The sequence below is a fragment of the Duganella violaceipulchra genome (genome assembly GCF_019166075.1).
GTDB classification, from domain to species: Bacteria; Pseudomonadota; Gammaproteobacteria; order Burkholderiales; family Burkholderiaceae_D; genus Rugamonas; species Rugamonas violaceipulchra.
The window spans coordinates 282484-511742 of record NZ_JAHTGR010000002.1 but is presented as its reverse complement, the minus strand read 5'-3'; the positions used below and the strand labels follow the sequence as shown (position 1 = coordinate 511742).

At 64.1% G+C, this 229259-nt stretch carries 214 protein-coding genes (2 of these 214 only partly in view); 98 read left to right on the top strand and 116 right to left on the bottom strand.

Annotation, left to right across the window (positions count from 1 at the left end):
* Positions 1–1149 carry the 5' portion of a sensor histidine kinase gene (locus KVP70_RS05240; RefSeq protein ID WP_217941014.1) on the bottom strand. Its footprint begins 435 nt before the window's first position, so the window shows 1149 of its 1584 coding nt (coding positions 1–1149); the start codon lies at positions 1147–1149; the stop codon falls past the left edge of the window.
* A 168-nt stretch (positions 1150–1317) separates the two neighbouring features.
* Here KVP70_RS05240 and KVP70_RS05235 point away from each other — a divergent pair, with 168 nt between their 5' ends.
* Positions 1318–1665, top strand: a complete 348-nt coding sequence (locus tag KVP70_RS05235) for a hypothetical protein (protein WP_217941013.1) — start codon at positions 1318–1320, stop codon at positions 1663–1665.
* Entirely contained in the window at positions 1658–2503 is an 846-nt protein-coding gene (locus KVP70_RS05230; protein WP_217941012.1) for an HDOD domain-containing protein, read from the top strand. The genes KVP70_RS05235 and KVP70_RS05230 overlap by 8 nt, the downstream gene beginning before the upstream one ends.
* A gap of 65 nt (positions 2504–2568) precedes the next feature.
* Here KVP70_RS05230 and KVP70_RS05225 read toward each other — a convergent pair whose 3' ends face one another.
* Together KVP70_RS05225 and KVP70_RS05220 are read right to left on the bottom strand one after the other, a co-directional pair.
* Positions 2569–2901 (bottom strand): hypothetical protein, encoded by a 333-nt coding sequence (locus KVP70_RS05225; protein ID WP_008451968.1) that lies wholly within the window; start codon positions 2899–2901, stop codon positions 2569–2571.
* 311 nt (positions 2902–3212) lie between these two features.
* Positions 3213–3551, bottom strand: a complete 339-nt coding sequence (locus tag KVP70_RS05220; RefSeq protein WP_217941011.1) for a hypothetical protein — start codon at positions 3549–3551, stop codon at positions 3213–3215.
* A 150-nt stretch (positions 3552–3701) separates the two neighbouring features.
* Here KVP70_RS05220 and KVP70_RS05215 point away from each other — a divergent pair, with 150 nt between their 5' ends.
* Both KVP70_RS05215 and ybeY read left to right on the top strand, forming a co-directional pair.
* A complete protein-coding gene (locus tag KVP70_RS05215) occupies positions 3702–4781 on the top strand; it encodes a PhoH family protein (protein ID WP_217941010.1) in 1080 nt (359 codons plus the stop codon).
* Positions 4765–5229, top strand: coding sequence for an rRNA maturation RNase YbeY (gene ybeY / locus KVP70_RS05210; RefSeq protein ID WP_217941009.1), 465 nt, complete (start codon positions 4765–4767; stop codon positions 5227–5229). The genes KVP70_RS05215 and ybeY overlap by 17 nt, the downstream gene beginning before the upstream one ends.
* 48 nt (positions 5230–5277) lie before the next feature.
* Here the strand turns inward: ybeY and KVP70_RS05205 are convergent, their stop codons facing one another.
* Positions 5278–5580, bottom strand: coding sequence for a YrhB domain-containing protein (locus KVP70_RS05205; RefSeq protein WP_217941008.1), 303 nt, complete (start codon positions 5578–5580; stop codon positions 5278–5280).
* Positions 5581–5969: 389 nt separating this feature from the next.
* On the opposite strand from KVP70_RS05205, the gene KVP70_RS05200 reads away from it, so the two are divergent.
* From KVP70_RS05200 to KVP70_RS05160, 9 genes are all read left to right on the top strand, one after another.
* Complete coding sequence (locus tag KVP70_RS05200) at positions 5970–6857, top strand: CorC family transporter (RefSeq protein ID WP_217941007.1); 888 nt, start codon at positions 5970–5972, stop codon at positions 6855–6857.
* Positions 6857–8443 (top strand): apolipoprotein N-acyltransferase, encoded by a 1587-nt coding sequence (gene lnt, locus KVP70_RS05195; protein ID WP_217941006.1) that lies wholly within the window; start codon positions 6857–6859, stop codon positions 8441–8443. The genes KVP70_RS05200 and lnt overlap by 1 nt, the downstream gene beginning before the upstream one ends.
* A gap of 91 nt (positions 8444–8534) precedes the next feature.
* Entirely contained in the window at positions 8535–9440 is a 906-nt protein-coding gene (gene glyQ, locus KVP70_RS05190) for a glycine--tRNA ligase subunit alpha (protein ID WP_217941005.1), read from the top strand.
* Positions 9441–9454: 14 nt separating this feature from the next.
* Complete coding sequence (glyS, locus tag KVP70_RS05185; protein ID WP_217941004.1) at positions 9455–11563, top strand: glycine--tRNA ligase subunit beta; 2109 nt, start codon at positions 9455–9457, stop codon at positions 11561–11563.
* A 15-nt stretch (positions 11564–11578) separates the two neighbouring features.
* The gene (gene gmhB / locus KVP70_RS05180) at positions 11579–12145 is read left to right on the top strand and encodes a D-glycero-beta-D-manno-heptose 1,7-bisphosphate 7-phosphatase (RefSeq protein WP_217941003.1); all 567 of its coding nucleotides are present in this window, start codon (positions 11579–11581) and stop codon (positions 12143–12145) included.
* Positions 12146–12211: 66 nt separating this feature from the next.
* A complete protein-coding gene (locus tag KVP70_RS05175) occupies positions 12212–12904 on the top strand; it encodes a lysophospholipid acyltransferase family protein (protein WP_373886686.1) in 693 nt (230 codons plus the stop codon).
* Between the two features lie 17 nt (positions 12905–12921).
* The gene (locus tag KVP70_RS05170; RefSeq protein WP_217941002.1) at positions 12922–13869 is read left to right on the top strand and encodes a M48 family metallopeptidase; all 948 of its coding nucleotides are present in this window, start codon (positions 12922–12924) and stop codon (positions 13867–13869) included.
* A 108-nt stretch (positions 13870–13977) separates the two neighbouring features.
* The gene (locus tag KVP70_RS05165) at positions 13978–16290 is read left to right on the top strand and encodes a hypothetical protein (protein WP_217941001.1); all 2313 of its coding nucleotides are present in this window, start codon (positions 13978–13980) and stop codon (positions 16288–16290) included.
* A 6-nt stretch (positions 16291–16296) separates the two neighbouring features.
* Positions 16297–17424, top strand: a complete 1128-nt coding sequence (locus KVP70_RS05160) for a hypothetical protein (RefSeq protein ID WP_217941000.1) — start codon at positions 16297–16299, stop codon at positions 17422–17424.
* 94 nt (positions 17425–17518) lie between these two features.
* Here the strand turns inward: KVP70_RS05160 and KVP70_RS05155 are convergent, their stop codons facing one another.
* Positions 17519–17770 carry a hypothetical protein gene (locus tag KVP70_RS05155; RefSeq protein ID WP_217940999.1) on the bottom strand — a complete coding sequence of 84 codons (252 nt, stop codon included), beginning with the start codon at positions 17768–17770 and terminating at the stop codon, positions 17519–17521.
* Positions 17767–18087 (bottom strand): type II toxin-antitoxin system RelE/ParE family toxin, encoded by a 321-nt coding sequence (locus KVP70_RS05150; RefSeq protein ID WP_217940998.1) that lies wholly within the window; start codon positions 18085–18087, stop codon positions 17767–17769. Before KVP70_RS05150 ends, KVP70_RS05155 begins: the two co-directional genes overlap by 4 nt.
* 258 nt (positions 18088–18345) lie before the next feature.
* Between KVP70_RS05150 and KVP70_RS05145 the strand changes: the two genes are divergently transcribed.
* On the top strand, positions 18346–18900 hold the full coding sequence (locus tag KVP70_RS05145) for a cytochrome b (protein WP_217940997.1): 555 nt from the start codon (positions 18346–18348) through the stop codon (positions 18898–18900).
* Between the two features lie 102 nt (positions 18901–19002).
* Entirely contained in the window at positions 19003–19842 is an 840-nt protein-coding gene (locus KVP70_RS05140) for a patatin-like phospholipase family protein (RefSeq protein ID WP_217940996.1), read from the top strand.
* Here the strand turns inward: KVP70_RS05140 and waaA are convergent.
* From waaA to rfbB, 9 genes are all read right to left on the bottom strand, one after another.
* Positions 19839–21128 (bottom strand): lipid IV(A) 3-deoxy-D-manno-octulosonic acid transferase, encoded by a 1290-nt coding sequence (gene waaA / locus KVP70_RS05135; protein ID WP_217940995.1) that lies wholly within the window; start codon positions 21126–21128, stop codon positions 19839–19841. The two genes, KVP70_RS05140 and waaA, sit on opposite strands and share 4 nt — an antisense overlap.
* Positions 21129–21133: 5 nt before the next feature.
* Positions 21134–22147, bottom strand: a complete 1014-nt coding sequence (gene waaC, locus KVP70_RS05130; RefSeq protein ID WP_217940994.1) for a lipopolysaccharide heptosyltransferase I — start codon at positions 22145–22147, stop codon at positions 21134–21136.
* 4 nt (positions 22148–22151) lie between these two features.
* A complete protein-coding gene (locus tag KVP70_RS05125; protein WP_217940993.1) occupies positions 22152–23534 on the bottom strand; it encodes a phosphomannomutase/phosphoglucomutase in 1383 nt (460 codons plus the stop codon).
* An 80-nt stretch (positions 23535–23614) separates the two neighbouring features.
* Entirely contained in the window at positions 23615–23926 is a 312-nt protein-coding gene (locus KVP70_RS05120; protein ID WP_217940992.1) for an H-NS histone family protein, read from the bottom strand.
* A gap of 66 nt (positions 23927–23992) precedes the next feature.
* Positions 23993–25087: an MraY family glycosyltransferase gene (locus KVP70_RS05115; protein ID WP_217940991.1), complete on the bottom strand. Its 1095-nt coding sequence runs from the start codon at positions 25085–25087 to the stop codon at positions 23993–23995.
* A 253-nt stretch (positions 25088–25340) separates the two neighbouring features.
* Complete coding sequence (rfbD, locus tag KVP70_RS05110; RefSeq protein ID WP_217940990.1) at positions 25341–26198, bottom strand: dTDP-4-dehydrorhamnose reductase; 858 nt, start codon at positions 26196–26198, stop codon at positions 25341–25343.
* On the bottom strand, positions 26195–26743 hold the full coding sequence (rfbC, locus tag KVP70_RS05105) for a dTDP-4-dehydrorhamnose 3,5-epimerase (RefSeq protein ID WP_217940989.1): 549 nt from the start codon (positions 26741–26743) through the stop codon (positions 26195–26197). The genes rfbD and rfbC overlap by 4 nt, the downstream gene beginning before the upstream one ends.
* Complete coding sequence (gene rfbA / locus KVP70_RS05100; RefSeq protein WP_217940988.1) at positions 26740–27642, bottom strand: glucose-1-phosphate thymidylyltransferase RfbA; 903 nt, start codon at positions 27640–27642, stop codon at positions 26740–26742. Before rfbA ends, rfbC begins: the two co-directional genes overlap by 4 nt.
* Positions 27639–28712 carry a dTDP-glucose 4,6-dehydratase gene (gene rfbB / locus KVP70_RS05095; protein ID WP_217940987.1) on the bottom strand — a complete coding sequence of 358 codons (1074 nt, stop codon included), beginning with the start codon at positions 28710–28712 and terminating at the stop codon, positions 27639–27641. Before rfbB ends, rfbA begins: the two co-directional genes overlap by 4 nt.
* Before the next feature lie 141 nt (positions 28713–28853).
* Here rfbB and KVP70_RS05090 point away from each other — a divergent pair, with 141 nt between their 5' ends.
* Positions 28854–29705 (top strand): symmetrical bis(5'-nucleosyl)-tetraphosphatase, encoded by an 852-nt coding sequence (locus tag KVP70_RS05090; RefSeq protein WP_217940986.1) that lies wholly within the window; start codon positions 28854–28856, stop codon positions 29703–29705.
* Here KVP70_RS05090 and KVP70_RS05085 read toward each other — a convergent pair.
* The 6 genes from KVP70_RS05085 to KVP70_RS05060 are packed head-to-tail and all read right to left on the bottom strand — an operon-like array spanning position 29702 to position 34324.
* Positions 29702–30457 (bottom strand): lysophospholipid acyltransferase family protein, encoded by a 756-nt coding sequence (locus KVP70_RS05085; RefSeq protein ID WP_217940985.1) that lies wholly within the window; start codon positions 30455–30457, stop codon positions 29702–29704. The two genes, KVP70_RS05090 and KVP70_RS05085, sit on opposite strands and share 4 nt — an antisense overlap.
* 9 nt (positions 30458–30466) lie before the next feature.
* Entirely contained in the window at positions 30467–31768 is a 1302-nt protein-coding gene (locus tag KVP70_RS05080; RefSeq protein ID WP_217940984.1) for a dihydroorotase, read from the bottom strand.
* A gap of 8 nt (positions 31769–31776) precedes the next feature.
* Entirely contained in the window at positions 31777–32742 is a 966-nt protein-coding gene (locus tag KVP70_RS05075; RefSeq protein WP_020701189.1) for an aspartate carbamoyltransferase catalytic subunit, read from the bottom strand.
* A gap of 17 nt (positions 32743–32759) precedes the next feature.
* On the bottom strand, positions 32760–33269 hold the full coding sequence (gene pyrR, locus KVP70_RS05070) for a bifunctional pyr operon transcriptional regulator/uracil phosphoribosyltransferase PyrR (protein WP_217940983.1): 510 nt from the start codon (positions 33267–33269) through the stop codon (positions 32760–32762).
* A 5-nt stretch (positions 33270–33274) separates the two neighbouring features.
* Positions 33275–33655, bottom strand: coding sequence for a Holliday junction resolvase RuvX (gene ruvX / locus KVP70_RS05065; RefSeq protein ID WP_217941169.1), 381 nt, complete (start codon positions 33653–33655; stop codon positions 33275–33277).
* An 18-nt stretch (positions 33656–33673) separates the two neighbouring features.
* On the bottom strand, positions 33674–34324 hold the full coding sequence (locus KVP70_RS05060; RefSeq protein WP_217940982.1) for a YqgE/AlgH family protein: 651 nt from the start codon (positions 34322–34324) through the stop codon (positions 33674–33676).
* Positions 34325–34457: 133 nt separating this feature from the next.
* Here KVP70_RS05060 and KVP70_RS05055 point away from each other — a divergent pair, with 133 nt between their 5' ends.
* The 3 genes from KVP70_RS05055 (at position 34458) to KVP70_RS05045 (ending at position 42541) form a co-directional block, all read left to right on the top strand.
* Positions 34458–35894 (top strand): cryptochrome/photolyase family protein, encoded by a 1437-nt coding sequence (locus KVP70_RS05055; protein WP_217940981.1) that lies wholly within the window; start codon positions 34458–34460, stop codon positions 35892–35894.
* Positions 35895–35998: 104 nt separating this feature from the next.
* Complete coding sequence (locus tag KVP70_RS05050) at positions 35999–39121, top strand: carboxypeptidase-like regulatory domain-containing protein (protein WP_217940980.1); 3123 nt, start codon at positions 35999–36001, stop codon at positions 39119–39121.
* A gap of 129 nt (positions 39122–39250) precedes the next feature.
* The gene (locus KVP70_RS05045; protein ID WP_217940979.1) at positions 39251–42541 is read left to right on the top strand and encodes an AfsR/SARP family transcriptional regulator; all 3291 of its coding nucleotides are present in this window, start codon (positions 39251–39253) and stop codon (positions 42539–42541) included.
* Here the strand turns inward: KVP70_RS05045 and KVP70_RS05040 are convergent.
* Entirely contained in the window at positions 42534–42854 is a 321-nt protein-coding gene (locus KVP70_RS05040; protein WP_217940978.1) for a hypothetical protein, read from the bottom strand. The genes KVP70_RS05045 and KVP70_RS05040 overlap by 8 nt on opposite strands.
* 13 nt (positions 42855–42867) lie before the next feature.
* A complete protein-coding gene (locus tag KVP70_RS05035) occupies positions 42868–43557 on the bottom strand; it encodes a hypothetical protein (protein ID WP_217940977.1) in 690 nt (229 codons plus the stop codon).
* A gap of 181 nt (positions 43558–43738) precedes the next feature.
* Between KVP70_RS05035 and KVP70_RS05030 the strand changes: the two genes are divergently transcribed.
* Complete coding sequence (locus tag KVP70_RS05030) at positions 43739–44218, top strand: VOC family protein (protein ID WP_416053879.1); 480 nt, start codon at positions 43739–43741, stop codon at positions 44216–44218.
* A gap of 15 nt (positions 44219–44233) precedes the next feature.
* Here KVP70_RS05030 and KVP70_RS05025 read toward each other — a convergent pair whose 3' ends face one another.
* From KVP70_RS05025 to KVP70_RS04995, 7 genes are all read right to left on the bottom strand, one after another.
* Positions 44234–44806 (bottom strand): GNAT family N-acetyltransferase, encoded by a 573-nt coding sequence (locus KVP70_RS05025; protein WP_217940975.1) that lies wholly within the window; start codon positions 44804–44806, stop codon positions 44234–44236.
* Between the two features lie 140 nt (positions 44807–44946).
* A complete protein-coding gene (locus KVP70_RS05020) occupies positions 44947–50577 on the bottom strand; it encodes a hybrid sensor histidine kinase/response regulator (protein ID WP_217940974.1) in 5631 nt (1876 codons plus the stop codon).
* A gap of 30 nt (positions 50578–50607) precedes the next feature.
* Positions 50608–52941 carry a methyl-accepting chemotaxis protein gene (locus KVP70_RS05015; protein WP_217940973.1) on the bottom strand — a complete coding sequence of 778 codons (2334 nt, stop codon included), beginning with the start codon at positions 52939–52941 and terminating at the stop codon, positions 50608–50610.
* A gap of 45 nt (positions 52942–52986) precedes the next feature.
* Positions 52987–53550: a chemotaxis protein CheW gene (locus KVP70_RS05010; RefSeq protein ID WP_217940972.1), complete on the bottom strand. Its 564-nt coding sequence runs from the start codon at positions 53548–53550 to the stop codon at positions 52987–52989.
* 3 nt (positions 53551–53553) lie between these two features.
* On the bottom strand, positions 53554–53919 hold the full coding sequence (locus tag KVP70_RS05005) for a response regulator transcription factor (protein ID WP_020701176.1): 366 nt from the start codon (positions 53917–53919) through the stop codon (positions 53554–53556).
* A 32-nt stretch (positions 53920–53951) separates the two neighbouring features.
* Positions 53952–54362: a response regulator gene (locus KVP70_RS05000; RefSeq protein ID WP_217940971.1), complete on the bottom strand. Its 411-nt coding sequence runs from the start codon at positions 54360–54362 to the stop codon at positions 53952–53954.
* A 61-nt stretch (positions 54363–54423) separates the two neighbouring features.
* Entirely contained in the window at positions 54424–54615 is a 192-nt protein-coding gene (locus KVP70_RS04995) for a rubredoxin (protein WP_301546346.1), read from the bottom strand.
* A 57-nt stretch (positions 54616–54672) separates the two neighbouring features.
* On the opposite strand from KVP70_RS04995, the gene thiD reads away from it, so the two are divergent.
* Together thiD and hemL are read left to right on the top strand one after the other, a co-directional pair.
* Positions 54673–55521, top strand: coding sequence for a bifunctional hydroxymethylpyrimidine kinase/phosphomethylpyrimidine kinase (thiD, locus tag KVP70_RS04990; RefSeq protein ID WP_217940970.1), 849 nt, complete (start codon positions 54673–54675; stop codon positions 55519–55521).
* 16 nt (positions 55522–55537) lie between these two features.
* Complete coding sequence (hemL, locus tag KVP70_RS04985; RefSeq protein ID WP_217940969.1) at positions 55538–56827, top strand: glutamate-1-semialdehyde 2,1-aminomutase; 1290 nt, start codon at positions 55538–55540, stop codon at positions 56825–56827.
* Between the two features lie 108 nt (positions 56828–56935).
* On the opposite strand, the gene KVP70_RS04980 is transcribed toward hemL, so the two are convergent.
* Together KVP70_RS04980 and KVP70_RS04975 are read right to left on the bottom strand one after the other, a co-directional pair.
* Entirely contained in the window at positions 56936–58246 is a 1311-nt protein-coding gene (locus KVP70_RS04980) for an ABC transporter ATP-binding protein (RefSeq protein ID WP_217940968.1), read from the bottom strand.
* A gap of 15 nt (positions 58247–58261) precedes the next feature.
* Positions 58262–59992, bottom strand: coding sequence for an ABC transporter permease (locus KVP70_RS04975; RefSeq protein ID WP_217940967.1), 1731 nt, complete (start codon positions 59990–59992; stop codon positions 58262–58264).
* A gap of 173 nt (positions 59993–60165) precedes the next feature.
* Between KVP70_RS04975 and KVP70_RS04970 the strand changes: the two genes are divergently transcribed.
* Positions 60166–60669 carry a hypothetical protein gene (locus KVP70_RS04970; RefSeq protein WP_217940966.1) on the top strand — a complete coding sequence of 168 codons (504 nt, stop codon included), beginning with the start codon at positions 60166–60168 and terminating at the stop codon, positions 60667–60669.
* Positions 60670–60672: 3 nt separating this feature from the next.
* Here KVP70_RS04970 and corA read toward each other — a convergent pair whose 3' ends face one another.
* The 9 genes from corA to mpl all read right to left on the bottom strand — a co-directional run bounded on the left by corA (position 60673) and on the right by mpl (position 69233).
* A complete protein-coding gene (gene corA / locus KVP70_RS04965; protein WP_217940965.1) occupies positions 60673–61638 on the bottom strand; it encodes a magnesium/cobalt transporter CorA in 966 nt (321 codons plus the stop codon).
* A gap of 81 nt (positions 61639–61719) precedes the next feature.
* Complete coding sequence (locus KVP70_RS04960; RefSeq protein ID WP_229224599.1) at positions 61720–62130, bottom strand: DUF4124 domain-containing protein; 411 nt, start codon at positions 62128–62130, stop codon at positions 61720–61722.
* 9 nt (positions 62131–62139) lie between these two features.
* Complete coding sequence (mtgA, locus tag KVP70_RS04955; RefSeq protein WP_217940964.1) at positions 62140–62847, bottom strand: monofunctional biosynthetic peptidoglycan transglycosylase; 708 nt, start codon at positions 62845–62847, stop codon at positions 62140–62142.
* Positions 62844–63662 carry a shikimate dehydrogenase gene (gene aroE / locus KVP70_RS04950; protein WP_217940963.1) on the bottom strand — a complete coding sequence of 273 codons (819 nt, stop codon included), beginning with the start codon at positions 63660–63662 and terminating at the stop codon, positions 62844–62846. Before aroE ends, mtgA begins: the two co-directional genes overlap by 4 nt.
* Entirely contained in the window at positions 63662–64525 is an 864-nt protein-coding gene (locus KVP70_RS04945; protein ID WP_229224598.1) for a TonB family protein, read from the bottom strand. The genes aroE and KVP70_RS04945 overlap by 1 nt, the downstream gene beginning before the upstream one ends.
* A 163-nt stretch (positions 64526–64688) precedes the next feature.
* Entirely contained in the window at positions 64689–66695 is a 2007-nt protein-coding gene (locus KVP70_RS04940; protein WP_217940961.1) for a ribonuclease catalytic domain-containing protein, read from the bottom strand.
* 2 nt (positions 66696–66697) lie between these two features.
* Positions 66698–67294, bottom strand: a complete 597-nt coding sequence (locus KVP70_RS04935; protein WP_262311788.1) for a chorismate--pyruvate lyase family protein — start codon at positions 67292–67294, stop codon at positions 66698–66700.
* Positions 67291–67869, bottom strand: a complete 579-nt coding sequence (locus KVP70_RS04930) for a YqiA/YcfP family alpha/beta fold hydrolase (RefSeq protein WP_217940960.1) — start codon at positions 67867–67869, stop codon at positions 67291–67293. Before KVP70_RS04930 ends, KVP70_RS04935 begins: the two co-directional genes overlap by 4 nt.
* Complete coding sequence (gene mpl / locus KVP70_RS04925) at positions 67866–69233, bottom strand: UDP-N-acetylmuramate:L-alanyl-gamma-D-glutamyl-meso-diaminopimelate ligase (RefSeq protein ID WP_217940959.1); 1368 nt, start codon at positions 69231–69233, stop codon at positions 67866–67868. Before mpl ends, KVP70_RS04930 begins: the two co-directional genes overlap by 4 nt.
* 78 nt (positions 69234–69311) lie before the next feature.
* Here mpl and KVP70_RS04920 point away from each other — a divergent pair, with 78 nt between their 5' ends.
* From KVP70_RS04920 to KVP70_RS04885, 8 genes are all read left to right on the top strand, one after another.
* A complete protein-coding gene (locus KVP70_RS04920) occupies positions 69312–69953 on the top strand; it encodes a hypothetical protein (RefSeq protein ID WP_217940958.1) in 642 nt (213 codons plus the stop codon).
* Positions 69950–70498, top strand: coding sequence for a TlpA family protein disulfide reductase (locus tag KVP70_RS04915; RefSeq protein ID WP_217940957.1), 549 nt, complete (start codon positions 69950–69952; stop codon positions 70496–70498). The genes KVP70_RS04920 and KVP70_RS04915 overlap by 4 nt, the downstream gene beginning before the upstream one ends.
* Before the next feature lie 83 nt (positions 70499–70581).
* Positions 70582–71019, top strand: a complete 438-nt coding sequence (gene aroQ, locus KVP70_RS04910) for a type II 3-dehydroquinate dehydratase (protein ID WP_217940956.1) — start codon at positions 70582–70584, stop codon at positions 71017–71019.
* A gap of 89 nt (positions 71020–71108) precedes the next feature.
* Entirely contained in the window at positions 71109–71567 is a 459-nt protein-coding gene (accB, locus tag KVP70_RS04905; RefSeq protein WP_217940955.1) for an acetyl-CoA carboxylase biotin carboxyl carrier protein, read from the top strand.
* A gap of 111 nt (positions 71568–71678) precedes the next feature.
* Positions 71679–73064 carry an acetyl-CoA carboxylase biotin carboxylase subunit gene (accC, locus tag KVP70_RS04900; protein ID WP_217940954.1) on the top strand — a complete coding sequence of 462 codons (1386 nt, stop codon included), beginning with the start codon at positions 71679–71681 and terminating at the stop codon, positions 73062–73064.
* Positions 73064–73996 carry a 50S ribosomal protein L11 methyltransferase gene (gene prmA / locus KVP70_RS04895; RefSeq protein ID WP_217940953.1) on the top strand — a complete coding sequence of 311 codons (933 nt, stop codon included), beginning with the start codon at positions 73064–73066 and terminating at the stop codon, positions 73994–73996. The genes accC and prmA overlap by 1 nt, the downstream gene beginning before the upstream one ends.
* Before the next feature lie 8 nt (positions 73997–74004).
* A complete protein-coding gene (locus KVP70_RS04890; protein ID WP_217940952.1) occupies positions 74005–75465 on the top strand; it encodes a DUF3426 domain-containing protein in 1461 nt (486 codons plus the stop codon).
* A gap of 9 nt (positions 75466–75474) precedes the next feature.
* On the top strand, positions 75475–76413 hold the full coding sequence (locus KVP70_RS04885; RefSeq protein WP_217940951.1) for a carbohydrate kinase family protein: 939 nt from the start codon (positions 75475–75477) through the stop codon (positions 76411–76413).
* 140 nt (positions 76414–76553) lie between these two features.
* Here KVP70_RS04885 and KVP70_RS04880 read toward each other — a convergent pair whose 3' ends face one another.
* From KVP70_RS04880 to KVP70_RS04865, 4 genes are all read right to left on the bottom strand, one after another.
* Positions 76554–77084 carry a YggT family protein gene (locus KVP70_RS04880; protein ID WP_332844101.1) on the bottom strand — a complete coding sequence of 177 codons (531 nt, stop codon included), beginning with the start codon at positions 77082–77084 and terminating at the stop codon, positions 76554–76556.
* A gap of 80 nt (positions 77085–77164) precedes the next feature.
* Complete coding sequence (locus KVP70_RS04875; protein WP_217940950.1) at positions 77165–78184, bottom strand: hypothetical protein; 1020 nt, start codon at positions 78182–78184, stop codon at positions 77165–77167.
* Positions 78185–78980: 796 nt separating this feature from the next.
* Positions 78981–79289 (bottom strand): hypothetical protein, encoded by a 309-nt coding sequence (locus tag KVP70_RS04870; RefSeq protein WP_217940949.1) that lies wholly within the window; start codon positions 79287–79289, stop codon positions 78981–78983.
* A gap of 189 nt (positions 79290–79478) precedes the next feature.
* Positions 79479–79616 carry a hypothetical protein gene (locus tag KVP70_RS04865; protein WP_217940948.1) on the bottom strand — a complete coding sequence of 46 codons (138 nt, stop codon included), beginning with the start codon at positions 79614–79616 and terminating at the stop codon, positions 79479–79481.
* A 130-nt stretch (positions 79617–79746) separates the two neighbouring features.
* On the opposite strand from KVP70_RS04865, the gene KVP70_RS04860 reads away from it, so the two are divergent.
* Positions 79747–82854: a heparinase II/III domain-containing protein gene (locus KVP70_RS04860; protein WP_217940947.1), complete on the top strand. Its 3108-nt coding sequence runs from the start codon at positions 79747–79749 to the stop codon at positions 82852–82854.
* A gap of 63 nt (positions 82855–82917) precedes the next feature.
* Here the strand turns inward: KVP70_RS04860 and KVP70_RS04855 are convergent, their stop codons facing one another.
* The 11 genes from KVP70_RS04855 to KVP70_RS04805 form a co-directional block, all read right to left on the bottom strand.
* On the bottom strand, positions 82918–84033 hold the full coding sequence (locus KVP70_RS04855; RefSeq protein ID WP_217940946.1) for a ribonucleotide-diphosphate reductase subunit beta: 1116 nt from the start codon (positions 84031–84033) through the stop codon (positions 82918–82920).
* 79 nt (positions 84034–84112) lie between these two features.
* Positions 84113–87067 carry a ribonucleoside-diphosphate reductase subunit alpha gene (locus tag KVP70_RS04850; protein ID WP_217940945.1) on the bottom strand — a complete coding sequence of 985 codons (2955 nt, stop codon included), beginning with the start codon at positions 87065–87067 and terminating at the stop codon, positions 84113–84115.
* Positions 87068–87345: 278 nt separating this feature from the next.
* Positions 87346–87972 (bottom strand): 1,6-anhydro-N-acetylmuramyl-L-alanine amidase AmpD, encoded by a 627-nt coding sequence (gene ampD, locus KVP70_RS04845; RefSeq protein WP_217940944.1) that lies wholly within the window; start codon positions 87970–87972, stop codon positions 87346–87348.
* Positions 87969–89486: a sigma-54-dependent transcriptional regulator gene (locus KVP70_RS04840; RefSeq protein WP_217940943.1), complete on the bottom strand. Its 1518-nt coding sequence runs from the start codon at positions 89484–89486 to the stop codon at positions 87969–87971. The genes ampD and KVP70_RS04840 overlap by 4 nt, the downstream gene beginning before the upstream one ends.
* A gap of 12 nt (positions 89487–89498) precedes the next feature.
* Positions 89499–91181 (bottom strand): sensor histidine kinase, encoded by a 1683-nt coding sequence (locus KVP70_RS04835; RefSeq protein ID WP_217940942.1) that lies wholly within the window; start codon positions 91179–91181, stop codon positions 89499–89501.
* 10 nt (positions 91182–91191) lie between these two features.
* A complete protein-coding gene (locus tag KVP70_RS04830) occupies positions 91192–91467 on the bottom strand; it encodes a PP0621 family protein (protein ID WP_217940941.1) in 276 nt (91 codons plus the stop codon).
* Positions 91464–92282, bottom strand: coding sequence for a cytochrome C assembly family protein (locus KVP70_RS04825; RefSeq protein WP_217940940.1), 819 nt, complete (start codon positions 92280–92282; stop codon positions 91464–91466). Before KVP70_RS04825 ends, KVP70_RS04830 begins: the two co-directional genes overlap by 4 nt.
* 22 nt (positions 92283–92304) lie before the next feature.
* Positions 92305–93105, bottom strand: a complete 801-nt coding sequence (locus KVP70_RS04820; protein ID WP_217940939.1) for an ABC transporter ATP-binding protein — start codon at positions 93103–93105, stop codon at positions 92305–92307.
* Positions 93105–93926 carry an ABC transporter permease gene (locus KVP70_RS04815; protein WP_217940938.1) on the bottom strand — a complete coding sequence of 274 codons (822 nt, stop codon included), beginning with the start codon at positions 93924–93926 and terminating at the stop codon, positions 93105–93107. The genes KVP70_RS04820 and KVP70_RS04815 overlap by 1 nt, the downstream gene beginning before the upstream one ends.
* Entirely contained in the window at positions 93927–94904 is a 978-nt protein-coding gene (locus KVP70_RS04810; protein WP_217940937.1) for an ABC transporter substrate-binding protein, read from the bottom strand.
* Between the two features lie 74 nt (positions 94905–94978).
* Positions 94979–95692: a substrate-binding periplasmic protein gene (locus KVP70_RS04805; protein WP_217940936.1), complete on the bottom strand. Its 714-nt coding sequence runs from the start codon at positions 95690–95692 to the stop codon at positions 94979–94981.
* Between the two features lie 113 nt (positions 95693–95805).
* Here KVP70_RS04805 and ffh point away from each other — a divergent pair, with 113 nt between their 5' ends.
* Positions 95806–97173 carry a signal recognition particle protein gene (gene ffh / locus KVP70_RS04800; protein WP_217940935.1) on the top strand — a complete coding sequence of 456 codons (1368 nt, stop codon included), beginning with the start codon at positions 95806–95808 and terminating at the stop codon, positions 97171–97173.
* Positions 97174–97364: 191 nt separating this feature from the next.
* Positions 97365–97757, top strand: a complete 393-nt coding sequence (locus KVP70_RS04795) for an SWIB/MDM2 domain-containing protein (RefSeq protein WP_217940934.1) — start codon at positions 97365–97367, stop codon at positions 97755–97757.
* Between the two features lie 125 nt (positions 97758–97882).
* On the opposite strand, the gene KVP70_RS04790 is transcribed toward KVP70_RS04795, so the two are convergent.
* Complete coding sequence (locus KVP70_RS04790) at positions 97883–98515, bottom strand: lytic transglycosylase domain-containing protein (RefSeq protein ID WP_217941165.1); 633 nt, start codon at positions 98513–98515, stop codon at positions 97883–97885.
* Between the two features lie 11 nt (positions 98516–98526).
* Complete coding sequence (locus KVP70_RS04785; protein WP_217940933.1) at positions 98527–100263, bottom strand: proline--tRNA ligase; 1737 nt, start codon at positions 100261–100263, stop codon at positions 98527–98529.
* A gap of 202 nt (positions 100264–100465) precedes the next feature.
* Between KVP70_RS04785 and KVP70_RS04780 the strand changes: the two genes are divergently transcribed.
* A complete protein-coding gene (locus KVP70_RS04780) occupies positions 100466–101077 on the top strand; it encodes an RNA pyrophosphohydrolase (protein ID WP_217940932.1) in 612 nt (203 codons plus the stop codon).
* Positions 101078–101186: 109 nt separating this feature from the next.
* On the opposite strand, the gene KVP70_RS04775 is transcribed toward KVP70_RS04780, so the two are convergent.
* Positions 101187–101768 (bottom strand): malonic semialdehyde reductase, encoded by a 582-nt coding sequence (locus KVP70_RS04775; protein WP_229224597.1) that lies wholly within the window; start codon positions 101766–101768, stop codon positions 101187–101189.
* Between the two features lie 81 nt (positions 101769–101849).
* Between KVP70_RS04775 and KVP70_RS04770 the strand changes: the two genes are divergently transcribed.
* Positions 101850–102278, top strand: a complete 429-nt coding sequence (locus tag KVP70_RS04770) for a DUF1841 family protein (RefSeq protein ID WP_217940931.1) — start codon at positions 101850–101852, stop codon at positions 102276–102278.
* A gap of 99 nt (positions 102279–102377) precedes the next feature.
* Here KVP70_RS04770 and KVP70_RS04765 read toward each other — a convergent pair whose 3' ends face one another.
* Together KVP70_RS04765 and KVP70_RS04760 are read right to left on the bottom strand one after the other, a co-directional pair.
* On the bottom strand, positions 102378–102719 hold the full coding sequence (locus tag KVP70_RS04765) for a c-type cytochrome (protein WP_217940930.1): 342 nt from the start codon (positions 102717–102719) through the stop codon (positions 102378–102380).
* An 11-nt stretch (positions 102720–102730) separates the two neighbouring features.
* Positions 102731–103072 carry a c-type cytochrome gene (locus KVP70_RS04760; protein ID WP_217940929.1) on the bottom strand — a complete coding sequence of 114 codons (342 nt, stop codon included), beginning with the start codon at positions 103070–103072 and terminating at the stop codon, positions 102731–102733.
* A 210-nt stretch (positions 103073–103282) separates the two neighbouring features.
* Here KVP70_RS04760 and KVP70_RS04755 point away from each other — a divergent pair, with 210 nt between their 5' ends.
* From KVP70_RS04755 to KVP70_RS04740, 4 genes are all read left to right on the top strand, one after another.
* Entirely contained in the window at positions 103283–104137 is an 855-nt protein-coding gene (locus KVP70_RS04755; protein ID WP_217940928.1) for an AAA family ATPase, read from the top strand.
* Positions 104137–104751, top strand: coding sequence for a GNAT family N-acetyltransferase (locus KVP70_RS04750; protein WP_217940927.1), 615 nt, complete (start codon positions 104137–104139; stop codon positions 104749–104751). Before KVP70_RS04755 ends, KVP70_RS04750 begins: the two co-directional genes overlap by 1 nt.
* Before the next feature lies 1 nt (position 104752).
* On the top strand, positions 104753–105922 hold the full coding sequence (locus KVP70_RS04745; RefSeq protein ID WP_217940926.1) for a vWA domain-containing protein: 1170 nt from the start codon (positions 104753–104755) through the stop codon (positions 105920–105922).
* Between the two features lie 155 nt (positions 105923–106077).
* Positions 106078–107004, top strand: coding sequence for a GNAT family N-acetyltransferase (locus KVP70_RS04740; protein WP_217940925.1), 927 nt, complete (start codon positions 106078–106080; stop codon positions 107002–107004).
* A 15-nt stretch (positions 107005–107019) separates the two neighbouring features.
* Here the strand turns inward: KVP70_RS04740 and kdpE are convergent, their stop codons facing one another.
* From kdpE to KVP70_RS04710, 6 genes are read right to left on the bottom strand one after another with little or no spacing between them, the layout of a single operon-like run.
* The gene (kdpE, locus tag KVP70_RS04735) at positions 107020–107724 is read right to left on the bottom strand and encodes a two-component system response regulator KdpE (RefSeq protein WP_217940924.1); all 705 of its coding nucleotides are present in this window, start codon (positions 107722–107724) and stop codon (positions 107020–107022) included.
* A complete protein-coding gene (gene kdpD, locus KVP70_RS04730; protein ID WP_217940923.1) occupies positions 107721–110489 on the bottom strand; it encodes a two-component system sensor histidine kinase KdpD in 2769 nt (922 codons plus the stop codon). The genes kdpE and kdpD overlap by 4 nt, the downstream gene beginning before the upstream one ends.
* A 34-nt stretch (positions 110490–110523) precedes the next feature.
* Entirely contained in the window at positions 110524–111117 is a 594-nt protein-coding gene (gene kdpC, locus KVP70_RS04725; protein ID WP_217940922.1) for a potassium-transporting ATPase subunit KdpC, read from the bottom strand.
* Positions 111118–111132: 15 nt separating this feature from the next.
* Positions 111133–113253 carry a potassium-transporting ATPase subunit KdpB gene (gene kdpB / locus KVP70_RS04720; protein ID WP_416053878.1) on the bottom strand — a complete coding sequence of 707 codons (2121 nt, stop codon included), beginning with the start codon at positions 113251–113253 and terminating at the stop codon, positions 111133–111135.
* A 9-nt stretch (positions 113254–113262) separates the two neighbouring features.
* A complete protein-coding gene (gene kdpA / locus KVP70_RS04715; RefSeq protein WP_217940921.1) occupies positions 113263–115092 on the bottom strand; it encodes a potassium-transporting ATPase subunit KdpA in 1830 nt (609 codons plus the stop codon).
* Entirely contained in the window at positions 115092–115181 is a 90-nt protein-coding gene (locus KVP70_RS04710) for a potassium-transporting ATPase subunit F (RefSeq protein ID WP_020701117.1), read from the bottom strand. The genes kdpA and KVP70_RS04710 overlap by 1 nt, the downstream gene beginning before the upstream one ends.
* Before the next feature lie 293 nt (positions 115182–115474).
* On the opposite strand from KVP70_RS04710, the gene dapA reads away from it, so the two are divergent.
* Both dapA and KVP70_RS04700 read left to right on the top strand, forming a co-directional pair.
* Positions 115475–116377 (top strand): 4-hydroxy-tetrahydrodipicolinate synthase, encoded by a 903-nt coding sequence (gene dapA / locus KVP70_RS04705; protein ID WP_217940920.1) that lies wholly within the window; start codon positions 115475–115477, stop codon positions 116375–116377.
* The gene (locus KVP70_RS04700) at positions 116374–116931 is read left to right on the top strand and encodes a hypothetical protein (protein WP_217940919.1); all 558 of its coding nucleotides are present in this window, start codon (positions 116374–116376) and stop codon (positions 116929–116931) included. The genes dapA and KVP70_RS04700 overlap by 4 nt, the downstream gene beginning before the upstream one ends.
* Positions 116932–117421: 490 nt before the next feature.
* On the opposite strand, the gene KVP70_RS04695 is transcribed toward KVP70_RS04700, so the two are convergent.
* Genes KVP70_RS04695 through KVP70_RS04685 form a run of 3 tightly spaced genes read right to left on the bottom strand, consistent with a single transcriptional unit; the run spans position 117422 to position 118906 of the window.
* Positions 117422–118183 carry a TorF family putative porin gene (locus KVP70_RS04695; protein WP_217940918.1) on the bottom strand — a complete coding sequence of 254 codons (762 nt, stop codon included), beginning with the start codon at positions 118181–118183 and terminating at the stop codon, positions 117422–117424.
* A 43-nt stretch (positions 118184–118226) separates the two neighbouring features.
* Positions 118227–118598: a P-loop NTPase family protein gene (locus KVP70_RS04690; protein WP_217940917.1), complete on the bottom strand. Its 372-nt coding sequence runs from the start codon at positions 118596–118598 to the stop codon at positions 118227–118229.
* Positions 118595–118906: a hypothetical protein gene (locus KVP70_RS04685; RefSeq protein ID WP_217940916.1), complete on the bottom strand. Its 312-nt coding sequence runs from the start codon at positions 118904–118906 to the stop codon at positions 118595–118597. Before KVP70_RS04685 ends, KVP70_RS04690 begins: the two co-directional genes overlap by 4 nt.
* Before the next feature lie 214 nt (positions 118907–119120).
* Here KVP70_RS04685 and KVP70_RS04680 point away from each other — a divergent pair, with 214 nt between their 5' ends.
* Positions 119121–121118, top strand: a complete 1998-nt coding sequence (locus KVP70_RS04680; RefSeq protein ID WP_217940915.1) for a DNA topoisomerase IV subunit B — start codon at positions 119121–119123, stop codon at positions 121116–121118.
* A gap of 13 nt (positions 121119–121131) precedes the next feature.
* Positions 121132–123660 (top strand): DNA topoisomerase IV subunit A, encoded by a 2529-nt coding sequence (gene parC, locus KVP70_RS04675; protein WP_229224596.1) that lies wholly within the window; start codon positions 121132–121134, stop codon positions 123658–123660.
* Between the two features lie 126 nt (positions 123661–123786).
* On the opposite strand, the gene KVP70_RS04670 is transcribed toward parC, so the two are convergent.
* Positions 123787–124269: a hypothetical protein gene (locus tag KVP70_RS04670; RefSeq protein WP_217940914.1), complete on the bottom strand. Its 483-nt coding sequence runs from the start codon at positions 124267–124269 to the stop codon at positions 123787–123789.
* 105 nt (positions 124270–124374) lie between these two features.
* A complete protein-coding gene (locus tag KVP70_RS04665; RefSeq protein ID WP_217940913.1) occupies positions 124375–125808 on the bottom strand; it encodes an IgA Peptidase M64 in 1434 nt (477 codons plus the stop codon).
* A gap of 498 nt (positions 125809–126306) precedes the next feature.
* Here KVP70_RS04665 and KVP70_RS04660 point away from each other — a divergent pair, with 498 nt between their 5' ends.
* The 5 genes from KVP70_RS04660 to KVP70_RS04640 all read left to right on the top strand — a co-directional run bounded on the left by KVP70_RS04660 (position 126307) and on the right by KVP70_RS04640 (position 132139).
* Positions 126307–126564 carry a hypothetical protein gene (locus tag KVP70_RS04660; protein WP_217940912.1) on the top strand — a complete coding sequence of 86 codons (258 nt, stop codon included), beginning with the start codon at positions 126307–126309 and terminating at the stop codon, positions 126562–126564.
* A gap of 69 nt (positions 126565–126633) precedes the next feature.
* Complete coding sequence (locus KVP70_RS04655; protein WP_217940911.1) at positions 126634–127740, top strand: MvdC/MvdD family ATP grasp protein; 1107 nt, start codon at positions 126634–126636, stop codon at positions 127738–127740.
* A gap of 12 nt (positions 127741–127752) precedes the next feature.
* On the top strand, positions 127753–128724 hold the full coding sequence (locus tag KVP70_RS04650) for a hypothetical protein (protein WP_217940910.1): 972 nt from the start codon (positions 127753–127755) through the stop codon (positions 128722–128724).
* Positions 128725–128731: 7 nt separating this feature from the next.
* The gene (locus tag KVP70_RS04645; protein WP_217940909.1) at positions 128732–129997 is read left to right on the top strand and encodes an HlyD family secretion protein; all 1266 of its coding nucleotides are present in this window, start codon (positions 128732–128734) and stop codon (positions 129995–129997) included.
* Positions 129998–132139, top strand: coding sequence for a peptidase domain-containing ABC transporter (locus tag KVP70_RS04640; RefSeq protein ID WP_217940908.1), 2142 nt, complete (start codon positions 129998–130000; stop codon positions 132137–132139). It begins immediately after the preceding gene.
* A 113-nt stretch (positions 132140–132252) separates the two neighbouring features.
* Here KVP70_RS04640 and KVP70_RS04635 read toward each other — a convergent pair whose 3' ends face one another.
* The 3 genes from KVP70_RS04635 to KVP70_RS04625 form a co-directional block, all read right to left on the bottom strand.
* Entirely contained in the window at positions 132253–133485 is a 1233-nt protein-coding gene (locus KVP70_RS04635; RefSeq protein WP_229224595.1) for a cyanophycinase, read from the bottom strand.
* 81 nt (positions 133486–133566) lie between these two features.
* Positions 133567–134880 carry a cyanophycinase gene (locus KVP70_RS04630; RefSeq protein WP_217940906.1) on the bottom strand — a complete coding sequence of 438 codons (1314 nt, stop codon included), beginning with the start codon at positions 134878–134880 and terminating at the stop codon, positions 133567–133569.
* A 107-nt stretch (positions 134881–134987) separates the two neighbouring features.
* Complete coding sequence (locus tag KVP70_RS04625; RefSeq protein WP_217940905.1) at positions 134988–137744, bottom strand: TonB-dependent receptor; 2757 nt, start codon at positions 137742–137744, stop codon at positions 134988–134990.
* 159 nt (positions 137745–137903) lie between these two features.
* Here KVP70_RS04625 and KVP70_RS04620 point away from each other — a divergent pair, with 159 nt between their 5' ends.
* Both KVP70_RS04620 and KVP70_RS04615 read left to right on the top strand, forming a co-directional pair.
* A complete protein-coding gene (locus KVP70_RS04620; RefSeq protein WP_217940904.1) occupies positions 137904–139043 on the top strand; it encodes a succinylglutamate desuccinylase/aspartoacylase family protein in 1140 nt (379 codons plus the stop codon).
* A 14-nt stretch (positions 139044–139057) separates the two neighbouring features.
* Positions 139058–140452 (top strand): YfcC family protein, encoded by a 1395-nt coding sequence (locus KVP70_RS04615; protein WP_229224594.1) that lies wholly within the window; start codon positions 139058–139060, stop codon positions 140450–140452.
* 105 nt (positions 140453–140557) lie between these two features.
* Here the strand turns inward: KVP70_RS04615 and KVP70_RS04610 are convergent, their stop codons facing one another.
* Complete coding sequence (locus tag KVP70_RS04610; protein WP_217940902.1) at positions 140558–140983, bottom strand: GNAT family N-acetyltransferase; 426 nt, start codon at positions 140981–140983, stop codon at positions 140558–140560.
* A 98-nt stretch (positions 140984–141081) separates the two neighbouring features.
* On the opposite strand from KVP70_RS04610, the gene argH reads away from it, so the two are divergent.
* Together argH and KVP70_RS04600 are read left to right on the top strand one after the other, a co-directional pair.
* Positions 141082–142479, top strand: coding sequence for an argininosuccinate lyase (gene argH / locus KVP70_RS04605; RefSeq protein ID WP_217940901.1), 1398 nt, complete (start codon positions 141082–141084; stop codon positions 142477–142479).
* 4 nt (positions 142480–142483) lie between these two features.
* Entirely contained in the window at positions 142484–143140 is a 657-nt protein-coding gene (locus KVP70_RS04600) for a DUF6445 family protein (RefSeq protein ID WP_217940900.1), read from the top strand.
* Positions 143141–143146: 6 nt separating this feature from the next.
* Here the strand turns inward: KVP70_RS04600 and KVP70_RS04595 are convergent, their stop codons facing one another.
* Complete coding sequence (locus tag KVP70_RS04595) at positions 143147–143803, bottom strand: hypothetical protein (RefSeq protein ID WP_217940899.1); 657 nt, start codon at positions 143801–143803, stop codon at positions 143147–143149.
* Between the two features lie 765 nt (positions 143804–144568).
* Between KVP70_RS04595 and KVP70_RS04590 the strand changes: the two genes are divergently transcribed.
* From KVP70_RS04590 to KVP70_RS04535, 12 genes are all read left to right on the top strand, one after another.
* Positions 144569–147106, top strand: a complete 2538-nt coding sequence (locus tag KVP70_RS04590) for a M4 family metallopeptidase (RefSeq protein WP_217940898.1) — start codon at positions 144569–144571, stop codon at positions 147104–147106.
* A gap of 215 nt (positions 147107–147321) precedes the next feature.
* Entirely contained in the window at positions 147322–148524 is a 1203-nt protein-coding gene (locus tag KVP70_RS04585) for a type II secretion system F family protein (RefSeq protein WP_217940897.1), read from the top strand.
* 32 nt (positions 148525–148556) lie between these two features.
* Positions 148557–150212 carry a GspE/PulE family protein gene (locus KVP70_RS04580; RefSeq protein ID WP_217941161.1) on the top strand — a complete coding sequence of 552 codons (1656 nt, stop codon included), beginning with the start codon at positions 148557–148559 and terminating at the stop codon, positions 150210–150212.
* The gene (locus KVP70_RS04575; RefSeq protein WP_262311786.1) at positions 150199–151077 is read left to right on the top strand and encodes a hypothetical protein; all 879 of its coding nucleotides are present in this window, start codon (positions 150199–150201) and stop codon (positions 151075–151077) included. The genes KVP70_RS04580 and KVP70_RS04575 overlap by 14 nt, the downstream gene beginning before the upstream one ends.
* Complete coding sequence (locus KVP70_RS04570) at positions 151074–151634, top strand: PilN family protein (RefSeq protein ID WP_217940896.1); 561 nt, start codon at positions 151074–151076, stop codon at positions 151632–151634. Before KVP70_RS04575 ends, KVP70_RS04570 begins: the two co-directional genes overlap by 4 nt.
* On the top strand, positions 151622–152218 hold the full coding sequence (locus tag KVP70_RS04565) for a type 4a pilus biogenesis protein PilO (protein ID WP_217940895.1): 597 nt from the start codon (positions 151622–151624) through the stop codon (positions 152216–152218). The genes KVP70_RS04570 and KVP70_RS04565 overlap by 13 nt, the downstream gene beginning before the upstream one ends.
* Complete coding sequence (locus KVP70_RS04560; RefSeq protein ID WP_229224593.1) at positions 152215–152751, top strand: hypothetical protein; 537 nt, start codon at positions 152215–152217, stop codon at positions 152749–152751. Before KVP70_RS04565 ends, KVP70_RS04560 begins: the two co-directional genes overlap by 4 nt.
* Positions 152748–154688, top strand: a complete 1941-nt coding sequence (locus KVP70_RS04555) for a secretin GspD/PilQ domain-containing protein (RefSeq protein ID WP_217940894.1) — start codon at positions 152748–152750, stop codon at positions 154686–154688. Before KVP70_RS04560 ends, KVP70_RS04555 begins: the two co-directional genes overlap by 4 nt.
* 2 nt (positions 154689–154690) lie before the next feature.
* The gene (locus KVP70_RS04550) at positions 154691–155191 is read left to right on the top strand and encodes a type II secretion system protein (RefSeq protein ID WP_217940893.1); all 501 of its coding nucleotides are present in this window, start codon (positions 154691–154693) and stop codon (positions 155189–155191) included.
* Positions 155192–155195: 4 nt separating this feature from the next.
* On the top strand, positions 155196–155570 hold the full coding sequence (locus KVP70_RS04545) for a type II secretion system protein (RefSeq protein ID WP_217940892.1): 375 nt from the start codon (positions 155196–155198) through the stop codon (positions 155568–155570).
* Positions 155545–156048, top strand: coding sequence for a type II secretion system protein (locus KVP70_RS04540; protein WP_229224592.1), 504 nt, complete (start codon positions 155545–155547; stop codon positions 156046–156048). Before KVP70_RS04545 ends, KVP70_RS04540 begins: the two co-directional genes overlap by 26 nt.
* 128 nt (positions 156049–156176) lie before the next feature.
* Complete coding sequence (locus KVP70_RS04535) at positions 156177–158705, top strand: M4 family metallopeptidase (RefSeq protein ID WP_217940891.1); 2529 nt, start codon at positions 156177–156179, stop codon at positions 158703–158705.
* Here the strand turns inward: KVP70_RS04535 and KVP70_RS04530 are convergent, their stop codons facing one another.
* Positions 158706–160334: a CehA/McbA family metallohydrolase domain-containing protein gene (locus tag KVP70_RS04530; protein ID WP_217940890.1), complete on the bottom strand. Its 1629-nt coding sequence runs from the start codon at positions 160332–160334 to the stop codon at positions 158706–158708. It lies immediately after the preceding gene.
* A 154-nt stretch (positions 160335–160488) separates the two neighbouring features.
* Between KVP70_RS04530 and KVP70_RS04525 the strand changes: the two genes are divergently transcribed.
* A complete protein-coding gene (locus tag KVP70_RS04525) occupies positions 160489–161718 on the top strand; it encodes a M24 family metallopeptidase (protein ID WP_229224591.1) in 1230 nt (409 codons plus the stop codon).
* Positions 161719–161762: 44 nt separating this feature from the next.
* Here KVP70_RS04525 and paaZ read toward each other — a convergent pair whose 3' ends face one another.
* From paaZ to paaA, 12 genes are read right to left on the bottom strand one after another with little or no spacing between them, the layout of a single operon-like run.
* A complete protein-coding gene (gene paaZ, locus KVP70_RS04520) occupies positions 161763–163808 on the bottom strand; it encodes a phenylacetic acid degradation bifunctional protein PaaZ (protein WP_217940889.1) in 2046 nt (681 codons plus the stop codon).
* 17 nt (positions 163809–163825) lie between these two features.
* Entirely contained in the window at positions 163826–164437 is a 612-nt protein-coding gene (paaY, locus tag KVP70_RS04515; RefSeq protein ID WP_217940888.1) for a phenylacetic acid degradation protein PaaY, read from the bottom strand.
* A 17-nt stretch (positions 164438–164454) separates the two neighbouring features.
* Entirely contained in the window at positions 164455–165660 is a 1206-nt protein-coding gene (gene pcaF, locus KVP70_RS04510; RefSeq protein ID WP_217940887.1) for a 3-oxoadipyl-CoA thiolase, read from the bottom strand.
* 9 nt (positions 165661–165669) lie between these two features.
* Positions 165670–166980, bottom strand: a complete 1311-nt coding sequence (paaK, locus tag KVP70_RS04505) for a phenylacetate--CoA ligase PaaK (RefSeq protein ID WP_217940886.1) — start codon at positions 166978–166980, stop codon at positions 165670–165672.
* A 13-nt stretch (positions 166981–166993) separates the two neighbouring features.
* On the bottom strand, positions 166994–167467 hold the full coding sequence (gene paaI / locus KVP70_RS04500) for a hydroxyphenylacetyl-CoA thioesterase PaaI (RefSeq protein WP_217940885.1): 474 nt from the start codon (positions 167465–167467) through the stop codon (positions 166994–166996).
* A complete protein-coding gene (paaH, locus tag KVP70_RS04495) occupies positions 167460–169052 on the bottom strand; it encodes a 3-hydroxyacyl-CoA dehydrogenase PaaH (protein ID WP_217940884.1) in 1593 nt (530 codons plus the stop codon). The genes paaI and paaH overlap by 8 nt, the downstream gene beginning before the upstream one ends.
* Position 169053: 1 nt before the next feature.
* Positions 169054–169845: a 2-(1,2-epoxy-1,2-dihydrophenyl)acetyl-CoA isomerase PaaG gene (paaG, locus tag KVP70_RS04490; protein WP_217940883.1), complete on the bottom strand. Its 792-nt coding sequence runs from the start codon at positions 169843–169845 to the stop codon at positions 169054–169056.
* 23 nt (positions 169846–169868) lie between these two features.
* Positions 169869–170948, bottom strand: coding sequence for a 1,2-phenylacetyl-CoA epoxidase subunit PaaE (gene paaE, locus KVP70_RS04485; RefSeq protein WP_217940882.1), 1080 nt, complete (start codon positions 170946–170948; stop codon positions 169869–169871).
* 7 nt (positions 170949–170955) lie between these two features.
* Positions 170956–171504: a 1,2-phenylacetyl-CoA epoxidase subunit PaaD gene (gene paaD / locus KVP70_RS04480; protein ID WP_217940881.1), complete on the bottom strand. Its 549-nt coding sequence runs from the start codon at positions 171502–171504 to the stop codon at positions 170956–170958.
* 15 nt (positions 171505–171519) lie between these two features.
* Complete coding sequence (gene paaC / locus KVP70_RS04475; protein WP_217940880.1) at positions 171520–172272, bottom strand: 1,2-phenylacetyl-CoA epoxidase subunit PaaC; 753 nt, start codon at positions 172270–172272, stop codon at positions 171520–171522.
* Positions 172273–172284: 12 nt separating this feature from the next.
* On the bottom strand, positions 172285–172569 hold the full coding sequence (paaB, locus tag KVP70_RS04470; RefSeq protein WP_020701068.1) for a 1,2-phenylacetyl-CoA epoxidase subunit PaaB: 285 nt from the start codon (positions 172567–172569) through the stop codon (positions 172285–172287).
* A gap of 10 nt (positions 172570–172579) precedes the next feature.
* On the bottom strand, positions 172580–173566 hold the full coding sequence (gene paaA, locus KVP70_RS04465) for a 1,2-phenylacetyl-CoA epoxidase subunit PaaA (RefSeq protein WP_217940879.1): 987 nt from the start codon (positions 173564–173566) through the stop codon (positions 172580–172582).
* A 176-nt stretch (positions 173567–173742) separates the two neighbouring features.
* Between paaA and paaX the strand changes: the two genes are divergently transcribed.
* A complete protein-coding gene (paaX, locus tag KVP70_RS04460; protein WP_217940878.1) occupies positions 173743–174669 on the top strand; it encodes a phenylacetic acid degradation operon negative regulatory protein PaaX in 927 nt (308 codons plus the stop codon).
* A 91-nt stretch (positions 174670–174760) separates the two neighbouring features.
* On the opposite strand, the gene KVP70_RS04455 is transcribed toward paaX, so the two are convergent.
* Complete coding sequence (locus KVP70_RS04455; RefSeq protein WP_217941155.1) at positions 174761–175900, bottom strand: MFS transporter; 1140 nt, start codon at positions 175898–175900, stop codon at positions 174761–174763.
* Between the two features lie 112 nt (positions 175901–176012).
* Positions 176013–177020 carry an LLM class flavin-dependent oxidoreductase gene (locus KVP70_RS04450; protein WP_217940877.1) on the bottom strand — a complete coding sequence of 336 codons (1008 nt, stop codon included), beginning with the start codon at positions 177018–177020 and terminating at the stop codon, positions 176013–176015.
* 285 nt (positions 177021–177305) lie between these two features.
* Here KVP70_RS04450 and KVP70_RS04445 point away from each other — a divergent pair, with 285 nt between their 5' ends.
* Positions 177306–178217 (top strand): TraB/GumN family protein, encoded by a 912-nt coding sequence (locus KVP70_RS04445; RefSeq protein ID WP_217940876.1) that lies wholly within the window; start codon positions 177306–177308, stop codon positions 178215–178217.
* A 1-nt stretch (position 178218) separates the two neighbouring features.
* On the opposite strand, the gene KVP70_RS04440 is transcribed toward KVP70_RS04445, so the two are convergent.
* The 3 genes from KVP70_RS04440 to KVP70_RS04430 all read right to left on the bottom strand — a co-directional run bounded on the left by KVP70_RS04440 (position 178219) and on the right by KVP70_RS04430 (position 180488).
* Positions 178219–178683 (bottom strand): hypothetical protein, encoded by a 465-nt coding sequence (locus tag KVP70_RS04440; protein ID WP_217940875.1) that lies wholly within the window; start codon positions 178681–178683, stop codon positions 178219–178221.
* A 361-nt stretch (positions 178684–179044) separates the two neighbouring features.
* Positions 179045–179437, bottom strand: a complete 393-nt coding sequence (locus tag KVP70_RS04435) for a VanZ family protein (protein ID WP_217940874.1) — start codon at positions 179435–179437, stop codon at positions 179045–179047.
* 289 nt (positions 179438–179726) lie between these two features.
* Positions 179727–180488 carry an SDR family NAD(P)-dependent oxidoreductase gene (locus KVP70_RS04430; protein ID WP_020705375.1) on the bottom strand — a complete coding sequence of 254 codons (762 nt, stop codon included), beginning with the start codon at positions 180486–180488 and terminating at the stop codon, positions 179727–179729.
* A gap of 95 nt (positions 180489–180583) precedes the next feature.
* On the opposite strand from KVP70_RS04430, the gene pyrF reads away from it, so the two are divergent.
* On the top strand, positions 180584–181405 hold the full coding sequence (gene pyrF, locus KVP70_RS04425; RefSeq protein WP_217940873.1) for an orotidine-5'-phosphate decarboxylase: 822 nt from the start codon (positions 180584–180586) through the stop codon (positions 181403–181405).
* A gap of 6 nt (positions 181406–181411) precedes the next feature.
* Here pyrF and sbcB read toward each other — a convergent pair whose 3' ends face one another.
* The gene (gene sbcB, locus KVP70_RS04420) at positions 181412–182854 is read right to left on the bottom strand and encodes an exodeoxyribonuclease I (RefSeq protein ID WP_217940872.1); all 1443 of its coding nucleotides are present in this window, start codon (positions 182852–182854) and stop codon (positions 181412–181414) included.
* 73 nt (positions 182855–182927) lie between these two features.
* Here sbcB and KVP70_RS04415 point away from each other — a divergent pair, with 73 nt between their 5' ends.
* Positions 182928–183461 (top strand): DUF5610 domain-containing protein, encoded by a 534-nt coding sequence (locus KVP70_RS04415; protein WP_217940871.1) that lies wholly within the window; start codon positions 182928–182930, stop codon positions 183459–183461.
* Between the two features lie 19 nt (positions 183462–183480).
* On the opposite strand, the gene KVP70_RS04410 is transcribed toward KVP70_RS04415, so the two are convergent.
* Entirely contained in the window at positions 183481–184476 is a 996-nt protein-coding gene (locus KVP70_RS04410; RefSeq protein ID WP_217940870.1) for a GGDEF domain-containing protein, read from the bottom strand.
* A 142-nt stretch (positions 184477–184618) separates the two neighbouring features.
* Between KVP70_RS04410 and KVP70_RS04405 the strand changes: the two genes are divergently transcribed.
* Positions 184619–185398, top strand: a complete 780-nt coding sequence (locus tag KVP70_RS04405; RefSeq protein ID WP_217940869.1) for a helical backbone metal receptor — start codon at positions 184619–184621, stop codon at positions 185396–185398.
* Between the two features lie 17 nt (positions 185399–185415).
* On the opposite strand, the gene KVP70_RS04400 is transcribed toward KVP70_RS04405, so the two are convergent.
* From KVP70_RS04400 to KVP70_RS04385, 4 genes are all read right to left on the bottom strand, one after another.
* A complete protein-coding gene (locus KVP70_RS04400) occupies positions 185416–185787 on the bottom strand; it encodes an HPF/RaiA family ribosome-associated protein (RefSeq protein WP_217940868.1) in 372 nt (123 codons plus the stop codon).
* A gap of 69 nt (positions 185788–185856) precedes the next feature.
* A complete protein-coding gene (locus KVP70_RS04395; RefSeq protein ID WP_217940867.1) occupies positions 185857–186522 on the bottom strand; it encodes a DUF1345 domain-containing protein in 666 nt (221 codons plus the stop codon).
* A 13-nt stretch (positions 186523–186535) separates the two neighbouring features.
* A complete protein-coding gene (locus KVP70_RS04390; RefSeq protein ID WP_217940866.1) occupies positions 186536–187768 on the bottom strand; it encodes an MFS transporter in 1233 nt (410 codons plus the stop codon).
* 84 nt (positions 187769–187852) lie between these two features.
* On the bottom strand, positions 187853–188881 hold the full coding sequence (locus KVP70_RS04385; protein ID WP_217940865.1) for a CDP-6-deoxy-delta-3,4-glucoseen reductase: 1029 nt from the start codon (positions 188879–188881) through the stop codon (positions 187853–187855).
* Positions 188882–188892: 11 nt separating this feature from the next.
* On the opposite strand from KVP70_RS04385, the gene KVP70_RS04380 reads away from it, so the two are divergent.
* Entirely contained in the window at positions 188893–189771 is an 879-nt protein-coding gene (locus tag KVP70_RS04380; RefSeq protein WP_217940864.1) for an SDR family oxidoreductase, read from the top strand.
* On the opposite strand, the gene KVP70_RS04375 is transcribed toward KVP70_RS04380, so the two are convergent.
* The gene (locus KVP70_RS04375; protein ID WP_020705386.1) at positions 189772–190035 is read right to left on the bottom strand and encodes a hypothetical protein; all 264 of its coding nucleotides are present in this window, start codon (positions 190033–190035) and stop codon (positions 189772–189774) included.
* Between the two features lie 163 nt (positions 190036–190198).
* On the opposite strand from KVP70_RS04375, the gene KVP70_RS04370 reads away from it, so the two are divergent.
* Both KVP70_RS04370 and KVP70_RS04365 read left to right on the top strand, forming a co-directional pair.
* On the top strand, positions 190199–190444 hold the full coding sequence (locus KVP70_RS04370) for a hypothetical protein (protein WP_229224590.1): 246 nt from the start codon (positions 190199–190201) through the stop codon (positions 190442–190444).
* Between the two features lie 258 nt (positions 190445–190702).
* On the top strand, positions 190703–190942 hold the full coding sequence (locus KVP70_RS04365; protein ID WP_008445950.1) for a hypothetical protein: 240 nt from the start codon (positions 190703–190705) through the stop codon (positions 190940–190942).
* Positions 190943–191035: 93 nt separating this feature from the next.
* Here the strand turns inward: KVP70_RS04365 and KVP70_RS04360 are convergent, their stop codons facing one another.
* The 4 genes from KVP70_RS04360 to KVP70_RS04345 form a co-directional block, all read right to left on the bottom strand.
* Positions 191036–191227 (bottom strand): hypothetical protein, encoded by a 192-nt coding sequence (locus tag KVP70_RS04360; protein WP_217940862.1) that lies wholly within the window; start codon positions 191225–191227, stop codon positions 191036–191038.
* 96 nt (positions 191228–191323) lie between these two features.
* A complete protein-coding gene (locus KVP70_RS04355) occupies positions 191324–192217 on the bottom strand; it encodes a UCP032817 domain-containing protein (protein ID WP_217940861.1) in 894 nt (297 codons plus the stop codon).
* Positions 192218–192363: 146 nt separating this feature from the next.
* Positions 192364–194205, bottom strand: coding sequence for a CHASE domain-containing protein (locus tag KVP70_RS04350; protein ID WP_229224589.1), 1842 nt, complete (start codon positions 194203–194205; stop codon positions 192364–192366).
* Between the two features lie 192 nt (positions 194206–194397).
* A complete protein-coding gene (locus tag KVP70_RS04345) occupies positions 194398–196164 on the bottom strand; it encodes a glutamine--tRNA ligase/YqeY domain fusion protein (protein ID WP_217940860.1) in 1767 nt (588 codons plus the stop codon).
* Between the two features lie 167 nt (positions 196165–196331).
* Between KVP70_RS04345 and KVP70_RS04340 the strand changes: the two genes are divergently transcribed.
* Genes KVP70_RS04340 through KVP70_RS04325 form a run of 4 tightly spaced genes read left to right on the top strand, consistent with a single transcriptional unit; the run spans position 196332 to position 198823 of the window.
* Positions 196332–196625 carry a DnaJ domain-containing protein gene (locus KVP70_RS04340; protein WP_217940859.1) on the top strand — a complete coding sequence of 98 codons (294 nt, stop codon included), beginning with the start codon at positions 196332–196334 and terminating at the stop codon, positions 196623–196625.
* 28 nt (positions 196626–196653) lie between these two features.
* The gene (locus KVP70_RS04335; protein ID WP_217940858.1) at positions 196654–197157 is read left to right on the top strand and encodes a hypothetical protein; all 504 of its coding nucleotides are present in this window, start codon (positions 196654–196656) and stop codon (positions 197155–197157) included.
* 2 nt (positions 197158–197159) lie between these two features.
* Positions 197160–197936 carry a hypothetical protein gene (locus KVP70_RS04330; RefSeq protein ID WP_217940857.1) on the top strand — a complete coding sequence of 259 codons (777 nt, stop codon included), beginning with the start codon at positions 197160–197162 and terminating at the stop codon, positions 197934–197936.
* A gap of 14 nt (positions 197937–197950) precedes the next feature.
* A complete protein-coding gene (locus KVP70_RS04325) occupies positions 197951–198823 on the top strand; it encodes a hypothetical protein (RefSeq protein ID WP_217940856.1) in 873 nt (290 codons plus the stop codon).
* On the opposite strand, the gene KVP70_RS04320 is transcribed toward KVP70_RS04325, so the two are convergent.
* Positions 198820–199713 (bottom strand): LysR family transcriptional regulator, encoded by an 894-nt coding sequence (locus KVP70_RS04320; RefSeq protein WP_217940855.1) that lies wholly within the window; start codon positions 199711–199713, stop codon positions 198820–198822. The genes KVP70_RS04325 and KVP70_RS04320 overlap by 4 nt on opposite strands.
* Before the next feature lie 105 nt (positions 199714–199818).
* Here KVP70_RS04320 and KVP70_RS04315 point away from each other — a divergent pair, with 105 nt between their 5' ends.
* Entirely contained in the window at positions 199819–201069 is a 1251-nt protein-coding gene (locus tag KVP70_RS04315; protein WP_217940854.1) for an MFS transporter, read from the top strand.
* On the opposite strand, the gene KVP70_RS04310 is transcribed toward KVP70_RS04315, so the two are convergent.
* Positions 201070–201684, bottom strand: coding sequence for a hypothetical protein (locus KVP70_RS04310; RefSeq protein ID WP_217940853.1), 615 nt, complete (start codon positions 201682–201684; stop codon positions 201070–201072).
* Positions 201685–201835: 151 nt separating this feature from the next.
* Between KVP70_RS04310 and KVP70_RS04305 the strand changes: the two genes are divergently transcribed.
* Entirely contained in the window at positions 201836–202594 is a 759-nt protein-coding gene (locus KVP70_RS04305) for a DUF1223 domain-containing protein (RefSeq protein ID WP_262311757.1), read from the top strand.
* Positions 202595–202723: 129 nt separating this feature from the next.
* Positions 202724–203059, top strand: a complete 336-nt coding sequence (locus KVP70_RS04300) for a hypothetical protein (RefSeq protein ID WP_217940852.1) — start codon at positions 202724–202726, stop codon at positions 203057–203059.
* A gap of 323 nt (positions 203060–203382) precedes the next feature.
* Here KVP70_RS04300 and KVP70_RS04295 read toward each other — a convergent pair whose 3' ends face one another.
* The 3 genes from KVP70_RS04295 to KVP70_RS04285 are packed head-to-tail and all read right to left on the bottom strand — an operon-like array spanning position 203383 to position 206186.
* Positions 203383–204180, bottom strand: a complete 798-nt coding sequence (locus KVP70_RS04295; protein WP_217940851.1) for a hypothetical protein — start codon at positions 204178–204180, stop codon at positions 203383–203385.
* The gene (locus KVP70_RS04290) at positions 204180–205409 is read right to left on the bottom strand and encodes a CaiB/BaiF CoA transferase family protein (protein WP_217940850.1); all 1230 of its coding nucleotides are present in this window, start codon (positions 205407–205409) and stop codon (positions 204180–204182) included. Before KVP70_RS04290 ends, KVP70_RS04295 begins: the two co-directional genes overlap by 1 nt.
* 36 nt (positions 205410–205445) lie before the next feature.
* The gene (locus tag KVP70_RS04285; RefSeq protein ID WP_217940849.1) at positions 205446–206186 is read right to left on the bottom strand and encodes a M48 family metalloprotease; all 741 of its coding nucleotides are present in this window, start codon (positions 206184–206186) and stop codon (positions 205446–205448) included.
* 100 nt (positions 206187–206286) lie between these two features.
* Here KVP70_RS04285 and ugpQ point away from each other — a divergent pair, with 100 nt between their 5' ends.
* The 6 genes from ugpQ to KVP70_RS04255 all read left to right on the top strand — a co-directional run bounded on the left by ugpQ (position 206287) and on the right by KVP70_RS04255 (position 213908).
* On the top strand, positions 206287–207039 hold the full coding sequence (gene ugpQ, locus KVP70_RS04280; RefSeq protein WP_217940848.1) for a glycerophosphodiester phosphodiesterase: 753 nt from the start codon (positions 206287–206289) through the stop codon (positions 207037–207039).
* Between the two features lie 67 nt (positions 207040–207106).
* A complete protein-coding gene (gene alaS / locus KVP70_RS04275) occupies positions 207107–209716 on the top strand; it encodes an alanine--tRNA ligase (RefSeq protein WP_217940847.1) in 2610 nt (869 codons plus the stop codon).
* 201 nt (positions 209717–209917) lie between these two features.
* Positions 209918–210175, top strand: a complete 258-nt coding sequence (locus KVP70_RS04270; protein WP_008445984.1) for a sulfurtransferase TusA family protein — start codon at positions 209918–209920, stop codon at positions 210173–210175.
* 174 nt (positions 210176–210349) lie between these two features.
* The gene (locus KVP70_RS04265) at positions 210350–211099 is read left to right on the top strand and encodes an electron transfer flavoprotein subunit beta/FixA family protein (RefSeq protein WP_020705405.1); all 750 of its coding nucleotides are present in this window, start codon (positions 210350–210352) and stop codon (positions 211097–211099) included.
* Positions 211100–211109: 10 nt separating this feature from the next.
* The gene (locus KVP70_RS04260) at positions 211110–212042 is read left to right on the top strand and encodes an electron transfer flavoprotein subunit alpha/FixB family protein (protein ID WP_217940846.1); all 933 of its coding nucleotides are present in this window, start codon (positions 211110–211112) and stop codon (positions 212040–212042) included.
* Positions 212043–212117: 75 nt separating this feature from the next.
* Entirely contained in the window at positions 212118–213908 is a 1791-nt protein-coding gene (locus KVP70_RS04255; protein ID WP_217940845.1) for an acyl-CoA dehydrogenase, read from the top strand.
* Positions 213909–214095: 187 nt separating this feature from the next.
* Here KVP70_RS04255 and KVP70_RS04250 read toward each other — a convergent pair whose 3' ends face one another.
* The 3 genes from KVP70_RS04250 to KVP70_RS04240 are packed head-to-tail and all read right to left on the bottom strand — an operon-like array spanning position 214096 to position 216163.
* Positions 214096–215073 carry a proline dehydrogenase family protein gene (locus tag KVP70_RS04250; protein ID WP_217940844.1) on the bottom strand — a complete coding sequence of 326 codons (978 nt, stop codon included), beginning with the start codon at positions 215071–215073 and terminating at the stop codon, positions 214096–214098.
* Positions 215074–215131: 58 nt separating this feature from the next.
* Positions 215132–215719: an outer membrane lipoprotein gene (locus KVP70_RS04245; protein WP_217940843.1), complete on the bottom strand. Its 588-nt coding sequence runs from the start codon at positions 215717–215719 to the stop codon at positions 215132–215134.
* 15 nt (positions 215720–215734) lie between these two features.
* Positions 215735–216163, bottom strand: coding sequence for a TM2 domain-containing protein (locus KVP70_RS04240; RefSeq protein ID WP_217940842.1), 429 nt, complete (start codon positions 216161–216163; stop codon positions 215735–215737).
* Positions 216164–216381: 218 nt separating this feature from the next.
* Between KVP70_RS04240 and rpsP the strand changes: the two genes are divergently transcribed.
* The 9 genes from rpsP (at position 216382) to KVP70_RS04195 (ending at position 224081) form a co-directional block, all read left to right on the top strand.
* Complete coding sequence (gene rpsP / locus KVP70_RS04235) at positions 216382–216627, top strand: 30S ribosomal protein S16 (protein ID WP_008446017.1); 246 nt, start codon at positions 216382–216384, stop codon at positions 216625–216627.
* 14 nt (positions 216628–216641) lie between these two features.
* On the top strand, positions 216642–217202 hold the full coding sequence (rimM, locus tag KVP70_RS04230; RefSeq protein WP_229224588.1) for a ribosome maturation factor RimM: 561 nt from the start codon (positions 216642–216644) through the stop codon (positions 217200–217202).
* A gap of 21 nt (positions 217203–217223) precedes the next feature.
* Complete coding sequence (gene trmD / locus KVP70_RS04225; RefSeq protein WP_217940841.1) at positions 217224–217970, top strand: tRNA (guanosine(37)-N1)-methyltransferase TrmD; 747 nt, start codon at positions 217224–217226, stop codon at positions 217968–217970.
* A 118-nt stretch (positions 217971–218088) separates the two neighbouring features.
* Positions 218089–218475: a 50S ribosomal protein L19 gene (gene rplS / locus KVP70_RS04220; protein ID WP_008446022.1), complete on the top strand. Its 387-nt coding sequence runs from the start codon at positions 218089–218091 to the stop codon at positions 218473–218475.
* A 68-nt stretch (positions 218476–218543) separates the two neighbouring features.
* Complete coding sequence (locus KVP70_RS04215; RefSeq protein ID WP_217940840.1) at positions 218544–219212, top strand: CoA pyrophosphatase; 669 nt, start codon at positions 218544–218546, stop codon at positions 219210–219212.
* 44 nt (positions 219213–219256) lie between these two features.
* Positions 219257–220225 (top strand): CobD/CbiB family protein, encoded by a 969-nt coding sequence (locus KVP70_RS04210; RefSeq protein ID WP_217940839.1) that lies wholly within the window; start codon positions 219257–219259, stop codon positions 220223–220225.
* A gap of 235 nt (positions 220226–220460) precedes the next feature.
* Positions 220461–220796, top strand: a complete 336-nt coding sequence (locus KVP70_RS04205) for a DUF3579 domain-containing protein (protein WP_026335135.1) — start codon at positions 220461–220463, stop codon at positions 220794–220796.
* Positions 220797–220886: 90 nt separating this feature from the next.
* Positions 220887–223637, top strand: coding sequence for a M16 family metallopeptidase (locus KVP70_RS04200; protein WP_217940838.1), 2751 nt, complete (start codon positions 220887–220889; stop codon positions 223635–223637).
* A gap of 168 nt (positions 223638–223805) precedes the next feature.
* Positions 223806–224081, top strand: coding sequence for an acylphosphatase (locus KVP70_RS04195; protein ID WP_217940837.1), 276 nt, complete (start codon positions 223806–223808; stop codon positions 224079–224081).
* Position 224082: 1 nt separating this feature from the next.
* Here KVP70_RS04195 and KVP70_RS04190 read toward each other — a convergent pair whose 3' ends face one another.
* Both KVP70_RS04190 and KVP70_RS04185 read right to left on the bottom strand, forming a co-directional pair.
* Entirely contained in the window at positions 224083–225057 is a 975-nt protein-coding gene (locus KVP70_RS04190; protein ID WP_217940836.1) for a cupin-like domain-containing protein, read from the bottom strand.
* Between the two features lie 95 nt (positions 225058–225152).
* Entirely contained in the window at positions 225153–227894 is a 2742-nt protein-coding gene (locus tag KVP70_RS04185) for a TonB-dependent receptor (protein WP_217940835.1), read from the bottom strand.
* Positions 227895–228299: 405 nt separating this feature from the next.
* On the opposite strand from KVP70_RS04185, the gene KVP70_RS04180 reads away from it, so the two are divergent.
* Entirely contained in the window at positions 228300–229055 is a 756-nt protein-coding gene (locus KVP70_RS04180; RefSeq protein WP_020705423.1) for a GntR family transcriptional regulator, read from the top strand.
* 20 nt (positions 229056–229075) lie between these two features.
* Positions 229076–229259, top strand: partial view of a glycoside hydrolase family 18 protein gene (locus KVP70_RS04175; RefSeq protein ID WP_263011139.1) — the 5' portion only. It continues 1127 nt past the right edge of the window; 184 of the gene's 1311 nt are visible here — the first part of the coding sequence; its start codon is at positions 229076–229078; its stop codon lies beyond the right edge, outside the window.

The following is a 229259-nucleotide window of genomic DNA, read 5'->3' as shown; positions in this document are numbered from 1 at the left end:
GGTCTTCTTCAGCTTGGGCTGCAGGCTCGACACCACCTCGTTGATGTAGTCGCGCAGCTCGAAGCGGCGCCTCGCCTCGCTGACCTGGTCGACCGCGATCTGCTTGAAACTGTGGATCAGGTGGGCCGCGCGGTAGGCGTTGTTCATGATCAGGCGCGTGCTCTCGGCCGCCGTCTCCAGGTAGCGCATGATGTCGGATTTCTTGATATTGCCGCTGGCGACAGACTGGTGCACCTTCTCGGTGGCCTCCATCAGCACCGAGGCGCTGGTCAGCGCGATGCCGACCGGGGTGTTGATCTCGTGGGCGACGCCGGCCACCAGGCCGCCCAGCGAAGCCAGCCGCTCGGCCTGCAGCAGCGATTCCTGCGTGCGGCGCAGGTCGTCGAGCGCCTTGGCGGTGGTCTGGGCCGATTTGCGGGCCTCGTCCTCGGCCTCGCGGATGCGCTGGATGTTCGATTTCACCTTGCGCTGGATGGCGTTGAAGCCGCGGATCACCTCGCCGAGCTCGTCGTGCCGGCTGTCGGGCAACTCCTCCACCTCGTCGCTGCCGCGCGTGGCCAGGTCGAACAGGCCGTCGCGCAGGCGCTTGAGCGGATCGAACACGATGCGCAGCGACAGCGCCAGCGCCGCCACCAGGATCAGGTCCAGCAGCAGCACCTCGGTGACCTTGCGCCGCACTTCGGCCGCCAGCGTGGCGTCGATCTGGGCGCGGCTGAAGTTGACCACCACGCGGCCGACGATGACCGGCTTGAGCGAGGCGCCGGCGGCGCCGGAATCGCGGTAGGCCAGGTCGGCCACCACCGGCGAACCGCCGACGGCGGCGTCGTTCTCGATCGAGCTGACGCTGCCGTTTTCATTGCGCAATTTACCGGAGAACAGGCCGACCGAGGTGTCGTAGACGCGGATCGAGACCAGCTCGGGCGGCAGCATCTCGGCGGCGACGATGTTGTCGACCTTGGCCTTGTCCAGGTCCCACAGCGCCGACGGCAGGCTGGTTTGCAGGCGGGTCAGCACGCCCTGGCGCAGCCGCTGGCTGCTCACTTCCAGCTCGTGGCCGAGACTGTACTGGGCATAAGTGCCGGAAATGCCCAACACCAGGGTCACGATGACCACGAAAAGCAGCGTCAAGCGGCCTTGAATACCAAACATCGACCAACCTCCGTGCAGTGATGGAATTGACGGCAACGTCCCAATGTACGGTATGACATGCGACTTGGCAAGTTATGGCCCCCGCCGCCACGCCGCCACGGCAGACTTTGCTTGCCCGCAATGGTAAGATCGGGCAATGTAGACGAGGTGGCAAACCGGGAGGGCATCATGACAGGCAATTATCATCAACTGACGCTGGCGGAGGTGCGGCCGGGCATGGTCCTGTCGGACGTGCTGCTGGACATGCAAGGCCATGTGCTGCTGCCACAGGGCACGCTGCTGACCGAAGCCATGCTGGCGCTGATGCCGCGCCACGGCATCGCCATCCTGCCCATCCTGAAGGACGAGGTGTCGCCGGAAATGGCGCAGGCGACGCTGGAGCACCACGCGGCGCGCATCGCCCACCTGTTCCGTAAAAACGACGCCGACAGCGACAGCGACTGGGCCACCTCGCTGCTGCGCCGCTTCGTGTCGGACTTCCGCCTGGGCTTACCGGAGACCCCCGAGCATGAGTAATACCCTCAGTTACGACGACGTCGTCCGCACGCTGGACGACCTGCCCTCGCTGCCGGCGGTGGTGATGGAGCTGCTCAACAGCATCGACCAGGACGATGTCGATATCTCCGTGCTGGCCAAGAAGGTGTCCTACGACCAGGCGCTGACGGCCAAGACGCTGCGCCTGGCCAACTCCTCGCTGTACGGCCTGCAGGTCAAGGTGACCACCATCCAGCAGGCGATCACCTACCTGGGCTTCCAGACCACGCGCAACCTGATCACGGCGGCGGCCGTCACCGGCTGCTTCGCCGAGGGCCATTGCCCCGGCTTCGACCACAAGGCCTTCTGGCGCCACTCGATCGCCACCGCCGCCTGCGCCAAGGTGCTGGCGCGGCAAATGCGCTTCAACCAGGACTACGCCTTCACGGCCGGCCTGTTGCACGATATCGGCCGGCTGGTGCTGGTGTCCTGCTTCCCGAACCAGTACTCGGAAACCCTGGCCTACCGCGACGCCCACGATTGTTATCTGCTGGACGCCGAGCGTACCGTGCTGGGCGTCGATCATGTCGACGCCGGGCTGGCCCTGGCGGAGCACTGGAATTTTTCCGATACGATGCGGCTGGCCATCGGCGGCCATCACGACCCGGAAGCGCCGGGCGCAGGGTTCCTGGCCGCCATCATTCATGTGGCCGACGCCATCGTGCACGCGCTCGATCTGGCGCAGGTGCAGGACGATCTGGTGCCGCCTGTGTCCACCGTGGCCTGGACTGCGCTGGGCCTCGATGAGGAAATCTATCTGCAATTGTTCCGCGAGACGGAACTGCAATACGAAGAAATTTCAATGGTGCTGCTGAGCTGAACGCGCTCCCTGCCGGCCGGCTTGCTATCAAGCGCGGCAACGGCAGGTGCAGACGTGCGGGCGCATTAGTGACGCGCGTAGTTTCCGGCCTCGGCCTTTTCGGTACGCTCTTCTGGCTTTGGACGGCCCTGGGCGTCGGACAGGCGGTACTTGGTGCGGCGGTCGCCCATCAGGTCGCGCAGGTCGCGGATGCTCATGCCGGTCACTTCGTGCATGCGGATCAGCAGCGAGGCGCCGACCGGCAAGCGGTGGTGGCGGATCTTGCTGATGACCGGCGGCGCGACTTCCAGCAGGCGCGACAGCGCGGCGTCGTTTTTCAATTGCATCTTGCCGAGCAAGATGTCCAGGAGATGGTTGGGATTGTAGCTTTCCTGGGAAGCAAGTGCGTGATGTGCCATGGTGTTCCTCGTTGGTTGGGTGAATGAAGTGTGCAGGCCTGAACTTAAGGACAACTTAGATTCCTTAGCCTAAGTTTTCCGGCCCTGCTGATTGCCTTTCGTGCAAGATTATTCTATGCTCAAAAGGGCCTGTTCCTACCGCTGTCCGTCGAGCGAAGATTGTTCGACATCAATCGCTGGCTAGAAACCTTAGCAACAATGCTATTTCATCACATGGGGCTGGAGGGTGTCGCACGCAAGAACTTGTAGGAAACTGTTACACAACGCAAGTTCATCTTTACAGGCGGGGGCGGAGCTCAGGCGGGGCTCAATCAGGCGGTGGTGTCGATGTGGCGGCCCAGGGTTTTCTCGCTCTGGCGGCGATCCTGTTCGGCGTGTTTGTCGGCGGCCTGGGCGGCGCGGCGCTGCAGCGCGGTGGCGGCGTCATTGGCCTGGGCGCGGCTGCGCTGGGTGTCGGTATTTTTTTCCACGCGGGTCTGCACCGCGCGTTCGGCGCCATTGCTGCGCTGCTCGCGCTCAACACTCTCGGCCGAGCTGGCCTGCTGGGCGCGCTGCTGCTCGCGGTTGGCGCGGGTTTCGCGCTGGTTGGCCGCCTGCACGCTGTCGAGCGGGGTGCTGATGCGCGAGGACGAGATCGCATTGGCTGCCATGAAACCCTCCACTGGAAATTGCCGGCAGGCTACTCTTTCACTGTAGAAGCCCGGGTGCCTGAAATCAAGGCCTATCGCATCTGGCGGCGGAAAATTACGTTAAACTATCGCCTGTGCCGGCACTGCCGGCCTCTCTCATAAAGCATCCCATTGAAAACCAAAACACCAGTCCAGCCGCACTACTTTGTTCCGGAACCGCTCGATAACGCGCGTCTGGCCCATCTGTGCGGCCCCCTCGACGAAAACCTGCGCCAGATTTCCGCCGCGCTGGACGTCACCATCTTCCGTCGCGGCGAGAAGTTCATCGTCAGCGGCCACAACGCCGAACGGGCGGTGCAGATCCTCGAACAGTTCTACGCGGTCGCCAACAAGATCGTGCCGATCGAAGAAGTGCAGCTGGCCCTGGTCGAGCAGCGCGCCGGCCTGGCGGTGGCCAACGCCGCCATCGCCGCCGCCTCGGCGCCGGACCAGCCGCGCGTGGTCGAGGCGCCGTTCGTCGAGCCCGACATCAACAGCCCCATCCTCAAGACCCGCCGCGCCGACCTGCGCGGTCGCACGCCGCACCAGATCCGCTACCTGCGCAACATCCTGGAGCACGACATCAGCTTCGGCGTCGGCCCGGCCGGCACCGGCAAGACCTACCTGGCGGTGGCCTGCGCGGTCGACGCGCTGGAACGCGACGCCGTCAAGCGCATCATCCTGACCCGTCCCGCGGTCGAGGCGGGCGAACGCCTGGGCTTCCTGCCGGGCGACCTGGCGCAGAAGGTCGATCCCTACCTGCGCCCGCTGTACGACGCGCTGTACGACCTGCTGGGTTTTGACCGCACGCAGAAAATGTTCGAGAAGCAGGTGATCGAGGTCGCGCCGCTGGCCTATATGCGCGGGCGCACCCTGAACCACGCCTTCGTCATCCTGGACGAGGCGCAGAACACCACCGTCGAGCAGATGAAGATGTTCCTGACCCGCATCGGCTTCGGCAGCAAGGCCGTGATCACCGGCGACGTCACCCAGGTCGACCTGCACAAGAGCCAGAAAAGCGGCCTGGTCGACGCGGTCCAGGTGCTGAAGGAGGTGCGCGGCATCGCCTTCAGCCACTTCAACAGCGAGGACGTGGTGCGCCACCCGCTGGTGGCGCGCATCGTCGACGCCTACGAAACGGCGCACAACCACGAAGCGGAAATCGCTCCCCTCCTCAAAGCCACAGCCCTCAAAAATGTCCGTAAAAAATAAACTGTCGCTGTCGGTGCAATACCCCGACGCCCGCCTGCAGGAAAGCATCACCCGTCCGAAGATCCGCCGCTGGGTGCAGGCCGCGCTGTTCGCGCCAGCCGAGCTGACGATACGCTTCGTCGACGCCGAGGAAGGGCGCACCCTGAACCGCGACTACCGCGAGAAGGACTACGCCACCAACGTGCTGACCTTCGCCTACAACGAAGGCGAAGAACTCCCGGACGACGCGCCGACCCAGGCCGACATCATCCTCTGCACCGACGTGCTGGAGCGGGAGGCGGCTGAGCAGAAAAAAACCGTTGAAGAACACGCCGCCCACCTGATCGTCCACGGCGTGCTGCACGCGCAGGGCTACGACCACATGGACGACGAGGAAGCGGCCGAGATGGAAGGCATCGAAACGGAAATCCTGGCCGGCCTCGGCTACGCCGATCCCTACGCCGACTGAACGCTGGCTGCGCGGACCGGCCGACGAGGCCAAATAAGTGCTATCGCTTCATGCCACCCAGCCAGTTTCCTCATGCGGTATCTGGATCACAGCTTCCTGCCATGACACGGAGCTCGGCAGCACAGCAATGCGCCCATCACGCAGAACCAGCAAGGGACCGTTGCCTGCCAACGCAGACAACGGATTCCGGGTACGCACATAATCCGCCGAGTTATAGAAAAACACCCAGCCTTGCTCGATCTCCTGGGTTTCTTCGCAAAGAATTTCAAACTCATCACCGCAAGCCGCCCCGAGCTCACGGACTTTCACCTCCGCGATGTTCAAGGCGCTGCTCTCATTAATCGAGCTCATTAATTTGTCCTCAAAAATCGGAAGTGAGTGTAGCCATCCAGTGCTGCCGCATGTCCCGTTTGGCCATCAAGGAAACGAAGCACACCCTTTTGATTGACGACATTAAAGACTACAATTAACGCAGTTCTTAGTACCGCCAACTGTGTTTACCCCGCGAATCGATCCCGCAGTCAGGTCCAAGTATAGCGCTACACCTTGACCAAGGGTGCCGTCGAAAACGCTCATCACGGATCGGATCCTAACGAATAATCCGTACAGCATGAGCCTGGAAAATTTTCGGATATTGACATCGCCCAAAAGCACAATCCTGCTGTCTTTTTGACAAAAACGGCTCCGCCTCCCCATTTGGTGTATCCTATACCCCTTCGTAACAACGGCTCACGCCTCCTATGCAAGAGCACTCTAGTAGTGGCGTCAAGACTGACGCCAAACCCCATCGGTCACTGTTTGAACGCCTGACCGCACTGATATCCCCCGAGCCAGAGAACCGCGCGGAACTGCTCGAAGTTCTGCATGACGCCCACGAACGCAACCTGATCGACGCCGACGCCCTGTCGATGATCGAAGGCGTGTTCCAGGTGTCGGATCTGTCCGCCCGCGACATCATGATTCCCCGCTCGCAGATGGACGTCATCGACATCTCCAAGCCGATCGAGGAATGGATGCCGCAAGTGCTGGCCACCGCCCACTCGCGCTTCCCCGCCATCGAAGGCGAGCGCGACAAGGTGATCGGCATCCTGCTGGCGAAAGACCTGCTGCGCTACTACGCCGAGGAATCGTTCGACGTGCGCGACATGCTGCGCCCCGCCATCTTCATCCCCGAATCGAAACGCCTGAATGTGCTGCTGCGCGACTTCCGCGCCAACCACAATCACATGGCCATCGTGGTGGACGAATACAGCGGCGTGGCAGGCCTGATCACCATCGAGGACGTGCTCGAGCAGATCGTCGGCGACATCGAGGACGAATACGATTTCGACGAGGAAGAGGACAACATCCTGTCGATCAAGGAAGGCGTGCACGGCCCGCGCTGGCGCATCAAGGCGCTGACCGAGATCGAACAATTCAACGAGGAACTCGACACCGCGCTGCCGGACGACGACGTCGACACCATCGGCGGCCTGGTCGCCAAGCACCTGGCGCGCATGCCGCACAAGGGCGACGTGTTCGACATGGAAGGCTTGCGCTTCGAAGTGCTGCGCGCCGACGCCCGCCAGATCCACGTGCTGCTGGTGGAGAAACTGCCGGCCGCCGCTGAAGCGGGCGACGACGCATAATGCGTTTTCGCCGCGCCAACCCGAACGATCCCCCCAAGCCGCAACGCTCCACCCGTGGCCGCATGGCCATCACCGCCGTGGCCGGCGCCTTGTGCGTGTTCGCCTTCGCGCCGTTCGGCTGGTGGCCGCTGGAGATCCTCGGCCTGGCCACCTTGTTCTACCAGGTGCTGCGCAGCAGCGACGTCAAGGCCGCCGGCCTGATCGGCTGGGCCTTCGGCTTCGGCTGGACCGCCGCCGGCACCCACTGGCTCTACGTTTCCCTGCACACCTACGGCGCCATGCCGGCGCCGCTGGCGGCCGCCGCCGTGCTGCTGCTGGCCTGGGGCATGGGCTTCTACGTGGCGCTGGCGATGGGCGGCGCGGCCTGGCTGCGCAAGCGCTGGGCGCTGCCGCTGCCGGCCGCCAACCTGCTGGTGCTGCCGGCCATGTGGTCGCTGTTCGAATGGCTGCGGGGCTGGCTGTTCACGGGTTTCCCTTGGCTGTCGGCCGGCTACGCCCACAACCACAGTCCGCTGGCCGGCTACGCGCCGCTGATCGGCATGTACGGCCTGGGCTGGCTGGCGGCGGTAATCGCCGGCGCCATGCTGTTGCTGCTGCACCGCAGCCGCCTGCGCGCGGCCGGGCTGATCGTCGCCATCTCGGTGGCCGGCGTCGCCCTGGGCCTGCTGCACTGGACCTACCCGGAAGGCAAGCCGATCTCGGTGCGCCTGCTGCAGGGGAATATTCCGCAGGATGAAAAATTCAACGGTTCGCGCGTGATGTCGGCGCTCAAGCTGTACCAGGACGCCATCACGGCCGCCCCGGCCGACCTGATCGCCACGCCGGAGACGGCCATCGTCATGTTGCCGCAGCAGCTGCCGCCGGACTACCTGCCCGGCATCGCCCAGTTCCTGAACAAGACCAACAGCAACCTGATCCTGGGCATCCCGCTGGCCGACAGCCAGACCGCCTACTTCAACAGCGTGATCGGCATTTCTGGCCACCTGGGCTCCGACTCAGCGGGTGCCAGCTACTACCGCTACGACAAGCACCACCTGGTGCCGTATGGCGAATTCATTCCGCTCGGCTTCCGCTGGTTCGTCAACCTGATGTCGATCCCGCTGGGCGACCAGACCAGCGGCCGCGACATCCAGCCCGCGTTCACGATCAAGGACCAGCGCGTGCTGCCGAACATTTGCTACGAAGACTTGTTCGGCGAAGAGATCGCCGGCCAGCTGAACAATCCGGCGCAGGGCCAGAAAGCGGCCACCATGCTGCTCAATGTGTCGAACCTGGCCTGGTTTGGCGACACCATCGCCATTCCCCAGCATTTGCAGATCTCGCAGATGCGCACGCTGGAGACCGGCCGCCCGATGCTGCGGGCGACCAACACCGGCGCCACCGCCATCATCAATGGCGAAGGCAAGGTGGTCCAGCAGCTGCCCGTGAACACCTACGGCGCGCTGGCGGCCTCGGTGCAGGGCATGAGCGGCAGCACCCCGTACATCCTGTGGGGAAACAAGCTGTTCCTGGCGTTGGCCGCGCTGTCGCTAACCGGCGCCTGGTTTTGGGCCCGGCGCGCAAAAAACCAGGCCAAAGCCGCTTAATCTCTACAGGCTCCCTGTAAAACCCGCTAAAATTGCCGCTTTAGCGAAACTGCAACCGCGCGCCCATGGGCTGCGCCACCGACTACACAAGATGCTGACATTTCAACAAATTATCCTGACCTTGCAAACCTACTGGGACAAGCAAGGCTGCGCCCTGCTCCAGCCCTACGACATGGAAGTCGGCGCCGGCACCTTCCATACCGGCACCTTCCTGCGCGCGATCGGCCCGGAGCCTTGGCGCGCGGCCTACGTGCAGCCGTCGCGCCGCCCGAAGGACGGCCGCTACGGCGAGAACCCCAACCGCGGCCAGCACTACTACCAGTACCAGGTGGTGATGAAGCCGGCCCCGGAAAACATCCTGGACCTGTACCTCGGTTCGCTGGAAGCGCTGGGCCTGGACCTGAAGCAGAACGATGTCCGCTTCGTCGAGGACGACTGGGAATCGCCTACCCTGGGCGCCTGGGGCCTCGGTTGGGAAGTCTGGCTGAACGGCATGGAAGTGACGCAGTTCACCTACTTCCAGCAAGTCGGCGGCCTCGATTGCAAGCCGGTGCTGGGCGAGATCACCTACGGCATCGAACGCCTGGCGATGTACCTGCAGGGCGTCGAGAATATGTACGACCTGGTGTGGACCACCTGGGAAGAAAATGGCGAGACCAAGACGCTGAAGTACGGCGACGTCTTCCACCAGAATGAGGTGGAGCAGTCGGCCTACAACTTCGAGCACTCGAACACCGAGCTGCTGTTCGCCCAGTTCAACAACCACGAATCGGAAGCCAAGCGCCTGATCGAGCTGCAACTGACCCTGCCTGCGTATGAGCAGATCATGAAGGCTTCGCACAGCTTCAACCTGCTGGACGCGCGCGGCGCCATCTCCGTGACCGAACGCGCCGCCTACATCGGCCGCGTGCGCGCCCTGTCGCGCCTGGTCGCGCAAGCCTACTACGATTCGCGTGAACGCCTGGGCTTCCCTATGGCTCCCGCCGCCGCTGAATAAACTGTATAAATAATATGACTCAAACTCTGCTCATCGAACTGCTGACCGAAGAACTGCCGCCGAAGGCGCTCGCCAAACTGGGCAAGGCTTTCGCGGACGGCATCGTCAACGGCCTGAAATCGCGCGACTTCCTGGAAGCCGACAGCGTCGCCACCCCGTACGCCTCGCCGCGCCGCCTGGCCGTCTCCATCACCAAGGTGCGCGCCACCTCGCCGGACAAAGCTATCCGCGAAAAAGTGCTGCCGGTGTCGGTGGCGCTGGACGCCGCCGGCAACGGCACGCCGCCGCTGGCCAAGAAACTGGCCGCGCTGGGCTTCCCCAACCTGACCGTGGCCGACCTGGAACGCGCGCAGGACGGCAAGGCCGAAAGCTTCTTCTACACCTACACCGCGGCCGGCAGCGCGCTGCAATCGGGCCTGCAAACGGCGCTGGAAGAATCGGTCGCCAAGCTGCCGATTCCTAAAGTGATGAGCTACCAGCGTCCCGACGGCGCCACCGTGCAGTTCGTGCGTCCGGCCCACAGCCTGATCGCGCTGCATGGCGCCACCGTGCTGCCATTGACCCTGCTGGGCCTGACCGCCTCGAACGTCAGCGAAGGCCACCGCTTCCTGACCGCGCCGGGCCAGCGCATGATCACCATCGTCAGCGCCGACAGCTACGCCGCCACCCTGGCGAGCGAAGGCAAGGTACTGGCCGGCGTCGAAGACCGCAAGGAGAAAATCCGCGCCGAGCTGCTGGCCAAGGCCGGCGCCGACCAGGTGCTGATGCCTGAAGCGCTGCTCGATGAAGTGGCCGCGCTGGTCGAATGGCCGGTGGTCTACGAGTGCAAGTTCGAGGAAGAGTTCCTGGCCGTACCGCAGGAATGCCTGATCCTGACCATGCAGACCAACCAGAAATACTTCGCGCTGACCGACGCCAACGGCAAGCTGCGTTCGCGCTTCCTGATCGTCTCCAACATCGCCACCGACACGCCGACCGCCATCATCGACGGCAACGAGCGCGTGGTGCGTCCGCGCCTGTCCGACGCCAAGTTCTTCTTCGAGCAGGACAAGAAGAAGACGCTGGAATCGCGCCTGCCGCTGCTGGAAAAAATCGTCTACCACAACAAGCTGGGCACGCAGGCCGCACGCGGCGAACGCGTGGCCGCGCTGGCCGCGTTCATCGCCGGTGCTATCGGCGGCGACGCCGCGCTGGCCGCCCGCGCCGCCAAACTGTCGAAGGCCGACCTGGTCACCGAGATGGTCGGCGAGTTCCCTGAGCTGCAAGGCATCATGGGCACCTACTACGCCCGCAACGACGGCGAGCCGGAAGATGTGGCGCTGGCCGCGTCCGAGCACTACCAGCCGCGCTTCGCCGGCGACGCCCTGCCGTCGACCGTCACCGGCACCGCCGTGGCGCTGGCCGACAAGCTGGAAACCCTGGTCGGCATCTGGGCCATCGGCCTGGCGCCGACCGGCGACAAGGACCCGTTCGCGCTGCGTCGCCACGCGCTCGGCGTGCTGCGCATGCTGATCGAAAAGCGCCTGCCGCTGGCTATCTCCGGCCTGCTGTCGCATGCCGCGCAGCTGTTCGCCTCCGTGGCCGGCTTCAAGGACCCGAGCGCCGACGTCTACACCTTCATGATCGACCGTCTGCGCGGCATCCTGCGCGAGCGCGGCTTCTCGCCGAACGAGATCGAAGCCGTCGTGGCCCAGAACCCGGACCGCCTGGACGACATCGTGCAGCGCCTGGAGGCCGTGCAGGCCTTCGCCGCGCTGCCGGAATCGGCCTCGCTGGCCGCCGCCAACAAGCGCATCACCAACATCCTGAAGAAGAACGAGGAAGCGCTGGCCGCCGCCGGCAACACCGGCGTCAACGTCGCGCTGCTGCAGGACGCCGCCGAGAAGAACCTCAACGCCGCCGTGGTGCGCGTGCTGCCGGAAATCGACGCCGCCTTCAACCAGGGCGACTTCGCCGGCACGCTCAAGACGCTGGCGCAGCTGCGCGAGGAAGTCGACGCCTTCTTCAACGACGTGATGGTGATGGCCGAGGATGTCGCCCTGCGCAACAACCGCCTGGCCTTGCTGTCTTCGCTGCACGGCATGATGAACCGCGTGGCCGACATTTCGAAGCTGGCGGCCTAAATGGGTGGGCCGTCCATGAAACTGATCATCCTCGATCGCGACGGCGTCATCAACCACGATTCGCCGGACTTCATCAAGTCGCCGGCCGAGTGGATTCCGGTCCCCGGCTCGCTCGAAGCGATCGCCCGCCTGAACCAGGCGGGTTATCGGGTGGTCGTGGCGTCGAACCAGTCGGGCATCGCCCGCGAGTTCTTCGACATGTCCATCCTGAACGCGATCCACCAGAAGATGCACAATCTGGCGCAGCAAGTGGGCGCCAGCATCGACGCCATCTTCTTCTGCCCGCACGCCGCGGCCGACAGCTGCGATTGCCGCAAGCCCAAGCCGGGCATGTTCACGGAAATCTCGCAGCGCTATAAAATCAGCCTGAAAGGCGTGCCGACCGTCGGCGATTCGCTGCGCGACCTGCAGGCCGGCTATGTCAGCGGCTGCGTGCCTTACCTGGTCCTGACCGGCAAGGGCGAGAAAACCCAGGCCACGGGTGGCCTGCCACCGGGCACCATGGTCTTCCCCGACCTGGCCGCGATGGTCAATCACCTGCTGAAAACCAGCGCCCCGCCGGCGCTGCACGTCGTTAGCTAAACAGTTTTGGAGTCTGCATTGGGTCATCCCGTCTTGTTTCTGCGTTCCCTGATTTTCACCATCGTCATGGTGGTATCGACCATCGTCTGGGCCTGCGTATGCTTCCTGGCCGCGCCGCTGCCGTACAACAAACGCTTCTTCGTCACCGCGCGCTGGAACGTGTTCATGATCTGGTGCCTCAAGGTCATCTGCGGCATCCGCTACGAAATCAAGGGCGCCGAGAACTTCCCGGACGCGCCGGCCATCGTGCTGTCGAAGCACCAGTCGGCATGGGAGACCATCTTCCTGCTGCCTAACATGCCACGTCCGCTGGTGTTCGTGTTCAAGAAGGAGATCCTCTACATTCCCTTCTTCGGCTGGGCGATGGCGCTGCTGCGCATGATCCCGATCGACCGCAAACAGGGCAAGAACGCCTTCATGGACGTGGTCCGCCACGGCAAGCGCCGCCTGGCCGACGGCCAGTGGATCATCATGTTCCCGGAAGGCACCCGCATCCCGGTCGGCAAGGCGGGCAAGTACAAGAGCGGCGGCACGCGCCTGGCGATCGAGACCGGCGCGGTGGTTGTACCGATCGCGCACAACTCCGGCGAGTGCTGGCCAAAAAATTCTTTCATCAAGCGGCCCGGCCTTGTTACAGTATCGATAGGCAAACCGATTTCGCCGGAAGGCCAGACCCCGGACAGCATGATGCAACAGGTGGAAAATTGGATAGAATCAGAAATGCGCGTCATTTCGCCCCACGCCTACAACGCTGGCTAGATGATCTAGCCACGCTGGTGAAGCCGGCGTCGCCGAAAGACGACGCCAACCAACTGGACCTGTTTGGACGGGAGGCGCAGTCGTCTCTCAAGCCGGTGTACACCGCACCGGTATGGTCGATTCCGACCTCGCCCACCTCGAATACCCCTCCTCCCGTTTCGCCCTACGTGGCGCCGCCGCAGACCGCCGTGCCGGTCAAGCCGCGCGTGCAGGCGCCGCCGCCGTCGGACCAGCTGCCCAAGCGCCAGCTGATGGTGGGCGACTTCGTGCTGGAATATTCGCTGCGCCGTTCGACCCGGCGCTCGATCGGCTTCATGATCGACGACGAGGGCCTGCGCGTGACCGCGCCCAAGCGCATCAGCATCGCCGAAATCGACAACGCCATCCGCACCAAGCAGCACTGGATACTGAGCAAGCTGAAAGAACGCCGCGAACGCCGCGCCGCGCGCCTGGAGAAGCCGCCGGTGGAATGGGTGGACGGCGCGCAGCTGCCCTACCTGGGCGCCGACATCACGCTGCGCCTGCTGGTGGGCGGCCGCAATCGCAGCAGCTACAACCCGGCCACGCGCGAGCTGTCGATGGTGCTGGTGCCCGGCGCCACCGAGACGCTGCTCAAGGAGCGGGTCAAGTCCTGGTACCAACAGGAAGCCAAGCTGCTGTTCGAGCAGCGGCTGGACGTGTTTGCGCAGCGGCTGGGGGTGCGCTATCACTCGTTCGGCCTGTCGTCGGCCGGCACGCGCTGGGGCTCGTGCACGGTGGACCGCAAGATCCGCCTGAACTGGAAGCTGATCCACTTCTCGCAGCCGCTGATCGACTACGTGATCGCCCACGAACTGTCGCACATCCTGGAGATGAACCACAGCGCGCAGTTCTGGAACACGGTGGGCCTGATCTACCCCGAATACGAGGAAGCCAAGAACCTGCTGCGCAAGCGCGCGCAGGAGTTGCCGGTGCTGTTCGCCTAGCATGCGGCCGGCCGCGCCGGCTGACTATGACTTTATTTACCACGGACAACTAGTTGCATAGGTTATAATTGATAGTAGGAAAACTATTATTTAACTATTGCAATGAATTTGACAAAACTCGCCCTCGCCTGCGCACTCGCTTCCACCTTGGCCGCCTGCGGTGGCGGCGGTGGCGGCAACACCTCGGCTCCCGATGCCGGTCCGGTAGTCGCGCAGTCCCGCACCATCAGCGGCGTCGCCGCCAATGGTCTCATCAAGGACGGCATCGTCAGCGTGTATGCCTACGATGCCGGCGGCAACCGCTCCGCGGCGCCGGTCGCCACTGCCCGCACCTCGAAAACCGACGGCAGCTATTCGGTCAACCTGGGCAACCGCACCGGCTTGTTCACCGTGGAAGTGGGCGCCGACGCCGGCACCACCATGGAAGACGAGTACAGCGGCGCGATCACCATGCCCGCCACGATGACGATGCGCGGCCTGGTCCAACTCGACGGCGGCAACACCAGCGCGACCAGCCACGTGACGCCGTTCACCGACATGCTGGTGACCGCGGCGATGAGCGCCGGCACGGCAAACAGCCTGACCACGGCAAACGTGGCGTCGGCGCAGACCGAAGTCACCAAGATTCTCGGCTTCAATCCGCTGACGACCAAGCCGCTCAACGCCAATAGCGACGCCGCCGCCAGCACCACCGATACGTCGGAAAAATTGCAGTCCCTGGCGTTGGCAGCGATCTCGCAGATCGCCCACGCCAGCGGCATGGGTTGCGCCGGTACTCCGGGTGAAAAGGTCAAGTGCGCAGTGAACGCAACGACCGGCACGGCCAGGATGAAAGACGGGGCAGTCAGCATCGGCGGCGGCGCCAAGACCGCCCTGCTCGCCGCGCTGACCGCAGTGGCCAACGACGCCACCGTCAACAAGACCACCATGAAAACGCTGGATGGCCAACGGCTGTTCTCCGACGTGCCCGTCAACACCCCGGCGCCGACGCCAACGCCAACGCCAGCCACCCCGGTGGCCGACACGAAAGCCCTGTTCGCCAGCTTGCGCACCAACCTGCAAGCCTGGTCCGACGCCAGCCAGGACGGTGGCGGCCTGCGCAACAGCCTGAACGCGTTGAAGGCCGATTTCGATACCGCCTTGTCGCCGCTGGACCAGAACCTGGCCGACTGGATCGTTGTCTCCTCCAGCGGCATCAAGCTCTACGACGACTTCATCCAGAAGAAATCCACGGCCTTCAGCGTCAAGGACGGCCACCCATGGGCGCCGCTGGGTTCGTGCACGCTGTACAAGGATGCGGCGGCGACCGTCGCCATCACCAGCCGCGACGTAACGTCGGTAACGCCGAAGAGCGTCTCCTGCACGATGAGCGATGCCATCGTCGCAGGATCGGAACGCAAATCGGCGTCGAGCGGCCTGTATACCCGCGTAGTGATCGGGAAAAGCATCACGCTGGCGCCGGCCGCCAGCGGCAGCTTCGCCTACACCACCCAGACGCAGCGCTTCTCGCAGGAGTATCGGAAGGATCAGTATGGCCTGTACGACTTCCGCAACCTGAGCGGCCAGACGCCCATCGGCAGCGCAGCGCGCGGCACCATCGGCTACAAGATGAACGGCGATCTGGTCGCCACCGCGCTGATCGACGGCACCATGCCGGCGCGCACCGACGCCGTTGGCGCCGTGCTCACCGACTATGAAACCTGGCATATCAAGGCGGCCACCACGGCGGAAGCGGAAGGCATCACCAACTATGCGTTCTCCGGCACCGTCAGCGCGGTCAAGAACGGCACAGCGCTGGGCACCGTCAAACTTGCCGACACCTCCTTCGTCCGCGCTGTCGTCAGCGGCGACAGCTACCGCGTCCTCGAAGGCAAGCTGGCCATCGACGTCGCAACGGCCAACAGCACCGTCAGCGGCATCCTGTCCCTGAGCAAATTCGATACCGACAAATACGGCAATCGCTACCAGCCAAACTACGCGCAGTTCACCGGCAGCTTCACCAACAGCCGCGCGGAGAGCTTCAACGGCGTCATCACGGTCGCAGTGGCGAACCACAAGAACTACGATAGCGCGGCGCCGCTGTCGGCGAGCAACTTCATCCTTGCCAACGTTTCGTTCAAAGGCAGCCTGAAGATCGTCAGCCGCCCCGCGCTGGCCGTCACGTTTGCCGGCCGTACCACCGGCTACAACTCCGCCGAATACAATGGCAGCTACAACGACGGCGCCAACGTCATCGCGTTCGAGGGCAACAGCGCCCCGCCTGGAACGGTCCGTATCGCCAGCGCCACGGGTGTCACGGTCACGCTGGTGGACGGCGCCAAGTACATCGACGTCTACAAGAACAACAGCAAGACTGCGCTGATCAATACCAGCACCGGGATGATCAACTACATCGACGGCAGCTTCGAGACGCTGAACTGATCCATCATGCGTTTGATTTCCTTACTGGGCGCCCTGCTTGCTGCGAGCGGGGCAGCGGCGCAAACCTCCGTGGCCGACAGCGACATCGCACTGCGCGCCCCCAGCGCCGCCTGGCAGCCATACGCCAAGGCGCAGGCCTGGGCGGCCTACGATGCCGTGCCGATCCGTGAACTTGGCCGAGACTGGGGCAATAGCTACGCCCCGCGCGACGGCCGCAATGTCTTCCTGCAGCGGGACCGCGTGGAATTCGGCGTGGAGAAGAACGGCTGGCGCGTCGGCGCGGAATACCGGCTGGAAGTGTCGCTGCAGACGAACCGCGACACGGTGGACCTGTACCATCTCTATCAAAGCCACAAGAAGCCCGACAAGGCGCTCGATTTCGCGGTGTACGCCCAGTCGAAACAATGGGCGGCGGCGGGCGCGCGCGTGGGCCGCACCTTCGCCCTGCCCGGCCCCGGCGCGGGCCATCCCTTGCTGATGGTGTCGGCCGCCGTGTACGGGCGCGCCCGCAACCACGACAGCGGCGCGTCCGGCAGGGTGAGCTATCAGCCCGAGAGCGCGTACCGGATCGACGGCATGTACGCGAACTCGAATACGGACTACAGCTATCCGTTCATGCCTGAGGCCACGCAAAGATCGTCGGGCGCCAGCGTCTCGGCCGCGCTGCAATGGCCGCTGAGCAGCCAGCTCACCGCCAACCTGGCCGTCAACGACTGGTGGAGCCGCATGCGCTGGAGCAACTTGCCGTCGATGGTGCAAGGCATCGGCTCCGACGTGCACACGGTCGATGGCGATGGCTACATCAACTACAAGCCGCGCATCGTCGGCCAGAACAAGCTGGTCGAGCGCAACGGCACCATCGGCGCCAGCACCGCGCTGAACCTCACCTACCGCTACCAGCAATGGGCGCTGCGGGCCGGTGCGCAACGCATCGCCGGCACCACCATTCCGGAAGCCATCGGCAGCTACGCCAGCCAGTGGGGAAGCTTCAGCGCCAGCTACGATACGCGTTTCAAGATGGTGGGATTGGGCTATGAACAAGGCCCGCTGCGCCTGCGCCTGCGCACCGATAGTTTGCCGTTCAGCGAGGCGCACGCGTTCAGCCTGGAGACTGCCTTGAATATGGTTTTCTGACGGCTGCCTGAGCGCGAACATCATGCTGCGTCTGCTGGTGGGCGGACGCAATCGCAAGCGCGCGCAGGAGCTGCCGGTGCTGTTACCCTAGACGCTATCTGGAACTGAGCGCCGCCGTCGCGCACTTCCAATCAGAACCGTTGATACCGGCATCCAACCGCAACGATTCCAGTCCCCCATATGCCTCGGTCAACGCCTGCAACATACGTGAAGCTGCGGCACATTCATCGGGATTTCCTAGTGCCTGCACAGCAATCTTCAAGTATTCAATTGCCAGCTCTCGGTCAGCGCGCAGCTCCCGGATTTCGCACTCGTGATGAGAGACACTTGCAAAAAAACCGCTCATATTTGCCTCCGCTTCCAGTCGGCCCAATACAACTTAGCCATTCTTATGTCCACAGCCTGTCTACTTTTACCGCCACCGCACAGCAACACCACGACAGCGTCGCCGTGGCGTCCGCAGTACAAACGATATCCAGCGCCGATGTGAACGCGCATTTCAAGAACGCCCTGCCCAACCGATACCACGTCACCGAAGTTCCCGTCTTCCAGCTGGCGCAAGCGAAAGCGGATGCGAGCCTGAGCGATCTTATCGCGCAAGCCATCGAGCCACGCGCTAAAAGGAACGTGCACATCATTAGGCGAATATCGAAGAACTTGCATAATCGCGTACTCGTAGCTTAGAAGTTGTTCTGTCGCTATGCAAGGCATGCCAAGCAATGCCGATAGATTAGTATGCGGACTTTACTTTGCATTGCTTGCAGCGACATCAAACTTGCGCCTGATTTTACCAACACCACATTTACTCTCCGTCCAACTGGTATCCTTACAAATGCAATAAAACGCTGTCCATTAGTCAAGTGGTATGGTGCCCGACCAAAACCAGTTGACGTTTCCATAATGCCGCCGTACCTTGTCGCGATGGACACCACACAAAAATTCAGCCGCACCACCATCGTTCTGCATTGGCTGGTGGCGGCCAGCATCATCGGTTTGATCGCGCTCGGCATCTACATGGTCGAGACCGAATCCTGGCATCTGTACGACATTCACAAATCGATAGGCCTGCTGGTGTTCGTGGCGATCCTGGCGCGGCTGGCCTGGCGCTGGCGCAATGGCTTGCCGCAGCCGGTGCGGCCCATGTCGCGGCTGGAGCATTTGACCGCCATGGCGGCGCACGTGGTGCTGCTGATCCTGACCGTCGTGCTGCCGTTGACCGGCATGCTCTACTCCGGCGCCAGCGGCCACGGCTTTGGCATCTTCGGCTGGGAGATTTTCCCCAGCCACCACCGCAGCGACCATGCCATTCCGCTCAGCGTCCAGTGGTCCGACCTCGGCCAGACGATGCACGGCTTCCTCGGCTATCTGCTGCTCACGCTGATCGTGCTGCATGCCGCCGCCGCGCTCAAGCACCACCTGATCGACAAGGACGCCACGCTGAAGCGCATGCTGGGCCGGCCGCCGGAATCAACTTAACTTCAGTACCTTTATCCGCATTGCAAATATCTCTCATTCGATATTCCGCGCGAAGCGCTGAAACGCTGGGCCGATACCGGCGTCTCCGACAGCATCTACAAGATGATGCCGGTCAATTACAAGATCTTCCACAAGCCGGGCCAGGAGGCGGACGCCTTCCGCAACGCCTTCGCGCCATCGAACAGCCATCCGGTGTTTGGCGCGATGCAAAACGTGTTCGCCCAAGGCTCGGTGCCGTGGACCGACTGGACCCAATTGCTGATGTCGACCATGTCGCCGTCCAACCTGTCGGCCAAGAGCCTGGGTTTGTGCGCGCATGCGCCGTTCCTGGAAGGCGCGGTCGATTTCTCCGCCATCGCCAGCATGAAGCCGGAGTTCTACATCAACGCCTACAACCTGAACCAGCATCGCATGACGATCTGGGACAAGCACGAAATCAAGGCCGAACATGTGCGCGCCGCGCTGTCCTTCCCCTTCCTGTACGCGCCGACCGAAATCGACGGCGAGGACTACATCGAAGGCGCCGCGCTGGAAACCTTGAACTTCGATCCCTTCATCGAAGGCAAAGGCGAGCACCATGACACCGACACGCTGATCGTGCTCGACATCCTCGGCGACGAACGCCTGCTGCGCAAGCCGCGCAATCTGTACGACGCGTGGGTCGGTTCGATGATCACGCCGCTGGTGAAGATTTCGCAGAGCCAGATCCGCCTGTTCGAGCTGGAACACAACACCGACCGCAAGACCGGCCTGCCGAAGCGCCGCCTGCTCAAGCTGAAGTTGATGGCCGCCGTGCCGGACGACCATATGCCGAACACGATGGACTGGTCGACGTCGAACATGCAGTTCCTGTTCGATATCGGCTACAAGGCGGCGACGCGCTTCTGCCGCCAGCACTCGACGGTGCTGCGCTACGCTGAAGAGTCGGAGTTGGCGGGTTAAAGTTTCACCAGCGCCGGCAACAGCGCCAGCGTGCGGCGGGTGGCGCCGCGATGCTGGTTGGCGAAGGCCAGCGCGTTGCGGCCCATCGCCGCGCGCGCCGCTTCGTCGTTCAGCAGGCGTCCTGCGGCGGACATCAGCTGCGCCGCATCGGCGACGCGTTGCGCGCCGCCTGCCGCCAGCGCGTCTTCCGTCACCAGCGCGAAGTTGAAGGTGTGCGTTCCGATCAGCACCGGCTTGCCCAGCGCCGCCGGCTCGATCAGGTTCTGGCCGCCCAGCGGCAGCAGGCTGCCGCCGACGAAGGCCACGTCGCAGGCCGCGTAGTAGGCGAACATCTCGCCCATCGAATCGCCCAGCAGCACGTCGACAAAGCCGGGCAGCGCGGCAGCGCCGCCGTCCAGCGCCAGCTTGCTGCGGCGCTGCACGTTCAGGCCATGCGCGCCGACCATTTTTTCCACTTCATCGAACCGCTGCGGATGACGCGGCACGATCAACAGCAATACATTGGACGGCAGACCTGCGCGCTCCTGGCGGAAGGCGTCGAGTATCAGCTCTTCCTCGCCCTCGCGCGTGCTGGCGCACAGCAGCACCGGACGGCCGCCGATCACGCCGCGCAGCGCAGCGCCGATCACCAGCGCAGCATCCGGCACCACCACGTCGAACTTGATGCTGCCGGTGATCTCCACGCGCTGCACGCCCAGCGAGCGCACGCGCTCCGCATCGGCCGCCGTCTGCGCCGCGACCAGCGAGATGCCGCGCGCGGCATCCACCAGCAGGGAACCGAAGCGGCGCGACCTGCGCAGCGAACGTTCCGACAACCGCGCGTTGGCCAGCACCACCGGCACGCCGCGCTTGCCGCACACCGCGATCAGGTTCGGCCACACCTCGGTCTCCATCAGGATGCAGACCGCAGGCTTGAAATGTTTGATGAAGCTGCCCACCATCGTCGCCGTGTCATACGGCAGATACGACTGCACCAGCCGCGCGCCATGTTTGGCGAACAGCGTCTTGCCGGTGGCGCGCCCGGTCGGCGTCATGTGGGTGAGGACGATGCGGCTGTGCGGGTACTCGGCCAGCAAGGCGTCGATCAACGGTTCCGCGGCGCGGGTTTCGCCCACCGACACGGCGTGTACCCACAGCGTCTGTGCCTCAGAGGCGGCGCCGCTATAGAAGCCCAGGCGTTCGCCCCAATGCTGGCGATAGCCCGGCTCCTTGCGGCCGCGCAGCCACAAGCGGGTCAGCACCAGGGGCAAGGCCAGGCACCACATCACGGAATAGAAAAGTCGCATGGCGATTATGACTGCGCGAGCAGGCTGCGCGCCGCCGCCAATACTTCGGCCACCGCCGGCGGCGTGCCGCGGTCGCCCAGGTTGATGATGCGCGGCGACCAGTTGCCTTCGGTCTTCCAGCGCGGCGAGTCGGCGTAGATTTCCACCGTCGGCCGCACGAAGGCAGCGGCGATATGGGTCAATCCCGTATCGACGCCGATCACGAGGCCGGCGTGGCGCGCCAGCAGCATCGCCTCGGCCATCGACAGTTTAGGCAGCACGCGCGCGTTCGGCAGGCTTGCGGCCAGCACCTCGGCTTCGGCCTTCTCTTTCGGCGAGCCCCAGGGCAGCAGGATGGGCATGGGCGCCAGTTCGCGGCCCAGCGCTATCCAGTTCTCCGGCGCCCACTTCTTCGGGTCGCGCGCGGTGCCGTGGAAGTAGACGGCATAAGCTTCGGCCGGCATCCAGTCGGGACGCGGCTCGCTGGCCGATACTTCCGGCAAGCCGAAATCGGCCGGCGTGTCGACCGCGTAGCCCAGCGCCGCGCCGGCCACCAGGCGGCCGCGCGCCACCGCGTGGGTGCGCGGATCGGTCGGTATGCTCAGATTGTGGAAGATGCGCGAGACGCCTTCGTAGCCGGAGCCTTCGCTGCCGTTGGCCAGGCCGACCTTGCGGCCGCCCTTCACCACCCGGGCCGCGCCCATGATGATGCCGGTCTTGAGCAAGCCCTGCGTGTCGAACACATAGTCGTACTGCTGCAGGCGCAGAGTACGGAAAAAATTCCTGATCTCGGCGCGGGTCTCGGGCTTGCCGAGACTCTTGCGCCAGCGCCGCAGCGCAAACGGAATGATGGTGCGCACGCGGGCGTTGAGCCGCACCAGGCTGACGTAGCCCTCCTCCACCACCCAGTCGATGTTCGCGTCCGGGAAATGGCGGGCGATATCGGCCACCATCGGCAGGTTGTGCAGCACGTCGCCCAGCGAGGAGACGCGCACCAGCAAAATGTTCAGCGGCTGGCGGCCGCCCGCTTGCGCCGTCATGCGCTTAGAACGGCAGTTCCGCGTCCGGCTTGGCAGCCAGGATCACGCTCTTGAACTGGCCCTGGATGCGCGCCAGCGCGGCCGGCGTTTCGGCCTCGAAGCGCATCACGATCACCGGCGTGGTGTTGGACGAACGGGCCAGGCCGAAGCCGTCCTCGTATTCCACGCGCAGGCCGTCGATGGTGATGATCTGCACGTTGCCGGGGAACTTGGCGTCGGCCCGCAGCTTGTCCATGACGATGACGTTTTCGCCTTCGCTCAGGTGCAGGTGCAGCTCGGGCGTGCTGTCCGATTGCGGCAGCGAGTTCAGCAGCTTGGACGGATCGGCCTCGCGGGTCAGGATCTCCAGCAGGCGGGCGCCGGAATACAGGCCGTCGTCGAAACCGTACCAGCGGTCCTTGAAGAAGATGTGGCCGCTCATCTCGCCGCCCAGCGGGGCGCCGGTTTCGCGCAGCTTGGCCTTGACCAGCGAGTGGCCGGTCTTGTACATCAGCGGCACGCCGCCGTGCTTGCTGATCCACGGCGCCAGGTGACGGGTGCACTTGACGTCGTACAGGATCTGTTCGCCCGGATGGCGGCTCAGCACGTCGGCCGCGAACAGCATCATCTGGCGGTCCGGGTAGATGATCTGGCCATCCTTGGTGACCACGCCCAGGCGGTCGCCGTCGCCGTCGAAGGCGATGCCCAGCTCGGCGTCGGTCTCTTGCAGGCAGCGGATCAGGTCCTGCAGGTTTTCCGGGTGCGCGGGATCGGGATGGTGGTTGGGGAAGTTGCCGTCCACTTCGCAGAACAGCTCGACCACTTCGCAGCCCATGCCGCGGAACAGGTCGCCCGCGAAGGCGCCGGCCACGCCGTTGCCGCAGTCCACCGCGATCTTGATCGGACGCGCCAGCTTGACGTCGCCGATGATGCGCTCCAGGTACTGGGCGCGGATGTCGTGGGTGCTGTACGCGCCCTGCTTGGCCGCCGACGAACCGTCGTGGTCGACGATGCGCTGGTACAGCGCGGTGATGGCGTCGCCGTGGATCGCTTCGCCGGCCAGCACCATCTTGAAGCCGTTGTAGTCCGGCGGATTGTGGCTGCCGGTGACCATGATGCCGGACGCCGCGCCCAGCACGTTGGTACCGAAGTACACCATCGGCGTGGCCACCACGCCCAGGTCGATCACATCCACACCGGCAGCTTGCAGGCCTTCGGCCAGCGCAGCCGTCAGCACCGGGCCGGACAGGCGACCGTCGCGGCCGATCACGACCTTCGTTTCTCCCTTGGCCAGCGCGGCCTGGCCGAAAGCCTGGCCGATCTGGCGGGCGACGCCCGCATCCAGGGTTTTGTCGATAATGCCGCGGATGTCGTAAGCCTTGAAAATCGTTTTAGATAAAGAAACCATAGTGTGGGAATGTGTATGCGAGGAGGGTTGAAGCCGGCGGCCGGCCTATCCGGCCGCCGAGTGTACAAAGTGCAAGCAGTTTAAACCTTTAAGCCGGCGATGTCTTTACCGGCTTCCAGCCAGTCCTTGACCCACTTCGGCTGGCGGCCGCGGCCGGTCCAGAGTTGCGTGGCGTCGGCCGGATTGCGGTAGCGTGGCGCCACGCTGCCGGTCTTGGCGCGGACGGCGCCGCTGCCGACCAGGTCTTTCAGGGGCACGCCCACGCTTTGGGCAATGGCCAGTATCTGTTCGCGCGCCTTGGCCAGGTCCTGGCTTTCGCGCTGTTTTAATTCGCGTTTAACTTGCTCTTGCAGATTACGCAAATCGGCGGAGGACATATTCGACAGATCCATTGGGTATTCCTTTTAAGTGAGGTGATATACAGCCCGGCGGGAATATATTACATCAACATAAAAAAGTCAGGTTTTCTTATGGCGTATCATCCAGCGCGGGGCTTTAAAGCGGACGATGCGGACATATATCCAGATGTAACTGCTGATAAACAAAATACAGAAAACCATTAATGCCCAGGTATGGCGCCACAATACCGTGGCCGGTATCACCGCCATCAGCGAAAACAGCCATAAATACGGCGACGTCATCGAATTGCGGCGGATCAGCGCGCGCGCCTCTTTGCGGCCGACCGCCCATTGCACGATGCGGCGGAAAATCAGGCTATGCAGATGGATGCCGTCCGGCATGGCCGGGGACTTTCCACGGACGAACATGCGGCGATAAACGGAGAATAAGGTTTCAAAGGTCGGATAGATTAACAGCAGCGCCGCGTACCAGGTGGAAACCTGCGGGTTGCGCATCACCAGCAGCAAGGCCAGCTCGCCCAGCATGAAGCCGATAAAATACGCGCCGCCGTCGCCCAGGAAGATCATGCCGACCGGATAGTTCCAGATCAGGAAGCCGGCCGTGGCGCCCGCCACCATCAGCGCCGCGATCAGGACGAACATATCGTTGACCTGCAGGGCCACATAGCCCAGCGACAACAGCATGCAGATGCACACCACGCTGGCCAGACCGTTGAATCCGTCGATGATATTGACCGCGTTGGCGATGCCGGCCACGGCCAGCACCGTCAGCGGCAAGGTCAGCCACATATATTGCAGCGGCCAGGCGGAAAACGCCCAGTCGATGCGGTCGACCCGGGCGTCCAGCAGGAAATAGCCGAGCGCGGCGGCGGCCATGGTCAATACCAGGCGGCGGGTGGCGCTGACGCGGCCGGTGTAATCCTCGACGATGCCGCCGACAAAGGCCACGGCGGAACAGGCCAATAGCGACATCAGCCAATGCGTCATGGCCGGCACCCGCCAAATGGAAATGAAAGAACTCAGCGCCACCGATAAGAATATCGATAAGCCGCCAATCCGGGCGACATGGTGGGCATGCACTTTTTGCACGCCCATGAAATCGGCGTCGAGCGCAGGACCGTGCAATCTCGCTTCTTTAATCACCAGCAGGGTTAGCAGCGCGGAAGCGACAAAGCTCAGTAAAAAGGAAAACATATTTTTCTATACAAAATTACCGGGTGCGCTAACCGATAAGGATGGACTACACGCTAACCCGCGATTGTACCGGATTAAGCGGGCCGGTCCTGAATTGACGGCCGGGAATAGCCGCACGGCGTCAAACATTAGACAGTTTTGCAACGTCAGCCGCGCCCAGGCATGCCGGCGCGCTGACTGGGCGCGTCGGCATGATAGCAGCAGCGTATGGCGACGGCGAAAAAGCTTACGAAACGATACAACTGGCCTGGGCTCAGCGCATGCACAGACGCAAGGCTTCTTTCCAGTCCGGCAAGTGGCAGAAACGCGCCATCAGCCGCTCGGACGACAGCGCCGAGTACTGCGGGCGCTTGGCCGGCACCGGATAGTCGGCGCTGGTGATCGGCAGCACGCGGCATTCCAGCCCCGCCTCCTCGACGATGGCGCGGGTGAAGTCGAACCAGGTGGTCTGGCCTTGGGCGCTCAGGTGGTACACGCCGCTGTTCTGCACCCACCACTCGCGCCCGCCCGCGTGGGCTTGCGACAGCACCAGCGCGGTGGTGTCGGCGATGGTGCGGCTCCAGGTGGGCGCGCCGTGCTGGTCGGCCACCACGCGCAGCTCGTCGCGCTCCGCGGCCAGGCGCAGCATGGTCAGCAGGAAGTTCTTGCCGCGCATGCCATACACCCAGCTGGTGCGGAAGATCAGGTGCCGGATGCCGGCCGCCGCGATGGCCTGCTCGCCGGCCAGCTTGCTGGCGCCGTAGACGTTGAGCGGGCCGGTGGCGTCGTCCTCCGCCCGCGCCGTCGGCGCGCTGCCGTCGAACACGTAGTCGGTCGAGTAGTGCACCATGGCCGCGCCCAGCAGTTTGGCTTCCTGCGCCATCAGGCCCGGCGCTTCGGCGTTGATGCGGTGCGCCAGTTGCGGCTCGCTCTCGGCCTTGTCGACCGCCGTGTAGGCGGCAGGGTTGACGATCAGGCCCGGCTTCTCACGGCGGATCACGTCGCGCACCTGGTCCAGGTCGGACAGGTCCATCACCTTGCGGTCGACCGCCACCACCTCGCCTATGCCTTGCAGGCTGCGCGCCAGTTCATAGCCCACCTGGCCGCTGCTGCCGGTCAGCAGGATTTTCATGCGAACACCTCGGCGTCGGCCAGCAGCAAGGCGGCCTGGTCTTTACCGGACAGCAGCGGCGCCGCATCCAGCGCCGGCCAGGCTATGCCGATGGCCGGGTCGTTCCACAGCACCGAGCGCTCGTGCTCGGGGGCCCAGTAGTCGGTGGTCTTGTAGAGGAACTCGGCGGCGTCGCTGGTGACCACGAAGCCGTGCGCGAAACCGGGCGGTATCCACATCTGCTTCTTGTTCTCGGCCGACAGTTCGATGCCGTACCACTGGCCGAAGGTGGCCGAGCTCTTGCGCAGATCGACGGCGACGTCGAACACGCTGCCGGCGGTGGCGCGCACCAGCTTGCCCTGCGCCTGCGCGATCTGGTAGTGCAGGCCGCGCAGCACGCCCTTGGCCGAGCGCGAATGGTTGTCCTGCACGAAGGGCAAGGTGACGCCGGTCAGTTCGGCGAAACGGCGGGCGTTGAAACTCTCGAAGAAAAAGCCGCGGTCGTCGCCGAACACGCGCGGCTCCAGCACCAGCAAGCCTTCCAGTGGCGTAGTGATCACCTTCATCGCGGCACGACCTTATCCTCAAGAATCTGCAGCAGGTACTGGCCGTAGTTGTTTTTCTTCAGCGGCTCGGCCAGCTTGCGCAGCTGGGCGGCGTCGATATAGCCCTTGCGGTAGGCGATCTCTTCCGGGCAAGCCACTTTCAGGCCCTGGCGTTTTTCAATGGTGGCGATGAACTGCGAGGCGTCGAGCAGCGACTCGTGGGTGCCGGTGTCGAGCCAGGCCATGCCGCGCCCCATCACCTCGACGTTGAGCTGCTGCTTCTCCAGGTAGATGCGGTTGACGTCGGTGATTTCCAGCTCGCCGCGCGCGGACGGCTTGATGCTGGCGGCGATGTCGCACACCTGGTTATCGTAGAAATACAGGCCGGTGACGGCGTAGTTCGATTTCGGCTTGAGCGGCTTTTCCTCGATCGACACGGCGCTGCGGTCGGCGTCGAACTCGACCACGCCGTAGCGCTCCGGGTCCTGCACGTGGTAGGCGAACACGGTGGCGCCGTCGGTCTGCTCGGTGGCGTGGCGCAGCAGCGCGTCGAGGTCGTTGCCGTAGTAGATGTTATCGCCCAGGATCAGCGCCGACGGCGAATCGCCGACGAAGTCCTTGCCGATGATGAAGGCTTGCGCCAGGCCGTCCGGCGAAGGCTGCACCGCGTAGCTGATGTGGATGCCCCACTGGCTGCCGTCGCCCAGCAGGTCCTGGAAGCGCGGCGTGTCCTGCGGCGTGGAGATCAGCAGGATCTCGGTCATGCCGGCCAACATCAACACCGTCAGCGGATGGTAGATCATCGGCTTGTCGTAGATCGGCAGCAGCTGCTTGGAGACGCTCATCGTCACCGGATACAGGCGGGTGCCGGAACCGCCGGCCAGGATGATGCCCTTGCGGCTAGGGGTAGGAGTGCTCATTGCTGGCCTTCGCGATTAAAGTAATTGGTTTCCACCCACTTGGCGTAGCTGCCCGACTGCACGTCGGCCACCCAGGCCTGATTGTCCAGGTACCACTGCACGGTCTTGGCGATGCCGGTCTCGAAGGTCTCGGCCGGTTTCCAGCCCAGTTCGCGCTCGAGCTTGCGGGCGTCGATGGCGTAGCGGCGGTCGTGGCCGGGGCGGTCCTTGACGTAGGTGATTTGCGCGCGGTAGCTGGCGCCGTCCGCTCTCGGCTTGAGCCGGTCCAGCATGTCGCACAAGGTGTGCACCACGTCCAGGTTGGCCATCTCGTTCCAGCCGCCGACGTTGTAGGTCTCGCCCAGCCGGCCCGCCGCCAGCACGCGGCGGATCGCCGCGCAATGGTCGCTGACGTACAGCCAGTCGCGCACCTGCTGGCCGTCGCCGTAGATCGGCAGCGGCTTGCCGGCCTGCGCGTTGGCGATGATCAGCGGAATCAGCTTCTCGGGGAAGTGATACGGGCCGTAGTTGTTGGAGCAGTTGGTGGTCACCGTCGGCAGGCCGTAGGTGTGGTGGTAGGATCGCACCAGGTGGTCGGAGGCGGCCTTGGACGCCGAGTACGGGCTGTTCGGCGCGAACGCGGTGGTCTCGCTGAAGGGCGCGTCGTCCGGGCCCAGCGTGCCGTAGACTTCGTCGGTGGACACGTGCAGGAAGCGGAACGCGGCCTGCTCGTCGTCCGGCAGCGCCGACCAGTAGGCACGCGCCGCTTCGAGCAGGCTGAAGGTGCCGTTGATGTTGGTGTTGATGAACTCGCCCGGTCCGAGGATGGAGCGGTCCACATGGCTTTCGGCGGCGAAGTGCACCACCGCGCGCGGCTTGTGCTGCTGGAACAGGGCCAGCACCTGCGCCTGGTCGCAGATGTCGCCGCGCACGAAGGTGTGGCGCGCGTCCTGCTTGAGCGACGCCAGGTTGTTCAGATTGCCTGCGTAGGTCAGCTTATCGTAGTTGATAACAGACTCGTCCGACTGAGCCAGCCAGTCGAGGACAAAATTCGAGCCGATGAAACCCGCACCACCCGTCACAAAAATCATTTAGTATCCCGCTGCAAGAGTCAAAGTAGTCGCAAGCATGATTTTATGTGAAACTGCCCTGCTATCGGGCAAAAATCGACACCCCGCGCTCTGAATTCAGGGTATTTCAGATTCCAAAGCAACGAACCACAGAGCATCCATATGAAAACCTACGTAATCGGGGATTTGCAGGGCTGCCACGAGCAGACCTTGTTGCTGCTGGAACGCGTCCGCGAGCACGCCGGCGAAGAAGAGCCCGTCATCCTGTTTGCTGGCGACCTGATCAATCGCGGCCCGGATTCGCTGGCCACGCTGCGCCATGTGCGGGCGCTGGCGATGGGCAGCGGCGGCCGCATCGACAGCGTGCTCGGCAATCATGACCTGCACCTGCTGGCGGTGGCCTACGGCATCCGGCCCGAGCACAAGTCCGATACGCTGGCCGAGATCCTGCACGCGCCCGACCGCGACGAGCTGATCGATTGGCTGCGGCGCCGTCCGCTGGCCATCCAGACCCAGGGCCATGTGCTGGTGCACGCCGGCCTGCTGCCGCAATGGACGGCGGCGCAGGCGATGGCGCTGGCCGGCGAGGTGCAGCTGATGCTGCGCGGCGCCGGCATGGAAGAGTTCCTGGCCGAGATGTACGGCAACCTGCCCGACCGATGGAGCGACGAGCTGCAGGGCGCGGACCGGCTGCGCTGCATCATCAACGCGATGACGCGGCTGCGCTTCTGCGACGCCGACGGCGTGATGGATTTCAAGATGAAGGAAAGCGGCACGGCGGAAAAAGGCTCGGGCCTGATGCCGTGGTTCGAGGTGCCGGGCCGGCGCAGCCGCAAGGAGACGGTGGTGTTCGGCCACTGGTCGGCGCTGGGGCTGGTGCTGAAGCCGCATTTGATCGGACTCGACAGCGGTTGCGTGTGGGGCGGCCAGCTGACCGCCGTGTGCTTGGAAGACCGCAGCCTGCTGCAAGTGCAGTGCCCGGAATTCCAGCAACACGGCGGCAAAAAAGCCTAGTGCGCTGAGTGCGAACCCGCCGTCACGCCCAGCGCGGCGGCGACGGCCTGGTGCGTGGCCTCGGCCAGCTCGCGGCGATGCGCGCCGATGCTGCTTATGGCCGGCAAGATGGTCAGCCTGGCCTTCACCGGCGGCCCGTCCAGGATCAGCATGATGCTCTCGGCGAAGCTGGTCTCGCCGATAAAATCCACCGACGGATGCGAGCCGCCCGACGGTTCGCGGTACGACAAGGCGATCGCCTGCACCGGCACCTTGGCGTCGATCGCCGCCTCGAACAGATTGGCGTGGAACGGCAGCAGGCTGCCCTGCGCCGCCGTGGTCCCCTCGGGGAAGAAGGCCACGCGCTCGCCGCGCTCCAGGCTGTGCACCAGTCCCTTGAAGATGTGCCGCAGGTCGCGCCGGTTGCCGCGCGCGATGAAGACCGTGCCGGCCTTCTCCGCCAGCCAGCCGGCCAGCGGCCACGAGCGGATCTCGGCCTTGGCCACAAAGTGGCTCGGGTGCAGGCTGTGGATGACAAAGATGTCCAGCCACGACACGTGGTTGGCCACCACCATCGCCCGGTCCAGCAAGGGCACGCCGGCGCTCTGCTCCACCGTCACATTGCACATCGCCAGCAGCCGGGTCGACCAGCGGCGGATGTGGCCGTTACGCTTTTCCTGCCCACTCCATGGGAACACCGTCGCACAGATCGCCATGCCCACCAGCACATGCAGAAACACCCGCGCCAGGCGGAAGATCATCGTAAGCTTCATGCAAACCGATCAGCTGCGTTGGTAGGCGACGTGACCTGCCACGATGGTGGTGCGGACCTGCCCGGCCAGGTTGTAGCCGACGAAAGGCGTGTGCTTGCCCTGGCTGGCCAGCGCCGACGCTTCCACGGTCCAGCGCGCTTCAGGGTCGAACAGGCAGACGTCGGCCGCGGCGCCGACCGACAGGGTGCCGGCGGCCAGCCCTGCCACGCGGGCCGCGTCGGAGGTGATGCGCGCCAGCGCGCGCGCCAGCGGACGCACCGCGCCGGTGTCCTGGGTGGCGGCGTAGTCGTCGGCCCATTTCAGCGCCAGCGACAGCAGCAGCTCCAGCCCGGTGGCGCCGGGCGAGGCTTCGCCGAACGGCAGCAGCTTCTCGTCGTCGTCGACCGGCGTGTGGTCCGAGCACAACGCGTCGATGGTGCCGTCCAGCAGGCCCAGGCGGATAGCATCGCGGTCGCGCTGGCTGCGGAACGGCGGCGTCACGCGCGCGTTCGAATCGAAGAAGCCGATGTCGGCGTCGGTCATGTGGATGTGGTGGGCGCCGACGTCGCAGGTGACGGGCAAGCCTTCCTTCTTGGCGTTGCGCACCAGCTCCAGGCCGGCCGCCGACGACATGCGGCACAGGTGCACGCGGGCCCCGGTCGAACGCATCAGTTCAAAAATCGTGTGCAGCGCGATGGTCTCCGACATCACCGGCACGCCGGACAGGCCCAGGCGCGAAGCCAATGGGCCGCTGGCGGCGATGCCGCCGCGGCCGATGTGCGCATCCTGCGGACGCAGCCACACGGTGTAGTTGAAGGTCTTGGCGTACTGCATGGCGCGCAGCAGCACGTTGGTGTCTTCGATCGGTTCCTCGGCCTGCGCGAAGCCGATGCAGCCGGCCTCGGTCAGCTCGGCCATCTCGGTCAGCGCCTTGCCCTTGAGGCCGACGGTCAGCGCGCCCAGCGGGTGCACATTGGCCTGGTTCAGCGTCTTGGCGCGGTGCTTGAGCATCTCCACCAGGCCCGGCTCGTCGAGCACCGGATCGGTGTCGGGCGGGCAGATCAGGCTGGTCACGCCGCCTTGCATGGCGGCCTGCATTTCCGACTCCAAGGTGGCCTTGTATTCGTAGCCCGGCTCGCGCAGGCGCGCCGACAGGTCGACGAAGCCGGGCGAGACGATCAGGCCGGTGGCGTCGATGGTCTGGTCGGCGGTGAAGCCTGAAGGTGCGCTGCCGACCGCCAGCACCTTGCCGTCGGCGATGTAGAGGTCGTTCTTGCCGTCGATGCCGTTGGCCGGATCGATCAGGTGGCCGTTTTTAATGTGTAGTTTCATGCCTGCGTTCATCCCTGCGTCCCCGCCACTATGCTCATCACCGCCATCCGTACCGCGATCCCGAAAGTCACCTGCGGCAGTATCACCGCCTGCGGACCGTCCGCCACCGCCGAGTCGATCTCGACGCCGCGGTTCATCGGGCCCGGGTGCATGACGATCGCGTCCGGCTTGGCCAGCGCCAGCCGTTCCGGCGTCAGGCCGTAGCTCTTGAAGTATTCCTGCGCCGACGGCAGCAGCGCGCCGCTCATGCGCTCGTTCTGCAGGCGCAGCATGATGATCACGTCGACGCCCTTCAAGCCCTCTTCCATGTTGGTGAAGGTGCGCACGCCCATCTGCTCCAGGCCGCCAGGCAGCAGGGTGTGCGGGCCGATGGCGCGCACTTCCGGCACGCCCAAGGTGGTCAGCGCGTGGATGTCGGAACGGGCCACGCGGCTGTGCAGGATGTCGCCGACGATGGCCACTGTCAGGTTGGTGAAGTCCTTCTTGTAGTGGCGGATGGTGTACATGTCCAGCAGGCCCTGGGTCGGGTGCGCGTGGCGGCCGTCGCCGGCGTTGACCACGTGCACGTGCGACTGCCTGGTGTCGTGCAGGTGCTTGGCGATCAGGTAGGGCGCGCCCGACTGCGCGTGGCGCACCACGAACATGTCGGCGTGCATGGCCGACAGGTTGTCGATGGTGTCGAGCAGCGATTCGCCCTTGCTGGCGGACGAGGCCTGGATGTTCAGGTTGATCACGTCGGCCGACAGGCGCTTCGAGGCGATCTCGAAGGTGGTGCGGGTGCGCGTGGAGTTCTCGAAGAACAGGTTGAACACCGACTTGCCGCGCATCAGCGGGACCTTCTTGACGTCGCGGTCGGAGATGCCGACGAACGACGAGGCGGTGTCCAGGATGTGGTTGACGATGGACTTCGGCAGTCCTTCGATCGACAGCAAGTGCTGGAGCTCGCCGTGTTTATTCAGTTGCGGATTAAGCATATGGTTTTGTCTAAGCGTTATTCTATGGTTAGCGTGAATTTTCCATCGTCGGCGCGCTTGAGCACCAGCGCCTGTCCCTGCGGCACCTGCACGTGGGCGGCGACGAAATCGGCCGCCACCGGCAGCTGGCGTTCGCCGCGGTCGACCAGGGCGGCGAGCATGATGCGCGCCGGGCGGCCGTAGTCGAACAGCTCGTTGATCGCGGCGCGGGTGGTGCGGCCGGTGTACAGCACGTCGTCCACCAGCAGGATGTTGGCGGCCGCCACCTCGAAGCTGATGTGGGTCGGCTTGACGTCGGCCGGCAGGCCCTTCTTGGCGTAGTCGTCGCGATAGAAGGACACGTCCAGCACGCCGCAGCGGGCGGACAGGCCGAGGTCGGCCGCCAGGCGTTCGGCGATCCAGGCGCCGCCGGAGTGGATGCCGACGATGGCGACATCGGCCACGCCGGCCAGGCCGGCTTTGACGTCGGCCAGCAGGGTCGCGTACAGCGCTTCGGCGTCGAGTTGGTGGGGGTTCAGTGTGGACATGGGATTTAGTGGGTGTCGAAATATTGTTGCAGGATGATGGCGGCGGCGCGGTCGTCGATGACTTCGCCGCGCTTGGCGGCAATCACGGCCGACGAATAGCGCTCGTCGACCAGCTCCACCGGCAGGCTGAAGCGGCCGTGCAACTGGTTGGCGAACTTGCGCGCGCGCGCGGTCATCTCGTGCTCGGCGCCGTCCGGATGCATGGGCAGGCCGACCACCAGCCGCGCCGGCTTCCACTCATCGAGCAGCGCGGCGATATCGGCAAAGCGGGTGGCGTTGTCGACGGCGGCGATGACTTTGACGGGCTCGGCCTGGCGGATCATGGTATTGCCCATGGCCACGCCGATGCGTTTGACGCCGAAGTCGAATGCGAAGATGGTCTCGATATTCACGGCATGCACATCTTATGCATGGCCGGCCTCCGAGGTCAGCATCAGCGGATCGATGCCCAGCAGGCGCATCGCGGCCGTGTAGCGTTCTTCAATTGGCAGGTTGAACAGGATTTCCGGATCGGCGCCCACGGTCAGCCAGCCGTTGCGGCTGATTTCGTCTTCCAGCTGCCCCGGGCTCCAGCCCGAATAGCCGATCGACACCAGCATGCGCGGCGGACCGTCGCCGGCGGCCACGGCCTCGAGCACGTCGATCGAGGTGGTGAAGGCCACGTCCTCGGTCACCGTCAGCGACGACGAATAGCGGCTGCCCGGCGTGTGCAATACGAAGCCACGGTCGTCCTGCACCGGGCCGCCGAACATGATGGGGGCGTCGACGTCGACGCCGGACTCCAGCTTGAGGTCGATGCGCTCGAACAGCACCTCCATCGTCATGTCGGTGGGTTTGTTGATGACCACGCCCAGCACGCCGTTTTCATTGTGCTCGCACACGTACACGACGGTGCCGCCAAAGACCGGATCTTGCATGGAAGGCATTGCAATCAGGAAATGATTTGCCAGGTTCAGCGTCGCCGCCATCCCATTTGCAGCGGACTCCAGGGGGTCGCCGGCTTCCTGCAGCAGGCCGGGTACAGGGAGAGTTTTGCCGATTTTGCTTTTCTTCATATGCGTGTTCTTTCTGTGCTGCTGACAATTACTGTAGTATTCGCGCGGCTAGCAACTCTGTCTAACCGATAGTTTACACTGAATTGCGGATGCGGCCATGTTTGAGTTCCCTCACCCGATTGACACAGACTCAATGAAACCGAATTCTTCCCTGGTCTGGCTGCGCCGCGATTTGCGGGTTTTCGACCATGTCGCCCTGCACCAGGCCCTGCAGGACAGCGCCCGCGTGTATTGCGTTTTTATCTACGACACCACCATCCTGGACGGGCTGCCGCGCCGCGACCGGCGGGTTGACTTCATCCATGCCAGCATCGCCGAAGTGGCGGCCGAGCTGCAACAGCTGGGCGGCCACCTGATCGTGCGCCACGCCGATCCGGCCGCCGCGATCCCGGCCCTGGCCGCCGAGCTGGGCGTGGACGCCGTCTACTGCAACCACGATTACGAGCCCCAGGCCATCGCCCGCGACGCCGCCGTGGCGCAGGCGCTGCATGCCGACGGCCGCCGGTTCTTCAGCCACAAGGACCAGGTGGTGTTTGAAAAGAGCGAGGTGCTGTCGCAGACCGGCGGCGTGTTCTCGGTGTTTACGCCCTACAAGAACGCCTGGCTGAAAAAGCTGGAGGCGGACCCGTCTGTGCTGGCGCCCTATCACGTCGAACCACTCGCGGCGCGGCTGGCGCCGCCGCCCGCCCAGGCCGCCGCGCTGCCCACGCTGGCCGAGCTCGGCTTCGAGCCCAGCAACCTGGCCGGGATGAAGATCCCGACCGGCATGTCGGGCGCGGCGCAGCTGTGGGAAGACTTCCTGCCTCGCATCGCCAGCTACAAGGACGCGCGCGACTATCCGGCCGTCAAGGGGCCGTCCTACCTGTCCATCCATTTCCGCTTCGGCACGCTGTCGGTGCGGCACCTGGTGCGCACCGTGCTCGACCTGATGGCGCGCGGCGCCGGCGGCGAAGGCGCGCCGGTGTGGCTGGCGGAATTGATCTGGCGCGAGTTCTACGCCATGATCCTGTTCCACCACCCGCACGTGGTCGGCGGCGCCTACAAGCCGGCCTACGACGCCATCGCGTGGGAAACCGGCCTGCAGGCCGACCAGCTGTTCGCCGCCTGGTGCGAAGGGCGCACCGGCTACCCGCTGGTGGACGCGGCGATGGCGCAGCTGAACCAGACCGGCTACATGCACAACCGCCTGCGCATGGTGACGGCCTGCTTCCTGATCAAGGACCTGGGCATAGACTGGCGCCGCGGCGAGGCCTACTTCGCGCGGCACCTGAACGACTACGACCTGGCCTCCAACAACGGCGGCTGGCAGTGGGCATCCTCGTCGGGCTGCGACGCCCAGCCCTACTTCCGCATCTTCAACCCGGTCACGCAATCGCAAAAGTTCGACAGCACGGGCAAGTTCATCCGCCGCTACCTGCCGCAGCTCAAGGACCTGAGCGACAAGGAAATCCACGCGCCGTGGCTGGCGCCGCGCATGCTGCCGCTGGACTATCCCGATCCCATCGTCATGCACGACGAAGCGCGCAAGCGCACGCTGGAGCGCTACGCGGTGGTGAAACAGCCGGACTAGCGTATTTGTGAGCGATTTGTGGGGCGCTCCACACGACACTGGGAACACCAGGACTGCAGCCAACAGGCCTGACGTCATCATTCCCACTGTCCACAGGAGTTCCCATGTTGCAAGCACCAACCGCCCCAACCCCGCTGCTTGGTTCCGTCGTCTGCACGCCTGCCGTGGCCGCCATCGGCGACAGCGTCTGCGTCGAAGTCAAGGCGCCGAACGGCCAGTCCTACGATAACAACGAAAGCGGCAACATCTGCATCAACGGCGTGCCCGGCTCCAGGCAGTACCTGGTGTGGAATCGCGCCGGCAAGAAGACCATCAACGTCACCGCCGGCAAGCGCGGCGCCATCGAGAAGCTGAAGGCCGAGGTCCAGATCAACCTCCCCGCCGACGGCAAGCAGCCGCCGATACTGACGGTGCGCAGCGCCCCCCACAACCCGACCACGATGATACTGACGGTGCAGAACGCGCCCGAGCGCCGCACCCAGGGCAGGCCGCGTCCGCGCATCGAGATCAAGCCGCGCACGCCGGCCGTGCCACCCGGCCCCATCATGCCACGCAAAACGGCGATGAGCGCGCAGACCATCCCCGCGCGCGACGCCGCCAGCCATCCGATCCTGTTGCCAACCACGCAGCCGCGCGTGGCCATCAACGCCGGCGGCGGCGCCACCGCCGCCGTCTACAACTGGCAGCTGGGCGCGGTCGCCCTGGGCAGCACGCACGCCACCCTGCAGCACGACTTCGCCGCCCAGCTCAATCCCAACCGGCCGCACACGGTGTTCCACGTGCAGGTGACGGTGCAGCAGCCCGGCGACGCCCCGCGCGTGATCCAGCGCAGCGTCAGCGTGGCCAATCCCTACTTCCTGGCGCGCCAGCGCGGCGTGCTGCAGCCGCCAGTGGACAGCAGCGACTTCAGCGCGCAATTCATCGACGGCAGCTTCCGCGCCAGCTTCATGGTGCGCAATCCCGAAGCGGGCAACCTCACGCTGACCAGCATGCAGCTGGAGCTGGCCTATGAAGACGGCCCGCGCGAATTCGAGCTGCGCCCCGCCGTCGCCAGCGTCATCGTGCTCAAGGCCCAGGCCAGCACCCGCATCGACGTCGCGATTCCGAAAGCGCAGCTGCCGCGGCAAGCCATCGCCTTCAGCGTGCATTACAAGGGCACGGCGCCGAACGGCCTGCCGGTGCGCGTCAGCGCCCACTTCGACGTGCCGCAGCACATGAGCAAAAAGCTGCTGGTCAACGCCAACGCGCAGGCCCTGCTGAGCGACCTGGCCAGCCGCCAGCTGGTCGCCAATCCGGCCTCGATCACGCTGGACGAAGTGGCGCACCTGGGCAGCTACGGCATGCTGCCGGCCGCCGCCTCGTCGGCGCTGCAAGTTGGCACCAGCCGCGTGCCGGCCGCGCTGGCCGGCGCGCTGCAACCGCTGCACGCGCTGACCGCGATGGACGTGCACGAGGCGCCGCCGTTCCCGGTCGAGGACCAGGAATGCAATCCATGGAACCTGCCGGACCATATCCCCGACGGCATGTTCTGCATGCCGACCCAGGAAAAACGCTGGATGCAGATGCGGCCGCGCTTCATGAACGCCAAGAAGGGCGACTTGATCCTCAACCCCAGCAACGGCAGCCTGATCTCCGCCGTGCTGCAGACGGTGACGCCGCCGCAGCGCTATTCGCACTCCGGCATCATGACCCGCAACCAGGACGAGATCACCCACTCGACCGCCTCGGAAGACCGCCTGATCGCCTTCATCGACGGCGACGGCGCCCGTCCCGACGTGTTGAAATACATGTGGCCCGGCGTGGTCACGCAGACCGTCGAACACGCGGTCGACGGCGAGGACATGTTCGATCCCGAGACCGGCACCAAGCACACGATCGCCGGCTTCTCCACCATCGAATCGAAGATGGACCTGGGCGGCGTGGCGCCGGAGATCGTGCCGGCCATGGTGGTCAAGCCCGATCCGCTGAAGGAAACGCTGGAGATCCGCCAGACGCTGCACGGCATCGCCGATTTCGCCGCCCAGCAGGCCGGCAAGAGCCACTACCGCTTCTTCTGCTACACCAATCCCGCCCTCGGCCTGACCGACAAGGCGCCGGCCAGCGCCAAGTGGGCCGTCAACACCTTCCCGACGGTGTGCTCGTCGCTGCTGTGGATGTCGATCAGGCAGTCCGGCGTGCCGATGGAAGGCGGCATGCTGGAACAGAGCGACCTGTCCGGCGGCGCGCAGATCGTCAAGTCGACGCCGGACGGCCTGTACGTCTACCAGTCCGACGAACGCATCGCCGCCGGCGAAGTGCTGTATTCGAGGATCCACGAGATGGTGCTGGAAAGCGCCGGCTGGGCCGGCAACGCCGTGACCGACGCCGCCGACGATACCGCCAACCAGATGCTCAACGCCTTCGCCTCCGACTGGGTCGACAACGGCGCCAAGGACTCCGACGCCTGGCGCCAGACCGGCGACGCCAACGCCGTCAGCCCCGCCAACCTGTGCTTCTTCGACGCGCCGCTGTACGGCTACTGCGAACCGCTGATCTACCGGCCGGCGCGCTTCGAGGAAGTGACCATCTACAAATGGAAGAAGGTGGCGCAGACCGGCACGCTGCATGGCGTGGTGCATTTCGACGGCAAGGCGGCGGCCGGCGTCAGCGTGCAGATTTCGCAGAACCAGTTCACCCACAGCGCCGCCGACGGCAGCTTCACGCTGACCGGCGTGCCGGTGGGCAGTGTGCTGGTCACCGCCGACAAGCAGGAGCTGCACGGCGAGGCGTCGGTGACGGTGGCCGCCAACCAGACCGCCAGCGTGACAGTCAACCTGAAACAGCCCTCGCACCTGTTCCGCCGCTTGACCATCGACGGCTGGATGGCGACCACCGATTATGAATTCGCCGCCGCGGCCTATCCGCACAGCGTCGGCGACTTCTACAACATCGCCCAGCTGGGGCCATCGTCGGACACCCACGTGGTCAAGGTGTTCGACCAGGTGGCCGACGACGCGATGGGCCGTCTGATCCTGACGCTGGACCTGCTGGCCCACGACGTCATCCAGGTCAAGGCCACGCTGCGCTGCTACGGCGAAGGCTATGCCGACGGCGACAACTACCAGGAAGGCCACCTGGCGCCGTTCACCGTCGGGCCGAACAAGAGCGGCACCTGGTGGATGTTCGTCGACGGCGACAACTACGCCGAGGCGCACTTCACGCTGACCAACAAGGTCGATCCGGTGTAAGCCGCAAGGCCAGGGGGCGGCCCGGCCGCCCCTTGCAGCACGATAGTTGTGGAAATAAAAGATTTGTTCTTTTCATAATCAGAATTAAACTGGTTGTTCCCGCGCAGTCCGCTTCAAGGAACCGCCATCATGGCATCGCTCGCCAAGACCTCCCGTCCCGTCGCCCGCCTGATCGGCCGCCACAGCGCCGTGCAGGCCATGCTCGACTCCCCCGCCACGCTGACCTGGATCGCCGCGCCGGCCGGCTCCGGCAAGACCAGCCTGGGGCTGGAATTCTGCCAGGCCGCCGGCCCCACTGTTGCGTGGCTGCGACTGGACGAGGCGGACATCGACCCGGCCAGCTTCCTGCTCTATTTCGAACAGGCGATCGCCAACGGCGGCGTGGCGCCCGGCTGGCAACCGCCGCCGCTGCTGCGCGAACACCTGCCGGCGCTGCACGGCTACCTGCGCCTGTACGTGCGCGCGCTGGGCGCGGCGCTGGCGCCGGCCAGCCGCATCGTGCTGGACGACGCCCACCGCTGCCAGGACGCACCCTTCTTCCGCCAGTTCCTCGACACGCTGGCCACCGAGCTGCCGCCGGCCAGCAAGGTCGTGGTGCTGAGCCGCGCGCTGCCGCCGGCCGCCTGCGCGCGCCTGCTGGCGCACGGCGACATGCATGAACTGGACGGCGCGGCGCTGGCCTTCAGCCGCGACGAAACCGAAATCCTGCTCAACGTGCTGGGCATCGTCCACGCCGACAGCGTGGCCGACAGCGTCTACAACTTCACCCGCGGCTGGGCCGCCGGCATCGCGCTGGTGGCCTCGTGGCTCAAGCGCCGCCCCGGCGCCGCGCTGGCCGCCGAGGACGTGCTGTCGGAAGCGATGGTCGGCTACCTGGCCGAGGAAGTGTTCAGCGCCTACAGCGACGAGGAACGCGCCACGCTGCTGGCCGTGTGCTGGCTGCCGCACTTCAGCGGCGCCTGGGCGGCGGCGCTGTCCGGCGCGCCGCACGCGGCCGACATCGTGGCCCGCCTGGCCGCGCAGGGAGCGCTGATCTACGAGTACCCCGGCCGCCAATACGCGCTGCACCCATTGTTCCAGGGCTTCCTGCGCAAGTGGGCCGCCACCCACATCGACGACGCGCAGCGCCGCGCCTGGATCGCCGGCTGCATCGACACCCTGCTGGCCGACGGCAGCGGCGACACCGCCATCAAGCTGGCACTGGAACACGGCATGCCCGAACGCGCGGCCGGCCTGATCGAATCGCGCGCCGAGGCGATGCTGGCCAGCGCCCGCCACACCACGCTGGCGCGCTGGATCGACGCCCTGCCCGAAGCGCAGCGCAGCCCGTGGCACCACTACTGGCTGGGTCTGGCCGTGTTCATGAGCGACACCGCGCGCGCCCGCGCCGCGCTGCTCAAGGCGCTGCAGGCGTTCACGGAGCAGAACCGACCGATGCACCGCTTCCTGGCGCTGAGCGCCATCATCAGCTCCTACTTCTTCGACGGCGCCGCAGAACAGCCGCTGCGCGCCTTCCTGCAACAGCACGTGGACCCGTCGGAAGACTACGACCAGCTGCCCGACCCGGACCTGAAAGCCCACCTGACGCACAGCATGTGGAGCGGCTTGTTCATGACCGATCCCGGCCACCAGGACATGGACCTGTGGGAGCAGCGCGCGCTGGACGTGCTGCGCCAGCCGGCCGATCCCACGCTGAAGGTGCGCCTGGGCGCGATGCTGGGCCAGCACTACTACCAGTCCGGCCGCTACGCCGCCGTGCGCTCGGTGCGCGTGCTGCTCGACGCGCTGCCGGAAGCGGCCGCGCTGCCGCCGTATGCACGCTACCTGTCGCACCTTGTACAGCTGTACGACGCGCTGGCCGCCATGGACCACGCGCGCTTCGACGCCGTCTTCACCGCCTGCCGCGCCAGTTCGGAAAGCAGCGGCATCCGCATCATGGACGCGCACTACGTGCTGCTGTACGCGGCCGCCTGCCTGCTGCGCGGAGAACTCGACAAAGCCGCCACCGCCACCGCCGAGGTGGCGGCGCAAACGCCGCCGCAACACCACAACCTGGTGGCCCATCTGCAGCTGACGCAAACCTGGCTGGCCAGCTGCCGCGGCGACGGCCATGGCGCGCTGGCCTACGCCCGCCTGGCGCATGAAGCGGCGCTGCGCTTCGGCAGCGTGCCGTACGAGATCTACGCGCAGGCCGCCAGCTGCGTCGCCTGGACGCTGCTGGACCGCGACCGCTGCGCCGCCGAAACCGTCGTGCTGCGCCAGCATGGTCGCGACTACAACTCGCCGCTGGCGGCCACCCTGGCCGACTTGTTGGAGGCCTGGCTATTCATCACCGGCGCCGACGGCAAGGCGCAAGCGCTGCCGCAACTGCAACGCGCGCACCCGGCGCAGCTGCTGCTGGCGCAGGACAAGTTGCGCCGCGCGCTGAACCACATCGCCTCGCAGGGCGGCGGCTACCTGACCTTCGCCACGCCGCACATCCTGCAACCGCTGTGCGCGCACGCGCTGGCGGCCGGCATCATTCCCGGCGCGGCCAACATGCTGGTGCGCGCCTGGCGCCTGGCGCCGCCGGAAGACGCCGGCGACAACTGGCCGTGGCCGGTACAGGTGCGCAGCTTCGGCGGCTTCGAACTGCGCATCGCCGGCGAACCATTGCGCTCGCAAGGCAAGTCCAAGCACCGCCAGCTCGACATCCTGAAACTGATCGCGGCCCACGCACCATCGAGCATATCGCTGGAGCGCGCCGCGGAATTGCTATGGCCGGACGCCGACGGCGACACCGCGCGCCATGCGCTGGAAACCACGCTGTCCCGTCTGAGGGCGACGCTGGGCGCGGGCTGCATCCTGCTGGAACAGGGAACGCTGTCGCTGGCGCCGCAGCAATGCTGGAGCGATACCGCGGCGCTGGAACGGCTGCTGCCACGCCTGCAAACGCTGACGCAGGAATGGGCCACGACCGGCGATGCGGCTCCGGCATCGCACGAAGCCGCGCTGCTGACGACCGCCGCGCAAGTGCTGTCGCTGTATCGGGGAGAATTACTGCACGGGGAAAGCGCGCCGTGGCTGTTGGCGCGGCGCGAACTATGGCGCGGCAAACTGGCGCGCGCACTGGGCGACGCCGGACGCCAGCTGGCCCATGCCGGCAACAGCGGCGCCGCCACGCAACTGCTGGAGCGGGCGCTGGAGGCCGACCAGTACTGCAAGACGCTGAGCGCGAACCTGATGCGCATCCATCTGGACGGCGCGGCCTTCGAAGCGGGACTGTCGGTCTACCGCCGCTATCAGCGCATGGCGTTGAGCGCGCTGGGCGCGCCGGTGGCGCCGGAGATCGAAGCGCTGGCGCAGCAGCTGCTGGCCGGCGCCGCGCAGTCGGGCCCCGCCCACTTCGCGGGCAAGGCCGGACCGACGCAAACTACATGATGTACTTCAGATGCTGGGCCGGAATGCCCATCGCCTTGGCCAGTTCGGGGTTGGCGCGTATCTGCTGCTCCACGCCTTCCATCGCCGGCACCTCGTGCACGTCCAGCCGCACGTTGTGCGCTTCCGCCGCGCCGGCTTCGGTGCGGCGCGTGACTTTCTGCATGTCCGGCGACACCCGCAGCACCACGCCGCCATGATCGCGGGTAGCGTTGAACAACGTTCCGTGCTGGTCGTTTTGCACGGTCAGGCCGGTGTAGCCCGCTTCGCGCAGCAGCGCGGAGATGTCGTTGACCAGTTTTTGATCCTTATCCATTTTCATTTTCCTTTTAAGCTGGGAGCAAGCCGAGCGCGGTATCGACGCTGGCGTTTTGTACGAAGGTGCCGGCGGCCTTGGTGCCATTGCCGGGCAAGTAGTAAGCCTGGGAGAACTTGACGTTGGCGATGGCCGACGTCAGTTGCGGCAGCAGGTTCTGCACCTGCTTGCGCACCGCCGGCATGGCCGCTTTCAGCGCGTCGGAAGCGGGACCGGCGCAGAAAGGCAAACCGCCCTCGAACGAGAACCAGGTGCCATCGACCGTCACGTGCAGGTGCTTCTGGCTGTCGAGGAAGACGAACAGGAACACCGAGATGGTGCCGTCGATATCGGTGCAAGCCCACGGGGTCTCGATATGGAAATCGAAATTGACCTTGGCCAGCATATCGAAAGGCTTGTGCGCGGCCGGCGACTGGATAAAGTAGGGAACGCCGATCCACGGCGTGCCCTGTACGCGCAGGCCGCTGGTGAGCGAGGCGCCGGCGGCGATCAACTGATTGGCGACCATGCCGACATTGGCGTTGGTATTAATCAGCTTGCCGAGATCGACCACGATTTCGCCGCTGGGACGGTGGACGACGGACACGACGCTGCCCGGAGGCGACTCGGTGAACAATTGGTCGGCGGCGCTAACGGCGTTCTGGCAGATAAAGATGCCGTTGAAGTAGCCCTGTATGAAGGTGTATGTGCTGGTGACTGACATGATGCTTTCTTCCTGTAGTTGAAGCGCCGCCGATGGAGTATCGGTGACCGCTGGAAGAACGTTAATCTTGTCCGACCCACAAATAACTTGCAAATGCCCGATGGCCAAACTGCAAGCTGGCGCCGCCCCGCAAGAAGGCGGAGGTAGACTATGTCGGCCAACCATTTCAAGGAGGATGACGATGAACAAGAACACGCTTTGCCTGTGGTACGACCATGACGCGGAAGAAGCCGCCCACTTCTACGCCCGCACTTTCCCGGACAGCAAAGTCGGCGCGGTGCATCGCGCGCCGTCCGATTTCCCGGGTGGGAAGGCGGATAGCGTTTTGACAGTCGAGTTCACGGTCTGCGGCATCCCGTGCATCGGCCTGAATGGCGGAAAAACCTTCAAACACAGCGAAGCGTTTTCCTTCCAGATCGCCACCGACGACCAGGCCGAAACCGACCGCTATTGGAACGCCATCGTCAACAACGGCGGCGCGGAAAACGCCTGCGGCTGGTGCAAGGACAAATGGGGCCTGTCGTGGCAGATCACGCCGCGCGTGCTGACCGACGCCATGGCCAAGGGCGGCGACGTGGCCAAGCGCGCGTTCGAGGCGATGATGGAGATGCGCAAGATCGATGTGGCCAAGATCGAGGCTGCGGTGCGCGCAGCGTCCTGACCCCGGCAGGCCAGTTCAGGCCGCCGTTTCCCGCGCCGGATTGAGCAGGGAAGTCAGCACGTGGTCAGCCCACTGGCCGTTGATTTTCAAATATTCCTTTGCCAATCCTTCGCGCTCGAATCCCAGCCCGGACAACAGTTTCTCGCTTCGCTGGTTGTTCGGCTGAAAATTGGCCATGATGCGATGCAAGCCATGCGTCTCGAAGGCATGGGGAATAGCCGCTTCCAGGGCTTCGCGCATGTAGCCGCGACCCTGATGACCGCTGCCGAGGGAAAATCCCAAATGGCAAGCCTGAAAAGGGCCCTGGATGATATTCGTGAAACTGCACTCGCCGATCACTTCAGCGCTGCCCGCCGCCAGTACCAGCCAGTAAAGCGCCGATTTTTCTGCGACTTCGCTTGCCATCTTGCGCAGCCGGCTTTCGACTGCCTGCAAGGTATAGAACTGCTCCGACCGTTCAGGCTCCCACGCATGCAAATGGGCGCGATTGGACAGGCGATAAGCGAGAACGCCGGCGCTGTCTTCGATCGTGGGAACTCGGAGTACCAGGCGTTCCGTGACGAGGCGATCTAATTTGTGATTAATCATGAGCGGGGATCAAATCAGTGTTTTCTTGGGACTCTACATGCAAATTCCCATGGGGGTCAGGTCTGACATTCGGACACAAGCTCTACGGTAAGTCCCTCTATCGCTGACCTCGTGTCCGAATGTCAGACTTGACCCCGGTGTTACTGTTTCAACAGTCCCTCGATCGCGTCGAGCAGCACCGGCTCCTGGAACGGTTTGCCGAAGTAGGCGTTCACGCCCAGTTGCAGCGCGTAGTTGCGGTGCTTGTCGGCGCTGCGCGAGGTGATCATGATGATGGGGATGCCCTTGGTGCGCTCGTCGCCGCGCACGTTGCGGGTCAGGTCGAAGCCGTCCATGCGCGGCATCTCGATATCGACCAGCATCAGGTCCGGCGTGGCGCCTTGCAGCTGTTCCAGCGCGTCGACGCCGTCCTTGGCCAGGACCACGCTGTAGCCTTCGCGCTCCAGCAGGCGCTGGGTCACGCGGCGCACCGTCATCGAATCGTCCACCACCATGATCGAGCGGCCCGCCGCGCGCGGCGCGGGGCTGTCGCCGGCCGCTTGCGCGTAGTGCTGCTTCATCTCGGGATGGTGCGCCAGGTGCTGCGCCAGCGCCACCGGATTCAGGATCAGGACGATGTCGCCCGAACCCAGCACCGTGGCGCCGGCGATGCCGACCATGCGCGCCAGCTGCGGGCCGATGTTCTTGATGACGACCTCGCGGTTGCCCAGCACTTCATCGACGCGCACCGCCAGCCGCTCGTTGCCGTTCTTGAGCATCATCACCGGCGCGGAGCGCTGCACCGGCGGATGCGCCGCCGCATCGCCCAGCAACGCTGGCAGGTAGTGCAGCACGGCGTGCTGGCCTTGAATCGGCACGTAGCCGTTGTGATGCGCCTCAACCAGCGCCGCTTCCTTCATTTGCAGCACCTGCTCGACCAGGATGGCCGGCAGCGCGTAAGTCTTGCCGGCGGCAGACAGCAGCACGACCTGCGTGACGGCCAGCGTCAACGGCAGATGGATGGTGAAGCGCGTGCCTTTGCCGCGTTCCGTGAACGTGTCGACACGACCGCCCAGCGCCTGCGCTTCGGACTGCACGATGTCCATGCCAACGCCCCGGCCGGACAACTCGGTCAGCGCTTCGGCGGTGGAAAAGCCTGGCTCGAAAATCAGGTCGGCGATCTGAACGTCGGTGACATCTTCGTCTTCTTGCAGCAGGCCGTTGCTGATCGCCTTGGCGCGGATGCGTTCCAGATCGAGGCCGGCGCCGTCGTCGGTGAATTCAATAACGACTTCATTGCCCTGCTGCGTGACCTGCACCAGCAGTTCGCCGGTTTCGCTCTTGCCGGCTTCAGTACGGGCGGCGCGGCTTTCCACGCCGTGCGCGATGGCGTTGCGCAGCAGGTGTTCGAATGGCGCGGCCATGCGTTCCAGCACGCTGCGGTCCACTTCCACCGCACTGCCGCGAATATCCAGGTTGACGCGCTTGTCGACTTCCTTGGCGCTCTGGCGGGCGACGCGGAACAGGCGTTCGGAGATGCTGGCGAAGGGCACCATGCGCACGCGCATCAGGTCCCGTTGCAGGTCGCGCGTGAGGCGCGCTTGCAGCACCAGGTCGTCGCCGGCGTTGTCGACGCTGCGGGTCAGGCTTTCGTGGAAGGAGGCGACGTCGTTGACGCTCTCCGCCATCATGCGGGTCAGTTCCTGCAGGCGCGTGAAGCGGTCGAATTCGAGCGGGTCGAATTCGCGTTCGCTCGATATCGACATGCGGGAGGCGATCTGCGATTCGGCCTGCATTTCAACTTCGCGCAGCTGGCGGCGCAAGCGGGTCAGGTTCTCGGAGAAGTCGAACAGCGAGGCGCGCAACGTTTCGACTTCGTTTTCCAGCTTGGAGCGGGAGATCGATACTTCACCGGCCTGGTTCACCAGCCGGTCAAGGATGTCGGCCCGTACACGAACCAGTGGCGATTTGACGCTCGATTGCAGGTCGTCTGCCGGCGCGTGGGCGGCCGGTGTGGCGCCTGGGCTGTCGATGGCGTCCACGGTGATGTTGCCGGTGCCGGCGATGGCGGGTTCATTGGCCTCCATGTTGGCGACATCGGCGGCCAGGCCGGAGGCGGCTTGCTGCAAGGCGTCCGGGTGTTGGAGCTGTTCAAACAGCAGCAATGCGTGGTCGTAGTGGGCCAGCAGTTCGTCGAACGCTTGCGGCGTGGCGGAGCCGGCGTGCACCATGTTTTCAATGTGCGTTTCGATTTCGTGGGCGTGTTGACCCAGGCGCATTGCGCCGGCCATGCGGGCGCTGCCCTTCACGGTGTGCAGAAGGCGCAGCAGGCTTTGGGCGTGCGCGGTGTCGGCGGGATTGTGCTGCCAGGCGCGCAATGCTTCGCCTACTTGCGGCAGCAGGTCCGCGCCTTCCTCCAGGAAGACCGGCAGCAGGTCGACGTCCAGTTCATCGTTGAAGATCGCTGGCGCGGCGGTCAGGATTTCCGGCTCGGCAGGACGGAGTTCGAGGATCTCGGCTTCCAACTCCGGCACCGGCATCGGCTCGATAGCTAGGACGGGTTCGGGTTCGGGTTCGGGTTCGGGTTCGGGTTCGGGTTCCAGCTCCGCCACCGGCGGCAAGGGCTCGGGCTCCGGTTCAGGCTCCGGCTCGGAGATTGGCGGCTCTGGCTCCGAGGCCAGTGGCTCGGCAATCTTGAGCGGCGGTTCGGCGAAGGCGTCGTCAAACGCTGCGTTGAACAGGTCATCGATACTGTCGTCCGTCCGTGCTTCCACTTTTTTCGGTGCTTCCGCCGCCGCAGGGGCATCGGATTCCGGCACGCTTCCGCTGATCGCTTCAAACGTCTCACGGAACAGCCTATCCATCATCGACTCCACCGGCGCGGACGGCGCGCTCGTGATGTCGTGCATCGTCTCCGCGACCAGATCATCCAGCCGCGCTTCGATCGCATTGCTGGCGGCGGGCGCCGTGACCTCCAGTTCAGCGCGCAGGTCGTGCAGCGCTGTGACCAGCTCCGGCTGTGCGGACGGCATGTCGCCCGCCGCAAAACTTTGCAGCATCTGGCGGATGCGCTCTATCGTAAAGTCCAGCAAATCATGCTGCACCTGGTCCAGGTGCGGCGCGGGCGGCAGCAGCGCCTGGAGCGTGGACTCCAGCGCCAGCGCCAGCTCGCGCAAGGCCTTGAAGCCCACCGTGCCAGAGGTGCCGGCCAAGGTGTGCGACGCCTGCAACGCCTCCGCATTGACCGGACGGCGCGGCTCATGCCGCCATTCGCCAAAGTCCTGCGTCAGCAAGCGAACCAGTTCGTCCGTCTCGTGCAAATAGATGTTGTACAGCGGCAGAGGGATTTCCAGCTCGCCGATATGCTTGACGTTGTCGTCGCGCGGCACCGCCGGCGCGATGGTCGGGAATTCGATCACGTTGCCGGTAGAGGCATACGCAGCTGGCGCCACCGGCGCTTCCTCGGCCGCGGCAAGCGCAGGCGCCTCCTCCGCCACAACTTCCGGCGGCGGCACCGGCGACAGCGGAGGCGGCGCAGCCGCCGCGTCCATCGCGTCATCGATCACAAAATCACCGCCATCCTGCACCCGCGCCGCCGCAGCGACCAGCGCATCCGCATTGCGCGCCGAAACGCCGGAGGCGACCAGCTCCGCCACCCAGGCGCCCATCTGCCGCGCCGCCTCGTTGAGCAGCTCAAACAAGGCATCCGTGGCCGGCCGCGCTTCGGCCAGCCAGATATTCATCACCCGCTCGATGCCATGCGCCGCATCGGCAAACTGATTCAGGCCCACCATCCGTCCGCTGCCCTTGAGCGTATGGAAAGAGCGCCGCAGCATGGTCAGGTTCTCCTCGCTGCCCGACTCCGCGCGCGGCTTGGCCAGCGTTGCGTCGACAAACTTCAGCACATCCTGCGCCTCGGAGATGAAGATATCGAGCAGCTCGGCCTCCACCGCCGCGTCGCTGCTGGCTGGCGCCGGCGCTTGCACCGGCATGGCCACGGGCGCCGGCGCAGGCACCTGCTGGTCCAGCACCGGTATCGACTCCGAGCCCGGCATTTTCTTGAACGGCACCGAACGGAAAGTGCCATGCTCCGCGTCGAACGCAAAGCGCTCGCGCGCACCGGCCGCGTTCTGCGCCAGCATATCGACAAAGAAGCCCAGCGCGCCGACGTTCTGCGCGATATCGTCCAGCGCCTTGGGCTCCAGCGACGGATCGCCCTCGCCGGCCGCCAGCGCATGCACGGCAGCCTTCACATGGCGAGCCGCCTGCGTCGCGCCTTCCTGGTCGAGCATCGCCAGCGCGCCCTGCAACTGGTGCAGCACCCGGTCCAACTCCACCAGTGATGGACGCTTCGAAGGATCGATGTAGTACTCATCGAGCACCTTCTCCACCTGCCGCAGGCCGGTCTTCATCTCCATCGCCAGCGCGACGACGGTGTCGTCCTGCTGCATCTGCTGCGCCAGGCCGCGCTGCCACTGCGCGGGTTCCGGCGGCGTATCGCCGGACACCAGCGCCAGCAAACGCGCACCTATCGTGTCGGCGTGCGCGGCGAAATCATCGGGCAGATGGCGGATCTGCTCCAGTCCATGCTCGGCGAACAGCAGCGCGGTGGCCATCTCCAGCGCCAGCTCCTCGCTGCGGCCGGCGGAGATGGCGGTGTGCGCCACCTCGGCCAGCTGCCGCAACAGCACGCTCAACGCAGGCATCTCCAACTGATCGCAAGCCTCGGCCACCTCGCCCAGCGCGCCGCCGAAAGCGGCATCCAGCGCCGGATCGATTTCCGCCCCGGCCAGCCGGTCCCAGTTGGCCTTCGCTTTCGCCATCCCGGCCTTGGCGCGTTCCAGCGCCTCGAGGTCGATCTGGCCGTAGCGGCGGCGTTCGTAGTCGGCCGGCACCAGGCCGTCCAGCGCGAACACGCGGCGCAGGCGCTGCACCGTTTCCGAGGCCGACGCAGGTCCCGCGGCGGCGATGAAGAACAAGGCGTCGCGCAGCATCGCGTCCGGCTGCGCGGCGGTGCCCTGGCTCAGGCGGCGTATCTGCAAATTGATCATGCCGAACAGCTGCTTGACGTACAGGCCACCCGCCAGTTCGCCGTTGGCCACCAGTTCGGCAAAGGCCTGCATCGCCAGCCAGAAGGTGCGCGCCTTGGCGTCCTGCTGTGCGGCGGCGACCAGCTTCACCGCCTCCAGCAGCGCGGCGGCATGCTCCTGCTGCTGCGCCGCGTCGGCGCTCTTCAGGTATGGCAGCAGCGATTTCTCAAAGCGCTGACGGTAGGCCGTGTAGTCGGCGGCGGGCACTTCGCCGGCCGCCGACGGATCGGCGCTGCGCGACAAGTCGGGATAGAACAAATCGGCCGGATGGATGCGCTCCGTGCCCAGCATCTCCTGCACCGCGCGATAGTACGGGAACAGCTTGACCGGCTGCGATGGCCCGCCTTCCAGCAGCTCCTGCAAATACTCGACCAGGGCCTGGTACAGCTCCGCCAGCGTCTGCGCATGGTCGGTGCTGCATTTGAGCGCGCCGCCCTTGAAGCGGTCCAGCGCCTCCTCGGCCACCTGCGTCACCAGGCCGACACCGTCCACGTCCACCATCATCAGCGCGCCGTGCGCCTGGTGCAGATGGGATTTGGCGTGCTGCAGCTGGGTCGCCTGGTCTTCCGGCGCCCGGCCGCCCGCCTCGAACAGGGCGGTCTTCGAGCGTGCCAGCGACTCGCGGATTTCCACCATCACCCACGACAAGGGGCCGGTATCAAATTGCGGTTGCGGCGGATTCGGAAAATCAGTTGTGGTCATGCTTGCCTCGGCCTTTCAATGATGGGCGGTTCAGGACGCGATACGGAATCGCGCCACCGAGTTTTTCAATTCCTGCGCCAGCACTGACAGCTTATGAATCGATTGTGCGGTTTGTTGGGTGCCGTCCTGCGTCTGCTCGGTCACCGTCAAAATGTGTTGGATGTTCTGCGCCACGCCGGTCGCCGACGTGGCCTGCTGGCCGGTCGCCATCGAGATGCCGGAGATCAGCTCCGCCAGGCGGTTCGACACCTGCGAAATGTCGTTCAGCGCCGCGCCGGCCGCGTCGGACAGGCGCGCCCCTTCGACCACGCCCTGGGTCGACTTCTCCATCGCCGCCACGGCGTCGTGGGTGTCGGTCTGGATGGTGCGCACCAGCGCGCCGATCTGCTTGGCCGCTTCGCCCGAGCGTTCGGCCAGGCGCTGCACCTCCTCCGCCACCACCGAGAAGCCGCGTCCCGCCTCGCCGGCCGATGCGGCCTGGATCGCCGCGTTCAGCGCCAGCACGTTGGTCTGTTCGGTGATGTCGGAAATCAGTTCGGTGATCTCGCCGATCTCCTGCGACGATTCGCCCAGGCGCTTGATGCGCTTGGAAGTGTCCTGGATCTGCTCGCGGATCTCGTGCATGCCCTTGATGGCGTTTTCCACCGCCGTCGCGCCCTGCTGCGCCGCCGCCACCGACTGGCGCGCCACGTCGGCCGATTCGCTGGCCGAGCGCGAGACGTCGGTAATCTCGTTGGCCATCTTGACGACGGTGGCCGATGCATCCTGAATCTCGCGCGACTGCTGCTGCGACGCCAGCAGCAGGTCGCTGGAGATGCTCTGCGCGTGGGTGGACGCCTTGGTCACCTGCTCGGCGGTGGCGGTCACGCGGCCCACCAGGCCGCGCAGCTCTTCCACCGTGTAGTTGACCGAATCGGCGATGGCGCCGGTGATGTCCTCGGACACCGTGGCCTGCACCGTCAAGTCGCCGTCCGCCACTTCCTGCAGTTCGTTCATCAGGCGCAGAATCGCCGCCTGGTTTTGATCGTTCATGGCCTTGGCTTCCTCCTCCTTGCGCTGCGATTGCTGGCGCATGGATTCCGCCTCCTGGCGGCGGCGGTCGGCGCCGCGGGTGCGGTTGTACGAATCGACCAGCAGCACGCGGCCGATGGCCGCCGCCGACACCAGCGTCAGCATGCCGCCGGCCACCATCAGCCAGAAGGTCATGCCGAGCGAATCCTGGTCCTGGCGGTAGGCCTGCTGCAGCACCGACAGGCGCTGGCGCAGCGCCTCGTTGTCGGTGAAGATCAGCTGCTCGGCGCCCTTGGCGGCGCTGAACTTATCGAGCTTGTCGAGGATGCCCGTGACCAGCTTCTGGTATTCCTCGAATTCGGTTTTCAGCGCGGCGAACTTCTCGCGCAGGTCCGGCTCGCGCACGGCGGCCAGTCCGAGCGGCGCGCTGCCGTTGAGGAAGCCGTCGACAGTGTTGCGGAACACGGTGGTGTCGCGCCCCAGCTGGAACGCGCTGTCCGACTTGATGCCGCCGCCGACGAGGAACTCGCCGGCGCTGCGGCTCATGCGCTGGGTCAGCATGGTCAGCTTGCCGAGCGCCGCGATCTCGCGCGCCGAGCCGCCGCGCTGCACCTTGAGCGCGGAGATTTCCTCGGTGTGGGTCAGCAAGCCGGGCGACATGGCGTTGAGCTTCTGCAGCGTCTTGTCGACATCGCTCAAATCGGTCTTCAGCAGCAGGATGGTGTTGGCCGCCTTGTCCGACTGGTTCCACTGCTTGCGTGCGGCGGCGACCACCGGCGCCAGCGACGAAATCGGCTCGCCGATCTCGCGCCCCTGATAACGGCCGCCGCGCGTCATCAGCTGGAAGTCGTTGTTCAGTTCATTGCGGCTTTCCTCCAGCTGGCGGAAGCCTTCGGCGCTGCCCTGCACCGCGTTCGGCGTCGCCTTGCCGATGCGCTGCGAGTGCATCAGCGCATCGCTGGCGACCTGGGTCTGGGTCGAGCGGTTGGCGCCGTGGATGGTGTTGAGGGCGACGAACAAGGCGCTCAGCAGCAAGCTGACCGCCAGCGCCGTCGACAGGATGCTCAGTTGGCGCTGCGCCGGCAGATGGCCGATCAGCGGCAGCTTGAAGCCGGTGCCCGCTTCGACCACCGCGACGGGCGCACTGCCACGCCGGCCCAGCGCATCGCGCAGGCGCAGCGGCGCGGCGCTGTCTTCGCTGTCGGCGTGACTGCCGGCGGCGGGCGCCGGCTCCGCTTGAACGGCGCTGTGCATGAACTGCGAATCGCCCGCTTCGCCGAATTCTGAATTCGCTGCCAGATCCTGGCCGGCACTCCGGTTGCCACGCGAGAAAAATCCCATCTTGAAAGCCATTACACCCTCTCCGGATTAGTTGCGACCTACACCAGTATGCCGCCCTTACAAACCAACTTGCAGAAAACGCGCTTCGCGCACCAGCTGCGCCAGGTCGATGCGGGTCCACTGCCGGCCCTCGCCGTCGGTGAAATGCTGGCGGCGCCATTCGGGTCCGGCCTCGTCCCGCGCCTCCACTGCCTGCATGTCGGCCAGCTTGCGCAGGCCCAGCACGCGCTCGGCCAGCAGTGCGCAATTAAAGCCCAGTGCGGGCGCGAATGTGATCAAACGGCAGTCGGAGGCAGTGGCGTCGCCGGCGTCCTGGCCCTGGTAGCGCGCCAGGTCGACCACGCCGGTCAGGTTGCCCCGTATATTGGCCAGGCCCTGATACCAGTCCTGCGCCAGCGGCACCGGCGTGACCGGTTGCAGCGGAACGATCTCGCTGATCTGCGTCAGATCAAGCAGGCAAAAACGGCCACCTATCAGCACACCCAGTTCGCGGCCGCCGACGGCGACGCCGGTCTTGGCGGCCTGCATGCGCTCGAGCAGCTGCACCTGATACTGGCGCAGGCGGCTGCGGCGTTCCGGACCGGCCGGTGTGGAGGGGGTATCGGGCGTCTGGCTGCTCATCGTTTACCCGAGGGCGGCGATTTTGGCCAGCAGCTCGGCGGCATCGACCGGTTTCACCAGGTAGTCGCGCGCGCCCTGGCGCAGGCCCCAGATACGGTCGGTCTCCTGGTTCTTGCTGGAGCAGATAATCACCGGCACGTCCTGCAGGTCGGGATCGCGGGCGATCGCGCGCGTGACCTGGAAGCCGTTCGCGCCGGGCATGACCACGTCCATCAGGATCAGCTGCGGCTTGTCGGCCTTGATCTTGGCCAGCGCTTCCTCGCCGTTTTCTGCGGTGGAGACGGAAAAACCGTTCTTGACCAGGATGTCGGTCAGGTAGTAGCGCTCCGTGGGCGAATCGTCGACGATCAGAATTCTTTGTATGGCCATGGTATTCCCCTGAAGCTTGGTTATTCTCTTAGTTATTCTTGTGGTGAGACTGCGCCGCCGGTGTGCTCGCGCACCGCGGCCAGCAGGCTGTCTTTGGTAAATGGTTTGGTGAGGTAGGCCGCCGAGCCGACCATGGCGCCGCGCGCGCGGTCGAACAGGCCATCCTTGGACGACAGCATCAGCACCGGCGTGGCGTGGAATTTGGCGCTTTTTTTGATCAGCGCGCAGGTCTGGTAGCCATCGAGACGCGGCATCAGGATGTCGCAGAAGATCAGCGCCGGGTGATGGTCGTTGATCTTGGCCAGCGCGTCGAATCCATCCTCGGCCAGCACTACCTGGTAGCCGGCCTGGGTCAGGAAGATCTCGGCCGAACGACGTATCGTGCTGCTATCGTCGATCACCATGATTTTCAGGGCATTAGCGTGCGGCGTGGTCGTCGTCATAGTCGGTTCGCTGGAATGGTGACTACACCATAGCATAGGCGGGGGGCGCCTGGCGCGGGTATCAGATGGCTACCATCTCGAAATCGTCCTTGCGGGCGCCGCATTCCGGGCAGCTCCAGTTCATTGGCACGTCGGCCCAGCGGGTGCCGGCGGCGATGCCTTCGTCCGGCAAGCCGGCTTGTTCGTCGTAGATCCAGCCACAGATCAGGCACATCCAGGTCTGGAACTCCTGCGTTGTTTCATTGCTACTCACGTTCTGTCACCCTTCAATCAAGTAAAATGCTGAATTAGGTATCTTAATCTACCCGCCGTGCAAAACCAAACTTCTCCTCTCATATTAAGCTTCGGCGCCGCCGATCCGGCCGGCGCGATCGGTGTCCAGGCCGACCTGGCAGCATTTTCCGCCCTCTCCTGCACCGGCCTGGCGGTGACCACCGCGTTGCTGATCGGCGACAGTGCCCGCGTCGAAGACGCGCAGGACATCGATGCCGACTGGGTTTCCGACCAGGCCCGCGTGATCCTGGAAGACATGACGATGGCCGCCTTCAAGGTCGGCGCGTTGAATAATGTCGAGCAGGTCGCGGCCATCGCCGAGATCCTGTCCGACTATCCCGATGCGCCGCTGATCCTCGATCCCTTCAGTTCCCGCCTGCCCGATCCGGCCGACGCCGACGAAGTCGAGGAGCTGCTGACCGCCTTGCGCCAGTTGCTGGTGCCGCAGGCCACGCTGCTGATGCTGTCGCAGGTGGAGCTGGGCCGGCTGGCCGAAACCTGGCGCGAAGGCGCCGAGGACACCATGGAGTCCGACGTCGAGCACTTGCTGGCCCTGGGCTGCGAATTCGTGCTCGTCACCGGCACCCACGCCGCCGCGCAGCAGGGCGAAACGGCCGCGCCGAACACGCTGGCCAACACCCTGTTCGGCGCCGACGGCATGATCAGCCACGACGCCTGGCAGCACATGCCCGGCCCATTCCTGGGCGCCGGTGGCACGCTGTCGGCGGCGATCACCGCCTTCATGGCGCGCGGCAGCGACGTCCCGGACGCGGTGAAGGCGGCCCAGGAATACACCGTCGGCGCGCTGGCGCACGCCCAGCGCTACGGCATGGGCAAGTTCATACCGAACCGTTTCTTCCACATGCAGCAGGCTTTACCAACTTGATATTGAAGATGCCATCATGACCACGATTTCCAAAAACGACCAGTTGTTCGAACGCGCCCAGAAAACCACGCCCGGCGGCGTCAACTCGCCGGTGCGCGCCTTCCGCTCGGTGGGCGGCACACCGCGCTTCATCACCCGCGCCGAAGGCCCGTACTTCTGGGACGCGGACGACAAGCGCTACATCGACTACATCGGCTCCTGGGGCCCGGCCATCGTCGGCCACGCGCATCCGGTGGTGGTGAAGGCGGTGCAGGAGGCGGCCGCGCGCGGCCTGTCGTTCGGCGCGCCGACCGAAGGCGAGGTCCTGATGGCCGAGGAAATCTGCCGCCTGGTGCCGTCGATCGAGCAGGTGCGCCTGGTTTCGTCCGGCACCGAGGCGACCATGAGCGCGCTGCGCCTGGCGCGCGGCGCCACGGGCCGCGACAAGATCATCAAGTTCGAAGGCTGCTACCACGGCCATGCCGATTCGCTGCTGGTCAAGGCGGGCAGCGGCCTGCTCACCTTCGGCAACCCGACCTCGGCCGGCGTGCCGGAGGACTTCGTCAAGCACACGCTGGTGCTGGACTATAACAACGTGCAGCAGCTGGAAGAGGCGTTCGCCTCGTTCGGCGACGAAATCGCCTGCGTGATCGTCGAGCCGGTGGCCGGCAATATGAACCTGATCAAGGCCAGCGAAGCGTTCCTGAAGTCGATGCGCGCGCTGTGCACCAAGCACGGCGCGGTACTGATCTTCGACGAAGTGATGTGCGGCTTCCGCGTGGCGCTGGGCGGCGCGCAGCAGCTGTACGGCATCAAGCCGGACCTGACGGCGCTGGGCAAGGTGATCGGCGGCGGCCTGCCGGTGGCGGCCTTCGGCGGCAGCGCTGAGCTGATGAGCAAGATGGCGCCGCTGGGCGCCGTGTACCAGGCCGGCACCCTGTCGGGCAATCCGGTGGCGGTGGCGGCGGGCATGACCACCCTGAAGATCATCCAGGAGCCGGGCTTCTACGAGAAACTGAGCGCGACGGCCGCGCGCCTGGCGGCCGGCCTGACCAAGGCGGCCAAGGATGCGGGCATCGTGTTCTGCGCCGACGCGGTGGGCGGCATGTTCGGCCTGTACTTCAGCGCGACGCCGCCGAACAACTACGCCGAGATGATGGCCGGCGACCGCGCGCGCTTCAATGTGTTCTTCCACGCGATGCTGGACGAAGGCGTGTACTTCGCGCCGGCCGCGTTCGAGGCGGGCTTCGTCTCGGCGCAGCACAGCGACGCGGTGATCGACGAGACCATCGCCGCCGCCGCCCGCGTGTTCAAGAAGCTGGCGTAAAAATCCGGAGCCAAAGCGGGGGTCAAGTCTGACATTCGGACACGGGCTCTGCCGTAACGCGCAGTTACGGCAGAGCCCGTGTCCGAATGTCAGACTTGACCCCCGGTGTTAGATTTCGTCTTCCTCGTCCTCTTCGGACAGCTGGATCACGCCGGTGTTGAAGTTGTACTCGAACAGGTCGCCGTAGCGGCCCCACTCGATGGCCACGCGCAGCGCGCGTTCCGCCTCTTCTTCGCTGAGCGTGAAGCGCAGCAGCTTGAGGAACAGATCCTCCGGCAAGTCGCCCGACTTGTCCTGCTGCAGGCCGTGGCAGATGTAGGCGATCAGCGGCACATGCTCGAGCAGCTGCTTGCCGAAGATCTCTTGCCGCTCCGTGTTGCTGGCCGCCGCGTACCGGCCCCCCAGATCGGTCAGCAGGATGTCGCCGTTGGTCAGGTAGGCAAAGCCCAGCAGGATCAAGCCGTTCAACACTTCCAGCAGCTCGGCGTCGGTCAGCTCGGTTTCCTCGGCCAGCTGCGGCAGGTCGGCGCGGCCGGAGAACGGCTCTTCGGACAGCAGCTCCACGATACCTTCCATGTGCGCGATGTCGGCCTGCGGCAGGCGGTCGCCCAGCTGCAGCTTGACCTCCTTCTCGCTGATCAAGCCGCGGCGGCCGGCGCCGGCGGTCATCAGCTCATACACCTTGTCGATCAGCTGGCGCACTTCCGGCCCTTCGGCCTTGCGCGGCTGCGGCAGCGAGATCGGCAGCTCGGCGCGCACGCGGCCAGGATCGCTGGCGAAGATCAGCACGCGGTCGGCCATCATCACCGCTTCCTCGATGTTGTGCGACACCACCAGGATCGCCTTGGTCGGGATCTGGCCGGACTGCCACAGCTCCAAAATCTCTTCGCGCAGGCGCTCGCCGGTCAGCACGTCCAGCGCGGAAAACGCCTCGTCCATCAACAGCACTTCCGGCTCCATCACCAGCGCGCGGGCGATGCCGACCCGCTGGCGCATGCCGCCGGACAGCTCGCGCGGCAGCGCGCCCTCGAAGCCGGACAGGCCGATCAGCTCAATCACCTTTTCGGCGCGGCGCGCGCGCTCCTCGGCCGGCATGCCTTGCGCCTCCAGCCCCAGCTCGACGTTCTTCTGCACCGTCAGCCACGGGAACAAGGCGAACGACTGGAATACCATGCGGATACCGCGCGCCGTACCGTACAGCGGCATGCCGCGATACAGCACCTGGCCCGCATCGGCCTGGATCAGCCCCGCCATGATGCGCAGCATGGTCGATTTGCCGGAACCCGATTGGCCCAGCAGCGCGACGATCTCGCCCTCGTTCAGCGTGAAGTCCACGCCTTCCAGCACCGAGCGCGCGGAGCCGTCGGCGCCGCGAAAATGCTTGCCGACCGATTTCAATTCGACGATAGGAGTGCTCATAATTCGATCTCAATACTAGAAATGCAGCCGGCTCTCGGCCATGGTGTACAGGCGGCGCCACACGAAGTGATTGAAGCCCATGACGAAGATGCACATGATACCGATGCCCAGCGCGATGCGCGGGAAATCACCTTTGGTGGTCATCTCCTGGATGTAGCTGCCGATGCCGTGCGCCTTGAGCGTGGTCGGGCCCCAGCTGACATATTCCGCCACGATGCTGGCGTTCCAGGAGCCGCCGGTGGCGGTGATGGCGCCGGTGACGAAGCTGGGGAAAATCGCCGGCAGCAGGTAGCGGCGCCATTTGAGCCAGCCGGTCAGGCCGAAGTTCTTGGCGGCGTGACGCAGCTCGGTCGGTATCGTCGAGGCGCCGGCGATCACGTTGAACAGCAAATACCACTGCGTGCCGAGGATCATCAACGGCGACAGCCAGATGTCCGGGTTCAGGTGGTAGCGCACGATCAGCACCACCGCCACCGGGAACACCAGGTTGGTCGGGAAGGCCGCGAGGAACTGCGCCACGGCCTGCGTGCGCGAAGCCCAGCGCGGGTTCATGCCGATCCAGACGCCGACCGGCACCCACACCAGCGCGGCCAGCGCCAGCAGCAGGATCACGCGCGCCAGCGTGTACAGGCCAAGCACGAACACATGTCCCACTTCGGCCCAGCCGACTTCCGTGCTGATGAAGTGGCCCAGGCTCCACAAGGCGTAGAACACCACGGCGGCGATCACCGCGTCCCACACGCGCTGCGGCACCAGCGACGGCTGGTCGCGGCGGGCGCGGATCGAGGTGCCGTCATGACTCAGGCGGAACAGGGCGATGGAGCGCGACAGCAGGTTGCCGAACCATTCCACCATGGCCTGCGTGCGCTCGGTGCGGCGCAGCCAGGTGAGCAGCCACGATTGCTGGGCGGTGTCGCTGCCGGTTTCCTCGAAGCGGAACTTGTCGGCCCAGGCCAGCAAGGGACGGAAGAACAATTGGTCGTACATCAGCACCCCGACCAGCATGGTGAGGATGGCCCAGCCGATGGCGCCCATGTCGCTGTTGGCGATGGCCATGGCGATATAGGAGCCGATGCCGGGCAGCTTGATGTCCTGGCCGGAGACCGAAATCGCTTCCGACGCCACCACGAAGAACCAGCCGCCCGACATCGACATCATCATGTTCCACAGCAGGCCGGGCATGGCGAACGGCAGCTCCAGACGCCAGAAGCGCTGCCAGCCCGAGAGCTGGAACACGCGCGCCGCCTCCGACAGTTCGGCCGGCACGGTGCGGAAGCCCTGGTAGGCGGAGAACGCCATGTTCCAGGCCTGCGAGGTGAAGATGGCGAAGATCGCCGCGCACTCCACGCCCAGCAGGCTGCCGGGGAAGAAGGCGATGAAGGCGGTGACGGTGATCGACAGGAAGCCGAGGATGGGGATCGATTGCAGGATGTCGAGCATCGGCACCAGCACTTTTTCGGCCAGCCGGTATTTGGTGGTGAGGGCGGCGAACACGCAGCTGAACACCACCGACGCGCCCAGCGCGATGAACATGCGCAGCGTGGTGCGCAGCAGGTAGTAAGGCAGGTAGCTCGGGTCCAGCGACAGCGGCAGCGTCTGGCCCAGCTCGTAGGGGCGGACCATTTGCTGGCTGCCGTAGGCCAGCAGGACGAACAGCGCCAGCACGATGGGCAGCAGGGCCCAATCCCAGCGATTGCCGCCAGCCTCGACCACCTGACGGGGGAAAAATTGCCGTTTTTTGCTCATTGTTTTGTGCTTTCTCCGGCCAGAATAACCGGCGCGGTTGACCGGAGCGTGACACAGGCCGCCATTCTAAGGGAAAACTTATACGAAATTAATTACGGTCGTGAAAGTTGGTGACTATTTACGGCCCTTGTAAGGCGCATAATTGTGTGACCATAGGATTAATATTGCGCGTTATGAAATTGATTGCTGAAAAACGGTCCAGGACCGACAAATACGACGTCCTGCGCTTCGTGCGCAACAACGGCAGCTGCACCGACACGGTGATGCCGCGCCAGGGCATCTTGCCGCACGATCTGTTGCACTACGTGGTGGAATCGGCTCTGCCGCTGCGGCACGGCTTCCTCAGCCTGCTGGCGCGCGGCGCGGATGCGCAGTTCGTCATGGAGGCGGTGCACGACGCCGCCAACAAGGACGTGGAGACCGAGGCGGTGCAGGCGGAAGCGATTGTCGAGGGGCTGCAGGCGCAGTTGTGGTCGGGCGCCTTCGACGAGGAGGCCTTCCTGGCCGGCGCCGCCTCCGCCTGCACGGCGCGCGACAAGCAGCCCTTCGACTTCAGCAAGATCGGCATCGACATCAAGGCGGCGCTGTACGACCGCGCACTGTCGTTGAACGAAAAATGGATCACGGCGCCCTACTTCAGCACCCTGTCGCTGGAATTCAGCCCGCAGCCGGTGTGACGCTTACTTCAACCACCCGCGGCGGCGGAAGTACCAGAACGGCGCGATGGCGCTGGTGATCATCAGCGCGATGGCGAAGGGGTAACCGAGCTGCCATTCCAGTTCCGGCAGCCATTTGAAGTTCATGCCGTAGATCGAGGCGATCAGCGTCGGCGGCAGGAAGGCCACGCTGGCCACCGAGAAGATCTTGATGATCTTGTTCTGGTTGATGTTGATGAAGCCGACCGTGGCGTCCATCAGGAAGTTGATCTTGTCGAACAGGAAGGACGTGTGGCCGTCCAGCGATTCGATGTCGCGCAGAATCTGGCGCGCTTCCTCGAACTGTTCCGAATTAAGTAAGCGTCCGCGCATCAGGAAGCTGACCGCGCGCCGCGTATCCATCATGTTGCGGCGGATGCGGCCGTTCAAGTCTTCCTCGTGGGCGATGGCGTTCAGCGCGGCGGCCGCGTCCTGGTCGGTGAACTCTTCCTGCAGCACGCGGCCGCTGACTTCCTCCAGGTTCTGGTAGATGCCTTCGAGCGCGTCGGCCGAGTATTCGGCGTCGGTCGCGTACAGGTCCAGCAGCACGTCCATGTAGTCGGCGATCGAGCCGGGCCGCGAGCGGGCGCGCATGCGCACCAGGCGGAACACCGGCAAATCGTCGGTGTGCACCGAGAACAGCATCTTGCGCGCCAGGATGAAGGCCACCGTGACGATGCGCGACGGGCCGTCCTCTTCTTCCAGCAAAAAGTCGGTGCGCAGGTGCAGGTCGCCGTTTTCCGCCTCGTAGTAGCGGGCCGACGCTTCGATGTCCTTGACTTCGTCCTCGCCCGGCAAGGTCACGCCGTAGATGGTCTTGACCCACGCGCGTTCGTCGTCCGTCGGGTCGGTCAGGTCGACCCAGACCGGCTCGACCTGTTCCAGGTCTGCGCGACTGTCGATGGGTACCTGGTTGAGCCGGCCATTCTGGAGAACGAAAACATTGATCATGGGTACGCGAGCCTTCTGGAAACAGCGCAAGTGTACCCGCAAAGCCCCTGCCGAGGCCAGCCTGCCATGCGGTTTTTCGGCCTAGCGGGTCGCTTTTTCTATCATTTTATCGGTGGCCGACTGCGGGGCCGCGTCGGCCGGGTCCGGCTTGGGTACTTTGGGCGCTTCGATGCCGCGCGTGTCGATGGCCTTGACCACCTTGCCGTCCTTGCAGTCGACGTCCGACAGCACGGTTTTGCCGTCGATGACGCACTTGCGCAGCACCCCGGCCGGGGCCGCCGGAGCGGCAACCGCCGTGGCCGAAGCGGAGGCCGAGGCCGACGCGGCCGCCGGCGCCTGGCCGGTCAGCTTGGCCAGCCCTTCGGTGAAGAAATTGCGCTCATGCCGGGCCGACATCAAAAACGCCATCGCAATCGCCGCCAGCGAGGCCATGACGATGGCCACCTGGATCAATCCGAGTCCACGCTGCTTGCTTATCTGCTTGCCTGACATCGCTGCCTCCTAAGGTAATTCCGCCGATCCCATGCGGCGCAGGATCACGCCGGTACGCCGCGCCAAATAACCCGAATCGCGGTGCTTGTCGAAGAAGCGCGGATTGGGCAACATCACCGCCAGCTTGGCCGCCTGGGCCGCGCCCAGGTTGGCCGCGCTGACGCCATAATAATGCCGCGCCGCCGCCTCGGCGCCGAAGGTGCCGGTGCCGAACTCCACCACGTTCAGGTAGATCTCGAAGATGCGTTCCTTGTCCATCAAGGTTTCCAGCATGTAGGTGATGACCAGCTCCTGGCCCTTGCGCGCATAGCTGCGCGAGCCGGACAGGAACAGATTCTTGGCCAGCTGCTGGGTGATGGTCGAGCCGCCCGACACCACCTTGTGCTTCTTGTTGTTCTTCTCGTAGGCCTTTTGCAGCGCGTCCCAGTCGACGCCCTCGTGCTCGGAAAAATTGGCGTCCTCGGAGGCGATGATGGCGCGCTTGAGGTTGTTCGAGATGCGGCTGTACGGCACCCACACTTGCTGGATGTTAGCGTCCGGGTTCTTCTCGCGCAGCACCGAGCGCTGCTCGCGCATGAAGCTGGTGGTCGACGGATTATGGTCGACCCACCACCAGATCTGCAGGAAGAAATACAGCTGCACGACCAGCACCAGCAGTACCGGCAGGATGAAGACCCACTTCACCCAGCGCCATTTGCCCGCCTTGGCCGCGCTCACAGTTTGGCCCGCAGCGATTGCAGCACGTCGGCGGTGGCCGGCTGCACGCCGCGCCACAGGCTGAACGCCTCGGCGGCCTGCTCGACCAGCATGCCCAGGCCGTCGCGCAAGCGTGCGCCGTGCTGGCCCGCGAACTGCAAGAATACCGTGGGGGAGGCTCCGTACATCATGTCGAAAGCCAGCGAACCTGGCACGAACACCGACGCCGACACCGGCGGCAATTCGGCGCTCAGGCTGGCCGAGGTGGCGTTGATGACGATGTCGAACGCTCCCTCGATCTCGCCGTAGCCGCAGGCAGACACGACGCCCTCGCCGCCCAGCGCGGCGAACTGTTCCACCAGCGCCTCGGCCGTGGCCACGGTGCGGTTGGCGATGACCAGCTGCGCCGGCCGATGTTCCAGGATCGGCAGCACCACGCCGCGCGCGGCCCCGCCCGCGCCCAGCAGCAGCACGCGCTTGCCGGTGATCGGCACGCCGGCGTTGTTGACGATGTCCGCCACCAGGCCCGCGCCGTCGGTGTTGTCGCCGACGATGCCGTCCTCGGTGAAGTGCAGCGTGTTGACGGCGCCGGCCGCGCGGGCGCGGATGGTCAGCGCCTGCGCCAGCTTCACCGCCTCCAGCTTGAACGGCACGGTGACGTTGGCCCCAAGGCCGCCCTCGGCGATGAAGGCTTGCACGGCGGCGGCGAAGCCGTCCACCGGCGCCAGCCGTTTTTCATACGTCAGTTCCTGCCCGGTCTGGGCCGCGAACGCGGCGTGGATCTCGGGTGATTTGCTATGGGCAATCGGATTGCCAAATACGCAGTAGCGGTCCATCAACGTCCTCCGCCGCTTAAATCGGCTTGTAGTTTGTCTTCGCGGGTGAATTTGAACGTCGTGACGATCACCCACAGGTCATCTTTTTCGTTCGACAGCATATTCGGCGGGAACTTGCCGAACGGCGCGGCGCGGCGCACGATGTTCATCGCCGCCTCGTCCAGCGCGGTGTTGCCGGAGCTGCGGTCGACCTTGATGCCGCCGTCGCGCTCGTAGATCGACCCGTCCTGGAACACCGGGATCGACAGCACCAGCTGGCCGTACAGCTTGCGGCCGTTCTGCTGCGGGAAGTTCAGCGTGCCGATGTCTTCGATCCGCTTCTGGATCGCCTTGTAGTACATCGCATAGCCCACCCCGCGCGTGCTCGGCGTGATGAAGGTCTTCTTGGGACGCTTGTTCTGGTCCTCGATGGTTTCGCTGATCTCGGCGGCGCGGCGGGCGATGGCCTTGCTGGCGTCGAGCAGGTCGGCGCCGGTCGGCAGCGGATCGGGCTTGGTCTTTTCCGTCACCGGCGGCGCGGTGAACGGGGTCTGCCTGGCCGCTTGCGTCAGCAGGTTCTGCTGTTGCTGTTCCAGCTCGGCGATGCGGCGCTTGGCGGCCTTGATGCTGTCGCCCGCTTCCATCTTGCGCAGGTCGGGCATGGGCGATTTGGAGCGGCCCTGGTCGACGGTGCCGCCGCCGTCCAGGTTGGCCTGGGCCAGCGCGTCGGCCTTCAGCGGCGCCTTGCTGTGCTTGGCGTTCACCAGGATCACTTCCAGCCCCGGATCGGTGGCTTTCACCGGTGTCGGCCCGGGCGCGACAAAGTGCACCGCGAGCAAAGCGCCATGCGCCAGCAGCGACAGGCCGATGGCGAGGTACAGCAAGCGATTTTCTTTGAAAGACTTCACGCGAGGCCGGAGAAGAAAAGATAGGGCTGATTTTACGTCAAAGCAAGCGCGGGGCTGCGGGTTTTTGCCGGCGAACCCCGGCGGCTGCGCCGTTGGGCGTCAGACCCCGTGCGGGGTCTGACCCCGGTGTGGCCTGGGGTCACTCGGCTGCAGGAGCTTCGGCAGCGGCCTCGACCGCCACCTCCGGCGCATCCACCGCCTCCTCGTCCTCATAGTCCAGCTCGGCATCGGCGGCCACTGTTTCGGTGGTCGGGATTTCCAGGATGCGCGCTTCGATGGTCAGGTCGACCTCGTCCCAACGCAGGATGTCGAGCTTGACCTGCGCGCCGCGCGCCACTTGCGGCATGCCCGGCAGGCGGATGATCAGCGGAATGTCGACCAGGCGCAGCACCTCGTCCTTGAGCACCACGGCCTCGACCTGGCGCGCCTCCTGCTGGCCCAGCCAGCGCAAGCACCAGTAGCGTTCCATGTTGGCCTGGTGATCGCCGTAGGCCGAGTAAGCCGCGTCGAACTGCGACACGATCGCGAACAGGTTGGCGTCCTTGTGCTTGAAGTGCGCGACCAGCGGCGCGGTCACGCCGTGCTGGGCGCAGGCCAGGATCTGCCACTGGTTGACCAGGTCGGTGTAGCGGCGCAGCGGCGAGGTGCTCCATGCGTACTGGTCCACGCCCAGGCCCTGGTGCGGCGCCGCATGGGTCAGCATGCGCACCTGCATCTTGGCGGCCCAGCCGCCCACGCCCTGGCCCTGGCTGCGGTAGATGCCCGGCACGCCATGGTCGTTCATCAGCTTGCCCCAGGTGCTGTTGGCGAAGATCATCAGCTCGGCGACGATCTTGTCCAGCGGCGCGCCGCGCTTGCGGCGGCTGACGGTGACGACGTCGTCTTCGACGTAGAAGTTGAAGTCCACGCGGTTGTTCTGTTCCGGCTTCAGGCCGAAGCCTTCGCGCTTGACCATGCGCGCCGCCTCCAGCACCTGCGCCCATTGCCAGATCAGGCCCAGCGATTCCTTGTGCGGATACTCGCCCTCGCCGCTGGCCAGCGTTTCCTCGTTGACCTGGTCGTCGAGGTCGTTGTGGCGCAGGTTGTTCGCGATCGGCACCATCTCGGCGCGGGTCTCGGTGGCGATCACCGACCAGTCGGCCGGATTCAGGGTGGCGTACAGCGACAGCGCCGGGCAGGTCTTGCCTTCGGCCAGTGTGAACGCTTCGACGATGGCATCCGGCAGCATGGTGATCTTATCGCCAGGCATGTAGACGGTGGACATGCGCGCGCGCGCCATCTTGTCGACCGCGTCGTCCGGCTGTATGCCCAGGCCCGGCGCGGCGATGTGGATGCCGATCCTGACGTTGCCATCATCGAGTTTGGTGACCGAGAAGGCGTCGTCGATCTCGGTGGTAGTGACGTCGTCGATCGAGAACGCTTGCACGTTCGCCAGCGGCAGGTCGGTCGGCGGCACCGGCACGGCGACTTCCGGGAAACCGGCGCCGCGCGGGAAGTTCTCGAACAGGAACCTGGCCATGTGCAGCGCTTTCGGCGACGCCACGCCGCCGACCGCCAGCATCAGCCGCTGCGGATTGGTGTGCAGCTCGTTGCAGGCCGCTTCCAGCGCCTTGTATTCGATCGAATTCTTGTCCGGTTTGAACAGCAGCTGCATGACCATGTTCTGCATCGAGGCCGGCAGCTGGTTGGCCTTCAGCTCTTCGACATACCCGGCCTGCACCAGCGCCTGCTGTTTCTTTTTCTCGATGCCGGCCTGGGCGGCGCGCAACGATTGCTCGGGCGCGGCCTTGTAGCGGCCACGGCCTTTTTTGTAGAAGTAGATCGGCGCCGAGTGCAGGCTCAGGATCAGGCCGGCGGCTTCGGCCGGCAGCGGCGCGTGGCCGAAGTACTCGGCGCCCAGCTCGGCGAAACCGAATTCCTCCTCGCCCGCCACTTCCCACAGGAAATCGAGGTCGATGTCGGCCGCGACCGCCTTGGCCTGTTCCATCAAATCCGTCGGCGACGGCTTCTCGTACTGCAGCAGCACGTCCTTGATCTTGACCTTGGTGCGCTTGCCGCTGGCCATTTCAACCTGGTAGGCCTCGCCGGCTTGCGACATCATGGAGCCGACCTTGAAATCGCCGGATTCTTCGAAAAATAGATTCATTGCTAGCTTCTGTTCGTTGTTATTCGTTTCAATTCCAGTACGGAAGGCAGAAACACTTCCGTCACCAGCAGAGTACCCTGACGGCGCCGATATAAACAGCGCCGTGCATATAATATGAGTTCTTCGCGCACTTGCTCCAGTTGCAGCGCCTTGCGCGCGCGCTGCGCCAAGGGATGTCCTTCCCGCAATCTTGCAAATTCCAAAACACCGCGCCGCACTTGCTGGTCGCCAAACAGGGTCGTCCCCAGCGAGCGCTCGCCCAGCGCGCTGAACAAGGGCCAGTCCGTGGCCGTGGCCGACATCGGCACCACCGTGTGCGCGAACACCACGGGCGTATTATCACACCGCAGCAGCACTTCCCTCTCCCACACGCGGCCGGGCCGGTGCATGCCGATCGCCGCCGCCTCGTCCGTCAGGCAGCGCGCCGTGGTCTGGTGCAGGCACTGCACGCGGAACGCCCGGCTATGATCCTTCAGCTTGGCGGTCAGCGAGCCGTCGGCCGTCAGCCACTGGCGGTAGGCGCGCGGCGCGTTCAGCGCCAGCACATGCGGCCGCCATTGCGTCTGCCGCAGCGAAGCACCGCGGGTGGACGCCGTCACTGCCTTGCCTCGATACCGCAAAACTCCAGCACAGACTCCACATAGTCGGGGAACGCGGAAATGGCGTGGTCGCTGCCTTCGATGACCAGCTGGCGCGCGCCCGCATAGTGCGCCACCATGTCGCGATAGTCCAGCACTTCGTCGCCGGTGGCGGCGATCAGGAAGTAGCGCTGCTGGCGCGTGACCGGGTTGACGGCCAGTGCACGCAGCTCCTCGATGTATTCGCGCTTGAACTCGAATGGCTCGTCGGAATGATATTGCGTGGTCACGCCGACGTGCTGGTCCAGGTCCTTGAGCGGCACGATGGCCGGATTGAGCAGCACGGCGCGGCAGCCGATACGCTCGGCCAGCCAGGTGGCGTAGTAGCCGCCCAGCGAGGAACCGACGATGGTCAGCTCGCTGGCGGGGATGCCCTCTATTAAAGAGAGCGCCAATTCCATCGCCTGCTTCGGCGAGGCCGGCAGCTGCGGGCAGATGAACTGGTCCGACAAACCCAGCGCCGCCATGCGCTCGCCCATCACGCGCGCCTTCATCGACTTCGGCGACGAGCGGAATCCGTGCAGATAAAGCATCATCGCGCCAGCGCTTCCAGGATCTTGTTGTGCACACCGCCGAAGCCGCCGTTGCTCATCACCAGGATCTGGTCGCCCGGTTGCGCGGCCTTGACGATGGCGGCCACCAGCACGTCGATGTCTTCATAGGCGCTGGCGATCTGGCCCAGTGGCGCCAAGGCGTCGCCCAGGCTCCAGCCCAGCGCCTGTCGGCTGCCGAAGCCGAACACCAGGTCGGCGTCCGACAGGCTGCCGGGCAGCGCATCCTTCATCGCGCCCAGCTTCATGGTGTTGGAGCGCGGCTCCAGCACGGCGAGGATGCGCTCCGCCTTGCCGATCTTCTGGCGCAGGCCGCCGACGGTGGTGGCGATGGCGGTTGGGTGGTGGGCGAAATCGTCATAAACAGTAATACCGTTTACCACGCCGCGCACTTCCATGCGGCGCTTGACGTTCTCGAAGGTGGCCAGCGACCGGGCCGCCTGCGCCACCGGCACGCCGACGTGGCGGGCGGCGGCGATCGCGGCCAGCGCGTTGGCGCGGTTGTGCTTGCCGGTCAGGCTCCACTCGACACGGCCGGCCACTTCGCCGCCGAAGATCACGTCGAAGCTGCCGTCATCGTATTCGTTCATCGTCCATTCGGCGCCTTCAGTGCGGCCGAAGCCTTCCTTCTCGCTCCAGCAGCCGCGCTTGAGCACGCGCTGCAGCGCCGCTTCGTCGGCGTTGTAGACAACCCGGCCGATGCCCGGCACGGTGCGCACCAGGTGATGGAATTGGGTTTCGATCGCGCCCAGATCGGGGAAGATGTCGGCGTGATCGTATTCCAGGTTGTTCAGGATCGCGGTCTTGGCGTGGTAGTGCACGAACTTGCTGCGCTTGTCGAAGAAGGCGGTGTCGTACTCGTCGGCCTCGATGACGAAGAAGATCGAATCCTTGTTCCCTTGCATGCGGGCCGAGACGCCGAAGTTCATCGGCACGCCGCCGATCAGGAAGCCGGGCGCGTAGCCGGCGTCTTCCAGTATCCAGGTCAGCATGGCCGAGGTGGTGGTCTTGCCGTGCGTACCGGCCACGGCCAACACCCATTTGTCTTTTAATATGTGGTCGCCGATCCACTGCGGGCCGGAGACGAACGGCAGGCCGCGGTTCATGATCTCTTCGATCAGCGGATTGCCGCGCGAAACCACATTGCCGATCACGTACAGGTCGGGCTTGAGCTCCACCTGTTCCGGGCCGAAGCCCTGTATCAGTTCGATGCCCTGGGCTTCCAGCTGGGTGCTCATGGGCGGATAGACGTTGGCGTCGCAGCCCGTCACGCGGTGGCCCGCTTCTTTTGCCAGGACAGCCAGGCCGCCCATGAAGGTGCCGCAAATACCGAGGATATGAATATGCATAGTGATCAAGACGACGAATGAATACGGGATTTTACCCGACCCGACGCCCTTTTCCCGGTTAAGAGTATTATCTCGTCCATGACGCCGAATGTTATCGAAGAAGTCCTGCTGCTGCGTGCGGAGATCGCCGCGGCCGCCGCACGCCTGATCGCCCAGGACGGCCTGGACTACAACGCCGCCAAGCGCAAGGCCGCCAGGCAGATCCTCGGCGACACCCAGCCGCCGCCCAACCTGCTGCCGGACAATGCCCAGATCGAGGCGGAAGTGCGGATCTACCAGTCGCTATTCCATGCCGACACCCAGCCCGCGCGCCTGTTCCGGCTGCGCACCCTGGCGGTCGACATCATGGACGGCCTGGCCGCCTTCCATCCCTACCTGACCGGCGCCGTCTTGAATGGCACGGCCGGCCCGCACGACGACATCCACTTGCAGCTGTTCGCCGACAGCGCCAAGGAGGTGGAGATCTTCCTGCTGAACCGCAATTTGCAAATCGACATCTCCGAGACGCCGCACTTCAAGGGTCCGCGCCACGGCTCGGTCGAAACCGTCAGTTTCATGTGGCACAAGGAAGGCGTGCACGCCGCCCTGTATGAGCTCGACGACTTGCGCGGTGCCGTCAAAACCCGCGGCGACGGCAAATTGATGCGCGCCGATATCGCCGCCGTGCGCACCCTACTAGTTAACAGTACTCACGAAAACCCTGATCAAGCTCAACCATGAACCAAAAACATCTCGCCGCCTATGTTGTTGTCGCTTTGCTATTCGGCGCCTCCGGCGCTTATGTCGGCATGAATAAAAAACCGCCGGCGCCGCCTATCACCACCACCCAGCCGGCCGGCGTCACCGGTCCGGTGGACGCCTTATATAAGCAGTCGCTGCCGGACGCGAAAGGCGTGTCGCAGTCGCTGGCCCAATATAAAGGCAAGGCCATGCTGGTCAATTTCTGGGCCCCTTGGTGCGGTCCCTGCGTGCAGGAGATGCCGGAGCTGTCGGCCCTGGCCGCCGGAGAAGAGGGTAAGAAGCTGCAAGTTATCGGAATTGGTATCGATTCGCCAACAAATATCGCCGAATTTAGCGACAAGTTCAAAATCAGCTACCCGGTCTTCGTGGCCGGCATGGCCGGCACCGACCTCTCGCGCTCGTTCGGCAACGGCGGCGGCGGCCTTCCCTACACGGTGCTGATCGGCGCCGACGGCCAGGTCAAGAAGACCTATCTGGGCCGCCTGAAGTTTGACGAGCTGCGCAAGGACCTCGCAACTCTGTAAATAGTTTTACAAGTTTTTTTCTCTTGCCAATGCCGGCGGTTGGCGGCAAAATGCGGAACTTTCGCGGAAAACGGTCCTGAACCATGGCAAAAAACCTCCTACTGCTCAACGGTCCCAACCTGAATTTACTGGGTAGCCGCGAGCCAGAGGTCTACGGCGCTAGCACGTTGGCCGACATCGAACACGCAGCCCAGGCGCAAGCCCAGGCAGCGGGCGCGAGCTTGTCCTGCTTCCAGAGCAACCACGAAGGGGCGCTGATCGACCGCATCCATGCCGCCAGAGCGGAAGGCGTGGACGCCATCGTCATCAACCCGGGCGGCCTGACGCACACCAGCGTGGCCCTGCGCGACGCCCTGGCGGGCGTGGCGATACCGTTTGTTGAAGTGCATATTTCGAATATTTTCCAGCGCGAGTCGTTTCGCCACCACTCTTTTCTTAGCGCGATCGCTATAGGTACTATTTGCGGACTGGGTATCGAAGGATATCGGTTTGCCATCGACTTCGTCCTTAAAAGGCGATAATCTACGCGATCTGCGCGCAATTTCGCGCGGTCCCGCCCAAAAGGCGCTACCGCTCATACTTACATAACAAAGACATTCCTGGGGGTTACATGGATTTACGCAAGCTGAAGACCTTGATTGATTTGGTCGCGGAATCGGATATCGCCGAACTCGAAGTGACCGAAGGCGAGAGCAAAGTACGTATCGTCAAGTCGTCCGCCATGCCGCAAAACCAGATGGTGATGATGCAGCCGCAAGGCATGCCGCAATACCACGCCGCCCCGCCCGCCGCACCTGCCGCCGCCCCGGTGGCCGCCGTCGCCGCCGAGCCGACCGGCCACGTGGTCAAGTCGCCAATGGTCGGCACCTTCTACCGCTCGTCCGCACCTGGCTCGCCGGCGTATGTCGAAGTGGGCGCCGTGGTCAAGGAAGGCGACACCCTGTGCATCATCGAAGCGATGAAGCTGCTGAACGAAATCGACGCCGACAAGTCCGGCACGATCACCCAGATCCTGGTCGAGAACGGCCAACCGGTCGAATTCGGCCAACCGCTGTTTGTGATAGGCTAAGACCGGCCAGCGCCCTCCCCATCGGTGACGGGCGCGCCGGCTTGGTCCGCATTCCCTCCTCTACCTGACGTTACCGGCTTGCCGGTGCTCACAGACCTACGCGAACCTATCATGTTTGAAAAAATCCTCATTGCCAACCGTGGCGAAATTGCCCTTCGTATCCAGCGCGCTTGCCGCGAAATGGGCATCAAGACGGTTGTGGTCCACTCGGAAGCGGACAAAGACGCCAAATACGTGAAGTTGGCGGATGAATCGGTGTGCATCGGCCCTGCGCCGTCGACGCTCAGCTACCTGAACATGCCAGCCATCATCAGCGCCGCCGAAGTGACGGACGCCGAAGCGATCCACCCGGGCTATGGCTTCCTGTCGGAAAACGCCGACTTCGCCGAACGCGTGGAAAAATCCGGTTTCGTCTTCATCGGCCCCCGCTCGGAATCGATCCGCCTGATGGGCGACAAGGTCTCCGCCAAGCAAACCATGATCAAGGCCGGCGTGCCGTGCGTGCCAGGTTCGGAAGGCGCGTTGCCCGATGATCCAAAGGCGATCGTGCAAATTGCGCGCAAGGTCGGCTACCCGGTCATCATCAAGGCGGCCGGCGGCGGCGGTGGCCGCGGCATGCGCGTGGTGCATACCGAAGCCGCGCTGATCAACGCCGTGGCGATGACCAAGACCGAAGCGGGCACCGCCTTCGGCAATCCGGAAGTCTATATGGAGAAGTATCTGGAAAATCCGCGTCACGTGGAAATCCAGATCCTGGCCGACGAACACAAAAACGCCGTCTGGCTGGGCGAACGTGACTGCTCGATGCAGCGCCGCCACCAGAAGGTCATCGAAGAAGCGCCAGCGCCGGGCATCCCGCGCAAGCTGATCGAAAAAGTCGGCGACCGCTGCGCCGAAGCCTGCCGCAAGATCGGCTACCGTGGCGCCGGCACCTTCGAGTTCCTGTATGAGAACGGCGAGTTCTACTTCATCGAGATGAACACCCGCGTGCAGGTAGAACACCCGGTCACCGAAATGATCACCGGCATCGACATCGTGCAGGAACAGATCCGCATCGCCGCCGGCGAGAAGCTGCGCTTCCGCCAGCGCGACGTGATGCTGTCCGGCCACGCCGTCGAGTGCCGCATCAACGCCGAAGACCCGTTCAAGTTCACGCCGTCGCCAGGGCGCATCACTTCCTGGCACGTGCCGGGCGGTCCGGGCGTGCGCGTCGACTCGCACGCCTATGCGGGGTATTATGTACCGCCGCACTACGATTCGATGATCGGCAAGGTGATCACCTACGGCGCCACCCGCGAGCAAGCGATCCGCCGCATGCAGATCGCGCTGTCGGAAATGGTGGTCGAGGGCATCTCGACCAACATCCCGCTGCACCGCGAGCTGATGGTCGACGCCCGCTTCATCGAAGGCGGCACCAACATCCATTACCTGGAACAAAAGCTGGCAGACATGCCGGACCTGCATAAACTGAGTTTGAGTAACAAGGCGCCACAATAATGAGCTGGACTGAAATCGTCATCGAAATCGCCCGCGACCACGCGGAAGCACTGTCGGAAGCCCTGATGGACGTGGGCGCGCTGTCGGTGTCCGTGGAAGACGCGGACGAAGGCACCGACGCGGAACGACCGCTGTTCGGCGAGCCGGGCATGGAACCGACCGAAGCGGCATGGGATCACAGCCGCGTGGTCGCCCTGACCAACGAGGACGACGACCAGGCCGTGATCGTGGCCGCCGCCGCCGGCCAGGTCGGCTTGACCACCCTGCCGAAGTTCACCACCCGCAAGGTGGAAGAGCAGGACTGGGTGCGTTTGACGCAGTCGCAGTTCGCGCCCATCCACATCGGCAAGAACATCTGGGTCGTGCCGAGCTGGCACGAAGCGCCGGACGCCAACGGCCTGATCCTGGAACTGGACCCAGGCCTGGCCTTCGGCACCGGCTCGCACCCGACCACCCGTCTGTGCATGGAGTGGCTGGAAGCGAATCCGGCGCCGGGCAAGACCGTGCTCGACTACGGTTGCGGCTCCGGCATCCTGGCCATGGTGGCCAAGAAGGTCGGCGCCGGCGAAGTGGTCGGCGTGGACATCGATCCGCAGGCGATCGAATCGGCGGCCGACAACGCGGTGCGCAACAAGTGCGAGATCGAGTACTTCCTGCCGGACAGCTTCGCGCAATCGAAGCATGCGACGCAGCGATTCGACATCGTGGTCGCCAACATTCTGTCGAGCCCGCTGAAACTGATGGCGCCGATGCTGTCGGGCCGCGTGGCCGACGGTGGCGCGCTGATCCTGTCCGGCGTGCTGGCGCGCCAGGCCGAGGAAGTGGCCGCCGCCTACGCCCCGTTCATCAAGCTGGGCGTGTGGGCTGAGCAAGACGGCTGGGTGGCGCTGCACGGCCGCCTCGGCAGCGATGTGGTCCCCGCGGCGCGCTAACCACAGCAATGGCGCTCGCCACCAAATGCCCCCACTGCAACACGATATTTCGGGTCGCCCATGACCAGTTGAAATTACGTGGGGGCATAGTGCGCTGTGGCTCCTGTAACGAAGTCTTTGACGGCAACGCGGCCCTGCTGGAGCCGCTCGCCGCGGCGCCCCCGGCGCCATCCCCCTCCCTGCTGCCAGACACCAAGCCCTTCGACCAGAAGATGGCCGCGCTGGACACCCGCGCCGCCGAAGTGCTGGGCAGCGACACCGCCGAACCCATCTACACGCTCGAGCTCGACACCGCGATGGACGCGGCCGAAGCGGTCGCGCATGCCGACGCGCCCGCCGCCGTCGAGCCCGAACCGCCGGCCGACGCCGGCCAGCCCGACGACGACGGCTACGACGACGAAGCGATCGCCACCAGTCCGCTGGCCTTGCCGGCCGAGCCGCCCGGCCTGCCACCCGCAGTGGAAGCCGCGCTGGATCTCGACCTCGACGTGGAGCCGGTCGCCGAACCTGCACCCGCGCCTGAACCTGAACCTGCCCTATCCTCCGCCCAGCAACCGCACTGGGATGCCGAACCCCATGCCGAGCCGTTCGAAAACGCGCTCAGCATCGAAGCCATATCGGATGAGGAACTGGAAGCCGCGCTGGAAGCCGAACTGGCCGTCATCGAGCACGATGCCGCAGAGCCCGACACCTCGCCGATCGCCTTCACCTCCATGCTGGCCGACGAGCGCCGCGAGCCGACGCTGGATGCGGCGCCGGTCGCCGCCAGCGCCGCCGCATCCATCAGCGAGGCCGAGCGCTTCAACGAGCTCGATGAAGTCGATGAGGAGGCGCTGGTGCAGCTATCCTCCGCCGGCCTGACCGAGGCCCAGGCCCAGGCCGTCCACGCGCACGCGCTCCTGCCGGACCAGCCCGTCACCGAAGAAGCCCCCGCCGAAGACGACGCCGAGGAACCCGGCTTCATCAAGCGCGACCGCCGCCGCCAGAAGTTCGGCAAGGCCGCGACCATCGCCATGAGCCTGGGCACGCTGCTGCTGCTGGCGACCCTGGCGGCCCAGGGCCTGACCACCTTCCGCAACCAGATCGCCGCCGCGCTGCCGCCGCTCAAGCCGGCACTGACGGCCGCCTGCAACGCGCTCGGCTGCAAGATCGAACTGCCGGCCCAGATCGACGACCTCGGCATCGAACAGGGCGAACTGCAAACCCTGAGCGAGACCACCTTCTCCTTCGCCACCCAGCTGCGCAACCAGAGCGCCACCGCGCAGGCCTGGCCGCACATCGAACTGGTGCTCGACGACGCCAGCGACAAGGCCGTGTTGCGCCGCGTGTTCACGCCGCGCGAATACCTGGGCGCCGACGTCGCGCTCGACAAAGGCTTTGCCCCGCACACCGAACAATCTGTCAAACTGTACTTCGAATTGAGCCAGCTGAAAGCATCCGGCTATCACATCGCAGTCTTCTATCCTTAAAGACCTATCATGACCCAGACCTCTTTGATTTGCGGCTCGATCGCAATCGACACCATCCTGCAATTCCCCGGCCGTTTCGACAGCATCCTGCTGGCCGACCAGCTGCACAAGGTCAACGTCTCCTTCCTGGCGCCGACCATGCGCACCGAGTTCGGCGGCTGCGCGCCCAACATCGCCTACAACCTGCGGATGCTGGGCGGCGAACCGCGCATCGTCGGCGTCATGGGCCAGGACAACAGCGCCTATATGGAGCGCTTCCGCAAGCTGGGCCTGTCCACCGACAACATCCTGATCAAGCCGGAAGCCTACAACGCCCAGTGCTTCGTCACCGCCGACGAAGACAACAACCAGATCAACGCCTTCCACCCCGGCGCCATGTCCTACGCGCACGAGAACGACATCGCCAAGGCCGGCCCTGCGGCGCTCGCCATCATCTCGCCGGACGGCCACCTGGGCATGAAGAAGCACGCGGTCGACCTGGCCAAGCTGCAGATCCCGTTCATCTTCGATCCGGGCCAGCAGCTGCCGATGTTCAACTGCGACGAGCTGATCGAGTTCATCGACCTGGCCACCTACGTCACCACCAACGACTACGAGATCGAACTGCTGATGGACCGCACCGGCCTGACCGTGCCGGACATCGCCAGCCGCCTGGAGGCGCTGATCATCACGCGCGGCGAAAAAGGTTCGGAGATTTACACCGGCGGCCAGCGCATCGAGATCCCGGCCGTGCCGGTGGCCGCGGCCATCGACCCGACCGGCTGCGGCGACGCCTATCGCGCCGGCCTGCTGTTCGGCATCACCAAGGGCTGGAAATGGGAAACCACCGGCCGCCTGGCCAGCCTGCTGGGCGCGATCAAGATCGCCAGCAAGGGCGCGCAGAATCACTCGCTGACGGCCGCCGAGATCGCCGACCGCTTCGAAGCCGCCTTCGGCTACCGCTACTAACCCGCACGGCGCGACGTCGGGGTCTGACCCCGCATGGGGTCAGACCCCAGCCTCACCGGGTTAAAGCGCCGCTCAATCAGCGCGCGCAAAAAAGGGCAGACCTCAACAACGGTCTGCCCTTCTGCTTTGGAGAGCGCGAATCAGCGTCCGCTGAACAGCATGCCCAGCACCAGCAGCGCGATCTGCAGCAGGATCAGCGCCACCAGCAGCGACAGGTCGAGGTTGCCAACCAGCGGCACCACGCGGCGCAGCGGCCGCAGCAGCGGCTCGTTGAGCGCGCGCACGAACGGCGCCAGCGGCGCATGCGGGTTCACCCAGCTGAAGATCGCCTCGATCACCAGCAAGGCCATGAAGCCGTACAAAATCCATTCCAGGAAGCGCTGGAAGGCCATCAGCAGCACCAGCGGCGTGGTCCAGCCGGCCAGATACATCACCGAGGTGGCCAGCAGCACGATCAGGAAGGCGCCGATCAGGCTGGCCCAGTCATAGCCGCCCACACCGGGCACGACGCGGCGCAGCGGGCGCACCAGCCAGTCCGACAGCTGGAAGGTAAATTGGGCCACCGATGCCGGTGGGCGGACACGGATCGCTTGCATCCAGAAACGTAACAACAAAGCCCCGCCCAACAGGGTGGCGATGGCGTCGACAATCAACTTAACGATACTGAGCACGAGTCCCCTCCAAAAAAAAACCGCTGTGTGATTGTCTCACACAGCGGCCCATTGCCTCAGCAGGCATCGAAGCTATTTAATTAGCTAGGACGGGTGCTGGTTGGGAACGGCCATGCCGCGGCCGGTGCCAACACGGTTTTTGCTGCAGGCGCGGCGGCCGGAGCTGGAGCGGCTGGCTTGGCGACAGCTTCCTTCTTCGGTGCGGCAGCCTTTTTAGGCGCAGCTTTTTTCGCGGCTGGCTTGGCAGCGGCAGGAGCGGCGGCTGCCACCACTGGAGCTGCGGCCGGAGCGGCTACCGGTTTAGCGGCGGCCTTCTTGGCGACTGGCTTTTTAGCTGCTGGCTTAGCGGCCGCTTTAACCGGCTTTTTTGCTGCTGGCTTAGCCGCGGCCTTTGCAGCCGGCTTGGCTGCTGCTTTTACCACTGGTTTTTTGGCGACAGCTTTTTTAGCTGCTGGTTTGGCGACTGCTTTAGCGGCTGGCTTGGCGGCCGGTTTGGCGGCGACTTTTTTCGCTGCTGGTTTAGCGGCTACTTTTTTCGCTGCTGGCTTGGCCGCTGCTTTTTTCGCTGCTGGTTTAGCGGCTGGCTTGGCTGCTGCTTTTTTAGCTGCTGGCTTGGCGGCGGCTTTGGCGACGACTTTTTTCGCTGCTGGCTTGGCGGCGACTTTCTTCGCTGCTGGCTTGGCTGCTACTTTTTTCGCTGCTGGTTTAGCGCTCGACTTCGCAGTCGAGCCTTTAGCGACGACTTTTTTCGCTGCTGGTTTAGCTGCTACTTTTTTCGCTGCTGGCTTGGCTGCTGCTTTTTTCGCTGCTGGTTTAGCGGCTGGCTTGGCTGCTGCTTTTTTAGCGACTGGCTTGGCGACAGCTTTTTTCACTGCTGGTTTAGCTGCTGCTTTTGCTGCTGGCTTGGCTGCTGGTTTAGCGACTGCTTTTTTCGCGACTGGCTTGGCAGCGGCTTTTTTTACAGCTGGTTTAGCGGCTGGTTTGGCGGCAGCTTTTGCTGCTGGCTTGGCGGCGGCTTTCGCTGCGACAGGCTTCTTCGCTGGGGCGGCGGCTTTAGCGGCCGGTTTCTTTGCTGCTGGTTTCTTTGCGGCTGTTGCCATTTTTAGTTCTCCTTCATCGGGGATGGGAAAAATTCATTACAAGATTTAAACCCGTCCGGCCCGGAATTAGGCCAGGCGAATTATTCATCGGCGCAAACGAACGACGGTTTGCGCTAATGAATTCGGCACCAGCTGAACTGCTGCAACCCCTCACGAGTGCAGCACTTCAGCCATCAACCTGGTCGCCGTCCGTGGCCGGTCGGCGCTCAGGTACAAAATCTTGTTGCGACGTTTTGCGGGTGGTCGGGCGTGTACTCAGCTCCATGGACCTACGTCGCAGACCAACACGGTTTTCGTTTTCAAACAAAAAACCGCCCAGCCCGAACCTAATCAGGCAAGACGGCTAAATAAAAACGGTGTGGTCTTGTGCATATCTGTGTGAATCTGTATCCCGTATCGCGATCATCTCAGCGGCGTGTGCGTCGTCAAATTTCTGCACACTTCAAAACACGCCTTTTCAATCTCGTAAAGTACACGAAAACCTTGTCGGTGCGCAACCAGCACGATAGATATTCACGCGCTTTTTTTCGCGTTAAGCGCTTCAACTCACATGCGCATGCCGATTCCGCATGCGCGCTTGCGTCGTCGCGCGGCGATGTGCGCGCTCAATCGAGTTCGAAAAAAACGTTCGCGGTGTCGCGCGAAAAAGGCGTGCTTCAAAGCGCGCCTTGTGCCGTCTGGGTTTCTGCGACGCTGCCGTCGCCGGCGAAAAATCCGCGCCACCCACTTCCGAATTCGAGAGCGCTTGCGCATCGCTTGCGCGCCGCCGTTACTCACTGTTTTAATTTCGTCGCGATTATGAGACAGAGTGCGGCGAATGGCAAGCACAATACTGCGGTGTGCGCCGCTGCTGGTGCGCTGCGCTGCGGATCGCGGCGCTGTTCGCGCATCGTGCGCGCGTGCGAGACGCGTCGCGCGATCGGATCACGCGCATCGCTCGTCGTCGTTTTTGCGGCGCGTTCATGTCGCCGGTGCAGCGCTTCTTCACGCGCCATCGATCACGTCGTTCGGCCACGCGCCGATCGGCCGTCAACTCGGCGACGCTGTTCTCGCGCACGCGCATCTCGCGCAGCGGGGCAGGCACGGAACCGGCGGCATTGATCAAGCGATGATTGTTTACGCTATTGAATCGCGGCGGCCAGTCGCCGCTGCGCTATGAGCCGTCTTCATACCGGCCTTCGTCGGCGCCAGCACGTTCGGATCGCTCCTCGTGGGCGCCGTGTGCCAACTGCTATCGCTGTCATGGCGTACGTCATCGTCACGGCGATCCATGCGCCTCCGTCATAGCGCTCGCTTAGTCACTTGCGTCGCCGATCTGCCATGTGATCGCGGCGTCTTCAATGCGGTCTTCAACATCTGCGACGACCACGCCAAAAAAACTTCGTAGCCGATGAGCTGCGACTGGTATCCGCGCCGCCACGATCAAGACCATCAGCCGCGCCATCGCCGCCGAAAGCAAACGGCTGGCGTGGGGCGGATTGTGGAAGCGGATGATTGATGTTAGTCTGCGCGAGTTATAAAAAAAGCATCTACCCTATTCCACTTCTCCACACGGAGCATCCATGCCATATCACTTGCGGCACTTACGCTGGCTAGGCCTGAGCGCTTGCCTGGCCGCCGCTTACGGCCACGCGCAATTACCGGCGCCGTTGACCACCGGCCATCCACACCTGATGGTCAACCAAGCCAGGTTCGACAGCTTGAAAACCCGGCTGCCGATCGCGCCGGCCAACTTCCCCGCAGCTGGCGGCACCATCGAGTTCGATTGGACGCCGCGCGCGAAGGGACCTTTCGATAACAATAACGATGCCATTTTCGGCATCGTCGGCAGCACCAACAACAGCATCCTTATCCGGCATGAGGATGCCAGCGACGGCAATGGCGACATTGGTCTGCAACTCGGATTGCTGCAGAAGACGATCGGTGCGATCAAAGGCGACTGGGTCGCCAACACCTCCATTAAATTACGCCAGAATACAAAAGTTCACATCGCGCTGAACTGGGACAGCGCAAAGCGCCAAGCCAGCTATGCCATCGACTACGGCACGCCCATAACCATGAAGTGGAAGGGGATGGTCGGCACCCCGGCCGAACACTGGCAGGCCAACGAGCAAATCTTTGAAATCGGCGCGCGCCATGGAGAGCAAGTCGGCAAGTTCAAGGTGCGGGACTTGCAGGGAGCGACCATCTTCGACCATCCGGAAGATGATCTGGGCATGATGGCCATGAGCTGGCGCGACTTCATCGGCAACGTCAACAACTACCGGAACACGCTGGCAGCTTGCGTGCCGACGGCGACACCTGCGACGGAGCCAACTGCGTGCGATGTCGCCAACGGAAATCAGGATACGATCTTCCAGATTGCCGAGCAGCTCGCGCTCGCCTACAAGCTGGGCGGCGACAGGAAGTACCTGGACGCCGCCCGCAAATACGTCGACCTGATCGACATATTGCCCGCCAACGCCGGCGGCGAGTACGCAATGGGCGGCAGGGTGGCGGCGCTAGGCATCATCTACGATTGGCTGTATAACGAATTGGACGACGCCTCATCGAGCGGCATGCCGGTCTATCGCTCGCTGATCCCGACCATTATCAAGAAGACGATCCAGTCCGGCGTCACCCAGACGGACTTGAGCAATTACCTTTGCGATTACAAGACCGACGAGAACGACAAAGTCGTTTTGAATATCCGTCCCGCCAGCGATCCGGTGGTCGACTGCGTCGTCAAGCCGATCTACGACTACCGGAACTGGAACCGCAGCGCGAATCCGCACGTGCCCTCGCTGGCGCCCTACTATATAGGCGGCCACCAGATCAGCGACATCGGCAGCGCAGCCTTCGGCGCGCTCGCCATCGCGGCCGAATATCCGGAAGTGCTGCCGCTGATCGACACCCTGTACGCGCATTTCGACCAGGGCTTCTGGCCGGTGAAGGCGCAAGTGTCCATCGACGGCGGCCACCAGATGGGCTTTGGCTACAGCCTGGAAGGCAACCTGGCCGCGACCCTGCAGTTGTGGCGCAGCGCCTTCGATACCGGCTCGAGTCCCGCGGTGTTCCAGGGCGAGTGGCAAAATAAAATGATCTACCCGTATATTTACGGCCTGCGCAGCAACCTGAGTTATCCGGCGCGGGGCGATAATTTCGATTTGAGCGGCAACCACATCGCGGTCGCCAAGCTGGCCTTGATGGCGGCCAGCCAGGCCGGCGACGGTGTCGCGCAAGCGTTCTACCGGCAGCAGATCCAGGGCAGCCGCGCCAGCCAGACCAGCAATCTGCTGGAACTGCTCTACTTCCCGCAGGCGAACAGCGCGCCGGTGGGCGATATCTCCACGCTGCCGCTGTCGCAGCGCTTCCGCGTGGGCGGGCTGGTGATCGCGCGCGACCGCTGGGACTACGCCAATGCCACCGTGCTCGACTTCAAGGCGTCGAACTTCTCCAGCGACAATCACCAGCACTTCGACCAGAACAGTTTTAGCTTGTACTATAAGGCGCCGCTTCTGCTCGATTCGGGGGCTTACGACAAATACAATACGCCGCACCGTTATAACTACACGATCCGTACCATCGCCCACAACACGATCACCGTCTTCAAGCCGGAGGAACAGTTCACGCGCAACAACATCACACATAGCAACGACGGCGGCCAGTGGTATCCGACCCGGGAAACGATGTACCCGACGCTGGGCGACATTCAGCCCGGCGGCATCAACTACCAGGACGGCATCGTCAACTACGAGTACGACCCACGCTACACCTATGTGCGCGGCAATGCCAGCAAGGCATATTCGAGCGTGAAGCTGGATCAGGCCAACGGCTTCCTGCGCAGCCTGATCTTCCTGCCTTCCAGCCCATTCTGGGGCGCTCCTGTCACGTTGGTGTTCGACACCGTGCGTCCTGCCACGAGCGGGCTGGAAACCACCTTCCTGCTGCACATGACGAACGAACCGGCCGCTGCGGTCGGCGCAACGGACCAGCTCAGCGGCAGGTACCGGCTGGCCTTTGCCGACGGCGCGGCGCGGCAAGTCACAGTCCGCAACCAAGGCGGCATGGCCACCATCGAGACGCTGCTGCCGGAAAATGCGACGGTGCTAAAGGTGGGAGGGACCTCGGCCAGTTGTCCGCAAGTCAAGCAAGTGATGACGGGAGGCGACGGTGGCGTGGCGAACGATTGCCGCTTCACCGTACGCGACATGAGTTCCGGCAGCGCCGTCTGGCGTAACTATGCGCCGCTTGCGGAGGCCGATAAATTCAATATCGCCAAGGCTGACTATGGCGCCTGGCGACTGGAGGTCGGCGGCCCCGCTTCGCAGGCCAATGTACCGCAATACTTCCTGCATGTCATCGGCGTGGCCGACAACGACAATGGCAGCGGCCTGTCCGCCATGCCGTCCGCCCAGCGTCTGGTGGCAGATAGCGACACCGAAGCCGTGCGGCTGGGCACCAGCACCGTGATCCTGTTCAACCGCAACAGCGCGCCGGCGGCCAGCTTGTCCTTCGTGGCCGACCTGAGCCAGCCGTCCATCCTGGCCACCGGCCTGAAGCCGGATGCGGCCTTTGCCCTGCTGACCACCACGGTGGCCGGCGGCACCCGCTTCCAGCTGACGGAAACCAGCGACGGCAGCGCCACGCTGCACAGCAGCGGCGAGGGGGTCGTCACGCTGAACTTCTAAGCGCGCATAAAAAAAACGGACTCCGAGGAGTCCGTTTTTTGATGGCTGGCAGCCATCGGGCGTTTAATCCCAGTTCAGCGCGCCGCCGGTCTGGTATTCGATGACGCGGGTCTCGAAGAAGTTGCGTTCCTTCTTCAGGTCGATCATCTCGCTCATCCATGGGAACGGGTTGTCTTCCTGCTCGAACAACGTCTCCAGGCCGATCTGGGTGGCGCGGCGGTTGGCGATGAAGCGCAGGTAGCCCTTGAACATGGTGGCGTTCAGGCCCAGCACGCCGCGTGGCATGGTGTCTTCGGCGTAGGCGTACTCCAGGTCCACGGCCTGCAGGAACAGCTGCTTGATCTCTTCCTTGAACGCAGGCGTCCACAGCAGCGGGTTTTCCATCTTGATCGTGTTGATCAGATCGATGCCGAAGTTGCAATGCATCGACTCGTCGCGCAGGATGTACTGGTACTGCTCGGCGGCGCCCATCATCTTGTTCTGGCGGCCCAGCGCCAGGATCTGGGTGAAGCCGACGTAGAAGAACAGGCCTTCCATCAGGCAGGCGAACACGATCAGCGACTTCAGCAGCTGCTGGTCGTTGTGCACGGTGCCGGTGGTGAAGGCCGGGTCGGTCAACGTGTTGATGAACGGGATCAGGAACTCGTCCTTGTCGCGGATCGACTTCACTTCGTTGTAGGCGTTGAAGATCTCGCCCTCGTCCAGGCCCAGCGACTCGACGATGTACTGGTAGGCGTGGGTGTGGATCGCCTCTTCGAACGCCTGGCGCAGCAGGTACTGGCGGCACTCGGGGGCGGTGATGTGGCGGTAGGTGCCCAGCACGATGTTGTTGGCGGCCAGCGAGTCGGCGGTGACGAAGAAGCCCAGGTTGCGCTTGACCAGACGACGCTCGTCCTCGGTCAGGCCGTTGGGGTTCTTCCACAGCTCGATATCGCGCTGCATGTTCACTTCCTGCGGCATCCAGTGGTTGGCGCAGCCGGCCAGGTATTTGTCCCACGCCCACTTGTACTTGAACGGCACCAGCTGGTTGACGTCGGTTTTGCCGTTGATGATGCGCTTGTCGTCGGCATTGACGCGACGCGCGACTTGCTCGGCGTTGGCTTCGCCGGTGGCCAGTGCGGCTTGATTGACAGCTTGCGGTGCGGCCGATGCGGCCTCTTCGTCCCAGGACAGCGACATGGTGGTTTCCTTCTGAATTCGGTGTAAAAAGAACCGCCCGGACGGGCCGGGACGGTTCACTCTCTATATTAGTACGTTTTTACTGGCAAGCTTCGCATTCCTCGAAGCCGTCGTCGCCCGGACGCAGGTAGCAGGCCGCGCCGTCGGCTTCGGCTTGCGCCACCGACGATGCCGATGCCGCCGAACCGGCCAGGGCCGCCGTCGCCGGACCGGCCGCCGACATGGCGCTGGCCGACATGCCGCCGTCCACCGCCACCGCGTTCAGCGCGCCGGTCTTGGAGGTCGATTTCTCCGTGTGGGTGGCGGCGATGGTGCGCAGGTAGTAGGTGGTTTTCAGGCCACGCAGCCATGCCAGCTTGTAGGTCTCGTCCAGCTTCTTGCCCGACGCGCCGGCCATGTAGATGTTCAGCGACTGCGCCTGGTCGATCCACTTCTGGCGGCGCGATGCGGCTTCCACCAGCCAGGTCGGCGACACTTCGAACGCGGTTGCATAAATGTCACGCAGGTCTTGCGGGATGCGGTCGATCTTGGCCAGCGAACCGTCGAAGTACTTCAGGTCGGAGATCATCACCTCGTCCCACAGGTCGCGCGCCTTCAGGTCGCGCACCAGGTAGGCGTTGATCTCGGTGAACTCGCCCGACAGGTTGGACTTCACATACAGGTTCTGGAAGGTCGGTTCGATGCAGGCCGACACGCCAATGATATTCGAAATGGTCGCGGTCGGAGCGATCGCCACGCAGTTCGAGTTACGCATGCCGAACTTCTTGATGCGGTCGCGCACCGGGGTCCAGTCCATGGCGGCCGAGGTATCCTGCTCCAGGTAGCCGCCGCGTTCGTCGGCCAGCAGCTTGATCGAATCCTGCGGCAGGATGCCGCGATCCCACAGCGAGCCTTTGTACGACTGATAGTGGCCGCGTTCTTCGGCCAGTTCGGTCGAGGCCAGGTAGGCGTAGTAGCACACCGCTTCCATCGAGGTGTCGGCGAAGGACACGGCTTCGTTCGACGAGAACGGAATGCGCATCATGTGCAGGCAGTCCTGGAAGCCCATCACGCCCAGGCCCACCGGACGGTGACGCATATTAGCGTTGCGCGCTTTGTCGACGGCGTAGTAATTGATGTCGATCACATTGTCGAGCATGCGCATCGCGGTGCGGATGGTCTTCTTCAGCTTGACGTGATCGAGCTTGCCCTCTTTCATATGGGCCGGCATGTTGACCGAACCCAGGTTGCAGACGGCGATTTCGTCAGGACCGGTGTTGAGCGTGATCTCGGTGCACAGGTTGGAGCTGTGGACCATGCCGACGTGCGACTGTGGCGAACGGATGTTGCATGGGTCCTTGAAGGTGATCCATGGGTGGCCGGTTTCGAACAGCATCGACAGCATCTTGCGCCACAGGTCCAGCGCGGCGATCTTCTTGAACACGCGGATTTCGCCGGCGGCGGCCTTGGCTTCGTAGCCCAGGTAGGCTTTTTCGAAGGCCTTGCCGACCAGGTCGTGCAGGTCAGGGGTGTCCGATGGCGAGAACAGGGTCCAGTCGCCTTTTTCCATCACGCGCTTCATGAACATGTCCGGAATCCAGTTGGCGGTGTTCATGTCGTGGGTGCGGCGGCGGTCGTCGCCGGTGTTCTTGCGCAGGTCCAGGAACTCTTCGATGTCCATGTGCCAGGTTTCCAGGTAGGCGCAGACCGCGCCCTTGCGCTTGCCGCCCTGGTTGACCGCGACGGCGGTGTCGTTGACCACTTTCAGGAACGGCACCACGCCTTGCGACTTGCCGTTGGTGCCCTTGATGTGGGCGCCCAGTGCGCGCACCGGGGTCCAGTCGTTACCCAGGCCGCCGGCGAACTTGGCCAGCAGGGCGTTTTCCTTGATGGCGTCGTAGATGCCTTCCAGGTCGTCCGACACGGTGGTCAGGTAGCACGACGACAGCTGCGAACGCAGGGTGCCCGAGTTGAACAAGGTCGGGGTCGACGACATGAAGTCGAAGGTCGACAGCAGGTTGTAGAACTCGATGGCGCGCGCTTCGCGGTCGCTTTCGTTCAGGGCCAGGCCCATGGCGACGCGCATGTAGAACGCCTGCGGCATCTCGATGCGGACTTCGCGCACGTGCAGGAAGTAGCGGTCGTACAGGGTTTGCAGGCCGATGTAGCCGAACTGCAGGTCGCGGTCGGCGACCAGCGCCTTGGCCAGGCGGGCCAGATCGAACTCGGCCAGTTTGACGTCCAGCAGTTCGTTGGCGATGCCCTTGGCGATGTATTGCGGGAAGTAGCTCACGTATTCGGCGGCGGCGGCGCCCTGCGCGACTTCCTTGCCGAAGACTTCCTTGCGGATCGTGTGCAGCAGGATGCGGGCCGTCACTTGCGAGTAGGCCGGGTCTTTTTCCATCAGCGCGCGGGCGGCCAGGATGGCGGACTTGTGCAGCTCTTCGACCGGAACGCCGTCGTACAGGTTCTTCAGCGTCTCGGCCAGGATGGCGTCGGCGTCGACGTGCTTTTCCAGGCCGATGCAGGCGGCGTTGATCAAACCGGTGACGCGGCTCATGTCCAGCAGCTTGCGCTCGCCGTTTTCAACCACGTGGATCTGCGGCGCGTCGATCGCGGCGGAGGCGCCTTGCGCTTCCTTGGCGGCGCGGCGCTCTTCCATATGCTTGGCGCGATACAGCACGTAGGCGCGGGCGACATCGTGTTCGCCGGAGCGCATCAGCGCCAGTTCAACCTGGTCTTGCACGTCTTCGATGTGGAAGGTGCCGCCCGATGGCTGGCGGCGCACCAGCGCGGTGACCACGCTGGCGGTCAGCTGTTCTACCAATTCGCGCACGCGCGCCGAAGCTGCGCCCTGGCCGCCGTTAACGGCCAAAAAGGCCTTGGTCACGGCGATGGCGATTTTCGACGGTTCAAACGCGACGACCGCGCCGTTACGGCGGATGATGCGGTAGTCACCGAGGTCGCTGGCGGCCGTGACCGGGCTGCTGGCGGTGCTCGCAGCGGCTGCTGGTACCAGCGCTGGATTGATGGTGATGTCTTGAGTAGATTGCATTTAAGCTCCCCGATAACAGCGTGCAGTCAGTGCTGCGCGACGTAATGTTGTATGAAAAAAGGCCAAAATGAAGCGACCGGCCAAAACCTGCCTGGCTGGTTAAACTGCAATAAAATGGGTGGTGAACTGGCCTTGTCGGCTTGTAAATAGTTTAAGAACCAGTGTCATGAGAACTACTATATCTAGTGATTGGTGTGAATCGATACACTGATTGTAGTGGTCAGGTCAGGGTAAGACAAGTGGAAATTTTGCCTTAAAGGGCAATTTTTCTGTTGACTTTACGGAAGCCCTTTTGCAAAGCGTAGTCCGGCGCTAGCGCCCACTAACGCGAGCTCTTCCGCTGCCTTTTGATTAAGCAGGGCCTGCCAGCTTTTCCGATAACATTCCCAATCAAACAACGGTCCCGGATCGGTTTTCCGGCCCGGCGCGATGTGTTCATGGCCCTGCACATCGGTCAGCGGATAGCGCGTTTGCAGCGCCAGCGTCAGCGCCGCCAGCGCCTGGTACTGGGCCGGCTCGTAGCCGCTGTCGTCGGTGCCCTCCAGCTCCACGCCGATCGAATAATCGTTGCACTTCTGCCGTCCCCGGAACGACGACAGCCCCGCGTGCCAGGCCCGTTCGTTGGCAGAAACATACTGCACCACGCGGCCGTCACGGCGGATGAAAAAATGGCTCGACACTTTCAACCCCCGCAGGTCGGCGAACGAGGGGTCAGTATTATAGTCCAAGCGGCCGCTGAACAGGTCGGACACGTGCGGACCGCCGAAACGCCCGCCCGGCAGCGAGATGTTGTGGATCACCAGCAGCGTGATGTCGGCCGGGTCGGGACGGCAGTCGGCATGCGGACTGTCGTAGCGCAGCGCCGGCAGCCACCAGCCGTCCGCGCCCAGTGCCGGCGGCGTCACGCCTCCGGCTCCTGGATGTTCAGCTTCTGCATCTGGTAGCGCAGCTGGCGGAAGCTGATGCCCAGCAGCTGGGCGGCCTGGGTGCGGTTGAACTGGGTCTGCGCCAGCGCCCGCAGGATGATGTCGCGCTCGACCTGGTTCAGGTAGTCCGGCAGGCTGCTGGGCAGCGCGTCCAGGTGCGGCAACGGCAGCGTACCAGTGGCGGGCGGCGCCGGCTCGGCCGGCGGCGGCGACGGCAAAGGCGCCACGCCCAGCGCGGCGGCCTCGGTGGCGGCCAGGTTCCAAGTCGACAGCGGCAGCGCCGGCGTCGGCAGCGGCACGCTCGCTTCAACCATGCGCGCGCCCTTCAGCGCCAGGTCGGCCACCTCGATCACGCCGTCGTTGGCGAAGGCCAGCGCCCGCTCCAGGATGTTTTCCAGCTCACGCACATTGCCGGGAAAGGAGTAGCCGCGCAGCGCATCGAGCACACCCTCGCCCAGCCGCACCTGGTGTTCGAAGGTGCCCAGCCGGTCCAGGATGGCGCCGGTCAGCACGGCCAGGTCGTCGAGCCGTTCGCGCAGCGGCGGCAGGCTCAGTTCAATCACGTTCAGGCGGTAGAACAGATCCTGGCGGAAGCTGCCCTGCTCCACGCACTGCGCCAGGTTCTTGTGGGTCGCACTAATAATACGCACGTCGACCGGCTCCTCGGCGGTGGCGCCGATCTTGCGCACGCGCCGCTCCTGGATCGCCCGCAGCAGCTTGACCTGCATCGCCAGCGGCAGGTCGGCCACCTCGTCGAGCATCAGGGTGCCGCCGTTGGCCGCCTGGAAGAAGCCGTCCCGCTCATCGGCCGCGCCGGTGAAGGCGCCCTTGCGGTAGCCGAAGAACTCGGCCTCCATCAGCGCCTCCGGAATGGCGCCGCAGTTGACGGCGATGAAGGGCTTGCCGTTGCGCGAACTCTGGGCGTGGATCTCGCGCGCGGCCAGTTCCTTGCCGCTGCCCGATTCGCCGTTGATGGCGATCGGCGCCATCGAGCGCGCCAGCCGCGCGATCTGCGCGCGCAGCGCCTGGATCACGGCCGATTCGCCCTTCAGCCGGCTGGCCGCCGGTTCGGCGCTGGGCGCTTCGCCCGGCGGCGGCTCGGCGTTCAGCCGCAGCGCCGACTGCACCATCACCCGCAGCTGGTCCAGCGCCACCGGCTTGGAGATGTAGTCGAAGGCGCCGGCCTTGAGCGCGATGACGGCGTTGTCAGCGCTGCCGAAGGCCGTCACCACCGCGATCGGCGTGTTCTTGTAGGCGGCGCTCACTTCGCGCACCAGCTCCAGCCCCAGGCCGTCGGGCAGGCGCATGTCGGTCAGCACCAGCTGGTACTCGCGTTCCGGCGTGGCCAACAGGCCGCGCGCCTGCGCCAGCGTGGCGGCGCTGTCGACGTCCAGGCCCATTTTCAGCAGGGTCAGTTCCAGCAGCTCGCGCAGGTCGGCCTCGTCGTCGACCACCAGCACGCGGGGCGCGCGTTGGGAACCTCTAGCACTCATCGAACAGCCTTTCTACGTCTGCGCCGGATGGGCGAAGGTGATTACAAATCGCCCGCGCGAGCGGGGAGTCCCATCGGGGCTGGCTTTGATATCAAAACGATATTCGTAGTCCAGCCGCGCCTCGTTATTCAAACACAATTCGCGCGCCAGATATAGTCCCAGCCCCGTGCCCTTGCTGGATGTGGTGTAAAACGGCTCAAACAGGTGGGCGCGCACCTCGGGCGAGATGCCGGGGCCGTCGTCCTGCACGTGCAGTTCCATCCTGTGCGCCTTGTCGCTCACCAGCTCCATGCGGATCGAGTCCGGCCCGCCGCTGGCGTAGCGCACCGCGTTGTTGAGCAGGTTGAGCACCACCTCGCGCAGGTGCAGCGCGTCGAAGCGCACCAGCGTGCCGGCCGGCGCCGAGGCGCCGATGATGTCCGGCGTCAGGCCGTGGGTCTCGATGAATTCGGTTTTCAGTTCGGCCAGGAAGACGTCCAGCGCCAGCGGCTCGCTGTGCGGCTGCACCTTGCGCGACAACTGCAGGATGTCCTCGACCATGCGGTTGACCCGCGCCACGTTGTCGCCGACGATCTTCAGCAGCCGCAGGTGGACCGTGCTGTCGAGGTCCTCGCCCAGCAGCGCGGTGGCGTGGCCGATGGCCGACAGCGGATTGCGCACCTCGTGCGCGATGCTGGCGGTGAGCCGCCCCATCGACGCCAGCTTCAGTTGCTGCGCCTGGTTTTCGATGCCGGTCACGTCCTGCAAGAAGATCACGCAGCGCTCGGTGCCCAGGCCGGCCGTGTTGACCGCCGCGAAGCGCACCTTCAGATGCGCGGCCAGGTCGCGGCGCGCGCTCCAGGCGGCCGTCACGTCCTGCAGCGCCGCCTCGGCGTATGGCTTGATGGTGACGTAGGAGGTGCTGCGCGCGGCGTCGGCGCGCCACTCGGCATAGGCTTGCGCCAGCGGCGCCAGCGCGGCGGCGGCCGACAGGTGGAACTTCATCTCGGGGCCGACCATGCCCAGCATCTGCTGCGCCGCCGGATTGCCGGCGAACACCTGGCCGTCGGGATCGACCACCAGGATGCCGTCGCCGACGTTGGCCATCACCAGCCGGTTGACGGCCTGCTGCACGCCGATCTCGACGCCGCGCTGGATCGCCAGTTCCTCCTGGCCGATCAACTTGGCCGCCATGCGGTTGACCACCAACACCGCGGCGAAGAAGGCCGCGCCGAACAGGCCCGCCTGCAGATAGGGCTGGTCGCCCTCCATCATGAACACCCGCCAGGTCGATTCGGCCAGCATGAACAGCGCCACCAGCGCGGCGCAGAACAGCGACAGCATCAACGGCGCCAGGATGGCCGAACCGGCCAGCGGGAACAGATAGAGGATGGCCAGGCCGCTGCGCAAGCCGCCGCCGGCCATGTACAGCAGCGAGATGATGGCCAGGTCGCAGGCGATCTGCGACAGCAGCTGCAACAGGAAGCGGCGCTGCCAGTAGACCGCCGTCAGCGCGAACACGATCGCCAGGCCGAGGTAGATCAGGCAGATCTGCAGGTAGAGATAGGGGCCGGAGGCGCGCAGGCCGTGGTTGTCGAAGCTGAGGTAGACCAGCAGCACCAGCGCGATCACCACCCGGGTCGCGTTGAGCGTCTGCAACGAACGCCAGAAGGTTGCGCGCGATTCGGCCGACAGGGCTTGCAGGCGCGCGATCACGCGCTATGCCTTATGCGGCCGGCAGCGTGGCGTGGGCCGCGCTGCAATAGTCGCGGCCGCGCGCCTGCACGGATTCCGATGCCGGATAGAAGATGCCGCAATGGGCGCACTGCAGCATGGTCTCGGCCTCGGCCACGACCTTTTCACTGGCGCGCGCGCCGCCGCCGGCAGGCTGCTGCGGCTCGCGGAACTGCTGCTGGTGGCGCTTCTGCGCCTCGCGGATCTTGCTGCGGACGGCGAAGATCACCAGGAACACCAAGGCCAACCAAAAGATAATACGGCTCATGCCCAACCCTTATGCAAAACCACTTCAAACACAAAACGACTGCCGACGTAGGCCAGCAACAAGGTGGCGAAACCGGCCAGGGTGAAGCTCAGCGCGGTCTTGCCGCGCCAGCCGCGGAAGCGGCGCCCCGCCAGCAGCGAGGCGAACAGCACCCAAGACATCAGCGTGAACACCGACTTGTGGTCCCACTTGAGGGCCTGGCCGAACAGCTGTTCGGAGAACACGATACCCGATAACACCGTCAGACTGAGCAAAGCGAAGCCGATACCTATCATGCGGAACAACAGTTTTTCCATCGTCAGCAGCGCCGGCAGGCGATCCAGCGCGCCGGACATGAAGCTCTTGCTGTCGGTGCCGGCATGCAGGCGCTTTTCCTGCAAGGCCATCAGCACCGCGTGGAAGGCGGCCACCGTCAGCGTGCTGTAGGCCAGCGTGGCGATGGCGATGTGCCAGCCGAACAGCGGCGACTTGTCCTCCAGCGGGATCACGCTGCCGGGGAAACCCACCTGCAGCGCGGCCGCCAGCGCCGCGTTCGGCATGACCAGGCGGCGCATGCCGTCCAGGCTGAAGTTCTGGTTTTCGATCCAGTACGCGGCCACCGACACCCACAGCGCCGACGACAGCATGGCGGCGAAGCCGATGCGGATCGAGCCGGCGCTGGTGCCGGGGAAACCCGCCACCTCGGACCACAGGCCGGCGCCGTGCAGCAGCCAGGCGGCGGCCGTCAAGCCGGAAATCAGGACGGCGCGGCGCGACGGCAGCACCGCACAGAGGAGGTACAGCGCGATGGCTGCGAAGAGTAAGGAAGTCTGCATGTCCTTCAGTTTACACCATCGCTCAGTCGACGGCTGCCATGCGCAGCTCGTCGTTGTGATGGCGTTGCTGTTCTTCCATCACCAGTTGGCCCAGTTCGCGCTTGAGGGCGTTGAACTCGGCGGAGGCCGGATCGCGCATGCGCGGCAGTTCCACCACCAGGTCGCGCTTGACGGTGCCGGGACGGTAGGTCATCACCACGATGCGGTCGGCCAGGTAGATCGCCTCCTCGATGCTGTGGGTGACGAAGATGATGGTCTTCTTCAGCTCGGCCCAGATGCGCAGCAGCTCGTCCTGCAGGTTGCGGCGCGTCAGCGCGTCGAGCGCGCCGAACGGCTCGTCCATCAGCATGATCGGCGAGTCCAGCGCCAGCACGCGGGCGATGGCGACCCGCTGGCGCATGCCGCCCGACAGGTCCTTCGGGAAGCGGTGCTTGAAGTCGCTCAGCGACAGCATGCCCAGCAGCTGGTCGACCTTGGCCGTGATCTGCGCCTGCGGCAGGCCCTTGATTTCCAGGCCGAAGGCGATGTTCTTTTCCACCGTCATCCACGGGAACAGCGCGTATTCCTGGAACACCATGCCGCGCTCGGGACCGGGCGCCGTCACTTCCTTGCCGTCGGCGATGATGCGGCCGGCGCTGGGCAGCGCGAAGCCGGCGATCGCGTTCAGCAGCGTGGACTTGCCGCAGCCCGACGGCCCCAGCAGGCAGACGAACTGGCCCTGCGGGATTTCCAGCTCGATGTCCTTGAGCGCCACCAGTTGGCGCTGATCGGCGGTCTGGAACACCTTGCTGACCTTCGATACGACGATGTGGGACGGGTTCATCAGTTCTCCAGGCCGCGGTGCCAGCGCAGCAGATGGTTGTTCAGCTGGTTGACGGCGGTGTCGATGATCAGGCCGATCAGGCCGATGGTGATCATGCCGGCCATGATCTTGTCCGACCAGAAGTACTCGCGCGCCTCCAGGATGCGGAAGCCCAGGCCGTTGTTCACGGCGATCATCTCGGACACGATCACCACGATGAAGGCGGTGCCGATGCCGATCCGCACGCCGGACAATATATACGGCACGGCGGCCGGCAGTATCACCCGCAGGAACATGGTGCTGCCGCCGGCGCCGAGGTTGCGCGCCGCGCGCAGGTAGATGCTGTCGACCTGGCGCACGCCGGCGATGGTGTTCATCAGCACCGGGAAGAAGGCGCCCAGCACGATCAGGAAGATGGCCGGCGGATTGCCCAGGCCGAACCACAGGATCGACAGGGGGATGTAGGCGATCGGCGGAATCGGCCGCAGCAGCTGCATCAGCGGGTTGAGCCAGGCGTACACGGTCTGGCTGGCGCCCATCACCAGGCCCAGCGGCAGCGCCAGCGCGGCGCCGATGGCGAAGCCGACCACCACGCGGTACAGGCTGCCGAGGGCGTCGACGATCAGCTCGCCCGACACGGCCCACAGCAGCCAGCTGCCCTGCTCCGGGCTGTACGGCTGGATCGGCAGCAGATAGGCGATCCAGCGTTCCAGCACCGCCAGCGGCGACGGCAGCATCTGCGGATTGACCCAGCCCTTCATCGACACCAGCTGCCAGACGCCGATCGCCAGCGCCGGCACGATCAGGCCGACACCGGCCTCCTTCAGCTTGAACTTGGCCATTTACTTGACGCCCAGGCTTTTCTTGGCGGCGTCCAGCAAATCGGTCTTGACCCATTCCCTGGCGGCCGGCGGCTTGCTCATGCGGCCGACGCCGGTCTTGAACATGACGTCGGTGGTGATCTGGATGTGCTCGGGCGTGATGTCGTAGGAATACGGCGAATTGCCGATGGCGTCGTCGAAGTCGTCCTTGCTGATCTGGCCCTTGAATACCGTCTCGCGCACATACTTCTCGGCCACGGCCGGCTGCTCGATGAAGGTCTTGGTGGCCTCGACGAAGCAGCGCATGAACTTCTCGGCCAGCGGGCGCTTCTCCTTGTAGAACTTCTCGGTCATCACCATGGTGCGGATCGGCTCGCCGATCGGGGTGTCGTAGGGCTTGAGGATCTCGTTGCCGTAGCCCTTGTTGATCGATTGCGAAGACTGCGGCTCGGAGTTCATCATGGCGTCGATGTTCTTGCCCAGCAGCGCCTGGTTCAGGTCGGCGTAGGCCAGGTAGATCAGCTGCACATCCTTGCCCGGCTGGTCGGACGCGGACAGGCCGGCCTGTTGCAGCTCGGCCAGCAGCAGCACTTCCTGGATGCCGCCGCGCGTGACGCCGACCTTCTTGCCCTTGAGGTCCTTGACGCTTTTCAGCTTCAGGTCGGCGCGCCCGACCAGGCGTGCGCCGCCCTTGGCGAAACCGGCGACGACGAAGATGGGCGCGCCGCTGGCGCGGCCGGAAATGGCCGCCTCCGAGGCGGTGGTGCCGACGTCGAGCTCACCGGCGATAATCCCCTGCATCACGTCCAGTCCCTTGGCGAACACCCGTTCCTCGACCTTGATGCCGCACTTGGGGGCGATCTCCTTGATGTAGGAGACGGCGCCGTAGTGGGCGAACTTCAGGTTGCCGAGCCGGACAACCTCCTGCGCCTGCGCGGCGCCGACTGCGGCCAGCAGGGCGGCGATGCTCAAGGTCTTGCCGATAGCGTTCAGATTCATCCATCTCTCCTGTCGTGGTGGTAGCGCTTGGAAATGCAGATCATACCAAGCCGGCGATGAGTTGCCTATCGCCGTCAATCCTTCAGGTATTTGTCGTAGATCGCCCGGTAACGGCCGCTCTTGTGCAGCTGCGCCAGGCCGGCGTTGAAGTCGTCGCGGATGGCGGCGTCGCGGAACACCGGGCGGTAGTCGTTGGGGTCGGCGCGGATGAAGCTGTGCTCGTCCAGCGCCGGCATCACGAAGCCCGGCTGGCGCTGCTTGAGCAGGCGCGTGTAGTACTGGAAGATGCTGCGGTCGCTCAGCACCACCTCGTAGCGCCCCAGCGCCAGCAACTGCGGCTGGGCCTCCTGGTGGTTGTTCTCGACGTAGTCGGGGCTGGAGACCAGCGGCTGCAGCCAGTTCGGGTAGCGCGCGGCGGCGCCGACGAAGGCGATCACGCTGCGGCCCCGCAAGTCCTGCGGCTTGCGCAACTGTATCTTGCGGCCGGCGAGCGTGTAGAACACATTGTCGTAGATGACCGGCGCGGCGCCGTAGTGGCCGCCGTAGCGCGTCATGTCCTCGCCGACGTCCATCATGATGGCGTCGACCCCGCCCGTCTTGAACGTGAGCGGGATGCGGCCCATCGGCAGATAGCGCGCCCGCAGCACGTGGCCGCGGTAGGCCAGCGCCTCGCGCACCACCTCCACTTCGATGCCGGCGTCCTCGCGCACCAATATAAAGGGCGGCAGATTGTCGCCGAAGGCCATGCTGACGGTGGCGGCGCCGGCCGGCCCGGCCAGCGCCAGCATTGTGCTTACTAAGAGGTGCGCTCGGTTCATGCCGTAAATGATAACAGGCCCGCCGGCGCCCGCGGCCTGCCCGATGGGGTAAAATGACGGCCACTGTTCATTCCGGGTTCATCATGCTAGACAATCTTACCCAACGCCTTGCCAAGGTCGTTAAAACCATGCGCGGCGAGGCCCGCCTGACCGAAGCCAACACCGCCGAGATGCTGCGCGAAGTGCGCCTGGCGCTGCTAGAGGCCGACGTCGCCCTGCCCGCCGTGCGCGAATTCATCGCCAAGGTCAAGGAAAAGGCCCTGGGCGAGGAGGTCATCTCCTCGCTGACGCCGGGCCAGGCCCTGGTCGGCGTGGTGCAGCGCGAGCTGGCCGCCCTCATGGGCGCCGACCTCGGCCCCGAAGCTGCGCAGCTGAGCTTTGCCCAGCAGCCGCCGGCGATCATCCTGATGGCCGGTCTGCAAGGCGTGGGCAAGACCACCACCGTCGGCAAGCTGGCCAAGTACCTGAAGGAAGAAAAGAAAAAGAAAGTGCTGACCGTCTCGGCCGACGTGTATCGTCCCGCCGCGATCGCCCAGCTGCAATCGGTCACCGCGCAAGTGGGCGCCGACTTCTTCCCATCCACCGCGCAGGACAAGCCGGTCGACATCGCGCTGGCCGCGCTGGACTGGGCCAAGAAGCACTACCACGACGTGCTGATCATCGACACCGCCGGCCGTCTGGGCATCGACGAAGAGATGATGAAGGAAATCGCCGCCGTGCACGCGGCGGTCAAGCCGATCGAAACCCTGTTCGTGGTCGACGCCATGCTGGGCCAGGACGCGATCAACACCGCCAAGGCCTTCAACGACGCGCTGCCGCTGACCGGCATCGTGCTGACCAAGCTCGACGGCGACGCCCGCGGCGGCGCCGCGCTGTCGGTGCGCCACATCACCGGCAAGCCGATCAAGTTTGCCGGCGTGTCGGAAAAGCTCGACGGCCTGGAAGCGTTCGACCCGGTGCGCATGGCCAGCCGCGTGCTGGGCATGGGCGACATCATGGCGCTGGTGGAAGAGGCGCGCAAAGGCGTCGACACCAAGGCCGCCGCGGAATTAGCGGCCAAGGTCAAGTCCGGCGGCAAGTTCGACATGAACGACTTCAAGGCGCAGCTGGGCCAGATGAAGAAAATGGGCGGCATGGCTAGCCTGGTCGACAAGCTGCCGGCGCAGTTCCAGCAGGCCGCCGGCGGCGCCAACATGGACCAGGCCGACAAGCAGGTGCGGCGCATGGTCGGCATCATCGACTCGATGACGCCGCAGGAACGCGCCAAGCCGGAGCTGATCAAGGCCACCCGCAAACGCCGCATCGCGGCCGGCGCCGGCGTGCAGGTGCAGGAAGTGAACCGCATGCTGACCCAGTTCGAGCAGATGCAGAGCATGATGAAAAAACTGTCCGGCGGCGGCATGATGAAGATGATGCGCTCGATGAAGGGCATGATGCCGGGCATGCGCTAAGCCGGGGCAAAGCCTGCGTCACAGAGGGAAAAGCGCGCCGCCGCGGTGCGCTGCCCGGTGAAAGCCCGTGTTTACGTGGTGTTTCCGGGAAAAAACGCGAAAAACACTTGCATACTCGGTAAATCACCACCAATATTAGCCGGTGCGATCAATTGCGCAATTTTCCATGTGTTCGTTAAGGAGGCTCGAAGATGGCAACAGCCAAAAAAACCCCAGCAGCAGCACCAGCTAAGAAAGCCGCCGCGAAACCGGCAGCCGCGAAAAAGGCAGCACCAGTAAAAGCAGCAGCCAAGCCAGCAGCAGTGAAAAAAGCAGCCGCACCGGCCGCACCGCGCAAACCGAACGCCGCCTTCATGAAAGCGATGACGCCATCGGCCACCCTGGCCGCCGTGGTTGGCGCCGCCCCGCTGCCACGCACCGAAGTGACCAAAAAAGTCTGGGATTACATCAAGAAGCTCGACCTGCAAGATCCGGCCAACCGCCGCATGATCAATGCCGACGACAAGCTGAAAGCTGTGTTCGGCGGCAAAGCACAAGTGTCCATGTTCGAAATGACCAAGCTCATTTCCGACCACCTGAAATAAGCGCAGCGGCCAGTACAGCCGCGCCGGGATGCCGTCCTCGCTCACGCGATGACGGCATTTTTTATTGCACTTACAACATGGGGGTCAAGTCTGACATTCGGACACGAACTCTGCCGTATGCCCCGCTACGGCAGAGTTCGTGTCCGAATGTCAGACTTGACCCCCGGTTCTTTCCAGTTGTTCCAGGCCGACAGCACGGCGTTCGGATACTCCGGCTTGCCGCGGCTACCGTTGTAGCGGCCCAGCGCCAGGTAGAGGTTGCCCGCCTCCATGTCGATGTACATGCGCAGGATGGCGCAGCCATAGCGCAGATTGGTCTGCATATTGAACAGCGCGCTGCGGTTGCGGTCGCCGATCACATTGGTCCAGAACGGCATCACCTGCATATAGCCGCGCGCGCCAACCATCGACACCGCGTACTTGCGGTAGGCCGACTCCACCTGGATCAGGCCCAGCACCATGCCCGGCTCCAGGCCGGCGCGGCGCGCCTCGTACCAGACGGTGGTCAGGAACTCGTTGCGGGTTTGCTCGTCGGGCAGCTTGCGCTTCAGGCGCGACGACACCTGCGCCAGCCAGCCCTGGTAGCGCTGGCGTTCGGTGTCGGTGCGAAAGCTCGGCTGCGGCGGGGTCGCATCCTTGATGGCGTTCGACAGCGCCAGCCGAACCGAATCGGCCAGCGCTTCTTCCTTCTGGTTGCCGGCGTGGGCGCTGCCGACGGCGCCGGCCAGCGCCAGCACCACCACACACCCGGCCAGCATGGGCTTCACGTTCACGCCGCCATTTTGCCTTTGATGAAACTGACGATGTCGGCCACCGGCACGGCGGTCGCTTCGCTGTCGCGGCGGCCCTGGTATTCCAGGTTGCCTTCCTTCAGGCCACGGTCGCCGATCACCACGCGGTGCGGCACGCCGATCAGCTCCCAGTCGGCGAACATGCCGCCCGGACGCAGGCCGCGGTCGTCGAGGATGACGTCGATGCCGGCCGCCTGCGCGTCGGCGTACAGCTGCTCGGTCGCTTGCTTGACCGCCTCGCTGCGGTCCATGCCCATCGGGCACAGCACCAGCTCGAACGGCGCCAGCGAGGTCGGCCAGATGATGCCCTTGTCGTCGAAGTTCTGCTCGATCGCCGCGCCCAGGATGCGGGTCACGCCGATGCCGTAGCAACCCATCTGCAATGGCGCTGGCTTGCCGTTCTCGTCGAGGAAGGTGGCCTTCATCGATTCGGAGTACGCGGTGCCCAGCTGGAACACGTGGCCCACTTCGATGCCGCGCTCGATCGCCAGCACGCCCTTGCCGTCCGGCGAGGCGTCGCCCGCCACCACGTTGCGCAGGTCGGCCACGATGGTCGGCTCGGCCATGTCGCGGCCCCAGTTGGCGCCGGTATAGTGGAAGCCGGCGTCGTTGGCGCCGCACACGAAGTCGGCCATGTTGGCGACCGTGCGGTCGGCCACCACGGTGACCGGGGCGTGGGTGCCGATCGGGCCCAGGTAGCCGGGCACGCAGCCGTACACTTCCAGGATCTCCGCCTCGGTCGAGAAGCGGTGCGCCGCCAGGCCAGCCACCTTGCCGACCTTGACTTCGTTCAGCTCGTGATCGCCGCGCAGCAGCAACATGAAATACTGTTTAGCTACTTTGCCGTCGGTTTCGGTTTCCACCGTCAGCGCGATGGTCTTGACCGTCTGCGACAGCTCCAGCTTGAGCAGCTCGGCCACCGCTTCGCACTTGGTGGCGTTCGGGGTCGAGGTCTTGGTCAGCGCCTGGGCCGCGGCCGGACGGCTTGCCGCCAGCGGCAGCGCTTCGGCCGCTTCCATATTGGCGGCGTAGTCCGAGCTCTCGCAATACACGATGGCGTCCTCGCCGGTGCTGGCGATGACGTGGAATTCGTGCGAACCGGTGCCACCGATGGCGCCGTTGTCGGCCGCCACGGCGCGGAACTTCAGGCCGAAGCGGGTGAAGATCGCCACGTAGGCGTCAAACATGATTTTATACGACGCCTGCAGGCCGGCCAGGTCGCGGTCGAAGGAGTAGGCGTCCTTCATGGTGAACTCGCGGCCGCGCATCAGGCCGAAACGGGGACGGCGTTCGTCGCGGAATTTGGTCTGAATGTGGTAAAAATTCAACGGAAGCTGCCGGTAGGATTTAATTTCCGACCGCACCACATCGGTGATGACTTCTTCCGAAGTCGGCTGGATCGCGAAATCGCGGCCGTGGCGATCCTTCACGCGCATCAGCTCCGGCCCCATCTTGTCCCAGCGTCCGGTCTCCTGCCAGAGCTCGGCCGGCTGCACCAAAGGCATCAGCAGCTCAATGGCGGCGGCCTTGTTCATCTCTTCGCGGACGATGGCCTCGACTTTGCGGATGACGCGCAAGCCCATCGGCATGTAGGTGTAAATGCCCGAACCGAGGCGTTTGATCATGCCGGCGCGCATCATCAACTGATGGCTGACGATCTCTGCGTCGGACGGCGCTTCTTTAAGCGTGGAAATAAAAAATCGTGAGGCGCGCATACGGTGAATTCTTTTTAAAAAGAGAGAGTTATAATCAACCTAATTTTAAAGGATTAGCTGGCTGATGCGTCCATACTTTATACAAATGCGTTCAATTGATGCCTCTCCGGCCGTTTTCGTACCCCGAAAACCCAGCCGGAGCGCGGTTTTGTGGGCAAAAATATAAGCAGGGAGCTCGGTCGCAGAAAGTTTGAGGTGCAAAATGCTCGATCGTGAAGGGTTTCGGCCCAACGTCGGCATCATCCTGCTAAACGCCCAGAACGAGGTGTGGTGGGGCAAGCGGGTGCGCGAGCACTCATGGCAATTTCCGCAAGGCGGCATCAAATACGGAGAAACGCCGGAACAGGCGATGTATCGGGAGCTGGAAGAAGAGATCGGATTACGGGCAGAACACGTCAAGATCGTCGGCCGCACGCGCGACTGGCTGCGTTACGAAGTGCCCGACCACTTCATCAAGCGTGAGATTCGCGGCCATTACCGTGGCCAGAAGCAGATTTGGTTCCTGCTGCGCATGTGCGCCCGCGACAACGACGTCAACCTGCGCCTGACCGACCATCCCGAATTCGACGCCTGGCGCTGGCACGACTACTGGGTGCCGCTGGACGTGGTGATCGAATTCAAGCGCGACGTCTACCAGCGCGCCCTGCAGGAGCTGTCGCGCTTCCTGACCTGGCCGGCCAACGGCCACGAGCGCCGGCACCACGGTTCGCGCTATCTGCGCCAGCCGCATCCGCCGCGGCCGAATCCGGAGGCGCCGGGTTCGACCTGCGGCACGGAGGCGCCGGCCGACGAGCCGCAAAAGAAGATCGGCTGAAGTGATCGGCCAGGCAAAACGGGACAGTCTGACTGTCCCGTTTTTTTTACCCCGCACCGCCATGCGGGGTCTGCCCCGGCAAGCGTATCGCTTAATCACACGGGGTTGGTCACGCGATGCGGCAAGCCTCGTCGAACGCCAGGCGCGGCGCGCGCGGACGCAGCTTGGCGACGTCGCCGTAGCCGAGGTTGCACAGGAAGTTGGACTTGAGCGCGCTGCCGGCAAAGAAGGCCTGGTCCACCCTGGCGTGGTCGAAGCCGGACATCGGTCCGCAGTCGAGGCCGATGGCGCGCGCCGCCAGTATCAGATAGCCGCCTTGCAGCGACGCGTTGCGGAAGGCGGTGGCCTGGATCGCCGCGTCGTTGCCGGCAAACCAGGAGCGGGCGTCCACCGCCGGCGACAGCTGCGGCAGCTTCTCGTAGAACTCCATGTCCATGCCGACGATGACGGTGACCGGCGCCGCCATGGTCTTGTCGGCATTGCCGGCCGACAGCGCCGGCAGCAGCCTGGCCTTGGCTTCCGGCGAGCGCACGAACACCAGCCGCGCCGGCGAGCCGTTGGCCGAGGTCGGCGCCCATTTCATCAGGTCGTACAGCAGTTCCAGCTGGGCGTCGCTGACGGCGCGGTCCAGCCAGCCGTTGTGGGTGCGGGCGTTGTAGAACAGGGTATCGAGGGCGGTTTGATTGAGCATGATCGATCCGTCAAGTTTAGGTAATTGCCATGATGGCGCGGGGCCGCAGTACACATTGTAGCCAGCGGGTACAATGGCGCCATGTTTAATCCATCTTCCGACGACGTGCGCCGCTTCTTCTGCGAGACCTTCCGCAAGCAGCGCGCCAACGAAATCCTGACGCCGCTTGAAACCATGGCGGCCGACTGGGTGCGCCACCATCCCGAGTACCACGACGTGCTGAGCGACGTCGACGCCGCGCTGGCGCGCGACTACTCGGTGGACGGCGCGCAAGCCAATCCGTTTTTGCATTTATCGATGCACCTGTCGATCGACGAGCAAATCTCGATCGACCAGCCGCGCGGCATCCGCGACGCCGCCACCGCGCTCACGCTCAAGCTCGACGACGCGCACGCGGCGCAGCATGAAATCATGGAATGCCTGGGCGAGATGATCTGGAACGCCCAGCGCAACGGCACGCCGCCGGACGGCGACGCCTACATCGAAGCGATCAAGCGCCGCCTCAAATAAGGCGGGGGTCAAGTCTGACATTCGGACACGACCTCTGCTGTAGCAGCCGCTACAGCAGAGGTCGTGTCCGAATGTCAGACTTGACCCCCGATGAATAGATTAGCGGTGGACTGCCAGCGTGCCCGGCAGGCTGTGCAGGTAGGCCGCCAGGTCCTTGATGTCCTGGTTGCTCAGCGGCTTGACCTGGCCGGTCATGATCGCGTTGTTGCGGCCGTTGGCGCCGTCGCCGCGCTTGTAGGCGGTCAAGGCGTGCTCCAGGTAATCCTTGTGCTGGCCCGCCAGCTTCGGATAGCTCGGGTCGATCGGGGTGTTGAAATCCTTGCCGTGGCAAGCGAAGCAGCTGTACTTGTCGGCCAGCGCCTTGCCAGAGTCGATGTTGCCGCCGGCCATGGCGGAGAAGGAAACGGCGGAGCAGAACAGCGCGGTGATCAGTTTTTTCATGTCGTCGGTCCTCATTTCGCGGCGGTGGCGGTGGCGGTCTGCTGCGAATAGAACGCGGCGACGTCGGCGATGTCCTGGTCCGACAGGCTGCCGGCGATCCCCTTCATCGACGGATGCTTGCGGTCACCCTTTTGATACGCCTTCAACGCACCCTCGATGTACTTGGCCGACTGGCCGCCTATCATCGGCACCTGGAACACTTCCGGGAACGTGGCCTTGTAGCCGGGAATGCCGTGGCAACCGATGCACATTTCAATCTTGGCCTTGGCGTTCTGGGCATTGCCCACGATGTCGGCCGCCGTGGCGAATTGGGCGAGGCCTGCGAGCACGAGGAGTGCGGTGATTTTTTTCATGGTATTTGCAAGGTAAGTAATCGGATACTACCGCGGATGCAAAACTTGACTTTTGCACTATTAACCTGCGATTCTAACTCAAGACTTTCGGCTACGCTACAGGGAATCATTGCCGCAACAACACACTGTCAAGCCCGCCCGGCCGAGTACTCCCTCTAACGAACTCCCCTATACTCTCGCCTATCCCCCTTCTTTTTGAGATCGACACGCATGCACGCCAAACAACGCTTTGAAGGTTCCGACCAGTACGTCGCGACCAGTGACCTGAAACTGGCCGTGAATGCGGCTTTGACGCTGCAACGCCCGCTCTTGATCAAGGGCGAGCCGGGCACCGGCAAGACCATGCTGGCAGAGGAAGTGGCGGCCGCGCTGAACATGCCGCTGATGCAGTGGCATATCAAGTCCACCACCAAGGCCCAACAGGGACTGTACGAATATGACGCAGTGTCGCGTTTGCGCGACTCCCAGCTGGGCGACGAGCGCGTGCGCGACATCCACAACTACATTGTCAAGGGCGTGCTGTGGCAAGCCTTCACCGCGCCCGAGCCGGTGGTGCTGCTGATCGACGAGATCGACAAGGCCGACATCGAGTTCCCCAACGACCTGCTGCGCGAACTCGACCGCATGGAGTTCTACGTCTACGAAACCCGCGAAATGGTGCAGGCCAAACACCGTCCGCTGGTCATCATCACCTCCAACAACGAGAAGGAACTGCCGGACGCCTTCCTGCGCCGCTGCTTCTTCCACTACATCAAGTTCCCGGACCGCGACACGATGGAGCAGATCGTCGCCGTCCACTACCCGAACTTGAAGAAGGAACTGCTGGCGCAGGCGCTGCAAACCTTCTACGAGGTGCGCGACGTGCCGGGGCTGAAGAAAAAGCCGTCGACGTCGGAATTCCTCGACTGGCTCAAGCTGCTGCTGGCCGAGGACATCCCGGCCGAGGCGCTGCGCAGCAAGGACGCCAAGGCCATCGTGCCGCCGCTGCACGGCGCCCTGCTCAAGAACGAGCAGGACGTGCACCTGTTCGAACGCCTGGTGGCCATGAACCGGGCCAACCGCTGATGCACCAGCTCGCCCATCCCGCCGCCCCGATCGCCCCCGTCACGCTGGAACTGCACGACGTGCGCCTGGAACCGCTCGGCCCGCAGCACGCCGACGGCCTGCGCGCGGCCGCGCACGACGGCGCGCTGTGGACGCTGCGCGTGACCTCGGTGCCCGAGCCGGAACAGGTCGACGCCTACATCGCCACCGCGCTGGAGATGCGCCCCGGCCGGCTGGCGTTCGCCGTGGTCGATGTCGCCAGCGGCGCCGTCATCGGCACCACCAGCTACCACGACATCGTGCCGGCCATCGCCCGCCTGGAGATCGGTTATACCTGGTATGCGCGCAGCCGCCAGCGCAGCCACGTCAACACCACCTGCAAGCTGCTGTTGATGACGCACGCCTTCGAGACGCTGGGCGCGGCGCTGGTGGGCCTGCGCACCGACAACTTCAACTTCGCCTCGCAGGCGGCGATCGAGCGCCTCGGCGCCAGGAAGGACGGCGTGCTACGCCACCACGGCCTGCGCCGCGACGGCACCGTGCGCGACACCGTGATGTACAGCATCACCGCCGGCGAATGGCCGGAAATCAAGGCGCAGCTGCGCTACAAGCTGGCGCTACACGGGACGAGCTGACATGCTGATCGATTTCTTCTTCACCCTCAAGGACGCCAAGATCCCGGTCACGATCAAGGAGTTCCTGACCCTGCTCGAGGCGATGCAGCAGAACGTCATCGAGGCCTCGATGGACGACTTCTACTACCTGTCGCGCCTGACGCTGGTCAAGGACGAGGCCCACTTCGACAAGTTCGACCGCGCCTTCGCCCAGTACTTCAAGGGCATCAATGCCGCCTTCGAGACCAACGCCGCGATCCCGCTGGACTGGCTGCTCAAGCGCATGCAGCGCGAGCTGAGCGAAGAGCAGAAGGCGCAGCTGGAGAAATTCGGCTACGACAAGCTGATGGACCGCCTCAACGAGCTGCTGAAGGAGCAGAAGGAGCGCCACGAGGGCGGCAGCAAGTGGATAGGCACCGGCGGCACTTCGCCATTCGGCAACGGCGGCACCAATCCCGAGGGCGTGCGCATCGGCGGCAAGGGCGGCAACCGCACCGCGGTCAAGGTGTGGGAGGCGCGCGCCTACCAGGACTACGACGGCGAACGCGAGATCGGCACCCGCAACATCAAGGTGGCGCTGCGCCGGCTGCGCAAGTTCGCGCGCCAGGGCGCCGAGGACGAACTGGCGCTCGACGCCACCATCCGCGCCACCGCCAACAACGCCGGCTTCCTCGACATCAGGATGCAGCCGGAACGCAAGAACAACATCAAGGTGCTGATGCTGTTCGACGTCGGCGGCACCATGGACGACCACATCGAGCGCACCGAGGAACTGTTCTCTGCCGCCAAGACCGAGTTCAAGAACATGGAGTTCTTCTACTTCCACAACTGCGTGTACGACTACATGTGGAAGAACAACCGCCGCCGCAATTCGGAACGTTTCCCGACCTGGGACATCCTGCGCAAATACCCGCCGGACACCAAGCTGATCTTCGTCGGCGACGCCACCATGAGCCCCTACGAGGTGCTGCAGCCGGGCGGCTCGGTCGAGTACAACAACGAGGAGGCGGGCAGCGCCTGGCTGGCGCGCTTCACCAGCGCCTTCCCCAAGTTCGCCTGGCTCAATCCGGAGCCGGAGGGCGTGTGGCAGTACCGGCAGTCGATCGCCATCATCCGCCAGTTGATGAACGATCGCATGTTCCCTCTGACCATGGACGGCCTGGAGCGCGCCATGCGCACGCTGAGCAAATAATGGGGAAATACAAGTGTTTCCCAAGTAAAACAATGTAAAGAGTGCCCGCTACAATTTTAAACAAATATTAACTTGTCATCGTATCGTACGACGTTTAGCCTGTCTTTTCTTTATGCTGTAGGCCCCACCCTCGCCCACAAAGACCTCAGGTTTTTATGCCACGTACCAAAAATATTCAACTCCGCCTGCGCCGGCTGGCGCGCCACGCCAGCCGCCGCTGGATCTTCGCCGGCCTGCTGGCACTGGAGGCGCTGATCTTCCTGCTCGACGTCGACACCGGCGCCGGCATCTCCTACTCGCCCTTCCTGGTGGCGCCGACCGCGCTGGCGGCCTGGCTGCTGGGGCGGCGCGCGGCGCTGTTGTTTGTCGTCCTGTCCAGTCTGGCCCGCGTGTTTGACTACGCCGCCACGCGTGGGCAGCACGACGGCCCTTCCCTGCTGTTGTACGAGTTCCTGCAAAGCGCGCTGCTGTACGCCATCGTCGCGTTGCTGGCGCTCTACCTGCGCGGCCGGCGCGACGCGCTGCTGCGCCATGCGCGCAAGGTGCGCGACGCCGCCCGCCGCGAACGCCACCGGCGCATCCTCGATTCGGCCATCCGGCGCGCGATCCCGGAAGATGTGGCCGCCATCATCCGGCTGACCACCTCGGGCGGAGAGAGCGGCGGCTTCGACCAGGCCGTCACCGACAGCGTGCGCCAGGCGGCATTGACCGCCAGTTTCACGGCCGGCATCGTCGACGGCGCCGCGCTGCGCGACCTGTGGAGCGGCGGCCAGACCACCGTGCCGATCGAATTCTGGGTCTGCGAAATCGATGCCCGCGTGGTCAGCTACATGATGATATTGGGGGTGGACGGACAGAAGAGCATGCAGCGCGAACTGCACGCGATGGCGGTCGAGGACAGCTACCGCGGCCGCGGCGTGGGCAACCTGATGGTCGACTTCTTTTGCACGCACTACAAGCACCGCCGCCTGGTCGCGGCCTGCCGCGACGGCTCGGCCATGCTGCACATGCTCTCCCGGCGCGGCTTCGCGCTGTTCACCCGCAGCGACAGCCAGGACTACCTGATCCTGGCGCGCGACTAGCCTGGCGGCGCGGCCTCAGGCCGGCAGTTGCAGGCGGTAGCCGACCGCCGTTTCGGTCAGCAGGTAGCGCGGCTGGGTGGGGTCGGCCTCCAGCTTGTGGCGCAGGTGCCCCATGTAGATGCGCAGGTAGTGGCCGTTCTCCGATTGCGACGGCCCCCACACGGCGCGCAGCAGTTGCGGGTTGCTCATCACGCGCCCGGCGTTGCCGACCAGGACCGCCAGCAAGCGGTATTCGGTCGGCGTCAAATGCACATGCTCGCCGCCGCGCGTGACGCGGCGGTTCTGCAGGTCCACCACGACGTCGCCGAACTGGATCAGGCCGGCGTGGTCGGCGGCCGGCTGGCGCTGGCGGCGCAGGGTGGCGCGCACCCGCGCCAGCAGCTCGCCCACGCCAAAAGGCTTGGTCAGGTAATCGTCGGCGCCGGCGTCCAGCGCGCGGATCTTGTCGGCCTCGTTGACGCGCGCCGACAGCACGATCACCGGCACGCTGGACCACTTGCGCAGGTCGGTCATGAAGTCGATGCCGTCACCGTCCGGCAGGCCGAGGTCGAGCACCACCAGGTCGGGCTTGCGGGTGCCGGCGTCGATCAGGCCGCGCTGCAGCGTGGCCGCCTCGTGCACCTGCCAGCCCTCCTGCTCCAGCGCGCTGCGCACGAAGCGGCGGATCTGCGGTTCATCTTCCACCAGCAAGGCGGTGGGGGCGGTGTCGGTGGTGCTCATAAACTTCCCTCGGTTTCCGGTTCCGGCATGGCCGGCGGGGTGCCCAGCGGCAGCGTCATGACGAAGGCGGCCCCGCCCAGCGGCGACGCCGCCGCGTGGATGTGGCCGCCGTGCGCCTCGACGATGGCGCGGCAGATCGCCAGCCCCAGTCCCACGCCCGGCTTGGCCGACTCGCGCTCGCCGCGGGTAAACTTTTCAAACACGGCTTCCTCGCGCCCATGCGGCAGGCCCGGACCGTCATCATAGACCATGACGTCGATCCAGGCGCCGCGCAGGGCGGCGGCGATCTCGATGCGCGAACCGGGCGGCGTGTACTTGGCGGCGTTTTCCAGCAGGTTGCACAGCACCCGCTCGATCAGCACGGCATCATAGCTGAGCAAGGGCAGCGTGGGCGGCAGCCGGGTGCGCAGCGTGTGCCCCTGCAACAGCGAGGCGCTGGCGCGCAGCGCGCTGCCGACCACCTCCTCCAGCGCCTGCCATTGCAGGTTGAACTTGACTTCGCCGCTCTGGATGCGCGCCATGTCGAGCAGGTTGGACACCAGTGCGCTCATGCGCAGCGCTTCGTCGTGCAGCAGCGCCGCCACTTCCAGCTGGGCCGGCGCCAGCGCCGGTTTGGAGCCGGCCAGCGTTTCCGACAGGCCCACCAGCGAGGTCAGGGGCGTGCGCAAGTCGTGCGACAGCGCCGCCAGCAGCGAGTTGCGCAGCCGTTCGGACTCCATGTTGACCAGCGCGTTCTGCGCCACCTCGATGTAGTGCACCCGCTCCAGCGCGATCGCGGCCAGCGCGGCGAAGGTGTCGAGCTGCTGGCGCTGTTCCGGGATCAAGATCCAGCGCCGCTGTTCGGGCTCGATCGCCAGCACGCCGCGGGTGCGCATCGGCGCCACCAGCGGCAGGTAGAAGATGCGGCTGGCCGGCAGCGTGTCGGTGCCCAGGCCGGCGCTTTCGGCGCGGTCGAAGGCCCATTGGGCGACGCCGGTGTCGAGCGCCATGCGGTGGCTGCGGGCGCCGGCGTCGGCCTCGCGCGGCGCGGCCGCCGGCGGCAGCAGGCGGCCGGCGTCGTCCGGCACCAGCAAGGTGGCGCGGACGTGGAAGGCGCGCTGGATGAAGCCCTGGGTGGTCTCGAAGATCTGCTCGGTCTGCAGCGCGCCCGACAACTCGCGGGCGAACTCGTACAGCGCGCGCGAGCGCTTCTCGCGGTGCGAGGCCACCCGCGCCTGGAAGCGCAGGTCGGCCGTCAGGTGACCGGTGATCAGGCCCACCGCCAGCATCACGACAAAGGTGATCAGGTACTGGAAGTCCGACACCGCGAAGGTGAAGCGCGGCGGCACGAAGAAGAAATCGAAGCAGGCCACGCTGACGCAGGTGGCCAGCACCGACGGCCCGCGCCCGAAGCGCACCGCCACCAGCACCACCACCAGCAGGAACAGCATGGCGATGTTGGCCAGGTCGAGGTAGGCCAGCAGGGGCGTGGCCAGCAGGGCGGTGGCGACGCTGGCGCCGCTGGCGGCCACGTAGCCGAGCAGGCGCCGGCGCGCCTGCGCCGGGTCCGGTTCGCCGTCCGGGCCGGCGTCGGCGGCGCTGGCGGCCGACGCGGCGTCGGCGCGCCCGGCCGGCGCCGCCTCCTTGCTGGGCGCACCGATCTCCACCAGGTCGATGTCGGGCCCGTAGCGCGCCAGGCGCTTGATGTGCGGCGCGCGCCATGGCCAGCCCGGGTGGGCGCGGCCCAGCACGATCTTCGACAGGTTGTGGCTGCGCGCATACTCCACCGCGGCGCGCGCGATGTCATGGCCGGACACCACGGCGGTGGTCGCGCCCAGGTCCTCGGCCAGCTTCAGGGTCTTGAGGATGCGCTCGCGCTGGCCGGCCGGCAGCCGTTGCAGCGACGGCGTTTCAATATAGATCGCGTGCCAGCCGGTGCCCAGCTGGCTGGCCAGGCGCGCCGTGCCGCGCACCGTGTGCTCGCCGCCCGGTCGCGGACCGACGCAGGCCAGCAGCGCGGCGCCGGTCTTCCAGATGTCGCCGATCGACTGCTCGACCCGGTAGGCGCGCACGTCGTCCTCGATGCGGTCGGCGGTGCGGCGCAGCGCCAGCTCGCGCAGCGCGATCAGGTTACCCTTGCGGAAAAAGTTCCTGGAGGCGCGCTCGGCCTGCTGCTCCTTGTACACCTTGCCGCTCTTGAGGCGCGCCAGCAGCTCGTCGGCGGGAATGTCGACCAGCACCACCTCGTCGGCCTGGTCGAACACGGTGTCGGGCACGGTCTCGCCGACGCGGATGCCGGTGATGCCGCCGACCACGTCGTTCAGGCTTTCCAGGTGCTGCACGTTGACGGTGGTGAGCACGTCGATGCCGGCGTCCAGCAGTTCCTCGACATCCTGCCAGCGCTTGGGGTGGCGCGAGCCGGGCGCGTTCGAATGCGCCAGCTCGTCCATCAGGATCAGCGGCGGCCGCCGTGCCAGCGCGCCGTCGATGTCGAATTCGGCGAGCTGCTTGCCGCGGTGGGCGACCTGCCTGAGCGGCAGCACGTCCAGTCCCTCCAGCATGGCCGCGGTCTCGCTGCGGCCATGGGTTTCGATCACGCCGACCAGCACCGGCTGGCCGTCGGCCTGCAGCTTGCGCGCGGCGGCCAGCATGGCGTAGGTCTTGCCGACACCGGCCGAGGCGCCGAAGTAGATGCGCAGCTTGCCGCGCGCCGCCTTGCGTTCCTGGGCTTGCACCTGGGCCAGCAAGGCGTCCGGATCGGGGCGTTCTTTATCGTTGGGGAACATGAAGGATCGCTAAACTTTCGCTGGAAACGCTGATTTAGCGAGTATGCGCACTTTCCGCGTCCAGCGCCAGATTCAGCGCCAGCACATTGACCCGCGGCTCGCCGAAGAAGCCCAGCGTCTGCGACTGGCGCTGGGCGTCGATCAGGGCCTGGACCCTGGCCGGGGCCAGCTGGCGCACGGCGGCGATGCGCGCCACCTGGTACTGGGCGCCGGCCACGCTGAGCTCGGGGTCGACGCCGCTGGCCGAGGCCGTGACCAGGTCGACTGGGATCGCCAGCCGGTTCGGCTGGCCTTGCGGCTCGGCCGCCTTGAGGGCGTCGATGCGGCCCTTGACGGCGTCGTTCTGGGCCGGGTTCAGCGGGCCGAGGTTGCTGCCGCCGGAGTTGGCGGCGTTGTTGGGCATCGGGCCGGTGGCCGATGGACGGCCCCAGAAGTACTTGGGCGAGGAGAAGGACTGGCCGATCAGCGCGGAGCCGATCGCCTTGCCGTTCACTTCGATGAGGCTGCCGGCGGCCTGGGCCGGGAAGGCGACGTTGCCGACGCCGGTCACGGCCAGCGGATACAGCACGCCGCAGATCACGGTCAGGGCGCCGAACAGCACCAGGGCGGGACGAATTTGGGATGTCATGATTGCTCTCCTACGTTAGACGAGATGGAACATGGTCAGCACCACGTCGATCAGTTTGATGCCGGCGAACGGCAACACCAGGCCGCCCACGCCATACACCCAGATGTTACGGCGCAGCAGCGCGGCGGCGCCGATGGCGCGGTAGCGCACGCCCTTCAGGGCCAGCGGGATCAGGAACACGATGATCAGCGCGTTGAAGATCACGGCCGACATGATGGCCGAGTTCGGGCTGCTCAGGTGCATGACGTCGAGCGCCTTGAGCGCCGGGAAGGTGCCCACGAAGGCCGCCGGGATGATGGCGAAGTACTTGGCGACGTCGTTGGCGATCGAGAAGGTGGTCAGCGAACCGCGCGTCATCAGCATCTGCTTGCCGATCTCGACGATCTCGAGCAGCTTGGTCGGGTTCGAATCGAGGTCGACCATGTTGCCGGCCTCTTTCGCGGCCTGGGTGCCCGAGTTCATCGCCACGGCGACGTCGGCCTGGGCCAGCGCCGGCGCGTCGTTGGTGCCGTCGCCGGTCATGGCGACCAGCCGGCCTTCGGACTGGTAGCTGCGGATCAGCTTGAGCTTGTCCTCCGGCGTGGCCTCGGCCAGGAAGTCGTCCACGCCGGCCTCGGCGGCGATGGCGGCGGCGGTCAGCTTGTTGTCGCCGGTGATCATCACGGTCTTGATGCCCATGCGGCGCAGCTCGGCGAAGCGCTCCTTGATGCCGCCCTTGACGATGTCCTTCAGTTCGACCACGCCCATCACGCGGCCGGCGTCGACCACCACCAGCGGCGTGCTGCCGCGGCGCGAGACGTCGTCGACGGCGCGCGCCACTTCGGCCGGATACGGCTGGCCCATCGCCTCCACGTACAGGCGCACGGTGTCGGCCGCGCCCTTGCGCACCGCACGCACGGCTCCCTGCTCGCCGAGATCGACGCCGCTCATGCGGGTCTGCGCGGTGAACGGCACGAACACCGCCTGCAGCGCCGCCATCTCGCGTTCGCGGATGTTGAACTTCTGCTTGGCCAGCACCACGATGCTGCGCCCTTCCGGGGTTTCGTCGGCCAGCGAGGCCAGTTGCGCGACGTCGGCCAGCTGCTGCTCGGTCACGCCGGGGGCGGCGTAGAAGGCCGAGGCCTGGCGGTTGCCCAAGGTGATGGTGCCGGTTTTATCGAGCAGCAGCACGTCGACGTCGCCGGCCGCCTCCACCGCGCGGCCGGAGGTGGCGATCACGTTGGCCTGCATCATGCGGCTCATGCCGGCCACGCCGATGGCCGACAGCAGGCCGCCGATGGTGGTCGGGATCAGGCACACCAGCAGCGCGATCAGCACCGTGATGCTGATCGGCGTGCCGGATTTGGCCGCCTCCACCGAGAACAGCGAGAACGGCAGCAGGGTCACGGTCACCACCAGGAACACGATGGTCAGCGCCACCAGCAAGATGGTCAGGGCGATTTCGTTCGGGGTCTTCTGGCGCTTGGCGCCCTCCACCATCGAGATCATGCGGTCGAGGAAGGTCTCGCCCGGATTGGCGGTGACCTTGATCACCAGCCAGTCCGACAGCACGCGGGTGCCGCCGGTGACAGACGAAAAATCGCCGCCCGATTCGCGGATCACCGGCGCCGATTCGCCGGTGATGGCGCTTTCGTCGACCGAGGCCACGCCTTCGATCACTTCGCCGTCGATGGGGATCACGTCGCCCGCTTCGACCAGCACGAAGTGTCCCTTGCGCAGGTCGGCCGCAGCCTGCGGCAGCCAGGTGGTGCCATGCTTGGGCGAGGCCAGCTTCTTGGCCGTGACCGACTGCTTCAGGCTGCGCAGCGAGGCCGCCTGCGCCTTGCTGCGGCCCTCGGCCAGCGCCTCGGCGAAGTTGGCGAACAACACCGTGAACCACAGCCAGATGCTGGTGGCGAGGATGAAGCCGGGCGCGGCCTCGCCCTGGCCGTACAGCGCCTGGAAGTACAGCAGCGTGGTGATGATGCTGCCGACGTAGACCACGAACATGACCGGGCTGCGCACTTGCACGCGCGGGCTCAGTTTACGGAACGAATCGACGATGGCCGGCACCAGCAGTTCCGAGTCGAACAGCTTGAGTTTTTGCGCTGGCGGATTGGACAACAGCGTCATCTCTTTTTGAGTGGCTTGTGACATGATGATTCCTTATTTGGCAAACAGCTGCAGGTGTTCGACCACAGGGCCGAGCGCCAGCGCCGGAACGTAATTGAGCACGCCGACCAGGGCGACCACGCCGACCAGCAGGCCGACGAAGATCGGGCCGTGGGTGGGCAAGGTGCCGGAGTTCACTTCCAGGCGCTGCTTGCCGGCCAGCGAACCGGCGATCGCCAGGATCGGCACGATCACGCCGAAGCGGCCAAACCACATGGCGATGGCCAGCATGGTGTTGTAGAACGGTGTGTTGGCGGACAGGCCACCGAAGGCGCTGCCGTTATTGTTGGCGGCCGAGCTGAACGCGTACAGGATCTCCGAGAAGCCGTGCGCGCCGGGATTGAGGATGCCCGCCTTGCCGTCCACGCACATGACGGCGATGGCGGTGCCGGCCAGCACCAGGGTCGGCGTGACCAGGATGGCGATCGAGGTCATCTTCATTTCATAGGCCTGGATCTTCTTGCCCAGGTATTCAGGCGTGCGGCCTATCATCAGGCCGGCGATGAACACCGCCATGATGGCGAAGATCAGCATGCCGTACAGGCCGGAGCCGACGCCGCCGAAGATCACTTCGCCGAACTGCATCAGCAGCATCGGGATCATGCCGCCGATAGGCATGAAGGAATCGTGCCAGGCGTTGACCGCGCCGCACGAGGCGGCCGTGGTCACCGCCGCGAACAGGGTGGTGGCGCTGATGCCGAAGCGCGCTTCCTTGCCTTCCATATTGCCGCCCGGTTGCAGCGCGTTCACCGACTGGTCGACGCCCATCGCCTGCAGCGCGGGGTGGGCTTGCTGCTCGGCGCCCATCACCGTGACGGTGCACGCCACGAACAGCACCGTCATGGCGGCCAGCACGGCCCAGCCCTGGCGCTGGTCGCCGACCATGCGGCCGAAGGCGAAGCACAGGCCGGCCGGGATCAGGAAGATGGCCAGCATCTGCGCGAAGTTGGTCAGCGCGGTCGGGTTCTCGTAAGGGTGGGCCGAGTTGGCGTTGAAGAAGCCGCCACCGTTGGTGCCCAGCATCTTGATCGCTTCCTGCGAGGCGACCGGACCCATGGCGATGCTCTGGGTCGAGGTGGTCAGCGTTTCGGTGACCGGCTCGCCCTTGGCGTCCTTGAGCGGCTGGCCGTCGGCGCCGACTTTCGGCTGGGTGTAGGTGACCGGGTCCATCAGGGCCACGTCCTTGTAGGCCGAGAAGTTCTGGATCGCGCCCTGGCCCACCAGGAAGATGGCGAAGATGAACGACAGCGGCAGCAGCACGTACAGGGTGGAGCGGGTGACGTCGACCCAAAAGTTGCCGATCGATTTGGCCGAGCGCGACGAGAAGCCGCGGATCAGCGCATAGGCCACGGCGATGCCGGTGGCGGCCGAGAAGAAGTTCTGGCCGGCCAGCACCAGCATCTGGGTCAGGTAGCTCATGGTCGATTCGCCGCCGTAGCCCTGCCAGTTGGTGTTGGACACGAAGCTGACCGCGGTGTTGAACGAGGAATCGGCGCTGACATTGGCCATGCCCTGCGGATTGAGCGGCAAGAATGCCTGCATTCGCTGCAGGCCGTAGGTCGCCAACGCGCCCAGGCCGTTAAACAGCATCAGCGCGATGGCGTAGGCCTTCCAGTTCTGGCCTTCGGTCTTGCCATCCTTGCCGGCGATGCCGGCGGCGCGGTACAGCAGGGATTCGATCTTGCCCAGCCAGCCAAGGCCACGCATTGGGCTAACTGCGGCGCCGCCGTCGCCGACGCGGGCCAGCAGGATGCCCAGTGGGTAGGACAGCGCCAACAGCGCGGCCAGGAACACCACCAGCAGGATGATGGATTGGGTAGTCATTACAGGTCCTCCGCTTTCAACAAGGCCACCACCAGGTAGACCAGCAGGCCGGCCGCAGCCAAGGCCCCAATCAGGTAAAAGGTGTTCATTGCTTGCCTCCCAATTTGTCGCAACCGGCGGCGAACGCCACGATCACGGCAAAGAAGACCACCAACGCACCGATAAATACTATGTCCATCACACCCCTCACAGGTCTTGTTTTTGATACTCGAAAGGTTAGCGGCTAGGGTCTAAAGATTGTGTAAAGACTTGGGGACGGGGTGTAAACAAGATGTAAAAATGGCCGGTATTTACGTTTTATATACACGCGCGGCCCGACTATTTAGAACATTTTTACGGGGGCAGGAATACGCTTTTTCTGTCGCAACTACCTGAAGAAAACATGCTTACCTCCCTACACGGCATCTGGGTGCCGCTGGTCACCCCCATGCATCATGGTGAAATCGACTTACCCCGTTTACAGAACCTGGCCGCCGACCTGGTGAACCAGGGCGTGCACGGCCTGGTGGTGTGCGGCACCACCGGCGAGGCGCCGCAGCTGGACCTGGCCGAACAGGGCGCGGCGCTGGCCGCCGTGCTGGAGGCGGCGCACAAGCGCTGCCCAGTGCTGATGGGCATAGGCGGCAGCGACACCTACGCCGCCGCCAGCCGCGTGCTGCAATTCGATGATTTGGACCTGGCGGGCTACCTGGTGTCGACCCCGGCCTATGTGCGCCCCTCGCAGGAAGGCCTGGTGCGGCACTTCGAAACCATCGCCGCCTCGACCGGACGCCCGATCGTGCTGTACAACGTGCCGGCGCGCACCGGCGTCAACCTGGAGCTGGCCACCGCCAGCCGGCTGGCCGAGCGGCCGCAGTTCGCCGCCATCAAGGAGGCCGGCGGCCGGCTGCGCCAGATCACCGATCTGGTTGAACATACGCCGCTGTCGGTGCTGTGCGGCGATGACGCGCTGCTGCTGTCGGCGTTGTGCAGCGGCGCCCACGGCGCCATCTCGGCCTCGGCCCACATCCGCGTCGACCTGTTCGTGCAGTTGTATGAGCTGGTCGAGGAACAGCGCCTGCCCGAAGCGCGCGAGCTGTTCGCCAGACTGCAACCCTTGATCCAGCTGATGTTCTCGGAACCCAATCCGGCGCCGCTGAAGGCCGCGCTGGCGATGCAGGGCGTGCTGCGCGAAGAGCTGCGCCTGCCCATGACGCCCGCCACCAATGGCTGCAAGGCGCGCATCGCGACCATGCTGGAAGCGCTGGACGAGGTTCCGGTCTACACCTCGGCGGAGGTCATATGATCGTCGCCCTCACTGGCATGGACGGCAACGCCACCGTCTCCGACCTGGCCGAAGACCTGGCCATGCTGCGGGTGGCGGCCGGCAGTCGGGTGCTGCTGGTCAGCCCCCACCCCGGCGCCTACGATCCGCATCTGTACGACGACCTGGTGATCGACGCCTCCCACCGCGACGCCGATGCGGCGCTGGCCCGTGCGGCCGTCATCGTGGCGCTGGTGCGCCCCGCCGAAATAGAACAAGGCCGCCACGCCGACTTCCTCGGCCGCCTGCGACGGGCGCAAGAGCTCAATCCCTGCGCCCGCGTGCTGGTGACCGTGGCCCACGGCAGCAAGCCGCTGACGCCGCACCAGACCGGATGCCTGCTGGTGTTCGTCGCGCAAATCCCCGGCGCGCGCCTGGCTGACACGCTGGAACTCGACCAGCGCGGCACCTACCACTCCCACCACAGCGAACTGGAACTGGACTCGCGCAAGACGGCCTATGTGCTGTGCGCCCCGGAAGTGCGCCATCTCTACAGTGAAGTATTCCGCGCCGGCGCGAGCCGGGCGTACAACTGAAAGAAAAGGTTCTTCACGAATTTTCGGGAATATGTTTCGCCGCACGGCGCTTCCTGCGGCGGGCGCTTCGCCCAGAGCCGGACTTGCGCTGAGTACCTTTGCCTGGCAGCGCTGCCGATACGCTGGGAGAGCGGATTTCGTTTGGCAGCGGACCGGATTGGTGATCCTTCGGCAGATGCGAGGCGCGGACGCGCTCAGCACCTGCCGCCCGGTTGGCGGGATCAGGGCTTGGCGTCTCCCGCGCCCGCGAGCGCTGGCTGTCTGCCTGCGCGCCACCCCTATATTCGTTAGAGCCGCTTAGCGGGGTTTAGTTCCGAAAATATCGCAAACTCGCGCGAAATATCGGTGGTTAGCGTTGGGTAGTAGTGGTTATCACGTTTTAGTAAAAGCCGAAAAAACAGGACCCGCCCTCCGCATACCTAACGTCGCAGGCAAAAAAGAAAGGGCGCGCGCAACGCGCCGCCCCTTTGAAGACCGGATGCTAGACCGATCAGAACACTTTGCTGATGGTCAGCTGCAGCGCGGTCTTGCCCAGGAACTTGCCGTTGGCCGGCGAAGCGTAGGCGGTTTTGTCGGCGTTGGTGCCGATCACCGCCAGCGCTCCAGTCACCACGCCGAAGTCCTTGGTGGCGCCGATCTTCCAGTCGCTATAGCTGGCCGCGCCATTGTGCTTGACGTTCTGGTGGCCGGCGTGCAGGTTGACCGTGTAGCCCTCGCCCGCCTCGATGTTGGCGCCCAGGTCCAGATAGCCGCTGTTCTTGCTGTCGACAAAACCAAACAGATTCGTCACCGAGTGCGAATACTTGATATAAGCAGGGCCGTAACCCAGCTGGCCGTACACCTCGGTGGTGTTGGCGTTGGCGAAGCCGCTGACGTGCGACAGGTCGTTGGACGGGTAGACATAGGTCAGCACACCCACGTCGTAGGACACGTCGGCCGTGAGCTGGCCGCGTTTGCCGGCGTAGATGTCCCACTCGATGTCGCCGCTGCCGCCGGCGTCCTTGGTCCATTTGATGGTCGACAGCCAGGTGCCGGCGTAGAAGCCGGTCGGATTGTTGGTGTAGTCAAAGCCACCTTGCAGGGCCGGTTTCAGACGCGTCTGCGAAATGCCGCGATAGCGGTAGTCGCTGACCACCGCGGCGTTGAAGCTGGTCTCATTATCCGGCTTGGCGGCCGGCGCGGCATCCTCGGCGTAAGCGTGCGTGCCCGTGAAAGCAGCGACGACGGCTGCGGCGAGTATCAATTTCTTCATGATGCGGTCTTTCTTTTGGTGGTTAGATCAAGTGGTAAAAACATCAAGCGGTAAAAACTTCGCGGTACAGGGCGTCCATATCGGCCGGCTCCTGTCCGTGGATAACAGTGCTGGCCAGCGTGGCCGACATCACCTGCGCCACATAGGCGCGCACTGCGGCACGCTCGGCGTCGGTGGGTTCGCCGGCGCCGCCGACCAGCACAAACAGCACGCGCAGTCCGGGATTGAACATGCGCGCGGCATTCAAACGGGCGATCAGCTGGTAGCGGGTCGACAGGTCGGCCTGGTCCGGCTTCAGCGGCACCACCGCCAGCCGCGCGGCGACCAGCTCGGCGCGGCTCTCGGCGCTGTCGCGGCCTTCGGTGTCGACCAGCACGGCAGTGCCGCCGTGCCGATTGGCGGCCGCCACGATCATGCAGCGCCCCGCACGGTGAAGCGGCCGAATTCGGCGCCAGGCAATGCCTGCATCACCGCCTCCATCACCCGCGCCACCATGGACGCGCCCACGCACAGCCACACCTTCATGCGGGCGCCGTGCTCGCAGGCCTCGATGCGCATGAACTCCAGCGCGTCGCCGCAAATGCGCGTCACCATCTGGCGCAGCGCCGTCACGGCGGCGGTGTCGACGGTCAGCTGCATCACGCAGGCCGGCGCCGTTTTGCGATAGTCGGCGGCCCAGATCGAGCGGCGCTGGGCCGCCCTGGTATGGAAGAAAGCATGCATATCGAACCCCTGGATTGATCGTTGCGATACAAAACAGCTTATCGATGGCGCCGTAAAAACGGTCTAAAAAGGCGGGCCGTGGTTGTAAACATCGTGTATAAATTGGCCCGCGCCGTTTTTTTGCCGCGATTACGCCCGGTTGAGGATAGAATACGCAAACGTCCGCATAAAACTGTACATAAACCCAGTATCGAAATTACAAGCTTGATCACGTATGGCCACTAAAAAACCAGTTTCCGACTACAGCGAAGCATCCATCCGGGTCCTCAAGGGCCTGGAACCCGTCAAGCAACGCCCGGGTATGTACACCCGCACCGAGAATCCGCTGCACATCATCCAGGAGGTGATCGACAATGCCTCGGACGAGGCGCTGGGCGGACATTGTAAAAACATTATCGTCACGCAGAACGCCGACGGCAGCATCACCGTCGAAGACGACGGCCGGGGCATCCCGGTCGGCCTGCACCCCGAAGAGGGCGTGCCGACGGTGGAAATCGTGTTCACCCGCCTGCACGCGGGCGGCAAGTTCGACAAGGGTTCGGGCGGCGCCTACGCGTTCTCGGGCGGTTTGCACGGCGTCGGCGTGTCGGTCACCAACGCGCTGTCCAAGCGCCTGGAGATCACCGTCTGGCGCAAGGAGCCCGACGGCACCGGCCTGCACAAACTGGCCTTCGAGCACGGCGACGTGGTCGAGCCGCTGTCCTCCGCGGTCGCGCCGCGCGACGGCAAAAAGTCCGGCACCCGCGTCACCGCCTGGCCGGACGCCAAATATTTCGACTCCCCCGCCATCTCGCAGACCGAGTTGCAGCGCCTGTTGCGCTCCAAGGCCGTGCTGCTGCCGGGTGTCACCGTCACGCTGACCAACGCCAAGACCGGCGAATCGCAGGTCTGGCAGTACAACGACGGCCTGCGCGGCTACCTGACCGAGGCGCTGGCGCAAGCGACCGACGGCGAGACCCTGATCCCGCTGTTCGAAGGCGCGCAATTCGCCGGCCCGGACGCCGAAGGCTTCGCCGAGGGCGAAGGCGCGGCCTGGGTGGTGGCATGGACCGAACAAGGCGCCGTGGTGCGCGAATCCTACGTCAACCTGATCCCCACGCCCAACGGCGGCACCCACGAATCGGGCCTGCGCGACGGCTTGTACGGCGCGGTGAAGAGCTTCGTCGAGATGCACTCGCTGCTGCCCAAAGGCGTCAAGCTGCTGCCGGAAGACGTGTTCGCGCGCGTCTCGTTCGTGCTGTCGGCCAAAGTGCTGGACCCGCAGTTCCAGGGCCAGATCAAGGAACGCCTGAACTCCCGCGACGCCGTGCGCCTGGTCTCGACCTATTCCAAGCCGGCGCTGGAGCTGTGGCTGAACCACCATGTCGACTACGGCAAGAAGCTGGCCGAACTGGTCATCAAGCAGGCGCAATCGCGTCTGCGCTCGCTGCAAAAGGTCGAGAAGAAGAAATCGTCCGGCGTGGCCGTCCTGCCGGGCAAGCTGACCGACTGCGAATCGAGCGACGTCGCCCGCACCGAACTGTTCCTGGTCGAGGGCGACTCGGCGGGCGGTTCGGCCAAGATGGGCCGCGACAAGGAATTCCAGGCCATCCTGCCGCTGCGCGGCAAGGTGCTCAACTCCTGGGAAACCGACCGTGACCGCCTGTTCGCCAACAACGAGATCCACGACATCTCGGTGGCGATCGGCGTCGATCCGCACAGCGCCGACAGCATGCCGGACCTCTCCGGCCTGCGTTACGGAAAAATCTGCATCCTCTCCGATGCGGACGTCGACGGCTCGCACATCCAGGTCTTGTTATTGACGCTGTTCTTCAAGCACTTCCCCGGCCTGATCGCCAACGGGAACATCTGCATCGCCCGGCCGCCGCTGTTCCGCGTCGACGCGCCGGCGCGCGGCAAGAAGCCGATCCAGAAGCTGTACGCGCTCGACGCCGGCGAACTGGTGGCGATCGAGGACAAGCTGCGCAAGGACGGCCTGAAGGAAGGCGCCTGGTCGATCTCGCGCTTCAAGGGCCTGGGCGAGATGAACGCCGAACAGCTGTGGGAAACCACGATGAACCCGGACACCCGCCGCCTGCTGCCGGTATCGCTGGGCGCCTACGCGCACGGCGAATCGTCGGCGCGCTTCAATATGTTGATGGGTAAGGGCGAAGCGGCCGCGCGCCGCGCCTGGATCGAAGAACACGGCAACGAAGCCGAAGCAGATATCTAATTACTGACCGACTATGACTCATCAAGCAAATCTCTTTGACGAACCGGCGCCGGAAGCGGCGGCGGTGGCTCAACCTGCGGCACCTGCGGCGCCCGCGCCCTCGCCTGCGCCCGCGTCCGCGCAAGCGGCCGGCGACGAGGCCGTGCACGACGGCGTAAGCGCCACTCCGCAGGACGGCGGCGGCAATGACCACAATGGCGGCGGCGACGGCGGCAATGGCGGCGGCAACGGCGGCAACGCCGGCTCCCCACCAGGCGGCGATGACGGCGACGGCGGCGACACGCTGACCCTGTCCACCTTCGCCGAACGCGCCTACCTCGACTACGCCATCTCGGTGGTCAAGGGCCGCGCGCTGCCGGACGTGTGCGACGGCCAGAAGCCGGTGCAGCGCCGCATCCTGTACGCGATGAACGAAATGGGCCTGAACAGCACCGCCAAGCCGCGCAAGTCCGCGACCGTGGTCGGCGACGTGCTGGGTAAATTGCACCCGCACGGCGACCAGTCGGTGTACGACGCCATGGTGCGCATGGCACAGGACTTCTCGCTGCGCTATCCGCTGGTCGACGGCCAGGGCAACTTCGGCTCGCGCGACGGCGACGGCGCCGCGGCGATGCGCTACACCGAAGCCCGATTGACGCCGATCGCCAAGGTGCTGCTCGACGAGATCAACCTCGGCACCGTGGAATTCCAGGCCAACTACGACGGCTCGACCGAAGAACCATGCCTGCTGCCGGCGCGCCTGCCGATGGTGCTGTTGAACGGCGCCTCCGGCATCGCGGTCGGCCTGGCGACGGAAATCCCGTCGCACAACCTGACCGAAGTGGCGCAAGCGGCCGTCGCCATGATCCGCAATCCGAAGATCACGCACAGCGAATTGATGGCCATGATCCCCGGCCCGGATTTCCCGGGCGGAGGCCAGATCATCACCCCGCCGTCGCAGATCAGCGACATGTACGCGACCGGCCGTGGCAGCATGAAAGTGCGCGCGCGCTGGAAGATCGAAGAGCTGGCGCGCGGCCAGTGGCAGGCGGTGGTTACCGAACTGCCGCCGGGCACCTCGTCGCAGAAGGTGCTGGAGGAGATCGAAGAGCTGACCAACCCCAAGATCAAGATGGGCAAGAAGGCGCTGTCGCCGGAACAGATGGCGCTCAAATCGCTGATCCTCAATTCACTGGATACGATACGCGACGAATCGGGCCGCGCCGCGCCGGTGCGCCTGGTGTTCGAGCCGAAGTCGAAGAACCAGGACCAGACCGAATTCATGCTGCTGCTGCTGGCGCATACCTCGCTCGAATCGTCGGCCTCGATCAACCTGGTGATGATAGGCGGCGATGGCCGTCCGCGCCAGAAGGGCCTGACCGACATCCTGCAGGAGTGGATCGAATTCCGCTTCGCCACCGTCACCCGCCGCACGCAGTACAAGCTGGGCAAGGTCGACGCGCGCATCCACATCCTGGAAGGCCGCGAGACCATCCTGCTGAACATCGATGAAGTGATCCACATCATCCGCAATTCGGACGAACCGAAAGCGGCGCTGATGGAGCGCTTCCGCCTGTCGGAGATCCAGGCCGAAGACATCCTGGAAATCCGCCTGCGCCAACTGGCCCGCCTGGAAGCGATCAAGATCCAGCAAGAGCTGGCCGAACTGCGCAAGGAAAAAGGCCTGCTGCAGGACCTGCTCGACAACCCATCGTCGATGAAGCGCGCCATCATCAAGGAAATCGACGCCGACGCCAAGACCTATGGCGACGCCCGCCGCACCCTGATCGAGGAAGCGCAGAAAGCCGTGGTCGAACAGAAGGTGGTGGACGAACCGGTGACCGTCATCATTTCGGAAAAAGGCTGGATACGCGCGCGCACCGGCATCGGCCACGACGCCGCGCAGTTCACCTTCAAGGCCGGCGACACGCTGTATGGCGCCTTCGAGTGCCGCACGGTGGACAACCTGCTGGCCTTCGGCAACAACGGCAAGATCTATTCGGTGCCGGTGGCGGCGCTGCCGAACGCGCGCGGCGACGGCGTGCCGATCACCACCCTGATCGACCTGGCGTCCGGCGCCCGCATCCAGCACTACTACGCCGGCACCGGCAGCACGCAGCTGCTGCTGGCGACCAGCGCCGGTTTCGGCTTCGTCGCCAAAGCGGGCGACATGGTCAGCCGCATCAAGGGCGGCAAGGCCTTCATCACCCTGGAAGACGGCGACGTGCCGTTGCCGCCGGCGGTCATCGCCGACAGCGCCAGTGCGGTGGCCGTGTTGTCGGCCAACGCGCGCGTGCTGGTGTTCGGCATGGACGAGATGAAAGTGCTGACCAACGGCGGCCGCGGCGTGATCCTGATGGAGTTGGACGACAAGGAAACCCTGATCGCGGCCAAGCCTATCAGCCAGAAAGGCGTGATCGTCGCCGGCATCGGCCGTGGCGGCAAACCGCAGGAAGAACGCCTGTCCGCTTCGGCGCTGGCGGTCCACTTCGGCAAACGCGCCCGCAAAGGCAAGGCGCTGGCGACCAAGATCAAGCCAACCTCGCTGACGCCTATCGTTTAACCCCGGGGGTCAAGTCTGACATTCGGACACGGACTGGACTTTAGGCCCCAACGAAAAAAAACCCGCAGGCACCGAACGCGATCTTGAGCGCGTTCGGTGCCTGCGGGTTTTTTTATGCGCCGCTACTTAGTTCTTGGCGGCGGCGGCTTTGACGTCGGCAGCCGATTTGGCTTTGACAGCGTCGGTCTGGTTGGCGGCGATGGCTTTGTCGGCGGTCGCGTCAACGGTTTCCTTGATTGCCTTGGCGTCGGCTTTCACTGCTTTTTTCTCGGCCTTTTCCTCGGCCTTGGCGACTGCCTTGTCACCTTTTGCCGATGCCTTGGCTTTGTCTTCAGGATCGGCCTTGGCTACTTTTTCGTTGGCTTTGGCTTTTTCCACGTCGACGTGTGCGGCGGCTGCGTCATGGGTCTTGTTGGCTTTGGCGATAGCCTTGTCGGCTTTCTTGTCGGCTTTGACGTCGGCCTTCAATTCCTTCTGCTGCGCCTTGGCCACGTCCTTGTTGGCTTCATTTTCAGCCTTGACGACGGCCGGGGTCTGCACCGGAGTGGTTTGTGCGTAAGCGGCGGTTGCGAACAGGCCGGCGATCAGGGCAGCGATAATTTTGTTCATGGTGTTTCCTCTCAAAGTTCTATTTGGATGCGTTCTTGTCTTGCCACGTATCCAGAATAAGCCGATGAGAGGAAGTACTCTGTACGGTATCGTACTTAACGGAAATTACCTGCCGGCCCCCGGGCGCGAGTACAAATCGATGATGGCCCCAATGGCGTCGGCGCAGACGGCGCAGAACTTCTCGCTGCGGTCGAACATGATGCACTGCATCTGCGGGCGGTAGTAGCCGCTGGCCTCATAGTTCGCGCCCTCGAACGCGCCCACGGTGTGGACGTGCGGGTCCTTCGAGAACAGCGCGTTGCTCGATTCCAGGTCCTTGCGAAACAAGGCGCTCATCTCCGACTCCGGCCGGTTGGCGGCGCGCAGCGCGGCGCGCTCCTTCTGGTAGGCGCGCGACGCGGTTTCATAGGTCTCCTTGGCCCACGGCGTCGGCAGCGGCGTGCCGTCCTTGACGAACTTCTTCCATTTCAGCTTGGCCGGATCGCGCAGCGCGGTGGCATTCGGCTCCCACGGTTCCTGGCGCGTGCCGTTCGACTGGTAGGCCACCGGCGAGGTGTAGTACTCGTCGGCCAGGCCGGCGAAGTGGTGGCCGAATTCGTGCACAAACAGGTAGTCGGCCCAATCGTTGTTGGCCGCCGCGGTGCTGAACTGGCCGAAGATGCCGCCGCCGCCGTAGGTCTCGTTGTTCACCAAAATCTCGATGAATTCATACGGCGCGTACTGCGCCAGCTCGCGCAGCGCGCGGTTGTCGGTGGTGAGCACATAACGCTCGCTGCCGAAGATGTCGTAGCGCGTGCCCAGCGGCGAGGCGTGATGCACGCCGGTCGAAGGCCGCGACACGCCCGATTCCTCGGTCGGCAGCGCCAGCGCCCAGACATTGAAGTCCTTGGCGCGCTCCTTGAACGGCGAGGTGGCGAACAGGTGGTCGGCCAGCTTGCGCGCGGTCGCCTCGAACTTGGCCATGTCGGCCTTGGTGTAGCCGTCGCCCAGGATCAGCAGGTCGACCTTGTCCGGCGACGGGCCGTTGACGCGGATGGCGATCGGCTTGGGCGCGGCCGCCATCGATGCGGGCGGCGTCTGCTTGCGCAGCACGTCCATCGCGTCGGTATCGACATCGGCGGTCCACACTACCGAGAAGGCGTTGCGGTCGTCGCGCTTCAGGATGCGCACGCGCACCGGGCGGTCCGGCTTGGGAAAGCGCACCGATTCCTGGAAGCCGCGATTGCCGTGCGTTGCCTCGTCGGTGCTGCGCCATTCGGCGAACACGGTGGAGAAGCCACGCGAGTACAGCAGCTCGCCGGTCTTGGCGTCCACCACCTCGACCATGTTGTTGCCGCGATTGGTGTCGTCGATGGTGCGCCGCATATCGCCCGGCCACGGCAGCGGCTCGATCACCACGCGTTCCATCGCATAGCTTTCATTGAGCGCGTTGCCGCTGTGGAGGTAGTCGAGACGGACGGTAGCGGGTTGCGCAGCCATCGCTGGCAGGGCGGCGACAGCTGCGAAAGCGGCCAACGCCAAGGATAAGAAACGGTTCATGGAACTCCTGGTGAGCAGTGTACGGTGGACGCCATTGTAATCCCGTGCAGTGCGATAAGCGATCTGATGCAAGGAGCGAAACGCAGGCTACTTCCCATTAATTAGGCTGCAAGCCTATATTCGGTCATGGCCAAGTGCGGGAACACACGGGACATATCACTATGTCCAAAGTTATTAGTCCTCCGGAATGCGTCCATCCAAGCATTTTCTTAGCTCCGGCGCCGGGCCGTCGCCGACCGTTCTTTCAAGCTCCTGTGGTTTTCGACGTCAACCCGATCAAACAGTCCACGTGCGTGAGACCCTCCACTTAAGACTAGCTTAATAGCCTCTAGTGCTACTGCAAATAGATATCTCGATACGCCCCAAAGTTACATTCCGAGAGATTTTGATGCTTTTTTGTCAGTATTATTCCGCTACCCACACACACAAAAATTATCCCAACAGTGGGATATGTTGGGTGAAAACTTATCGACCCGAAGGGTCGCTTCTAGGAGAGTTATGAATAATCGTATTATTTTGCGTCAGGCTGCACGTGATTTGACTACAGAAGAACTAGACCTGGTATCGGGGGGCACCGACGAAGACATGCCTCCTGATTGGGATAACGGCGGTGGTAGTGGTGGCGGCGGCGGCGAGCACACGGGCAGCCACGGCGGCGGCGGCGGGTGGATGACCCCTGGCCAACCAACGAAAAAGGTATCTAGCCAAGACCCAAATGGTCCCATGGATGAAGACAAGTCTTCCGGCGACTTTTAAACTTTTGTAGAACACGATAAATCCGTTGCCGAATTACTTTAATTCGGCAACGGTAGAATACTATAGACAATGAAAAATATTCTAATTCCCGCGATGGTCGGCGACACTGATTCAATCATCGTGCAGTTGGCACTTGAAGAGCTTGGACATGTTGTCCATAGATTAGTGGGGGATAATTTCCCCACTCGCCAAACCATCAGCTATAGCATAAGCAACGCAGACCTAGCTCTGGGAAAATTCCATGATATAAATAGTGGCCTATCATCGGATAATATTGACACTGTCTGGCTCCGCCGTCCGCGTTGGCCTGTCATATCTGAAACCTTACATCCTTCCGATAAATTTATAGCCGAGGAGGAATCAAAGCAGTTCATTCGCTCTCTATATCAAACATCGTGGGATTCCGCTATTTGGGTGAACAGTCTGGAGGGCAAGCGTCGTGCCGGCAGCAAGTTATTACAACTTAGAGTCGCTGCTGAGCTAGGGCTAATTATTCCTGATACGTTGGTCTCTAACAATCCGGATGAAATCAGGAAATTTGTAAAAGAAAAAAACGATTCGGCTATCGTAAAGCCTTTAATGGGAGGCGACTGGAAGGAAAATGGAAAGCGCTACGTCACTTATACTGCGGCGATATCGACTGCGCAGCTCAATGACAATGAAATGATTGCCGCATGTCCATGCATCTATCAAAATACCATTCAAAAAGAGTATGAAGTGCGAGCTACATTTTTCGGAAGTACAGCAATCGCCGTTAAATTGAACTCGCAAGACGTTAAAAGCGGAAAACTGGACTGGAGGATCGCGGAGCCCCATACTCTGAAAATTTCCCCCATTGAACTGCCAACTGAAATATATAAAAAATGCATTTCCGTCATGAATAAGCTTGGAATTATTCATGGAAGCTTTGATTTCGCGGTCACCGGGAATGGAGATTGGGTTTTCTTTGAAGTCAACGAAGCAGGCCAATTCCTATGGCTGGAAGATTATGTTCCCAGCCTCCCAGTCCTTCAAACCGCAGTCGAATTCCTACTTAATCCATCTGCTGATTTCATAATGAAAAATCCCGGCAGAAGAATAACCATACGGGAAATCGTCAATTCCGACAAATATAAAATGTCCCTTTTGGACGATCAGAAAAATGTTGGCAGCTTTAAAAACACCGCCATAATTTAAGGGATAGAAGCCATGCATTATGGAAAAATAAAACACAAAATATTCCCGTTAAAAACAGGTTTATTATTTTTAATTTTATTTTTCCATTTATTTTTTTCTCATGCCGCATCGGCGCGCCCCCCTATCTGGACAAAGGTCGAGATAATATCAAACGATATAAACTTGATCCACACAGCAAGAGAAACAATCAAAATTTCCGGCGGAGACTCGATAAACATCGACGACCCAAAATTAAAAAATCAGTGTGATGCTGTACGTGCGGCCTTACCAACAAAACGCGTGTCATGCACTGCGGTCCTAGAGCAAGGAAACACGTATATCTATGTGGTTCAGATTTTTACGACAGTCGTTACAAATAAGAGTGTGCACTGTTTCAACGAAAAAAAATTAGCGGCCGATTTAACCCAACTCGCCAAGAAAATAGATGAAGACTCTTCCAGAATGCTTATTGATTCCGAATCCAACATACAGGGTGAATTCGTCACCCCCAAAAATGTGTTGAGCTACAGATCCGAAAAACGGCGCACGTACTCCGAAGGTTACCACCAACATCTACAAGGCCGGTCTACCGAAATAGAAGTTGGCGGGTATAGCTGCAAATATCAAGATAGAGCTGACGCATTTAGACTATTGAACTATCTGGGGGACCCTGCTCTTATCAAACGAATGGTTCCGCTGGGAATTGAAGACGGTGAGATAATTGTAAGGAATAATGCGTTCCGTTTGGCTTCCACGTTCTCTTATTTATTTGATGAAAAAGAGACCATCCATTTAATCGACATCGCATGCCATAATATCGATGGCGAAAACTTTTTTGATTTAAACAAATCATTGGCCACATTAGACAGCATCATCGAAATCAACAATGGAAAAAAAGAACAAATTTCGCATGAATGCTTGCAACGAATAAAATACCTCGCTGACATTAGCAAGACCGAGCAGATCGGCGGTTATGCAAAAAGAATATTGACAAAGATTCAGTAAATTATATATGACGGACAACTTATTTAGGTCTGGCGCTCTGAATGCGCGCAGAAACGAGTGGCTCGGTCAAATCTTGATCGTCCGGCCTTTATCTTTTTCTGTTTTTACTTCTTTATCCTTGATATTCCTGCTCATTTTTATAATTTTCACATTGTATGGCAGCTTCACAAAAAGAGTAGCTATACCTGGGCAGTTAATGCCGAGTACTGGATTGATAAAAGTACAGCCAAGACAGAGTGGAGTAGTTGTAAGTAAATGGATTTCTGAAGGCGTGGACGTTAAAAAAGGCGACAAACTTTATGAGATAAGTGCTGAACGCTTTACAAATTATGGAAACTTAGAAAACGCAATTGTTGAAAATGCAAAGAGACGAGTGATCTCTTATGAACACCAAATTTCTACTACTCAATTGTCCAGCTCTGAAGAAGTCCGCGCTATATTGGAAAAGATATCTGCTCGAAAAAAAAACATAGAACAAATCGACCTGCAGATCAGCAGCCAACGCCAACGACTAACTATGGCGGAAGACGCCGACTCAAGGTATAAAAATCTTCTTAAACAAAATTTTGTCTCCGCAGAGATGGGAAACCAAAAAATTGGAGACATGCTGGAGCAGAGTTCAAAACTGCAAAGCCTAATAAGGGAAAAAATCAGTATCCAGCAGGATATCGAAGAGTATAAAAATTCGATATTGCCTTTAAAATTGAAGACCGCCAGCCAGATCGAACAACTTCAGCGTGAAGTCGAGCAAGCAAAGCAAGAATTATTGGAAGGCGAAAGCAAAAAAAATCTAGTGATTGTTTCACCAACTGACGGTCGCGCTACTGGTGCGATAATGCACATCGGGCAAGCTGTTACTTCAAATACGACCTTGGTCAGCATTATTCCGAAAAATGCGGTCTTGCAAGCATTCTTATATTCTGAATCAAAATATATCGGATTCATCAAGCAGGGTGATAAAGTTAATTTGCGGTATCAGGCTTTTCCATATGAAAAATTCGGACTCTCTACTGGCAGAGTCAGTTCAGTTTCCAGATCCGTACTCTCAAAAAATGACCTTGATTCGATATATTATTCCGTCGGATCGCAAGCGCCGCTATATCAGATCACCGTCGAATTGGACTCGCAAGGCGTGCAAGCCTATGGGGAAAGCGTCGCTCTTCAACCTGGCATGCTTCTGACTGGCGACGTTAAACAAGAAACAAGAAAAGTGTGGGAATGGATACTGGAGCCATTGCTGGGAATAACCAAAAAAGTAAAGAATGGTGAATAGATGTCGTTGATTAATCGTTTGTCTTTTGGTTTTTCTCGAAAACTGCCAGTGTTGCTTCAAACTGAAGCAAGCGAATGTGGTTTGGCCTGCCTGGGAATGTTATTAGGTTATTTTGGTAAACACGTAGACATGCACGAATTGCGCCGTGACTTCTCGGTTTCGCTCAAAGGAGCTACATTAAATAACTTGGTAAAAATCTCCCGATCCAGCGGATTGGTGACTAGACCTGTAAAAATTGAAATCGAGTCGCTCGGCGAGTTGCGTCTTCCTTGCTTATTGCACTGGAACATGAACCATTTCGTGGTCTTGAAAGAAGTAAAAAAACGAGGCTTGATCATTCATGATCCCGCCACCGGACCGGTGAAAATATCGCACAAGGCCGCTTCCGCCTCATTCACGGGCATCGCGATGGAAGTTTGGCCGAGCTTTGATTTTAAAATTCAGGCGAAAGTTCCATCCATTTCGATGCGATCGTTAATGGGGCAAGTTGTCGGCGTAAAACGAGCCTTAACGCAGTTAATAATTTTAGCGCTAACGTTGCAAGTTATAGGAATGACTGCGCCGTTTTTCCTGCAATTAGTCATCGATAACGTCATCCCTTCCGGCGATCAGGACCTGTTAAAGATATTAGCTGTAGCTTTTGCTGTGCTTCTTGTAGCCCAACAAATTTTACAGTTCCTAAAAAGCTACGTTGGAGTTTATTTCGGAACCACATTAAATTTACAATGGCGAGAAAATGTATTCTCTCATCTCCTGCGTCTTCCCATGCAGTTTTTCGAAAAAAGACATATTGGCGACGTTGTATCCCGGTTTAATTCCATTGATCAAATTCAGAAAGTCTTAACGACGTCAATCTTAAGTTTCGTTCTGGATGGAATATCCGCCGTGCTGGCCCTCTCGCTGATGATTCTTTACAACGCGAAGCTTGCATTTGTGGGAATACTTGCGATGGTCCTATATGGTCTGGGCCGTTTTATTTGGTATACGCCATTAAAAGAGGCCGCGCGCGAACAAATAATCCATTCAGCAAAGTTTCAATCGCACTTCCTTGAGACCATTCGAGGTATCCGCACTATTAAATTATTTCAAAAAGAAGAAGAAAGGCGACAAATCTGGCTTTCTGGCGTCATAAACCAAACCAATTCTGATTTAAAAATGCAGAAATTGATAATGTTTTATGAAATGCTGAATGGTGCCCTATTTGGAGCTGAGAATATCATATCGATTTGGATAGGGGCTAACTCCGTGCTTTCCGGAGACTTCAGCGTCGGTATGCTATCGGCGTATTTGGCATATAAAGCGCAATTTGTTTTCCGGATTAATGCTTTAATTGATCGTTACTTTGATTTGAAGATGCTGAAGCTCCACGGAGAAAGGCTTAGCGACATAGTCCTTCATCCACCTGAGCAGGCGACAGAGAATTTATTGGATGTGGAAAAACCTGAACCGACGCTCACGTTGACTAACGTTTCCTTCCGCTATTCAGATCATGAACCATTTGTCTTGAAAAATATATCGTTAACAATTCGTTCTGGTGAATCGGTAGCAATAATAGGGCCTTCGGGATGTGGAAAATCCACATTACTGAATATTATCATTGGCTCACTTTATCCGACGTCGGGAAACATTTCCATGGGAGACATGTTGCTGAGTCCGGCAGAGCTCCCAATATTACGGTCAATGATAGCTACCGTGCTTCAAGATGATGTTCTGTTCGCTGGTTCAATCGCCGAGAATATATGTTTTTTTGATCCTGAGATGGATTTTGAACGGGTCGTAGAATGCTCGGTGTTAGCCGCTATATCGGATGAAATCTCAAAAATGCCGATGAAGTATCAGACTCTTGTCGGTGACATGGGCACGGTATTATCCGGGGGGCAGAAACAAAGAATTCTTCTAGCTAGAGCGTTATATCGAAAACCTAGCATTCTTGTTTTAGACGAGGCGACCAGCCATTTGGATATCCAAAGGGAAGCCGAAGTCAACAGGGCTATAAAAAGTTTGAAGATTACGCGTATTATCGTCGCCCACAGAGAGGAAACCATTCTAAGCGCAGATCGTGTCTTGAAATTCGAAGATGGCTCTTTGATCAGTGACGCCGAAAATTCCATTGCGGAAAATTCCTGTACTGCAACTCAGTAGCCATGATCGAGAGGACGGGCCTGACTTGCCGGCACTCACAGTGCAATCCTGCGCAGGCAGTGCGGTGACGGCAGCGAAGGGGGCCAACGCCAGGGATACGCCACCTGCTCCCGCTAGTTTTTCTGCGTCAGCGACTGGCCGATGTCGAGCGGCCGGATGTCGAGCCGCATGTTCAGAATCGAATAGCTTTGCGGCGCCGCCGACGCGTAACCCACGCTGTCGCGCGTCTTGGAGAAGGTGAACTGGAAGCCCAGCTCCGGCAGCGGCGTGTTGCGGCCGCTGGTGGCGATGCCGATCGCCTCGCTGCGGCGGTTGTTCATCAGGTTCTCCATCAGCTCCACCACCGCGTTCCTGCCCAGGATGTCGGCCGAGAACACCGGCTCGCGCAGCACCGCAGCATGCGCCTTCAGCTTGCCGGCGGCCTTGGCCTCGGACGGCGTGAAGGTGTGTGTGCCCAGGTCGTACTTGTCGCCCCGGTCCAGATAGCTGATGACGGCGTTCGAGACATTGAACCCGCCGCTGGCCGGATCGGTGGTGGCGCGCGTCAGGTCGATCAGCAGCGCGCCCTTGTGGCCGACGATCTCCACCCGCCGCCGGCTGTCGACCACCATCGCCGTGTTCTCGTCGATGCCCAGCCCGAACTTGTAGCCTTTCTTCAGCATGGCCGGGATCATGCGCGCGAAGCGGCCGCGCACCAGCAGGTGCTGGTCGACGAACACGTCGTCGCCGATAAAGCCCAACCCCGGCGCGATCTCCCTGCCCTCGGTGACGCCGCCGCGCAGCGTGGCGAACACCGTGTTCGGCGCATAGAACATGGTGCTGCTCATGATGGCCGCGCCGGCGCTGCTGCCCGCCACCACGCCGCCGTTGCGGTACAGCTCCCACACAGCATCCAGCACCGCGCTGCGGCTGCCGTCCTCGCGCACCAGCGCCTGGGTGATGCGGGCCTGGTCGCCGCCGACGAAGAACACCCCACCGGCGCCGCGCACCGCCGCCGCAAGTTCGGGATCGTCGGCCACCTTGCGGAAATCGCTGTCGGCCAGCTTGACGGCCAGCGGCACCAGGAAGGCGTCCGCGCCATACTGCCTGAGGAAGCCGACGATGGCCGCCCCCACCGGCGCCGGATCGGCGGCGGCCGACGGCAGCACCGCCACCCGAGCGCCCGGCCCGCCAGCCAGCTGCACGATGCGCTGCCAGACGTCGGCGTTATCCTGGCGCAGGTTGCCGCCGATGATGACCAGCGAACCCTTGGGAGCGGGCGGCGCGACGCTCGACGCGGCCAGCGCCCCGTCCAGCGGCACGGCCAACATCAGCGCGGCCTGCAAGCAATGCTTCAAGATTGACATCCGCATAAGCGCCCCCGCCATGAAAAATGGGATGGAGCCAGAGGCGCCATCCCATCCAATATACCCGATTTTTCGCCGCCGCTAGCGGTAGCGGTACAGCGGCTGCTGCAGCTGGATAGGCCGGATATCCATGCGCAGCTTGAGCACCGAATACGCCTCGACCTCGGTCGAACTGTAGCCGACGCTGTTGATGGTTTTACTGAAGCGGAACTCGAAGCCCAGGTCCGGATAGGCGTCGCGCGGATTGCCGAAGGCGATGCCGATGGCTTCCTGCTGGGCGTTGTCGATCAGGTTGACCATCAGGTCCAGCACCGCGTTGTTGCCCAGGATGTCGTTGGTGAACACCGGCTCGCGCGTGTCCGGCTGGTTGGGATCGAGCTTGTTGTCGGCCTTGTCCGGCGACGGCGTGAACTCGCGCGACACCAGGTTGAACTTGTCGCCCCGGTCCAGATAACTGATGGTGGCGTTGCTGATGTTGAAGCCCTTGATGCCGCGGTCGGTGATCGCCGCCGACAGGTCCAGCAGCAGCGCGCCGCTGTAGCCGATGATCTCGACGTCGCGCCGGGCGTTGACCACCATCGCGCTGTTCTCGTCGATGCCCAAGCCGATCTGGTAGCCCTTCTTCAGCATCACCGGGATCATGCGGGCGAAGCGGCCGCGCACCAGCAGGTGCTGGTCGACGAACACGTCGTCGCCGATGAAGCCCAGGCCCGAGGCGATTTCATGGCCGTCGTTGACGCCCTGCTTGAGCATGTCCAGGGTCGGCTTGGCGTCGTAGAACATGGTGGTGCTCATGATGGCCGCGCCGGCGCTGGAGCCGGCCACCACGCCGCCGTCGCGGTACACGTCCCACACCGCGTCCAGCGCCGCCGTGTGCTTGCCGTCCGGGCGCACCAGCGCCTTGGTGATGCGGGCCTGGTCACCGCCGGTGAAGTAGATGCCGGTGGCCGAATGGATGGCCGCCACCACCTCCGGGTCCTCGGCCGCCTTGCGGTAGTCGCTATTGGGCAGCGTGACGCCGAGCGGAATGAAGAACGCCTGGGCGCCGTACTGATTGAGCTTGTTGACGGTGTTCTGGGCCGACTTCTCGGGATTGATCGAGGCCGAGCCGAACACGCCGATGCGCGCGCCCTTGCCGCCGGCCAGGGTGACGATGCGCTGCCAGACTTCGGCGTTGTCGGCCCGCAGGCCGCCGCCGATGATGACCAGGTTGCCCGCCGGCGGCGCCAGCACCGGCTTGGGCGGCGGCACCGCCTTGGCCGGCTTGCTGGACTTGACCGGCGCCTTGGCGGCCGGCGCCGACCCAGCCACCTGCGCCGCACACACGCCCGCGCCGGCGACGACCAGCAGCCATAGCATGACGAGACGGCGCAGTGTTAAACCTGTTAATTTCATGTTGCCCTTCCGATGAAAACCGGCGCCACGCTCACGCGCGGCGCCGTCGATAATGCAGATGATACCAATCAATTACTAAATCCGGCTTAAAGCATCATTACGTTACATTACTTGAAGGCGTAATTGGCGCTGGCATACAGGCGCCGGCCGCGCGGATCGGTGTAGGTCGGATCATAGCCCGAGATGAAGAAAAAGGCCTGGTTCGAGTACGGCGGCGCCGCGTTGAACAGGTTCTGCACCCCGGCGCGCAGCTTGAACGCCTTGTTGACCTGCCAGGCGCCCGACAAATCCCACAGCGAGTAGGCCTTCACATGGTTGGCCGCCACCACCGTGCCGTCGTCGGTGTTGATCGCCGAGTTCTGGTCTTGGTAGCCGCTCGACCAGGTGTTCGACAGGCTGGCCGAATACGGGCCGCGATCCCAGTCGAAGGTGACCGTGTGGCGCCAGCGCGGCACCACGCCGTCGGTGACGAAGCGTCCCAGGTTGCTCAGGTAGGGGTCACCCACCGCGTTCTGGATCTTCGAGTTGAGCACATAGGTGCCCGACAGGTGGCCGCCGAAGTTGCCGGCCCAGGTCTTCACGCCGCGGTAGTCCAGCGTCAGGTCCAGGCCCGTGGCCAGCTGGGCGCCGCGGTTTTCCTTGCGCAGCTCGATGTAGTCGATGGCGCCGTCCTCGTCGCGGTGCACCAGGTTGCCGTACTTGGCCAGGTTGCCCAGGATGACGTCGTCGCCGATCTCGCTGATCAGGTCCGTGCGCTTGATGTTCCAGTAGTCCAGCGTCATCGTCACCTGCTTGGACGGCTCGATCACCATGCCCACCGAGTACTGGCGGCTATGCTCAGGCTTCAGCTGCGCGTTCGAATAGCGGCGCGTGTTCCAGTTGTCGGCGCAGTCGGCCAGGCTGTTGTCCGCCGCCGCGCAGGCGACCGGATCGGGCAGGGTCGCGGTGGCGCTGTAGACGGTCGGCCGGTACAGGTCCGACATCGACGGCGCGCGGAAGCCGCGGCCGGCCGAGGCGCGGAACAGCATGGTCTTGGCCGGCATATAGGTCACGCCCACCTTCGGGCTGGCGGCGCCGCCGACCACCTGGTAATGATCGTAGCGCGCCGACAGCTGCGCTTCCCACTGCTTGGTGAACGGCAGCAGCAGCTCGCCGTACACCGCCTGCACCGTGCGCTTGTCGCTGGTGGCGCGGCCGCCTTCGGGCGCGGCGTCGTTGTTGATGTTATCGCTCAAGAGCAGCGCCGACGGCGTGAAATCGGTGCGCTCGTGGCGCACCTCGCCGCCGATCGCCAGCGCCGCCTCGCCGCCGGCCAGCGTGCCGACCGGGTGCGCAACCTTGAAGTCGACCGAATCCATCACGCCGCGCGCATGGCGCACGTCGTCGTTGACCTGGATGCTGTCGAGCAGCGCCACGCCGGCCGCGCCGGACGGGCCGAAGGGATTGATCACGCCATCGTAGATGCCCTGCACCAGCTTGTCCTTGAGCAGATAGCCGTGGGTGTCCTTGTCCTTGATGGTGTTGATGCCGTGGTTCAGGGCGACGTCGTAATCGAAGCCGTTGGCGCTGCCGGTCAGGCCAACCACGAAACGCTGGCTCTCGCTGGTCAATTCGCTGGTGCGGCGGCCGGCGTCGTTGAGGCGGATGCGCAGCTCGACATCACCGGTCACGTCGTCGTCCGCGCTGGCCTCTTCCGACTCCAGGTCGTACTTGGCCAGCCCCGGTATCTTCTTGTAATTGATCGATGCGTTCACGCGCGCTGTCGAGGCCACGTAATGGGTCTTCGAGCGGCTCAACGCGACTTCGGCGAACAGCTGGTTGTCGGGGTTCAGTTGCAGCACGCCGCGGCTGAGGAAGTTGACCTTGTCCGACTTCGGATACAGCTCGGTGTCGCGCATGTAGTTGTAGGTGCAGGCGTCGACCCCGCCGATGCCGGCCGGCAGGTACAGATTGGCCGGCGGCGCGCAGCCCGGCACCGACAGGTTGATGGTGCGGTTGGTCAGCGGCTTGCCGTTGAGGGTGAAGCCGTTGTCGTTCAGGTAGTCGCGCTGGGCGCCGGTCAGGCGGATGTTGGCCGGCGAGGTATAGCCGGACAACAGGTGCGGCAGGCGCTCCGGGATCTGCAGGTTGCCGATGAACTTGCGCTGCGAGGTGCTCAGCGCGTCGGTGCGCTGCACGTCCACCACCGCGAACACATTGTAGCCGTCGCGGGTCAGGTCGCCGGTGCCGGCGGTCAGCGTGGCGGTGCGCTTGCCGGCGCCGCCCTCCTGGGTCTTGCCGCCGTGGGCGTTCAGCTCCACGCCCTGGAAATCCTTGCGGGTGATGAAGTTGATCACGCCGCCGATGGCGTCGGTGCCGTACAGCGCCGAGGCGCCGTCCAGCAGCACTTCGACGCGCTGGATGGCGGCGGCCGGGATGTTGTTCAAATCGACGCCGGTGTCGTCGCCGGGCGAGGCGAAGTTGGCCATGCGGCGGCCGTTGAGCAGCACCAGCGTCGACGAGGTGCCGATGCCGCGCAGGTTGGCGCTGTTGAAGCCGCGCTGGTCGTGGCCGTCGGTGATGCTGGCGCCGTCGGTCAGGCCGCCGACGTTGGCCGACACCCGCGCCATCAGCTCCGAGGCGGTGGTGACGCCGGCCTTCTCGATCTCCTCGCGGGTGATCACCTGCACCGGCAGCGCGGTTTCCGATTCGATGCGGCGGATCGCCGAGCCGGTGATCTCCACCTTCGGCAGCACGGCCGGATTGGCCGCCGTCGTCTGCGCCAGCGCCGGCTGGCCCAGCAGGCCGACCACGGCGCCCGCGCCCAAGGCCAGGCGCACCGACCGCGCCATCATCGTCACTCGCATGCTTTGCACATCACCCATGATTTTCTCTCTGATTGTTATATAAATAATTCCATTAAACTAACTGTACGCACATCGCCGGGAAAACTCAAGAAAGCAGCCCGCCTTTCACCCCGCAGCGATTTACTTTGTGAAAATAGTGCTACATACTCAATCTTTGTCGACAAAGTCCTTCCCGCCATGCAAGTACACAAACATCCGCTGTCCGGTCCGCACAGCAACGCCAGCTTTGAACTGACCAGCCTTCACTACGGCCGCCCCGGCGCCGGCAAGAAGGTCTACATCCAGGCCTCGCTGCACGCCGACGAAGTACCCGGCATGCTGGTGGCGCAATTCCTGCGCAAGGCGCTGGGCGCGCTGGAAGCGGCCGGCCGCATCACCGGCGAAGTGATACTGGTGCCGGCCGCCAATCCGATCGGCCTGGCGCAGGCCATCCACGGCGCCGCCTTCGGCCGCTTCGACCTCACCACCGGCATCAACTTCAACCGCTCGTACAAGCACGTGGCGGACGACCTGAAAAAATCGCTGGACGGCCTGCTGGGCGCGGACGCCGACGCCAACGTGCGCCTGATCCGCGAGCACGCGCGCGCCTCGATCGCCGCCTGGCAGCCGGCCACCGACGCCGACACGCTGAAGAAAACCCTGATGACGCTGGCAGTCGACGCCGACATCGTGCTCGATCTGCACTGCGACAACGAGGCTGCGCTGCACATCTACGCCGGCACGCCGCTGGCCGAAGGCGTCGCGCCGCTGGCCGCCATCCTGGGCGCACACGCGCTGCTGCTGGCCTACCAGGCCGGCGGCGAACCGTTCGACGAAGCGTGCAGCCGCCTGTGGTGGGACCTGGATAAACACTTCGAAGGCCGCTACCCGATCCCGGCCGCCTGCCTGTCAACCACCGTCGAACTGCGCGGCGAAATGGAAGTGAGCTACGCGCTGGCCGAGCAGGACGCCGCCGGCCTGATTCAGTTCCTGACCTTGAACGGCGTGCTGCAGGCGGCGGATGCCGCTGCCGCCGCGGCGGCGGCCGTGCTGCCGGCGCCGCTGTGCGCGGCCACGCCGCTGGAGGGCGTCGAGCCGCTGGTCGCGCCGCACGCCGGCATCCTGGTCTACACCCGCGAGCTGGGCGCGCGGGTGGCGCCGGGCGACGCCGTGGCCGACCTGATCGACCCGGTCAGCGGCGAGACCACGGTGATACGCGCCGGCGTGGCCGGCGTGTTCTTCGCCCGCAGCGCGCACCGCCACGTAATCCGTGGCATGAACGTCGGCAAAGTCGCCGGCGCCCAGGCTTACCGTGCCGGCGATTTGCTGAGCCAATGACGCAGTCTACAAAAATGACCACTAAAAAATTCAAGCTGCCGCACACCTTCGTCCTGCTGTTCATCATCCTGGCCATGATCGCGGCGGCCACCTGGCTGGTCCCCGGCGGCAAGTACGACACCCACCTGGTCAACGGCAAGCAGTTGATCGATCCGGCCACCTTCCACTACATCGCCAGCGCGCCGCAGGGCGTGACGGCGCTGATGAAGGCGCCGATCAAGGGCTTCGTCGACGCCGCGCTGATCATCGGCTTCGTGCTGATCGTCGGCGGCGCCTTCTCGGTGCTACAGAAGACCGAGGCGGTCGATTCGATGATCAAGTCGCTGGCGCGCGCGCACGACAGCTCGGTGTTCATCCAGCGGGCGCTGATCCCGGTGTTCGTCACCATGTTCTCGATCGGCGGCGCCACCTTCGGCATGAATGAAGAAGCCATACCGTTTATATTGATTTTCGTGCCGCTGGCGCTGGCCCTGGGCTACGACACCATCACCGGCGTGTCGATTCCCTTCCTCGGTTCGCAGGTCGGCTTCTCGGCGGCGTTTTTGAATCCCTTCAACGTCGGCATCGCCCAGGGCATCGCCGGGGTGCCGGTGTTTTCCGGCTGGGCCTACCGGCTGATCGTGTGGGTGGTCGCCACCGCCATCACCATCGTGTTCCTGATGTGGTACGCGGCGCGCGTGAAGAAGACGCCGGAACTGAGCCCGACCTACGCGCTGGACCTGGACAAGCGCCGCGAGCAGCCGCACGGCCTGGGCGAGTTCCACGGCATGACCGGCCGCCACAAGCTGGTGCTGGCGATCTTCGTCGGCTCGCTGGTGATCATGGTGGGCGGCGTGGTCGGCTACGACTGGTACATCGACGAAATCGCCGCGCTGTTCCTGACCATGGGCATCGTCATCGGCCTGGCGGGCAGGCTCGATTCGGGCCAGATCGTCGAAGGCTTCATCCAGGGCGCGCGCGACCTGGTGGGTACGGCGCTGGTGATCGCGCTGGCGCGCGGCACCATGATCCTGGCGCGCGACGCCCACATCATCGACACCATGCTGCACTCCCTGATGCCGCTGGTGCAGTCGTCCAGTCCGATCTTCGCGGCGTGGAAGATGTTCGGCATCCAGACCGTGATCAATTTCTTCGTCCACTCCGGCAGCGGCCAGGCCGCGCTGACCATGCCGATCATGGCGCCGCTGGCCGACCTGGTGGGCGTGACGCGGCAGACCGCGATCCTGGCGTTCCAGTTCGGCGAGTTCACCACGCCGATGATACCGACGTCGGGCATCACCGTCGGCGTGCTGGCCCTGGCGCGCATCCCGTGGATCACCTGGGCCAAGTGGATGGTGCCGCTGCAGCTGATCTACGCCGTGCTGGCGCTGGCACTGCTGGTGCCGCCCTGCCTGATGAACTGGCAATAAACCACGGGGGGTCAAGTCTGACATTCGGACACGAGCTCAACTGTAATGCGCACTAAAGTTGAGCTCGTGTCCGAATGTCAGACTTGACCCCACTAATTTGGCGCCCTAATTGCTGTAGATGTTGGGGAAATAACGCTCCATCAGCGACGCCGGCCGGGCCGGCGGCGTGAAGCCGAACTTCTCGTACAGGCCGTGCGCGTCGCCGGTCGCCAGCGTGAAGCGGCGCAGGCCCTGCAGGTCCGGGTGGCCCAGCACCGCCTCCATCAGCTGCGTGCTGTAGCCCCGCCCCCGAAACTCCGGCAGCACGAACACGTCGACCAGGTTGGCGAAGGTGGCGCAGTCGGTCACCACGCGCGCGAAGCCGATCTGCCGCCCGTCCAGGTAGGCGCCGAAGCACAGCGAATTGTCGATCGCCCGCTCCAGCACCGGCAGCGGCATGCCGATCGCCCAGGTCGACTGTTCGCTGATAAATTGATAAATCAGCGGCACGTCCAGATCCGCTTTATTGGTGCTGATGTGCAGAGTCGTCATGATTTCGATAGCCAAAATGGTAATGTTGACATATTTTTGAGCAGCTTGCGGTTTATAATCGTTGTCGACATCAATCACACGCACAAGCCTTCCCCACTATGACAGCACAACTTTCCAAAAAAAGCGAAGCCTGGTCGGCCCGTTTTAACGAACCCGTTTCGGACCTGGTCAAACGCTACACCGCTTCCGTTTTCTTCGACAAGCGCCTGGCCAAGGCCGACATCCAGGGCTCGCTGGCCCACGCCGAAATGCTGGCCGCGCAGGGCATCATCAGCGCCGCCGACCGCGCCGAGATCGAGCGCGGCATGGCGCAGATCTCCTCGGAGATCGAAGCCGGCCAGTTCGAATGGCTGCTGGACCTGGAAGACGTCCACCTGAATATCGAAAAGCGCCTGACCGAACTGGTGGGCGACGCCGGCAAGCGCCTGCACACCGGCCGTTCCCGCAACGACCAGGTGGCCACCGACATCCGCCTCTACGTGCGCTCGGCGATCGACGACGTGGTCGTGCTGCTGGCCGCCCTGCGCGGCGCCCTGACCGACCTGGCCGAGAAAAACGCCGACACCATCATGCCCGGCTTCACCCACATGCAGGTGGCGCAGCCGATCACCTTCGGCCACCACATGCTGGCCTATGTCGAAATGTTCGGCCGCGACGCCGAGCGCATGGCCGACTGCCGCAAGCGCGTCAACCGCCTGCCGCTGGGCGCCGCCGCGCTGGCCGGCACCACCTTCCCGATCGACCGCCCGCGCGTGGCCAAGACGCTGGGCTTCGACGACGTCTGCCACAACTCGCTGGACGCCGTCTCCGACCGCGACTTCGCCATCGAGTTCACCGCAGCCGCCTCGCTGATCATGACCCACATCTCGCGCATGTCGGAGGAACTGGTGATCTGGATGAGCCCACGCGTGGGCTTCATCGACATCGCCGACCGCTTCTGCACCGGCTCGTCGATCATGCCGCAAAAGAAAAACCCGGACGTGCCGGAACTGGCGCGCGGCAAGACCGGCCGCGTGTACGGCCACCTGATGGGCCTTCTGACCCTGATGAAAGGCCAGCCGCTGGCCTACAACAAGGACAACCAGGAAGACAAGGAACCGCTGTTCGACACCGTCGACACCGTGGTCGACACGCTGCGCATCTTCGCCGACATGGCCGGCGGCATCAGCGTCAAGCCGGAAGCGATGCGCGCCGCCGCGCTGCAGGGCTACGCCACCGCGACCGACCTGGCCGACTACCTGGTCAAGAAGGGCCTGCCGTTCCGCGACGCCCACGAAGCCGTGGCGCGCGCCGTGCGCGCCTGCGACGACCTCAAGATCGACCTGTCGGAAATGTCGCTCGACCAGCTGCGCGCCTACTCGGCGCTGATCGACGACGACGTGTTCGCCGTGCTGACGCTGGAAGGTTCGGTCGCCGCGCGCGACCACGTCGGCGGCACCGCCCCCAACCAGGTGCGCAAGGCCATCGCCCGCGTGCGCGAGCAGCTGGCCAAATAAGGCAATGGCGCGCCCGACGCTCACCTATCGCAAACCGCAACTGGGGCGCGACTACTGGGTCATGGACAACATCCTGCCGAACGCGCAGGAGGTGGCCCAGCGCTGCTTCGCCCGCGAGGACTGGGAACTGGGCGCGCCGCATCGCCCCGAGCCGTGGCCCGGCATGCGCAGCAAGGGCGCGCTGCTGCCGGACGAACTGGCGCAGGTGGAAGCCTGGGTCAAAAAAGTCACCGGCGCCAAAAAGCTGTGGCAGGAAGCCACGCCGCAAGGCAGCACCCTCAATCACAACTACGTGCAGCTGGTGGGCGGGATCGAATCCGGTCCGCGCCCGCACACCGATTCCCTGAAACTGTGCCGCTACGCCGCAGTGATCTACCTGTCGCCCGATCCGCTGCCAGCGGCCGGCACCTCGTTCTACCGCCTGCGCTACCCGGACGGCACGCTGGGCGGCAATTACTGCAGCCCGCCGCACGCCAACCTGCGCGAGGCGCTGGGCGTGACCAGCCTGCCGCCGCAGGCCTGGCAGGAGGACCAGCGGGTCGACAACCAGTTCAACCGTATCCTGCTGTACCGCGCCAACCTGGTGCACTCGGCCAGCAGCTACTTCGGCTGCGACCACGACGACAAGCGCATGACCGCCGTGTTCTTCTGGATGGCCTGAACGCGCCTACTGGGTCACGATCTTCGATAAAACCGTGAACGCGGCGCCGGTCTGGTTCTGCTCCAGCAGGATGGTCAGCTCGGTGTAGGTGCAGATCATGTTGACCAGGTTGATCTTGTCCCACGCCAGCTGCTTGAGGATGGCGTGGTAGATGCCCGGCGTGCGGCTGGTGTCCGGGTTCAGGTGCAGCGTCACCGCGTTCAGGTTGTCCTGGCGCGCCAGCAGCCGCTCGCCGGCGAACACCTCCTCCACCATCGCCGTCAGCACCCGGCTGCAAATGACCATCACCTCGTTGACCCCGCGCGTGACCGTGACGAAGGCGCCGCGCATCGGCTCCGCCTTCGACAACAGCCGGCGATGGCATTCGTTGATGCTGTCCGAATAGCGGAAGGTGTACTCGGTCAGCTCGGTGCGGGTGGTCAGCTCGCCGGTCTTCTGCGCCAGCGCGAGCGGCTGGTTGCTGGCCTCCGGCAGGCGCTCGGCCACGCGCCGCAGCGCCATCACCACCGCCGCCTGGCCGACCGGCTTCCACATGTCGCTCTCGAGCTGCGGCTGCAACTGGCGCGCCAGCTCCGACAGATTAATCAAATTGCGCCGCAAACCCTCCGTGAGGAAGGACGACTCCATAACGATGCGTTCTACTTTGGTAGCAATCGACAGCATACAAGCTCCCCTGTCCGCGCGCCGGCGGACAAAATCGATACTGAACTGCAGGCGCTGCGCCAGGCGGCGCGCCTTGGTAGGCGCCCGCGCGGCGACGCAATCCCGCTGCCGGCGCCTCGGGTGGAGGCGCAGCGGCAGTCAGGGTGCGGCAAGCGGTGATGGTTGGAGGGCGATGCTAGGCCGGTGGCGGCGCCGTCGTGTGGGCGGCGCGCAGTGCGCGGGCGGAACTGACATTATGCGTTGGGTGTGCGGTCATTATTTTCTTCCTGTGGTTCCCGTTGCGCTTGTTACCAAGGGTCGTGCCCTGCGCTTTTTATATGCCAGTCACGAACCATAATCCGAGCTGGCATCAACTAGTTTAATTCGCAATATTAGAACTCTGCAACTACGATTTGCTGAAAATTTGGGCATTGTGTTGCGTAGCCACCGAAAATAGAGGGTCACCCCTAGTTCGTTGTTGATATAAGACAAACCTGGCCTATCGTGCGCATTCATGCGGCTTACATCTGGTATGGAGACTTCCGCCGACATGGTTTTTCCGCCCGCCGACGTGTCTCATTTCAGACATTTTTTTGTTCCGCGACTAATTTTCCAAGTTTTTTGACTTCGTCATCTCGACAGGAATAGTGTCGCCCCTACTCGCCGTTTTAGCCGCAAAAAACCGCTGTCAGGCCAACCGCCGACGCAGCGTCGGGAACGCCGAGTTGGCCACTATCCCGGCCAAGGCCGCACCTAGCGAAAACACATAGACCCCATGGAGAAGAGATGAATTTACGTAAGACCCTACTTGCTGCATCCATTGTCGCCGCACTGCCGATGATGGCTTCCAACGCAGCCCAAGCGGCGGCACAGCTGATGTCCGCGCCAGTGGCCCAGGCCTCTCCACAAGAGAGCGCAGGCCTGGTGTCCAAGCTGTCCGCGCTGGACAACCAGCGCGGCCTGTCCGCCGACCATAGCTTCCGCATCGCCAGCCAGCACCCCGGCGTCGTCGGCGAGAAGATCACCCGCGCCAACCACACCTTCAAGGGCCTGCGCGTATTCGGCTCGGAATCGGTGGTGGTCACCAACAGCGCCGGCGACATCGTCAGCGAGTCGGTGTCCGACCGCCGCACCGCGCTGAGCGCCCCTGCCGCCTCGGGCGGCGGCCGTTCCGCCACCGTCGCCCCGGCCGACTGGACCCCGACGCTGAGCGCCAGCGACGCCATCGCGCTGGTGGTCAAGGCCGTCGCGCCGAGCGGCACCCACCGCTGGGCGCCAAACGCCGAGCTGCTGATCTACCCGGTGATGAAATCGGTGCGCGTGGCCTCGGCCCTGAACAAGTCCGAGTCCGCCCTCAACGCGATGGACCTGGAAGAAGTGGTCGACCACTACGAGCTGGCCTACTTCGTCCAGACCCGCATGGCCAACAAGGGCAAGCCGGTCTACTTCGACACCATGGTCAACGCCAAGACCGGCGCCGTGATCGCCCAATGGAAGGCGCTGCAGACCGTGGTCGGCACCGGCAACAGCCAGTACAACGGCCAAGTCCCGATCCAGACCTCGCTGTCGGGCAGCACCTACCAGATGCTCGACTCCACCCGCGGCACCGGCGGCACCTACGGCGGCATGGCGATCACCAACGCCAACCACAGCTCGGCCAACAGCCCGGACGCCGGCAGCATCTACACCAGCACCAGCAACGTCTGGGGCGATGGCCAGAACTACAACGGCGGCAGCACCACCAGCGCCAACGGCCAGACCGCCGCGGTCAACGCGCTGTGGGGCTTGATGAACACCTACGACGCGCTGAAAAACGTGTTGGGCTGGCAGTCGCTGGACGGTAACAACACCGCCACCTACATCGCCGCCCACGTCGACACCGCCTACGACAACGCCTTCTACGACGACGGTTGCAAGTGCATGTACATCGGCGACGGCTCCAGCTTCTACAGCCTCGGTTCGATCGACGTGATCGGCCACGAGATGTCGCACGGCGTCACCGCCGCCACCTCCAACCTGAACTACTCCGGCGAATCGGGCGGTTTGAACGAATCGAACTCGGACATCGGCGGCGAGATGGTGGAAGCCTACGCCCGCGCGGGCGGCACCGGCAGCGTGATCCCGGCCACCGGCAACGACTGGATGATGGGCAAGGAGATCAGCAAATCCGGCCAGCCGCTGCGCTGGATGTACAAGCCTAGCAAGGACGGCGGCAGCCCGGACGCCTGGAGCAGCACGATCAAGAACCTCGACGTGCACTATTCCAGCGGCCCTAACAACCGCATGTTCTACTTCCTGTCGCAAGGTTCGAACGCCAGCTCGTCGAGCGACTACTACTCGAAATACCTGGTCAAGAGCCCGGCCGCGATGACCGGCATCGGCAACGACAAGGCGTTCCGCATCTGGTTCAAGGCGTTGACCACCAAGTTCACCTCATCGACCAACTACGCCGACGCCCGCACCAAGGTGCTGGCCGCAGCGACGGAACTGTATGGCGCGGGCTCGAAAGAAGTCATCGCCGTCACGCGTGCCTATGCTGCGATCAACGTCGGCGCCGACATCGACGAAACCGGCGGAACCGGCGGCGTGTCGATCACGACGCAGCCGTCCAACGTCAGCGTGACCGCAGGCTCCACCGCCTCGTTCAGCGTGGGCGCGGCCGGCGGCACTTCGCCGTACACCTACAAGTGGTACCGCAACGGCGCCGTCATCACTGGCGCCACCTCGGCCACCTACTCGCTGACGGCGCAGACGGCCGACAACGGCGCGGTGTTCAACGCCGTGGTCAGCGACTCGTCGTCGCCGGTCAAGACCGCCACCTCGGGCAACGCCACGCTGACCGTCGGCACCACCGGCGGCACCACCGAGCGCGTGACCAACGGCGGCTTCGAGTCGGGCGCCACCGGCTGGGCAGGCACCACCGGCGTGATCGGCAACTACAGCGGCCAGACCGCCTACGAAGGCACCAAGTTCGCCTGGCTGGGTGGTAACGGCACCACCGCGTCGGAAACCATCACCCAGGCGGTGACGATTCCTTCGACCGTGACCTCGGCCACGCTGACCTTCGCGCTGCACATCGACACCGCGGAAACCGGCAGCACCGTGTACGACAAGCTGGTGGTGACCGTGAAGAACAGCGCCGGTTCGGTGCTGGGCACCCTGGCCTCGTATTCGAACGTGAATGCGGCCAGCGGCTACCAGGTCCGCACCTTCAACATGAGCGCGTACAAAGGCCAGACCGTCACGCTGTCGTTCGCCATGACGGAAGACTCGTCGCTGCAAACGTCGTTCGTGGTGGACAAGGTCAGCCTGATCACCCAGTAAGTGTGCTACACAGCCCCGCCTGACCCGACGGGGCTGTTTTTGCCGGGGCGGCAGTCCAGCGCCGCCCCGTTTTTTTTCACCCGATTGAATAAGAAGGCGTTTCAAAATGAGCGTGGCGAGGCGCGGCGACGAAGACAGTGCGCCTGCACGGCAAGGAGCTGCAACGAAGCCACGGTCATTTTGAAACGTCTTCCAAGTAAGGCAGTACGCATGCGATGCAGTACCATCTCCAAGTGCAGGGTGGGCCCTCCGGCCCGCAAACCATAGCGATCGACGCCGCCAGCGAGGCGGAGGCGATCCGGCAGGCGGCGCGCAACGGCTGGCGCGTGCTGGCCATCGGCAGTACCGAATCCACTGGTGCGGGGGCGCGTGCGCCCGCGCGCCTGAGCAAGCAGCCCTTCCCGCTGCTGCAATTCAGCCAGGAGCTACTGGCCCTGCTGGAAGCGGGCCTGAACCTGAGCGAAGCCACCGCCACCTTGCTCAACAAGGAAACCCGCGGCGGCGCGCGCGCCACCTTGGCCGCGATCCAGCGCTCGCTGCAACAGGGGAAAAGCTTCTCCGACACGCTGGCCGACTTTCCGGCCGTCTTCCCCGACCTGTATGTCGCCACCGTGCACGCGGCCGAACGATCCGGCAATCTGCCGGAGGCGCTGGCGCGCTTCGTCGGCTACCAGTTGCAGTTCGACGCCATCCGCAAGAAGCTGGTCTCGGCCGCCATCTATCCGACCATGCTGCTGGTGGTGGGCACGCTGGTCACGCTGTTCTTGATGGGCTACGTGGTGCCCAAGTTCAGCGTGGTGTACGAAAGCTCGGGCCGCGAAATCCCGTGGGCCTCGCAGATGCTGCTGTCGTTCGGCCAGACGCTGGCCGCGCATCCGTGGCTGAGCGCCGGCGCGCTGGGCGGCGTGGTGCTGGGCGTGGTGTTCGGCCTCGGTAACGCCGCCATGCGCCGCAGGCTGGTGCTGGCCGTGCTGCGGCTTCCGGTGCTGTCGGCCAAGGCCGCCGAGTTCCGCCTGGCGCGCTTCTACCGCGCGCTGTCGCTGCTGCTGCACGCCGGCATACCGCTGTCGAAGGCGCTGGCGATGACCAACGCCATGCTGCTGCCGGAGCAGCAAGTGCAGCTGGTGCAGACGCGCCGCGCGGTGGAACAGGGCCTGCCGTTTTCCACCGCGCTGGAACAGAACGCGCTGGCCACGCCGGTGGCGCAGTCGCTACTCAAGGTCGGCGAAAACACCGGCCGCCTGGGCGACATGCTGGAACGCTCGGCCAAGTTCCACGACGAGGAATTCGCGCGCTGGGTGGACTGGGCCTCGCGCCTGCTGGAGCCCGTCCTGATGACGCTGATCGGCGTGGTGATCGGCGGCGTGGTCGTATTGATGTACATGCCGATCTTCGAATTGGCGGGGAGTCTGTCTTGAACGCACGCGAACCGGCTGTCCTCAGCCCCGAGATGCTGCACGGCGCGCGCGCCGCGGCGATGGCGCAGGGCCGGCCGACCATGGTGCTGCTGCAGGAAAGCTGCGGCCTGACGCCGGAGGAACTGACCCGCCAGCTGGCCAACCTGTTCTGCTATCCGGCCTGGCCGATGAGCAAACTGCAGGCGGCGCTACCGGCCTTCGACCTGCTGTCCTACACCGACTGCGCGCAGCGCGACTGCGTGCTGCTGCGCGACGCCGACAACACCGGCTCGGCGCCGGTGCTGGTGATCGGCAATCCGTTCGCCGAAGACACCTTGCAGTGGGCCGACTACGCCATCGGCTGCGCCTACAGCGTGGCGCTGGCCCATCCAGACGACCTGACCGCCTACCTGGTGCAGCAGGAGAGCGTACAGCAGGCCATGCAGGACATGATGGAAGACGGCAGCCACGGCGAGCTGACGGACCTGGACCAGACCATCGAGGACATCTCGCTGATACGCATCAGCGAAGACAGCAGCCCGGTGGTCAAGCTGGTCAACTCCACCATCTACGACGCGCTCAAGTTCCAGGCCAGCGACATCCACCTCGAATGCGACGCCGCCAGCCTGGTCATCAAGTACCGCGTGGACGGTGTGCTGGTGCAGGCCGGCACGGTGCAGGGCTTGCAGATGGCGGAGCAGATCATCTCGCGCATCAAGGTGCTGGCGGAGCTGGACATCGCCGAGCGCCGCGTGCCGCAGGACGGCCGCTTCAAGGTGCGCGTCAAGGGCAGCGAGATCGACTTCCGCGTCTCCATCATGCCCAACATCTTCGGCGAGGACGCGGTGCTGCGCCTGCTGGACCGGCGCGCGCTGACCGAGGCCGCCGCCGCGCTGCGGCTGGAAAGCCTGGGCCTGAACGACGACGCCATCGTCCAGATCCGCCGCCTGGCCGCCAAGCCGCACGGCATGCTGCTGGTGACCGGGCCGACCGGCTCCGGCAAGACCACCACCTTGTACGCCGCCATCACCGAGATCAACACAGGCCGCGACAAGATCGTCACCATCGAAGACCCGGTGGAATACCGGCTGCCGCGCGTGCTGCAGATTCCCGTCAACGAGAAGAAGGGCCTGACCTTCGCGCGCGGACTGCGCTCCATCCTGCGCCACGACCCGGACAAGATCATGATCGGCGAGATCCGCGACGACGAAACCGCGCAGATCGCGGTGCAGGCTTCGCTGACCGGCCACCTGGTGTTCACCACCGTCCACGCCAACAATGTGTTCGACGTGGTCGGCCGCTTCCTGCACATGGGCGTGGACCCATACAGCTTCGCGGCGGCGCTGAACGGCATCGTCGCCCAGCGGCTGCTGCGGCTGAACTGCGAGCACTGCGCGGTGGAGGCGGCACCCGATCCGCAGGACCTGATCGACAGCGGTTTGGCCGCCGAGGCCGTGCGCGACTGGCGCTTCAAGGCCGGCGGCGGTTGCGGCCATTGCCGCGGCACCGGCTACAAGGGCCGCAAGGCCGTGGCCGAGGTGCTGATACTGAACGACGCCATGCGCGAGATGATCTGCACCCGCGCACCGGTCAGCCGCATGAAGGAAGAAGCCGCGACCATGGGATTCCGGCTGGCGCGCAGCGCCGGGCTGGATCTGGTGCGGCTGGGAGAAACGACTTTACTGGAGCTCAATCGTGTCACTTATTGAACGTCTGTTCCCGCTCGTGCAGCGCCGCCTGCGCGTGCTGCTCGCGCCGCAGCAGCTGTTGTGCGTGGTCCGCCACGGCAGCCGGCTGGTGGCAGGCAGCGCGCGGCACATCGCGGTCGATGGCGCCGGCGGCCGCTGGCCAGCCGCCGTCGACGCGCTGCGCGCGCTGCTGCAGCAGCCTGACATCGCGGCGGCCAGGCTGCCGCTGGAGATCAGCCTGTCGGGCCGATGGAGCCAGCTGGCGCTGGCGCCGTGGAGCGACGCGCTGCTGTCCGAGCCGTCGGCCAGCCGCTTCCTGCAAACGCAGCTGGCGGCCCTGTATGGCGACAACGCGCGCGGCTGGAGCGTGGTCGGAGACGACGCGCCTTACGGCCACACACGCCTGGTCTGCGGCGTCGACAGCACGCTGCTGCAAGCCCTGAAGGACGTCGCCGCCGAATGCGGCCACGCCTGCCGCGTGATCGAACCGCTGCTGGGCACCGCGCTGCGCGCGCAGCAAGCGTCGCAACCGGGGCTGCTGGGCAAAGGCACGGCCGCCGCCACAGGCGCGCTGGCGCTGATCGAACCTGGCCGCATCACGATGGCTGCGCTGCGCGACCACCGCATCGTCGCCATCCAGTCGCAGCCGGCCAGCGAGGCGTGGCGGCTCGAACTGCCGCAAGCCTGGCAGCGCTGGACCTTGCGCGCCCCCGAACTGGCAAGCATCGAGCAGGTCGTTGTCACGGACCTGAGCGCACTGCCGCCGGCGGCCGCTGTGCATCTCGTGCCCAGCGCATTGCCCTCGCGCTTCCGCCTGAGCACCAATCCGTTCGGTGAATGCGCCGCCATCACCGTCCCTGCGGCATCGGCGGAGGTGGCCGCATGACGCACCTGAACTTCCTGCCACGCGCCACGCAGCCCACCGGCTGGCGCCTTGCCTTGCTGGCGATCGGCGTGTTGATGCTGCTGCCCGCCGCCGCCAACTGGATCTCGCAAGTGCAAACCGTCAAACGGCTGGAGGCGCGGCTGGACGCGCAAGCGGCCGCCACACAACCAACGCGCTTGACGCGGCCCGCGCTGGCGCCTGCGCAGCAGCACGAACTGGATCTGCAGGTGAAGGCGGTGGCCGAAGCGGTTCGCCAGCTCAACCTGCCGGTGACGCGGCTGATCAAGGCCATCGTCGCACCGGCCGATGTGCGCGTCGCCCTGCTGGCACTGGACCTCAACGGCCAGCCACCGCAGGACGGCGCCGACACCGCCGTCCCGTCCGGCGCGCTGAAGATCGCCGCCGAAGCGGAGACGGCGCAAGACATGATCAACTACCTGGCCTTCCTCAACCAGCAGCCGATGTTCCGCTCCGTGTACCTGGTCAAGCACGAGATGGCGGCCGGCGCCGGTGAACGGCCCTATCATTTTCAGCTGGAGGCCCAATGGCGGCAATGAAATCCGGCGCGCTGCCCAAGCTGAAGCTCGCGCCCAAGCTCGCACCCCGGCTGGCATGGCAAACGCGCCGTCTGCTGCGCCAGGCCGGTCCCGGCGCGGTGGCGGGCATCGCCTGCGCGCTGCTGGCCGTGCTGGCGCAGTGGCACGCGACACAGCTCGACCAGCGCCAGGCCGCGTTGACGCGCCAGCTCAACGCCGCCGCCCGCGCCGCCGCCATGCCGCACACACCGGCGCCGACGGCGGCCGGCAGCGTCGCCGCCTTCTACGCCTACCTGCCCGCGCACGACGCCATCCCCGACCAGCTCAAGGACCTGGTGAAGGTGGCGCAGCAAAGCGGCATCGCGTTGAACAAGGCGGAATACAAGCCAGAACTGGACGCCAAGGCCGGCTTCCTGCGCTACCGCATCACGCTGCCGGTCAAGGCGGATTATGCGAGCGTGCAGCCCTTCATCATCGGCGCGCTGCAAGCGCTGCCGACGCTGACGCTCGATTCGGTCGCCTTCAAGCGCGAGCAGATCGAGTCCGGCGAGATCGAAGCACGCATCCAGTTTGTGCTGCTGGTGCGGCAGGAGGCGCGGCGATGAGAAAGATCGTGATCGGCGCCGCCGCCGTCGCAACGCTGCTGGCAGCATGGTTCGCGCCCGACCAGGACGGTGGCGTGGTCGGCCCCGCCGCCGCCACCACGCGCGAAGCCGCGCCGGCGCCAGCGGCTGTCGTCGCGCCCCCGGCCAGCGCAGCGCCGGCAGCGGACGGCATCGACCTGCAAATCCACCCACGCGTCGCCGACGACGAAATGGGCAACGTCTTCGCCAAACAAAGCTGGGCGCCAGAGACACCCAAAAAAGTCATGATGGACCAGGCGCAGGCACAGCAAACCGCGCAACAAGCCAGCGCGTCTTCCGGCCCGCCTGCCCTGCCCTTCCAGTTCATGGGCCGCTTCACGGATGAAGGCAGGACCGCCTACTTCCTGCAAATCGACGGCCAGAACGTCGTCGCCCGTCCCGGCGAAAAAGTTAACGACAGCTACCTGCTCGACAGCGTCAGCGACAACACGATGAACTTCATCTACCTGCCGCTCAATCAGAAACAAACCTTAGTCGTAGGGGACACCAATTGAAATCGACCGCCCACCGCCTGCACGTCCTGGCCGTCACGCTGCTGCTGAGCGCCTGTGCCGGCAGCCAGACCTTCAAGGAAGGCAACGCCCTGCTGGACGCGGGCCAGATCGACCAGGGCCTGGCCAAGCTGGAACAGGCCTCGCGCGATGATCCGCACAACGCCGAGTACCGCATCGTGCTGCTGAACCGCCGGCTCAAACTGGTCAACGCCATGAACGGCCAGGGCGACACGCTGCGCGCGAAAGGCATGGCCGCCGAAGCCGGCGCGATGTACGACCGCGCGCTGGCGCTGGACCCGTCCAACCAGGTGGCGCGCCAGGGCAAGGCGGCGCTGGAGCAGGACCAGCGCCAGCAGAAGGTGGCGGGCGACGTGGAGGCGCTGGTGCAGCGCGGCGGTGACGCCAATCTGGCGCAGGCGCAGGAGCTGCTGCGCCCCCTGCTGGTGGAACGCCCCAACCAGCGCGACCTGCTGCGCCTCAAGACCCTCGTCAGCGACGCCCAGACCCGCCTGCGGCCCGCCAGCGGACGACTGGCCATGGCCTACCGCAAACCGGTCACGCTGGAGTTCCGCGACGCGCCAATACGCGCCGTGTTCGATTTCATCAGCAAGGTATCGGGCCTGAACTTCGTGTTCGACCGCGACGTCGATCCCAACCTGCGCGCCACCATCTCGGTGCGCGACACCAGCATCGAGGAAGCCATCGGCATGCTGCTGAGCGCCAACCAGCTGGAACAGAGCATCACCGGCGAGCGCTCCATCACCATCTACCCCAACAATCCGCAGAAGCAGAAGGACTACCAGCAGCTGCTGGTGCGCAGCTTCTTCCTGGCGAACTCCGACGTGAAGACGGTGGCGTTCTCGCTCAAGACGCTGCTCAAGGCGCGCGACATCGTCACCGATGAACGCATCGGCACCATCATCATGCGCGACACGCCGGAAATGATACGCATGGCCGAACGCATCATCGCCGTGCAGGACGTGGCCGATCCCGAAGTGATGCTGGAAGTGGAAGTGCTGGAAGTGAAGCGCTCGCGCATCCAGGAGCTGGGCGTGCGCTGGCCCGACACCGTCGGCCTGACCCTGCTGGGCAGCGGCCCATACGGCGCGCTGAACGTGGGCGACCTGCGCAAGATCAACGGCAGCACCATCGGCTTGGGCTTCGGCACCGTCACCATCAACGCCAACAAGAACGACACCGACAGCAATATCCTGGCCAATCCGCGCATCCGCGTGCGCAACAAGGACAAGGCCAAGGTGCTGATCGGCGACCGCGTGCCGGTCATTACCGTCACCACCAACAACGGCGTCAGCTCCGACAGCGTGAACTACGTGGACGTGGGCCTGAAGCTGGACGTGGAGCCGAACATCTACCTCGACGACGAAGTGGCGATCAAGATCAATCTGGAGGTCAGCAGCGTGGTCAAGGAGATCGTCAGCAAATCCGGCACCCAGGCTTACCAGATCGGCACCCGCAGCGCCGCCACCGTGCTGCGCCTGAAGGATGGCGAGACGCAGGTGCTGGCGGGCCTGATCAGCGACGAGGACCGCACCACCGCAAACAAGGTGCCCGGCGTGGGCGAGCTGCCGGTGCTGAGCCGCCTGTTCGGCACCCAGAAGGACGACTCCACCCGCAGCGAGATCGTGTTGTCGATCACGCCGCGCGTGCTGCGCTCCATCCGCCGGCCGGAATTGTCGGCGGCGGAGTTCAACTCCGGCACCGAATCCGATATCGGCGGCCGCAGCCAGTTGGGCAGCACGCTGGCCTCCGTGCCCGATACGGCGGCGGACATGGCACCCACGCCACGCGAAGCCGCACCGGCCCTGGCGCCAGCCGGCAGTTCGGGCATGACCGGCGGCGATGCTCCGCCAACGCCGCCAGCCAAGCCGGAACCGGTCAACCCCGTTCCCTACACGCCGCCGAAGAAAGGCCAATAGCCATGCTGCGCAAGGCTCAACGCGGCTTCACCTTCATCGAGTTGATGATTACGCTGTCCATCCTCGCCACGCTGGCGATGGTGGCGGCGCCGATGGCGCAGGTGGCGCTGCAACGCGAAAAAGAACACCAACTGCGCGCCGCGCTGATCGAGATCCGCGAAGCCATCGACGCCTACAAGCGCGCCGCCGACAACGGTCGCATCAAGCTGACGATGGGCGAATCCGGCTATCCGAAAAAGCTGGAGGACCTGGTCGCCGGCGTGCCGGACCAGCGCAGCCCGCGCAAGCAGAACATGTACTTCCTGCGCCGCATACCGCGCGACCCGTTCGCGCCTGCCGACGGCAACGGCAACGGCTTCGCCAGCAGCGCCGCCGGCGGCGGCTGGGCGGTTCGCTCCTACGCCTCGCCGCCGGACAACCCGTCCGAAGGCGAGGACGTATTCGACATCAGCTCCCGCTCCGCCATCATGGGACTGAACGGCATCCCCCTCAAACAATGGTGACGCCATGAAGCGCAACAAGGGATTCACACTGGTCGAACTGCTGGTGGTGCTGGCGATCATTTCGCTGCTGCTCACGATCGCGCTGCCGCGCTATTTCAGCTCGGTCGACAAATCGAAGGAAGTGGCGCTGCGGGAGAACCTGCAAGTGCTCCGCAGCGGCATCGACAAATACTATGCCGACCGTGGCGAGTACCCCGCGGCGCTGGCGGACCTGGTCACGCAGCGCTACTTCCGCAAGGTGCCGCTGGACCCGGTGACGGAATCGGCCACCACCTGGCAGCTGCTGCCATCGGTCGACGCCGACAAACCCGGCGTGGCCGACATCCGCAGCGGCGCCAAAGGAAAGACCCGCGATGGCGTCCCGTTCGAGCAGCTCTAGGCGGCAAGGCGGCTTCGCCTATCTGTGGACGCTGATGCTGGTGGCCTTCATGGGCGTCGGCCTGACCATCGCCGCCGACCTGTATGCGACCGCCATGCGGCGCGACAAGGAGCGCGAGCTGCTGTTCATCGGCCACGAGTTCCGCCACGCGCTGGAAGCCTACAACAAGGCCAATGGCGCCGGACAGTATCCGCTGACGCTGGAGGAGCTGCTGAAAGACCCGCGCTTCCCCAACGCCAAGCGCCACCTGCGCCGGCTGTACAACGACCCGATCACCGGCAAGCCCGATTGGGCGCTGGTGCTGCAGCAGGGCCGCATCGTCGGCATCCGCTCGACCTCCACCAAGCGCCCCATCAAGCAGGACAACTTCGACGACGACGACGCCGGCCTGGCGAAAAAGCCGCGCTACGCCGACTGGATATTCGCCTATCCCTATGACCTGTTCATCGTGCCGCAGAATGCGGAAGCCAAACGCTGACTGGTTGCGAATTTGTTGATATGGGACAGAACCCCCAAGCCGTCCACGATCTAGCGTGATTCATCCGCCACGCGGAATCGGCGACATCATTCGATGCCAGCTGGAATGGTCGAACTTGGGAGGATGAGATGATCCTGCGTACACGCCTGCTAACCGCCACCACCGCCGTCGCCGCCGCGACCGCGCTGATGGCCGCCACCGCGACGCTCGCGGCAGACCAACTGATGGCCCCTCCGGTCAACACGCTCACGCCGCAGGACAGCTCCGGCCTGGTCGCGCAACTGGCGGCGATGGACGCCGCGCGCGGCGTCCCGCCCGACCTGAGCTTCCGCATCAGCAGCCTGCATCCGGGCGTGGTCGGACAAAGGATCGTCCGCGCCCAGCACACCTACAAAGGCTTGCGGGTGTTCGGTTCGGAGTCGGTGGTGGTCACCAACGCCGCCGGCCAGATCGTCAGCGTTTCGACCGCCGACCGGCGCGGCCAGCTGGCCACCGGCCTGGCGCCCGCCTCCATCAGCGACCAAGTGCCGACGTTGAGCGCCAACGACGCCATTACCGTGGCCGCCAACTCCATCGCACCGCGCGGCACCAACCGCTGGCCGCCCAGCGCCGAACTGCTGATCTACCCGGTCATGAAAACGGTGCGCCTGCCGTCGGCGGTGAACAAGCCGGAGTCCGAGCTCAATGCGCTGGACGTGGACGAGGTGGTGGACAGCTACCAGCTGGCCTACTACGTCAAGCTGCGCCTGGCCGAAGACGGCAAACCAATCTACTACGACACCGTCGTCAACGCGAAAACCGGCGCCATCATCGCGCAGTGGCAGGCGCTGAAAACGGTGGTCGGCACCGGCAACAGCCAATACAACGGCGTGGTGCCGATCAATACCACGCTGTCCGGCGCCAGCTATCAGATGCTGGACGACTCGCGCGGCGTCGGCGGAAAATTCGGCGGCATGGCGATCACCAACGCCGATCACAGCTCGGCCAACAATCCCGATCCCGGCAGCATCTATACCAACAGCGGCAACACCTGGGGCGACGGCAAGCAGTACATCAACGGCGGCAGCACCACCAATGCCAACGGCCAGACCGCCGCCGTCAACGCCTTGTGGGGGCTGATGAACACCTACGACGCCAACAAGAACGCGCTGGGCTGGCATTCGCTGGACGGCAACAACACCGCCACCTACATCGCCGCCCACGTCGACACGTCCTACGACAACGCCTTCTACGACGATAGCTGCAAGTGCATGTACATCGGCGACGGCAACAGCTTCTACAGCCTGGGTTCCATCGACGTGATCGGCCACGAGATGTCGCACGGCGTGACCGCGTCGACCTCGGACCTGACCTACTCCGGCGAATCGGGCGGCCTGAATGAATCGAACTCCGACATCGGCGGCGAAATGGTGGAAGCCTACGCGCGCGCGGGCGGCACCGGCGCCGTGATACCGGCCACCGGCAACGATTGGATGATGGGCACGGAGATCAGCAAGACCGGCCAGCCGCTGCGCTGGATGTACAAGCCGAGCAAGGACGGCCAAAGTCCCGATGCATGGAGCAGCACCATCAAATACCTGGACGTGCACTACTCCAGCGGACCGAATAACCGCATGTTCTACTTCCTGTCGCAGGGCTCCAGCAGCGATCCCGCGTCCGACTACTACAGCAAATACCTGGTGAAGAGCCCCGCCGCGATGACGGGCGTGGGCAACGACAAGGCCTACCGCATCTGGTTCAAGGCGAACACCACCAAGTTCACTTCGTCGACCAACTACGCCGACGCGCGCGCCAAGGTGCTCGCTTCCGCGCAGGAGCTGTACGGCGCCGGATCGAAAGAGGCCATCGCCGTGCAGCGCGCCTACGCGGCGATCAACGTCGGCGCCGACGTCGACGAAGGCGGCACGTCCGGCGGCGATGTCTCGATCACCACGCAGCCGGCCAGCGTGACCGTGGCGCCCGGCGCGACCGCCTCGTTCAGCGTGGGCGCCAGCGGCGGCACGCCGCCCTATGCCTACAAGTGGTACCGCAACGGCGCCGAGATCGCCGGCGCGGCGGCGGCCAGCTACTCGCTGACGGCGCAGATCGCCGACAACGGCGCGATGTTCAACGCGGTCGTCAGCGACGCGGCATCGCCACCCAAGAGCGCCACCTCGGCCAAGGCGACACTGACCGTCATCGCCGGCGGTGGCGGCACCGAACGCGTGACCAACGGCGGCTTTGAAAACGGCACCACGGGATGGCACGGCAGCACCGGCGTGATCGGCAGCTTCGCCGACCAGCCGGCGTACGAAGGCACGCGCTACGCCTGGTTGGGCGGCAACGGCTTCTACGCGATCGAAGTGCTGACCCAGTCCGTGACGATACCGTCGAACGCCACGTCGGCGATGTTGACCTTCGCGCTGCATATCGACACCGATGAAACCAAGCCCACGATTTACGACCGGCTGGTCGTCACCGTGCGGAGCGGCACCGGCTCCGTGCTGCGCACGCTGGCCACCTGGTCCAACCTCGACGCCGCCGACGGCTACCAGATCCGCAGCTACGACCTGGCCGCCTTCAAGGGCCAGACCGTAACGCTGTCGTTCGCCATGCGGGAGGACCGCTCCAAGCAGACCTCCTTCGTGCTCGACAAAGTCAGCCTGATAACGAAGTAATCAGCGCTGGCTGACGAACACCGGGTTCGAGTAGAACCACAGGCTGCGGTAGTTACGGTCGTTGATGTCGTTGAAGCGCGCGGTGTTGTCGGTGGTGCCGGTGCGCTGGTCCGCCAGCGGTTCGCCGTCCTGGGTCAGGCCGGCGACATCGGCGCCAAGGTTGGTGCCGCGCAGGCGGTAGTACTGGTTCTTGCTGGCGGTGGTCTCGTAGCTGATGCTGAAGTAGCCGTCCGCATCCACCTTCCAGTCCGCGCTGGTGAAGCGCTTCACCACGCGCGTGCTGGCGTTGGTGGCCACGCTGTAGGCCGCGCTGCCCGGCGTGGCCCTGGCGTTGACGTCGCCGACGATCAGGTCGACGTGATCGACCACCGGCTTGACGTTGGCGGCGGCGCCGCTGTCGACCGGCTTCTCGTAGTTGTTCCGGGCCGGCGACTTGAAGCGGATCGTGATCGTCACCTTGTCGCCGCTGGCCACCTTCAGTTCCCCGCCCATCTCCTTGCGGTCGTCCTTGCTGGCCAGGTTGAAGTCCAGCGCGTTGATCAGGTCCCCGTAGGCCGAGAACATTTTGCCGGAGCGCAGACCTTGCAGCAGGTCCCTGGCGGCCGGCTTGCCCTGGGCGCTGTTGAAGACGTAGTTCTTCGCGTACTCGCCGGGGAAGTAGCCGCTGCTGCTGCCGCCAACGATTTTGAAGTGGGTGTCCGAATCGGTCAGGTTCCAGATGCGGCGGCCTTCGCCCAGCAGCGCATCCCACGTGCCGCCGACCTTGGCCACGATGTAGTCCACGCCGCCGTAGGCGCGCAGCGGCGTGTTCTCCGGCGTGTAGGCGGCCGTGTAGCCGCCGCGGTCCGGCTCCATCTGGTTGCCGACCATGCCTTCGATGGCGAACATGATATTCGGCGCGATGTCGTTGAAGCGGCGGAAGTCGTCGATGGTGTAGCTGCCCTTGTTGCGCGACGGGTGATTGACCACGGCGTAGCTGGTGTCCGGGTAGTTGTCCTTCAGCCAGCTGATGGCCTTCAGCGCGTCGTCGGCGGTGGCGTTGTAGCGGGTGGTTCCGTACTTGGCCTTCCATGCGGCGACATCGACCGCATCGAACAGCGCCGCGTCGCGGGTGGTGAACAGGTACTCGAACTCCTTCATGCCCTTGGTGCTGGAGGCCAGCTTGTCGCCGCCCTCGAACAGGCCGATGCCGATGTGGTCATGGGTCGGCATATCCCACTCGAAGCCGGAGAAGATCAACTTGTCGGCGTAAGTGCCGGCCGCCTGCAAGGCCTGCACGCGCGGGATCTCATAGCGCTCGACGCCGAGCGACAGCGGAATCGGCGTTGGCAGCGGCCCGCCCTTCTCGTCGCGCGACGACAGGCGCAGGTGGTTGCTGACCGCCATCCAGTCCAGGCCATACGTGGTGAAGGCCTTGCCCAGCACCTTGTCCAGCGTCTGGCTGATGTCCGTATCGGGCGACTGCGTGGTGTGGGTGTGCAGGTCGCCGGCGATCCAGCGGCCGCTCTGAATCGGCGGCACGACGACGGCTGCGGCTTGGTCGCCGCCGCAGGCAACGGCGCTCAGCAGGACGGCAATGGCGGTCGGGATCAGCAATTGGCGTGGACGAAAATGGGAGGCAAGCGACATGATGGTGAGTCCTGAAAGTGGATGCGGAATTCGGCACACTAGCATTGGCGTATTACCTCTCTGTGACTTTGCGGCGGGGGCAAAACTGTTATGATCGTCGGCTGGCGCAGACAAAGATCCGCGCGGTCACGCAAATCAATTCAGGGATATAAAAATGACTATTGGCGGAAAAACCATGGAAGAGGCCTTAGCCTCGCTGTCCGACATGACCGCAGGCGCGGTCCCCATCGGCAAGGACGAACACCACCAGCGGCTGGCGCGCGCGCAGGCTTACATGCGCGACCAGGGCATCGCGGCGATCTACGTCAACGCCGGCTCCAACATGACCTACTTCACCGGCACCAAGTGGCATGCCAGCGAGCGCATGGTCGGCGCCATCCTGCCGGCCAGCGGCGCGGTGGAATACATCGCCCCCGCTTTCGAAGAAAGTACGCTGAAGGACTTCATGCTGGTCGAGGGGAACGTCAATACCTGGCACGAACATGAGAGCCCGTACCAGCTGTTCGTCGACACGCTCAAGCGCATGGGCATCGCGCCAGCGGCTGCGGGCGACGTTGCGCCGCGCGTCGGCATCTGCGAGAGCGCGGCTTTCTTCATCTACGACGGCATCCGTCCGCTGGCCGATGGCTACGCATTGGAAAACGCCGGCAAGGTCACGGCCCACTGCCGCACCCGCAAGTCCGCCAACGAAATCGCGCTGATGCAGCGCGCCAAGGACATGACCCTGGCCGTGCACGTGGCCACCGCCAGCATGCTGCGCGAGGGGATCACCACCGTTGAAGTGGAAGAGTTCATCAACCGCGCGCACCGCAAGGTCGGCGCTTCCGGTTCCTACTTCGTGATTGTGCTGTTCGGCGAGGCGACCGCCTATCCGCATGGTGTGAGCTATGTGCAAACGTTGCAACCGGGCGACACTGTGCTGATCGATACAGGCTGCAAACTGCACAACTACATTTCCGACATCACGCGCACCTATGTGTACGGCGAAATCAGCGCGCGTCAGCGTTCGGTGTGGAACAGCGAAAAGGCGGCGCAGGCGGCGGCCTTCAACGCGGCGCAGCTGGGCGTGCCGTGCGAGCAGGTGGACATGGCCGCACGCCGTTCGTTGGAGGCGGACGGCTTCGGTCCCGGCTACAAGCTGCCAGGCCTGCCGCACCGCACCGGCCACGGCATCGGCCTCGATATCCATGAGTGGCCATATCTGGTCGGCGGCGACAAGACGCCGCTGGACGTGGGCATGTGCTTCTCGAACGAGCCGATGATCTGCATCCCCGGCGAATTCGGCGTACGCCACGAGGACCATTTCTACATGACGGAGAACGGTCCAAAGTGGTTCACCGAACCGGCGCACAGCATCGACGATCCGTTCGGCCTGCGCAAGTAACACCTCGCGCGCCGGGACTATCCCGTCCCGGCGCGACTGCTACCTTAGCTACGTTTCATCACCAACGTCAGAATGTCGTAGCTGGCCACCAGTTCGTCGTTCTGGTTGGTCACCTGCACGTCCCACGCGACCACGCCCTGGCCAATGCCTTTGTCGTCGGTGCGGTTGCGGTCCACTTTGCGTTTGCAGGTCAGGCGCGCGCGGATGGTGTCGCCGATGGCCACCGGCGTGATGAAGCGCAGGTTGTCCAGGCCGTAGTTGGCCAGCACCGGACCAGGCGCCGGCGAGACGAACAAGCCAGCAGCGGCCGACAGCACGAAGTAGCCGTGCGCGATGCGCTTGCCGAACTGTGTGTCCCTGGCGGCGATGTCGTCGAAGTGCATATAGAAGTAGTCGCCGGAGACGCCGCCGAAGTTGACGATGTCCGCCTCGGTCACGGTGCGGCGGTGCGTCAGCAGCGAGTCGCCCATCTTCAGGTCTTCGAAATAGCGGCGGAACGGATGGACTTCGCTTTCCTGCACCTTGGCGCCGCGCACGTACTCGCCGGTGACGGCGGCCAGCATGGTCGGCGAGCCTTGCACTGCGGCGCGTTGCAGGAAGTGGCGCACGGCGCGGATGCCGCCCAGCTCCTCGCCACCACCGGCGCGGCCAGGGCCGCCGTGCTTCAGCTGCGGCAGCGGCGAGCCGTGGCCGGTCGAATCGACCGACGCTTCGCGTTCCAGGATCAGCACGCGGCCGTGCGAGGCGGCCGCCATCGGCACGGCGTAGGCGGCGATGGCCGGCTCCTTGGTCACCAGCGTGGAGACCAAAGAGCCCTTGCCGCGCGCGGCCAGCGCCAGCGCTTCATCGATGCCGTTGTAGCTGATGATGGTGCTGACCGGGCCGAAGGCTTCGATGTCGTGGACCGCGTCGTTGCGCATGCCGTCGCGGCACAGCAGCAGCGTCGGCGAGTAGAAGGAGCCGTTGGCGACGCCGTCACCGATCAACTTGAATCCGTCGCGTTCACTGAACAGCACCTCGTTGCCGCGCGCAAGCAGTTCGACGCGCTCGGCGACGTCGCGCTGCTGGTCCTTGGATGCGAGGGCGCCCATGCGCACGCCTTCCACCGACGGATCGCCGATGCTGACCTTGGCCAGGCGCTCGCGCAGGCGCGCGCCGACCGCGTCCACCATATTTTCCGGCACGATGATGCGGCGGATGGCGGTACATTTCTGGCCGGCCTTGCCGGTCATCTCGCGCGCCACTTCCTTGACGAACAGGTCGAACTCGACATCGTCCGGCGTGACGTCCGGCGCCAGGATGGCGCAGTTGAGCGAATCCGCTTCGGCGGTGAACGGCACCGAGTTGGCGATCAGGTTGCGGTTGGTGCGCAGCTTGGCGGCGGTATCGGCCGAACCGGTGAAGGTGACGACGTCGGCGCCGCCCAAACGGTCCAGCAGGTCGCCGGTGCTGCCGATGACCAGTTGCAGCGCGCCTTCCGGCAGCAGGCCGGAATCGTTCATCATGCGCACCAGCGCTTCGGTCAGGTAGCTGGTGGCGGAGGCGGGCTTGCCAATGCACGGCATGGCGGCCAGGAAGCTGGGCGCGAACTTCTCCAGCAGGCCCCAGATCGGGAAGTTGAAGGCGTTGATGTGCACCGCCAGGCCGCCGCGCGGCACCAGGATGTGGGTGCCGGAGAAGCCGCCGTTTTTACCCAGCGCCATGGCCGGGCCTTCGTGCAGCACGTTCGACGACGGCAGCTCGCGGCTGCCCATGCTGGCGTAGGCGAACAGCGTGCCGGTGCCGCCTTCGATGTCGACCCAGCTGTCGGCGCGGGTGGCGCCGGTCAGGTGCGAGATCGCGTACAGCTCTTCCTTGCGGCTGGCCAGGTACAGCGCCAATGCCTTCAGGCGCGCGGCGCGCTGCTGGAAGTCCATCTTCATCAGCGCCGGCACGCCGGTCTTGCGGGCGTAGGTGACGGCTTCGTCGAAGTCGATCTTCTCGGCGTGGGTGTGGTAGATCAGCGCGTTGTTCAAGGCGCTGTGCAGCGGTGCAGACGCTTCGGCGCCGATCCATCGGCCGCCGATCCAGCTTTGCAGGGTTGATGCCATGTTTAACTCTCCGTTGATTATGCTTGGGCGTTTTTGTGCAGGTGCAGCGGTAGCGAGCTTTCCCACTCGATGCGCTTGCGGTCCGGTTCCACTGCGGTCAGCGCTTCCACTTCGCGCATGGTGTTCATGGAGCGCACCGCCAGTTCCTGGTACTGGCCGGTGCCCTCGGTCTTCCATTTGATCTCGTCGTCGCGCAGTTCACGCGCCACCTTGGCCGGCGTGCCGACCACCAGGCTGCGCGGCGGCACCTGCATGCCGGCACGGACGAAGCTCATGGCGGCGACGATGCTGTCGGCGCCGATGACGGCGTTGTCCATCACCACGCTGTTCATGCCGACCAGGGCGTTGCGGCCGATGCGGCAGCCGTGCAGCACGGCGCCGTGGCCGATATGGCCGTCGCGCTCGACCACCGTGTCGGCGCCGGGGAAGCCGTGCATGACGCAGGTGTCTTGCAGGTTGGCGCCCTCCTCCAGGATCAGGCGGCCGAAGTCGCCGCGCAGCGCGGCCAGCGGACCGACGTAGCAGCGCGGGCCGACGATAACGTCGCCGATCAGCACCGCGCTGGGATGCACGTAGGCGGTCGGGTGGACCACCGGCGTGACGCCGTTGATTTCGTAGACTTTGACCATAACGGCGCTCCTGCGCTTTACACGCGTTCGATGACGAGGGCGATGCCTTGGCCGACGCCGATGCACATGGTGCACAGCGCGTAACGGCCGCCGGTGCGTTCCAGCTGGTTCAGCGCCGCCAGCACCAGCCGCGCACCCGATGCGCCGAGCGGATGGCCGATGGCGATGGCGCCGCCGTTCGGATTGACGTGCGCCGCGTCATCGGCCAGGCCGAGATCGCGCGTGACGGCCAGGCCCTGCGCCGCAAAGGCTTCGTTCAATTCGATGACGTCCATCTGTTCGATCGTCAGGCCAACCTGCGCCAGCACCTTCTTCGACGCCGGCGACGGACCAAAGCCCATGATGCGCGGCGCCAGGCCGGCGGTCGCCATGCCCAGTACGCGGGCGCGCTTGCGCAGGCCGTACTGCTCGGCGGCGGCGGCAGATGCCAGCAAAATCGCACAAGCCCCGTCGTTGACGCCGGAGGCGTTACCGGCCGTGACGCTGCCATCCGGCTTGACCACGCCTTTCAGCTTGGCCAGCATCTCCACCGTGGTATCCGGGCGCGGATGCTCGTCGGTGTCGACAATCTTCGGATCGCCTTTTTTTTGCACCAGCGTGACCGGCACGATTTCGTCCTTGAACACACCGGCAGCATGGGCGGCGGCCCAGCGCTGCTGGCTGCGCACTGCGAATGCATCCTGGTCGGCGCGGCTGATGTTGAATTCCTGGGCGACGTTTTCGGCCGTCTCCGGCATGCTGTCGATGCCGTGCATGGCCTTCATCAGCGGATTGACGAAGCGCCAGCCGATGGTGGTGTCCTCGATCTTGGCTGCGCGCGAAAACGCGCTATCGGCCTTGCCCATGACGAAAGGCGCGCGCGTCATGCTTTCGACGCCGCCGGCGATCACCAGCTGCGCTTCGCCGGCCTTGATCGAACGCGCGGCGATGCCGACCGCGTCCAGGCTGGAGCCGCACAGGCGGTTGATGGTGTTGGCGGGTACCTCGACCGGCAGGCCGGCCAGCAGCGCGGCCATGCGGCCGACGTTGCGGTTGTCCTCACCGGCGCCGTTGGCGCAGCCATAGTAGACGTCATCGACCTTGGACCAGTCCACGCCGGGATTGCGGGCGATCAGCGCGGCGATGGGCAGCGCGGCCAGGTCGTCGGCGCGCACGCCGCCGAGGGCGCCGCCGTAGCGGCCGAATGGGGTGCGGATGGCGTCACAGATGAAAGCGTCGTTCACGGAATCTCCTTAAGGTTTTGGGCGCTGATCGACCACGCGGCGGGCCTTGCCCGTCAATGTGCGCTCGATGCCGTTGGGGGCCAGCAGGCGCACCTTGGTGGTGACGCCGACGTAGGTTTTGATGTGGTGTTCAAGCTCGCGCGCCAGCACTTCAGTCTCGCTGTCGGCGACGCCCGGCCGCAGCTCGGCCAGCACGTCCAGTTTGTCGAGATGGCCGTCGCGGCTGATCACCAGCTGGTATTGCGGCGCCAGTTTAGGCATCTTGAGTATTAGTTCTTCGATCTGCGACGGGAACACGTTCACGCCGCGGATGATCAGCATGTCGTCCGAGCGGCCGGTGATCTTGCCGATGCGGCGCATCGAGCGCGAAGTGGCCGGCAGCAGCCGTGTGAGGTCGCGCGTGCGGTAGCGGATGATGGGCAACGCTTCCTTGCTCAGCGAGGTGAATACCAGCTCGCCCTCCGCGCCGTCCGGCAGCACCTCGCCGGTTTCGGGGTCGATGATCTCGGGGTAGAAATGGTCTTCCCAGATCACCGGGCCGTCCTTGCTCTCGATGCACTCGCTGGCGACGCCGGGGCCCATCACTTCGGACAGGCCGTAGATGTCCACCGCGTCGATGCCGGCGCGTTGTTCGATCTCCCTGCGCATGGCGTCGGTCCACGGCTCGGCGCCGAAGATGCCGACCTTGAGCGAGCTGGCGGCAGGGTCCAGGCCCTGGCGCTGGAACTCTTCGATGATGTTCAACATGTACGACGGCGTGACCATGATGATGGATGGCTTAAAGTCCTCGATCAGCTGCACCTGCTTTTCGGTCTGGCCGCCGGACATCGGGATCACCGTGCAGCCCAGCCGTTCGGCGCCATAGTGCGCGCCCAGGCCGCCGGTGAACAGGCCGTAGCCGTAGGAGATATGCACCATGTCGCCGCGACGGCCGCCGGCGGCGCGGATCGAACGCGCCACCACGTTGGCCCAGGTGTCGATGTCGTTCTGGGTGTAGCCGACCACGGTCGGCTTGCCGGTGGTGCCGCTGGAGGCGTGCACGCGCACCACCTGCTCCTGCGGCACGGCGAACATGCCGAACGGGTAGTTGTCGCGCAGTTCCTTCTTGCCGGTGAAGGGGAACTTGGCCAGGTCGGCCAGCGTGTGCAGGTCGTCGGGATGGACGCCGGCGGCGTCGAACGCGGCGCGGTAATGGGCCACGTTATCGTAGGCGTGCTTGAGCGACCACTTCATGCGCTCCAGTTGCAGCGCTTGCAGCTCGTCCTTGCTGGCGCGTTCGATCGGTTCCAGATCGGACGGCGCGGGGATGCGTTGGACCATCGGTGTCTCCTCTTTACTCGGCGTGCTGCGGCAGTATATGACCGCTGACCCGGTGCGACTTCCCCCGGAACAGCGCGACGGTGCGGCCGTCCTGGTTGGTGACCTTGACGTCGTAGACACCGCTCTTGCCGGCCAGCGCCTGCTCGGTCGCGTCGGCGGTCAGCACGTCGTGCAGGCGGGCGGGCGCGAGGTAGTCGATGGTGCAGGCCGCACCCACGGTGGTCAGGTTGTGGCTATTGCAGGCGAAGGCGAAGGCGCTGTCGGCCAGCGTGAAAATGAAACCGCCGTGGCAGCTGCCATGGCCGTTCAACATGTCGGCGCGCACCGGCATCGACATGCGGGCGTGGCCGGGCGCGATGGCGTCGATCTTCATGCCCAGTCCCTGCGAGGCCGGGTCGCTCTCGAACATGGCGGCGCCCACGGCTTGCGCCAGCGCCTGTGCTTCTTCGACGTCGAGCGCGGAGGCCAGCATGGCGGTCTTAGTCATGGAAACGCCCTCCTGCCGCCTGCTTGCGACGCAGCAGAGGCGACACGCGGTAGCGGTCCTCGCCATAGCCTGCGGCCAGGTTGGACAGCACGGCAACGATCTGGCCGATGCCCACCGCATCCGCCCAGGCCAGCGGGCCGCGTGGATAATTGACGCCCTTCTGCATGGCGATGTCCGCCGCGTGGGCGCTGCAGACGCCCTGGTTGACGGCGTCCGCCGCCTCGTTGGCCAGCATGGCGACGGTGCGCATGACGGCCAGGCCGGGCACGTCGTCCAGCCGCGTGACGGTGAAGCCGGCCGCTTGGAACAGCCCCACCACGGCGTTGAAGGCCGCAGGCGCGCACTGATCCGCGCAGCTGACGGCGATGCGCTTGGCGGTGGCGTAGTCCAGCGCCAGGTCGAACAGCACCGTGTCCGGATGATGGCTGTCATGCGCGCGCTGGGTGGCGCTGCGGCCGTCGGTCAGGTAGATGGCGGCGCCGTTGCAGTGGAACGCCGGCGCGTCGTCGGTGCCGGCGACGTGGCTGCGCACTTCCGGCGTCTTGCGGTGCGAGATGTTGATGCCGGACGCGCGCAGGCGGGCCGCCAATGCGTCGCACACCGCGCCGCCGACGGCATGCGATGGGCCGACCGCAGCACCCGGCTCGATGGTGTAGCTGGCGAATTCCGGCTTCGGCTGCGCTGCTTCCGCCTGCGGTTGCGGCACGGCGGGGGCGGCATCGCCGTAATGGTAGAAGCCACGGCCAGATTTACGGCCGAGGAAACCGGCGTTGACCATCTCCTGCTGCAGCACCGACGGCGTAAAGCGCGGATCGTTGAAGTAGGCGCCGAACACCGATTGCGTGACCGAGAAGTTGACGTCATGGCCGATCAGGTCCATCAGCTCGAAGGGCCCCATGCGGAAGCCGCCGCAATCGCGCATGACCGCGTCGATAGTGGCGGCGTCGGCGGCCCGCTCGTTCAGCAGGCGCCAGCCTTCGGCGTAGAACGGCCGCGCCACGCGGTTGACGATGAAGCCCGGCGTGGATTTGGCGTGCACCGGCTGCTTGCCCCACGCGGCGGCGGTGTCGTACACGGTTTGCGCGACGGCGGCGTCGGTGGCCAGGCCGCTGATCACTTCGACCAGCGCCATCAACGGCACCGGATTGAAGAAGTGCATGCCCACCAGCCGCGCCGGCACGCGCAGCTTGGCGGCGATGGCGGTGACCGAAATCGACGAGGTGTTGGTGGCCAGGATGCAGTCGTCGGCCACGATGGCTTCCAGCTCGGCGAACAGGCCGCGCTTGACGTCGAGGTTCTCGACGATGGCCTCGACCACCAGCGCGGAGCCGGCGATGTCGTTAAGCGTGAGGGCCGCCCGCACGCGGGCGATGGCGGCGGCGCAATCGACGGCGCTCATGCGCTCCCTGGCCACCAGCTTGTTCAGCGCGGCGGCGATGTCGGACATGGCCTTGGCCACGGCTTCCGGCCGGGTGTCGAACAACTTGACGGTGTAGCCGGCGACGGCGGCCACCTGCGCGATGCCCGCGCCCATGGCGCCGCTGCCGATGACGGCGACCGCGCGGTCGGTATGGAGAGCTGCCATCTTATTTCCCCTTGAATTGCGGCGCGCGCTTTTCCATGAAGGCGGCCACGCCTTCGCGGTAGTCGTCGCTGCGACCCAGTTCGCTCATCATTTCGCATTCCAGCGCCAGCTGCTGTTGCAGCGAATTGTGCGGGCTGCAATGCAAGGCTTGTTTGGTGAAGGCCAGTCCCTTGGTCGGGGCGGTGGCGAAGTGGCGCGCCATGGCCTGCGTTTCGGTGGCCAGTTCGTCGTCCGGCACGGCCTTCCAGATCAGGCCCCAGGACTCGGCTTTTTCCGCGCTGAGCTTTTCGCCCAGCATGGCCAGGCCCATGGCGCGCGCGCTGCCGATCAGGCGTGGCAGGAAGTAGGTGCCGCCGGTGTCGGGGATCAGGCCAAGTTTGCAGAACACTTCGACGAAGGACGCGGATTTGGCGGCCAGCACGATGTCGCAGGCCAGCGCGATGTTGGCGCCGGCGCCGGCGGCCACGCCGTTGACGGCGCAGATCACCGGCATCGGCAAGGCACGCAGCGCCAGCACCAGCGGGGCGTAGTTCTTTTCCACCGAATCGCCCAGGTCGACCGGACGGGCGCCCGGCTCCACCGAGCGATCCGACAGATCCTGGCCGGCGCAGAAGCCGCGGCCGGCGCCGGTCAGCACGAACACGCGCACGCTCTTGTCGTGGCTGACCTTGTGCATGGCGTGGCGCACTTCCTCGTGCATGGCCTGGGTGAAGCTGTTGAGCTTATCGGGGCGGTTCAGCGTCAGCGTGGCGACGCCGTCGGTGATGTCGAAGAGGATGTTCTCGTAGTTCATGGCGTCTCCGGTGGGATGTTTTTTTATTCGGCCTGATCGAAGTCGATAACGACTTTGTCGGTGATGGGGAAGCTCTGGCAGCTCAGCACATAGCCGCGTGCGATCTCGTAGTCTTCCAGCGCGTAGTTGACGTCCATGTCGACCTTACCTTCGAGCAGTTTGCAGCGGCAGGTCGAGCACACGCCGCCCTTGCAGGAGTAGCGCATGTCGATGCCGGCCTTGAGGCCCGCGTCGAGCAGCGATTCCTTGTCCTGGTCCATGGTGAAGCTGGTGGCGTTGCCGTCCAGGATAACCGTGACTTCGGTTTCGTGGCGGCCCGCTTGCGGGTCGATGGCGCGCGGCTTGTGCTGGTGCTTGGGGATGCTGGCGGCGAACAGCTCGATCTTGATCTGCGACTTCGGCATGCCGGCTTCCTGCAGGGCTTCCGAGACGCCGAGCATCATGTCTTCCGGACCGCAAATGAAGGCGACGTCGATGTCTTCCACCCACGCCCAGTGCTTGAGGAACTGCGCCGCCTTCTCCTTGGTGATGCGGCCGTTGAACAGTTCGATGTCCTGCTGCTCGCGGCTCATCACATAGGCCAGCTTGAGGCGCTCCATGTAGGTGTCCTTCAGGTCGGACAGCTCGTCCTTGAAGATCACCGAGGACGAGGCGCGGTTGCCGTAGAAGAGCGTGAAGCGGCTGTGCGGCTCGGCCGCCAGCGTGGTCTTGATGATCGACAGGATGGGCGTGATGCCGCTGCCGGCGGCGAAGGCCAGGTAGTGCTTGTGGTTGGCGACGTCCAGCGGCACGTTGAAGTGGCCCATCGGCGGCATCACGTCGAGCGTGATGCCGGGCTTGATGGTGTCGTTGGCCCAGCTGGAGAACAGGCCGCCCTGGGTGCGCTTGATGGCCACGCGCAGCGCGCCTTCCTGAACGGCGGAGCAGATCGAGTACGAGCGGCGCACGTCTTCGTCGCCGATCTGGGCGCGCAGCGTCAGGTGCTGGCCTTGTTGGAATCTGAAGTTCTCTTGCAGCTCGGGCGGCACGGCGAAGGTGACGGCGATGGTGTCGCGCGTTTCATTGCGCACTTGCGAGACGGTCAGCGGGTGGAATTTGCTCATGATCTTTTTAGTGGCACTTGAAGTAGTCGAAGGGCTCGCGGCAGTCCAGGCATTTGTACAAGGCCTTGCAGGGCGTGGAGCCGAACTGGCTGGTGATTTCGGTGTGGTGCGAGCCGCAGTTGGGACAGGCTACCGTCAGGCGCGGCTGCGCGCGGCGCGAGATGGCGGCGCCGGCGTGCAAGCCGCTGATGTCGATCACCTGCTGCGCCGGCGGCGCGATGCCGTAGCCTTTCAGCTTGGCCTTGCCCTCTTCGCTCATCCAGTCGGTGGTCCAGGCGGGCGACAGCTGGTTTTGCAGGCGCACGTCTTGCAGGCCGTGGGCGTGCAGCGCGTCGGTGATGGCGTCGGCGATCACCTGCATCGCCGGGCAGCCGGAATAGGTCGGCGTGATGGTGACGGTGCAGGCGCCGTCTGCGGCCAGCTGCACGTCGCGCACGATGCCCAGGTCGACGATCGAGATGACCGGAATTTCGGGGTCGGAGACCTCGGCCAGCCAGGCCCAGACCTGGGCGGCGGCGGGCGGGCGGTCGGCGGTGCTGGTGGCGGCGGCTGTCATGGCGCTGGCTCGCGATTACCAGGTGGCGCCGGGATAGGCGCGCTGCAGGAACTGCATCTCGGCCAGGATGTAGCCCAGGTGCTCGCTGTGGCGGCCTTGCTTGCCGCCGCTTTGCATCCAGGCGTCGGCCGGCTGCATGGTCAGCGTGGCTTCGCCCAGGATCTCGGCCACGTGCGCCAGCCATTGCGCGCGCAGGTCGGCCGCGGCCGGGGCCACGCCGTCGGCCACCATCGCTTCATCGATGGCGTCGTAGGCGAATACTTCGCCGCTGTACATCCAAAGTTCATTCACTGCCGCTTGCGTCTTGGCGTGGCTGACGTCCGTGCCGTCGCCCAGGCGCACGATCAGGTCGCCGCTGCGGCGCAGATGGTAGGTCACTTCCTTCAGCGATTTCTCGGCGATGGCGGCGATGCGCGTGTCGCTGCTGCGCGTCAGGCCGACGATCAGGAAGTAGTGCCAGGCGTCGAAGAAGAACTGGCGCACCATGGTGTCGGCGTAGTTGCCGTTCGGTTGCTCCAGCAGCAGGCAGTTCTTGAAGTCGTGGGCGTCGCGGTGGTAGGCCAGCTTGTCCTCGTCGCGGCCGGCGCCTTCCAGTTCGCCCGCGTACTCGTACCACAAGCGGGTCTGGCCCAGCAGGTCCAGCGCGACGTTGGTCAGCGCCATGTCCTCTTCCAGCGCCGGGCCCTTGCCGCACAGCTGCGACAGCTGCTGGCTCAGGATCAGGGCGTTGTCGCCGAGGCGAAGTAAATAATTTACCTTGTTTTGCACGATGGACTCCGCTTACAGGTTCTTGACTTCTTCCGGCATCGGGAAGAAGGTCGGGTGGCGGTACACCTTGCTGTTGGACGGCTCGAACAGCGCGCCCTTGTCGCCTGGGCTGCTGGCGACGATGTCGGCCGCGCGCACCACCCAGATGCTGACGCCTTCATTGCGGCGGGTGTAGACGTCGCGCGCGTTGTTGACCGCCATTTCGGCGTCCGGCGCGTGCAGGCTGCCGACGTGTTTGTGCGCCAGCCCGTGCTGGCTGCGGATGAATACTTCCCACAGTGGCCATTCTTTGCTCATCTTGATCTCCTTATGCCGCTTTGGCGGTGGCGTGTTTGTCGGCGTGGGCGACCAGCGCATCGCGGAACCAGGCACCGTCTTCCCAGGCCTTGACGCGGGTGCGCAGGCGCTCGCGGTTGCATGGGCCGTTGCCCTTCAAGACGTTGTGGAACTCGCTCCAGTCGATGGCGCCGAATTCGTAGTGGCCGGTGTCGGCGTTGAATTTCAGGTCGGGGTCGGGCACGGTCAGGCCCAGATACTCGGCTTGCGGCACGGTCTGGTCGACCATGCGCTGGCGCAGTTCGTCGTTGGAGAACAGCTTGATGCGCCACTGCGCCGACTGGGCGCTGTTGACCGATTCGGCGTCGGACGGGCCGAACATCATCAGCGACGGCCACCACCAGCGGTTGAGCGCATCCTGCGCCATCGCCTTCTGTTCCGGCGTGCCTTTGGCCAGCGCCATCATGATGTCGTAGCCCTGGCGCGCGTGGAACGATTCTTCCTTGCAGACGCGGATCATGGCGCGCGCATACGGGCCGTAGGAGCAGCGGCACAGCGGGATCTGGTTGATGATGGCCGAGCCGTCGACCAGCCAGCCGATCGCGCCCATGTCGGCCCACGACAGGGTCGGGTAGTTGAAGATGCTGGAGTACTTGGCTTTGCCGGAATGCAGAGCGGCGAGCAGCTCGTCGCGCGACACGCCCAGCGTCTCGGCGGCGCTGTACAGGTACAGGCCGTGGCCGGCCTCGTCCTGGATCTTGGCCAGCAGGATGGATTTGCGTTTCAGCGTGGGCGCGCGGGTCACCCAGTTACCCTCGGGCAGCTGGCCGACGATTTCCGAGTGCGCGTGCTGGGAAATCTGCCGGATCAGGGTCTTGCGGTAGGCGTCCGGCATCCAGTCCTTGGCCTCGATTTTGACGCCGTCGTCGATGCGGGCCTGGAAGGCGCGCTCGTCGGCGGCCATGTCGTCCGCCGTGCGGACCGTGCTCAGGCCCGTCTCCACCATTTGTGCATACATCGCTGTCTCCTCATCGCTGATGGCCAATCATACGATACATATTTTGGTTTGACTACGCATTTTTTGACTCATATCACAAATCAGTATCCCGTCGGCAACGACGGTGAAATAAATGCTGCGCCGATGGTCAGGCAAAGTAAACTCTTGTTTGTGTGTATAGAAAGAGATGCCTGCCCATGAATTGCAACGACTGGATAACCGGATTTTTGGCCAGCGACCCGCCGCGCTCGAAGTCGCTGGTGGTGACCATCTTCGGCGACGCCATCGTGCCGCACGGTGGCATGGTGTGGCTGGGCAGCCTGATCGAGCTGCTGGCGCCGTTCGGCGTCAACGACCGGCTGCTGCGCACCTCAGTGTTCCGGCTGGCGCAGGAAGGCTGGCTGGGCGCGCAGCGCGACGGCCGCCGCAGTTCCTACGCCATCACGCCGCCGGCGATGGCGCGCTTCGTGCACGCCTACCGCCGCATCTACGCGCCGCTCAATGTGCACTGGGACGGCAGCTGGACACTGATCCTCAACGGCGACGGCGCGCTCAACGCGGCCGAGCGCAGCGCGGTGCGCAAGGAGTTGCTGTGGGAAGGCTATAGCGTGATCGCGCCCGGCATCATGGGCCATCCGGCGGCCGACGGCCCGGCGTTGGACGAGCTGCTCAAGCGGCTGGGGGTGGCGGGCAAGCTGTTCGTGGTGCAGGGCAAGGCCATGCGCCAGGTCAGCGGGCGCGCCTTGAGCGACCTGGTGGCCGACGGCTGGGACCTGAGCGGCGTCGCGCAGGGCTACCAGCAATTTATCGCGCAATTCGAGCCGCTGCTGGCGGCGGTGCGGGCGGCCGAGGCCGAAGGCGCACTGGCGCCGCAGCAAGCCTACGTGGTGCGCACCTTGCTGATCCACGCCTACCGCCGGGTGCAGCTGCACGATCCGCAGCTGCCGGTCGAGCTGCTGCCGACGCCGTGGCCGGGCGCGCTGGCCTACGAGCTGACACGGGCCATCTACCAGGCCGTCTACGCGGCGGCCGAGCAGCACATCGACGCCACGCTGCGCCGCGAGGACAGCGCAGCCCCCGCCGCCGAACCCGCCTTCTTCGACCGCTTCGGCGGGCTGGCTTAGCGCGGGGTCAAGTCTGACATTCGGACACGGCCTCTGCCGTAGACGCTGCTACGGCAGAGGCCGTGTCCGAATGTCAGACTTGACCCCGATTTTATTCGGTGGCGAACACGCACAGGGCGGTCAGGGGGAAGGCGAGGCCGGCCCACAGTACGCCGCTCCAGCCGTGCGCGGCAAACATCCAGCCTCCCAGCGAGGAACCCAGCGCGCCGCCCATGAAGAATAGGGCCATGTAGAGGCCGTTCAGGCGGCTGCGGATCTCGGCCGGCAGCGCGAAGATGGCCCGCTGTCCCGTCACCAGATTGGCCGAGACGCCCATGTCCAGCACGATCGAGGTCAGCACCAGCACGCCCAGGTCGACCAGGCGGCTGGAATGGATCAGCAGCGGCATGGCGAAGGCCAGCGCGCCCAAGCTCAGGGCGATGGCGGTGGTGGAGCGGCTCTTGCCCTGATCGGCGCGGCGGCCGGCGATCGGCGAGGCGATCGCGCCCGCCACACCCACCAGCGCGAAGATGGCGACGCCGGTCTGGCTCAGCTCGAAGCGCGGGCCGGTCAATTCCAAGGAGACGCAGGTCCAGAACAGGCTGAAGGCGCCGAACATGCACGCCTGGTAGGCGGCGCGGCGGCGCAGGATGGGCGTGGTCTTGAGCAGCTGCCACATCGATCCCAGCAAGGCGAAATAGTGCAGGCCCGAATCGGGCTGGCGCTGCGGCAGCCGCGCGCGCAACAGGAAGGCCAGCGCCGTGGTGCCGACGGCGGAGATGACGAAGATGGCGTGCCAGCTCAAGGCGTCCGCCACCAGGCTGGAGACCGGACGCGCCAGCATGATGCCCATCAACAGGCCGCTCATCACTTTGCCGACGGTCTGGCCGCGCTTTTCCGGCCGCGCCATGTGGGCGGCGAACGGCACCACGATCTGCGCCGCCACCGAACCGAGTCCGATGCAGAACGCCGCCAGCAGGAACAAGGGCGCGCTGCGCGTGAACGAGGCCGCCAGCAGGGCGACGGCCGTGGTCAGCAGGGCGATGAAGATCAGACGGCGGTTTTCCAGCAGGTCGCCCAGCGGCACGATGAACAACAGGCCGAGGCAGTAGCCAATCTGCGTCAGCGTGACGATCAGGCCGGCCGCGCCGGGATCGAGTCCGGTGGCGCGGCTGATCGGGCCGATCAGCGTTTGCGCGTAGTACAGGTTGGCGACGATGAGCCCGGTCGCGATGGCGAACAGCCAGACCATGCCTGGGGAAATGTCTTGCTGGGCGTGGGACTGGCTCACGGGTGCTCCTTCAATTTGCAGGTCGCAATTTTACCGGCGATCACAAATTGCTGCTGAGCTCGGGTCGTTTTTCCTACAGGCCCGCCGCGGCCAGCGTCAGCCCCTGTCGCACTTCGGCCGTGATTTCATAGGAGCGCAGGCGCTGTGCGTGGTCGAAGATCTGCGAGGTGATCATCAGCTCGTCGGCGCCGGTGCGGGCGATGAATTCCTGCAGCTGGCGACGCACCGTGTCCGGCGCGCCGATGGCCGAGCAGGACAGCACGGAATCGAGCAGCGCGCGTTCCTGCGGGCCCAGCGCTTGCAGATAGCCGGCCCGCGGCGGCGGCAGGCGCGCCGGGCGGCCGCTGCGCAGGTTGACGAAGGCTTGCTGCATCGATGTGGCGCGGTAGTGCGCTTCCTCGTCGCTGTCGGCGGCGAACACGTTGAAGCCGAGCATGACATGCGGCCTGGCCAGCTGCGCCGACGGCTGGAAGTTGCCGCGATAGAGGGCGATCGCCTGCAGCATCATCTGCGGCGCGAAATGCGAGGCGAAGGCGAACGGCAAGCCCATGTGCGCGGCCAGCTGTGCGCCGAAGGTGCTGGACCCCAAAATCCACAGCGGCACCTTGGCGCCTTTGCCGGGCACGGCCAGCACGCGCTGGCGCGGCGTGTCCGACAGGTAGTCTTGCAATTCGAGCACGTCTTGCGGGAAGGCGTCGGCATCGCTGTCGAGGTTGCGGCGCAGCGCGCGCGCGGTGGCCTGGTCGGAGCCGGGCGCGCGGCCCAGGCCGAGGTCGATGCGGCCGGGGAACAGCGCCTCCAGCGTGCCGAACTGCTCGGCGATCACCAGCGGCGCGTGGTTGGGCAGCATGATGCCGCCGGCGCCGACCCGGATGGTCGAGGTGCCGCCGGCCACATGGGCCATGACCACGGCGGTGGCGGCGCTGGCGATGCCGGGCATGCCGTGGTGCTCGGCCAGCCAGTAACGCTGGTAGCCCCAGCGCTCACCGTGTTGCGCCAGGTCCAGCGTGTTGCGCAACGATGCGGAGGGCGTGCTGCCCTCGGCGATCGGCGAAAGGTCGAGGATGGAAAATGGAATCATGGGGGCTATATCCGGCCGCTAGCTCAATAATCAATGAAGTCCATGGATTGAGTGTGGGTATTAGGCGTATTAAATCAATAATATCTAATCATTTAAACAGTATTTTTATTAAACACTTGATATTTAGTGTGTTTATTTCGCTGAAGTTTAGCCGCAAGTTTTAAAAAAATATCTCGCCGCGCATTTTCCTGATTTACCATAGGAAACAGTAACGCGCACCGCCTTACTACTCCCTTATTACATTTCATTCTTTCGATGGCATGCCCGCTATCGCGGGGAAAACTCATGCCGAAGAAAATTGCCATTCTCATTACGATCTTGCTGGCCTGCTGCCAGGCGGTGTTGGCCGCCGGCTTGAGCGAACCGGCTTCGGTCGCGCACCGGGGCCAGTTGTACCGGGTCACGCACGATGGCAAGACCAGCTATTTGTTCGGCACCATCCATGTCGGCAAGGACGGTTTTTACCCACTGGACCCGCTGGTGTCGCGCGCGCTGCTCGACTCCAAGGCGCTGGTGATCGAGCTCGATATCCGCCAGGATGCGCCGTTCCAGCTGGCGCTGGCGCGCCATGGGCGCTATCCGGAGGGCGACGCGGTGCAGTGGCACCTGTCGCCGGCGGCGCTGCGGCTGACGGTGGAGGCGCTGGCGCGGGCCGGCATCTCGCTGCAATCGGTGCAGCAGTACAAGCCCTGGCTGATCGCCAACCTGCTGGTGGGCGCCGAGATGGAGGTGCATGGCTACCAGCGCAGCCAGGCGGTGGAGTACGCGCTGCTGGCGGCCGCCAAGAGCCAGGACAAGGCGGTGCGCGAGCTGGAAAGCGCCGACTATCAGCTGGGCCTGTTCGATACGCTGGACGAGCGCCAGCAAGAGCAGTACCTGCTGGAGCACCTGGCCGACCTGGCCGACGGCGCCTCGCTGAAGAAGTCCACCGCGCTGATCGACGCCTGGAACGCCGCCGACGCGCCCGCCATCCGCGCGGCGTGGCGCAGCGCCATCAGCGGCGACTCGATCTCCGCCGGCTTCATGAACCGCGTGCTGCTGGGCAAGCGCAATCCGGAAATGGCCAACAATATCGAGCGCATCCTGCAGCAGGAGCCGGCCGCCTTTGTCGGCGTCGGCCTGCTGCACCTGGTGGGCGACGACGGCTTGCCGCAGCTGCTCAGGAAGCGCGGCTACCAGGTCGAGCAGCTGTACTAGCCTAGTAGCTGGTCAAGGCGCCGTTGTTGTAGCGTACCCGGTCGCCGGTCTTGTAGCTGGGCATGGAGTCGACCACCACCATCTGGTTGCTGCCGTCGTCCATGCGCACGGTGACCCGGTAGACCTTGTCGGTCGGTAAGCCAACGCTGCCGCCCGCCGCCGCCGCGCCTGCCGCGCCCACGCCCACATCCTGGCGCTGCATCTGGTCGATGGCCTGCACCACGCCATAGGAAGCCTGGGCGCTGGGACTGCTGCCGCTCATGCCGCTGCTACTCATGGTGCCGGTGGTGCTGCTCTGGTTGGCGTTGCCGCCCTGGGTGGTGGTGCTGGTGGTGCCCGGATTGCCGCCATCGGATGGATAGCTGCTGGTGCTGCTACTCGCGCTGGGTTCGCTGTTGCGGTCCGAGGCGCAAGCTGCCAGCGTCAGGATAAACAGCGCAATGGTGGTGTTTCTGATCATATTCATCACATTCTCCCCACGGTCGATTAATCAAAATGGCTAGCCATTTGATTCAGAGGCCGAGCGCCCGCTTTTGTTCCCTTCCAATCTGCCGCAGTTGATATACATCAATTGAGAGGCGCTACTCACACGCAATAATTGTTGGGTATCACTTTAAAGGATATCGATATGTTGACACGCATGACAGACACTATTATCGAAGATTTAATTAATTCTACTTGTGGAAACGGGCCGGACCCTCGCAGCCGGCATTTATTAACGCACTCATTGCACGAATTGGTACGCGTGGCCAAGGCGGAGCAGTTGCAGCAAATGCGTTTGGACGTGGAGCTGGCGATGGGCGCGACTGGAGAACGCGCCGGCAGTATCAGTTTGACGGCTGGATGCGATAGCGGGTCCACAGGACCCACATGAAGAGCGCCGTCAGCACGGCGGCGTTGCAGTCGACCAGCCAGTCGGACACGGCACCATGGCGGTAGGCGAAGTTGCTTTGTACTAATTCGTCGAGTGCGCCCATCAGGGCGATGGTCAGTACGGCCTTGCCGGCGCGCAGCCGCAAGCTGCCGGTGCCGCCGGTGAAAAGCAGGAAGGTCAGGCCGGCGTAGGCGACGGAATGCAGTATCAGTCCCGAGGCCAGCTCGCCGATTTCCTGGCGTGCGCCGGGCAGCGAGCCGAGGATCAGGATCAGCAGGTACAGGACGATGGCGGTCCGGTAGCGTAGCCGGGCGTGGGAATTGGTCAATAGCAGTAGCTTGATCATGACCCGGACAATACCATGCAGCGCAGAAAAGGGGGAGTGGTGCACCGGAACCCCGGTGCACCTTTCTTCCGTCATGCCTATCGGTTGCATGTACTGAAGATGTGTCCAGTATAGGAAGGGAATATGACGCTGTAATGACAGCAGGCAAAAAAAAAGCCCGCTGGTTAAAGCGGGCTTAAAACTATTTTCTTGGAGGAGAATAGTGGAGACAGGTGTAATTATGGGGGGGCGAAAGATATGTGTCTAATTGATGTTTCAGATACCAGACATCAACCAGGCGCATAACTCTTTATTTCACCGGCACCGTGTAGTTCAGGGCCAGCCGGCCGCCGTCCACGTACAGCGTCTGGCCGGTCATGTAGCTGGCGTCGTCGCTGGCCAGGAAGGCGGCGATCGAGGCCACTTCCTCCGGTTCGCCGCAGCGGCCCATCGGCGTGCGCGACAGGATGGTGTGGCGCGCTTCCGGGCTGGCCATCACGGCCTGCTTGGCCAGCTCGGTCAGGATGGTGCCGGGGCCGATGCCGTTGACGCGGATGCCGTGCGTGACCAGATTGAGCGACATGACCTTGGTCAGCTGGTTGATCGCGCCCTTGGACACTACGTATGGCACCTGGTTCGGGATCGCCAGTTCGGCGTTCACGCTGGACATGTTGATGATGCAGCCGCTGTGCTGCTTGGCCATCTCGCGCGCGACCGCCTGGCCGCACAGGAACATGGACTTGAGGTTGATGCGCAGCACGCGGTCGAAATCGTCCTCGGTCAGGTCGAGGAAATCGGCGGCGTGGGTGACGCCGGCGTTGTTGATCAGGATGTCGATGCGGCCGAACTCGGCCAGGGTGGCGGCCACCAGCGCGTCGACGTCGCATTTCTGGCTGACGTCGGCGGCGAAGAAGCGCGCCTGTTCGCCCAGCGTGGCGGCGGCGGACGCGCCTTCCGGCTTGATGTCGACCAGCATGACCTTGGCGCCTTCGGCCACCAGGCGCTGCGCGCAAGCCAAGCCTATGCCTTGGGTGGCGCCGGTCACAATGGCGACTTTGTTCGTGAGTTTCATAGGAATTCGCTTTCTAAGGAGTGAGGGTCAAATTTTAACAGGCGGCTGCGGGGGCGTTACAATAGAGGGTTTGCAACAAATACGAAGGGTGCGTCGTGACTTTCATCAACAAATTATCTGCCGCCTGGGCGGCCAACGACTCCCTGCTGTGCGTGGGCCTGGACCCGGACATGGCCAAGCTGCCGGCCCAGTTCCAGAACGATCCGCAAGGCATCTACCACTTCTGCCGCGAGATCATCGACGCGACCGCCGACCTGGCGTGCTCGTTCAAGCCGCAGATCGCCTACTTCGCGGCGCTGAGCGCGGAAGACCAGCTGGAGAAGATCTGCCACTACGTGCGCGACAATTATCCGCACATTCCGGTGATCCTGGACGCCAAGCGCGGCGACATCGGCGCCACCGCGCGCCAGTACGCGCGCGAAGCGTTCGACCGCTACGGCGCCGACGCGGTGACCGTCAATCCCTACATGGGCTCGGATTCGGTGGAGCCGTACATGGAGTGGAGCGAGCGTGGCGTCATCATCCTGTGCCGCACCTCCAACCCCGGCGGTTCGGACCTGCAGTTCCTGAACGTCGACGGCAAGCCGCTGTACCAGCACGTGGCGCGCCTGGTGGCCGACAAGTGGAACGCCAACGGCCAATGCGCGCTGGTGGTGGGCGCCACCTTCCCGGAAGAACTGGCGCAGGTGCGGGCGATCGTCGGCGACATGCCGCTGCTGGTGCCGGGCATCGGCGCGCAGGGCGGCGACATCGAAGCGACCGTCAAGTCGGGCCGTACCTACAACGGCACCGGCATGATGATCAACTCGTCGCGCGCGATCCTGTACGCGGCGCCCAGGGCCAATGAAGACTTCGCGGCCGCCGCGCGCCGCGTGGCGCTGGAAACGCGCGACGCCATCAACCAGCATCGCGTTTAACTTCGTTTAGTGCGCTGGAGCGATCAGCTCCACGTACTCGTACAGCTCGGCCAGTATGTGTTCGGCACGCTCATCGGCATCCTGTTGCAGATGGTCGATCTCGCCGAAGAACTGGTCGATGCTGCGCGCGCCGCCTGCGCCTTCGTAGAAGCGCGCCGCGCGGTGCTGTTCCCAATGCTCCATCTCGCCCTCGGACAAGGTCTCGGGGAAGTTGCGCGCGCGGTAGCGGAACAGCAGTTCCAGCAGGCGCGGATCGCTGAACGACGGCGAGGCCGTGGCCAGCCTGGCCGGCGTTTCCTTGCGCAGCGAGTCCAGCATGCGGCGGTCGTCCTTGCCGACGAAGCCGTTGTACAGGTCCTCGTCCACATCCAGCTCGGCGCCGGCCGGACGGTGGAACACCTGCTCCCATTCGATATCCATGTTGCGGCCGGCTGCTGCCAGCGCGGCGTTGGCCTTGCCTTGTTCGAGGTCGATACCCCACTTGGCCGCCATCGCCGGCGACAGCGTCTTCAGGTTGGACACCAGCATCGGCGATTTGTTCAGGTGGATGCTCTTGACCGGCAGGCGCGTCACGCCTTCCGGCAGCGCGTCGGCGCGGCTGAAGATGCGGGTGCGGATGGTGTCGGCGTCCAGCGTGAACAGCTCGGTCGGATCGTAGGTGCAGTCCCAGACGATCACCTCGTTCTTGTTGGTCGGATGCGTGGCCAGCGGCCACACCAGCGCGATGCAGCCGCGCTCGGCCGGGAACATGCCCGACACGTGCAGGAACGGCGCGCGCAGCTGCGGCGCCAGGTGCATGCCGATCTCGTCGGCCACGCGGTCCTTCTTGTGCAGCGCCAGGCAAAAGTCGAACAGCTTCGGTTGCTTCTGCTTGATCAGGCGCGCCAGCGCGATGGTGGCGCGCACGTCGGACAGCGCATCGTGCGCCGCCTCGTGCAGCAGGCCGTTGGCCTTGGCCAGGTGCTCCAGCTTGAAGCTCGGCTTGCCGTCCTCGCGCAGCGGCCACTCGATGCCCTCCGGGCGCAGCGCGTAGGTCATGCGCACCACGTCCAGCAAGTCCCAGCGGCCGCACTGGTTTTGCCATTCGCGCGCATACGGGTCGATCAGGTTGCGCCAGAACATGAAGCGGGTGATCTCGTCGTCGAAGCGGATGGTGTTGTAGCCGACGCCGATGGTGCCCGGCTTGGAGAAGGCTTGCTCGATGGTGGCGGCGAACTTGTGCTCCGGCACGCCCCATTCCAGGCACTGCTGCGGCGTGATGCCGGTGATCAGGCAGGATTGCGGGTCAGGCAGGAAATCGTTGGCCGGCTTGCAATACAACATGATGGGATCGCCGATCTCGTTCAGGTCGGCGTCGGTGCGGATCGCGGCGAATTGCGCCGGGCGGTCGCGGCGCGCCTGGGCGCCAAAGGTTTCGTAGTCGTGCCAGAGAAAGGTCTGTGTGGTCATAGTTGCGGTCAAGGGGCTACAGTTATTCGTAAGTCTGCCGATAATTAAAAGATATTCCAACAGGAGCCACATCATGGCCACTCCCGTCTCTGCAACCTCCGGCAGTACAACAGCCGCGACACCGGTCCAGGCCAAGGACGATAGCAATGTCAACGTCCTGGCCAAGGCCAAGGCGCAGCTGAACGTGTCTATCGTACAAGCTTCCTTGACGGTATCGTTGAATTCTTCCAACGAACCGCTGTCGGTGCTGCTGAAAACGGCGCTGACCGGCATTAACGAGGCGCTCAAGGACGATTTCGGCGACAACGCCATCCAGAACGCCGTGTCGCAGGATAATACGCCGGAAGGCACCGCGAGCCGCATTGTATCGCTGTCGACGGCGTTTTATGAAGCCTTCAAGCAGCAGCACCCCGGCGAGGAGGGCGATGCCGTGCTCAACAAGTTCATGGAGACGCTGAAAAAAGGCGTGGACCAGGGCTTCAAGGAGGCGCGCGGCGTGCTGGACGGGCTGAAGGTGCTGAATGGCGACGTCGCCAGCAATATCGACAAGACTTACGCGTTGGTGCAGAAGGGTTATGCCGATTTCGCCGCCGCGCACCAGGCGTAGCCGGCGGCCCCGGCCCCGGTCAAGGCTGGACCAGGCCAGTAGCTTGGTGATGGACCACGCGGTTGCGGCCCTGGTCCTTGGCGCGGTAGAGCGCGCCGTCGGCGGCGGCGATCAGCGCATGGTCGTCCTGGCCCGGCTGCAGCGTCGCCACGCCGAATGAGGCCGTGATCTGCGGCAGCGCCACGCGCATGTCGGCCAACACCACCGCCTGCTGCATGCGCTCGCATAGGCGCTCGGCCACCGCCACCGCCACCTTGTCGCTGGTGTCCGGCAACAGCACCATCATTTCCTCGCCCCCGTAGCGCACCGCGAAATCCGTTGGCCGCAGCGCGCTGCTGAGCACGTGCGCGGCCGTGCGCAAGGCCTGGTCGCCGGCCAGGTGGCCGTGGCTGTCGTTGAAGCGCTTGAAGTGGTCGAGGTCGATCATGATCAGCGCCAGCGGCGCGTGCGAGCCTTGCGCGGTGGCGATCATGGTCGGCAGCAGGTCGTTGAGCCAGGCGCGGTTGTACAGTCCCGTCAGGCCGTCGATCATCGACAGCTGGCGGTAGAACTCGCCCAGCTTCTGGCGCCGGCGCAGCTGCGCGTTGGCGGCGCGGATGCGGAAGGACAGCAGCCGCAGCAGGTTGCGCGCCAGCACATTCGATTCGTCGATCAGCTTCCAGACGATGTCGGCCTCGATCACCAGCACTTCGCTCTGTTCCAGCGCGGTGATGCTCGACAGGTTGGCTTCCTCGTCCAGCACCGATTGTTCACCCACGCTTTCGCCCGGCAGTATCTTGCTGACGGTGCCGTCGGCCATGCCGGTGCGGGTGTCGGTGGCGACCGACAGCGCGCCGCTCAAGACGATGTAGAGGCGGGCGCGGCTGGAATCGGTGACCGCTTGCCCGGCTTCCAGCTGCATCACGGGGCAGGGCGCCAGCAGTTTGGCGATGGCGGTGTCGTCATCGGCGTTGCGCAGCAACTGCAAGTCGCTGATCTGGTAGCGGGAGGCGCCGAATGTGCTGATTTGTTTCAAAATGGTCTTTCAGGATGCTGATGGGCAAGCACAGCAATCATAGCTGAACTGCCCTGCATCGCGTGTAAATTTCGTCCCCGCAGTTGTTGCACGTTGTATCCGCAGATGCTTCAATGTCGCATTGCTTACATTGGATGACAACATGGAATATACCGACGCGATCGGCACACCGCACCAGGCCGATCCGCACGCGCGCATCGTCTCGCTGGTGCCGTCGATTACCGAGCTGCTGTGCGACCTGGGACTGGCCGGGCAGCTGGTGGGGCGCACCGGCTTCTGCATCCATCCGGCCGAGGTGGTGCGGGCCATCCCCAAGATCGGCGGCACCAAGGATGTGAATATCGAAAAAATCCGCAAGCTGGCGCCGACCCATCTGGTGGTCAATATCGACGAGAACGAGAAGCCGACCGTCGAGCTGCTGGCGGAGTTCATCCCGAATATCGTGGTCACCCATCCGCTGCGTCCGCGCGATAACCTGGATCTGGCGCGCCTGATGGGCGGCGTGTTTTGCCGCGAGCAGGCGGCGGCCGACTGGTGCGCGGCGTTCGAGGCGGAATATGCGCTGCTGCGCGCCATGCCGCCGGGCCGGCCGCAGACGATGTTGTACTGCATCTGGCAGGACCCGTGGATGACGGTCTCGCGCGACACCTACATCGCCCGCATGCTGGAGGAAATCGGCTGGAGCATGCCGGAACTGGGCGAGGCGCGTTATCCGCGTTTCGAATGGTCGTCGGAACTGATCGCGCAGGTGGATGGGGTGTTGTTGTCGAGCGAACCGTATCGCTTCACGGAAGCCCATGCGGATGCGCTGGAAAAACAGATCGGCAAGCCGGTGCTGCTGGTCGATGGGGAGATGATGTCGTGGTATGGCAGCAGGGCGCTGCAAGGCTTGCGGTATTTGCGGGAGCTAGCACAGCGCTAGCTCCGCCCATGTCAGAATTATTCGGTGTCTTCTGCGTCGGCTTCGGCCGCCACGGCGCCGTTGGCGTGACGCTTGTCTTTGTCATGCAGGCGGCCCAGGGCGCTGTCGATGGCGCGCTTGAGTTTGTCCGCCGAACCGCCGATGGCCTGGTGCAGCGTGGCGGCGTGATCGCTGACGGCGATCGGTTGATAGCCGGTGACGCGGGCTTCCATCAGGCAGCGATTGTCGCCGTCGGCCGATTTCTGCACCAGGTTGTCGCTCAGGTGGACTTCGACGCGGGTGATCTGCTCGCCGAAGCGGTGGAGGGCATTGCTCACGACCGTTTGTACATGTTCATCCAGACCGGCGTGGCGGTCGATGGTTTTGTCGGCATTGATATTGATTTGCATAAGCTTGCTCCTGTTTGTTGAACTGCAATTCAATATTACTCCTTTTCTTCTTATGTTCTCGTTAAGTCTCTAAGCATTGATGAGCGAGGCGGCAATGTTGATCGACAGCCCAAGGATGGCCAGGTTGTAGAAGAAGCACAGCACCGATTGCCCCAGCACCACCTGGCGCATGGCGCGGCCGCGCACGGCCACGTCCGAGGTCTGCACCGCGACCGAGATCGTGAATGAAAAATACAGGAAATCCCAGTAGTTCGGCACCAGCTGCTCGTCCGGAAATTGCAGCGGCCGTTCGCCGTCATCCTTGATGTAGTACAGATGCGCGTAGTGCGAGCAGAACATCACACCGATCATGAACCACGAACCGGTCAGCGTCAGCACCACGAAGCCATAGTGCAGCGCCATGTCGCTGGCCTTCAGGTCTTTCAGCGCCGACAGTTGCGAGATGATGGCCGCCAGGCTGATCATGATCGCCACCGACAGCGTGGCCAGGATCACCGGCCCCTTTTCGTCCTGGCGGCAGGCGGCGCGCTTGATGTCGTGCTGGTCGGCGCGCACCATCATCCAGCCCATCATCAGCAGATAGGACCAGACGGCGATATTCCAGCCCGTCAGCAGGCGCGCCAGCAGCGGCCAGCTTTGCGGCAGCAGCGGCCCGACGAGGGCGCCCAGCGCCACCGCCAGGCTCAGGTGAGGGCGGCTGTGGATGATGCCCGGCAGTGGTATGCGTAGACTCATGGCTTAACCTCGCTCATTGTTTGTCCTCATGTGGGAAACGGTCCATGCGCGACAGTACAGGGAACAGCACGGCCCAGGCGCCGGTCACGGCCAGGGTGGCGGCGCCGCCGAACAGCACCGCGCGCGTCAGGCCCATCCAGCCGGCGGTCAGGCCGGATTCAAATTCGCCCAGCTCGTTCGAGGCGCCGATGAACACCGAGTTCACGGCGCTGACGCGGCCGCGTATCGCGTCCGGCGTTTCGTACTGCACCAGCAGGTGGCGCACGTAGACGCTGATCATGTCGCCGGCGCCCATCAGGAACAGCGCCGCCAGCGCGACGACGAAGCTGGCGGTGGCGCCCAGCACCAGCGTGCAGACGCCGAACACGCCGACGCCGCCCAGCATCCACAGGCCGACCCGGCGCGTGATGGGAAAGAAGGCCAGCGCGATCGAGCACAGGGCGGCGCCGGCGCCGGGCGCGGTGCGCAGCATGCCCAGGCCGGTCGGGCCGACCTGCAGCACGTCGTGCGCCAGCGCCGGCAGCAGCGCGGTGGCGCCGCCGAACAGCACGGCAAACAGGTCGAGCGAGATGGCCCCCAGCACCACTGGCTTGGACCAGACGAAGCGCAGCCCTTCGAGCACCGTGTGCCAGGTGGCCGGCTCGCGGTTGCTGGGCTGCTTGACCGACTTGACCAGCGACATCATCACCACCGCCGCCACCAGCAGCGTCGAGGAAATCATATAAACCGTTTTCGGCCCGGCCAGGTAGAGCAGGCCGCCCAGCGTGGGGCCGAGGATGACGGCGACGTGGAAGCTCGACGAACTCAACGCGACGGCCTTGCTGAAGCTCTCTGCCGGCACCAGGTTGACCAGGATGGCTTGCGTGGCCGGCCCCATGAAGGCGCGCGCGCTGCCGAACAGCACCAGCACGGCGAACACCGGCCACACGGCGCCGAGCCCGGCGATGGTGAAGCCCAGCAGCATCAAGCCGCACAGCAGTTGCGCGCCCATCGTCAGCGCGATCAGGTTGCGGCGGTCGTAGCGGTCGGCGGCGTGGCCGGCGAACAGGATCAGCAGCAGGAAGGGCGCGAACTGCGCCAGGCCGATCAGGCCGAGGTCGAACAGGTTGTGGGTCAGCGCATAGACTTGCCAGCCGATGGCGACGTTTTGCATCTGGACCGCCAGGGTGGCGAGGGTGCGGGAGGAAAGGTAGAGCGCGAAGTTACGGTGGCGCAGGACGCTGAAGCCGTTGCTGGGTCTGGTCATTTGAGCTTTCAGGGGGGAGGAGCTGGGGGCTCCGCCCCGAGCCTGGGACTCCGCATCCCTGCCTGCTCCCGGTGGAGATGATGCTTAGGGCTGGTTGATGTCGGCTTCGGTGGTGAAGGCGTCGGCGTAGAATTCATCCTCCGGCAATCGGCATTGCGCGACGAAATCGCGCTTGGCGGAATCGACCACGATCGGCGCGCCGCAGGCATACACCTGGTGGCCGGACAGGTCGGGCAGGTCGGCCATGACGGCGGCGTGCACGAAGCCGGTGCGGCCGCTCCAGTGGTCTTCCGGCTGCGCGGCCGAGATCACCGGCACGTAGCTGAAGTTCGGCAGGATCGCTTCCCATTGGCGGCACAGCGCGTCCATGTACAGGTCCTGCGGGCGGCGGCCGCCCCAGTACAAGGTCATGGCACGCTGCGAGTCCTGCGCGCGCAGGTGCTCGATGATGGCCTTGATCGGAGCGAAGCCGGTGCCGGAGGCCAGCAGCACCATCGGCTTGTCGCTGTCCTCGCGCACGAAGAAGGTGCCCATCGGGCCTTCGAAGCGCAGGATGTCGCGTTCCTTCAGGGTGCTGAACACCTGTTCGGTGAACAGGCCGCCCGGCATGTGGCGGATGTGCAGGCTCAGTGGCTGATCCTGGTCCGGCGGCGAGGCCAGGCTGTAGCTGCGGCGCTTGCCGTCGCGCAGCATGAATTCGATGTACTGGCCGGCGCGGAATTTCAGCGTCTCGTTGGCCGGCAGTTGCAGCGTCATGACGATCACATCCGGCGCCAGTTTTTCCAGCGTCGCCACGCGCGACGGCATCTTGCGGATCGGGTAGTCGTCGCTGCCGGCCACTTCGCGCGCTTCGATCACCAGGTCGCCTTGCGCGGTGGCACAGCAGAACAGCGAGTAACCGGCCGCTTCCTCGTCCTTGGTCAGCGCGCGCTCCTGGTGGGCCTTGTGTGTGACCGAACCGGAAAGGACTTTGCCTTTGCAGGAACTGCATGCGCCGTTCTTGCAGCCGTAGGGCAGGCCGACGCCGGCGCGCATGGCCGCGGCCAGCACGGTTTCGTCTGGTTCGCAGCTGAATTGATGGCCGCTGGGCTGTACAGTGATTTGAAACGTCATACAATCCTTCAATGAAAAAACTTACTAATCAAAAATTCAAGCTGCCGCGCCTGTTGATCGTGGGCTGCGGCGATGTCGGCATGCGGCTGGTGCCGCTGTTGCGTCCGTATTTTCGCGTGTTCGCCACCACCAGCCAGCCGTCGCGCTGCGCCGAATTGCGCGCGCTGGGCGCCGTGCCGCTGGTGGCCGACCTGGATCAGCCTGCCACGTTGCGGCGCCTGGCCGGCCTGGCTAACCATATCGTGCACCTGGCGCCGCCGCCCGCCGAGGGCGCGCTGGACCGGCGCACGCGCAATCTGACCGCCATTTTACCTGAGCACGCCCGCTTGGTTTATGTCAGCACCACCGGCGTCTACGGAGATTGTGGCGGAGCGTTGTTTGACGAGAGCCGTCCGGTGGCGCCGCGCAACGCGCGCGCCGTGCGCCGGGTGGACGCGGAGCAGGTGTTGCGGGGCTGGGCGCGGCGCGCCGGCGGGCAATTGTCGATCCTGCGGGTGCCGGGAATTTATGCCGCCGACCGCCTGCCGTTGAAGCGTTTGCAGGCGGGCACGGCGGCGCTGGTCGAGGCCGAGGATGTGTACACCAACCACGTCCATGCCGACGACCTGGCCGCCATCATCGCGCGCGCACTGTTCCGCGCCTTGCCCAACCGGGTGTATCACGCGGTGGACGATAGCGATATGAAGATGGCGGAGTATTTCGACGCGGTGGCGGACGCCTTCCAGCTGCCGCGCCCGCCGCGCCTGGTGCGCGCCGAGTTGCAGAAAGTGGTGACGCCGGCCTTGCTGTCGTTTATGTCGGAGTCGCGGCGGCTGAGCAACGGCCGCATCAAGCGCGAGCTGGGCGTGCGGCTGCGCTACGCCACCGTGGCGCAGATGTTGAAGGGCTGATCAGGCACGCGGCGGGCGCTTCTTCTGCTGCACGCGCTGTTGCTGCTTCTTCTGGGTCTGGACTTTGTTCTGCTTGGCTTCGTGCAGGGCGACGGCGTCCTTGCGGGCCTGTTCCGGCGTGCGCAGTTCGGGATCGTTATCGTGCGCCACGAAATATTCGGCGTCCTGGGCGTCGACCACCAGCTTGATGGCGGCGGCGTCGTCGAGGTCATAGATTTCGTGAAGCAGCGTCGTTACTTCGTCGAGGAATTCTTCGTAGGTCATGGGAGTATTTGTAAAAACAAGTAAAGACGGGGAAGAAATTGCACTAGTGCAAGTCGTTGCCGTGGGGTTTGTGCCAAAATGGCAACGCAATTTGTATGAGCTATATCAATCAAGTCTGCACATGATACGATATTGTTAGCCATCTCACGAAGGAGCCATGGGTATGACAGCCACTTCCCATCCCAGCAAGGAGCAGGTTCGCGCCTATATGCACCAGCGCGAGTGCGACCGCCGTCCTCCGCCTACGCCGGACGAGATCCGTCGCCAGCTGGGCTGGTACTACAACTCGCGCGACATCGACTTCCTCGCTTCTTCCTCACTTCTCTTCCCAGGCTCTATCGCCCAACTGGCCGCTTTGATGGCCGTTGAATGGTGTTTTCGTGCCGCCGGCCTCAGCCGTTCCCGCTAACTTTACCAATATTTATACCTTTTCTCGCAACAAATATCTTCCTAGCACAAGAAATAGGGGTAAAATCTCTCTAAATCTCACAGAAATGTCTGATGAGTTAGCCGTTCGTTAACGTAAACGTGTATTATCTCGGCTAAGCACTAAAAACCGGTATAAATGACTGTGTTTTGTAGTGCTTCATTGGTAATAGAGCTAAAAATTTTTTTTACCCATGTGTCGTTTTTTGACTAAGACGGCCAGAACCTACTTAAAAACATTATGTCTATCAAAGAAATCACCGCATCGCCGACCTACAACCCAAATCGCGTGCTGGACGCCATCATCGAGAAGTTGCAACTGAAAAACGATGCCGCCCTGTCCCGCGCACTGGAAGTAGCGCCACCGGTCATCAGCAAAATCCGTCACAACACGCTGCCTATCGGCGCGACCATCCTGATCCGCATGCACGAGATCAGTGATTTCAGCATTCGCGAGCTGCGCGAATTGATGGCGGCCTGATGACGGGCCTGTCGTAAAAGAAAACGGCGCGGACCTCTCGGTCACGCGCCGTTGTCTTATGCGGCTTGGTTGGTCTCGCCGTTGGCCTGGTGCTCAGGCCGACGTGCTGATGGTGGTGCCGATGCGCTGGCCGCTGGTGTTGACGGTCGGCGCGGCTGCCACTTGCGGCGGCGCCGGCGGCGTGACGCGTTCGGCGGGTTTGTCCGCCGCCTTCACCGGCTCAGGCTGGCGGGGCGGCGTCGCTTGTACGGCGGCAGTACTGGAAGCTACGGTATTGACAGCCATGATGAACTCCCATCATCCATAAATATCCCCAGAGTATGCCACTTATTTGAGCAGCCCGCCTGTTCGCTTCGCCATGTGTGGCGCAAACGCCAGTGCTCAGGCCGACGGCGCCAGGCGCGGACGGTCGCTGTAGAAGCTGGCGACGCGGGCCTGCTCGATGATCGCACCGGCGTCGGCTGCCGTCTGCAAGCCTTCCGTCACCTTGCCTGGTGCGGCCGAATAGGCCGTCACGCCTGGCGCGGCCGAGTAGGCGGTCTTTGCCGAAACGCCAGGTGCGGCCGAGTACGCGGTTTGAGCGGCAACGCCAGGGGCGGCCGAGTAGGCAGTCTTTGCGGAAACGCCAGGAGCAGCTGAATACGCGGTCTTGGCGGCGACGCCAGGAGCGGCCGAGTAGGCGGTGTTGGCGGCAACGCCAGGAGCTGCCGAGTAGGCGGTGTTGGCGGCAACGCCCGGAGCGGCCGAGTAGGCAGTGTTGGCGGCCACGCCAGGGGCGGCCGAGTACGCCGTTTTGGCGGCCACGCCGGGAGCGGCCGAATAGGCGGTGTTGGCGGCAACGCCAGGCGCAGCCGAGTAAGCCGTCGCGCCTGGGGCTGCCGAGTAGGCCACGTCCTGATGCGCGGCGCCGCGCAGGTAGGACTCGCCAAAGGTCGCCTCATACAATTCCTGCATGCGATGGCCGAGACGCTCGTGCGCCATCAGGTCGTCCTCGCCGCGCAGGCCGATGTAGGGGAAGTGGTGCAGGAAATAGCCGAACACGGCGTCGCAGTCGACGGCGTATTTCATCGTGTCCAGGATGTGGTAGTGCCAGAAGGTATCGACGTCGACCAGCGGCGCGGTCTGCTCATTCGGGAACTGCTTCATCAGGAACAGGAAACGGCGATACTCGGTTTCGATGGCGTTGGCGCGTTCCAGCGACCAGCCTTCGCCAGACTCTTTGTGCATCAGCTTGACTTTGATCGGTTCCAGGTCCAGGGCATTGATGACGTTCATGGCATTTCCTTTGGGTTGATGAGGCGGGTTGAAAAAATAGAACAAATGCAATTCTTGCCCAGCGCCAGCAGAGCACTTTGATTTTTCTCAAGCTTTGTCAGGAAGGTCCTACGGTATTGGGAATGTGCCGACGCGAACGCAGCCAATTACGCTGGCGCGTCGGCCGCCAGGCGGGTGGCGAGCTGGTAGTCGTCGGCCCCCGGCGGCGGCACGTAATCGACCGGCACGGAAATCGTGACCGTGGTGCCGGCGTTGTGGCCGCCGGTGATGGCGCAATGGCCGCCGAGCAGGCTGATGCGCTCTTCGATGCCGACCAGGCCGAAGGAACCGACTTTGTTGCGGCTGCTCTCGCGCAGGCCGACGCCGTTGTCGCTGATGGTCATGCTGAGCATGCCGCCGGCCTGGCACAGCTCGACCCGCACCAGGCTGGCGCGCGCATGCTGCAAGATGTTGCTCAGCGATTCCTGCAGCACGCGGAAGAAGGCGGTGGCGCAGCGGTCGTCGATGCGGATGTCGCTCTGGTGCTCGATCAGTTCGCAGACCATGCCGGAGCGCTGGCGGAACTGGGCGATCTGCCATTCCACCGCCGCGTTCAAGCCCAGGTCCAGCACGGTCGGCCGCAGGTCGTTGATGATGTGGCGCACGCTCTTGATGGTGCTGTCGATCTGGGTCAGCGTGCTGCGCGCGCGCGCATGCAGGCGCGGGTGGTTTTGCCGGGTGCGCGAGGCCAGCAGGTCGGCCTCGATGCGCAGCACCAGCAGGTTCTGGCCCAGGTCGTCGTGGATTTCGCGGGCGATGCGCTTGCGTTCCTGCTCCTTGATCTGGTCGGCGTGGGCCGCCAGCTGGCGCAGCTTGTGGTGCGACAGTTGCAGCTTGGCCTGGCTGTCGCGCAGCTCCTTGGTCATGGCCTTGGCCATCTTGATGGCGCGCATGCGCGACGACGACAGCGTGTGGAACAGCAGGTAGAACAGCAGCGAGCCGACAAAGCCGCACGCCATGGCCAGCCACGGCAGGAAGGCGTCGAAGCGGCTGTACCAGACCGCCTTGGGCGCGCTGAAATGGGCCGACCATTGTCGGCCGTTGAAGTCCAGCGGCAGCACGATGGCGAACTGGTCGTCTCGGTGCGCCGCGTGGCGCGCGGTGGCGCTGTTGTCGTACAGCAGGGTGAGCGGCGAGACGCTGCCGTCGGCGTTCCTGCCATCGTCGTACAACATCAGGTGCACTTCGCGCACCTGCATCTGGTCCATGGCCGCGCGCACCAGGCGCGGCACGCTAAAGCCTATGCCCACCGAGCCGATGTAGGCCGCCCGGCGTTGCGCCACGTCGGTGAGCGGCACGTCCTTGCGGTAGAGCGGCAGGCGCATCGCCAGCGCCCAGCCCTGGGAATTGCGGGTGTTTTCGATCGGCATGCCGGAGGTGATCAGCTGGCCGGTGTCGCGCGCCAGCACGATGGCGCGCGCGGCCTGCTCCCTGGCGCTGATGTCGATGCCGAGCCGATGGCGGTAGGGGGCGATCGGCTCGATCATGGTCAGCACCGAATACTCGTCGCGCCGGCCGGCGGGCTTGATGGTGAAGTTCGGGTAGCCGTCCGGCTGGCCGTCGCCGCTGCGGGCGGCGGCGCGCTCGAAGGCGTCGCGCTGGGCGTCGGTGACGCGCTGCGTGAAGTTGATGTTGTCGAGCGCGGGAAATTGCTGTCCCAGGTCCAGTCCGTTGACATAGCGGTGGAAGCTGGCGCGGTCGACCCGGTCGCTGGCGTCGAAGAAGCTGGCGGTGCCGCGCAGCACGTCGGTATAGGCGTTGATGCGCGAGGTGATGTTGTACTGGGCGTTGCGGGCCTGCTGCGTGAAGCGCTCGGCGGCATCGTGTTCGATGGTTTTGTAGACCATCACATAGAACAGCGCACCGATCCCCAACGATAGCAGGACGCCAGCCCACCACACCGGCTTGGTCGGAGAAAACAGTTGTTTTTGCGCAAGTAACGCTACCATATCGATTGCTAGAAGCAACTCCTGGGGCCGGATGTAGGCTGAATATAGGAAACTTTGACGATGCTAGTCAAGTAAATTTGTTATTTTGCTATTTGTCCTGGACGTTTTGCCATCGCCGGCGATGCAAAAGGCCGGCGCCTCCCATCGGGAGGCACCGGCCTTGGCAGTTGTGGCGGGTCGTCTCGGTGGCGCTTACTTGGCGACCCAGCTGTCTTTCAGCGTGACGATGCGGTTGAACACCGGCTTGCCTGGCGTGGAATCGACGCGGTCGGCGACGAAGTAGCCGTGGCGCTCGAACTGGAAGCGCTGGTCCGGCTGGGCCGCGCTCATGCCCGGCTCCAGCCAGGCGGTGATGACTTCCTTGGCGTTCGGGTTCAGCAGCGAGATGAAGTCCTTGCCGCCGGCGTCCGGGTTGGCGTCGGTGAACAGGCGGTCGTACAGGCGCACTTCGGCTTCCAGCGCGGTGGCGGCGGAAACCCAGTGGATGTTGCCCTTGACCTTGTAGTTGTCCGAGCCCGGCGTGCCCGATTTCGAATCCGGGAAGTAGTTGACGTGGACGGCGATGACCTTGCCGTTTTCATCCTTGTCGTAGCCGGTGCATTCGGTCACATAGCCGTGGCGCAGGCGCACGCGGCTGCCCGGCTTGTCGTCGACCGGTGGCGCATAGCGGAAATAGCCCTTGCTCGGCACTTCCATGAAGTCCTCTTCCTCGATCCACAGCTCGCGCGTGATCGGGAAGGTGCGCACGCCCATTTCCGGGTGGTGCGGGTGGACCGGCGAGCTGCATTCCTCGCTCAGGCCTTCAGGATAGTTGTCGATGATCAGCTTGAGCGGACGCAGCACGGCGGTGGCGCGCGGCGCCTTCGGGTCCAGGTCTTCGCGGATGCAGCCTTCGAGCGTGCTCATGTCGATCCAGCCGTCGGCCTTGGTCACGCCGATGCGTTCGCAGAACAGCTTGATCGCCTCCGGCGTGTAGCCGCGCCGGCGCAGGCCGACGATGGTGGGCATGCGTGGGTCGTCCCAGCCGTCGACAATGTTCTCTTCCACCAGCTGGCGCAGCTTGCGCTTGCTGGTGACGACGTAGGTCAGGTTCAGGCGCGAGAACTCGTACTGGCGCGGCACCGGCAGCTTGAAGAAGCCGCCCGCCGACAGGGTTTCCAGCAGCCAGTCGTAGAACGGGCGGTGGTCCTGGAACTCCAGCGTGCAGATCGAATGGGTGATGTTCTCCAGCGCGTCCGAGATCGGGTGCGTGTAGTCGTACATCGGGTAGATGCACCAGGCGTCGCCGGTGCGCACGTGGTGGGCGTGGCGGATGCGGTAGATGGCCGGGTCGCGCAGGTTCATATTGGGCGAGGACATGGCGTCCTCGCTGGTCTTGGCGCGCAGGATGTGCTCGCCGTCGGCGTATTTGCCGGCCTTCATGTCGCGCAAGATCTGTAGCGATTCGGCGGCCGGACGGTCGCGGAACGGCGAATTCTTGCCCGGCGTGTTGAAATTGCCGCGGTTGGCCGCCATCTCGTCGGCCGACTGGCTGTCGACGTAGGCATGGCCTTGCTCGATCAGGTACTCGGCCATCGCGTACAGCTGGTCGAAGTAGTCGGACGCGTAGTGCAGATGGTGCTCGACGCCGCCGTTGGCGGCAGGGTAGTCGTAGTCAAAGCCCAGCCATTTGACGCTGTCGATGATGGTGTCGACGTATTCCTGCTCTTCCTTGGCCGGGTTGGTGTCGTCGAAGCGCAGGTTGCAGCGGCCCTGGTAGTCGCGCGCCAGGCCGAAGTTCAGGCAGATCGATTTGGCGTGGCCGATGTGCAGGTAGCCGTTCGGCTCGGGCGGGAAGCGGGTGATCACGCTCGGCATGCCCTCGCGCACGTGGGTGCCGGCCGCCAGGTCGGATTCGACGATGGCGCGCAGGAAGTTGGAGGTCAGGACGGGCGTTGGGCTGTTTTTGTCGTTGCTCATCTGAAAAGTTGGCTTTGCAAAAGTTCGAGTGAAGGGCATTTTACCGTATCCCCCCTATGACAGCGGCGGAAATGCTGCGTTGCGGCGGCCTGAGGCGGAAAAGGGGGCTGCCACACGGGTATAATTCGTCTTTAATTGTTTCGGCATCACGGCCCGGAGTTTCCAAAATGGAAAATTACTACAACACGCTGGGTGTCGCGCCTAACGCCACCGACGACGAGATCAAGAAGATTTACCGCTCGCTGGCGATGCGCTTCCACCCGGACCGCAACCAGACGCCCGGCGCGGAAGCGCGTTTCAAGGCCATCACCAAGGCCTATGAAATCCTGTCCGATCCGGTCAAGCGCGAGGAATACAACCAGCGCGTGAACCATCGCATCATCATCGACCCGGAAGCGGAAGCGTACCAGTTGTGGCGTGCGGTGTTCAACCTGCATGGCACCGTGCTGCCACCGGCCTGAGCCGGCCACATTCATCAGAAAGCAAGCAATGTCCAGAAAAGTACACCCTGAGTTCGCCTATCAATCGCGCGAGCTCGAAGGCCAGATCGATGGCATCCTGGGCGACCCGCCCGACCGCAAGAACTACCAGCGCATGATAGACGCGCTGGTGTCCGAGTACGCCAGCGGCGGCGGCATCGAGGACGTCAACATGCTGGCGTTCGCGCTGGTCGACCACATCGAGTTCAACAACCCGAAAGGCCTGCTGGCCGAGGCGGAAGACTACGAGTTCGGCGACGCCGGCCGCGTGTTCGCGATGGCCTCGTGCAAGGGCGAGGAAGCGGCGCGCATGTACGCGGCGCTGGAAGAGAACCTGCCGGACCTGGGCCGCCAGGCCATCATCACCGCCTTCCTGTTCAAGCATCCGCGCAAGTGGGACGACGACGACCAGTCGCTGGACCAGCTGTCGGCCAACGACGACGGCGACGATGTCAACGACGAAGACCAGGCGACCGACGACTTCGCCCAGATGTTCGATCAGGATGGAGACTGACCATGACTGAAAAAAGTAATCTGCCGGCGCTGAGCAAGCAAGTGACCGAGCTGGTGCTGGCCGGTTCGCTGGGCCATGCCGAACAAGCCTTCGCCGACGCGGCCGACCAGTTCGGAGACCTGGCGGTGGTGGACGTGCTCAACAACATCCCGCCGCAGGTGACGGCGCTGCACCTGGCCGGCTTCGACGGCGGCAAGATGTCGCTGGCGACGCTGCTGGTGCCGGCCAAGGCCTGGGCCGACAGCCTGGCCTTCTTCGCCGCGACCTGGCCGGACGACCAGATCGAGGACGATCCGGAGCGCATCGCCGAATCGCTGTTCGCCCACATCCACGGCATCGTGTTCTCCACCGACGACGAAGAGCGCCGCAAGGAACTGCTGGCGGCCGCTTCGGCCACCGACCACGGCTCGACCGCGTTCGCCATCCTGTTCTCGATGGCGCCGAAGGAAATCCTGGAAGTGGCCGGCGAGATCATCTCCAAGGGCCCCTACCTGACCGGCCAGACTTCGTCCGACAACGACGTGGTTCCGCTGGCCATCCTGCTGGCGCAAGCCTCGGAAGACGGCTGGGACCGCGCGCTGTTCGAGCTGTTCCCGGAGTTCCGCCACAGCGCCGACCTGGCCGACGCCGAGTTCAGCGACGACCCGGACGACGAGCCGAACTTCCTGCAGCGCTCCACCAAGGAATTGCTGTACCGCTTGCGCAAGCAGGTACCGTCCACGCGCAGCGCCGCCAAGCCTGGTTCGCGCCGCAGCCTGGGCACCGGCATTTTCTCGTGATGGATAACTGATACATGCTGCCAGCAATTGTCGTAGAAAATTTACCGCGCCTGACCCGCGCCATCCAGCAACTGGCGGCCCACCCGGACGACGAGGCCGCCTATTCGCTGGCCGATGAACTGACCGGCATCACCGCCATGGTGGCCGAGAAGTTCACCAACGACCGCACCGCCGACGGCATCCAGAAAGCCTTGCAGCTGACGGTGGGCGGCGTGTCGCTGGGGCTGGACCACGCGCTGATGCACGAGGGCGACCTGGCGGCGCTGGACTTCCTGATCGAGCACGGCGCCGAGCATGCGTTCCAGATCGGCTTCCGCCTGATCAAGGAATTGTCGGCCTTGCCGGAGGACTCCCTGGTCGGCGAGTACGATACCGATCCGGTGTATTCGGCGCGGCGCCTGCGCGACCTGTTCGTCGACCTGTGCCAGACCGATCCGAACCAGAACTGGAACGGCATGGAGCGCTACGAAGTGCTGCTCAAACAGCGCAAGGAAGTGCAGGCCGTGGTGCGCCTGGCCGGCTGGCTGCGCCGCCACCACAGCGAAGGCCCGGTCAACGACACCGACCTCAACGCGGAGGGCGTGATCGCGCTGTCCATCATCTTCGCCATCGAAGGTGGCGGCCGCGTGGTGGCGCGCACCGGACAGAAGGAGTTCGAGCGCTTCGTCAAGTCGGTGCGCAAGTCCAAGCCGGATTACGAAGAGGGCTGGGCGGCGCTGGTGGCCAAGGTGCCGGTGCAGCATCACCCGGTGCTGCTGGACCGCATCGCCAGCTATCGCACCGGCTGCACGGTGATCCAGAACATCAAAGGCCGCACGGCGATGAAAACGCTGTTCGCGGAACTGGAAAACTATGCCGGCTCCGAGCTGGACGCCGATTACAATTAAGCGGCGGCGGCCTCCGTCGCCACCGCGACGAAGGCCGCCACCAGCGGCGAGCTTTCATCCTTGCGCTGCGCCAGCAGCAAGGTGGTGTTGGCTTCCGGATCGGCCAGCGGGCGGTAGCAGACGCCGCCCATGTGGATGATGTCGAACGAGCTCGGCAGCACCGAGATGCCGCAGCCGGCCGCCACCAGACCAATGATGGTCGACGCTTCGTTCGCCTCCATCGCGATCGTCGGCATGAAGCCGGCCGCCCGGCACAGCCGGAAAATCTGATGATAAATCCCGGTGCCGGCCGTCTTCGGATACATCACGAACGGCAGGCCCTGCAGGTCGCTGATGGCGACCGCCTTCTGCTTAGCCAGGGGGTGTGCCAGCGGCAGCACCAGCGTCAGCGGATCGTGGCGCAGCACCGTCATCTCGACCGCGTCGGACACCGCCACTTCCGGCGGACGCACCAATCCCAGATCCAGTTCGCGCGCGGCGATGGCGTCGATCTGCGGCACCGTCGACATTTCGCGCAAGGTCAGCGTCACGCCCGGATAGCGCTGGCGGTAGCGGTTGACCACGGTCGCGAACAGCGGCGTCAGCGGGGTGGAGAAGGTGAAGCCGACCCGCAGCTCGCCGGCCTCGCCGCGCTCGGCCCGGCGCGCGGTCTGCACCGCCTGCTCGGACAGCGACAGCACGCGGCGGGCGTCGTCCAGGAACAGCTTGCCCGCTTCCGTCAGGCGCACCCAGCGCTTGCTGCGCTCCAGCAGCTGAGCGCCCACTTCGGCTTCCAGCATCTGGATCTGGTGGCTCAGCGGCGGCTGGCCGATGTGCAGGCGCTCGGCGGCGCGGGTAAAACTGAGCTCCTCGGCGACGGCGACGAAGTAGCGCAGGTGGCGGAGTTCCATCTGGGTTATCTTTTTAAAGTATGAGTAACGGCTTAAATATATATTGGACAGTGATTCGTTGCAATCCTAAGATGAAGACATCGTACCTCTGAAGAGATCACCACCATGTCGTTGAGCGCCGCCGCACTACCCGTTTGTTCCGCGCCATCCCTTCCTGTGCCGCACATCGCCGTCGGCAGTCCCGAATTCAAACGCAGCAGCCGCGCGCTGTTCTTCGGCGGCTTTTCGGCGTTTGCATTGCTGTACAGCGTGCAGCCGCTGATGCCGGTGCTGTCGCACGAGTTCGCGCTGAGCGCGGCCCAGAGCAGCATGGTGCTGTCGGTGTCGACCGGGGCGCTGGCGGTGTCGCTGGTGGCGTCGAGCGCGGTGTCGGAGCGGATCGGGCGCAAGCCGCTGATGGTGGCGGCGATGGTGATCTCGGCGCTGCTGACGATCTTGTGCGCGTTTGCGCAGAGCTACAGCCAGTTGCTGCTGATGCGCGCCGCCTTGGGCGTGGCGCTGGGCGGCATGCCGGCGATCGCCATGGCCTATCTGGGCGAGGAGATGGAACCTGGCTCGCTGGGCCTGTCGATGGGGCTGTACATCAGCGGCAGCGCGTTTGGCGGCATGTCGGGGCGGGTGATCGCGTCGGTGCTGAGCGATCATTTTTCCTGGCGGATGGCGTTGGCGGCGGTGGGCGTGGCCGGGCTGCTGGCGGCCTGGGAGTTCTGGCGTTCGCTGCCGGCGTCGCGGCATTTCGTGGCGGTGCGCAGCGGCTGGCGTAGTTTCCCGGCCGGCCTTAAATTGCATCTGTCCGATGCCGGCTTGCCGTGGCTGTTCTCGCTGTCCTTTTTGCTGATGGGGAGTTTTATCAGCCTGTACAACTACATCGCTTATCGCTTGCTGGCCGCGCCGTTTCACCTGAGCCAGAGCCTGGTGGGTGCGGTGTCGTTCCTGTATCTGCTGGGGATTTATGGTTCGGTGTGGGCCGGGCGCCTGGCGGACCGTTACGGCCGCCGTCATGTGCTGTGGGCGGTGATGACCATCATGATCGCCGGCTTGCTGCTGACCTTGTCGAACTGCTTGCCTCTGATCGTGTTTGGCGTGGCGATGTTCACCTACGGCTTCTTCGCCTCGCACTCGATCGCCAGCAGCTGGGTGGGGCGGCGCGCCACCACCAACAAGGCGTTGGCGTCGGCGTTGTATCTGTTTTTCTATTACCTCGGTTCCAGCGTGGTCGGCTCGGCCACCGGCGTGATGTGGGCGCGCGATGGCTGGCCCGGCGTGGTGCTGGTGTTGAGCGGCTTCCTGGGCCTGGCGTTCATGGTGGCGCTGCGCCTGCGTCGCCTGGCGCCACTGGGACAGGCCGAGCGTTAGTCAACGCGGGCAGTTGGCATAGGACCTTCTGCCGTCCGGGTGGATGTTGATGCAGTAGGTGACGATGGCGGTGACGATTTTGTAGGTGCGTGTTTTGTTTTCGCCGTCCGGTGTGCTCAGTTCGATGATCTTTGCGGCCTGGTACCATTTCGGCGGCACGGCTTCGTGGGCGGCGTCGATGCCACGTTCCAGGCGGGCCTGCTTGCTGTCCGGCGGCGGCACCGGAGCGCGTTCCGGGTAGGCCGCGCGCAATTCCTTGTCGATTTTTCTCACGTCCAGCCTGGCCTGGTTCAGGATGTCGCTGGCGCTTGGCGGCCGTTGCGCGACGGGCGCCTGGGCGAAGGGATCGTCGGGGATGCTGGCTGGCGTTGGCGCGATTGCCGGCGGTGACGGGCTTACGTCGACGGCTGGAAGCGTGATAGCTTTCGGCGTCGGCGCGACCTTGGCCTGAGGCTCGGATTTGACCTGCGGCTTGGGCGGGCTCTTGGCTGCTGGCCGCGCCATCGGCAGCAGCCACTGCATCGCCTCGCGGGGCGCGCGCGGAATGTCGGCGGCATGCTGGCGCTGCATGAATGCGTAGATGATCGCGATGTGCAGCAATCCGGTGATGAGCATTCCCGGCAGGTGGCGTGGTCGATATCTGAGCATGCCGCAGGATAACTTGTAAATTGGAAAACTGTTAATTTTGTCACAAGTCCTTACAAAGCTTGTAAGTTTGCCGCCGGCGGCGCGACCAAGGGACACCACTTACCGCCTTGGAGACGCCGTGAAGCATTTCATCCTGAGCCTGGCCGCTGCGGCTGCGCTGAATATTCCGCCGGCGCTGGCCGCCGGTTGCAGCGCGCAGAGCCCTGCATATCGTATCGCCTTGCTGGAGTTGTACACCTCCGAGGGATGCAGCAGCTGTCCGCCGGCCGACCGCTATGTCAGCGGCTTGCGCGCGGACGGCGTGACGGCGCAGCAGGCGGTGCTGTTGTCCGAGCATGTCGACTACTGGAACTACATCGGCTGGAAAGATCCGTTTTCCAGCAAGGCTTACACCGAGCGCCAGCGCTGGCTGAGCGACCTGGCCGGCTCGCGCACCATCTACACGCCGGAGATTTTTGTCGGCGGCAAGGAGCAGCGCGGCTGGCCGCGCGGCGTGGCGGACACGGTCAAGCGCATCAATGGCCTGGCGGCGCAGGCCGACATCGGCATCACGCTGGACGCGTCCGGCGCGGGCGGACTGGCGGTCAGCGTGACGGCCAGGTCGGCGCATGAAGGCAAGCTGTTCGTCGCGTTGGTTGAGAACGGTGTGGCCAGCCAGGTGAAGGCGGGCGAGAACAGCGGCCGCTTGTTGCGTCATGATTTCGTGGTGCGCGAGTGGTTGGCGCCGGTGCCGTTGATGTCGGGCGGCGCGGTCGTCAGCCGGACGCTGGCGCTGCCGGCGGGTGCCGCGGCCAGCAGGCTGGGCATCAGCGCTTTCGTGCAGACGGACAAGGGTGATGTGTTGCAGGCACTGTCGCTGCCGGTTTGCGGCGGCTAAATGTGACCGCCCACTGATCTGCATCAGCGCTCCATGGGTTAGCGTTTCGTCTGCAGAAACCGGCGCCGGCCTCCACTGTCGAACTTTCTGGGCACGTCTGTGCCGGAGAAAACAGAGGAGGGAGACATCATGCTGCAAGCGAACGACATCCAACATCGGTTTCATTTGTTGGAACAAGCGATAGGGCAGGCTGCGCAAGCCTGTTCGGCCGAGCGCCAGGTGCCCGGCGAACTGCGCGACAGTATTCAGCGACTGGACCGGCAATCCGATACGGCGAAGGAGGTGCTGTTGTCCCAGGACCAGCTGCGCATCCACAAGCTGATGCGCGAAATGGAGCGGCTGTCCGAGCGCGCCCGGCAGGTCTGCATCAACGTCCCGCATCTGTCGTCGCACATGCGTGGCGCGGTGAGCTATATGCATGGGCAAGTTCTGGAGCTCAAGCGGGATATGCGCATCAGTTCGTAACTACACGGAGGCGGGCCGCCTTCGCGGCGGCCTGTGAATGTGATGGATCACAAACAAGCCACCAAGACCCAAGTGGTTCACCTGCTTTGCAGTATTGCCTTGTTCCTGTTGTTGGACATGCTACTATTTTTTATCTCCCTGCTTTTTCAGAGCTGGGATTTTGTGAAAGGAGTTCGAAAATGAACAACCCTGCAGATCACAAAAAAGAAAGTTATGCGTGGCGCATGTTCAAGGAAAGTTTACGGCTCTATTTTCTTCCGATAACCGGCGCCATCCGAGCTATGAGGGCGGAAATGATTCGTGCCGATCGGAGGCGGAAACGTTCAAAAGACTGAGTCTTTTGGAATCATATGCCTGAATGTCGGCTCGATGTTTTTGGCATGCAGGTGCTGAATGATGTCTTCCAGCGTCGCGTCTTTCAACAGCAGGCCGGCCGGGGCGACATGCGCTGCCGGCGCCGCCGGTTTGTGCGCACGCTCCTTGCCGTGCGGCGGGTGCATGGTGGTGATGGCGTGCGTGAACTGCTTGTCGCTGATGCTTTGCAGACCCTCCAGGAACGCGGCTTGCGCGGCGTAGGGCGGCATCATTTCCAATCCCGATTCGTCGGCAAACGAGGCGCCCATGCCGGGATTGATGAAGGCGGCCCAGGTGCCGCTGGCCATGTGCAAACAAGGCGGCAGCTCGGCCGTCGTGCTGGTCAGGGTGTCGGGACGCAGGCCGATCTCTTCGTTCTGTATGTCGGGGAAGTAGGTCTTGCGCAGCAGGTGCAAGAACTGCTGGGCCTGATTCAGCGGCACCGGCGTCGCCAGCGACAGCCACAAGGAATAACCGTTGCCGCCGCTGATGCTGACCGCCGGCGCCGGCAAGCTCAGCTGATCCTGCAGCGCGTTCGCCACGCCGCACAGGCGGTCCCAGTGCTGCAGGGCCGGGGCGTCGCCCATGCGGTTGAAGTCGACGATCATCGCGCGCACCAGGCCGTTGTCCGAGACCAGGTTGATGGCGCCGGTCTTCTCGCCGCCCAGGTGTTGTGCCAGCATCTGCGGCGTCAGCGTGCCGGCCGGGAAGCACTCCTGGTCGTCGAGCAGGTACAGCCGCTGTAGTTCCGCGATCAGCTTGTCCATCACAGCACTCCTTGCGCACGCAAGGCGGCGATGTCGTTGTCGCTCTGGCCCAGCAGGCCGAGCAGGATCTCGTCGGTGTGTTGGCCCAGCAGCGGCGGCGCGACCGCGTTGTCGGTTGGCGTGAGCGACATCTTCATCGGGCTGCGCACCAGCTTGGTGCTGCCGGCTGTCGGATGCGGCACCTCCATCACCAGTTCGCGCGCCAGCACTTGCGGATTCCTGTAGACGTCGTCGAGGTTGTTGATCGGGCCGCACGGCACGCCGACCGCTTCCAGCTGGTCGATCCAGAAATCGCGCGGCTGCGCCAGCACCATCTCGGCCAGCAGCGGCACCAGCTCGTCGCGGTGCTGCACGCGCAGCGGGTTGGTGGCGTAGCGTTCGTGCGTGGCCAGGTCGGCGCGGCCGCCGGTTTCGACAAACTTCTGGTACTGGCCGTCGTTGCCGGTGGCGACGATGATGTAGCCGTCGGCGCACTGGAAGGTTTGGTACGGCACGATGTTCGGATGCGCGTTGCCCCAGCGCTTGGGCGGCTTGCCGCTGTTGAGGTAGTTGCTGCCCATATTGGCCAGCATGGCCACCTGCACATCCAGCAGCGCCATGTCGATGTACTGGCCTTCGCCGCTGCGATCGCGGTGCGTCAGCGCGGCGAGGATGGCGATGGTGGCGTACATGCCGGTCATCAGGTCGGTCAGCGCCACGCCGGCTTTCTGCGGGCCGCCGCCGGGCAGGTCGTCGCGCTCGCCGGTGACGGACATCAGGCCGCCCATGCCTTGGATCAGGAAATCGTAGCCGGCGCGGTGCGCGTAGGGGCCGTCCTGGCCGAAGCCGGTCACCGAGCAGTAGACCAGGTCGGGCTTGATGGCCTTCAGCGATTCATAGTCGAGGCCGTAGCGCTTGAGCTGGCCGACCTTGAAGTTTTCCAGCACTACGTCGCAGTGGCTGGCCAGTTCGCGGATCAGGGCCTGGCCGTCGGCGCTGGCGATGTCGATCGTGACCGAGCGCTTGCTGCGGTTGGCGGCCAGGTAGTAGGCCGCTTCGGTGGTGTCCTGGCCTTCGGCGTCCTTGGCATAGGGCGGGCCCCAGGCGCGGGTGTCGTCGCCGCTGCCGGGCCGTTCGATCTTGATGACGTCGGCGCCGAGGTCGGCCAGATTCTGCGAGCACCACGGTCCGGCCAACACGCGGCTGAGGTCGAGGACGCGGATGTGGCCTAGCGCTTTTGGAGCTGTCATGATGAGTGCAACCTTTTGAGTAATCCGATCAGGCCGCTAGTGTAGTGGCTCAGTCGGCGCTTGCACATAATTTTTTTGCAAGGTGGCGGCCAGTTCGCGCGCGGCCTGCCAGCGCAGCTGCGGCGATGGGTAGTCGGGTTTGCTGCGCCGCGGATGCACGCTGCCCCGGTACATTTTCTTGAAATAGTCCGCCAGCTGCGCCGCCGGCCAGCCGGCGCGCCAGGCCAGCAGCATGCCTTCGCGATCGGCTTCGACTTCCTGGGCGTAGTTGGTGGGCGCCAGCTGGTCGATCAGCTCGCTGTCGTGGTCGACCGCGTGCTCCAGTTCCATGAAGGGGCGCCCGGCCCAGCGCGGCGCCAGCTTCAGCGCCTGCTCATACTCCTTCAGGTTGTGGTGCAGGGCGGCGTGCTCGATTTCGTGGGCCAGCAGCATGGCCAGCTCGGCGTCGCCCAGTTCCAGCCGCTGCACATAGGCCTGGCTGACCAGGATTTTGCCGCCCGCCATGCAGTCGGCGTTCTGGTCGGGGTCGTTGGTGGTGTGGACTTCCCAGGCCCAGCTTGCCGTGTCGGGATAGTCGCGCCTGGCGCGGGCGATCAGTGTCGCGGCGACGGCGTTGACGCGGGCGGCGAAGCGGGCGTCGCCGTCCAGCACATGCTCGTCCAGGCGGGCGGCGTACACCTGGGCGGCGCGGGCGATGATCAGTTGCTGGGTCAAGGCGGCGTCCTGCGCGGAGCCGGCGGCGGGCGCGCCGGGCAGCAGGGCGAGCAGTACCAGCAACGTCGGCAGCAGCCGGCCTGCCCAGCGCCGCCTATTTGCCGCGTCCCGCATTCGTGATAATGTTGACATCGTGTCCATTACTGCTTTCGAGGCATCCACCATGTGGCCTTACCCAAAAATCGTTGCACACCGCGGCGGCGGCACGCTGGCGCCGGAAAACACCGTCGCCGGCCTGCGCGCCGGCCTGGCCTATGGCTTTCACGCGGTCGAGTTCGACGTCATGCTGTCGCGCGACGGCATCGGCATGGTCATGCACGATCCCGAGTTCGGCCGCACGGTGGCGGGGCAGGGCAGCGTGGCCGGGACCGACGCCATCGAGCTGTCCGGCATGGACGCGGGCAGCTGGTTCGGGCCGCAATTTCGCGATGAGCCGGTGCCATTTTTCACCCAGTTCATCGATTATTGCAAGCAGCAACGCATCTGGATGAACGTGGAAATCAAGCCGGCCGACGGTTTCGAGCGCGAGACCGGTAGTTGGGTTGCAAAAATAACACGCGAGCACTACGCGGCCGAGATCGCGGCGGGCGATCCGGCCGCCGTTCCCCTGTTGTCCTCGTTCAGCTTCGACGCCCTGGCGGCAGCCCGCGATGTGGCGCCCGAGCTGCCGCGCGGCTACCTGCTGGACCGCATCCCCGCCGACTGGCAGGCGCAGGCGCGCGAGCTGGGCGCCGTGGCCATCCACACCAACCAGAAGCACTTGACCCGGGAGCTGGCGGCGCAGATCAAGGCGGCCGGCTACGGGCTGTTTTGCTACACCGTCAACGATCCCGATCGGGGCCGAGAGATCCTGTCCTGGGGCGTGGACGGGTTCTGTACCGACCGAATCGATTTGATCGGCCCGACTTTCGCCTAAGACCCTGTGGCTCTCACGGTCATATATAATCAACCCTTTGCATTTGCCAGCTACCACTGCTTACGACATGAAATCATCTGAAATCCGCGACAAATTCCTCAAGTTTTTTGAATCCAAGGGTCATTCGATTGTCCGTTCCAGCTCTCTGGTGCCTGGCAACGACCCGACCCTGCTGCTGACCAACAGCGGCATGGTGCAGTTCAAGGACGTGTTCACCGGTACCGACAGCCGTCCGTACACCCGCGCCACCTCGGTGCAGCGCTGCGTGCGCGCCGGCGGCAAGCACAACGATCTGGAAAACGTCGGCTACACCGCGCGTCACCACACCTTCTTTGAAATGCTGGGCAACTTCAGCTTCGGCGACTACTTCAAGCGCGACGCCATCAACTACGCGTGGGAACTGCTAACCAAGGTCTACGGCCTGCCGGTCGACAAGCTGACCGTCACCGTCTACATGGAAGACGACGAGGCCTACGACATCTGGGCCAACGAAGTGGGCGTGCCGCAAGAGCGCATCATCCGCATCGGCGACAACAAGGGCGCGCGCTACGCGTCGGACAACTTCTGGCAGATGGCCGACACCGGCCCATGCGGCCCGTGCACCGAGATCTTCTACGACCACGGCGCCGACATTCCAGGCGGCCCGCCAGGCTCGCCCGACGAAGACGGCGACCGCTTCATCGAAATCTGGAACCTGGTGTTCATGCAGTTCAACCGCGACGAAGCGGGCGTGATGCACAAGCTGCCGAAGCCGTGCGTCGACACCGGCATGGGCATGGAGCGCCTGGCCGCCGTGCTGCAGCATGTGCACTCGAACTACGAGATCGACCTGTTCCAGGCGCTGATCAAGGCCGCCGCGCGCGAAACCGGCGCCACCGACCTGGAAAGCAAGTCGCTGCGCGTGATCGCCGACCACATCCGCGCCGCCGCCTTCATGATCGTCGACGGCGTGATCCCTGGCAGCGAAGGCCGCGCCTACGTCCTGCGCCGCATCATCCGCCGCGCGCTGCGCCACGGCCACAAGCTGGGCCAGACCAAGCCGTTCTTCTTCAAGCTGGTGGCCGACCTGGCGATCGAGATGGGCGCCGCCTATCCCGAGCTGGAAGAAGCCAAGGACCGCGTGGCCCAGATGCTCAAGGCCGAGGAAGAGCGCTTCGGCGAGACCTTGGAAACCGGCATGAAAGTGCTGGAAGCCCAGCTGGCCAAGGACGGCAAGGGCATCGACGGCGCCACCGCCTTCACCTTGTACGAAACCTACGGCTTCCCGCCGGACCTGACCGCCGACATCTGCCGCGAACGCGATATCGAGTTCGACCAGGCCGGCTACGACGTCGCGCTGAAGGAAAGCCAGGAACTGTCGCGCAAAGGCGGCAAGACCACCAAGGACGCCAAGGTCGAGTACTCGGGCGAGAAGAATAAATTCGTCGGCTACGACAACCTGAGCCACAGCAGCAAGATTGTCGCGCTGTACGCGGCCGGCACGCCGGTGCAGGAACTGAAGGCTGGCCAGGCCGGCATCGTGGTGCTGGACACCACGCCGTTCTACGCCGAATCCGGCGGCCAGGTGGGCGACCAGGGCGTGATCGGCACCGGCGCGGCGCAGTTCAGTGTCAGCGACACGCTGAAGATCCAGGCCGACGTGTTCGGCCACCATGGCGTGCTCGATACCGGTTCGCTGAAAGTGGGCGACGCGGTCAGCGCCAACGTGGACGAAGCCAAGCGCGCGCGCACCATCCGCAACCACTCGGCCACCCACCTGATGCACAAAGCCCTGCGCGAAGTGCTGGGCGCGCACGTGGCGCAGAAGGGCTCGCTGGTCGATCCCGACAAGACCCGTTTCGACTTCAGCCACAACGCACCACTGACGGCCGAGCAGATCGCCGAAGTGGAAGCCAAGGTCAACAAAGAGATCCTGGAAAACCACGCGACCAAGGCGCAGAACATGTCCTTCGACGACGCGGTCAAGCATGGCGCGATGGCGTTGTTCGGCGAGAAGTACGGCGACGAAGTGCGCGTGCTCGACATCGGCTCCTCGAAAGAGCTGTGCGGCGGTGTGCACGTGCATCGCACCGGCGACATCGGGCTGTTCAAGATCATCGGTGAAGGCGGCGTTGCAGCGGGTATCCGCCGCGTTGAAGCCGTGACCGGCGAGGGCGCCCTGGCGCTGGTGCAGGCTATGAACCGCCGTCTGCTGGAAGCGTCGGCCGCGCTGAAGTCGACGCCGGAAGAGCTGACCGCGCGCATCGGCCAGGTGCAGGACCACGTCAAGGCGCTGGAGAAGGAACTGGCCGCGCTGAAATCGAAACTGGCTTCGGGCCAGGGCGATGAGCTGGTCACGCAGGCGGTCGACGTCAACGGCATCAAGGTGCTGGCCGCGGTGCTGGAAGGCGCCGACGTGGCCCGCCTGCGCGAAACCATGGACAAGCTGAAGGACAAGCTGAAGACCGCCGCCATCGTGCTGGCCAGCGTGGCCGATGGCAAAGTGAGCCTGATCGCGGGCGTGACGGCGGACGCCACGTCCAAGGTCAAGGCCGGCGAGCTGGTGAACTTCGTTGCACAACAAGTGGGCGGAAAAGGCGGCGGACGCCCTGATATGGCGCAGGCCGGCGGTACCGATCCTAGCGGTCTGGCTGCTGCTTTGTTGGCGGTTCCGGGCTGGGTGGGCGAGCGCGCTTAAGTTGCCTAAAAGCCTAGGAAGGCAGTAACTATGCGGCCTGCGTATCTTGCGCAGGCCGTTGTTGTCTGGAGCGAGCTGTTGTATACTTGCCAGTTCCCGTTGCAAACTTGCAACGCACAATGAACTATTTTGGTGCAGCGCGTCATTCGATCTGTTTTGGAGTAGTATGACGTCAGTCCTAACAAAACATGCGGGTTCTTGATGAGCGACACGATACTTGAAAACGAAATCATGGAATTCCACAAAGAACTCGACGCACGCGGCCTGAACTGCCCGTTGCCGATTCTCAAGGCCAAGAAAGCCTTGTCCGAGTTGCAAAGTGGCGAAGTCCTGCGCATCATGGCGACGGACCCAGGTTCGGTGCGCGATTTCCAGGCATTCGCCAAGCAGACCGGCAACGCCCTGTTGTCCCATGTCCAGACCGGCCGTGAATTTGTCTTTTTGATGCAGCGCAAATAAGCCTGCTGCGTCTTTTTCCTAGAAACATCGTCTGAGAGATTTATTTTTTAGACGATTTCTACTAGCAAAAAAACGCACGATCGTGCTTTATTTTCTTGTGCAGGCTGAATTTCTCATATAATCTAGCCCACATAATTTAGTCCCGAATTCTTTAATTTTTCCAAAGGCACAGCTATGAAAGTCTTGGTACCCGTCAAACGCGTGGTCGACTACAACGTCAAAGTGCGCGTCAAGTCCGACGGCACTGGCGTCGATATCGCCAACGTCAAAATGTCGATGAACCCATTCGATGAGATCGCGCTGGAGGAAGCGATGCGCCTCAAAGAAGCCGGCAAAGTCACCGAAGTGGTCGCCGTATCGTGCGGCGTGACCCAGTGCCAGGAAACCCTGCGCACCGGCATGGCGATCGGCGCCGACCGCGGCATCCTGGTGGAGACCGCCGTCGAGCTGGAGCCGCTGGCGGTGGCCAAGCTGCTCAAGGCGCTGGCTGACAAAGAGCAGCCGCAGCTGATCATCCTGGGCAAGCAGGCGATCGACGATGACTCGAACCAGACCGGCCAGATGCTGGCAGCCCTGCTGGGTTGGCCGCAAGCGACGTTCGCGTCGAAAGTGGTGCTGGAAGACGGCAAAGTCACCGTGACGCGCGAAGTGGACGGCGGCCTGGAAACCCTGGCGCTGACCTTGCCAGCGATCATCACCACCGACCTGCGTTTGAACGAGCCACGTTATGTGACGCTGCCGAACATCATGAAGGCCAAGAAAAAACCGCTGGATGTGACCAAGCCAGAAGACCTGGGCGTCGACGTGACCCCGCGTCTGAAAACCCTGAAAGTCGTTGAGCCTGCGAAGCGCTCGGCCGGCATCAAGGTTCCGGACGTCGCCACCCTGGTCGCAAAACTGCGCACCGAAGCTAAAGTCATCTAAAGGATAAATCATGGTCGCATTGGTTATTGCAGAACACGACAACGCTAGCCTGAAAGGCAGCACCCTCCACACCGTTACCGCCGCAGCCCAATGCGGTGGCGACGTGCACGTCCTGGTCGCTGGCTCGAACGCCGGCGCCGCCGCTGCCGCCGCCGCGCAAATCGCCGGCGTGTCGAAAGTCATCGTGGCCGACGCCGCTTACTTCGCCGACGGCCTGGCCGAGAACATCGCCGAGCAGGTGCTGGCGCTGGCTGGTTCGTACAGCCACATCCTGGCTCCGGCCACCGCCTACGGCAAGAACATCCTGCCGCGCGTTGCCGCCAAGCTGGACGTTGCACAGATTTCGGAAATCACCAAGGTCGACTCGCCGGACACCTTCGAGCGTCCTATCTACGCCGGTAACGCGATCGCCTACGTGCAATCGTCGGACAAGATCAAGGTCATCACCGTGCGTTCGACCGGCTTCGACGCCGCCGCCGCCACCGGCGGTTCGGCTGCGACCGAGAACGTCGCCGCAGTTGCCGACCACGGCAAATCGGCCTTCGTCGGCCGCGAGCTGGCCAAGTCTGACCGTCCGGAACTGACCGCCGCCAAGATCATCGTTTCCGGTGGCCGCGGCATGGGCTCGGGCGAAGCGTTCAAGATCCTGGAACCGCTGGCTGACAAGCTGAACGCCGCCATGGGCGCATCGCGCGCCGCAGTCGACGCCGGCTACGTGCCGAACGACTGGCAAGTCGGCCAGACCGGCAAGATCGTCGCGCCGACGCTGTACATCGCCGTCGGCATCTCCGGCGCGATCCAGCACTTGGCCGGTATGAAGGATTCCAAAGTGATCGTCGCGATCAACAAAGATCCTGAAGCGCCGATCTTCTCCGTTGCCGACTACGGCATTGTGGGCGATCTGTTCGACATCGTGCCGCAACTGGTTGCAGAACTGGGCTAATCAAGCCGTGATGAATACAGGGCCACGCTGATCCGGATGACCGGATTGCCGTGGCCTTTTTCTTGGAGACATAAGATGCCATATCAAGCCCCCCTGAAAGACATGCTGTTCGTGATGAACGAACTGGCCGACCTGGCCGGCGTCAACGCGCTGCCGGGCAATGAAGACGCGACCCCGGACACGGCCGAAGCCGTGCTGGAAGAGAACGCGAAATTTGTCGCCAACGTGGTGGCGCCGCTGAACAATCCTAGCGATAAAGAGCCGAGCTTCTGGCACGATGGCCAGGTCACGACCTCCAAGGGCTTCAAGGACGCCTTCAAGGCGTTTGCAGAGGCTGGCTGGCAGGGTGTGCAGCATCCGGTGGAGTTCGGTGGCCAGGGCTTGCCCAAGCTGCTGGCGACGCCGTGCATTGAAATGCTCAACGCCGGCAGCATCTCGTTCGCGCTGTGCGCGCTGTTGTCGGACGGCGCGATCGAAGCGCTGCTGACGGCGGGCAGCGATGCGCAAAAAGCCATCTACCTGGAAAACCTGGTGTCGGGCAAATGGACCGGCACCATGAACCTGACCGAGCCACAAGCCGGCTCCGACCTGGCCGCCGTGCGCACCCGCGCCGTGCCGCAGGACGACGGCACCTACAAGGTGTTCGGCACCAAGATCTTCATCACCTACGGCGAGCACGACTTCACCGAGAACATCGTGCACCTGGTGCTGGCGCGCACGCCGGACGCGCCTCCTGGCGTGAAGGGTATTTCGCTGTTCATCGTGCCGAAGTTCCTGGTCAACGCCGACGGCACGCTGGGCGCGCGCAACGATGCGCATTGCGTGTCGATCGAACACAAGCTGGGCATCAAGGCCAGCCCGACCGCCGTACTGCAATTCGGCGACCACGGCGGCGCCATCGGCACGCTGGTGGGCGAAGAGAACCGCGGCCTGGAATACATGTTCATCATGATGAACGCGGCCCGCTTCGGCGTCGGCCTGCAGGGCATCGGCCTGGCCGAGCGCGCTTACCAGAAGGCGGTGGCCTTCGCCAAAGACCGCGTGCAGTCGCGCGACCTGGCCGGTTCGGCCGGTCCGGTGGCTATCATTCATCATCCGGACGTACGCCGCATGCTGATGTCCATGCGTTCGCAGACGGAGGCGGCGCGTGCGCTGGCCTACGTCGGCGCCGGCATCAGCGACGTGGCGCACAGCCACGCCGATGCCGAGGTGCGCAAGGCCAACCTGGCGGTGTACGAGTATCTGGTGCCGGTGATCAAGGGCTGGTCGACCGAGATGTCGCAGGACGTGACCCGCGACGGCGTGCAGGTGCACGGCGGCATGGGTTTCATCGAAGAGACCGGCGCGGCGCAGCACTACCGCGATTCGAAGATCCTGACGATCTACGAAGGCACGACCGCGATCCAGGCCAACGACCTGGTCGGCCGCAAGACCGTGCGTGACGGCGGCGCCGTGGCCAAGGGCATCATCGCCCAGGTGCGCGCGACCGAGGCGCAGCTGGCTGCGGTAGATAGTGCCGACTTCAAGGCGATCCTGGCGCAGCTGTCGTCCGGCAGCAAGGATCTGGAAGCGGTGGTGGACTACGTGGTCGCCAACATGAAGAGCGACATCAAGGGCGTGTTCTCCGGCAGCGTGCTGTACCTGAAGCTGGCCGGCCTGGTGCTGGGTGGCTGGCAGATGGCGCGCGCGGCCTTGGTGGCGCAGCAGAAGCTGGACGCCAACGAAGGCGACGCCAGCTTCTACAAGGCCAAGATCGCCACCGCGCGCTTCTTCGCCGACCACATCCTGTCGCAAGCGTCGGGCCTGCGCAGCGCCATCATCGACGGCAGCGCAGGTGTGCTGGCCTTGAGCGAAGACCAGTTCTAAACGTGTCTTAAAACCGGGGGGCAAGTCTGACATTCGGACACGAGCCCTACCGTAAGCGGCCGCTTACGGTAGGGCTCGTGTCCGAATGTCAGACTTGACCCCGTTTTTTATGCAGTAGCAGGTCGCGCCGCGAGGCGGAGTCCAGCATGACCTCGCTGGTGGCGTTGCGCTTGCATTGAATGGCTGGCTAGGGCGTCATCATATCGATGATGGCCTGGTACACGCGCACCGGCTCTTCGGCGATGCGGTTGAGCACGTAGAGGAAGTGCTCGTCGCCGAACACGGCGTATTCGCGGGTGGGGAAGCCGCGCGCGTGCAGTTCGGCGATCTGCTCGGTGCCCAGGCCGATCAGCGATTCGAATTCAAACCAGCGCGGGTCGATGCGCTCCTTCAGGATCAGTGCGCTGACGTCTTGCTGGATGCTGCGGTCGTGGGTGGCGATCGAACACTTGTGGCCGCTCAGCAGCAGTTCTTGCGCATAGCGGCGGTAGGCTGCGGCCAGCTCCGGGCTGTTGCGGTGGTGCGAGATTTCTTCCGACTCGAGGAAGGCGCCCTTCACCAGGCGGATGCGGCCGGGCATCTTCATCAGCGACGGCAGGTCCTGCGCGCTGCGGTGGCGCTTGGCCGGCACCGTGATGCCGACGTTGTGCAAGCCTTCCTCGTTGTGCAGGCGCGCGTAGATGGCGTAGATGTCGTCGGCGCGGTCGGCCGCTTCCATCGAGATCATCACTTCGCGGTTGATTTCGGCGGCCGCCAGCGCGATGCGGCGGACGTTGCGAAAGCCCAGCTCCGTATCCACCGTCATGCCCACGTGCGACAGGTCGAGCGAGACCGAGCAGTTCAGGTTGCGCTGGCCGATGGCGCGGGTCAGCTCCATGAATACTTCGGTCTCGGCCATCGCGAAGCTTTCGTCGCGCACGCTCTCGCCCATGTACTCGGCCGAGGCCGCATGGCCCTGGGCGATGATGTGTTCGACCCGCTGCAGCGCCTCGGTCACGGTGCGGCCGGCCACGTAGCGCTGCGACACCTTGTGCATGTAGGGGCGCAGCAGCGGATCGTTGCAGAATTTTTCCTTGGCGCTCTCGTCGAGCGCCAGCGCGCGCAGGGTGGTGGCGGCCTGGTCGACGAGCGGCTGCCATGGGGCGGGGAAGGCGGGATGGTGCACGAAGACTCCAGAAATGGTTGAATGAAAAAAAACAGCCCGGAGGCTGTTTTGATTTGACCTAGTTGCGGACCAGGTTGCCGTTGTCGTTGCGGACCCGGTCGCCGCTCAGCATGCGCGGGTCGTGGTCGAAGTTGAAGCTGACCTGCTTGCCGTCGTCGTACTGCACGTGCACGGTCCACTGCTTGGTGGACTTGGCGTTCTCTTCGATCTTCTTGCCGGCGTAGGCGCCGCCGGCCGCACCGGCGACGGTGGCCAGCTGGCGGCCATGGCCGCTGCCGACCTGGTTGCCCAGCAGGGCGCCTGCCACGCCGCCGGCGATCACGCCCAGCGCGCTGCCTTCGCCGGCCTTCTCGCTGACCACCACCGAGGTGACCTTGCCGCATTCCATGCAGCTGGCCTGCTTGGCCGGGCTGGCTTTGAGCTGGGCCTTGGCCAGCGCCAGCGATTTGTCGTATTCGGATTTGGCGTCGCGCGTGCATTGCATGCGGGCGGCCGAGTTGCTTTCTTCCGAGCACAGCTTCTTGTCGTCCGCGTAGCGGGTGGCGAGGCGCTTGGATTCCGCGTTGAATTGCTCTTTGGGTGTTTGCGCCTGGGCGGACGAGGCCAGAGTGGCCAGCACCAGTGCTGCCAGAATAGAACGGTTCATGCTTTTTTCTCCTTATTAACCGTAGGAACCGCCAGTGTACAACAAGTCAAATAGGCGGGAAATGGTGGCGATCAGGCTGCCTGCGCCCAGCATCATGCTCGCCACCAGCACCACGGCCAGCGGCCAGTGGGTGTCCGACTGCATGCCGGAGCCGGGGTTGAAGCGGGCGTCCCATTTTTCGTCGGACATCAGGCCCAGCACCAGCGCCTCGAGGAAGCCGACCAGGCCGGAGACCATGATGGGCAGCAGCTTGTAGAAGCCGTCGGCGTCCGGCCAGGCGGCGGCGATGGCGGCGGCGGCCGGCAAGGCGGCCAGGTGGGCCCACAGCCAGGGGTCGCGCGGGCCGCGCAGGTACAGCCGTTGCAGGCCGAGGCCGCCCACCAGGAAGGCCAGCAGGGTGGCGAAGGTCTTGTTTTTGTGCGATGTGTGGTGCGAAACAGTCATGTTTGTTCGGCAGTAGACGGAAAACATGCAGTATCGGTCATAATACGGCCCCCGGCGGACCTTTTTTATGGACAAGGCTATTGCCCCGCACGCCGGTTCGGGGGATAATCTTCGATTACCCCAATCTGCCCGATTATTTCATTAACGCTTGCTGCTTCGCGGCAAAGCGCGCTATAATTTGCGGCTTTTTCCGTCCTAGCACACTTTTTGGAAATATTATGGTCGTTATTCGTTTAGCTCGTGGAGGCGCCAAGAAGCGTCCGTTCTTCAACATCGTTGCAACCGACTCGCGCAATCGTCGCGATGGCCGTTTCATCGAGCGCATCGGTTTCTACAACCCGATGGCATCCGGTGGCGAAGTGCCACTGCGCATCACCGCTGACCGTCTGGCTCACTGGCAATCGGTTGGCGCACAATTGTCGCCTACCGTGGCTCGCCTGGTAGCTTCGAACAAAGCTGCTTAAGTCTGGTTGCTGGTTTGACCGATAAGAATGCATCCGGGGTGCAAGTCCCCGACGATCTGGCACAGGTAGGCTTTGTCTTTGGTGCCTACGGCGTCGCTGGCTGGGTAAGGGTGCGCCCTTTCTCGGAAGATGCGGATGCACTCCTGTCGGTAAAAACCTGGTGGATCGACAAGCCTGGCTTGCGCGATGTCGAAGTCAAGCAGTGCAAACTGCATGGCGGCGACGTGGTCGCACAGCTGGCGGGAGTGACCGATCGGGACATGGCAGAAGCGCTCAAGGGCGCAGCTGTTTCGGTTCCGCGCAGTCGTTTCCCGGCCTTGTCCGACGATGAGTTTTACTGGACCGAGTTGATTGGTCTGGATGTAGAGAATTTGCAAGGTGAGCACCTCGGTACGGTGACTGACATGATGAGCAATGGTCCGCAGTCGATCTTGCGCATACAGCCAGCCGCGACGCCGGACGCTGAACCAGAAGTCGTGGCGCAAGAGCGCCTGATCCCATTTGTGGACGCGTTTGTCATCAAGGTAGACAAGGCCGCAAACAAGATCACCGTCGACTGGGGACTTGATTATTAAAGAACATAAGGGCGGCCCGCCATGCAATTCGATGTCGTGACCCTGTTCCCTGAAATGTTCGCCGCACTGACGCAGTCGGGTGTGACCCGGCGCGCGTTTGAACAGAATAGATGTGGCTTGTCGTTGTGGAATCCGCGTGATTTCACGACCGACAATCACCGCACCGTGGATGACCGCCCCTATGGTGGCGGCCCCGGCATGGTGATGCTGGCCAAACCCCTGGAAGCGACGCTCAACGCGGCGAAGCAGCGCCAGACCGATGCCGGTCTGCCCGCGCCCCGCGTGGTGTTCATGTCGCCCCAGGGCAAGCAGTTGACGCACGAGCGCGTGATGCAGCTGAAGCAGGAGCCCGGTCTGGTGATCCTGTGCGGCCGCTACGAAGCCGTGGACCAGCGTTTGCTGGACCGTTGCATCGATGAGGAAATCAGCCTTGGCGATTTCGTGCTGTCCGGCGGCGAGCTGCCGGCGATGGCCTTGATGGATGCCGTGATCCGCCAGATTCCCGGCGTGCTGAACACGGATGCGTCGGCGATCGAGGACAGCTTCGTCAACGGCCTGCTCGATTCGCCGCACTACACGCGGCCGGAAACGTATGAGGGTGTGGGCGTGCCGCCGGTACTGATGGGCGGCAACCACGCCGAGATCGAGAAATGGCGCCGCCAGCGCATGCTGGAGGCGACCGCGCGCAAGCGCCCGGATTTGCTGGTCAAGGCGCGTGAGGCAGGGCAGCTCAGCAAGCTTGATGAAAAGTTTTTGGCAGGTTTGTAAACCTGTTGTCGTAGAAGCCGGCGGACATGTCGTCCGCATGGTTGTTTAACCCCATCCTCTACTGGGCATCGAGTTTCGACTCATAGCGCGCCAGCACGATGGTTTATGGAGTCATTAAATGAATCTGATTCAACAACTCGAGCAAGAAGAAATCGCTCGCCTGGGCAAAAGCATCCCTGACTTTGCACCTGGCGATACCGTGATCGTCAACGTTAACGTAGTCGAAGGCACCCGCAAGCGCGCCCAGGCATACGAAGGCGTGGTCATCTCCCGTCGCAACCGTGGCCTGAACTCGAACTTCATCGTTCGTAAGATCTCGTCCGGCGAAGGCGTCGAGCGTACCTTCCAGCTGTACTCCCCGCTGATCGCTTCGATCGAAGTGAAACGCCGCGGTGACGTACGTCGCGCTAAACTGTACTACCTGCGTGATCGTTCCGGTAAATCGGCACGTATCAAGGAAAAACTGCCAAACCGTCGCCCAGTGGCGAAAGCAACCGCCGCTTAATAGCTGCGTTTGTGTTTGGATAGAAGGGGCGCCATCGGTGCCCCTTTTTACATTCGTGGAGGTAGTGTTTGGCCCAGCCCCTGTTCGACCCTCAGCAATTACCCATAGATGCCATCGCCGGCGAACCCGCGCTCGCGCCGGAGCGCCTGACGCCCGCGTGGCTGCGCGGGCGCTTCATCGAGCAGCCAGCCTGGACGCCCGAGGGCGCCGAGGAATCGCTGGGCAGCCTGTCCAAGCGTCCCACGCCGACGCCGGCCTCGGTGCTGATCCCGCTGGTGCTGCGCGAGGACGGCCTGACCATCCTGCTGACCCAGCGCACCGCGCACCTGACCGATCATGGCGGCCAGATCAGCTTTCCCGGCGGCCGCGCCGAGGACTACGACAGCGATGCGGTCGACACCGCGCTGCGCGAGTCGGAGGAGGAGATCGGCCTGGCGCGCCGCCATGTGGACGTGCTGGGCACCTTGCCCAAGTATCTGACCGGCACCGGTTATTGCGTCACGCCCGTGGTGGGCCTGATCGCGCCGCCGTTCGAGCTGACCGCCGATCCGTCCGAAGTGGCGGAAATCTTCGAGGTGCCGCTGGCCTTCCTGATGGATGGCCTGAACCACCAGCGGCTGTCGGTACAGTTGCCGGGTGGGCGGCGCAGCTTCTACGCGATGCCGTATGGTGACTACTACATCTGGGGCGCGACGGCCGGCATGCTGCGCAATCTGTTCCATTTCTTGCGTGCTTAACTGCACTAGGCTATCGTAGCGACTGCCGACTCAAAGGATCACTAATGACTTTTCTTTCCATTCTATGCGCGCTGTTGATCGAGCAAATGAAGCCGCTGCGCGCGGACAATCCGATCTACGCTGAAATCAAGCGCCTGGCGTTGCGGATGGAGATCTGGTTTAACGCCGGCGACTCGACCCACGGCCGCATGGGCTGGTTCCTGATGATGGCCATCCTGATGGTGCCGACGGCGCTGATCTACTGGGTGCTGAAGCACTACAACTGGTTCTTGGCGGCCTTCGCATGGAACGTGCTGATCGTCTACCTGACCCTGGGCTTCCGCCACTACAGCCATTATTTCACCTCGATCCAGCTGGCGCTCAACGCTGGCGACGACGCCGCCGCGCGCGCGCTGCTGGCCGAGTGGACCCGCCAGGACACGGTGGGCATGGAAGCGGCCGAGATCGCCCGCCTGGCCGTCGAGAAATCGCTGATCACCACGCACCGCAATGTGTTCGGCGTGTTCTTCTGGTTCCTGATGCCGCTGGGCCCCGCCTGCGCCGTCATGTACCGCGTGTCCGAGCACCTGGCGCGCGCCTGGAACGAACCCGAGCACATGCGCAACGAGGCCTTCGGCCAGTTCGCCGCGCGCGCCTTCTACTGGATCGACTGGATACCGGTGCGCCTGACGGCCGTGGCCTTCGCCGTGGTCGGCAACTTCGAGGACGCGATCTACGCCTGGCGCAACTTCGCCCACCGCTGGGCGGACGAGGCGATCGGCATCATCCTGTCGGCCGGCGGCGGCGCCATGGGCGTGCGCCTGGGCTCGCCGGTGGAGAACGCCGCCAAGGTGTTGCCGGCCGATGCCGCCACCGTCGACAGCGGCGACGACGAGCCGGACATGTTGCCGGGCGAGGAGCCCAGCGTGCGCGCGCTGCAAAGCACGGTGGGCCTGGTGTGGCGCGCCTTGCTGCTGTGGATGATGTTGTTATTGCTGTTGTCGGGCGCGGTCTGGCTCGGAGCGACTCCGTAACCGGGCACGAACACGGGTACAATAGCGGCATTGCTGTGGTGCGGAATGATGATTATTCTGCACCAAAGTGGTTAATCGCGTAGGAATCCGGATTGAAATCAATGACTTACGTATTTAGGTCTTCTATAAGATATAATACGTAAGAATCTTACAGAATGATATCCGCCCGAGCCACCCGTCGGGATCTTCCACGCATTCTTGTTACCAACAAGTATCTACTCATAAGCAGCCGCCTATGGCAGAGTCAGCTCAAAAACCGTCAGAACAGCAGGATTCGTTCTTCATCCTCGGCCAGACCAGCAATGGCAGGCAGTTCCGTCCCAGCGACTGGGCCGAGCGCCTGTGCGGCGTGATGTCCTGCTTCAAGCCGGAAGGCTATGGCGGCGGTCGCGATTCCCATTTGCAGTTCTCGCCGTATGTCACGCCGACCGTCCTCAATGGCGTCAAGTCGGTGGTGGTCAACGGCAAGCTGCGCCAGCTCGAACCGCTGGCCTATCACTTCGTCATCTCCTTCGCCAAGGACAACGACCTGCAAATGGTCGACGCCTGCATCCTGCCTGAAAAGGCCTGATCCCGTCTTTTAAAATTTGCTTAAGCGTCTACCCAGGAGGGCGGGGGAGGGCGTATGCTGCCTGTTCTTCAGTTTTTTTCGCGAGAGCTCATGAACAACAGCCGTTTGAAACACGCCGCCGCCGCCAGCCTGATGCTGTGCGGCCTGTCCTTTGTCGCCACCGGCAGCGCGTGGGCGCAGGCCTTGCCGGCCGGCGTGGTCAAGGGGCCCTCGGTCGAGGGCATCAGCGAATACCGCTTGCCGAACGGCTTGAAGGTGCTGCTGTTTCCCGACGCTTCCAAGCCGACGGTAACGGTCAACGTCACCTACCTGGTCGGCTCGCGGCACGAGAACTACGGCGAGACCGGCATGGCCCACCTGCTCGAGCACATGATGTTCAAGGGCGCACCGAAGAACCGCAGCATCCCGCAGGAATTCGCCAACCGCGGCATGGAATTCAACGGCACCACTTCCTACGACCGCACCAATTACTACGAGGTGTTCCAGGCCAGCCAGGACAACCTGAAGTGGGCGCTGGACATGGAGGCCGACCGCATGGTGCACTCCTTCATCGCGCGCAAGGATCTCGATTCCGAGATGACGGTGGTGCGCAACGAGTACGAGAGCGGCGAGAACGATCCGTTCTCGGTGCTGCTCAAGCGCATGCAGAGCGTGGCGTATGACTGGCATTCGTATGGCCGTTCTACCATTGGCAACCGCAGCGACATCGAGAACGTGCGCATCGAGAACCTGCAGGCCTTCTATCGCACCTACTACCAGCCGGACAACGCGGTGCTGCTGGTGGCCGGGAAATTCGAACCGGCGCAGACGCTGGCCTGGATCAGCAAATCGTTCGGCGTGATCCCGAAGCCCAAACGCAGCCTGCCGCCGTTCTGGACGGTCGAGCCGACGCAGGACGGCGAGCGCAGCTTCGTGGTACGCCGCAAGGGCGATATGCAGGTGATCGCGCTGGGCTACAAGATTCCGTCGGCCTTGCAGCAGGATAGCGATGCGCTGAGTTTCATGTCCGAGATCCTGGGCGATACCCCGACCGGCCGCCTGCACAAGGCGCTGGTGGAGAGCGGCAAGGCGGCGCAGGTGTTCAGCTTTGGCCAGACCGGCTATGCGCCGGGCTTGCAGATCATCGGCGCGGTGGTCAAGGCGGGCGAGCCGCTGGAGCCGGTGCGCGATGCGCTGATCGCGACGGTGGAGGGCTTTGCGGCGACGCCGCCGACGGCCGAAGAGATGGAGCGCGCGCGGCGCAACTTCGCCAACGGTATCGAGAAGTCGCTCAATGATCCGCAGCGGGTGGGCGTGAGCTTGTCCGAGGAGATCGCGCTGGGCGATTGGCGCTTGCTGTTCGAGGGCCGCGACAAGCTGCCGGGCATCACGCCGGAGCAAGTGGCGGCGGCGGCGGGGCGCTATCTGAAGCGCGACAACCGCGTGGTCGGCAGCTTCGTGCCGGAGGATGCACCGCTGCGCGCCGAGATCCCGGCCGCGCCTTCGGTGGCGGAGGTGATGAAGGACTTCAAGGGCAAGGACAGCGTGCTGACATCGGAGGTGTTCGATCCGAGCCAGGCGAATATCAATGCGCGCACCGAGATCAAGACCATCGGCGGCTTGAAGGTCGCGCTGCTGACCAAGAAGAATCGCGGCGAGTCGGTCTCGGTGGACATGCAGCTGCATTGGGGCGAGGAGAAAAACCTGTTCAACACCGCCATCGTTTCGAACGCGGCCAATGAGATGCTGATGCGCGGCACCGGCAAATACAGCCGCGAGCAGCTGGCCGACGCCTTTGCGAAGCTGAAGATCTCCGGCAGCCTGTATCGCTTCGATACCACGGGGCCGAACCTGGACGCGGCGCTGCGGGTGGTCGCGCATGTGCTGAAGGAGGCCAGCTTCCCGGCGGCGGAGTTCGAGCAGCTGCGTCAGCAATGGCTGGTGGGGATCGAGGCCTCGCGCAACGAGCCGCAAGCGCTGGCGCGGACGGAGGTGGACCTGTATTTCAACCACTATCCGAAGGGCGACGTGCGCGCGCCGATGACGGTCGATGAGCAGCTGGCGGCGGTGAAGGCGCTGAAACTGGAAGACGTGATCGCCTTCCATCGTGACTACTATGGCGCCAATCACGGCGAGCTGGCGATCGTCGGCGATTTTGACAAGGCCGCGACCAGCAAGACCATCGCCGACAGCTTCGGCGGCTGGGACAGCAAGGTGGCCTATGCGCCGATCACTTCCTCCAACGAGGACAAGGCGCCGCTGCACAAGACCATCAATGCGTCGGACAAGGAGAACGGCTTCTACACCGCGCGCATGAATCTCGATTTAAACGTCAACGATCCCGATTATCCGCTGCTGGACCTGGCCAACTACATCTTTGGCGAAGGCGGTTTGAAATCGCGCCTGATGGACCGCATCCGCCAGAAGGATGGCTTGTCCTACGGCGGCGGTTCGGGCCTGCAGCCGGGCGAGATCGACCGCGCCGGCAGCTTCGGCATCGACGCCATCGCGGCGCCGCAGAACCTGAAGAAGCTGGAGGCGGCGATCCGGCAGGAACTGGAACGGGCGGTGAAGGACGGCTTCACGGCGGCCGAACTGGCGGGCGCCAAATCGGGCCTGCTGCAGCAGCGGGTGCAGAACCGTTCCAAAGACAGCGTGCTGGCCGCCGGCTGGACGCGCAACCTGTACATGAGCCGCACCTACAGCTGGAGCAAGGAATACGAGGACAAGCTCAAGGCGGCCACGCTGGCGCAGGTCAACGCCGCCTTCCGCAAGGCCATCGATCCGGCCAGGCTGACGGTGGTGACGGCGGGCGACGAGGCCAAGGCGAAAGGTGCAGCATCTGCCGCAAATGCAAAATAATTTGTTGCCCTATCGACGGGGTCAAGTCTGACATTCGGACACGAGGTCATCCGTTAGATCGACGGGGTCAAGTCTGACATTCGGACACGAGGTCATCCGTTAGGGAGTTTACGGTTGAGCTTGTGTCCGAATGTCAGACTTGACCCCATTGCTTATTTGGGAGGTATCGTGATTCGACTGACGATAGTGGGACGGGTGCAGGGCGTCGGCTACCGTACTTCGTTTGCGGAGCAGGCCAGGGCGCTGGGCTTGTCCGGCTGGGTGCGCAATCGGCGCGATGGTTCGGTGGAGGCCGGGGTGGAGGGCGAGGCGCAAGCCATGGAGACCATCGTGGCCTGGGCCAGGCATGGGCCGCCCGCCTCCAGGGTGACAAATGTCAGCGTCGAAGACGTGGTCGCGCAGGCGGCCCCGGTCGGCGACTTTAAAATCCTGCCGACACTGTAGTTCAGGATTCCAGTGGGCGCGGACGAGCGTTGTTCAGCACGCCTTGCTTGTGCTCCGGTATATGCGCGGACGGGTCTTGCGCCGGATCGAACACGTAGTGCTGGAAGATTGCCCCCCATGCCGCGCGCAGTTCCGGCGGCTGGTGCTTCATGCTTTGCAGCGTGGCCACCAGCGCTTCGAAGGTGGTGCCGGCGTCCGGCGCCGGCTGCTCGTTCTTCCACCAATAGTTGACCATCATGTTCAGGATGCCGTTCGATTGCACGTGGTGCCACCACAGCGGCGGGATGAACAGCGCGTCGCCCGGCAGCAGGTCGGCCACCAGCGCCGCGTCCAACGCCTGCCGGAAGCGCGGGTGCCGCGCGTAATCCGGATCGCGGAAATTGACCATGCTGATCGGCGTCGGCGTCGGCGCGAAATCCAGCGGGCCGATATACAAGTTGCCGACCTGCCCGGGCGGGAATAGCGTGAAGCGCCGCTCGCCGCTGACCACGCAGGCCAGGTTGTACGATTCGTCGAAGTGCGCTGGCGTGGTGATGGTGTTGCCCAGCCAGATGCGTGGCCGCACCGACGGCGGCAGCGCCGGCGCCACGTTGTGCTGCGCGAATTGCGGCAGGCAGTCGTCGATCAGCGCGCTCTGGATCGCCACCGACGGCGGCGCCTCGAACTGCGAGTAGCGCGCCAGCTGCTCGATCACTTTCGACACCGGCACCTTGTTGCGGACGAAGTTGAAGCCCTCCATGTCCGGCTGGTAGAACAGGCGCCCGCGCTGGTCCGGCGGCGTCATGACGGCGTCGACCTCGTGGCCGCTGTCGAACCTCATCAGGTACTGGCACAGCGCTTCCGGCGCTTGCCGCGCCTGCTGCACGGCCGGCCAGTGGCGCACGAAGCCGCGCAGCACGGCGGGCCGGTAGCCGCCAACGATCTCGCCATAAAAGCGCGCCGGGTCGAGGTCCTGGTATTCGATGATCTGGTTCATGAATCGTATGATGGCATAAAAAAACCCGCCAGGGCCGGGAGCGGCCGTGGCGGGAACAGACTACACAATGAAACGGTTACCGCTTACTACCCGGATTAATACTTGATATGCAGGCCAGCGTAGTACTGCGCGCCGTTGGCATAGAAGCGTGCCGGTTGATCCTTGTTGAAGATGTAGTTCTTCAGGATCGGGTTGTTCAGGTTCTGGCCACTCAACGTCAGCACGATGTTCTTGCTGATGTTGTAGTTGAACGAGGCCGACACGGTGCCCGATGCGTCCTGGTACAGCGGCGTGCCGCGGTCCTGGGCCGCCAGGAAGGCCGAGCGCCATGCGTAGCTCAGGCGGACGTTGAACTTGTCGTTCTCGTAGTACGCGCCGGCGTTGGCGGTGGTCTTCGAGGCGCCCAGCATGTCGCATGGATCGCCGGAGGTGGCGGTCTGCATCGCCGGGCAGGCGCCGAAGTCCAGGTGCGAGTCGGCGAAGGTGGCGTTGGCGTCGAAGCCGTAGCCCATGCCGACCGGTACCTGCGCCGCCAGTTCGATGCCCTTGACCTTGGCGCCGACGTTGATCGGCGAGGTGATGCTGTAGGTCGCGAACACCGGCTTCTTCTGTTCCTGCGAAGCGCGGCTGTCGATGAAGGTGCCGGTGCTGACGCCGTAGCCGACGTAGTCATGCAGGTCCATGTAGAACACGCCGGCCGACAGCAGGGCGCGCGGTGCGAAGTACCATTGCAGGCTGGCGTCCAGGTTGTTCGACTTGACCGGCTTGAGCGCCGCGTTGCCGCCGTTGCCGGTATGGGTCTCGTCGGTCAGCAGCACCGCGCCGCCCAGGGCGCCGTAGTCGGGACGGGTCATGGTGCGCGACAGGCCGACGCGGGCCACCAGGTCGGAGCGCAGGTCGAACTTCAGGTTCAGGCTAGGCAGCGGGATGGTGCTGTTGTTGTCGATCGCCGTCTTCTGCACGAAACCGCCCCATGGATAGGCTGGCAGCGTGCCGCCGACCGGCTGGTTCTGCAGGATCTGGTAGCCGTTCGAGGTGCCTTCGGTGCGCACGATGCGCAGGCCGACGTTGCCGCTCCAGCCGTCGCCTTCCATCTCGGCCTGGGCGTAGATCGCCTTGGTGTTTTCCTTCAGGTCGAACATGTCCTGGTAGTAGGTGCGCGAAACGTCGCGGTTCGAGTGCAGGTCGCCCCAGGCGTTCAGGATCGCCGGGTCCAGTATCCAGACGTTTCTAGGGAAGTCGCCGCCCAGGTCCTTGCCGAAGTTGCCAGGATAGGTGGTGCCGTTCCAGGCCGGGTTGGTGCTGCTGCCGCCAACGTCGGTGTTGGCCCAGTTCGGACCTTGCGCTACTTCGAAGTTGGCGCGGGTGTGGTGCGAGCCGCGCACGCCGAACTTGAGTTCGCGGAACACGCCGCTGTCGAGCGCGAAGGCGGCGTCGATCTGGCCATAGGTCTCCTTGTCGTCGGTGGTGGCCGGCGAGACGCCGAACACCCAGTCCAGCGGGGTGCCGGTGAACTTGGAGACGTCGATGCTAGGGAACTTGACGTTGGCCGGGCTGCCCAGGCCATTCAACTGGTAGCTGGCGCCGGAGTTGTTGACGTCGCCCTCGAACACGCCCTGGCTCGGGGTCACGCCCTTGCCCTTGGTGGAACCGGCCTTGGCGGTGAACACCAGCTTGTCGGTGGCGCGCCATTTGGCGTCTAGGTCGAAGAACTCGGTCTGGGCGTAGGCGCCTTCGCGCACGATGTCGTCGACGATGCCGTAGCGCAGCGGCTTGGCGGCCGTGCCCTTGTTGGCGAACGAGGCCGACACCAGGGTGCCGTTGCGGATCACGTAGCCGGGATCGGGCGCGACGCCGGAGCCGAGCATGCCGGAACCGTTCATGTCGGTCATGTAGTTGGTGTTGAAGTTGGACGCGTCCATCTTCGAACGGAAGTAGGTCGCCTCCAGGCTCAGGTCGCGGCTAGGCTTGAATTGCAGGTCGATCAGGCCGCCCTTGCGCTTGCGCTCCTGCTGGAACAGCGAGGAGCCGATCAGGCGCGGGAACCAGACATTGGCCAGGTCGGGATTGGTCTTGACGGCGGCGTTGGTCGGCGCGACCTGGGTCCACTGCAGCAGTTCCTGGCCGTCGCGGCGCAGGCTGCGTTTTTCCGAGAAGCCCTGCACCATCAGGCCCAGCGTGCCGGCGTCGTTTTTCCAGTTGAACAGCGCGCTCACTTGCGGATCGGTTTTTTCCGGCAGGGTGGCGTACACCGCCTGCACCGTCGCCTCCATCGAGATCGGCTGCTTGAAGTCCAGCGGATGACGGGTGCGGATGTCGATCGAGCCGCTCGAGCCGCCTTCGATCTGGTCGGCGGTCGGCGATTTGTAGACCACCACCTGGCCGACGATTTCCGACGGCAGCAGCGAGTACGAAGCGGAACGGCCGACGGCGCCGCCCACCTGGTCCAGCACGAACCAGTCGCCCGAGGCGACGGCGTGGCCGTTGATCAGGGTCTGGGTCAGCGACGGCGCGGTGCCGCGCATCGACACGCGATCGTTTTCGTCGAAGCCGCCCGAACCGGCGCCTGAGGTGGAGATGTTCACGCCAGGGACGCGTTGCAGCGAGTCGGCGACGTTCTTGTCGGGCATCTTGCCGACGTCTTCGGCGGTGATCACGTCGACGTTGCTCGACGCGTTGCGCTTGACCGACAGCGATTGCTGCAGCGAGCCGCGGATGCCGCTGACGACCACCACTTCAGGCTCTTTGTCCGCTGCGGCCTGTTGTGCCTGAGCGGTCATCGAGACGCTCAGCGCCAGGATGGCGGCTGCGGTCGCGATAGGCGTCAGTTTGGACATTTTCGTGTTATTTGAATTTTGGTACATATTCCCTCCCGTTGATGAAGGCTCCGCCGAGCCCACTGATTGTTGATGCCGTTCTTTTTACTTCTTACAAACCACTTACAAAACCAATCCAACGCCAATATACCCGTCTTTTAATACCAGATCACTACCACTTTGAAATTCTTTTTTGGAATGTTGTATGCGGCATACAGAGTGTGTCTTCGGCAACTATGTAATACCGCCGCAGCGCCGGTAGGGACCGCGCTTGTGATGATATACAACAGCCTGAAACCCAGCATTCATGCGGGTTGTGCGGGTGTTGCGAAAAATATTTGCAGATCCGAAAGGTGACGGCGGCTGTACGCTGGTCTTTTTTTGGTATTATCAATTGACAACTACAAACAGGATGCCTGCAGCGTTATGGACAGCGATACTCTGACACCACTGGTACACATCCGGGCGCACCTCAATGAGACCAGTAACCTGCCGCTGTACCAGCGCCTGCAACGGGCCTTGCGCTCGGCCATCGAGCAGCATTTGCTCAAGCCGGAGGACGCCTTGCCGGCCGAACGGCAGCTGGCGGCCGACCTGTCGGTGTCGCGCATCACGGTGCGCAAGGCGATCGACGGCCTGGTCGCCGAGGGCGTGCTGGTGCGCCGGCCCGGCTCCGGCAACTTCATCAACACCCGCATCGAGAAGAACTTCGCCAAGCTGACCTCGTTTTCCGAGGACATGCGGGCGCGCGGGCGCACGCCGCGCAGCGTCTGGCTCAAGCGCTCGGAGGGCACGGTCACGCCGGACGAGGCGATGCGGCTGCGGCTCAGTCCCGGCGCCGCGGTCTACCGCTTCCACCGCATGCGCTACGCCGACGACGTGCCGATGTGCCTGGAGTACGCGACCATCGTGGCGTCCTGCCTGCCGTCGCTGGAGGCGGTCGACGTCTCGATGTACGACGCGCTGGAGCGGGCCGGCAACCGGCCGGTGCGCGCCCTGCAGCGGCTGTCGGCGCTGCTGCTCAACGCCGAACAGGCCGCGCTGCTGCAGGCCAAGGAGGGCGACGCCGGCCTGTCGGTCGAGCGGCTCGGCTTCCTGCGCGACGGCCGCGCGGTGGAATTCTGCCGCTCCTACTTCCGCGGCGACATGTACGACTTCGTGGCGGAACTGAACGCCGGCTAACCTTGCAAGGATCTCTGCACATGCACCACCTGAAACACTGGGCCATGGCGGCGGCGCTGGCCGCCGCCATGCCAGCCACCGCCACCGCCACCACCGCCACCGCCGCGCCGGAGATCGTCGGCTACTATCCCGGCTGGAAGTCGGACGCCTTCCCGGTCACCGCCGCCAACGTCGGCGCCGGCAAGCTGACGATGGCCTTGTACG

Coding starts and splice junctions, on each gene's coding strand:
- KVP70_RS05235 (WP_217941013.1), top strand. CDS start 1,318: ATGACAGGCAATTATCATCAACTGACGCTGGCGGAGGTGCGGCCGGGC.
- KVP70_RS05230 (WP_217941012.1), top strand. CDS start 1,658: ATGAGTAATACCCTCAGTTACGACGACGTCGTCCGCACGCTGGACGAC.
- KVP70_RS05225 (WP_008451968.1), bottom strand. CDS start 2,901: ATGGCACATCACGCACTTGCTTCCCAGGAAAGCTACAATCCCAACCAT.
- KVP70_RS05220 (WP_217941011.1), bottom strand. CDS start 3,551: ATGGCAGCCAATGCGATCTCGTCCTCGCGCATCAGCACCCCGCTCGAC.
- ybeY (WP_217941009.1), top strand. CDS start 4,765: ATGTCCGTAAAAAATAAACTGTCGCTGTCGGTGCAATACCCCGACGCC.
- KVP70_RS05205 (WP_217941008.1), bottom strand. CDS start 5,580: ATGAGCTCGATTAATGAGAGCAGCGCCTTGAACATCGCGGAGGTGAAA.
- KVP70_RS05200 (WP_217941007.1), top strand. CDS start 5,970: ATGCAAGAGCACTCTAGTAGTGGCGTCAAGACTGACGCCAAACCCCAT.
- lnt (WP_217941006.1), top strand. CDS start 6,857: ATGCGTTTTCGCCGCGCCAACCCGAACGATCCCCCCAAGCCGCAACGC.
- glyQ (WP_217941005.1), top strand. CDS start 8,535: ATGCTGACATTTCAACAAATTATCCTGACCTTGCAAACCTACTGGGAC.
- glyS (WP_217941004.1), top strand. CDS start 9,455: ATGACTCAAACTCTGCTCATCGAACTGCTGACCGAAGAACTGCCGCCG.
- gmhB (WP_217941003.1), top strand. CDS start 11,579: ATGAAACTGATCATCCTCGATCGCGACGGCGTCATCAACCACGATTCG.
- KVP70_RS05175 (WP_373886686.1), top strand. CDS start 12,212: ATGGTGGTATCGACCATCGTCTGGGCCTGCGTATGCTTCCTGGCCGCG.
- KVP70_RS05160 (WP_217941000.1), top strand. CDS start 16,297: ATGCGTTTGATTTCCTTACTGGGCGCCCTGCTTGCTGCGAGCGGGGCA.
- KVP70_RS05155 (WP_217940999.1), bottom strand. CDS start 17,770: ATGAGCGGTTTTTTTGCAAGTGTCTCTCATCACGAGTGCGAAATCCGG.
- KVP70_RS05150 (WP_217940998.1), bottom strand. CDS start 18,087: ATGCAAGTTCTTCGATATTCGCCTAATGATGTGCACGTTCCTTTTAGC.
- KVP70_RS05145 (WP_217940997.1), top strand. CDS start 18,346: ATGGACACCACACAAAAATTCAGCCGCACCACCATCGTTCTGCATTGG.
- KVP70_RS05140 (WP_217940996.1), top strand. CDS start 19,003: ATGATGCCGGTCAATTACAAGATCTTCCACAAGCCGGGCCAGGAGGCG.
- waaA (WP_217940995.1), bottom strand. CDS start 21,128: ATGCGACTTTTCTATTCCGTGATGTGGTGCCTGGCCTTGCCCCTGGTG.
- waaC (WP_217940994.1), bottom strand. CDS start 22,147: ATGACGGCGCAAGCGGGCGGCCGCCAGCCGCTGAACATTTTGCTGGTG.
- KVP70_RS05125 (WP_217940993.1), bottom strand. CDS start 23,534: ATGGTTTCTTTATCTAAAACGATTTTCAAGGCTTACGACATCCGCGGC.
- KVP70_RS05120 (WP_217940992.1), bottom strand. CDS start 23,926: ATGGATCTGTCGAATATGTCCTCCGCCGATTTGCGTAATCTGCAAGAG.
- KVP70_RS05115 (WP_217940991.1), bottom strand. CDS start 25,087: ATGTTTTCCTTTTTACTGAGCTTTGTCGCTTCCGCGCTGCTAACCCTG.
- rfbD (WP_217940990.1), bottom strand. CDS start 26,198: ATGAAAATCCTGCTGACCGGCAGCAGCGGCCAGGTGGGCTATGAACTG.
- rfbC (WP_217940989.1), bottom strand. CDS start 26,743: ATGAAGGTGATCACTACGCCACTGGAAGGCTTGCTGGTGCTGGAGCCG.
- rfbA (WP_217940988.1), bottom strand. CDS start 27,642: ATGAGCACTCCTACCCCTAGCCGCAAGGGCATCATCCTGGCCGGCGGT.
- rfbB (WP_217940987.1), bottom strand. CDS start 28,712: ATGATTTTTGTGACGGGTGGTGCGGGTTTCATCGGCTCGAATTTTGTC.
- KVP70_RS05090 (WP_217940986.1), top strand. CDS start 28,854: ATGAAAACCTACGTAATCGGGGATTTGCAGGGCTGCCACGAGCAGACC.
- KVP70_RS05085 (WP_217940985.1), bottom strand. CDS start 30,457: ATGAAGCTTACGATGATCTTCCGCCTGGCGCGGGTGTTTCTGCATGTG.
- KVP70_RS05080 (WP_217940984.1), bottom strand. CDS start 31,768: ATGAAACTACACATTAAAAACGGCCACCTGATCGATCCGGCCAACGGC.
- KVP70_RS05075 (WP_020701189.1), bottom strand. CDS start 32,742: ATGCTTAATCCGCAACTGAATAAACACGGCGAGCTCCAGCACTTGCTG.
- pyrR (WP_217940983.1), bottom strand. CDS start 33,269: ATGTCCACACTGAACCCCCACCAACTCGACGCCGAAGCGCTGTACGCG.
- KVP70_RS05060 (WP_217940982.1), bottom strand. CDS start 34,324: ATGAAGAAAAGCAAAATCGGCAAAACTCTCCCTGTACCCGGCCTGCTG.
- KVP70_RS05055 (WP_217940981.1), top strand. CDS start 34,458: ATGAAACCGAATTCTTCCCTGGTCTGGCTGCGCCGCGATTTGCGGGTT.
- KVP70_RS05050 (WP_217940980.1), top strand. CDS start 35,999: ATGTTGCAAGCACCAACCGCCCCAACCCCGCTGCTTGGTTCCGTCGTC.
- KVP70_RS05045 (WP_217940979.1), top strand. CDS start 39,251: ATGGCATCGCTCGCCAAGACCTCCCGTCCCGTCGCCCGCCTGATCGGC.
- KVP70_RS05040 (WP_217940978.1), bottom strand. CDS start 42,854: ATGGATAAGGATCAAAAACTGGTCAACGACATCTCCGCGCTGCTGCGC.
- KVP70_RS05035 (WP_217940977.1), bottom strand. CDS start 43,557: ATGTCAGTCACCAGCACATACACCTTCATACAGGGCTACTTCAACGGC.
- KVP70_RS05030 (WP_416053879.1), top strand. CDS start 43,739: ATGAACAAGAACACGCTTTGCCTGTGGTACGACCATGACGCGGAAGAA.
- KVP70_RS05025 (WP_217940975.1), bottom strand. CDS start 44,806: ATGATTAATCACAAATTAGATCGCCTCGTCACGGAACGCCTGGTACTC.
- KVP70_RS05020 (WP_217940974.1), bottom strand. CDS start 50,577: ATGACCACAACTGATTTTCCGAATCCGCCGCAACCGCAATTTGATACC.
- KVP70_RS05015 (WP_217940973.1), bottom strand. CDS start 52,941: ATGGCTTTCAAGATGGGATTTTTCTCGCGTGGCAACCGGAGTGCCGGC.
- KVP70_RS05010 (WP_217940972.1), bottom strand. CDS start 53,550: ATGAGCAGCCAGACGCCCGATACCCCCTCCACACCGGCCGGTCCGGAA.
- KVP70_RS05005 (WP_020701176.1), bottom strand. CDS start 53,919: ATGGCCATACAAAGAATTCTGATCGTCGACGATTCGCCCACGGAGCGC.
- KVP70_RS05000 (WP_217940971.1), bottom strand. CDS start 54,362: ATGACGACGACCACGCCGCACGCTAATGCCCTGAAAATCATGGTGATC.
- hemL (WP_217940969.1), top strand. CDS start 55,538: ATGACCACGATTTCCAAAAACGACCAGTTGTTCGAACGCGCCCAGAAA.
- KVP70_RS04980 (WP_217940968.1), bottom strand. CDS start 58,246: ATGAGCACTCCTATCGTCGAATTGAAATCGGTCGGCAAGCATTTTCGC.
- KVP70_RS04975 (WP_217940967.1), bottom strand. CDS start 59,992: ATGAGCAAAAAACGGCAATTTTTCCCCCGTCAGGTGGTCGAGGCTGGC.
- KVP70_RS04970 (WP_217940966.1), top strand. CDS start 60,166: ATGAAATTGATTGCTGAAAAACGGTCCAGGACCGACAAATACGACGTC.
- corA (WP_217940965.1), bottom strand. CDS start 61,638: ATGATCAATGTTTTCGTTCTCCAGAATGGCCGGCTCAACCAGGTACCC.
- KVP70_RS04960 (WP_229224599.1), bottom strand. CDS start 62,130: ATGTCAGGCAAGCAGATAAGCAAGCAGCGTGGACTCGGATTGATCCAG.
- aroE (WP_217940963.1), bottom strand. CDS start 63,662: ATGGACCGCTACTGCGTATTTGGCAATCCGATTGCCCATAGCAAATCA.
- KVP70_RS04940 (WP_217940961.1), bottom strand. CDS start 66,695: ATGAATCTATTTTTCGAAGAATCCGGCGATTTCAAGGTCGGCTCCATG.
- KVP70_RS04930 (WP_217940960.1), bottom strand. CDS start 67,869: ATGATGCTTTATCTGCACGGATTCCGCTCGTCGCCGAAGTCGATGAAG.
- mpl (WP_217940959.1), bottom strand. CDS start 69,233: ATGCATATTCATATCCTCGGTATTTGCGGCACCTTCATGGGCGGCCTG.
- KVP70_RS04920 (WP_217940958.1), top strand. CDS start 69,312: ATGACGCCGAATGTTATCGAAGAAGTCCTGCTGCTGCGTGCGGAGATC.
- KVP70_RS04915 (WP_217940957.1), top strand. CDS start 69,950: ATGAACCAAAAACATCTCGCCGCCTATGTTGTTGTCGCTTTGCTATTC.
- aroQ (WP_217940956.1), top strand. CDS start 70,582: ATGGCAAAAAACCTCCTACTGCTCAACGGTCCCAACCTGAATTTACTG.
- accB (WP_217940955.1), top strand. CDS start 71,109: ATGGATTTACGCAAGCTGAAGACCTTGATTGATTTGGTCGCGGAATCG.
- accC (WP_217940954.1), top strand. CDS start 71,679: ATGTTTGAAAAAATCCTCATTGCCAACCGTGGCGAAATTGCCCTTCGT.
- prmA (WP_217940953.1), top strand. CDS start 73,064: ATGAGCTGGACTGAAATCGTCATCGAAATCGCCCGCGACCACGCGGAA.
- KVP70_RS04890 (WP_217940952.1), top strand. CDS start 74,005: ATGGCGCTCGCCACCAAATGCCCCCACTGCAACACGATATTTCGGGTC.
- KVP70_RS04885 (WP_217940951.1), top strand. CDS start 75,475: ATGACCCAGACCTCTTTGATTTGCGGCTCGATCGCAATCGACACCATC.
- KVP70_RS04875 (WP_217940950.1), bottom strand. CDS start 78,184: ATGGCAACAGCCGCAAAGAAACCAGCAGCAAAGAAACCGGCCGCTAAA.
- KVP70_RS04865 (WP_217940948.1), bottom strand. CDS start 79,616: ATGGTCTTGATCGTGGCGGCGCGGATACCAGTCGCAGCTCATCGGCTA.
- KVP70_RS04860 (WP_217940947.1), top strand. CDS start 79,747: ATGCCATATCACTTGCGGCACTTACGCTGGCTAGGCCTGAGCGCTTGC.
- KVP70_RS04855 (WP_217940946.1), bottom strand. CDS start 84,033: ATGTCGCTGTCCTGGGACGAAGAGGCCGCATCGGCCGCACCGCAAGCT.
- KVP70_RS04850 (WP_217940945.1), bottom strand. CDS start 87,067: ATGCAATCTACTCAAGACATCACCATCAATCCAGCGCTGGTACCAGCA.
- KVP70_RS04840 (WP_217940943.1), bottom strand. CDS start 89,486: ATGAGTGCTAGAGGTTCCCAACGCGCGCCCCGCGTGCTGGTGGTCGAC.
- KVP70_RS04830 (WP_217940941.1), bottom strand. CDS start 91,467: ATGAGCCGTATTATCTTTTGGTTGGCCTTGGTGTTCCTGGTGATCTTC.
- KVP70_RS04825 (WP_217940940.1), bottom strand. CDS start 92,282: ATGCAGACTTCCTTACTCTTCGCAGCCATCGCGCTGTACCTCCTCTGT.
- KVP70_RS04820 (WP_217940939.1), bottom strand. CDS start 93,105: ATGAACCCGTCCCACATCGTCGTATCGAAGGTCAGCAAGGTGTTCCAG.
- KVP70_RS04815 (WP_217940938.1), bottom strand. CDS start 93,926: ATGGCCAAGTTCAAGCTGAAGGAGGCCGGTGTCGGCCTGATCGTGCCG.
- KVP70_RS04810 (WP_217940937.1), bottom strand. CDS start 94,904: ATGAATCTGAACGCTATCGGCAAGACCTTGAGCATCGCCGCCCTGCTG.
- KVP70_RS04805 (WP_217940936.1), bottom strand. CDS start 95,692: ATGCTGGCGCTGGCCGGGCCGGCCGGCGCCGCCACCGTCAGCATGGCC.
- ffh (WP_217940935.1), top strand. CDS start 95,806: ATGCTAGACAATCTTACCCAACGCCTTGCCAAGGTCGTTAAAACCATG.
- KVP70_RS04795 (WP_217940934.1), top strand. CDS start 97,365: ATGGCAACAGCCAAAAAAACCCCAGCAGCAGCACCAGCTAAGAAAGCC.
- KVP70_RS04790 (WP_217941165.1), bottom strand. CDS start 98,515: ATGCTGGCCGGGTGTGTGGTGGTGCTGGCGCTGGCCGGCGCCGTCGGC.
- KVP70_RS04785 (WP_217940933.1), bottom strand. CDS start 100,263: ATGCGCGCCTCACGATTTTTTATTTCCACGCTTAAAGAAGCGCCGTCC.
- KVP70_RS04780 (WP_217940932.1), top strand. CDS start 100,466: ATGCTCGATCGTGAAGGGTTTCGGCCCAACGTCGGCATCATCCTGCTA.
- KVP70_RS04775 (WP_229224597.1), bottom strand. CDS start 101,768: ATGCTCAATCAAACCGCCCTCGATACCCTGTTCTACAACGCCCGCACC.
- KVP70_RS04770 (WP_217940931.1), top strand. CDS start 101,850: ATGTTTAATCCATCTTCCGACGACGTGCGCCGCTTCTTCTGCGAGACC.
- KVP70_RS04765 (WP_217940930.1), bottom strand. CDS start 102,719: ATGAAAAAACTGATCACCGCGCTGTTCTGCTCCGCCGTTTCCTTCTCC.
- KVP70_RS04760 (WP_217940929.1), bottom strand. CDS start 103,072: ATGAAAAAAATCACCGCACTCCTCGTGCTCGCAGGCCTCGCCCAATTC.
- KVP70_RS04755 (WP_217940928.1), top strand. CDS start 103,283: ATGCACGCCAAACAACGCTTTGAAGGTTCCGACCAGTACGTCGCGACC.
- KVP70_RS04750 (WP_217940927.1), top strand. CDS start 104,137: ATGCACCAGCTCGCCCATCCCGCCGCCCCGATCGCCCCCGTCACGCTG.
- KVP70_RS04745 (WP_217940926.1), top strand. CDS start 104,753: ATGCTGATCGATTTCTTCTTCACCCTCAAGGACGCCAAGATCCCGGTC.
- KVP70_RS04740 (WP_217940925.1), top strand. CDS start 106,078: ATGCCACGTACCAAAAATATTCAACTCCGCCTGCGCCGGCTGGCGCGC.
- kdpE (WP_217940924.1), bottom strand. CDS start 107,724: ATGAGCACCACCGACACCGCCCCCACCGCCTTGCTGGTGGAAGATGAA.
- kdpD (WP_217940923.1), bottom strand. CDS start 110,489: ATGTTCCCCAACGATAAAGAACGCCCCGATCCGGACGCCTTGCTGGCC.
- kdpC (WP_217940922.1), bottom strand. CDS start 111,117: ATGACATCCCAAATTCGTCCCGCCCTGGTGCTGTTCGGCGCCCTGACC.
- kdpB (WP_416053878.1), bottom strand. CDS start 113,253: ATGTCACAAGCCACTCAAAAAGAGATGACGCTGTTGTCCAATCCGCCA.
- kdpA (WP_217940921.1), bottom strand. CDS start 115,092: ATGACTACCCAATCCATCATCCTGCTGGTGGTGTTCCTGGCCGCGCTG.
- KVP70_RS04710 (WP_020701117.1), bottom strand. CDS start 115,181: ATGAACACCTTTTACCTGATTGGGGCCTTGGCTGCGGCCGGCCTGCTG.
- dapA (WP_217940920.1), top strand. CDS start 115,475: ATGCTTACCTCCCTACACGGCATCTGGGTGCCGCTGGTCACCCCCATG.
- KVP70_RS04700 (WP_217940919.1), top strand. CDS start 116,374: ATGATCGTCGCCCTCACTGGCATGGACGGCAACGCCACCGTCTCCGAC.
- KVP70_RS04695 (WP_217940918.1), bottom strand. CDS start 118,183: ATGAAGAAATTGATACTCGCCGCAGCCGTCGTCGCTGCTTTCACGGGC.
- KVP70_RS04690 (WP_217940917.1), bottom strand. CDS start 118,598: ATGATCGTGGCGGCCGCCAATCGGCACGGCGGCACTGCCGTGCTGGTC.
- KVP70_RS04685 (WP_217940916.1), bottom strand. CDS start 118,906: ATGCATGCTTTCTTCCATACCAGGGCGGCCCAGCGCCGCTCGATCTGG.
- KVP70_RS04680 (WP_217940915.1), top strand. CDS start 119,121: ATGGCCACTAAAAAACCAGTTTCCGACTACAGCGAAGCATCCATCCGG.
- parC (WP_229224596.1), top strand. CDS start 121,132: ATGACTCATCAAGCAAATCTCTTTGACGAACCGGCGCCGGAAGCGGCG.
- KVP70_RS04670 (WP_217940914.1), bottom strand. CDS start 124,269: ATGAACAAAATTATCGCTGCCCTGATCGCCGGCCTGTTCGCAACCGCC.
- KVP70_RS04665 (WP_217940913.1), bottom strand. CDS start 125,808: ATGAACCGTTTCTTATCCTTGGCGTTGGCCGCTTTCGCAGCTGTCGCC.
- KVP70_RS04660 (WP_217940912.1), top strand. CDS start 126,307: ATGAATAATCGTATTATTTTGCGTCAGGCTGCACGTGATTTGACTACA.
- KVP70_RS04655 (WP_217940911.1), top strand. CDS start 126,634: ATGAAAAATATTCTAATTCCCGCGATGGTCGGCGACACTGATTCAATC.
- KVP70_RS04650 (WP_217940910.1), top strand. CDS start 127,753: ATGCATTATGGAAAAATAAAACACAAAATATTCCCGTTAAAAACAGGT.
- KVP70_RS04645 (WP_217940909.1), top strand. CDS start 128,732: ATGACGGACAACTTATTTAGGTCTGGCGCTCTGAATGCGCGCAGAAAC.
- KVP70_RS04640 (WP_217940908.1), top strand. CDS start 129,998: ATGTCGTTGATTAATCGTTTGTCTTTTGGTTTTTCTCGAAAACTGCCA.
- KVP70_RS04635 (WP_229224595.1), bottom strand. CDS start 133,485: ATGTCAATCTTGAAGCATTGCTTGCAGGCCGCGCTGATGTTGGCCGTG.
- KVP70_RS04630 (WP_217940906.1), bottom strand. CDS start 134,880: ATGAAATTAACAGGTTTAACACTGCGCCGTCTCGTCATGCTATGGCTG.
- KVP70_RS04625 (WP_217940905.1), bottom strand. CDS start 137,744: ATGGGTGATGTGCAAAGCATGCGAGTGACGATGATGGCGCGGTCGGTG.
- KVP70_RS04620 (WP_217940904.1), top strand. CDS start 137,904: ATGCAAGTACACAAACATCCGCTGTCCGGTCCGCACAGCAACGCCAGC.
- KVP70_RS04615 (WP_229224594.1), top strand. CDS start 139,058: ATGACCACTAAAAAATTCAAGCTGCCGCACACCTTCGTCCTGCTGTTC.
- KVP70_RS04610 (WP_217940902.1), bottom strand. CDS start 140,983: ATGACGACTCTGCACATCAGCACCAATAAAGCGGATCTGGACGTGCCG.
- argH (WP_217940901.1), top strand. CDS start 141,082: ATGACAGCACAACTTTCCAAAAAAAGCGAAGCCTGGTCGGCCCGTTTT.
- KVP70_RS04600 (WP_217940900.1), top strand. CDS start 142,484: ATGGCGCGCCCGACGCTCACCTATCGCAAACCGCAACTGGGGCGCGAC.
- KVP70_RS04595 (WP_217940899.1), bottom strand. CDS start 143,803: ATGCTGTCGATTGCTACCAAAGTAGAACGCATCGTTATGGAGTCGTCC.
- KVP70_RS04590 (WP_217940898.1), top strand. CDS start 144,569: ATGAATTTACGTAAGACCCTACTTGCTGCATCCATTGTCGCCGCACTG.
- KVP70_RS04585 (WP_217940897.1), top strand. CDS start 147,322: ATGCAGTACCATCTCCAAGTGCAGGGTGGGCCCTCCGGCCCGCAAACC.
- KVP70_RS04580 (WP_217941161.1), top strand. CDS start 148,557: ATGCTGCACGGCGCGCGCGCCGCGGCGATGGCGCAGGGCCGGCCGACC.
- KVP70_RS04570 (WP_217940896.1), top strand. CDS start 151,074: ATGACGCACCTGAACTTCCTGCCACGCGCCACGCAGCCCACCGGCTGG.
- KVP70_RS04565 (WP_217940895.1), top strand. CDS start 151,622: ATGGCGGCAATGAAATCCGGCGCGCTGCCCAAGCTGAAGCTCGCGCCC.
- KVP70_RS04560 (WP_229224593.1), top strand. CDS start 152,215: ATGAGAAAGATCGTGATCGGCGCCGCCGCCGTCGCAACGCTGCTGGCA.
- KVP70_RS04550 (WP_217940893.1), top strand. CDS start 154,691: ATGCTGCGCAAGGCTCAACGCGGCTTCACCTTCATCGAGTTGATGATT.
- KVP70_RS04545 (WP_217940892.1), top strand. CDS start 155,196: ATGAAGCGCAACAAGGGATTCACACTGGTCGAACTGCTGGTGGTGCTG.
- KVP70_RS04540 (WP_229224592.1), top strand. CDS start 155,545: ATGGCGTCCCGTTCGAGCAGCTCTAGGCGGCAAGGCGGCTTCGCCTAT.
- KVP70_RS04535 (WP_217940891.1), top strand. CDS start 156,177: ATGATCCTGCGTACACGCCTGCTAACCGCCACCACCGCCGTCGCCGCC.
- KVP70_RS04530 (WP_217940890.1), bottom strand. CDS start 160,334: ATGTCGCTTGCCTCCCATTTTCGTCCACGCCAATTGCTGATCCCGACC.
- KVP70_RS04525 (WP_229224591.1), top strand. CDS start 160,489: ATGACTATTGGCGGAAAAACCATGGAAGAGGCCTTAGCCTCGCTGTCC.
- paaZ (WP_217940889.1), bottom strand. CDS start 163,808: ATGGCATCAACCCTGCAAAGCTGGATCGGCGGCCGATGGATCGGCGCC.
- paaY (WP_217940888.1), bottom strand. CDS start 164,437: ATGGTCAAAGTCTACGAAATCAACGGCGTCACGCCGGTGGTCCACCCG.
- paaK (WP_217940886.1), bottom strand. CDS start 166,980: ATGGTCCAACGCATCCCCGCGCCGTCCGATCTGGAACCGATCGAACGC.
- paaI (WP_217940885.1), bottom strand. CDS start 167,467: ATGACTAAGACCGCCATGCTGGCCTCCGCGCTCGACGTCGAAGAAGCA.
- paaH (WP_217940884.1), bottom strand. CDS start 169,052: ATGGCAGCTCTCCATACCGACCGCGCGGTCGCCGTCATCGGCAGCGGC.
- paaG (WP_217940883.1), bottom strand. CDS start 169,845: ATGAACTACGAGAACATCCTCTTCGACATCACCGACGGCGTCGCCACG.
- paaE (WP_217940882.1), bottom strand. CDS start 170,948: ATGAGCAAATTCCACCCGCTGACCGTCTCGCAAGTGCGCAATGAAACG.
- paaD (WP_217940881.1), bottom strand. CDS start 171,504: ATGACAGCCGCCGCCACCAGCACCGCCGACCGCCCGCCCGCCGCCGCC.
- paaB (WP_020701068.1), bottom strand. CDS start 172,569: ATGAGCAAAGAATGGCCACTGTGGGAAGTATTCATCCGCAGCCAGCAC.
- paaA (WP_217940879.1), bottom strand. CDS start 173,566: ATGTATGCACAAATGGTGGAGACGGGCCTGAGCACGGTCCGCACGGCG.
- paaX (WP_217940878.1), top strand. CDS start 173,743: ATGAATTGCAACGACTGGATAACCGGATTTTTGGCCAGCGACCCGCCG.
- KVP70_RS04455 (WP_217941155.1), bottom strand. CDS start 175,900: ATGGTCTGGCTGTTCGCCATCGCGACCGGGCTCATCGTCGCCAACCTG.
- KVP70_RS04450 (WP_217940877.1), bottom strand. CDS start 177,020: ATGATTCCATTTTCCATCCTCGACCTTTCGCCGATCGCCGAGGGCAGC.
- KVP70_RS04445 (WP_217940876.1), top strand. CDS start 177,306: ATGCCGAAGAAAATTGCCATTCTCATTACGATCTTGCTGGCCTGCTGC.
- KVP70_RS04440 (WP_217940875.1), bottom strand. CDS start 178,683: ATGAATATGATCAGAAACACCACCATTGCGCTGTTTATCCTGACGCTG.
- KVP70_RS04435 (WP_217940874.1), bottom strand. CDS start 179,437: ATGATCAAGCTACTGCTATTGACCAATTCCCACGCCCGGCTACGCTAC.
- KVP70_RS04430 (WP_020705375.1), bottom strand. CDS start 180,488: ATGAAACTCACGAACAAAGTCGCCATTGTGACCGGCGCCACCCAAGGC.
- sbcB (WP_217940872.1), bottom strand. CDS start 182,854: ATGACCACACAGACCTTTCTCTGGCACGACTACGAAACCTTTGGCGCC.
- KVP70_RS04415 (WP_217940871.1), top strand. CDS start 182,928: ATGGCCACTCCCGTCTCTGCAACCTCCGGCAGTACAACAGCCGCGACA.
- KVP70_RS04405 (WP_217940869.1), top strand. CDS start 184,619: ATGGAATATACCGACGCGATCGGCACACCGCACCAGGCCGATCCGCAC.
- KVP70_RS04400 (WP_217940868.1), bottom strand. CDS start 185,787: ATGCAAATCAATATCAATGCCGACAAAACCATCGACCGCCACGCCGGT.
- KVP70_RS04395 (WP_217940867.1), bottom strand. CDS start 186,522: ATGAGTCTACGCATACCACTGCCGGGCATCATCCACAGCCGCCCTCAC.
- KVP70_RS04390 (WP_217940866.1), bottom strand. CDS start 187,768: ATGACCAGACCCAGCAACGGCTTCAGCGTCCTGCGCCACCGTAACTTC.
- KVP70_RS04385 (WP_217940865.1), bottom strand. CDS start 188,881: ATGACGTTTCAAATCACTGTACAGCCCAGCGGCCATCAATTCAGCTGC.
- KVP70_RS04380 (WP_217940864.1), top strand. CDS start 188,893: ATGAAAAAACTTACTAATCAAAAATTCAAGCTGCCGCGCCTGTTGATC.
- KVP70_RS04375 (WP_020705386.1), bottom strand. CDS start 190,035: ATGACCTACGAAGAATTCCTCGACGAAGTAACGACGCTGCTTCACGAA.
- KVP70_RS04370 (WP_229224590.1), top strand. CDS start 190,199: ATGACAGCCACTTCCCATCCCAGCAAGGAGCAGGTTCGCGCCTATATG.
- KVP70_RS04365 (WP_008445950.1), top strand. CDS start 190,703: ATGTCTATCAAAGAAATCACCGCATCGCCGACCTACAACCCAAATCGC.
- KVP70_RS04360 (WP_217940862.1), bottom strand. CDS start 191,227: ATGGCTGTCAATACCGTAGCTTCCAGTACTGCCGCCGTACAAGCGACG.
- KVP70_RS04355 (WP_217940861.1), bottom strand. CDS start 192,217: ATGAACGTCATCAATGCCCTGGACCTGGAACCGATCAAAGTCAAGCTG.
- KVP70_RS04350 (WP_229224589.1), bottom strand. CDS start 194,205: ATGGTAGCGTTACTTGCGCAAAAACAACTGTTTTCTCCGACCAAGCCG.
- KVP70_RS04345 (WP_217940860.1), bottom strand. CDS start 196,164: ATGAGCAACGACAAAAACAGCCCAACGCCCGTCCTGACCTCCAACTTC.
- KVP70_RS04340 (WP_217940859.1), top strand. CDS start 196,332: ATGGAAAATTACTACAACACGCTGGGTGTCGCGCCTAACGCCACCGAC.
- KVP70_RS04335 (WP_217940858.1), top strand. CDS start 196,654: ATGTCCAGAAAAGTACACCCTGAGTTCGCCTATCAATCGCGCGAGCTC.
- KVP70_RS04330 (WP_217940857.1), top strand. CDS start 197,160: ATGACTGAAAAAAGTAATCTGCCGGCGCTGAGCAAGCAAGTGACCGAG.
- KVP70_RS04325 (WP_217940856.1), top strand. CDS start 197,951: ATGCTGCCAGCAATTGTCGTAGAAAATTTACCGCGCCTGACCCGCGCC.
- KVP70_RS04320 (WP_217940855.1), bottom strand. CDS start 199,713: ATGGAACTCCGCCACCTGCGCTACTTCGTCGCCGTCGCCGAGGAGCTC.
- KVP70_RS04315 (WP_217940854.1), top strand. CDS start 199,819: ATGTCGTTGAGCGCCGCCGCACTACCCGTTTGTTCCGCGCCATCCCTT.
- KVP70_RS04310 (WP_217940853.1), bottom strand. CDS start 201,684: ATGCTCATCACCGGATTGCTGCACATCGCGATCATCTACGCATTCATG.
- KVP70_RS04300 (WP_217940852.1), top strand. CDS start 202,724: ATGCTGCAAGCGAACGACATCCAACATCGGTTTCATTTGTTGGAACAA.
- KVP70_RS04295 (WP_217940851.1), bottom strand. CDS start 204,180: ATGGACAAGCTGATCGCGGAACTACAGCGGCTGTACCTGCTCGACGAC.
- KVP70_RS04290 (WP_217940850.1), bottom strand. CDS start 205,409: ATGACAGCTCCAAAAGCGCTAGGCCACATCCGCGTCCTCGACCTCAGC.
- ugpQ (WP_217940848.1), top strand. CDS start 206,287: ATGTGGCCTTACCCAAAAATCGTTGCACACCGCGGCGGCGGCACGCTG.
- alaS (WP_217940847.1), top strand. CDS start 207,107: ATGAAATCATCTGAAATCCGCGACAAATTCCTCAAGTTTTTTGAATCC.
- KVP70_RS04270 (WP_008445984.1), top strand. CDS start 209,918: ATGAGCGACACGATACTTGAAAACGAAATCATGGAATTCCACAAAGAA.
- KVP70_RS04265 (WP_020705405.1), top strand. CDS start 210,350: ATGAAAGTCTTGGTACCCGTCAAACGCGTGGTCGACTACAACGTCAAA.
- KVP70_RS04260 (WP_217940846.1), top strand. CDS start 211,110: ATGGTCGCATTGGTTATTGCAGAACACGACAACGCTAGCCTGAAAGGC.
- KVP70_RS04255 (WP_217940845.1), top strand. CDS start 212,118: ATGCCATATCAAGCCCCCCTGAAAGACATGCTGTTCGTGATGAACGAA.
- KVP70_RS04245 (WP_217940843.1), bottom strand. CDS start 215,719: ATGAACCGTTCTATTCTGGCAGCACTGGTGCTGGCCACTCTGGCCTCG.
- KVP70_RS04240 (WP_217940842.1), bottom strand. CDS start 216,163: ATGACTGTTTCGCACCACACATCGCACAAAAACAAGACCTTCGCCACC.
- rpsP (WP_008446017.1), top strand. CDS start 216,382: ATGGTCGTTATTCGTTTAGCTCGTGGAGGCGCCAAGAAGCGTCCGTTC.
- trmD (WP_217940841.1), top strand. CDS start 217,224: ATGCAATTCGATGTCGTGACCCTGTTCCCTGAAATGTTCGCCGCACTG.
- rplS (WP_008446022.1), top strand. CDS start 218,089: ATGAATCTGATTCAACAACTCGAGCAAGAAGAAATCGCTCGCCTGGGC.
- KVP70_RS04210 (WP_217940839.1), top strand. CDS start 219,257: ATGACTTTTCTTTCCATTCTATGCGCGCTGTTGATCGAGCAAATGAAG.
- KVP70_RS04205 (WP_026335135.1), top strand. CDS start 220,461: ATGGCAGAGTCAGCTCAAAAACCGTCAGAACAGCAGGATTCGTTCTTC.
- KVP70_RS04200 (WP_217940838.1), top strand. CDS start 220,887: ATGAACAACAGCCGTTTGAAACACGCCGCCGCCGCCAGCCTGATGCTG.
- KVP70_RS04190 (WP_217940836.1), bottom strand. CDS start 225,057: ATGAACCAGATCATCGAATACCAGGACCTCGACCCGGCGCGCTTTTAT.
- KVP70_RS04185 (WP_217940835.1), bottom strand. CDS start 227,894: ATGTCCAAACTGACGCCTATCGCGACCGCAGCCGCCATCCTGGCGCTG.
- KVP70_RS04180 (WP_020705423.1), top strand. CDS start 228,300: ATGGACAGCGATACTCTGACACCACTGGTACACATCCGGGCGCACCTC.